The organism is Streptomyces paromomycinus (genome assembly GCF_003865155.1).
In the GTDB taxonomy this organism is placed as follows: Bacteria; Actinomycetota; Actinomycetes; order Streptomycetales; family Streptomycetaceae; genus Streptomyces; species Streptomyces chrestomyceticus.
Genome location: NZ_BHZD01000001.1, coordinates 3,817,699 through 4,043,955, shown reverse-complemented (window position 1 = coordinate 4,043,955; position 226,257 = coordinate 3,817,699). Strand labels below are relative to the sequence as shown.

General features: G+C 72.4%; 199 protein-coding genes and 1 pseudogene (2 of these 200 cut by a window edge). 117 read left to right on the top strand and 83 right to left on the bottom strand.

Translation table 11 applies throughout. From position 1 onward, the window contains the following. The 7 genes from OEIGOIKO_RS16665 to OEIGOIKO_RS16635 all read left to right on the top strand — a co-directional run. A protein-coding gene (locus OEIGOIKO_RS16665; RefSeq protein ID WP_125054730.1) for an acyclic terpene utilization AtuA family protein crosses the window boundary here: on the top strand, window positions 1-858 show its 3' portion. It extends 849 nt beyond the left edge of the window; the window shows 858 of its 1,707 coding nt (coding positions 850-1,707); its start codon lies beyond the left edge, outside the window; the stop codon is at window positions 856-858. Next, a complete protein-coding gene (locus OEIGOIKO_RS16660) occupies window positions 855-2,453 on the top strand; it encodes an acyl-CoA carboxylase subunit beta (RefSeq protein ID WP_125054729.1) in 1,599 nt (532 codons plus the stop codon). The genes OEIGOIKO_RS16665 and OEIGOIKO_RS16660 overlap by 4 nt, the downstream gene beginning before the upstream one ends. Window positions 2,454-2,460: 7 nt before the next feature. Continuing rightward, window positions 2,461-4,359 carry an acetyl/propionyl/methylcrotonyl-CoA carboxylase subunit alpha gene (locus tag OEIGOIKO_RS16655; protein ID WP_125054728.1) on the top strand — a complete coding sequence of 633 codons (1,899 nt, stop codon included), beginning with the start codon at window positions 2,461-2,463 and terminating at the stop codon, window positions 4,357-4,359. Between the two features lie 105 nt (window positions 4,360-4,464). Further along, window positions 4,465-5,634 carry an acyl-CoA dehydrogenase family protein gene (locus tag OEIGOIKO_RS16650; protein ID WP_125054727.1) on the top strand — a complete coding sequence of 390 codons (1,170 nt, stop codon included), beginning with the start codon at window positions 4,465-4,467 and terminating at the stop codon, window positions 5,632-5,634. A 131-nt stretch (window positions 5,635-5,765) separates the two neighbouring features. After that, window positions 5,766-7,358, top strand: a complete 1,593-nt coding sequence (locus OEIGOIKO_RS16645; RefSeq protein ID WP_125054726.1) for a 4-coumarate--CoA ligase family protein — start codon at window positions 5,766-5,768, stop codon at window positions 7,356-7,358. Next, entirely contained in the window at window positions 7,355-8,197 is an 843-nt protein-coding gene (locus tag OEIGOIKO_RS16640) for an enoyl-CoA hydratase family protein (protein ID WP_125054725.1), read from the top strand. The genes OEIGOIKO_RS16645 and OEIGOIKO_RS16640 overlap by 4 nt, the downstream gene beginning before the upstream one ends. Next, window positions 8,185-8,814, top strand: a complete 630-nt coding sequence (locus OEIGOIKO_RS16635) for a TetR/AcrR family transcriptional regulator (protein ID WP_125054724.1) — start codon at window positions 8,185-8,187, stop codon at window positions 8,812-8,814. The genes OEIGOIKO_RS16640 and OEIGOIKO_RS16635 overlap by 13 nt, the downstream gene beginning before the upstream one ends. 31 nt (window positions 8,815-8,845) lie before the next feature. Here OEIGOIKO_RS16635 and OEIGOIKO_RS16630 read toward each other — a convergent pair whose 3' ends face one another. Further along, window positions 8,846-9,643, bottom strand: coding sequence for a helix-turn-helix domain-containing protein (locus OEIGOIKO_RS16630; protein ID WP_125054723.1), 798 nt, complete (start codon window positions 9,641-9,643; stop codon window positions 8,846-8,848). Window positions 9,644-9,725: 82 nt separating this feature from the next. Continuing rightward, window positions 9,726-10,091: a VOC family protein gene (locus OEIGOIKO_RS16625; RefSeq protein ID WP_085923087.1), complete on the bottom strand. Its 366-nt coding sequence runs from the start codon at window positions 10,089-10,091 to the stop codon at window positions 9,726-9,728. Window positions 10,092-10,186: 95 nt separating this feature from the next. Here OEIGOIKO_RS16625 and OEIGOIKO_RS16620 point away from each other — a divergent pair, with 95 nt between their 5' ends. Continuing rightward, a complete protein-coding gene (locus tag OEIGOIKO_RS16620) occupies window positions 10,187-11,152 on the top strand; it encodes a helix-turn-helix transcriptional regulator (RefSeq protein ID WP_125054722.1) in 966 nt (321 codons plus the stop codon). A 43-nt stretch (window positions 11,153-11,195) separates the two neighbouring features. Here the strand turns inward: OEIGOIKO_RS16620 and OEIGOIKO_RS16615 are convergent, their stop codons facing one another. Beyond that, complete coding sequence (locus tag OEIGOIKO_RS16615) at window positions 11,196-11,480, bottom strand: hypothetical protein (RefSeq protein ID WP_371858929.1); 285 nt, start codon at window positions 11,478-11,480, stop codon at window positions 11,196-11,198. A 127-nt stretch (window positions 11,481-11,607) separates the two neighbouring features. Continuing rightward, a complete protein-coding gene (locus tag OEIGOIKO_RS16610; RefSeq protein ID WP_246177372.1) occupies window positions 11,608-12,594 on the bottom strand; it encodes a helix-turn-helix transcriptional regulator in 987 nt (328 codons plus the stop codon). Between the two features lie 134 nt (window positions 12,595-12,728). Here OEIGOIKO_RS16610 and OEIGOIKO_RS16605 point away from each other — a divergent pair, with 134 nt between their 5' ends. After that, window positions 12,729-13,151, top strand: coding sequence for a VOC family protein (locus tag OEIGOIKO_RS16605; protein ID WP_125054720.1), 423 nt, complete (start codon window positions 12,729-12,731; stop codon window positions 13,149-13,151). On the opposite strand, the gene OEIGOIKO_RS16600 is transcribed toward OEIGOIKO_RS16605, so the two are convergent. Then, window positions 13,133-14,230, bottom strand: coding sequence for a citrate synthase 2 (locus OEIGOIKO_RS16600; protein ID WP_031001732.1), 1,098 nt, complete (start codon window positions 14,228-14,230; stop codon window positions 13,133-13,135). The genes OEIGOIKO_RS16605 and OEIGOIKO_RS16600 overlap by 19 nt on opposite strands. A gap of 538 nt (window positions 14,231-14,768) precedes the next feature. On the opposite strand from OEIGOIKO_RS16600, the gene pdxH reads away from it, so the two are divergent. Together pdxH and OEIGOIKO_RS16590 are read left to right on the top strand one after the other, a co-directional pair. Next, the gene (gene pdxH, locus OEIGOIKO_RS16595) at window positions 14,769-15,464 is read left to right on the top strand and encodes a pyridoxamine 5'-phosphate oxidase (protein WP_174857174.1); all 696 of its coding nucleotides are present in this window, start codon (window positions 14,769-14,771) and stop codon (window positions 15,462-15,464) included. 766 nt (window positions 15,465-16,230) lie between these two features. Next, window positions 16,231-17,601 carry a PAS domain-containing protein gene (locus OEIGOIKO_RS16590; protein ID WP_125058733.1) on the top strand — a complete coding sequence of 457 codons (1,371 nt, stop codon included), beginning with the start codon at window positions 16,231-16,233 and terminating at the stop codon, window positions 17,599-17,601. Window positions 17,602-17,784: 183 nt separating this feature from the next. On the opposite strand, the gene OEIGOIKO_RS16585 is transcribed toward OEIGOIKO_RS16590, so the two are convergent. Next, window positions 17,785-18,543 carry an SIS domain-containing protein gene (locus tag OEIGOIKO_RS16585; protein ID WP_125058732.1) on the bottom strand — a complete coding sequence of 253 codons (759 nt, stop codon included), beginning with the start codon at window positions 18,541-18,543 and terminating at the stop codon, window positions 17,785-17,787. Between the two features lie 371 nt (window positions 18,544-18,914). On the opposite strand from OEIGOIKO_RS16585, the gene OEIGOIKO_RS16580 reads away from it, so the two are divergent. The 3 genes from OEIGOIKO_RS16580 to OEIGOIKO_RS16565 all read left to right on the top strand — a co-directional run bounded on the left by OEIGOIKO_RS16580 (window position 18,915) and on the right by OEIGOIKO_RS16565 (window position 22,996). Further along, a complete protein-coding gene (locus OEIGOIKO_RS16580; protein ID WP_031001736.1) occupies window positions 18,915-19,607 on the top strand; it encodes a metal-dependent transcriptional regulator in 693 nt (230 codons plus the stop codon). Window positions 19,608-20,864: 1,257 nt separating this feature from the next. Then, the gene (locus tag OEIGOIKO_RS16575) at window positions 20,865-21,737 is read left to right on the top strand and encodes an alpha/beta fold hydrolase (protein ID WP_125054719.1); all 873 of its coding nucleotides are present in this window, start codon (window positions 20,865-20,867) and stop codon (window positions 21,735-21,737) included. Between the two features lie 260 nt (window positions 21,738-21,997). Further along, the gene (locus OEIGOIKO_RS16565; protein ID WP_125054718.1) at window positions 21,998-22,996 is read left to right on the top strand and encodes an NAD-dependent epimerase/dehydratase family protein; all 999 of its coding nucleotides are present in this window, start codon (window positions 21,998-22,000) and stop codon (window positions 22,994-22,996) included. A gap of 24 nt (window positions 22,997-23,020) precedes the next feature. Here the strand turns inward: OEIGOIKO_RS16565 and OEIGOIKO_RS16560 are convergent, their stop codons facing one another. The 5 genes from OEIGOIKO_RS16560 to OEIGOIKO_RS16540 all read right to left on the bottom strand — a co-directional run bounded on the left by OEIGOIKO_RS16560 (window position 23,021) and on the right by OEIGOIKO_RS16540 (window position 27,896). After that, the gene (locus tag OEIGOIKO_RS16560) at window positions 23,021-23,500 is read right to left on the bottom strand and encodes a hypothetical protein (RefSeq protein WP_174857173.1); all 480 of its coding nucleotides are present in this window, start codon (window positions 23,498-23,500) and stop codon (window positions 23,021-23,023) included. Then, window positions 23,497-24,255, bottom strand: a complete 759-nt coding sequence (locus OEIGOIKO_RS16555) for a hypothetical protein (RefSeq protein ID WP_125054717.1) — start codon at window positions 24,253-24,255, stop codon at window positions 23,497-23,499. Before OEIGOIKO_RS16555 ends, OEIGOIKO_RS16560 begins: the two co-directional genes overlap by 4 nt. 198 nt (window positions 24,256-24,453) lie before the next feature. Further along, the gene (locus OEIGOIKO_RS16550) at window positions 24,454-26,118 is read right to left on the bottom strand and encodes a transporter (protein ID WP_174857172.1); all 1,665 of its coding nucleotides are present in this window, start codon (window positions 26,116-26,118) and stop codon (window positions 24,454-24,456) included. Further along, the gene (locus OEIGOIKO_RS16545) at window positions 26,115-26,930 is read right to left on the bottom strand and encodes an ABC transporter ATP-binding protein (RefSeq protein WP_125058730.1); all 816 of its coding nucleotides are present in this window, start codon (window positions 26,928-26,930) and stop codon (window positions 26,115-26,117) included. The genes OEIGOIKO_RS16550 and OEIGOIKO_RS16545 overlap by 4 nt, the downstream gene beginning before the upstream one ends. Window positions 26,931-27,224: 294 nt before the next feature. Then, window positions 27,225-27,896 carry a bifunctional DNA primase/polymerase gene (locus tag OEIGOIKO_RS16540; protein ID WP_125054716.1) on the bottom strand — a complete coding sequence of 224 codons (672 nt, stop codon included), beginning with the start codon at window positions 27,894-27,896 and terminating at the stop codon, window positions 27,225-27,227. Window positions 27,897-28,620: 724 nt separating this feature from the next. On the opposite strand from OEIGOIKO_RS16540, the gene OEIGOIKO_RS16535 reads away from it, so the two are divergent. Both OEIGOIKO_RS16535 and OEIGOIKO_RS16530 read left to right on the top strand, forming a co-directional pair. Continuing rightward, window positions 28,621-30,012, top strand: coding sequence for a transcriptional regulator (locus OEIGOIKO_RS16535; RefSeq protein WP_125054715.1), 1,392 nt, complete (start codon window positions 28,621-28,623; stop codon window positions 30,010-30,012). Window positions 30,013-30,551: 539 nt separating this feature from the next. After that, window positions 30,552-32,312 (top strand): hypothetical protein, encoded by a 1,761-nt coding sequence (locus OEIGOIKO_RS16530; RefSeq protein WP_246178283.1) that lies wholly within the window; start codon window positions 30,552-30,554, stop codon window positions 32,310-32,312. 49 nt (window positions 32,313-32,361) lie between these two features. Here OEIGOIKO_RS16530 and OEIGOIKO_RS16525 read toward each other — a convergent pair whose 3' ends face one another. The 7 genes from OEIGOIKO_RS16525 to OEIGOIKO_RS16495 form a co-directional block, all read right to left on the bottom strand. Continuing rightward, window positions 32,362-33,435, bottom strand: coding sequence for a FecCD family ABC transporter permease (locus tag OEIGOIKO_RS16525; RefSeq protein WP_125054714.1), 1,074 nt, complete (start codon window positions 33,433-33,435; stop codon window positions 32,362-32,364). Beyond that, window positions 33,432-34,412, bottom strand: a complete 981-nt coding sequence (locus OEIGOIKO_RS16520; RefSeq protein WP_125058728.1) for a FecCD family ABC transporter permease — start codon at window positions 34,410-34,412, stop codon at window positions 33,432-33,434. Before OEIGOIKO_RS16520 ends, OEIGOIKO_RS16525 begins: the two co-directional genes overlap by 4 nt. A 155-nt stretch (window positions 34,413-34,567) precedes the next feature. Next, window positions 34,568-35,173 carry a dTDP-4-dehydrorhamnose 3,5-epimerase family protein gene (locus tag OEIGOIKO_RS16515; protein WP_125054713.1) on the bottom strand — a complete coding sequence of 202 codons (606 nt, stop codon included), beginning with the start codon at window positions 35,171-35,173 and terminating at the stop codon, window positions 34,568-34,570. Next, on the bottom strand, window positions 35,161-36,048 hold the full coding sequence (gene rfbD, locus OEIGOIKO_RS16510) for a dTDP-4-dehydrorhamnose reductase (RefSeq protein ID WP_125054712.1): 888 nt from the start codon (window positions 36,046-36,048) through the stop codon (window positions 35,161-35,163). The genes OEIGOIKO_RS16515 and rfbD overlap by 13 nt, the downstream gene beginning before the upstream one ends. After that, window positions 36,045-37,106 (bottom strand): dTDP-glucose 4,6-dehydratase, encoded by a 1,062-nt coding sequence (gene rfbB, locus OEIGOIKO_RS16505; RefSeq protein WP_125054711.1) that lies wholly within the window; start codon window positions 37,104-37,106, stop codon window positions 36,045-36,047. The genes rfbD and rfbB overlap by 4 nt, the downstream gene beginning before the upstream one ends. A 49-nt stretch (window positions 37,107-37,155) precedes the next feature. Beyond that, on the bottom strand, window positions 37,156-38,223 hold the full coding sequence (locus tag OEIGOIKO_RS16500) for a glucose-1-phosphate thymidylyltransferase (RefSeq protein ID WP_125054710.1): 1,068 nt from the start codon (window positions 38,221-38,223) through the stop codon (window positions 37,156-37,158). A gap of 7 nt (window positions 38,224-38,230) precedes the next feature. Beyond that, window positions 38,231-41,881, bottom strand: a complete 3,651-nt coding sequence (locus tag OEIGOIKO_RS16495) for an ABC transporter ATP-binding protein (protein ID WP_170251729.1) — start codon at window positions 41,879-41,881, stop codon at window positions 38,231-38,233. A 167-nt stretch (window positions 41,882-42,048) separates the two neighbouring features. On the opposite strand from OEIGOIKO_RS16495, the gene OEIGOIKO_RS16490 reads away from it, so the two are divergent. The 3 genes from OEIGOIKO_RS16490 to OEIGOIKO_RS16480 are packed head-to-tail and all read left to right on the top strand — an operon-like array spanning window position 42,049 to window position 45,701. Further along, on the top strand, window positions 42,049-43,212 hold the full coding sequence (locus OEIGOIKO_RS16490) for a nucleotide disphospho-sugar-binding domain-containing protein (protein WP_125054709.1): 1,164 nt from the start codon (window positions 42,049-42,051) through the stop codon (window positions 43,210-43,212). Then, the gene (gene fes / locus OEIGOIKO_RS16485) at window positions 43,209-44,681 is read left to right on the top strand and encodes an enterochelin esterase (protein ID WP_125054708.1); all 1,473 of its coding nucleotides are present in this window, start codon (window positions 43,209-43,211) and stop codon (window positions 44,679-44,681) included. Before OEIGOIKO_RS16490 ends, fes begins: the two co-directional genes overlap by 4 nt. A gap of 39 nt (window positions 44,682-44,720) precedes the next feature. Then, window positions 44,721-45,701: an ABC transporter substrate-binding protein gene (locus tag OEIGOIKO_RS16480; protein WP_125054707.1), complete on the top strand. Its 981-nt coding sequence runs from the start codon at window positions 44,721-44,723 to the stop codon at window positions 45,699-45,701. A 301-nt stretch (window positions 45,702-46,002) separates the two neighbouring features. Here the strand turns inward: OEIGOIKO_RS16480 and OEIGOIKO_RS16475 are convergent, their stop codons facing one another. Further along, on the bottom strand, window positions 46,003-47,181 hold the full coding sequence (locus tag OEIGOIKO_RS16475) for an ABC transporter substrate-binding protein (RefSeq protein WP_170251727.1): 1,179 nt from the start codon (window positions 47,179-47,181) through the stop codon (window positions 46,003-46,005). A 344-nt stretch (window positions 47,182-47,525) separates the two neighbouring features. Here OEIGOIKO_RS16475 and OEIGOIKO_RS16470 point away from each other — a divergent pair, with 344 nt between their 5' ends. Both OEIGOIKO_RS16470 and purU read left to right on the top strand, forming a co-directional pair. After that, entirely contained in the window at window positions 47,526-47,975 is a 450-nt protein-coding gene (locus tag OEIGOIKO_RS16470) for an SCO4402 family protein (protein ID WP_413790149.1), read from the top strand. Window positions 47,976-48,049: 74 nt separating this feature from the next. Beyond that, window positions 48,050-48,922, top strand: a complete 873-nt coding sequence (gene purU, locus OEIGOIKO_RS16465; RefSeq protein ID WP_125054705.1) for a formyltetrahydrofolate deformylase — start codon at window positions 48,050-48,052, stop codon at window positions 48,920-48,922. Between the two features lie 42 nt (window positions 48,923-48,964). Here the strand turns inward: purU and OEIGOIKO_RS16460 are convergent, their stop codons facing one another. Next, the gene (locus tag OEIGOIKO_RS16460; protein ID WP_174857170.1) at window positions 48,965-50,410 is read right to left on the bottom strand and encodes a zf-HC2 domain-containing protein; all 1,446 of its coding nucleotides are present in this window, start codon (window positions 50,408-50,410) and stop codon (window positions 48,965-48,967) included. Continuing rightward, on the bottom strand, window positions 50,407-51,018 hold the full coding sequence (locus OEIGOIKO_RS16455; RefSeq protein WP_125054704.1) for a sigma-70 family RNA polymerase sigma factor: 612 nt from the start codon (window positions 51,016-51,018) through the stop codon (window positions 50,407-50,409). The genes OEIGOIKO_RS16460 and OEIGOIKO_RS16455 overlap by 4 nt, the downstream gene beginning before the upstream one ends. Before the next feature lie 396 nt (window positions 51,019-51,414). Between OEIGOIKO_RS16455 and OEIGOIKO_RS16450 the strand changes: the two genes are divergently transcribed. Continuing rightward, the gene (locus tag OEIGOIKO_RS16450) at window positions 51,415-51,789 is read left to right on the top strand and encodes an STAS domain-containing protein (protein ID WP_125054703.1); all 375 of its coding nucleotides are present in this window, start codon (window positions 51,415-51,417) and stop codon (window positions 51,787-51,789) included. 161 nt (window positions 51,790-51,950) lie between these two features. On the opposite strand, the gene OEIGOIKO_RS16445 is transcribed toward OEIGOIKO_RS16450, so the two are convergent. Together OEIGOIKO_RS16445 and OEIGOIKO_RS16440 are read right to left on the bottom strand one after the other, a co-directional pair. Further along, complete coding sequence (locus OEIGOIKO_RS16445) at window positions 51,951-53,141, bottom strand: sensor histidine kinase (RefSeq protein WP_371858928.1); 1,191 nt, start codon at window positions 53,139-53,141, stop codon at window positions 51,951-51,953. Continuing rightward, entirely contained in the window at window positions 53,138-53,791 is a 654-nt protein-coding gene (locus tag OEIGOIKO_RS16440; protein ID WP_125054702.1) for a response regulator, read from the bottom strand. Before OEIGOIKO_RS16440 ends, OEIGOIKO_RS16445 begins: the two co-directional genes overlap by 4 nt. A 437-nt stretch (window positions 53,792-54,228) precedes the next feature. On the opposite strand from OEIGOIKO_RS16440, the gene OEIGOIKO_RS16435 reads away from it, so the two are divergent. Then, window positions 54,229-55,359 (top strand): M64 family metallopeptidase, encoded by a 1,131-nt coding sequence (locus OEIGOIKO_RS16435; RefSeq protein WP_125054701.1) that lies wholly within the window; start codon window positions 54,229-54,231, stop codon window positions 55,357-55,359. On the opposite strand, the gene OEIGOIKO_RS16430 is transcribed toward OEIGOIKO_RS16435, so the two are convergent. After that, entirely contained in the window at window positions 55,301-56,410 is a 1,110-nt protein-coding gene (locus tag OEIGOIKO_RS16430) for a hypothetical protein (RefSeq protein WP_125054700.1), read from the bottom strand. The two genes, OEIGOIKO_RS16435 and OEIGOIKO_RS16430, sit on opposite strands and share 59 nt — an antisense overlap. A gap of 330 nt (window positions 56,411-56,740) precedes the next feature. Here OEIGOIKO_RS16430 and OEIGOIKO_RS16425 point away from each other — a divergent pair, with 330 nt between their 5' ends. The 3 genes from OEIGOIKO_RS16425 (at window position 56,741) to OEIGOIKO_RS16415 (ending at window position 62,156) form a co-directional block, all read left to right on the top strand. Next, window positions 56,741-58,387: a serine/threonine-protein kinase gene (locus OEIGOIKO_RS16425; protein WP_125054699.1), complete on the top strand. Its 1,647-nt coding sequence runs from the start codon at window positions 56,741-56,743 to the stop codon at window positions 58,385-58,387. 211 nt (window positions 58,388-58,598) lie between these two features. Next, window positions 58,599-60,263: a succinic semialdehyde dehydrogenase gene (locus tag OEIGOIKO_RS16420; protein ID WP_125054698.1), complete on the top strand. Its 1,665-nt coding sequence runs from the start codon at window positions 58,599-58,601 to the stop codon at window positions 60,261-60,263. A gap of 54 nt (window positions 60,264-60,317) precedes the next feature. After that, complete coding sequence (locus OEIGOIKO_RS16415; RefSeq protein ID WP_125054697.1) at window positions 60,318-62,156, top strand: GMC family oxidoreductase N-terminal domain-containing protein; 1,839 nt, start codon at window positions 60,318-60,320, stop codon at window positions 62,154-62,156. A gap of 24 nt (window positions 62,157-62,180) precedes the next feature. On the opposite strand, the gene OEIGOIKO_RS16410 is transcribed toward OEIGOIKO_RS16415, so the two are convergent. Continuing rightward, window positions 62,181-63,215 (bottom strand): LPXTG cell wall anchor domain-containing protein, encoded by a 1,035-nt coding sequence (locus tag OEIGOIKO_RS16410; protein ID WP_170251725.1) that lies wholly within the window; start codon window positions 63,213-63,215, stop codon window positions 62,181-62,183. Between the two features lie 907 nt (window positions 63,216-64,122). Beyond that, window positions 64,123-64,509, bottom strand: coding sequence for a chorismate mutase (locus OEIGOIKO_RS16400; protein ID WP_125054694.1), 387 nt, complete (start codon window positions 64,507-64,509; stop codon window positions 64,123-64,125). A gap of 275 nt (window positions 64,510-64,784) precedes the next feature. Between OEIGOIKO_RS16400 and guaA the strand changes: the two genes are divergently transcribed. Next, window positions 64,785-66,371 carry a glutamine-hydrolyzing GMP synthase gene (guaA, locus tag OEIGOIKO_RS16395; RefSeq protein WP_125054693.1) on the top strand — a complete coding sequence of 529 codons (1,587 nt, stop codon included), beginning with the start codon at window positions 64,785-64,787 and terminating at the stop codon, window positions 66,369-66,371. 130 nt (window positions 66,372-66,501) lie between these two features. Here guaA and OEIGOIKO_RS16390 read toward each other — a convergent pair whose 3' ends face one another. The 3 genes from OEIGOIKO_RS16390 to OEIGOIKO_RS16380 all read right to left on the bottom strand — a co-directional run bounded on the left by OEIGOIKO_RS16390 (window position 66,502) and on the right by OEIGOIKO_RS16380 (window position 68,961). Next, a complete protein-coding gene (locus OEIGOIKO_RS16390) occupies window positions 66,502-67,038 on the bottom strand; it encodes a TetR/AcrR family transcriptional regulator (protein ID WP_461791928.1) in 537 nt (178 codons plus the stop codon). 260 nt (window positions 67,039-67,298) lie between these two features. After that, complete coding sequence (locus OEIGOIKO_RS16385; RefSeq protein ID WP_125054691.1) at window positions 67,299-68,096, bottom strand: maleylpyruvate isomerase family mycothiol-dependent enzyme; 798 nt, start codon at window positions 68,094-68,096, stop codon at window positions 67,299-67,301. 97 nt (window positions 68,097-68,193) lie between these two features. Continuing rightward, window positions 68,194-68,961, bottom strand: coding sequence for a DUF4232 domain-containing protein (locus tag OEIGOIKO_RS16380; RefSeq protein WP_125054690.1), 768 nt, complete (start codon window positions 68,959-68,961; stop codon window positions 68,194-68,196). A 217-nt stretch (window positions 68,962-69,178) separates the two neighbouring features. On the opposite strand from OEIGOIKO_RS16380, the gene OEIGOIKO_RS16375 reads away from it, so the two are divergent. From OEIGOIKO_RS16375 to OEIGOIKO_RS16365, 3 genes are all read left to right on the top strand, one after another. After that, window positions 69,179-70,048, top strand: coding sequence for a class II aldolase/adducin family protein (locus OEIGOIKO_RS16375; RefSeq protein ID WP_246177370.1), 870 nt, complete (start codon window positions 69,179-69,181; stop codon window positions 70,046-70,048). A gap of 241 nt (window positions 70,049-70,289) precedes the next feature. Then, entirely contained in the window at window positions 70,290-71,642 is a 1,353-nt protein-coding gene (locus OEIGOIKO_RS16370; RefSeq protein WP_246177369.1) for a hypothetical protein, read from the top strand. Window positions 71,643-71,844: 202 nt separating this feature from the next. Beyond that, entirely contained in the window at window positions 71,845-72,393 is a 549-nt protein-coding gene (locus OEIGOIKO_RS16365) for a DoxX family protein (protein WP_371858927.1), read from the top strand. A gap of 88 nt (window positions 72,394-72,481) precedes the next feature. Here the strand turns inward: OEIGOIKO_RS16365 and OEIGOIKO_RS16360 are convergent, their stop codons facing one another. From OEIGOIKO_RS16360 to OEIGOIKO_RS16350, 3 genes are all read right to left on the bottom strand, one after another. Further along, window positions 72,482-72,703: a hypothetical protein gene (locus OEIGOIKO_RS16360; protein ID WP_125054689.1), complete on the bottom strand. Its 222-nt coding sequence runs from the start codon at window positions 72,701-72,703 to the stop codon at window positions 72,482-72,484. Beyond that, entirely contained in the window at window positions 72,700-74,193 is a 1,494-nt protein-coding gene (locus OEIGOIKO_RS16355; protein ID WP_246177368.1) for a PspC domain-containing protein, read from the bottom strand. Before OEIGOIKO_RS16355 ends, OEIGOIKO_RS16360 begins: the two co-directional genes overlap by 4 nt. A 97-nt stretch (window positions 74,194-74,290) precedes the next feature. Continuing rightward, on the bottom strand, window positions 74,291-75,307 hold the full coding sequence (locus OEIGOIKO_RS16350) for a helix-turn-helix transcriptional regulator (RefSeq protein ID WP_125054687.1): 1,017 nt from the start codon (window positions 75,305-75,307) through the stop codon (window positions 74,291-74,293). Window positions 75,308-75,523: 216 nt separating this feature from the next. On the opposite strand from OEIGOIKO_RS16350, the gene OEIGOIKO_RS16345 reads away from it, so the two are divergent. The 4 genes from OEIGOIKO_RS16345 (at window position 75,524) to OEIGOIKO_RS16325 (ending at window position 81,450) form a co-directional block, all read left to right on the top strand. After that, the gene (locus OEIGOIKO_RS16345) at window positions 75,524-76,831 is read left to right on the top strand and encodes a winged helix DNA-binding domain-containing protein (protein ID WP_125054686.1); all 1,308 of its coding nucleotides are present in this window, start codon (window positions 75,524-75,526) and stop codon (window positions 76,829-76,831) included. Window positions 76,832-77,122: 291 nt separating this feature from the next. Continuing rightward, window positions 77,123-78,985, top strand: a complete 1,863-nt coding sequence (locus tag OEIGOIKO_RS16340; RefSeq protein ID WP_246178024.1) for a serine/threonine-protein kinase — start codon at window positions 77,123-77,125, stop codon at window positions 78,983-78,985. 294 nt (window positions 78,986-79,279) lie between these two features. After that, on the top strand, window positions 79,280-80,602 hold the full coding sequence (locus OEIGOIKO_RS16335; RefSeq protein WP_125054684.1) for an ATP-binding protein: 1,323 nt from the start codon (window positions 79,280-79,282) through the stop codon (window positions 80,600-80,602). A gap of 143 nt (window positions 80,603-80,745) precedes the next feature. Then, entirely contained in the window at window positions 80,746-81,450 is a 705-nt protein-coding gene (locus tag OEIGOIKO_RS16325) for a LuxR C-terminal-related transcriptional regulator (RefSeq protein WP_125058721.1), read from the top strand. 72 nt (window positions 81,451-81,522) lie between these two features. On the opposite strand, the gene OEIGOIKO_RS16320 is transcribed toward OEIGOIKO_RS16325, so the two are convergent. Together OEIGOIKO_RS16320 and OEIGOIKO_RS16310 are read right to left on the bottom strand one after the other, a co-directional pair. Beyond that, on the bottom strand, window positions 81,523-82,695 hold the full coding sequence (locus tag OEIGOIKO_RS16320) for a cytochrome P450 (RefSeq protein WP_246177367.1): 1,173 nt from the start codon (window positions 82,693-82,695) through the stop codon (window positions 81,523-81,525). A 257-nt stretch (window positions 82,696-82,952) separates the two neighbouring features. After that, the gene (locus tag OEIGOIKO_RS16310; protein WP_125054682.1) at window positions 82,953-83,417 is read right to left on the bottom strand and encodes an ATP-binding protein; all 465 of its coding nucleotides are present in this window, start codon (window positions 83,415-83,417) and stop codon (window positions 82,953-82,955) included. Window positions 83,418-83,509: 92 nt separating this feature from the next. Here OEIGOIKO_RS16310 and OEIGOIKO_RS16305 point away from each other — a divergent pair, with 92 nt between their 5' ends. The 4 genes from OEIGOIKO_RS16305 to OEIGOIKO_RS41610 all read left to right on the top strand — a co-directional run bounded on the left by OEIGOIKO_RS16305 (window position 83,510) and on the right by OEIGOIKO_RS41610 (window position 86,455). After that, window positions 83,510-84,325: a helix-turn-helix domain-containing protein gene (locus tag OEIGOIKO_RS16305; RefSeq protein WP_246177366.1), complete on the top strand. Its 816-nt coding sequence runs from the start codon at window positions 83,510-83,512 to the stop codon at window positions 84,323-84,325. Next, window positions 84,322-84,510: a DUF397 domain-containing protein gene (locus OEIGOIKO_RS16300; protein ID WP_125054681.1), complete on the top strand. Its 189-nt coding sequence runs from the start codon at window positions 84,322-84,324 to the stop codon at window positions 84,508-84,510. The genes OEIGOIKO_RS16305 and OEIGOIKO_RS16300 overlap by 4 nt, the downstream gene beginning before the upstream one ends. 440 nt (window positions 84,511-84,950) lie before the next feature. Then, entirely contained in the window at window positions 84,951-85,868 is a 918-nt protein-coding gene (locus OEIGOIKO_RS16295; protein WP_174857169.1) for a MarR family transcriptional regulator, read from the top strand. Window positions 85,869-86,287: 419 nt separating this feature from the next. Then, window positions 86,288-86,455, top strand: coding sequence for a hypothetical protein (locus tag OEIGOIKO_RS41610; protein WP_170251723.1), 168 nt, complete (start codon window positions 86,288-86,290; stop codon window positions 86,453-86,455). A 107-nt stretch (window positions 86,456-86,562) separates the two neighbouring features. Here the strand turns inward: OEIGOIKO_RS41610 and OEIGOIKO_RS16290 are convergent, their stop codons facing one another. Next, on the bottom strand, window positions 86,563-87,567 hold the full coding sequence (locus tag OEIGOIKO_RS16290) for an alpha/beta fold hydrolase (RefSeq protein ID WP_125054680.1): 1,005 nt from the start codon (window positions 87,565-87,567) through the stop codon (window positions 86,563-86,565). A 243-nt stretch (window positions 87,568-87,810) separates the two neighbouring features. On the opposite strand from OEIGOIKO_RS16290, the gene OEIGOIKO_RS16285 reads away from it, so the two are divergent. Next, window positions 87,811-88,422: a helix-turn-helix domain-containing protein gene (locus OEIGOIKO_RS16285; protein ID WP_246178022.1), complete on the top strand. Its 612-nt coding sequence runs from the start codon at window positions 87,811-87,813 to the stop codon at window positions 88,420-88,422. Between the two features lie 206 nt (window positions 88,423-88,628). Here the strand turns inward: OEIGOIKO_RS16285 and OEIGOIKO_RS16280 are convergent, their stop codons facing one another. Next, complete coding sequence (locus tag OEIGOIKO_RS16280) at window positions 88,629-89,579, bottom strand: amidohydrolase family protein (RefSeq protein ID WP_125054678.1); 951 nt, start codon at window positions 89,577-89,579, stop codon at window positions 88,629-88,631. A 59-nt stretch (window positions 89,580-89,638) separates the two neighbouring features. Here OEIGOIKO_RS16280 and OEIGOIKO_RS16275 point away from each other — a divergent pair, with 59 nt between their 5' ends. Further along, complete coding sequence (locus tag OEIGOIKO_RS16275; protein ID WP_125054677.1) at window positions 89,639-90,169, top strand: MarR family winged helix-turn-helix transcriptional regulator; 531 nt, start codon at window positions 89,639-89,641, stop codon at window positions 90,167-90,169. A gap of 188 nt (window positions 90,170-90,357) precedes the next feature. Here OEIGOIKO_RS16275 and OEIGOIKO_RS16270 read toward each other — a convergent pair whose 3' ends face one another. Further along, window positions 90,358-91,596: a serine hydrolase domain-containing protein gene (locus tag OEIGOIKO_RS16270; protein WP_246177365.1), complete on the bottom strand. Its 1,239-nt coding sequence runs from the start codon at window positions 91,594-91,596 to the stop codon at window positions 90,358-90,360. A 570-nt stretch (window positions 91,597-92,166) separates the two neighbouring features. Here OEIGOIKO_RS16270 and OEIGOIKO_RS16265 point away from each other — a divergent pair. Next, window positions 92,167-93,291 (top strand): alpha/beta hydrolase, encoded by a 1,125-nt coding sequence (locus tag OEIGOIKO_RS16265; protein ID WP_125054675.1) that lies wholly within the window; start codon window positions 92,167-92,169, stop codon window positions 93,289-93,291. A 95-nt stretch (window positions 93,292-93,386) separates the two neighbouring features. Here the strand turns inward: OEIGOIKO_RS16265 and OEIGOIKO_RS16260 are convergent, their stop codons facing one another. Beyond that, window positions 93,387-94,184, bottom strand: coding sequence for a GNAT family N-acetyltransferase (locus tag OEIGOIKO_RS16260; protein WP_170251721.1), 798 nt, complete (start codon window positions 94,182-94,184; stop codon window positions 93,387-93,389). A gap of 511 nt (window positions 94,185-94,695) precedes the next feature. Here OEIGOIKO_RS16260 and OEIGOIKO_RS16255 point away from each other — a divergent pair. After that, a complete protein-coding gene (locus OEIGOIKO_RS16255) occupies window positions 94,696-95,049 on the top strand; it encodes a hypothetical protein (protein WP_125054673.1) in 354 nt (117 codons plus the stop codon). Window positions 95,050-95,107: 58 nt separating this feature from the next. On the opposite strand, the gene OEIGOIKO_RS16250 is transcribed toward OEIGOIKO_RS16255, so the two are convergent. Beyond that, window positions 95,108-96,304, bottom strand: a complete 1,197-nt coding sequence (locus tag OEIGOIKO_RS16250; protein WP_125054672.1) for a C40 family peptidase — start codon at window positions 96,302-96,304, stop codon at window positions 95,108-95,110. Between the two features lie 516 nt (window positions 96,305-96,820). Between OEIGOIKO_RS16250 and pcrA the strand changes: the two genes are divergently transcribed. Beyond that, complete coding sequence (gene pcrA, locus OEIGOIKO_RS16245; RefSeq protein WP_125054671.1) at window positions 96,821-99,298, top strand: DNA helicase PcrA; 2,478 nt, start codon at window positions 96,821-96,823, stop codon at window positions 99,296-99,298. A 123-nt stretch (window positions 99,299-99,421) separates the two neighbouring features. Here the strand turns inward: pcrA and OEIGOIKO_RS16240 are convergent, their stop codons facing one another. Together OEIGOIKO_RS16240 and OEIGOIKO_RS16235 are read right to left on the bottom strand one after the other, a co-directional pair. Then, complete coding sequence (locus OEIGOIKO_RS16240; protein WP_174857168.1) at window positions 99,422-101,176, bottom strand: M23 family metallopeptidase; 1,755 nt, start codon at window positions 101,174-101,176, stop codon at window positions 99,422-99,424. Between the two features lie 299 nt (window positions 101,177-101,475). Next, window positions 101,476-102,426, bottom strand: coding sequence for an esterase/lipase family protein (locus OEIGOIKO_RS16235; protein ID WP_125054670.1), 951 nt, complete (start codon window positions 102,424-102,426; stop codon window positions 101,476-101,478). 427 nt (window positions 102,427-102,853) lie between these two features. Here OEIGOIKO_RS16235 and OEIGOIKO_RS16230 point away from each other — a divergent pair, with 427 nt between their 5' ends. Next, window positions 102,854-103,264 (top strand): cobalamin B12-binding domain-containing protein, encoded by a 411-nt coding sequence (locus tag OEIGOIKO_RS16230; protein ID WP_030024580.1) that lies wholly within the window; start codon window positions 102,854-102,856, stop codon window positions 103,262-103,264. A gap of 107 nt (window positions 103,265-103,371) precedes the next feature. Here the strand turns inward: OEIGOIKO_RS16230 and OEIGOIKO_RS16225 are convergent, their stop codons facing one another. After that, window positions 103,372-105,201 carry a DUF5691 domain-containing protein gene (locus OEIGOIKO_RS16225; protein WP_170251719.1) on the bottom strand — a complete coding sequence of 610 codons (1,830 nt, stop codon included), beginning with the start codon at window positions 105,199-105,201 and terminating at the stop codon, window positions 103,372-103,374. 303 nt (window positions 105,202-105,504) lie between these two features. Next, window positions 105,505-106,878 (bottom strand): SWIM zinc finger family protein, encoded by a 1,374-nt coding sequence (locus OEIGOIKO_RS16220; RefSeq protein WP_125054669.1) that lies wholly within the window; start codon window positions 106,876-106,878, stop codon window positions 105,505-105,507. A 141-nt stretch (window positions 106,879-107,019) separates the two neighbouring features. Between OEIGOIKO_RS16220 and OEIGOIKO_RS16215 the strand changes: the two genes are divergently transcribed. The 8 genes from OEIGOIKO_RS16215 (at window position 107,020) to sucD (ending at window position 117,261) form a co-directional block, all read left to right on the top strand. Beyond that, on the top strand, window positions 107,020-107,478 hold the full coding sequence (locus OEIGOIKO_RS16215; RefSeq protein ID WP_125054668.1) for a hypothetical protein: 459 nt from the start codon (window positions 107,020-107,022) through the stop codon (window positions 107,476-107,478). A 139-nt stretch (window positions 107,479-107,617) separates the two neighbouring features. Beyond that, the gene (locus OEIGOIKO_RS16210; RefSeq protein ID WP_125054667.1) at window positions 107,618-108,751 is read left to right on the top strand and encodes an ATP-binding protein; all 1,134 of its coding nucleotides are present in this window, start codon (window positions 107,618-107,620) and stop codon (window positions 108,749-108,751) included. After that, window positions 108,748-111,408 (top strand): DUF5682 family protein, encoded by a 2,661-nt coding sequence (locus OEIGOIKO_RS16205; protein ID WP_246177364.1) that lies wholly within the window; start codon window positions 108,748-108,750, stop codon window positions 111,406-111,408. The genes OEIGOIKO_RS16210 and OEIGOIKO_RS16205 overlap by 4 nt, the downstream gene beginning before the upstream one ends. Further along, the gene (locus tag OEIGOIKO_RS16200; RefSeq protein WP_125054666.1) at window positions 111,405-112,577 is read left to right on the top strand and encodes a VWA domain-containing protein; all 1,173 of its coding nucleotides are present in this window, start codon (window positions 111,405-111,407) and stop codon (window positions 112,575-112,577) included. Before OEIGOIKO_RS16205 ends, OEIGOIKO_RS16200 begins: the two co-directional genes overlap by 4 nt. Window positions 112,578-112,747: 170 nt before the next feature. Further along, a complete protein-coding gene (locus tag OEIGOIKO_RS16195; protein ID WP_125054665.1) occupies window positions 112,748-113,695 on the top strand; it encodes a hypothetical protein in 948 nt (315 codons plus the stop codon). 129 nt (window positions 113,696-113,824) lie between these two features. Then, complete coding sequence (locus tag OEIGOIKO_RS16190) at window positions 113,825-114,751, top strand: hypothetical protein (RefSeq protein ID WP_125054664.1); 927 nt, start codon at window positions 113,825-113,827, stop codon at window positions 114,749-114,751. Between the two features lie 420 nt (window positions 114,752-115,171). Continuing rightward, window positions 115,172-116,353, top strand: a complete 1,182-nt coding sequence (sucC, locus tag OEIGOIKO_RS16185) for an ADP-forming succinate--CoA ligase subunit beta (protein ID WP_125054663.1) — start codon at window positions 115,172-115,174, stop codon at window positions 116,351-116,353. A 23-nt stretch (window positions 116,354-116,376) separates the two neighbouring features. Continuing rightward, the gene (sucD, locus tag OEIGOIKO_RS16180) at window positions 116,377-117,261 is read left to right on the top strand and encodes a succinate--CoA ligase subunit alpha (RefSeq protein WP_125054662.1); all 885 of its coding nucleotides are present in this window, start codon (window positions 116,377-116,379) and stop codon (window positions 117,259-117,261) included. 184 nt (window positions 117,262-117,445) lie between these two features. Here sucD and OEIGOIKO_RS43940 read toward each other — a convergent pair whose 3' ends face one another. Next, window positions 117,446-118,252, bottom strand: coding sequence for a sigma factor-like helix-turn-helix DNA-binding protein (locus OEIGOIKO_RS43940; protein WP_125054661.1), 807 nt, complete (start codon window positions 118,250-118,252; stop codon window positions 117,446-117,448). A gap of 330 nt (window positions 118,253-118,582) precedes the next feature. Between OEIGOIKO_RS43940 and OEIGOIKO_RS41605 the strand changes: the two genes are divergently transcribed. Continuing rightward, the gene (locus tag OEIGOIKO_RS41605; RefSeq protein ID WP_170251717.1) at window positions 118,583-120,505 is read left to right on the top strand and encodes a cell division protein PerM; all 1,923 of its coding nucleotides are present in this window, start codon (window positions 118,583-118,585) and stop codon (window positions 120,503-120,505) included. Between the two features lie 94 nt (window positions 120,506-120,599). On the opposite strand, the gene OEIGOIKO_RS16165 is transcribed toward OEIGOIKO_RS41605, so the two are convergent. Further along, on the bottom strand, window positions 120,600-121,682 hold the full coding sequence (locus OEIGOIKO_RS16165) for a hypothetical protein (protein ID WP_170251715.1): 1,083 nt from the start codon (window positions 121,680-121,682) through the stop codon (window positions 120,600-120,602). A 277-nt stretch (window positions 121,683-121,959) separates the two neighbouring features. Here OEIGOIKO_RS16165 and purN point away from each other — a divergent pair, with 277 nt between their 5' ends. Together purN and purH are read left to right on the top strand one after the other, a co-directional pair. Continuing rightward, window positions 121,960-122,619 carry a phosphoribosylglycinamide formyltransferase gene (gene purN, locus OEIGOIKO_RS16160; RefSeq protein WP_125054660.1) on the top strand — a complete coding sequence of 220 codons (660 nt, stop codon included), beginning with the start codon at window positions 121,960-121,962 and terminating at the stop codon, window positions 122,617-122,619. Next, window positions 122,616-124,175, top strand: coding sequence for a bifunctional phosphoribosylaminoimidazolecarboxamide formyltransferase/IMP cyclohydrolase (gene purH, locus OEIGOIKO_RS16155; RefSeq protein ID WP_125054659.1), 1,560 nt, complete (start codon window positions 122,616-122,618; stop codon window positions 124,173-124,175). Before purN ends, purH begins: the two co-directional genes overlap by 4 nt. Window positions 124,176-124,274: 99 nt before the next feature. On the opposite strand, the gene OEIGOIKO_RS16150 is transcribed toward purH, so the two are convergent. Together OEIGOIKO_RS16150 and OEIGOIKO_RS16145 are read right to left on the bottom strand one after the other, a co-directional pair. Beyond that, window positions 124,275-124,877: a hypothetical protein gene (locus OEIGOIKO_RS16150; RefSeq protein ID WP_125054658.1), complete on the bottom strand. Its 603-nt coding sequence runs from the start codon at window positions 124,875-124,877 to the stop codon at window positions 124,275-124,277. 165 nt (window positions 124,878-125,042) lie between these two features. Continuing rightward, entirely contained in the window at window positions 125,043-125,843 is an 801-nt protein-coding gene (locus tag OEIGOIKO_RS16145) for an RDD family protein (RefSeq protein WP_125054657.1), read from the bottom strand. Between the two features lie 289 nt (window positions 125,844-126,132). On the opposite strand from OEIGOIKO_RS16145, the gene OEIGOIKO_RS16140 reads away from it, so the two are divergent. The 19 genes and pseudogenes from OEIGOIKO_RS16140 (at window position 126,133) to OEIGOIKO_RS16050 (ending at window position 147,951) form a co-directional block, all read left to right on the top strand. Continuing rightward, window positions 126,133-126,987 carry a bifunctional methylenetetrahydrofolate dehydrogenase/methenyltetrahydrofolate cyclohydrolase gene (locus OEIGOIKO_RS16140; protein WP_125054656.1) on the top strand — a complete coding sequence of 285 codons (855 nt, stop codon included), beginning with the start codon at window positions 126,133-126,135 and terminating at the stop codon, window positions 126,985-126,987. Between the two features lie 64 nt (window positions 126,988-127,051). After that, window positions 127,052-127,480, top strand: coding sequence for a DUF3017 domain-containing protein (locus OEIGOIKO_RS16135; protein WP_125054655.1), 429 nt, complete (start codon window positions 127,052-127,054; stop codon window positions 127,478-127,480). A 103-nt stretch (window positions 127,481-127,583) separates the two neighbouring features. Further along, a complete protein-coding gene (locus OEIGOIKO_RS16130; RefSeq protein WP_125054654.1) occupies window positions 127,584-128,804 on the top strand; it encodes an NADP-dependent isocitrate dehydrogenase in 1,221 nt (406 codons plus the stop codon). A 268-nt stretch (window positions 128,805-129,072) separates the two neighbouring features. After that, complete coding sequence (locus tag OEIGOIKO_RS16125) at window positions 129,073-130,539, top strand: helix-turn-helix domain-containing protein (RefSeq protein WP_125054653.1); 1,467 nt, start codon at window positions 129,073-129,075, stop codon at window positions 130,537-130,539. A gap of 394 nt (window positions 130,540-130,933) precedes the next feature. Next, the gene (locus OEIGOIKO_RS16120) at window positions 130,934-131,923 is read left to right on the top strand and encodes a malate dehydrogenase (RefSeq protein WP_125054652.1); all 990 of its coding nucleotides are present in this window, start codon (window positions 130,934-130,936) and stop codon (window positions 131,921-131,923) included. Window positions 131,924-132,192: 269 nt separating this feature from the next. After that, window positions 132,193-134,019: a hypothetical protein gene (locus tag OEIGOIKO_RS16115; protein ID WP_246177363.1), complete on the top strand. Its 1,827-nt coding sequence runs from the start codon at window positions 132,193-132,195 to the stop codon at window positions 134,017-134,019. A gap of 102 nt (window positions 134,020-134,121) precedes the next feature. Next, on the top strand, window positions 134,122-134,499 hold the full coding sequence (locus OEIGOIKO_RS16110; RefSeq protein ID WP_125054651.1) for a hypothetical protein: 378 nt from the start codon (window positions 134,122-134,124) through the stop codon (window positions 134,497-134,499). Between the two features lie 2 nt (window positions 134,500-134,501). Beyond that, a complete protein-coding gene (locus tag OEIGOIKO_RS16105; protein WP_125054650.1) occupies window positions 134,502-135,467 on the top strand; it encodes a hypothetical protein in 966 nt (321 codons plus the stop codon). Next, a pseudogene (locus OEIGOIKO_RS42780) lies at window positions 135,452-135,640 on the top strand (helix-turn-helix domain-containing protein); the annotation flags it as partial. The gene OEIGOIKO_RS16105 and the pseudogene OEIGOIKO_RS42780, both read left to right, overlap by 16 nt. A gap of 247 nt (window positions 135,641-135,887) precedes the next feature. Beyond that, entirely contained in the window at window positions 135,888-137,396 is a 1,509-nt protein-coding gene (locus OEIGOIKO_RS16095) for an aldehyde dehydrogenase family protein (RefSeq protein ID WP_125054649.1), read from the top strand. Window positions 137,397-137,454: 58 nt separating this feature from the next. Then, window positions 137,455-138,996, top strand: a complete 1,542-nt coding sequence (locus OEIGOIKO_RS16090) for a GMC family oxidoreductase (protein ID WP_125054648.1) — start codon at window positions 137,455-137,457, stop codon at window positions 138,994-138,996. Continuing rightward, window positions 138,996-140,147 (top strand): quaternary amine ABC transporter ATP-binding protein, encoded by a 1,152-nt coding sequence (locus OEIGOIKO_RS16085; protein WP_125054647.1) that lies wholly within the window; start codon window positions 138,996-138,998, stop codon window positions 140,145-140,147. The genes OEIGOIKO_RS16090 and OEIGOIKO_RS16085 overlap by 1 nt, the downstream gene beginning before the upstream one ends. Further along, complete coding sequence (locus tag OEIGOIKO_RS16080) at window positions 140,147-140,401, top strand: hypothetical protein (RefSeq protein WP_125054646.1); 255 nt, start codon at window positions 140,147-140,149, stop codon at window positions 140,399-140,401. The genes OEIGOIKO_RS16085 and OEIGOIKO_RS16080 overlap by 1 nt, the downstream gene beginning before the upstream one ends. Next, window positions 140,398-142,389, top strand: coding sequence for an ABC transporter permease (locus OEIGOIKO_RS16075; RefSeq protein WP_125054645.1), 1,992 nt, complete (start codon window positions 140,398-140,400; stop codon window positions 142,387-142,389). Before OEIGOIKO_RS16080 ends, OEIGOIKO_RS16075 begins: the two co-directional genes overlap by 4 nt. A 2-nt stretch (window positions 142,390-142,391) precedes the next feature. Continuing rightward, window positions 142,392-143,378, top strand: coding sequence for an ABC transporter substrate-binding protein (locus tag OEIGOIKO_RS16070; protein ID WP_125054644.1), 987 nt, complete (start codon window positions 142,392-142,394; stop codon window positions 143,376-143,378). 112 nt (window positions 143,379-143,490) lie between these two features. Continuing rightward, window positions 143,491-145,209, top strand: a complete 1,719-nt coding sequence (locus tag OEIGOIKO_RS16065; RefSeq protein WP_125054643.1) for a sensor histidine kinase — start codon at window positions 143,491-143,493, stop codon at window positions 145,207-145,209. Window positions 145,210-145,353: 144 nt separating this feature from the next. Beyond that, window positions 145,354-145,860 carry a hypothetical protein gene (locus OEIGOIKO_RS16060; protein WP_125054642.1) on the top strand — a complete coding sequence of 169 codons (507 nt, stop codon included), beginning with the start codon at window positions 145,354-145,356 and terminating at the stop codon, window positions 145,858-145,860. 60 nt (window positions 145,861-145,920) lie between these two features. After that, window positions 145,921-146,619, top strand: coding sequence for a response regulator (locus OEIGOIKO_RS16055; protein ID WP_125054641.1), 699 nt, complete (start codon window positions 145,921-145,923; stop codon window positions 146,617-146,619). A 165-nt stretch (window positions 146,620-146,784) separates the two neighbouring features. Beyond that, window positions 146,785-147,951, top strand: coding sequence for a trypsin-like serine peptidase (locus tag OEIGOIKO_RS16050; RefSeq protein WP_125054640.1), 1,167 nt, complete (start codon window positions 146,785-146,787; stop codon window positions 147,949-147,951). A 214-nt stretch (window positions 147,952-148,165) separates the two neighbouring features. Here the strand turns inward: OEIGOIKO_RS16050 and OEIGOIKO_RS16045 are convergent, their stop codons facing one another. Both OEIGOIKO_RS16045 and OEIGOIKO_RS16040 read right to left on the bottom strand, forming a co-directional pair. Continuing rightward, a complete protein-coding gene (locus OEIGOIKO_RS16045) occupies window positions 148,166-149,080 on the bottom strand; it encodes a SagB/ThcOx family dehydrogenase (RefSeq protein ID WP_218039995.1) in 915 nt (304 codons plus the stop codon). Between the two features lie 281 nt (window positions 149,081-149,361). Further along, entirely contained in the window at window positions 149,362-149,745 is a 384-nt protein-coding gene (locus tag OEIGOIKO_RS16040) for an ArsI/CadI family heavy metal resistance metalloenzyme (RefSeq protein WP_125054639.1), read from the bottom strand. An 87-nt stretch (window positions 149,746-149,832) separates the two neighbouring features. Here OEIGOIKO_RS16040 and OEIGOIKO_RS16035 point away from each other — a divergent pair, with 87 nt between their 5' ends. After that, window positions 149,833-150,285: an ArsR/SmtB family transcription factor gene (locus OEIGOIKO_RS16035; protein WP_246177362.1), complete on the top strand. Its 453-nt coding sequence runs from the start codon at window positions 149,833-149,835 to the stop codon at window positions 150,283-150,285. Next, a complete protein-coding gene (arsB, locus tag OEIGOIKO_RS16030; protein WP_125054638.1) occupies window positions 150,282-151,352 on the top strand; it encodes an ACR3 family arsenite efflux transporter in 1,071 nt (356 codons plus the stop codon). The genes OEIGOIKO_RS16035 and arsB overlap by 4 nt, the downstream gene beginning before the upstream one ends. Window positions 151,353-151,429: 77 nt before the next feature. Here the strand turns inward: arsB and OEIGOIKO_RS16025 are convergent, their stop codons facing one another. From OEIGOIKO_RS16025 to OEIGOIKO_RS16015, 3 genes are all read right to left on the bottom strand, one after another. Continuing rightward, complete coding sequence (locus OEIGOIKO_RS16025) at window positions 151,430-151,630, bottom strand: DUF397 domain-containing protein (RefSeq protein WP_125054637.1); 201 nt, start codon at window positions 151,628-151,630, stop codon at window positions 151,430-151,432. A gap of 138 nt (window positions 151,631-151,768) precedes the next feature. Beyond that, window positions 151,769-151,969, bottom strand: a complete 201-nt coding sequence (locus tag OEIGOIKO_RS16020; protein ID WP_125054636.1) for a DUF397 domain-containing protein — start codon at window positions 151,967-151,969, stop codon at window positions 151,769-151,771. Further along, the gene (locus OEIGOIKO_RS16015) at window positions 151,966-152,802 is read right to left on the bottom strand and encodes a helix-turn-helix domain-containing protein (protein ID WP_125054635.1); all 837 of its coding nucleotides are present in this window, start codon (window positions 152,800-152,802) and stop codon (window positions 151,966-151,968) included. Before OEIGOIKO_RS16015 ends, OEIGOIKO_RS16020 begins: the two co-directional genes overlap by 4 nt. Window positions 152,803-153,041: 239 nt before the next feature. Between OEIGOIKO_RS16015 and OEIGOIKO_RS16010 the strand changes: the two genes are divergently transcribed. Next, entirely contained in the window at window positions 153,042-153,302 is a 261-nt protein-coding gene (locus OEIGOIKO_RS16010; RefSeq protein ID WP_125054634.1) for a hypothetical protein, read from the top strand. Between the two features lie 80 nt (window positions 153,303-153,382). On the opposite strand, the gene OEIGOIKO_RS16005 is transcribed toward OEIGOIKO_RS16010, so the two are convergent. The 3 genes from OEIGOIKO_RS16005 to OEIGOIKO_RS15995 form a co-directional block, all read right to left on the bottom strand. After that, the gene (locus OEIGOIKO_RS16005; protein ID WP_246177361.1) at window positions 153,383-155,092 is read right to left on the bottom strand and encodes a mycolysin; all 1,710 of its coding nucleotides are present in this window, start codon (window positions 155,090-155,092) and stop codon (window positions 153,383-153,385) included. A 372-nt stretch (window positions 155,093-155,464) separates the two neighbouring features. Beyond that, on the bottom strand, window positions 155,465-156,226 hold the full coding sequence (locus OEIGOIKO_RS16000) for a YqeB family protein (RefSeq protein ID WP_218039994.1): 762 nt from the start codon (window positions 156,224-156,226) through the stop codon (window positions 155,465-155,467). Window positions 156,227-156,263: 37 nt separating this feature from the next. After that, window positions 156,264-156,878: a TetR/AcrR family transcriptional regulator gene (locus tag OEIGOIKO_RS15995; RefSeq protein ID WP_125054632.1), complete on the bottom strand. Its 615-nt coding sequence runs from the start codon at window positions 156,876-156,878 to the stop codon at window positions 156,264-156,266. A gap of 97 nt (window positions 156,879-156,975) precedes the next feature. On the opposite strand from OEIGOIKO_RS15995, the gene OEIGOIKO_RS15990 reads away from it, so the two are divergent. Continuing rightward, on the top strand, window positions 156,976-157,722 hold the full coding sequence (locus OEIGOIKO_RS15990; RefSeq protein ID WP_125054631.1) for a Clp protease N-terminal domain-containing protein: 747 nt from the start codon (window positions 156,976-156,978) through the stop codon (window positions 157,720-157,722). Between the two features lie 47 nt (window positions 157,723-157,769). Here the strand turns inward: OEIGOIKO_RS15990 and OEIGOIKO_RS15985 are convergent, their stop codons facing one another. The 3 genes from OEIGOIKO_RS15985 to OEIGOIKO_RS15975 are packed head-to-tail and all read right to left on the bottom strand — an operon-like array spanning window position 157,770 to window position 159,498. Then, window positions 157,770-158,525 carry an isocitrate lyase/PEP mutase family protein gene (locus tag OEIGOIKO_RS15985; protein WP_125054630.1) on the bottom strand — a complete coding sequence of 252 codons (756 nt, stop codon included), beginning with the start codon at window positions 158,523-158,525 and terminating at the stop codon, window positions 157,770-157,772. Then, window positions 158,522-159,010, bottom strand: coding sequence for a carboxymuconolactone decarboxylase family protein (locus tag OEIGOIKO_RS15980; RefSeq protein ID WP_125054629.1), 489 nt, complete (start codon window positions 159,008-159,010; stop codon window positions 158,522-158,524). The genes OEIGOIKO_RS15985 and OEIGOIKO_RS15980 overlap by 4 nt, the downstream gene beginning before the upstream one ends. Beyond that, complete coding sequence (locus tag OEIGOIKO_RS15975; protein WP_125054628.1) at window positions 159,010-159,498, bottom strand: carboxymuconolactone decarboxylase family protein; 489 nt, start codon at window positions 159,496-159,498, stop codon at window positions 159,010-159,012. The genes OEIGOIKO_RS15980 and OEIGOIKO_RS15975 overlap by 1 nt, the downstream gene beginning before the upstream one ends. Window positions 159,499-159,545: 47 nt before the next feature. Here OEIGOIKO_RS15975 and pdxR point away from each other — a divergent pair, with 47 nt between their 5' ends. Continuing rightward, the gene (pdxR, locus tag OEIGOIKO_RS15970) at window positions 159,546-160,982 is read left to right on the top strand and encodes a MocR-like pyridoxine biosynthesis transcription factor PdxR (RefSeq protein WP_125054627.1); all 1,437 of its coding nucleotides are present in this window, start codon (window positions 159,546-159,548) and stop codon (window positions 160,980-160,982) included. Here the strand turns inward: pdxR and OEIGOIKO_RS15965 are convergent. Continuing rightward, on the bottom strand, window positions 160,956-161,879 hold the full coding sequence (locus OEIGOIKO_RS15965) for a hypothetical protein (RefSeq protein ID WP_125058715.1): 924 nt from the start codon (window positions 161,877-161,879) through the stop codon (window positions 160,956-160,958). The genes pdxR and OEIGOIKO_RS15965 overlap by 27 nt on opposite strands. A 126-nt stretch (window positions 161,880-162,005) precedes the next feature. Between OEIGOIKO_RS15965 and OEIGOIKO_RS15960 the strand changes: the two genes are divergently transcribed. Both OEIGOIKO_RS15960 and OEIGOIKO_RS15955 read left to right on the top strand, forming a co-directional pair. Next, entirely contained in the window at window positions 162,006-162,419 is a 414-nt protein-coding gene (locus tag OEIGOIKO_RS15960) for a hypothetical protein (protein WP_125054626.1), read from the top strand. Window positions 162,420-162,459: 40 nt separating this feature from the next. Further along, window positions 162,460-163,653, top strand: a complete 1,194-nt coding sequence (locus tag OEIGOIKO_RS15955; protein WP_125054625.1) for a glutathionylspermidine synthase family protein — start codon at window positions 162,460-162,462, stop codon at window positions 163,651-163,653. Between the two features lie 135 nt (window positions 163,654-163,788). Here the strand turns inward: OEIGOIKO_RS15955 and rocD are convergent, their stop codons facing one another. Next, a complete protein-coding gene (rocD, locus tag OEIGOIKO_RS15950; protein ID WP_125054624.1) occupies window positions 163,789-165,006 on the bottom strand; it encodes an ornithine--oxo-acid transaminase in 1,218 nt (405 codons plus the stop codon). Window positions 165,007-165,256: 250 nt separating this feature from the next. On the opposite strand from rocD, the gene OEIGOIKO_RS15945 reads away from it, so the two are divergent. Beyond that, window positions 165,257-166,534, top strand: coding sequence for a serine hydroxymethyltransferase (locus tag OEIGOIKO_RS15945; RefSeq protein WP_125054623.1), 1,278 nt, complete (start codon window positions 165,257-165,259; stop codon window positions 166,532-166,534). On the opposite strand, the gene OEIGOIKO_RS15940 is transcribed toward OEIGOIKO_RS15945, so the two are convergent. Next, window positions 166,498-167,895, bottom strand: a complete 1,398-nt coding sequence (locus OEIGOIKO_RS15940; protein WP_125054622.1) for a cytochrome P450 family protein — start codon at window positions 167,893-167,895, stop codon at window positions 166,498-166,500. The two genes, OEIGOIKO_RS15945 and OEIGOIKO_RS15940, sit on opposite strands and share 37 nt — an antisense overlap. Before the next feature lie 188 nt (window positions 167,896-168,083). Between OEIGOIKO_RS15940 and trpS the strand changes: the two genes are divergently transcribed. Both trpS and OEIGOIKO_RS15930 read left to right on the top strand, forming a co-directional pair. Then, window positions 168,084-169,097: a tryptophan--tRNA ligase gene (gene trpS, locus OEIGOIKO_RS15935; protein ID WP_125054621.1), complete on the top strand. Its 1,014-nt coding sequence runs from the start codon at window positions 168,084-168,086 to the stop codon at window positions 169,095-169,097. A 151-nt stretch (window positions 169,098-169,248) separates the two neighbouring features. Beyond that, window positions 169,249-169,830 carry a 2'-5' RNA ligase family protein gene (locus OEIGOIKO_RS15930; protein WP_125054620.1) on the top strand — a complete coding sequence of 194 codons (582 nt, stop codon included), beginning with the start codon at window positions 169,249-169,251 and terminating at the stop codon, window positions 169,828-169,830. A 19-nt stretch (window positions 169,831-169,849) separates the two neighbouring features. Here the strand turns inward: OEIGOIKO_RS15930 and OEIGOIKO_RS15925 are convergent, their stop codons facing one another. Both OEIGOIKO_RS15925 and OEIGOIKO_RS15920 read right to left on the bottom strand, forming a co-directional pair. Beyond that, window positions 169,850-170,605, bottom strand: a complete 756-nt coding sequence (locus tag OEIGOIKO_RS15925) for a decaprenylphospho-beta-D-erythro-pentofuranosid-2-ulose 2-reductase (RefSeq protein ID WP_125054619.1) — start codon at window positions 170,603-170,605, stop codon at window positions 169,850-169,852. Window positions 170,606-170,642: 37 nt separating this feature from the next. Further along, the gene (locus tag OEIGOIKO_RS15920) at window positions 170,643-172,052 is read right to left on the bottom strand and encodes an FAD-binding oxidoreductase (protein ID WP_125054618.1); all 1,410 of its coding nucleotides are present in this window, start codon (window positions 172,050-172,052) and stop codon (window positions 170,643-170,645) included. A gap of 240 nt (window positions 172,053-172,292) precedes the next feature. Between OEIGOIKO_RS15920 and OEIGOIKO_RS15915 the strand changes: the two genes are divergently transcribed. The 3 genes from OEIGOIKO_RS15915 (at window position 172,293) to OEIGOIKO_RS15905 (ending at window position 174,842) form a co-directional block, all read left to right on the top strand. Then, a complete protein-coding gene (locus tag OEIGOIKO_RS15915) occupies window positions 172,293-172,766 on the top strand; it encodes a phosphatase PAP2 family protein (RefSeq protein WP_246178019.1) in 474 nt (157 codons plus the stop codon). Next, the gene (locus OEIGOIKO_RS15910; protein WP_174857166.1) at window positions 172,763-173,749 is read left to right on the top strand and encodes a decaprenyl-phosphate phosphoribosyltransferase; all 987 of its coding nucleotides are present in this window, start codon (window positions 172,763-172,765) and stop codon (window positions 173,747-173,749) included. Before OEIGOIKO_RS15915 ends, OEIGOIKO_RS15910 begins: the two co-directional genes overlap by 4 nt. 181 nt (window positions 173,750-173,930) lie before the next feature. Further along, window positions 173,931-174,842 (top strand): YihY/virulence factor BrkB family protein, encoded by a 912-nt coding sequence (locus tag OEIGOIKO_RS15905; protein ID WP_125054616.1) that lies wholly within the window; start codon window positions 173,931-173,933, stop codon window positions 174,840-174,842. Window positions 174,843-174,904: 62 nt separating this feature from the next. Here the strand turns inward: OEIGOIKO_RS15905 and OEIGOIKO_RS15900 are convergent, their stop codons facing one another. Next, a complete protein-coding gene (locus OEIGOIKO_RS15900) occupies window positions 174,905-176,308 on the bottom strand; it encodes a D-alanyl-D-alanine carboxypeptidase family protein (RefSeq protein WP_246177360.1) in 1,404 nt (467 codons plus the stop codon). On the opposite strand from OEIGOIKO_RS15900, the gene OEIGOIKO_RS15895 reads away from it, so the two are divergent. Continuing rightward, a complete protein-coding gene (locus OEIGOIKO_RS15895) occupies window positions 176,307-176,585 on the top strand; it encodes an SCO4848 family membrane protein (protein ID WP_125054614.1) in 279 nt (92 codons plus the stop codon). The genes OEIGOIKO_RS15900 and OEIGOIKO_RS15895 overlap by 2 nt on opposite strands. Window positions 176,586-176,701: 116 nt before the next feature. On the opposite strand, the gene OEIGOIKO_RS15890 is transcribed toward OEIGOIKO_RS15895, so the two are convergent. The 4 genes from OEIGOIKO_RS15890 to OEIGOIKO_RS15875 all read right to left on the bottom strand — a co-directional run bounded on the left by OEIGOIKO_RS15890 (window position 176,702) and on the right by OEIGOIKO_RS15875 (window position 180,240). Further along, window positions 176,702-177,865, bottom strand: a complete 1,164-nt coding sequence (locus OEIGOIKO_RS15890; protein ID WP_125054613.1) for a hypothetical protein — start codon at window positions 177,863-177,865, stop codon at window positions 176,702-176,704. 5 nt (window positions 177,866-177,870) lie between these two features. After that, window positions 177,871-179,082, bottom strand: coding sequence for a putative T7SS-secreted protein (locus OEIGOIKO_RS15885; RefSeq protein WP_125054612.1), 1,212 nt, complete (start codon window positions 179,080-179,082; stop codon window positions 177,871-177,873). Window positions 179,083-179,095: 13 nt separating this feature from the next. After that, window positions 179,096-179,353 carry a WXG100 family type VII secretion target gene (locus OEIGOIKO_RS15880; protein ID WP_125054611.1) on the bottom strand — a complete coding sequence of 86 codons (258 nt, stop codon included), beginning with the start codon at window positions 179,351-179,353 and terminating at the stop codon, window positions 179,096-179,098. 209 nt (window positions 179,354-179,562) lie between these two features. Further along, window positions 179,563-180,240 carry a hypothetical protein gene (locus tag OEIGOIKO_RS15875; protein ID WP_125054610.1) on the bottom strand — a complete coding sequence of 226 codons (678 nt, stop codon included), beginning with the start codon at window positions 180,238-180,240 and terminating at the stop codon, window positions 179,563-179,565. 424 nt (window positions 180,241-180,664) lie between these two features. Between OEIGOIKO_RS15875 and OEIGOIKO_RS15870 the strand changes: the two genes are divergently transcribed. The 5 genes from OEIGOIKO_RS15870 to OEIGOIKO_RS15855 all read left to right on the top strand — a co-directional run bounded on the left by OEIGOIKO_RS15870 (window position 180,665) and on the right by OEIGOIKO_RS15855 (window position 184,414). Next, window positions 180,665-180,976 (top strand): hypothetical protein, encoded by a 312-nt coding sequence (locus OEIGOIKO_RS15870; RefSeq protein ID WP_125054609.1) that lies wholly within the window; start codon window positions 180,665-180,667, stop codon window positions 180,974-180,976. Window positions 180,977-181,025: 49 nt separating this feature from the next. Continuing rightward, a complete protein-coding gene (locus tag OEIGOIKO_RS15865) occupies window positions 181,026-182,489 on the top strand; it encodes a WXG100 family type VII secretion target (protein WP_125054608.1) in 1,464 nt (487 codons plus the stop codon). A 167-nt stretch (window positions 182,490-182,656) separates the two neighbouring features. Beyond that, window positions 182,657-183,733 (top strand): S8 family serine peptidase, encoded by a 1,077-nt coding sequence (locus tag OEIGOIKO_RS15860; protein ID WP_246177359.1) that lies wholly within the window; start codon window positions 182,657-182,659, stop codon window positions 183,731-183,733. After that, a complete protein-coding gene (locus OEIGOIKO_RS42775) occupies window positions 183,673-183,843 on the top strand; it encodes a hypothetical protein (protein WP_246177358.1) in 171 nt (56 codons plus the stop codon). Before OEIGOIKO_RS15860 ends, OEIGOIKO_RS42775 begins: the two co-directional genes overlap by 61 nt. A gap of 67 nt (window positions 183,844-183,910) precedes the next feature. Further along, window positions 183,911-184,414 carry an FBP domain-containing protein gene (locus tag OEIGOIKO_RS15855; RefSeq protein ID WP_125054607.1) on the top strand — a complete coding sequence of 168 codons (504 nt, stop codon included), beginning with the start codon at window positions 183,911-183,913 and terminating at the stop codon, window positions 184,412-184,414. 25 nt (window positions 184,415-184,439) lie between these two features. On the opposite strand, the gene OEIGOIKO_RS15850 is transcribed toward OEIGOIKO_RS15855, so the two are convergent. Both OEIGOIKO_RS15850 and OEIGOIKO_RS15845 read right to left on the bottom strand, forming a co-directional pair. Next, window positions 184,440-185,417 carry a TetR/AcrR family transcriptional regulator gene (locus OEIGOIKO_RS15850; protein ID WP_246177357.1) on the bottom strand — a complete coding sequence of 326 codons (978 nt, stop codon included), beginning with the start codon at window positions 185,415-185,417 and terminating at the stop codon, window positions 184,440-184,442. Window positions 185,418-185,485: 68 nt separating this feature from the next. Beyond that, entirely contained in the window at window positions 185,486-186,316 is an 831-nt protein-coding gene (locus OEIGOIKO_RS15845; protein ID WP_125054606.1) for an alpha/beta fold hydrolase, read from the bottom strand. Window positions 186,317-186,442: 126 nt separating this feature from the next. Between OEIGOIKO_RS15845 and OEIGOIKO_RS15840 the strand changes: the two genes are divergently transcribed. Then, window positions 186,443-186,907, top strand: coding sequence for a MerR family transcriptional regulator (locus tag OEIGOIKO_RS15840; protein ID WP_307721233.1), 465 nt, complete (start codon window positions 186,443-186,445; stop codon window positions 186,905-186,907). Window positions 186,908-187,127: 220 nt separating this feature from the next. Continuing rightward, window positions 187,128-188,024: a hypothetical protein gene (locus OEIGOIKO_RS15835; protein ID WP_125054605.1), complete on the top strand. Its 897-nt coding sequence runs from the start codon at window positions 187,128-187,130 to the stop codon at window positions 188,022-188,024. Here OEIGOIKO_RS15835 and OEIGOIKO_RS15830 read toward each other — a convergent pair. The 5 genes from OEIGOIKO_RS15830 to OEIGOIKO_RS15810 all read right to left on the bottom strand — a co-directional run bounded on the left by OEIGOIKO_RS15830 (window position 188,008) and on the right by OEIGOIKO_RS15810 (window position 192,267). Next, window positions 188,008-188,781 (bottom strand): succinate dehydrogenase iron-sulfur subunit, encoded by a 774-nt coding sequence (locus tag OEIGOIKO_RS15830; RefSeq protein WP_030641323.1) that lies wholly within the window; start codon window positions 188,779-188,781, stop codon window positions 188,008-188,010. The two genes, OEIGOIKO_RS15835 and OEIGOIKO_RS15830, sit on opposite strands and share 17 nt — an antisense overlap. Further along, window positions 188,781-190,535 (bottom strand): succinate dehydrogenase flavoprotein subunit, encoded by a 1,755-nt coding sequence (sdhA, locus tag OEIGOIKO_RS15825; protein WP_125054604.1) that lies wholly within the window; start codon window positions 190,533-190,535, stop codon window positions 188,781-188,783. The genes OEIGOIKO_RS15830 and sdhA overlap by 1 nt, the downstream gene beginning before the upstream one ends. Window positions 190,536-190,560: 25 nt before the next feature. Beyond that, window positions 190,561-191,043 (bottom strand): succinate dehydrogenase hydrophobic membrane anchor subunit, encoded by a 483-nt coding sequence (locus OEIGOIKO_RS15820; protein WP_125054603.1) that lies wholly within the window; start codon window positions 191,041-191,043, stop codon window positions 190,561-190,563. Between the two features lie 9 nt (window positions 191,044-191,052). Beyond that, entirely contained in the window at window positions 191,053-191,433 is a 381-nt protein-coding gene (gene sdhC, locus OEIGOIKO_RS15815) for a succinate dehydrogenase, cytochrome b556 subunit (protein ID WP_003985924.1), read from the bottom strand. 231 nt (window positions 191,434-191,664) lie between these two features. Further along, a complete protein-coding gene (locus OEIGOIKO_RS15810) occupies window positions 191,665-192,267 on the bottom strand; it encodes a 2-oxo-4-hydroxy-4-carboxy-5-ureidoimidazoline decarboxylase (RefSeq protein ID WP_125054602.1) in 603 nt (200 codons plus the stop codon). 316 nt (window positions 192,268-192,583) lie between these two features. Between OEIGOIKO_RS15810 and OEIGOIKO_RS15805 the strand changes: the two genes are divergently transcribed. The 3 genes from OEIGOIKO_RS15805 (at window position 192,584) to OEIGOIKO_RS15795 (ending at window position 196,439) form a co-directional block, all read left to right on the top strand. Further along, window positions 192,584-194,212 carry a beta-N-acetylhexosaminidase gene (locus OEIGOIKO_RS15805; RefSeq protein ID WP_125054601.1) on the top strand — a complete coding sequence of 543 codons (1,629 nt, stop codon included), beginning with the start codon at window positions 192,584-192,586 and terminating at the stop codon, window positions 194,210-194,212. 440 nt (window positions 194,213-194,652) lie between these two features. Beyond that, window positions 194,653-195,366, top strand: a complete 714-nt coding sequence (locus OEIGOIKO_RS15800) for an RNA polymerase sigma factor (protein WP_125054600.1) — start codon at window positions 194,653-194,655, stop codon at window positions 195,364-195,366. Further along, window positions 195,366-196,439 (top strand): hypothetical protein, encoded by a 1,074-nt coding sequence (locus OEIGOIKO_RS15795; RefSeq protein WP_125054599.1) that lies wholly within the window; start codon window positions 195,366-195,368, stop codon window positions 196,437-196,439. The genes OEIGOIKO_RS15800 and OEIGOIKO_RS15795 overlap by 1 nt, the downstream gene beginning before the upstream one ends. Window positions 196,440-196,704: 265 nt before the next feature. Here the strand turns inward: OEIGOIKO_RS15795 and OEIGOIKO_RS15790 are convergent, their stop codons facing one another. Further along, window positions 196,705-197,583 (bottom strand): L,D-transpeptidase family protein, encoded by an 879-nt coding sequence (locus OEIGOIKO_RS15790; RefSeq protein ID WP_125054598.1) that lies wholly within the window; start codon window positions 197,581-197,583, stop codon window positions 196,705-196,707. Window positions 197,584-197,813: 230 nt separating this feature from the next. On the opposite strand from OEIGOIKO_RS15790, the gene OEIGOIKO_RS15785 reads away from it, so the two are divergent. Further along, window positions 197,814-198,023 carry a hypothetical protein gene (locus OEIGOIKO_RS15785; RefSeq protein WP_030024141.1) on the top strand — a complete coding sequence of 70 codons (210 nt, stop codon included), beginning with the start codon at window positions 197,814-197,816 and terminating at the stop codon, window positions 198,021-198,023. Between the two features lie 4 nt (window positions 198,024-198,027). Here OEIGOIKO_RS15785 and OEIGOIKO_RS15780 read toward each other — a convergent pair whose 3' ends face one another. Continuing rightward, complete coding sequence (locus tag OEIGOIKO_RS15780) at window positions 198,028-198,522, bottom strand: MarR family winged helix-turn-helix transcriptional regulator (RefSeq protein ID WP_125054597.1); 495 nt, start codon at window positions 198,520-198,522, stop codon at window positions 198,028-198,030. 93 nt (window positions 198,523-198,615) lie between these two features. Between OEIGOIKO_RS15780 and OEIGOIKO_RS15775 the strand changes: the two genes are divergently transcribed. Next, window positions 198,616-200,337: an alpha-keto acid decarboxylase family protein gene (locus OEIGOIKO_RS15775; RefSeq protein ID WP_125054596.1), complete on the top strand. Its 1,722-nt coding sequence runs from the start codon at window positions 198,616-198,618 to the stop codon at window positions 200,335-200,337. A 46-nt stretch (window positions 200,338-200,383) separates the two neighbouring features. Here OEIGOIKO_RS15775 and OEIGOIKO_RS15770 read toward each other — a convergent pair whose 3' ends face one another. Beyond that, window positions 200,384-201,091: a FadR/GntR family transcriptional regulator gene (locus OEIGOIKO_RS15770; protein WP_125054595.1), complete on the bottom strand. Its 708-nt coding sequence runs from the start codon at window positions 201,089-201,091 to the stop codon at window positions 200,384-200,386. A gap of 135 nt (window positions 201,092-201,226) precedes the next feature. On the opposite strand from OEIGOIKO_RS15770, the gene OEIGOIKO_RS15765 reads away from it, so the two are divergent. Next, complete coding sequence (locus tag OEIGOIKO_RS15765) at window positions 201,227-201,754, top strand: gluconokinase (RefSeq protein WP_125054594.1); 528 nt, start codon at window positions 201,227-201,229, stop codon at window positions 201,752-201,754. Between the two features lie 136 nt (window positions 201,755-201,890). Beyond that, entirely contained in the window at window positions 201,891-203,288 is a 1,398-nt protein-coding gene (locus tag OEIGOIKO_RS15760) for a GntT/GntP/DsdX family permease (protein ID WP_125054593.1), read from the top strand. Here the strand turns inward: OEIGOIKO_RS15760 and OEIGOIKO_RS15755 are convergent. Continuing rightward, a complete protein-coding gene (locus tag OEIGOIKO_RS15755; RefSeq protein ID WP_125054592.1) occupies window positions 203,224-204,051 on the bottom strand; it encodes an AraC family transcriptional regulator in 828 nt (275 codons plus the stop codon). The genes OEIGOIKO_RS15760 and OEIGOIKO_RS15755 overlap by 65 nt on opposite strands. 54 nt (window positions 204,052-204,105) lie before the next feature. Here OEIGOIKO_RS15755 and OEIGOIKO_RS15750 point away from each other — a divergent pair, with 54 nt between their 5' ends. After that, the gene (locus OEIGOIKO_RS15750; protein ID WP_125054591.1) at window positions 204,106-205,323 is read left to right on the top strand and encodes an MFS transporter; all 1,218 of its coding nucleotides are present in this window, start codon (window positions 204,106-204,108) and stop codon (window positions 205,321-205,323) included. On the opposite strand, the gene OEIGOIKO_RS15745 is transcribed toward OEIGOIKO_RS15750, so the two are convergent. Next, a complete protein-coding gene (locus OEIGOIKO_RS15745; protein ID WP_125054590.1) occupies window positions 205,304-206,821 on the bottom strand; it encodes an FAD-dependent monooxygenase in 1,518 nt (505 codons plus the stop codon). The two genes, OEIGOIKO_RS15750 and OEIGOIKO_RS15745, sit on opposite strands and share 20 nt — an antisense overlap. A gap of 68 nt (window positions 206,822-206,889) precedes the next feature. Here OEIGOIKO_RS15745 and OEIGOIKO_RS15740 point away from each other — a divergent pair, with 68 nt between their 5' ends. Further along, the gene (locus tag OEIGOIKO_RS15740) at window positions 206,890-207,564 is read left to right on the top strand and encodes a TetR/AcrR family transcriptional regulator C-terminal domain-containing protein (protein ID WP_125054589.1); all 675 of its coding nucleotides are present in this window, start codon (window positions 206,890-206,892) and stop codon (window positions 207,562-207,564) included. Window positions 207,565-207,603: 39 nt separating this feature from the next. Here the strand turns inward: OEIGOIKO_RS15740 and OEIGOIKO_RS15735 are convergent, their stop codons facing one another. Genes OEIGOIKO_RS15735 through OEIGOIKO_RS15725 form a run of 3 tightly spaced genes read right to left on the bottom strand, consistent with a single transcriptional unit; the run spans window position 207,604 to window position 211,195 of the window. Continuing rightward, window positions 207,604-208,809, bottom strand: coding sequence for an acyltransferase family protein (locus OEIGOIKO_RS15735; protein WP_371859022.1), 1,206 nt, complete (start codon window positions 208,807-208,809; stop codon window positions 207,604-207,606). A 26-nt stretch (window positions 208,810-208,835) separates the two neighbouring features. Then, on the bottom strand, window positions 208,836-210,218 hold the full coding sequence (locus OEIGOIKO_RS15730) for an alpha-2,8-polysialyltransferase family protein (protein ID WP_125054587.1): 1,383 nt from the start codon (window positions 210,216-210,218) through the stop codon (window positions 208,836-208,838). Then, window positions 210,218-211,195 (bottom strand): glycosyltransferase family 2 protein, encoded by a 978-nt coding sequence (locus tag OEIGOIKO_RS15725; protein ID WP_125054586.1) that lies wholly within the window; start codon window positions 211,193-211,195, stop codon window positions 210,218-210,220. The genes OEIGOIKO_RS15730 and OEIGOIKO_RS15725 overlap by 1 nt, the downstream gene beginning before the upstream one ends. Window positions 211,196-211,382: 187 nt before the next feature. On the opposite strand from OEIGOIKO_RS15725, the gene OEIGOIKO_RS15720 reads away from it, so the two are divergent. From OEIGOIKO_RS15720 to OEIGOIKO_RS15660, 13 genes are all read left to right on the top strand, one after another. Beyond that, window positions 211,383-212,711 (top strand): DUF6716 putative glycosyltransferase, encoded by a 1,329-nt coding sequence (locus tag OEIGOIKO_RS15720; protein ID WP_125054585.1) that lies wholly within the window; start codon window positions 211,383-211,385, stop codon window positions 212,709-212,711. A 52-nt stretch (window positions 212,712-212,763) separates the two neighbouring features. Beyond that, on the top strand, window positions 212,764-213,999 hold the full coding sequence (locus tag OEIGOIKO_RS15715) for an acylneuraminate cytidylyltransferase (protein ID WP_125054584.1): 1,236 nt from the start codon (window positions 212,764-212,766) through the stop codon (window positions 213,997-213,999). A gap of 20 nt (window positions 214,000-214,019) precedes the next feature. After that, window positions 214,020-214,952, top strand: a complete 933-nt coding sequence (locus OEIGOIKO_RS15710; protein ID WP_125054583.1) for an N-acetylneuraminate synthase family protein — start codon at window positions 214,020-214,022, stop codon at window positions 214,950-214,952. Between the two features lie 70 nt (window positions 214,953-215,022). Beyond that, window positions 215,023-216,321 carry a hypothetical protein gene (locus tag OEIGOIKO_RS15705; protein WP_371858925.1) on the top strand — a complete coding sequence of 433 codons (1,299 nt, stop codon included), beginning with the start codon at window positions 215,023-215,025 and terminating at the stop codon, window positions 216,319-216,321. A gap of 127 nt (window positions 216,322-216,448) precedes the next feature. Beyond that, the gene (locus tag OEIGOIKO_RS15700; protein WP_125058712.1) at window positions 216,449-217,672 is read left to right on the top strand and encodes an amidohydrolase; all 1,224 of its coding nucleotides are present in this window, start codon (window positions 216,449-216,451) and stop codon (window positions 217,670-217,672) included. Window positions 217,673-218,694: 1,022 nt separating this feature from the next. Beyond that, the gene (locus OEIGOIKO_RS15695) at window positions 218,695-219,726 is read left to right on the top strand and encodes a BMP family lipoprotein (RefSeq protein ID WP_125058711.1); all 1,032 of its coding nucleotides are present in this window, start codon (window positions 218,695-218,697) and stop codon (window positions 219,724-219,726) included. A gap of 224 nt (window positions 219,727-219,950) precedes the next feature. After that, window positions 219,951-221,552, top strand: coding sequence for an ABC transporter ATP-binding protein (locus OEIGOIKO_RS15690; RefSeq protein WP_125058710.1), 1,602 nt, complete (start codon window positions 219,951-219,953; stop codon window positions 221,550-221,552). Continuing rightward, entirely contained in the window at window positions 221,549-222,679 is a 1,131-nt protein-coding gene (locus OEIGOIKO_RS15685) for an ABC transporter permease (protein ID WP_125054582.1), read from the top strand. The genes OEIGOIKO_RS15690 and OEIGOIKO_RS15685 overlap by 4 nt, the downstream gene beginning before the upstream one ends. Next, on the top strand, window positions 222,676-223,962 hold the full coding sequence (locus tag OEIGOIKO_RS15680; protein WP_125054581.1) for an ABC transporter permease: 1,287 nt from the start codon (window positions 222,676-222,678) through the stop codon (window positions 223,960-223,962). Before OEIGOIKO_RS15685 ends, OEIGOIKO_RS15680 begins: the two co-directional genes overlap by 4 nt. Further along, window positions 223,959-224,384, top strand: coding sequence for a cytidine deaminase (locus tag OEIGOIKO_RS15675; protein WP_125054580.1), 426 nt, complete (start codon window positions 223,959-223,961; stop codon window positions 224,382-224,384). Before OEIGOIKO_RS15680 ends, OEIGOIKO_RS15675 begins: the two co-directional genes overlap by 4 nt. Window positions 224,385-224,530: 146 nt before the next feature. Further along, entirely contained in the window at window positions 224,531-225,808 is a 1,278-nt protein-coding gene (locus OEIGOIKO_RS15670; protein WP_125054579.1) for a thymidine phosphorylase, read from the top strand. 112 nt (window positions 225,809-225,920) lie between these two features. Continuing rightward, window positions 225,921-226,145, top strand: a complete 225-nt coding sequence (locus tag OEIGOIKO_RS15665) for a hypervirulence associated TUDOR domain-containing protein (RefSeq protein ID WP_125054578.1) — start codon at window positions 225,921-225,923, stop codon at window positions 226,143-226,145. Window positions 226,146-226,149: 4 nt separating this feature from the next. Beyond that, a protein-coding gene (locus OEIGOIKO_RS15660; protein ID WP_125054577.1) for a DUF3140 domain-containing protein crosses the window boundary here: on the top strand, window positions 226,150-226,257 show its 5' end (the start). Its footprint extends 234 nt past the window's final position; the window shows 108 of its 342 coding nt (coding positions 1-108); its start codon is at window positions 226,150-226,152; the stop codon falls past the right edge of the window.

Sequence of the window (226,257 nt, the reverse complement as noted above, 5' to 3'; positions counted from 1 at the left end):
GTGCGGGGGGAGGCGCCGCCGTCGACGCTGAAGGTGGGGCTGACCCGGCTCGGCGGGTGGCGCAATGCGGTCACGTTCGTGCTGACGGGGTTGGACATCGAGGCCAAGGCCGCCTTGGTGAAACAGCAGATGGACGCGGCTTTTGCGGCTGCCGGGCGGCGGCCGGCGTCCGTGGAGTGGTCGCTGGCCCGGACCGATCATGTGGACGCCGCCGTCCAGGAGGAGGCGAGCGCCCTGCTGCGGCTGGTGGTGCGGGACGCCGACCAGGGAGCGGTCGGGCGGGTGGTCAGCGGGGCGGCGATCGAGCTGGCGCTCGGCAGCATTCCCGGGTTCCATGTGACGGCGCCGCCGGGCAAGGGTGAGCCGTACGGTGTGTTCGAGGCCGAGTATGTGGACGGGGCGGGTGTGTCGCATACCGCCGTACTGCCTGACGGTGGTCGTGTCGAGGTACCGCCGCCTGGGGAGACGCGGGAGCTGGTGCCGCTGCCGGACCCCGCCCTGCCCGAACCTCTCGCTCATGACGGCCGGTTCCGCCGGGCGCCGCTCGGCCTGGTGGCCGGTGCTCGCAGCGGCGACAAGGGCGGGTCGGCGAACGTCGGGGTGTGGGCCCGTACGGACGCGGCGTGGCGGTGGCTGGCGCATGAACTGACGGTTGAGCGGCTCCGGGAGCTGCTGCCGGAGACGGCGGGGCTGGCTGTCACGCGTCACGTGCTGCCGAATGTGCGGTCGCTCAATTTTGTGATCGACGGGCTGCTCGGTGCGGGCGTCGCCGCGCAGGCCCGCTTCGACCCGCAGGCCAAGGCCGTGGGGGAGTGGCTGCGCGCCCGTCACCTGGACATACCGGAGGTGTTGCTGTGACCGTGCTCGGCAGCCGGCTGGACCCGTCAGGGCCTGAGTACGTGGCCAACCGGGAGGCGATGCTCGACAAGTTGCGGGGGATCGAGGCCGAGCATGCCAAGGCCATGGGCGGGGGCGGTGCGAAGTACGTCGAGCGGCATCGCAAGCGTGGCAAGTTGCTGGCCCGTGAGCGCATCGAGCTGCTTGTCGACCCGGACACGCCGTTTCTGGAGCTGTCGCCGCTGGCCGCTTGGGGCAGCGACTACCCGGTGGGCGCGTCGCTGGTCACCGGTATCGGGGTGATCGAGGGGGTGGAGTGCCTGGTCACGGCCAACGATCCGACCGTACGGGGCGGGGCCAGCAACCCCTGGACGCTGAAGAAGGCGCTGCGCGCCAACGAGATCGCCTTCGCCAACCGGCTGCCCGTCGTGTCGCTGGTGGAGTCCGGGGGCGCGGATCTGCCCAGTCAGAAAGAGATCTTCATTCCGGGCGGTGCGCTGTTCAAGGACATCACCCGGCTGTCCGCGGCCGGTGTCCCGACCGTGGCCGTGGTCTTCGGCAACTCGACGGCGGGCGGCGCGTACATCCCGGGCATGTCCGACCACGTGATCATGGTCAAGGAGCGGGCGAAGGTCTTTCTCGGCGGGCCGCCGCTGGTCAAGATGGCCACCGGTGAGGAGAGCGACGACGAGTCGCTGGGCGGCGCCGAGATGCATGCCCGTACCTCGGGGCTCGCCGATCACTTCGCCGTGGACGAGCCGGACGCGCTGCGCCAGGCCCGGCGGGTCGTCGCGCGGTTGAACTGGCGGAAGGCGCACAGCGATCCGGGTCCCGCCGAGCCGCCGAAGTACGACGAGGAGGAGTTGCTGGGCATCGTGCCCGGTGACCTCAAGGCGCCCTTCGATCCCCGCGAGGTCATCGCGCGTGTCGTCGACGGGTCGGACTTCGACGAGTTCAAGCCGCTGTACGGGCCGAGTCTGGTCACCGGCTGGGCCGAGCTGCACGGCTACCCGGTCGGTGTACTCGCCAACGCGCAGGGCGTGCTGTTCAGCGCGGAGTCGCAGAAGGCGGCGCAGTTCATCCAGCTCGCCAACCAGCGTGACATCCCGCTCGTCTTCCTGCACAACACCACCGGCTACATGGTCGGCAAGGAGTACGAGCAGGGCGGCATCATCAAGCACGGCGCGATGATGATCAACGCGGTCAGCAACTCGCGGGTGCCGCATCTGTCCGTGCTGATGGGGGCTAGCTACGGCGCCGGGCACTACGGCATGTGCGGCCGCGCCTACGACCCGCGCTTCCTGTTCGCCTGGCCCAGCGCCAAGTCCGCCGTGATGGGCCCGCAGCAGCTGGCCGGGGTGCTGTCGATCGTGGCGCGCGCTTCCGCCGCCGCCAAGGGGCAGCCGTACGACGACGAGGCGGACGCCGGGCTGCGCGCCATGGTGGAGCAGCAGATCGAGTCCGAGTCGCTGCCGATGTTCCTGTCCGGGCGGCTCTACGACGACGGCGTCATCGACCCGCGCGACACCCGAACCGTCCTCGGCCTGTGCCTGTCCGCCCTGCACACCGCCCCCGTCGAGGGCGCGCGCGGCGGCTTCGGCGTCTTCCGGATGTGAGGAACCAGTGATCTCTTCCCTCCTCGTCGCCAACCGTGGCGAGATCGCCCGCCGTATCTTCCGCACCTGCCGGGAGCTGGGCATCGCCACGGTGGCCGTGTACTCCGACGCGGACGCCGACGCGCCGCACGTCCGCGAGGCCGACGCCGCCGTACGCCTGCCGGGCAACGCCCCCGCCGACACGTACCTGCGTGGCGATCTGATCGTGAAGGCAGCGCAGGCCGCCGGCGCCGACGCCGTCCATCCGGGCTACGGCTTCCTCTCCGAGAATGCCGGGTTCGCCACGGCCGTCGCCGACGCAGGTCTGACCTGGGTCGGGCCACCGCCCGCCGCGATTGAGGCGATGGCGTCCAAGACGCGCGCCAAGGAGTTGATGGCGGCGGCGGGGGTGCCGTTGCTCGCCCCTGTCGATCCCGAGCGGGCCACGGACGCCGACTTGCCGTTGTTGGTGAAGGCGGCGGCTGGTGGTGGTGGGCGCGGTATGCGTGTCGTACGGGACCTGGATGAGTTGCCGGGGGAGTTGGCGACGGCGCGGGCCGAGGCCGCGGCGGCGTTCGGGGACGGGGAGGTGTTCGCCGAGCCGTATGTGGTCGGCGGGAGACATGTAGAGGTGCAGGTTCTCGCCGATGCGCACGGTACGGTCTGGACGCTCGGTACGCGGGACTGCTCCCTTCAGCGCCGCCACCAGAAGGTGATCGAAGAGGCCCCCGCTCCCGGCCTCTCCGACGGACTGCGCGCCACCCTGCACACGGCGGCCGCCGACGCCGCCCGCTCTATCGGCTACCGGGGCGCGGGTACCGTCGAGTTCCTCGTCTCGGCCGCCGGGCATGCTCACTTTCTGGAGATGAACACCCGCCTCCAGGTCGAGCATCCGGTCACCGAGGCCGTGTACGGCGTCGATCTTGTCGCGCTCCAGCTGCGGGTCGCCGAGGGGGAGGCGTTGCCGGACGAGCCGCCCGCGCCGCGCGGTCACGCCGTCGAGGCCCGGCTGTACGCGGAGGACCCGGCAGCGGGCTGGCAGCCGCAGACCGGCACGCTGCACCGCCTCTCCGTGCCCGACGGCGTGCGGCTCGACTCGGGGGTGGACGACGGTGCCGTCATCGGGGTGCACTACGACCCGATGCTCGCCAAGGTCATCGCCTGGGCGCCGAGCCGCGCCGAGGCCGTACGGAAGCTGGCGGGTGCGCTGGAGCGGGCCCGGGTGCACGGCCCGGCCACCAACCGCGACCTGCTCGTACGGTCCCTGCGGCACCCCGAGTTCGCCGCCGCCACCGGCCTGGACACCGGGTTCTACGACCGCAACCTGAGTGAGCTGACGGAAGACCCGGACGCAACTGTCACCGGGCTGTGCGCGCTGGCCGCCGCCCTCGCCGACGCGCACGGCCGGTCCCGCTTCGGCGGCTTCCGCAACGTGCCGTCGCAGCCCCAGACCAGGACGTACGACTGCGGCGGCGTCGAGCGCGAGATCCGCTACCGGCTGGGCCGCGACGGGCTGCATGCCGAGGACTTTCCCGGCGTACGGCTGCTGTCGGCGGCGTCGGGGCGGGTGGTACTGGACGTGGTCGGTGTGCGGCGCGAGTTCGCCGTCGGCCGCTACGGTGCGCAGGTCTTCGTGGACTCCGCCGCAGGCTCCCGTGCCCTCGTCGCCCGGCCCCGCTTTCCCGACCCCACCGCCCGTACGGAACCAGGGTCGCTGCTCGCCCCGATGCCCGGCACGGTCGTCCGGGTGGCCGACGGCCTGGCCGAGGGCGACCGCGTCGAGGCCGGAGCCCCGCTGCTCTGGCTGGAGGCGATGAAGATGGAACACAAGATCACCGCGCCTGCCTCCGGCACGCTGAGCGCCCTGCACGTCAAGGCCGGTCAGCAGGTCGAGGTCGGCACGCTGCTGGCTGTCGTCACCGAGTGAGATCCGTGATCCGAGGTCCGAGGTCCGAGATCCGGGATCCGGGACCCGAGATTCGGGCGCCGGAGTCCCCGAGTGACGTCCTCCTCCCCCTCCGAAGGAGTCCCCGTGAGCAACCCCGTGATCGAGACCGAGGAACACCGCGCCCTCCGCGCGTCCGTCGCCGCGCTCGGCAAGCGCTACGGGCGGGAGTACTTCGCCCGTGTCGTCGCCGAGGGCAAGCACACCGACGAGCTGTGGACCGAAGCCGCCAAGCTCGGTTACCTGGGCGTGAACCTGCCCGAGGAGTACGGCGGCGGAGGCGGCGGCATCACCGAGCTCTCCATCGTGCTGGAGGAGCTGGGCGCGGCCGGCTGCCCACTGCTCATGCTCGTCGTCTCGCCCGCCATCTGCGGTACGGTCATCGCCCGCTTCGGCACCGAGGAGCAGAAGCGGGCCTGGCTGCCCGGCCTCGCCGACGGCTCCCGCAAGATGGCCTTCGGCATCACCGAGCCGGACGCCGGCTCCAACTCGCACCGCATCACCACCACGGCCCGCCGCGACCCGGACACGGGGGAGTGGGTCCTCAACGGGCGCAAGGTCTTCATCTCGGGCGTGGACATCGCCGACGCCACCCTCATAGTCGGCCGCACCGAGGACGCCCGTACCGGCAAGCTCAAGGCGTGTCTGTTCATCGTTCCGCGCGACGCCCCCGGGTTCGGGCGCAGCCAGATCGCCATGGAGCTGGCGGCTCCGGAGAAGCAGTTCGAGCTGACGCTGGACGACGTACGGCTGCCTGCGGATGCCCTGGTGGGGGATGAGGACGCGGGGCTGCTCCAGCTCTTCGCCGGGCTCAACCCGGAGCGCATCATGACCGCCGCGTTCGCGCTCGGCATGGGCCGGTACGCGGTCGGGCGGGCCGTCGACTACGCCCGTACCCGGCAGGTCTGGAAGGAGCCCATCGGCGCCCATCAGGCCGTCGCCCACCCCCTCGCCCAGGTTCACATCGAACTGGAACTGGCCCGTCTGATGATGCAGAAGGCCACCCACCTGTACGACGCGGGCGACGACATGGGCGCGGGAGAGGCCGCCAACATGGCCAAGTACGCGGCGGCGGAGGCGGCCGTGCGGGCCGTGGACCAGGCCGTGCACACCCTCGGCGGCAACGGCCTGACCCACGAGTACGGCCTGGCCACGCTGATCACCGCGGCCCGGGTGGCGCGGATCGCCCCGGTCAGCCGGGAGATGATCCTCAACTACGTCTCCCACCAGAGCCTCGGCCTGCCGAAGTCCTACTGACCGGCCGTGCGCGGCATCGCGGTCGCCGTACTGACAACCGCACCGGTAACCGCGATGCTGCACGCACACGGACAGGCGCCCGCCCGCGACCCGCACCGGCCCGGACGCGCGCCGCTGCTGAGGGGATGGCCATGGTCTTTCACAGTCAGTACGCCGATGTCGCACCCGTGGACCTGCCGATCCACGAAGCGGTACTGGGCCGGTCGGCCGTCGAGCACGCCGCGCTGCCCGCCCTGATCGACGGCCAGGACGGCACCACGGTCAGCTACGCCGAACTCGACGGCGCCACGCGGCGGATCGCCGCCGCGCTGGCCGACGCCGGTGTCCGGGCCGGTGACGTGCTCGCCCTGCACAGCCCCAACACCATCGCCTACCCGGCCGTCTTCTACGCCGCCTCCCGCTGCGGCGCGGCCGTCACCACCGTCCACCCCCTGGCCACCTCCGGCGAGTTCGCCCAGCAGCTGCGCGACTCCGGCGCGAGCTGGATCGTCACCGTCTCGCCGCTGCTGGAGACCGCCCGCAGCGCCGCCGAACAGGCGGGCGGCATCACCGAGGTGTTCGTCTGCGACGGCGCCGTGGGCCACCGTTCCGTACGCGACATGCTCGCCTCCACCGCGCCCGAGCCGGCCGTGTCCATCGATCCGGCGCGGGACGTGGCCGTCCTGCCGTACTCCTCCGGCACCACCGGGACGCCCAAAGGCGTCATGCTCACCCACCGCTCCATCGCCACCAATCTCGTCCAGCTCGACCGGCTGATCAGCAGCGGCCCGGGTGAGCGTGTGCTGGCGGTACTGCCGTTCTTTCACATCTACGGGCTGACGTCCCTGATGAACGCCCCGCTGCGCAACGGCTCCACCGTCGTCGTGCTGCCCCGCTTCGACCTCGAACACTTCCTGCGCACGATCGAGAAGTACCGGGTCAACGCGGTGTACGTGGCTCCGCCCATCGTCCTGGCCCTGGCCAAGCACCCGTCCGTCGCCCAGTACGACCTGTCCTCGCTCGACTACGTCGTCAGCGCGGCCGCCCCGCTGGACGCCCGCCTCGCCGACACCTGCGCCCGCCGTCTGGGCATCCCGCCCGTCATGCAGGCATACGGGATGACCGAGCTGTCGCCCGGCACTCATGTCGTACCGCTCGGTGCGGTCGACGTGCCGCCCGGCACGGTCGGCAAGCTGCTGCCGGGCACCGAGATGCGCATCCGCTGCCTGGACGCCGACAAGGATCTCGGCACCGGTGAGAGCGGTGAGATCCTCATCCGCGGCCCGCAAATCATGAAGGGCTACCTCGGGCGCCCGGCGGAGACCGACGCGTTGATCGACGCCGACGGCTGGCTGCACACCGGCGACATCGGGCAGGTGGACGCGGACGGCTGGCTGTACGTCGTCGACCGCGTCAAAGAGCTGATCAAGTACAAGGGCTACCAGGTCGCCCCGGCCGATCTCGAAGCGGTGCTGCTCGCCCACGAGGGCATCGCGGACGCCGCGGTGATCGGCGTCAGCGACGCGGACGGCAACGAGATCCCCAAGGCGTACGTCGTGCGGCGGCCCGGCGAGCAGGGGGCCCGGCTCACCGAGGACGACGTCATCACGTACGTTGCCGGACAGGTCGCCCCGTACAAGAAAGTACGGCGGGTGGAGTTCACGGACACCGTGCCACGCGCCGCCACCGGCAAGATCCTGCGGCGCGAACTGCGCGCCAGGGAAAGGAGTTCCACGGCCTCATGACCGACGCCACACCGGACGCCACCCCGGACGCCTCGCCCGATGCCGCACCGCTGGTACGGCATGCCCACGAGCGGGGCGTCACCACCCTCACCCTCGACTCCCCGCACAACCGCAACGCGCTCTCCCGGCGCCTGGTGGCCGAACTCCACGCGGCGCTGGCGGCCGCGGCCGCCAGTGAGGACACCCGGGCGGTGCTGCTCACGCACACCGGGACGACGTTCTGCGCGGGGGCCGACCTCTCGGAGGCGACGGAGGGGGCGGCCACGGGAGACCTGGGAGAAGCGGCCCACGGAACCGGCGCGCCTGCGTCCGGGCCCCTCGGCCTCGTCCGTCTCCTGCGTACTGTCATCGAACTCCCCAAGCCCGTCGTCGCCAAGGTCACCGGTCATGTACGGGCCGGGGGCCTCGGCCTCCTGGGTGCCTGCGACGTGTCCGTGGCGGGCCCCGGCGCCACCTTCGCCTTCACCGAGGCCCGCCTCGGCCTCGCGCCGGCCGTCATCTCCATGCCGCTGCTGCCCCGCATGGACCCGAGGGCCGCCGCCCGCTACTACCTCACCGGCGAGCGTTTCGACGCCGCCGAAGCGGCCCGTACCGGGCTGGTGACACTGGCCGCCGAGGACCCGGACGCCGCCCTGGAACCGGTCCTCGCCGGGCTGCGGAAGGGCTCCCCTCAGGGCCTGGCGGAGTCCAAAGCGCTGGTCACGGCGGAGGTGCTGCGCGTCTTCGACCGTGACACGGCGGCCCTCGCCGACACCTCGGCCCGTCTCTTCGCCTCCGACGAGGCCCGGGAGGGCATGACCGCCTTCCTCCAGCGCAGGGAACCGTCATGGGCACGGTGACCCCCGCGCGCGGCCCCAAGGAACCGCAGCAGGAACGCAGCCGCGCCACCCGCCGCGCCCTCCTGGAAGCGGCGGTCTCCTGCCTCGCCGAACGCGGCTGGAGCGGCAGCACGGTCTCCGTCGTCGCGGAGCGGGCGGGCGTCTCACGGGGGGCCGCCCAGCACCACTTCCGCACCCGCGAAGACCTGTTCACCGCGGCCGTCGAGCATGTCGCCGAGAAGCGTCAGGGCGCGCTCAAGGCCGTCGCGCACGATCTGCCGCCCGCCGGGTCCGCCGCCCGTACCCGCATCGTCGTCGAGGAGATCGTCAACCTCTACACGGGCCCCCTCTTCCGCGCCGCCCTGCACCTGTGGGTGGCCGCCTCCGACGAGGCGCCGCTCCGGGACCGCGTCACCGCCCTGGAGGCCCGCGTCGGCCGCGAGGCACACCGTACGGCGGTTGCCCTCCTGGGCGCCGACGAGTCGGTCCCCGGCGTCCGCGAGACCGTGCAGGGCCTCCTCGACATGTCCCGGGGGCTCGGTCTCGCCACGCTCCTCACGGACGACAAGCCGCGCCGTGATCGCGTGGTGACGCAGTGGGCGCGCATTCTGGACACGGTGCTGAACGGGGAGGGGTAGCGGGCTCCGGTCCTGCTCCATCGGGCACCTCCTAGGTGTACTGACCGGGCACGTTGATCAATCGTGAGAACGGCGGCAGGCTCCTGCATGCCGTATGGGGTCTGTGGTGGTTGTAGTAGTGCAACCAGCTTTCCAACTCACTTCGGCGTTCGGCCTCGGAGGCGTAGCAGCGGGCGTAGGCCCAGCGATGCAGTACGCCGACTGCGGTCACGGCAGTTTCGTCATCGTGGACCTCGGTGAAGGCGACGCGGGGGTGGTCGTCGATGACCGTGTGCACGAACGCATAACCGAGCTTCGGGCTGCCGTAGGCAGTGCGGGACTTGCCAGGTGTCGCGACACGGTGCTTCTCGCCTTGACGACGACCGACGTAGCGCCAGCCGCCGCCATCGGGGATGTTGCCGAGTTTTTTCACGTCCACGTGAACCAGCGATCCCGGGTGGTCGTGCTCGTAGCGTCGGATGGGTTCGCCGGTCGCGCGATCAACGTAGGCGAGGCGGTTCAGTCGGGCCGATCGCAGGATCCCGTGCACTGGCGACGGGGCGATGCCGAGTCTCGCGGCGAGCTGGACCGGTCCCTCTCGTAGACGTTGGCCTAGGCTGACGCACCGCTTTGTCACGGCCTTGGGCGTCCTGTTTGGAGACCTTCGCGGCCGTGAGGTTCGGTCCTGCATGGACTCGCCTGCAAGGTAGCGGTCGACACAGCGCTTTACGGTCGGCCAGGAGACCTGGAACCGGGCCGCGACTTCGCTGATTGGCCAGCCGTCGTCGATGACGAGTCGAGCGACTTTCAGACGGTGGCGCGGGGTGAGGACGGCGTTCGGATGGGACATTTTTGCGCTCCTGGACAGGCTGAAGGGCCGGCCATCGTGGCCGGCCCTTCGACAACTTGAGGCGTGGAGAGGGACGTACAGCTCAGTCGACCGGGGAGACCCGGATGAGGTTTCCATCGGGGTCAGTGATCACGAACGTGCGGCCGAAGACAGCGTCGTGCGGCTCCTCGACGACATGGACCCCCTTCGAGACCCAACTCGTGAAGACCTCGTCAACTGCGGACGAGGGTCCCGGCATCATCAGTCCGACTTCGCTCGTGCGAGGCGTGCTCGGGACAGCGTGCTCGCTGTATCCCGTCCACAGCGCGAACAGGACGCCGGGGGCAACCTCGAAGGCCACGTAGTGGGGACTGGTGAAGGTCGGTTCGAGCTCGAACAGGTCGCTGTAGAAGGCGGTAGCGGCCTGGGCGTCGCGAACGCCGATCAGGAACAGGTTCGGTGCGGCCATGGAGCGCTCCTCAACTAGTTGACTTCTTGGTACTGCTCCAGCGGATCGTCTAATCGCGACAGAACCTGTCACCTTTTCTGCGAACATTGGCGCGCATGAAGGCTTCGCGGCTCTTGCACCTACTGCTGCTCCTGCAGACCCGTCAGCGCATCACCACCAGCGAGCTCGCCAAGCGGCTGGAGGTGTCCCGGCGGACTGTGCTGCGGGATGTGGAGGCACTCTCAACTGCGGGTGTGCCTGTTTATGCAGAACGGGGGCGGAACGGCGGGATCATCTTGCTCCCCGGTGCGCGGCTCAACGCCTCCCACCTGGACCCACCAGAGCTGGAGGCGCTCTCCGTGGCTGGCTTGGACAGCGCGCAGCTTGAGGGCATGGGCCTGTCTGGGGTGTGGGAATCGGCCGCGCGCAAGATCGCTGCCCGCCAGGCTGGATCACCTGAGCCACCGAACTTGCTGCGATTGGCGGACCTGGTGCTGGTGGAAAGCACCTCGTGGTTCGCTGGCTCAGAGGCGGCGATCGGCGTAGCGGATCTGGCTACGGCACTGCGGCACCGCCGCCGGCTGCGCATCCGGTACCGGCGCAGCGCCGAGAGTCGGGCCTCGACGCGAGTGGTCGACCCGTACGGGATCGTGACGAAGTCAGGCCGCTGGTATCTCATCGCCGACGACCAGGGGGACGGTCGGCTGTTCGCTCTGGAACGACTCTCGGCCTACGAACAGCTCAACGCGCCGGCTGTTCTTCGACCTGGTGAGACCCTTCACACCAGGTGGGCCGCGTTGAAGGCACGCACCGAGGCGCAAGGCCGCGTGAGCGTGACCATCCGCCTGCCAGAAACTGGCATCGACCTGGCGCGGCGCATACTCGGCAACCGCATCCACGAAGTTTCCGACCCAGAAGATGGTTGTTGCACCGTCGTCGTGCGCTATCCCGACATCGAGTCAGTGCGCCAGCTCCTCCAATTCGGTGACCATATCGAGGTGCTCGCCCCAGAGATGGCCCGCGAACGCATCAGTCAGCTCGCCGGAGACCTGCTTGAACGCCACTCGGCCCCCACCTCGTAACTGCTGATCAGAGCGCCGTGCTTTCAATCAACGTCTCAGGTCACTAGGAGCGGGTGGCGGTCGCGCAGTCGGTGCCCGCGGCCGTCGTGCCGTTGCTCCGGTCGATCGGCTTGCTGCGGTCGTACGGATCGAGCTGGTGGGTCCGGTCTGCGCGCTGCTCGCCGGCCGTGCCGAAGGGCGGCGCGAAGTAGCCGGTCGGGGCGGCGCAGCCGCCGTTGGTCATGTCGAGCGCGTACGAGACGAGGGACAGCGTGCCCGGTTCGGTGCGGACCTTGGACGGGTCGTCCGAGCTCATCACCACCTCGCGCCGCACGATCGTACGGACCACCTCGGCGTCCGGCCCGCCGTCGCCCGCTGTCCGATGACTCGATCAATCGACCGTCTGATCGATTGATTGTGCACCGGCCGGCGCCGGGAGCCGTCCGCCGATCGCCTGCAAGCCGCCGGTCTGCCGCCTAGGAGGGCTCCTCGGCGGCGGCCGCGTACGCGTCGAGGCGGCGGGCCAGCGCTCGTACGAGATCCCGCAGCTCCGCGGGGCGTTCGATGACGAACGGGCGGTCCAGCGCGGCCAGTACGGGCGGGAGCCAGTCCAGCCGCTCGGCCCGGATACGGACGCGCACCCAACCGGTTCCGTCCTCGGACAGCGCGGCGATCCCGACCGGGAGCCGGTCGCGCAGGTACTCGACGCTGCCCCGGACGCGCAACGACACGTCATGGGCCCACGGAGTACGGGACAAATGGTCGAGGACGGTCGCCGCCGGGTCGAAACCGTCCGGGACCTCGAACGAACCGGACAGCAGGCGGACCGAGGCAATCCGGTCCAGCCGGAAGATCCGCATCTCCCCACCGTCCCGGCCGGGTCCGGTCAGGTACCACCGCCCGGAGTGCGCCACGAGCCCGTACGGCAGGACGGTACGGGCACTGTCGTCGCCCTTGCGGTCGGTGTAGGCGAACGCCACCGGCCGCCGCCCGCGTACGGCCTCGGCGAGTTCGAGCAGCACCGCCGCCTGCGGAGGCGTGGCGGGACGCGGCCGGTCGGTGAAGTCGGCCGTCTCCAGCAGCGCTTCCAGCCGCCGCCGCAGGGCCACGGGCAGCACCCGCCGCACCTTCGCCGCAGCGCTCTCGCCGGCCGCCGTGGAGGCCCCTGAGACGGTCCCCGGCCCGCCGCGCTGCCCCGAGAGCAGGCCGAGCAGTACGGCCAGGGCCTCCTCGTCGGTGAGCATCAGCGGGGGCATGCGGTAGCCGGGGGCGAGGCGGTAGCCGCCGTAGCGGCCGCGCACCGCGTCGACGGGGATGTCGAGATCCAGCAGGTGGGCGACGTAGCGGCGGACAGTGCGCTCGTCGACGCCGAGGCGGGCGGCGAGCTCGGGGACGGTCCGGGTGCCGCCGCCCTGGAGGATCTCCAGCAGGGCGAGCACCCGGGCGGTGGTCGAAGTGGTCACACCAGAGAGTCTGGCGCCCATACCGGGCGGAACCTGTCCGGTATTGCTCCTAGCGTGGGCGATGCCCGGCGACGCCCGTCGCTCCGGGCCCTCTCTCTCAGCTCCCTCAGCTCCCTCAGCCAGAAAGCCGTCCCATGAACTTCGTCTCCCTCCGCGTGATCACCGACGACGTCGCCCGCCTCGTCGCGTTCTACGAGCAGGTCACCGGCGTTCCGGCCGCCTGGGCGACCCCGGAATTCGCCGAACTCGTGACGCCCGTGGGCACGCTGGCGATCGCCGGCAGCCGCACGGTGGCCCTGTTCGGCGAAGGCACCGCGCGGGCCGCCGCCAACCACACGGTGATCACCGAGTTCCGCGTCGGCGACGTCGACGCGGAACACCGGCGGCTGGCGTCCCTCGGCCGTACCTTCGTCCAGGAGCCGACGACCATGCCGTGGGGCAACCGGTCGCTGCTCCTCCGGGACCCCGACGGCAACCTGGTCAATCTCTTCACGCCGGTCACCGAGGACGCCGTACGGCGCCAGGAGCGCCCGGCCCGTCACGCGGGCAGCGTGTAGCCCTCCACCGACTCCGGCCCGCGCGGGCCGGGGCCGACGTACTTGGCCGACGGCCGGACCAGGCGGCCCGTGCGCTTCTGCTCCAGGATGTGCGCGCTCCAGCCCGCCGTACGGGCACAGGTGAACATCGACGTGAACATGTGCGCCGGGACCTCCGCGAAGTCCAGCACGATCGCCGCCCAGAACTCCACGTTCGTCGCCAGGACCCGGTCCGGACGCCGGTTGTGCAGCTCCTCCAGAGCGGCCTTCTCCAGCGCCTCCGCCACCTCGAAGCGCGGCGCGCCCAGCTCACGGGCGGTGCGCCGCAGCACCCGGGCCCGCGGGTCCTCGGCGCGGTACACCCGGTGGCCGAAGCCCATCAGCCGCTCGCCGCGGTCCAGCGCCTGCTTCACGTACGCCGTCGCGTCCCCGGTCCGCTCGATCTCCTCGATCATGCCGAGGACCCGGGACGGGGCCCCGCCGTGCAGCGGCCCGGACATCGCGCCGACCGCGCCCGACAGGGCGGCCGCCACGTCGGCGCCGGTCGAGGCGATGACGCGGGCCGTGAAGGTGGACGCGTTCATGCCGTGCTCGGCCGCCGACGTCCAGTAGGCGTCGACCGCCGCGACGTGCTTGGGGTCCGGCTCGCCGCGCCAGCGCTTCATGAAGCGCTCGACGATCGTGCCGGCCTTGTCGATCTCCTTCTGCGGCACCATCGGCAGGCCCTGCCCGCGCGCCGACTGCGCGACGTACGACAGCGCCATGACCGCCGCCCGCGCCAGCTCGTCGCGGGCGGTCTCCACGTCGGTGTCCAGCAGCGGTTTCAGGCCCCACACCGGCGCGAGCATGGCCAGCGCGGACTGCACGTCCACCCGGATGTCACCCGAGTGGACGGGGATCGGGAACGGTTCGGCCGGCGGCAGCCCCGGGTTGAACGACCCGTCGACCAGCAGCCCCCACACGTTCCCGAAGGAGACCTTGCCGACCAGGTCCTCGATGTCCACGCCCCGGTAGCGCAGCGCGCCGCCTTCCTTGTCCGGTTCGGCGATCTCCGTCTCGAACGCGACGACTCCTTCGAGTCCGGGTACGAAGTCGGACATCAGGCGGCTCCTCAAGATGTGGACGACATGCGGCTCATGACCAAGATGCCGTGCGTGCGAGAACTGTCAGGTCAGGCTGGTCGGGTCGGGCGTTTCGGGCGGTGCGGGCCGGCGGTGCGGTGGACGCCGTCCGGAAGTCCGCCGCGGTGGCCGGCCGGCGGACGGCTCCGGTGGGATCACCGGTTCCGTGGGCCGCTCCGGGCGTCGGACGACGGGTCCGGGCGCCGGTCCGGTTACGCGGCCGCCGCTGCGGCTCGCGGTCCGTACCGGTCACTCCCGTCATGCCCCGCGCGGGCGTTGGTCACCCGACCGGCACCCGTGGCCTCCCGCCCGGAGCACGTCACTTCGATCACTTCAGGGCGGACACGATATCCCGCACCGCCCGTGCGCCACAGTGGCGCGCGGCACGATTTTGGCCGGTCCGGTACGTGCCGGGAAGGGTGAGATCCGGCACACCGGACGATTCGCTTAAGGAAGGGTTACGGCGCGGCGGCCAAGGGCAGACTTCCCTGCCACCCGGCTGCCCCAACAGGCCCGCATGCTGCAAGATGTGGCCGTGCACCCCGCCGACACGCCCACCCCGGACCCGCTCGATCCCTCCGCCATGCGGGCGCAGTACCGCGCCGAGGGACTGACCGAGGCAGAACTCGCCCCCAGCCCCTACGACCAGTTCGCGCGCTGGTTCAAGGAGGCGGCCACCAGCGGACTGCACGAGCCGAACGCGATGGTCGTCTCGACCGCCGACGCCGCGGGCCGCCCCAGCTCAAGGACCGTGCTGCTCAAGCGGTTCGACGAGCACGGCTTCGTCTTCTTCACCAACTACGGCAGCCGCAAGGGCCGCGACCTGGCGCAGAACCCGTACGTCTCGCTGCTCTTCCCCTGGCACCCGCTGGCCCGGCAGGTCATCGTCACCGGCACGGCCGCCCGCATCGGCCGCGACGAGACCGCCGCGTACTTCCGCACCCGCCCGCACGGCTCCCAGCTCGGCGCCTGGGCCAGCGACCAGTCCACACCGGTCGCCTCCCGCGCCGAACTGGAACGCGCCTACGACGACCTGGCGGCCCGCTACCCCGAGGGCGAGCAGGTACCGGCGCCGCCGCACTGGGGCGGCGTCCGGGTCGTCGCGCAGACCGTCGAGTTCTGGCAGGGCCGGGAGAACCGCCTGCACGACCGGCTGCGGTACGAGCGCGAGGGCGCGGGGGAGGGCTGGTCCGTCGTACGGTTGGCGCCCTGAGGGGCCGGCGGCTCGCGTCTTGAGGGGCGACGGTCGGCGCTCGGAGAGGGCGCCGGCCGGCGTCCGAGGGGGCCACGGTCGGCACTCCAAGGTGCGGCGGGTACGGCTGTACGTCGGTGCCCGCGCCCTGAGGAACGCCGGGACGGCCTACGCGTCCGGGCCCGGTGTCCCGAGACGCAGACGACCCGCGGGCTGCTTCCCCCGCGCCTGGGGCGCGAAGGGGCCGGTCGGACGAACCGGCAGCCCGCGGGTCGGGTGACTGCTTGGGATTGGCCGGCTGCACAGCTGGTTCCTGTGCTGGTCCGGCGCTGCACACTGAGTGCGACGACAGGCCGCTAGCCCGCAGCCACCTCACGCGTCCGGTGCGAAATCATCTGCCGAACCACCTCCCTTCTTGTGTGCCTCACACCCTAGGAACCGGTCCGGCGGCCGCACAACCGAATTTCGGCGGCCGGGATTTGAGGGATTTCCCCGAATGGGGTGTGGTCCGCGTCACGTTCCAGTTGAATGATCCGGCGTGCAGCACGTGTGGCCGCGTTCGTAGGGGGTGCCAGTGGCTGCTTCGTCTTCGTCCTCCTCCTCGTCCTCCTCGTCATCGTCATCGTCATCGTCTTCGTCGTCGTCCTCGTCGCGCCGCTTCGAGCCCGTACCGCCCGGCGGGCAGGGCCGGGAAGCCGGCCGGGGCGGCCCGCCGCCGGACGACGCGTGCGCGGACGGGTGCCCCGAGGCGGACCAGGACCCGCAGCCGGACAGTGACGACTCCGGCCTGCTCGCCGCCCTGCTGGACGGGATGGACGCCGCGCTGTGCGCCTTCGGGGCGGACGGCTCGGTCACGCACTGGAACCGCGAGGCGGAACGCATCCTCGGCTGGACGGCGGACGAGGCGGTCGGCCGCCAGGGGCTGGCGGGCTGGGCGGTCCGCAAGGAGGACGCCGACGAGGTGGAGGCCCGCCTGCTGGCGGCGACCCGCGCGCCCGGCCGCCAGGTCCACGAGTTCGCGCTGCTGACCAAGGACGGGCGCCGCGTCCTGGTCCGCACCCAGTCCTCCGCGGTGCTCGGGCCCGACGGCCGGGCGGCCGGCGTGTACTGCGCGTTCAGCGAGGTGCACACCCAGATCGACCTGGAACGCTCCATCGCGCTGAGCGAGGCGCTCTTCGTGGACGCCTCCTGGGCCGTGGTGCTGGTCGACGCCGACCTGCGGCCCGCGGTCGTCAACGCGCACGCCGCCCGGGCCCTGGGCATGGGCCGTACGGCCGTGCTCGGGCGCCCGCTGGGCGATCTGCTGATCCAGGGCGTGGAGGAGCTGGAGAGCGCCCTGACGCACGTCCTCGCCGAAGGCACTCCGCCGGCCGCCGCCGAACTGTGGGTGACGCTCCGGTCCGACGAGGCCGAACAGACCCGCCGGTGCTGGCGCAGCGGCTTCGTACGGCTGGCCTCGCCGCTGGCGGAGGAACCCGTACCGCTCGGCGTGGGCTGGCTCTTCCAGGACGTCACGGACGCCAAGCGCACGGAACAGGAGAGCGCCCTGCTGCGCTTCCGCGCCCAGCAGCTGCACCGGGCGGGCCGGGCCGCGGGCGAGTGCGAGGACCCGACGGAGGCGGCGGCGGTGCACCTGGACTTCGCCCTCGCGGGGTTCGCCGACCACGGACTGGTCGATGTGGTGCGGCGCGGGACCGGCGAGGACGGCGGCGCCGGGGAGGGAGGCGGCAGCGGCGAGGGGGGCGGCAGCGGCCACCCTCCGGAGAGCGCGCCCGCCCTGGTACGGGCCATCGCCTCACCTGCCGGCGCGCCCGGCCCTTCCGAGGCGGTCCCGCCGACCGGGATTCCGGTGGCCTACGGGGCGGGCCACCCGGCCGCGCAGGCGCTGGAACGGTGCGGCTCGGTACGGGCCGGCGCGGGCCCGGCCGTCGCGGAGGGCTGGGCCGCGGCCCGCAAGTGGCCGGACGGCACCGTGCACGGCCTGTGCGTGGTGCTGCGCAGCCGGGGGCGGACGCTGGGCGTGGTGACGTTCCTGCGCGGGCCTTCGCGGCGCCCCTTCGACCGAGCGGACGCGGCGTACGCGGAGGACGTCGCCTCCCGGATCGCCGCGGCGCTGGACCTGGCGGGAGAGGTGACGGGAGGGTCGGCAGGGGGCTGAGGGGGCTGAGGGGGCTGAGGGGGCTGAGGGGGCTGAGGGGGCGGGCGGGGCCGGTGGAGACCGTCGTCTCCGCGCCCCGGCCGTACGCGACCCGTGACCCGGCCCCGGATGCCGTTCCCGAATGCCGTTCCCGGATTCCGTTCCCGAACCCCGTCCCCGTCCTCCGTCCCCGTGCCCCGTCCGCTACTGCAGGTAGTGGATCCGGTCCGCGTACTCCCGCATCACCCGGCCGTTCCAGTCGTGGCCGCCGTCCACGTTCCCGGAACGCAGCAGCGGCGGGTCGATGCCGCGGTCGGCCAGTACGCCGGCGGCCGTCGCGACGACGGCCTGCATGACCGCGCTGGTGACGACCGTCGAGGCCGGGGCGAACGGCGCCTCGATGCCCGGCAGCGTCAACTCCGCGTCGCCCACCGGGATCTTGCTGTCCAGGACGATGTCGCAGTGGTCCCGCAGGTACGTGCCGGAGACGTGCCGCGACTTGGTCTCCTGCGCGTACGCCACCGACGTCAGCCCGATGACCTTGAGGCCCAGCGCCCGCGCGTTCATGGCCATCTCGACCGGCAGCGAGTTGCGGCCGGAGAGCGAGATGACGATCAGCACGTCACCGGCCTCCAGCGGGCTGGTGTCCAGGACCGCCCCGGCCAGCCCGTCCACCCGCTCCAGCGCGCTGCCGAGCGTCGCGGGCCGTACGTCGACGCCGACGACACCCGGGACGGCCAGCAGGTTCATGAGGGCGAGGCCACCGGCCCGGTAGACGGTGTCCTGCGCGGGAAGCGATGAGTGCCCGGCGCCGAAGGCGAAGACCCGGCCGCCGGCCTCGACGGTGTCGGCGATGAGCGTCCCGGCGGCGCCGATCCGCTCGTCCTCCTCGTCGCGCACCCGGCGCAGCAGGTCGATCGCGGCGTCGAAGTACTGCCCGGCCAACCGGTTGCTCTCGCCCATCGCCGCGGGGCCCCTCTCGTCGGTACTCATCGGTCTTGTACGTTGGTCCTCGTACATTTGTCCTACGTTCTGACGCATCCGGCAGTACGAGCCGGCCGGGGTGCCGCGTGCCGACCCTGGCGGGACGGCCGTGGCGCGGATCACGTTGCGGTCTGGACCAGTGCCCTGTCAATACGGTGTGCACCACCGCTCGCGACCGGACGGACACCTTCCGGTCGCCGGGGCGTCGCCCGGTTGCCGTCCCGCCGCAGGGCGGGCGCCGCCGTACCGGGGTCTCGGGAGGGCCCGGCCGGAGCGGACGCGGATCCGTTGTCAGTGGGATGCGTCAGAATTGAGTTCAGGGCCACCGCACGACACATCAAGGGGCACGCATGTCCGGACTGATCGACACCACGGAGATGTATCTCCGCACCATCCTTGAGCTGGAAGAGGAAGGTGTGGTCCCGATGCGCGCCCGGATCGCGGAGCGGCTCGAACAGAGCGGCCCGACGGTCAGCCAGACCGTGGCGCGCATGGAGCGGGACGGCCTGCTCACGGTCGCGGGCGACCGCCACCTGGAGCTGACCGAGGAGGGCCGCCGGCTGGCGACCCGCGTCATGCGCAAGCACCGGCTCGCCGAGTGTCTGCTCGTCGACGTCATCGGGCTGGAGTGGGAGCAGGTGCACGCCGAGGCGTGCCGCTGGGAGCACGTGATGAGCGAGGCGGTCGAGCGCCGCGTCGTGGAACTGCTCCGGCATCCGACGGAGTCGCCGTACGGCAACCCGATCCCGGGGCTGGAGGAGCTGGGCGAGAAGGCCGAGGCCGACCCGTTCCTGGACGCCGGCATGGTGAGCCTGATGGACCTGGAGGCCGGCGCGGACGGCAAGACGGTCGTGGTGCGCCGGATCGGCGAGCCCATCCAGGCCGACGCCCAGCTCATGTACACGCTGCGGCGGGCCGGTGTGCAGCCGGGCGCGGTGGTCAGCGTGACCGAGTCCGCCACGGGCGTCCTGGTCGGCAGCAGCGGCGAGGCGGCAGAGCTGGAATCCGAGATCGCCGCGCACGTTTTCGTCGCCAAGCGCTGATCTCTGCCCGCCCTGCTCCGTCCGCCTGACCTGGCCCGACGGTCGCTCCGGAGCGCTGCTCAACCGCTCTACGGCCGGACGGAGTTGGCGGAACGCGAGCGGAGCGGCCGGTGGCGTGTCACGCTGACGCAGAGCGTGTGCGCGAAGGCATGCCGAGGGCCGCGCGGTGATGCCGTACGGGCCCCGGCAGGCGTGCGCGCACGTCACGGCGGGGGGCTCATGACGTGTGGCGCCGGTGACCCGGGGCGAGGCGGCTGGACGACGCGCAGGGCGTGATCGCGCCTGCCGCCGCGGGCCCGGGTCGGGGAGGGGGCTCGGGTGAGGAGCAGTCCGCCGCGACCCCCGGACCGGCCCCGGGCAGCGCGCCCGGCCACGAAGAGCAGCTCGCTCTCGGAGCGTCCGATCTGGGGGTGCCCGGCTTGGGGGCGCCCGGTCTGGGAGTGCTCGATCTGGAAGTGCCCGGTCCGGGAGTGCTCGATCCGGGGGTGTTCGATCTCGCAGTGTCCGGCCGAAGGGGGTACGGCTGCGGGGTGCGCGGGCCCGGGGTGCGTGGCCGAGGGGTGCTCGGCTGAGGGATGTGCGGGCCCGGGGTGCGTGGCCGAGGGGTGTGCGGGCCCGGGGTGCGTGGCCGAGGGGTGTGCGGGCCCGGGGTGCTCGGCCCCGGGGTGCTCGGCTTCGGAGTGCTCGATAGTCAAGTGCGCGAAAAGGCCGACGTCTGCGGCGACTTCGGGAAGTCGCGGGGGTGGGGATGGCGCTTCCGAGCGCCGACTGGGGCGGCCGGGGGTGTGTGTTCCGATCGGCCGGCCTGGCAGCGTCCGGCCCGGCAGCGGCAGGCTCGGCGGCGGCCGGCCTGGCAGTGGTCCGCCGGGCAACGGTCCGTCCGGCAGTGGGTCACCTGGCGGCGGATCACCTGGCAACGGTCCGTCCGGCAGTGGGACACCTGGCAGCGGTCCGCCCGTCGGCGCCGTGGTGGCCGTGGTCCCGTCGACGACCAGGGCCCCGGCGCTGCGAGCAGCCGGGGCCCCGCCTCCCCACGTCCCCCCGCCAAGACCCGGAGCCCCGAGCTCTCAGGGTCTTTCCCCGTGGGCCCCCTTCCCGGTGGGGCCCGCCTCCCGCTACGTGTCTCCCCTCGGCGAGGACCGGCAACCCTTGGGGGTGGTCACCCGAACGAGGGTTATTGGGCGCAGAAACAGCCTATTCGAATAGGGGTTCGATAGTGTGGAGCTGCTCAAGGACCGAATGGGGGTGCCAGGGCCCATGGTGCGGCGCATCGACGTGACGGGGACCGGCGGCGTCCGGCTCGCCGCCTGGGAGTTCACCGACCCGCCGAAGACCGGCCGGGGCGGGGAGGAGGGGGAGCGCGGCCCTGGTGTGCTGCTCCTGCACGGCCTCATGGGGCGCGCGTCGCACTGGGCCGAGACCGCCCGCTGGCTCGGCTCCCGCTGCCGCGCCGTCGGCCTGGACCAGCGTGGGCACGGCCGCAGCGAGAAGCCCCAGGACGGCCCGTACGACCGCGAGACGTACATCGCCGACGGCATCGCCGCCGTCGAGCAGCTCGGCCTGGCGCCCGCCGTCCTGATCGGCCACTCCATGGGCGCCCTGACGGCCTGGCAGATGGCCGCCCGCCGGCCCGATCTCGTGAGCGCGCTGGTCGTCTGCGACATGCGGGCCTCTGCGCTGGGCGCGGCCTCGCAGCAGGAGTGGGCGGACTGGTTCCGCTCCTGGCCGGTACCGTTCGCCACCCTCGCGGACGTACGCAAGTGGTTCGGCGAGGACGACCCGACCCTGGAACGGTCCAAGCCCGCCCGCGGCGAGTTCTTCGCCGAGATCATGGCCGAACGCGCGGACGGCTGGCGCCCGGTCTTCTCCCGCCACCAGATGCTCACCGCCCGCGAGACCTGGGTCCATGACGCCCATTGGGAGGATCTCGCCCTGGTGCGGTGCCCCACGCTCGTGGTCCGCGGCCTGGACGGCGAACTGGGCCGCGCCGAGGCCCAGGAGATGGTCCGCGTCCTCCCGCACGGCGTCTACGCCGAGATCCCGGACGCCGGGCACTGGCTCCCCTGGGAAGCCCCAGAGGAGTGGCGAGGCGTACTGGGCCCCTTCCTGGAATCCGTCCTCCCGTCCTGACCACCACCGCCACCACCCGCACCCGCACCCGCCGCCGCCACCCGCCGCCACCCGCTCCCGCCGCCGCCACCCGCACCGACACCCGCTCCCGTGCCCGTCCCCACACCCGCTCCCGTGCCCGCACCCACGCCCGCTCCCGTACCCACACCCGCTCCCGTGCCCGTACCCGTCCCGGCTCCCGCACCCACTTCCGTCCCCGCCGTCACTCCCGCCCCATAGCCCGGGCCGGGGCCGCCGTGGCCTCGGTAGTGTCGACGACCATGCGCCTTCTTGTGCTTGGTGGAACGTCCTTCGTGGGCCGCGCGATCGTCGAGGACGCCCTGCGTACCGGTGCCGAGGTGACCCTGTTCGGCCGGGGCCGCACCAACCCGGACCTGTTCCCCGGCCTGCCCCGGCTCGTCGGCGACCGCGACACCGGCGACTACACCGCGCTGGGCGACGGAAGTTGGGACGCGGTCGTGGACGTCAGCGGTTACGTCCCCCGGCACGTGGGGCAAGCGATGGACGCCCTGGGCGACCGCGTCGGCCGGTACCTGTTCATCTCCAGCCACGCCGTCTACGAACGCGCGGGCGTGGCCCCGGGCAGCGACGAGGACACCCCGCGCCGCCCGCCCGTCCGCGACACCGAGGAGCTGAGCGAAGCCACGTACGGCCCGCTCAAAGTGGCCTGCGAGGACGATGTGACCGCCCGGTACGGCCCGCGGGCGACGATCGTGCGGCCGGGAAAGGTGGCCGGTCCGCACGACTCGATGGACACGTTCACCTACTGGGTACGCCGCGCCGCGCGCGGCGGCCGGGTGGCGCTGCCGGGCGACCCCGCGCAGCCGGTGCAGGTCGTCGACTCACGCGACCTGGCCCGCCTGGTGGTGCAGTTGCTCACCGACGACCGTCCCGGCGCCTTCCACGCGGTGGGTCCGGCCGAGCCGACGACACTCGGCGGGCTGATCGAGACCTGCGCGCGAGTGGCGGGAACCGAGATCGAAATCGTGCAGGTGCCTCCCGAAGGCGCGCCCCGGATGTTCCCACTGGTCCGGGAGAGTTGGGCCACCCAGCAGCGCAGCGCTGCGCGCGCCCGGCGGGCGGGCATGCCCGCGACGCCACTGGAGGTGACGGCAGCCGACGTCCTGGCTTGGGACCGCGCCCGGGGCGAGCCCCCACTCGGCCTCGGCTACACCGCCGAGGAAGAACAGGCCGCCCTCGCCGCCCTGCCCTCAACCCCGGCCCTGCCCTCAAGCCCGGCCCCGCCCACCACGGCCTGAACGGGAAGAGCACGCAGCCCGGCGTCAGTGGTACCGCACCAGGGCCCCTTCCCTCCCGTCCCGCCGGTTCCCGGCAGCCTTCCGCGGCACATCGAACGCGCGATGCAGCGGTATGCACGTGACGAGGACGTACAGGGTGAAGAGGGTGATGGGGAGCAGCCCGACCGGGCGGAGCAGGCTTGCCGGGTCGGCGGTTGCCCACTGCCAGTTGCCGATCCAGTTCGCGGTGGCATCGGCGAGCATCACCCCGCAGGCCAGCCAGGGGCCCGCACGGTGCAGGCGTATCACCAGGAAGACGGTCAGTGGGTCGAGGACCACCAGGCTGATGAAGAACACCTGGAGCGGCACTTGGGGGAAGGCCGCGTAGGCGTGGACGCCGCCGCGTGCCAGGTCGATGAGGTGGGCGCAGGTCCCTTGGGCGAAGGCGAACGCGTAGGTGGCGGCGACCCACCGTGCCCATACCGGCAGTGCGTCCCAGCGTTGCCTGAGTCGGGGGCGGTTCATCGCGCCGGGTCCAGGCCGCGTCGGACGTAGGTGGTCAGGGAGGTGCCGGTCAGCAGGGAGCCGTAGCCGGTGGCTGACCACAGGCTGTGCTCGGGCGGTACGTCGAAGTACGGGACGGGGTGGCCGGCCTGCCGGTCGGTGAGCGTGTCCGGCTCCCGGCGAGCCCGGAGGGCCCGTACGCAGGTCGCGCAGGCGCCTACCTGGCAGCGCTCGTCGTCGTCGGACGGGCGCCAGGGTATGCGCCGGGTCGCCGGGCCGTGCAGCGGGTGGAAGAAGCACAGGGGGAGCGGTGCCTTCGACCCGTCGAGGGCTGAACAGCCCTCATGGACGAGGGCGAACACGCCTGCCAGGTCGGGGACTCCGCGCGCCTGCTGCAAGAGGGCATCGGCCGTGGCGCAGGACTCGCGGGCCCGTTCCGTGGCCGCCGGGGCGGCCCGGTCGCGCCGCGCGTGCCCGGCCAGGCGGGCGACTTCCTCAGCGGCACGCTCCCGTATCCCGGTCTCGTCGGCACGGTGGGCGGCGGCGAAGACCGCTCGCGGTATCGCCAACGGCTGTGCGAGGTCCCGTAGCCGGGAGCGGCGCCGGAGCAGGAGACCGACCGCCGCGATGAGCAGGAGCGGCCCGGCGGCGAGGAAGAGAAAGCGGAAGGGTGAAGGAGCTGTGGTGGTGGAGGGGGAGGACAGGGCGGTGTGGAGGGCCGCTGTCGTGGTCGCGGTCGTGCTTGCGGTCAGCCCCATGCTTGCGGTCAGCCCCATGCTTCCCCACCCCCGTGCACCGGCTGCGCCGGTGGATGCGCCGGCGTCCGTGCCGACGATCGTGTTGTCGCGGCGATCATTTCGTCGCCGCGTTCCACGACGGTACCGGCCCGGCAAGTGCCGTGGGGAAGCCTGTGGATAACTCCGGACGGGCCGCGTCGGCGCCGGTGTTGCCGGGGCCGACGCAGCCCCCGGTCCTCAGCCCTTGCTGACCGCGCCCAGGATCTCCGGCAGACGGCGTGCCACCAGCGGTGCCGCCACCCGCATCCCCAGGAGCGCGATGCCGGCTCCGTACGCCGCTCCCACCGGCAGCAGCAGCCACAGCAGGCTGTGCAGGCCGGCCACGTGCAGCCAGATCAGCAGCCCGATCACCGGCGCGGCCAGTACGGCGCTCACCAGCATGCCGCCGAACAGGCTGAACCAGGCGATGGCGCCCTGGCCGGGGGCGACGTTCTTGTTGCTCTCGGCGGGGATCGAGTACGGGAACAGTGCCGAGGCCATCGCGCCCGTCGCCACCAGGGCGCCGAGCAGGGCCAGCGACAGCCCGTAGACGTCGAAGAACGCGGACCACGGCCCGAGGAAGGCCGCCGCGCCGATCACGACCAGCGTCACGAACGGCACGCCGACCAGGGCCAGGCCCAGCCCGCGCGCCCGCAGTTCCAGGTAGGCGTCGCGGGGGGTGGAGATCGTCGAGGCGACCATCCAGAACGCCGAGGTGTCCTGCCCGAACTGGTTGTACATCTGCATGCCCAGGAGGGCCGGCGCCGAGAGCGCCGTGTAGATGCTGCCGCCGCCCTGGATGGCGGAGATGAACGGGACGAGCAGGCCCACGGCGAACGCCATCGCCCACGACATCTTGGACTTCGGGTCGCGCCACGCGTAGCGCAGCATCCGCAGGACGACGGTGCCCGAACGGCTCTCCGGGAGCAGCCGCTGCAGGCCGCCGCCCGAGGAACGCTGCTTGCGCGCGCTGTCCTTCTCGACGGCCTGGAGGGTGGAGGAGTCGGGCGAGGTCATCAGGGTGGTCAGGGTGCGCTGCCACCACCACAGCAGCAGGCCGAGCGTCACCGCGGCCAGCGCCAGGCCCAGGACGGCACGCCCGTAGGAGCCTTCGCTCGCCGCGCGGACCGCGTCGACGGCCGAGGCGGGTGGCACCCAGCGCAGGATGTCGGAGACGGGCTCCAGGGCGGACAGCCCGGCACCCGAGCCGAACAGTTTCTGCGCGCCGACGTTCACGCCCTGCGCGCCGATGGCGACGAACAGGCCGCTCAGTACGGCGAGGTCGCGCCCCCGGCGGCTGGTCAGCAGCCGTACGTTGGCGGTGGCCACGGCGCGCGCCAGCGCCACGCACACCAGGACGACCAGGACGACGGCGAGGACGCCGACGACCGCGGCGCCCGCGGTGTGCGCCAGCATGATCACCGAGCCGACGGCCAGCGCCAGGGTGAAGACCGGGCCGATGCCGACCAGCGACGTGATCAGCAGCGAGACGATGAGCGGCCGGGGCCGCAGCGGCAGCATGACCAGCCGGGTCGGGTCGAGGGTCTCGTCTCCCGAGGGGAAGAACAGCGGCATCGCCGCCCAGCCCAGCGTCAGCACCGCGGCGAGCAGGACGCCGAGCGCGCCCGCGTGGTCGACGCCGCGCAGGGCGATCAGGCCGAGCAGTACGCCGGCCGCGCACAGCAGGGACACGACCAGCGACGCCACATAGGCGACGGTCCGGCCGGACGACTGGCGCAGGCCGTTGCGCAGCAGGGACAGCTTGAGGCGGACGAAGACCGGCGTCAGCGACGTGCCCGGGGCCGTGTGCGGAGCGCCGGGCGGCGTCCCGGTGGGTGCCGTGGGGGTGGCGGGGGCGCTCATCGGGCGGCCCCGCCGCCCAGCCAGTCCAGGTCCTGCCCGGCCGCGCGGCCGTTGGCGCCGACCAGTTCCAGGAAGGCGTCCTGCAGGGACGGCGCGTCGCCGCGCACCTCGGCGGTCGGGCCGTCCGCCCGGATACGCCCGCCGGCCATCACCGCCACCCAGTCGCACAGCGACTCCACCAGCTCCATCACATGGCTGGAGAAGACGACGGTGGCCCCGGAGGAGGTGTAGCGCTCCAGTACGCCGCGGATGGTCTGCGCGGACACCGGGTCGACGCCCTCGAACGGCTCGTCCAGGAAGAGCACCTCCGGGTTGTGCAGCAGCGCGGCCGCCAGCCCGATCTTCTTGCGCATGCCGGTCGAGTAGTCGACGACGAGCTTGTTCTGCGCGCCGGCCAGGTCCAGCACTTGCAGGAGCTGGTCGGCGCGCTTGTCGACCTCCGCACCGGGCAGCCCCCGCAGCCGCCCGATGTAGGCCAGGAGTTCGCGGCCGGACAGCCGCTCGAACAGGCGCAGCCCTTCGGGCAGTACACCGATCCGGGACTTCACCGCGACCGGGTCGTGCCACACGTCGTGGCCGCCGATCTCCACCTGCCCGGCGTCCGGGCGCAGCAGGCCGGTCACCATCGAGAGGGTGGTGGTCTTTCCCGCGCCGTTCGGGCCGACCAGGCCGATGAACCGGCCCGCCGGCAGGGTGAGGTCGATCCCCGCCACGGCGATCTGTTCGCCGTACTTCTTCCACAGTCCCTGGATGCGCACGGCGGGCGGAACCGTGCCGTCCGCCCGGACGGGCGGGCCGTCCGGTGGAGTCAGCGTTTTCGCCGTCTGGTCGTTGTTCTCCGGTTCGATGGCCACCGGCCTGCCCTTCGACGTCCCCGCGGGGGCCGGTCGTGCCCCCGTCCGTTCATCACACGATACGTGCGGGTGTGTGACGGGACCGGTGCGTCCGAATGGCCGTGCGTGCGAGGTGAAGGGAGGGGCGCGCGGTGCTGTGAAGGGGCGTGCGAGACGGGGCGGACGCCCGGCGCACACGCGCGGTGCACGGGGGCGGGGCCGGGGCGCGGCGGGTACGGCAGGCACGCCCCGTACGGCCGCGCCGCCCCGTCCTCACCGTCCGCGTGCCGCCGCGGCCTCCCGCCCGCAGGCGTACGCCAGAGGGCTGATCAGCTCGTCCGCGTCCGGCAGCCACCGGTTGGCGGCGGTGGGCTCACGCACCCACTGCACCGCCCCGTGCGCCCCGACCCGCGTCGGCGGCGCGGCGACGTAGTCGCCCTCGCCCCGCGCGACCAGGTCCAGCGACGCGGGCGGCCAGCCCAGGTGCCGCACCAGGTCGGGCACCTTGACGGCGGCGCCGGGGAGGACGAAAAAGAGCATCCGGCGGCCCGGGGTGCGGGTCACCGGCCCGAGCGGCAGGTCCATCCGCTCCATCCGGGCCAGGGCCAGGCAGCCGGCCGTCTCGGGCACGTCCAGCGCCTCGAACGTACGGCCCGTCGGCAGCAGGATCGAGGCGCGCGGATTCCTGCTCCACAGGCGGCGGGCGGCCGTCGCGCTGCCCGTGGCGTGGCCGGCCCAGCCTGCTACGGCGGGGTGCGCGCCGGGCGCGGCGCAGTCGGCCGCGCCGCACGAGCAGCGCGGCACTTCGCCCTCGTCCTCCAGCCATGCGCCGGGCAAGACGTCCCAATGCCGCTCTTCCGCGTAACGCACCGCAGTTTCGATCAACAGCTCGCCACGCTGCTCGGGTACCTGAGAGGCTCCTGTGACTCCGATGGTGTCTTCCACGTGCTGGACAACTTTCCCCGTCACCAAGGGTTACGGCCGACACGTGCACCACCCCGGCGCATCGTTCCCGCACGTGGGGCGCATGGATGCATGCCCGGGGGCGCGTGCGGGGGAGCGGCGGGAGAACGGGTAGCCACCTGCGTGACGGGCGGAGAGGCCGCCCGGCGGCAGGCCGCGGCACAGCCGGCACGGACCCCGGAGCGAACGCCGGGACCGTACGGCGCGGCGGCGCCGCGAGCAGGACGCGGGTACCGCACGGCGTACCCCGGTTCGGCCGATTCCCCGGCACACCGCCCCACCGAAGTCCGAAGCCCGAAGTCCGAAGCCCGAAGTCCGGAGTTCGAGATCCGAAGTTCGAGATCCGGAGTTCGAGCAGACCGAAGTTCGCAGAGTGAAGTTCGAAGGACCGGAGCCCGAACACCGAACGCCAGGCACCGCAGTTCGAACACCGAAGACCGGAGCAGCAGGAGCCGAGACCGAGTGGCAGTACCGGGAGCGGAGCGAGAGGACATGCCGGACACCGCAATCCGGCGGAGCGATCCGCCGGCCGGCCGGTCTGATCGCCACCGCCTGGAAACCACCCGGAAAGCACCCGGAAATGTCAAGGCTTCGGCAGACATGACGCACATCCGAGATATCCCGGATATCCGGCATATGCATGGGGAATTGGTCCACGGGTACGGCGTTCGCTGGTGAACGCGCAGCAGTAATCAGGGGGTGCAGTATGGCCGCCAGGCCACTCGTCGCGCGGCAGCCGAACGAACGGCTGCAGGCGCTCATCCAGGAAGCCGCCTGTTCCAACGCCGGACTCGCCCGCCGCGTCAACATGTGCGGCGCCGAGCACGGCTTGGACCTGCGCTACGACAAGACCTCCGTCGCCCGCTGGCTGCGCGGCCAGCAGCCGCGCGGCCGGGCCCCCGCCATCATCGCGGAGGCGCTGGGCCGCAAACTCGGGCGGACGGTCACCATTGACGAGATCGGGATGGCCGACGGCAAGAACCTCGCGTCCGGTGTGGGCCTGCAGTTCTCGCCCACCGTCCTCGGTGCCATCGAGCAGGTCTGCGAGCTGTGGCGCAGCGACGTCGGACGGCGCGACTTCCTCAGCGGCTCCACCGTGGCCGCCTCAGCGCTGGTCGAACCGAGCCGGGACTGGCTCATCACCAGCGCCGACCCGCAGGTCGCGCGCAACGCCGGGGCGCGAGTGGGCATCTCCGACGTCGAAGCCGTACGGGCCATGACCACGGCCCTGGGCGAGCTGGACCACCGCTACGGCAGCGGCCACGTCCGGCCGGTCGTCGTCCACTACCTCAACAGCGTCGTCTCCGGGCTGCTGGCCGGCTCGTACCGTGAATCGGTCGGCCGCGAACTGTTCGCGTCGGTCGCCCGGCTGACGGAGCTGGGCGGCTACATGGCCGTCGACACCGGTCAGCCAGGACTGGCGCAGCGCTACTACATCCAGGCACTGCGACTTGCGCAGGCGGCCGGTGACCGCGGCTACGGCGGGTACGTGCTCGCCGCCAGCATGAGCCACCTCGCCGCCTCGCTCGGCAACCCACGGGAGATCGCACAGCTCGCGAAGGCCGCGCAGGAAGGAGCGCGGGGACACGTCACGCCGCGCGCGGAGGCGATGTTCTTCGCGGCGGAGGCGCGCGGGCACGCGCTGATGGGGGACGCGCGGGCCTTCCAGGTCGTGGCGGGCCGGGCGGTGGGCGCCATGGAACGCGCCGCCGGCTCTTCCGGGACCGGCGACGACCCGGTGTGGATCTCACACTTCGACGAGGCGTATCTGGCCGACGAACTCGCACACTGCCATCGCGACTTGGGGCAGGCGAGCGCGGCGCGCCAGCGCGCTCAGGAAGCGGTGGACGGGCACCCCGAAGGGCGGGCGCGGCGCCGCGCCATCGGGCTGGTGCTGCTGGCCACCGCGCAGGTGCAGCAGCGCGAGATCGAGCAGGCGTGCCATACGGGCACTCAGGCGATCGAGTTGCTGAGCGGGCTGCGGTCGAACCGCGGCGCGGAGTATCTGGAGGACTTCCAGCTAAGGCTGGAGCCGTACCGGGACGAGCCGGTGGTGCGGGAGTTCGGTGCCCGGCTGGAATTGCGGGCAGCCGCGTAGCGGATTCGCGGCCCGCGGCAGCCGGGGGAGGGCCTGTCGGCGCCCGGGCCGCCTCGTCCTTCTCCGCCGGGCGGACCGCGCAGGGTCCGCCCGGCGGGCCCTCCCGCGCCGCCACAAGGGCCTCAGAAGGGCCTGGAAGGCCCTTGTGGGGCGTTACGGGTGGGTGGTGACCAGGGGACATGGTCGAACGCGACTGCGACCCGGTAGCGTGAGCCGACGCTTCCGTAAGTCAGCAGATCGTAGGAGTCCCGGTGACGCAGAGCGGACAGGGCAACGACCCGCACTATCCTGCGGGCGAGCCCGCGCGAGAGGGCGTTGTGCTGCCCGCTCACGGCGATCCGTGGGTTCCTGGCCGGCAGGCCGCACCGCCCGCGGGCCAGCCTTGGGGGCAGCCCTGGGGGCCTGGGCAGCAGCAGGTGCCGGGTGGGCAGCCGGTTCAAGGGCAGGCGGTTCAGGGCCAGCCGATACCGGGACAGCCGGTCCAGGGCCAGCCGGGGCAAGGCCAGCCGGGGCAGGGGCAGTCGTACGGCGGTCAGCAGATGCCCGGTCAGCCGCAGGGCCAGCAGCCGCCGCAGTACGGGCAGCAGCAGGCGTCGCCGTACGGTCAGCAGCCGCCGCCGCACGCCCAGCAGCAGCCGTACGGCCAGGAACCCTTCGCCCAGTACCCGCCTGCCCCGCCGATGCCTCCGGCGCCGCAGGCTTCTCCCGGCTCCCCGGTGGCGCCGCCCGCGCAGTCGCCGCCGCAGCAGATGCCGTTCCAGCAGCAGCCTCCGGCCGCCGCGCCCATGCCCCCGCAGCCTCCGCAGAACCCCGGGCAGCAGCCGGTCCAGAGCCCTGCCGCGGACATGGAAGCGACCGCGCTGATATCCCCGATATCCGCGATGCCCCCGTTCGACCAGCAATCCGGTGGCCAGCCCGGTCAGCCGAACCAGCCCGGTCAGCCCGGTCAGCCCGGTCAGCCCGGCCAACTCGTCCCCGCGACGCCGCAGGCCGGTGCGCCGATGCCGCCCGCCGCCGGTGACCCGGAGTCGACCGCGCTGTTGCGCCCCATCGGCGCACAGCAGACGCAGCAGGCACAGCAGGGCCCGTCGGGCGGTGGCACACAGGGCGGGCAGCCCGGCCCGATGCCCGGTGTCGCGCCGATGCCACCCGCGGCCGGTGGTCCCGCGGGCGGGCGTCCCGAGACGCCCGGTGAGTCCACCCGTACGCTGCGTGCGATCAAGCCGAACGGTCCGCGGCCCGACACGGCCCGATCCGCCCAGCCCGCCCAGTCCGCTCCGCCCGGCGCCGACTCCGAGGCCACCCAGTTCCTACCGCCGATCGGCGCCGGCACCCCGCCGCCCGGCGCGCCCTTCGGCGCACAACCCGGAGCGCCAGGAAGCCCGAGCGCCCCCGGTACCCCCGCCGACCGCGCGACCCCGGCCGAGTTCGAAGGCCTCTTCCGCTCCGGCCCAGGTGCCGCCGCCCCGGCCGGAGCGTCGGGCGGTGTCCCGGACGCCACCGCGCAGCTGCCCCGCTTCGACGAGCCGGAGCAGCAGCCGCAGGGCCCGTACGGTCAGCAGCCCTACGGCGGCCGCCCGCAGTTCGACCAGTTCGACCAGTACGCCTCGCCGGGGGACCACGGGCCGGACGGCGGCGGACGGCGTCGGCGCTTCGCGCCCGCCGCGATCATCGGTGTCGCCGTGGTGGCCCTTGCGGGCGCCGGGCTCGGCGTCGGCTGGGCGCTCAGCGGGGGCGGTGAGGACGGGCCCGCCGAGAAGAAGCAGGAGTCCGGCGGGGCGTCCGGCGCCGCGAAGGACGAGGGGGACGGCAAGGACGCCAAGCAGCCGTCGCCGTCCGCCGACCCGGTGGCGGCGCAGGCGAAGGGCCTCGACGCGCTCCTGAAAGACAGCAACAACAGCCGTGACGCCGTGATCGGCGCGGTCAAGAGCATCAAGTCGTGCGACAACCTCGACGCGGCGGCCAAGGATCTCCGGGACGCCGCGAGGCAGCGCAACGACCTGGTGAGCCGGCTGGCGAAGCTCCCCGTCGACAAGCTGCCCGGCAGCGGCGAGCTGACCGCTTCGCTCAACGAGGCGTGGAAGTCCTCCGCCTCGGCCGACAACCACTACGCGGCCTGGGCCGGCCAGGTGAAGGGCAAGAAGGGCTGCCCCAAGGGCAAGGCCCGGGGCGGCAAGGAACCCGCCAAGGGCAACGCGGACAGCGGCCGGGCCACGAAGGCCAAGCAGCAGGCGGCGAAGCTGTGGAACCCGATCGCGCAGAAGTACGGCCTGACGGAGCGCCGCCCGGAACAGCTCTGACGGGCGGAATCCCGGCCGGTCAGCGGCCGGCGCGGGACCGGCCGCCCCCTCACAGCTTCCCCGACCTCCTCTCCAGGAACAGCAGCCAAGCCAGATACACGCCTCCGCCCACCCCCGTGATCACGCCCACCGGCAGGATGCCCGTACCGGACACGCGCTGCGCCGACCAGTCGGCGAGGGTGACCAGGACGGCGCCCATCCAGGCGGCGGGCAGCACGTTCGGCCCCGGTGAGCGGGTGAGGCGGCGGGCCAGTTGGGGTGCGGCGAGGGCGACGAAGGGGATCGGTCCGGCGGCGGCGACGGCGAGTGCCGTCAGGCCGGTGCCGGTGGCGAGGAGGGCCAGGCGGCTGCGTTCGGGGGCGACGCCGAGGGCGGCCGCGGTGTCGTCGCCCATCTCCAGCAGGGAGAGCCGCCGGGCCAGCGCCAGGACGGCGGGTGCCAGGGCGACGACCCCGAGCGCGGCCACGGTCACGTCGGGCCAGCCGCGGCCGTTGAGGCTGCCGATCATCCAGGTGGCGGCCTCGGCGGCCTTGCCGATGTCGGCCCGTACGTACAGGTAGCTGGTGAGCGAGCCGAGGACCGCCGAGCCGCCGATGCCGACGAGCACCAGGCGGTAGCCGTGCACGCCGCGCTTCCAGGCCAGCAGGTAGACGGCGGCGGCGGTGGCCAGTCCGCCGAGTATGGCGCCGAGGGCGATCTGCGCGGTCCCGGCCTCCAGGAGGATGACGGAGACGAGGGCGCCGGCCGACGCGCCGCTGCCGAAGCCGATGACGTCGGGGCTGCCGAGCGGGTTGCGGGCCAGCGACTGGAAGACCGCGCCGCTCATGCCCATGGCGAAACCGGCCAGCAGCCCGTCCAGCACGCGGGGCAGCCGCAGGTCGACCACGACGAAGTCGGCGCCGGGCGGCCCGTCCCCGAAGAGGGTGGCGACGACTTCGGCGGGGCTGAGGCGGTAGCTGCCCATGCCCAGCGACAGGACGGCCACCAGGATGCCGGTCAGCGCCAGTGCCGCGCAGACCAGCAGGGCGCGGCGGCCCAGCCTCAGGGACAGCCCGCCGCGGGTGCGCAGGACGGTGGGGCGGGGCGCCGTGCGGCGCGCGGGGGAGGTGCGTACGGCGGTCACAGCTGGGCCACCTTCCGGCGGCGGACGAGGTGGATGAAGAGCAGGCCGCCGAAGAACGCGGTGACGACCCCGACCTCGATCTCGGTCGGCGGTACCAGCACCCGGCCGACGATGTCCGACCCCAGGAGCAGGACCGGCGCGAAGACGGCGCAGTACGGGAACAGCCACCGGTTGTCGGGGCCGCAGAAGGCCCGTACGGCGTGCGGGATCATCAGGCCGATGAAGCCGATCGGCCCGCACACGGCGGTCGCGGCGCCGGACAGCAGGGTGATGGCGACGATGGACAGCACCCGGGTGCGGCCCAGCCGGGCGCCGAGGGAGCGGGCGGTGTCCTCGCCCAGGGCGACCGCGTTCAGCGGGCGGGCCACCGCGAGCGCGAGGACGGCGCCGGCCAGCAGGAACGGCAGCGCGGTCAGCAGCAGGTCGCCGCGGCGGCCGGTGAGGGTGCCGATCGACCAGTGCCGCATGGTCTCCAGGGCGCCCAGGTCGGTCAGTTGGAGGCCGTTGACGTAGCCGAAGAGGGCGGCGTTGACGGCGGTGCCCGCCAGGGCCAGCCGTACGGGGGTGGCCGCCCGGCTGCCGCCGAGGGCGTTGACCAGGACGGCCGCCACTCCGGCGCCGGCCAGCGCGAACCACAGGTAGCCGGTGAAGGAGGTGATGCCCAGCACGCTGATCGCGGTGACCACGGCGGCCGAGGCGCCCGCGTTGACGCCGAGGAGGCCGGGGTCGGCCAGCGGGTTGCGGGTGAGGGACTGCATCACGGCGCCGGCCAGGCCGAGGGCGGCGCCCGCCGCGACACCCAGTGCGGTGCGGGGCAGCCGCAGCTCGCGCACGATCCGGTCGTCGGCGGTGCCGGTCGACTCGAACAGGCCGTGCCACACGTGGTCGAGGGGGATGGCCTTGGCGCCCACGGCGATGCTCGCCAGGACGACGACGGCCAGCAGCGCCAGGCCCAGCAGCAGCCCGCCGGCCCGCAGTACGCGGCGTCCGGCGGGCGGTGCGGCCGGGGCTGCGGGCTTGCCCGGCCCTGCGGTACCTGCCGTGTCCGCCGCACCTGCCGTACCCGCCGTAACTGGAGTACCGGCCGGACCGGACGCCCCCGCGCGCGCCCCGGCCTCCGCCGCCGTCGTCGTCACGCCGCACTGCCTTCCCGATCGACGGCCCGGTACCGTACACACTCCTCGTACGACGGCAGCAGCCCACGCCCCTCGGCCTCCTCCAGAGTCGGCGCGGCGGCGTCCTTGGCGGACAGCAGCGGGGTGACCCCGGCGGGCCAGTCGATGCCCAGGGCAGGGTCCAGTGGGTGGACGCCGTGTTCCCGCTGCGGCTGGTAGCCGGTGGAGCAGAGGTAGACCACGGTGGCGTCGTCGGACAGGGCCATGAAGGCGTGGCCGAGTCCTTCGGAGAGGTAGACCGCGCTCAGCCCGTCCTCGTCCAGCGGTACGGCCTCCCACGCGCGGTAGGTGGGGGAGCCGGTCCGCAGGTCCACCACCACGTCCAGGACGGCGCCGCGTACGCAGGTGACGTACTTGGCCTGGCCGGGCGGCACCTCGCTGAAGTGCACCCCGCGCAGCACGCCGCGCCGGGAGACGGAGCAGTTGGCCTGCGCCAGTATCGGAGCGCGCCCGGTGGCGCCGGTGAACTCCGGCTGGGTGAACCATTCGTGGAAGGAGCCCCGGTCGTCCCGGTGGACGAGGGGTTCGCGGACCCAGGCTCCTTCGATGCTCAGCGGGCGCATGAGACGGCTCCTTCCAGGGCGGCGGTCACCCGGGTGAACTCGGCGGCGAGCGCATCGCGCCAGTGCCGGGGCGCGGGCAGCCCGGCGGCGGCCCAGCGGTCGTGGCCCAGCACGCTCCAGGCGGGGCGGCGGGCGGGCCGGTTCAGGGTGGTGCTGTCGGTGGGCCGGACGTGGTCCGGGTCGGCGCCGGCCAGCCGGAAGACTTCGCAGGCCAGTCCGTACCAGGTGGTCGTGCCGCCGGTGGTGGCGTGGAAGACGCCGGGGCGGGCGGGGCCGCGCCCCAGGGCGAGCAGCCGTCCGGCGACGTCGCGGGCCGGGGTGGGCTGGCCGGTCTGGTCGTCGACGACGTCGACAGTGGCGCCGCAAGTGGCGCGCTCGGCCATGGTGCGGACGAAGTTGCGGCCGTGGGCGCCGTACAGCCAGGCGGTGCGGACGACGGTGCCGGTGTGCGGCAGTTCGGCCAGGACGGCCTGTTCGCCCGCGAGCTTGCTGCGGCCGTAGGCGGTTCGGGGCCCGGTCGGCGCGCCTTCGGTGTACGGGGTGGTGGCGTCGCCCGAGAAGACGTAGTCGGTGGAGACGTGCAGCAGCCGGGTGCCGGTGGCCGCGCAGGCGCGGGCCAGGCCGCGCACCGCGTCGGCGTTGATGCGGTGTGCCTGCTCCTCGTGGGTCTCGGCGCCGTCCACGTCTGTGTACGCGGCGCAGTTGACGACCACGGCCGGGCGGACGCGGCGCAGGGCGGACTCCACGGCGCGGGTGTCGGTGAGGTCCAGGGTCCGGCGGTCCAGGGGGAGCGCGCATTCGCCTTCGGCGGCCAGCATGCGGGACACCTCGCGGCCGAGCAGGCCGCTCGCGCCGGTGATCAGCCAGCGGTTCACCGGGCGGCACCTCCCAGGGCCGGTGCGGCGCCGTCGGCGGCAGGGGCCTTGGTGCCGGCGGCCTGGGCGGCGGTGGCGGTGTCCTCGGCCGGCGGCGCCCACCGTTCGGGATGCTCGCGGTACCAGGCGACGGTCTCGGCGAGCCCGTCGTCGAAGGAGTGCCGCGGGACGTAGCCGAGTTCGGTACGGATCTTCGTCCAGTCCACCGAGTAGCGCCGGTCGTGGCCCTTGCGGTCGGTGACGTGGTCGACCCGGTCCCAGTCGGCGCCGCAGGCGGCGAGGAGGCGTTCGGTGAGGTCCTTGTTGCTGAGTTCGGTGCCGCCGCCGATGTTGTAGACCTCGCCGGGCCGGCCGCCTTCCAGGACGAGCCGCAGGGCCCGGCAGTGGTCGTCGACATGCAGCCAGTCGCGGACGTTGAGTCCGTCGCCGTACAGGGGGACGCGCCCGCCCGCGAGCAGGCGGCTGACGAACAGCGGGATGACCTTCTCGGGGTGCTGGTAGGGGCCGTAGTTGTTGGAGCAGCGGGTCACCGAGATGTCGAGGCCGTGGGTGCGGTGGTGGGCCAGGGCGAGCAGGTCGGAGCCTGCCTTACTGGCGGAGTAGGGCGAGTTGGGCGCCAAGGGCTCGGCCTCGGTCCAGGAGCCTTCCGCGATCGAGCCGTACACCTCGTCGGTGGAGACGTGCACGAAGCGGGCGATGCGGTGGCGTACCGCGGATTCCAGGAGGACCTGGGTACCGAGGACGTTGGTGGAGGCGAAGTCGGTGCCGCCCGCGATGGAGCGGTCCACGTGCGACTCGGCGGCGAGGTGCACCACCGCGTCGTGGTCGGCCAGCAGGTCGTCCACCAGCGGCCGGTCGCGGATGTCGCCGTGCACGAAGGTGTAGCGCGGGTCGTCCGCCACGGGCTGGAGGTTGGCGCGGTCCCCCGCGTAGGTCAGGGCGTCGAGCACGGTGACGACATGGGGTCCGGTGCCGTCGCCGGGGCCTTCGGGGGTGAGCAGGGTGCGGACGAAGTGGGATCCGATGAAGCCGGCTCCGCCGGTGACGAGGATTCGCAAGGCGTCAGTCCAAGAAGGGGAAGGGGTGGGGGCGCGCGGGGGCCGGGGCTCAGGGCGCTATCTGCACCTGGCTGTGGTCGCCGAGCACCAGACGGTGCGCGCGGGGCGCGCGGGCGGCGCCGCTCATACGGACCATCCGGCCGATCAGCGAGCCCTCGATCCGGCCGGCGTTCTCGATGCGGGAGTCGCCCAGGACGATGGAGAACTCCACCTCGCTGCCGCTGATCAGGCACCCGTCGGCGACGGAGGTGGAGGGGCCGATGTAGGAGTCGCGCACGACGCTGCCCGCGCCGATCACGGCCGGCCCCACGATCCGGGACCGTACGACGCTGGCCCCGGCCTCGATGCGGACCCGGCCGACCAGTTCGCTGGCGTCGTCCACGTCGCCGAGGACGGCGGGCGGCAGGCCCTCCAGCACGGTGCGGTTGACCTCCAGCATGTCGGTGGCGTTGCCGGTGTCCTTCCAGTAGCCGGAGATGACCGTGGACTGGACGGTGCGGCCGGCGTCGACCAGCCACTGGAGGGCGTCGGTGATCTCCAGTTCGCCGCGCGCGGAGGGTTCGATGGCCCGTACGGCGTCGTGCACGCCCGGCGTGAAGAGGTAGACGCCGACCAGCGCCAGGTCGCTGCGCGGGTCGCTGGGCTTCTCCTCCAGGCGCACGACGCGCCCTTCGGGGCTGAGTTCGGCGACGCCGAAGGCGCTGGGGTCGGGGACCTTGGTGAGCAGGATGCGGGCGTCGGGGCGGGTCTTCCGGAACTCGTCGACGAGTTCGGCGATGCCGCCGACCACGAAGTTGTCGCCGAGGTACATCACGAAGTCGTCGTCGCCGAGCCAGTCGCGGGCGATCAGGACGGCGTGCGCCAGGCCGAGGGGCTGCTCCTGGGGGAGGTAGGTGACGCGGGCGCCGAAGCGCGAGCCGTCGCCCACGGCCGTACGGATCTCCGCCGCGGTGTCGCCGACGATGATGCCGATGTCGGTGACACCCGCCGCGACCAGGGATTCGATGCCGTAGAAGAGCACCGGCTTGTTGGCGACGGGGACGAGCTGCTTGGCGGCGGTGTGGGTGATGGGCCGCAGCCTGCTGCCGGTGCCTCCGGAGAGGACAAGTGCCTTCATGAGCGGGTCATCCTTGGGTGAGGGGGGCGGGTTCGGCGGCGGTCGAGTGGTGGTGCCACAGCCGGGCGTACGCGCCGTCGGCGTCGAGGAGCTCCTGGTGGGAGCCCTGCTCGGCGATCCGTCCGGCGTCCAGGACGACGATCCGGTCGGCGCGCGCGGCGGTGGCCAGGCGGTGCGCGACCAGGACGGTGGTGCGGCCGTCGGCCAGCCGGTCCCCGGCGTCCAGCACCGTGCGTTCGGTGGCCGGGTCGAGGGCGGCGGTGGCCTCGTCGAGCAGCAGCAGGCCGGGGTCGACGAGGTGGGCGCGGGCCAGGGCGACGAGCTGGCGCTGGCCTGCGGACAGGCGCTGGCCGCGTTCGCCGACGGGCTGGCGGAAGCCGTACGGCTGGGCGGCGACCGCGGGCAGCGCGCCCACGGCGCGTACGGCAGCCTCGACCTCCTGGTCGGTGGCGTCGGGCCGTCCGTAGCGGACGTTGTCGGCGATGTCGCCGGTGAACAGGTGGGCTTCCTGGGGGACGACGCCGAGGAGCCGCCGGTAGGCGGGCGGGTCGTAGGCGCGGACGTCCGCGCCGTCCACCAGCACCTGTCCCTCGGTCGCGTCGTGGAAGCGGGCGAGCAGCTTGACGACGGTGGACTTTCCGGCGCCGGTCGCGCCGACGAGCGCGACCGTCTCGCCGGGTTCGATGCGCAGGCTGACGCGGTCCAGCGACGGCCGCTCGGCGCCCGGGTAGCGAAGGGTGACGTCGCGCAGTTCGACCGGGCCGCGCAGCCGGTCCGGTACGGGCGCGGGGTCGGCGGCGGACCGTACGGACGGCTCGACGCGCAGCAGCTCCATCGTGCGGCGCAGGCCGACGGACGCCTGCTGGTAGCTGTCGAAGGCGAGCGAGAGCTGCTGGATCGGCGAGAAGAACATGCCGAGGAAGAGGGTGAAGGCGACCAGCACGCCGGGGCTGAGGCCGCCGTCCGCGACCCGGTACGCACCGAAGAGCAGGACGGTGGCCTTGGCGAGTTCGGCGGTGAGGTTGACGCACGGGAAGTACACGGCGGCGTAGCGCTGGGCGCGCAGCCGGGCGGCGCGGTAGCTCTCGGAGAGCTTGCCGAACGCTTCGGCGGTCTTGCCCTCGCGGCTCTGGGACTGGGCGACGCGCAGGCCCGAGACGTTCTCCTGGAGGCTGGAGTTGACCTCGCCGACCCGCTTGCGGGCATCGGTGTACGCGGCGGAGGACAGCCGCCAGAAGACGGCGGTGGCGACGGCGATCAGGGGGACGAGGGCGAGCGCGGTCAGGGCCAGCGGCAGGTCGACGGCGAGCATCGCCACTACCGCGCCGCACAGGGTGGCCAGCGCGGCGACCGAGGTCAGCAGGTGGGTCTGGAGGAAGGCGGAGAGCGCGTCGATGTCGTTGACCATGGCGGTCATGATCTGGCCGCCGCGTTCGCGTTCGTAGAAGTCCAGGCCGAGCCGCTGGAGGTGGGCGAAGGTTTTCACCCGGAGCCCGTACAGCACCCGCTCCCCGGCCCGCCGGGTGATGCGTGCCTGGAGGGTGAGCACGCCCCAGCCGAGGGCGACGACGAGCAGGGCGGTCAGGACGGTGGTGGTGAGCGCGCCGCCGTCGCCCGCGCCCACCCCGGCGTCCAGGCCGTGCCGGACGAGGAGGGGCAGGGCGAGGGAGGCGAGGGAGTCGGCGACGACGAGCAGCAGGCCGAGCAGCAGGGCGGCGCGTACGGGGGCGAGCAGCCGCCGGAAGCGGGCGTCGGGGTCGGGGGCGCGCAGCCGGGCTTCGTCCAGGCGCGGGTCTTCGGCCTCGTCCTCCGCCGTCTTCGGCGCCTCGTCGGCGGGGGGCTCGGGCCAGAGGTCCGGGGTGACGCCGCGGTCGGTGGTGTGCGGGTCGGCGGTGACGCGTACGTCGAGGGAGTCGCCGGGCCCGGCCAGGAGCTCGCGGAACAGCGGGCAGCGCTCGGTCAGTTCCTCCTGGGTGCCGGAGTCCACCACGCGGCCGTCGTCCAGAACGGCGATGCGGTCGGCGAGCTGGAGGGTGGAGCGGCGGTGGGCGATCAGCAGGGTCGTCCGGTCGCCGGTGACGGCGCGCAGCGTGCGGTGGATGGCGGCCTCGGTACCGGCGTCCACGGCGGAGGTCGCGTCGTCCAGGACCAGCACGCGCGGGTCGGCCAGCAGGGCGCGGGCCAGCACCACGCGCTGCCGCTGCCCGCCGGAGAGCGTCAGCCCGCGTTCGCCGACCTCGGTGGCGTAGCCGTCGGGCAGCGCGGTGATGAACTCGTGCGCCTCGGCGGCCTCGGCGGCGGCCCTGACCTGCTCGTCGGTGGCGTCCGGGCGCCCGTAGGCGATGTTGTCGCGGACCGAGCAGGAGAACAGGAACGGTTCCTCGAAGACCACGCCGATGGTGGCGCGGAGGTCCGCGAGCGACAGTTCGCGGATGTCGGCGGCCGCGCCGGGCGGGCCGACGTGCACGGAGCCGGCCTGCGGGTCGTAGAAGCGGGGGAGCAGCAGGGAGACGGTGGATTTCCCGGAGCCGGAGGGGCCGACGAGGGCGAGGGTCTCGCCGGGCCGTACGGTCAGCGACGCACCGTCGAGCACCGGGTCGCTGGGCGCGTATCCGTAGCGGACGTCGCGCAGTTCCAGGCCGACGGGGCCGGCGGGCAGGGCGACGGGGTTTTCCGGTTCGGTGATGTCGGGCCGGGCGTCGATGAGTTCGTTGACGCGTTCGGCGGCAGCGCGCGCTTGCTGGGCGGTGACCAGAAAGCTGGCGAACAGCCTGGCGGGTCCGGCCAGCAGTGCCATGTAGGCGGCGAAGGCGAGGAAGGTGCCCAGTCCGATGGTGCCGCGCAGTGCCAGCCAGCCGCCGAGGGCGAGTACGCCGACCTGGCCGAGCGCGGGCAGCGCCGCGAGGGTGGCGGTGGCGCCGGCCTGGATGCGTGCCACGCGCATGCGCCGTCCGAACAGGCCGCGGGCGGCGCGCGCCAACCGGTCGGTCTCGCGGTCCTCCTGGCCGAAGCCCTTGACCACCCGTACGCCAGTCACGGCCTCCTCGACCTGCTCGGCGACCTGGGCGGCGCCCGCCTGGGCCGCGCGCGTGGCGGGGACGAGCCGGGCGCGGCTGCGGGCGGCGGCCCACGCGGTGAGGGGCACCACGGTCAGCGCCACCAGGGCGAGCGGGGCGCACAGCCAGAGCATCGCGCCGACGGCGACGAGGAAGAGGGCCGAGGTGCCGAGCGGGATCGGCAGCATCCCGAGCATGATCTGCACCTGGGTCAGGTCGCTGTTGGCGCGGGAGACCACCTGGCCGGTGCGGAGCGCGTCCTGTTTGACGCCGTCCAGGCGTTGCAGGGAGTCGAACACCTGGGTGCGCAGCCGGTGCTGGACGCCGAGGGCGAGTTTTCCGGCGGCGTAGCGGCGGGTGAACTCGGCGCTGAACTGGACGAGCGCGAGGCCCGCCATGGCGGCGGCGAGCCAGCCGATGCGGCCGGTGTGACCTGCGACGGCGTCGTCGACGCCGAGCCGGGCCAGCAGCGGTCCGACCGCTTCAAGTCCCGTGCCGAACACGGAACTCACGGCGACCGCGAGGAGGAGTCGGGGGTGGTGCCGGCACGCGGCACCGAGCCTGCGTATCCAGCCGGGGGACGTTGTTGACCTGCTGAGCACGTGGTTAGCTTAGGCTTGCCTAAGTGCCTGGTCGCCACTCGGGGTGTGTGACCTGGCACACATGTACCTCACATGTACTCATGACCCACCCGTTTCAGCCGTCTCGCCGTACCACCCGTGACCCGAAAGGTTCTTGACGGACCGTCGGGAAAGAAAGCAGGTAGTCGATGCGTGTCCTGTTCGCCGGGCCCCCCTTCTTCGGGCTGCTCTACCCGATGGTCCCGCTCGCCCAGGCGTTCCGCGCCGCGGGCCACGACGTCCTCGTCGCCACCTGCGGACGGGCCGTCGGCCACACCGTCGCCGCCGGGCTGCCGGCCGTCGACTGCGCGCCCGGCATCGACCCCGACGCCCTTTACGCGGCCATGGAGAAGGGCCGCCAGGGCAAGCCCCCGGCCCCGGGCGAGCAGCGCACCGCCCCCAAGGGCAAGGGCTTCTCCTTCTTCAGCGAGGAGATGGCGGACACCATGGTCGACGTCGCCCGCCACTGGCGGCCCGACCTCGTCGTGCACACCCCCAACGGCGTCGTCGGCCAGCTCGTGGCCGCCGCCCTCGGCATCCCCTCGGTCGTGCACGCGGTCGGTTTCGGCCACACCGGGCGGCACGTCGCGATGATGAACGACGCCCTCGCCGACGGGTACGCCCGGCACGGCCTCGACGGGCCGGGACCGGTCGCCGCCTGGCTCGACGTCACCCCGCCCGCCATGAGCGTCACCGCCGAACCGCACCGCCGCTACCTGCGCTACGTCCCGTACAACGGCGGCGGCGCGCTGCCGCACTGGCTCTTCGAGGACCGCAAGCGCCCCCGCATCGCGGTCACCCTCGGCACGGTCCGCCCGGTCGTGGACGGTGTGTCGCCCGTCGAGTGGGTCGTGGACGCCGCCCGCGTCACCGACGCCGAATTCGTCCTCGCCCTCGGCGGCGCCGACCTGTCCGCGCTCGGCACGCTCCCCGACAACGTCCGTCCCGTGGAGTGGACGCCCCTGGGCGCGCTGCTCGCGGGCAGTGACGCCACCATCCACCACGGCGGCGCGGGCACCACCCTGACCGCCCTGGACGCCGGCCTGCCGCAGCTCGTCCTCGGCGAGGGCGCCGACCGGCCCGCCAACGCGGCGGCGGTCCAGCGGCGCGGCTGCGGCCTGGTGCCGGAGGACCCGGCCGCCCTCGCGGGGCCCGACCGTCCCGGACGCGAACTGGTCCGGCGGCTCCTTGAGGACGAATCGCTGGCCACCGCCGCCAGCGAGACGGCCGAGGAGATGGCCGTCATGCCCAGCCCTGCCGACGCCGTGCCCCGGCTCGTCGAACTGGCCCTCTCCCAAGGAGCGAACAGATGACCCACGCGGACGGCACCCCAGCGGCCGGCGCCCGTACCGCCCTGGCGGCCCCCGCCGGGCCGCCCCGTACGCCCCGGCCCCACCCGGCCGAGACCACGGACAGCCCGCGGGTGCGGCGCCTGGCCGCCGAGCTGGCCGCGGCCGGGAAGGCGGAGGCGCGCGCCGCGGTGCTGGACGGGTTCTGGGACGAGGTGACGGCCTGCGGCACCCCGCTGGTCGAACCGCTCGACGCCGGGGCCGGGACTGGGGCCGGGGCCGGAACCGAAGCCGAAACCGAAGCCGGAACCGAAGCCGGAACCGAAGCCGGGGCCGGGGCCGGAACCGAAGCCGAACCCCACCCAGGGCACCGCGCCGTCACCTTCCTGTGGCGCGGCGACCCCGCGACCCGCCAGGTACTGCTGATGGTCAACCGGCTGATGGACCGCTCCGACCTGCCCGCGAGCCTGATGCGCCACCTGCCCGGTACGGACGTGTGGCACCTGACCTACCGCCTGCGCGGCGACCACCGCGGCTCGTACCGCATCGCCCCCGACACCGAGGGCCGGGCGCCGGACGACCTCGGCGCGCTGTCCGCCACCGGCGTCGGCGACCCGCTCAACCCCCGGACGATCGCCACCCGCTGGCACGGCCCGCCCGGCTCCGTCTTCGAACTCCCGCACGCCCCGCCCCGCCCGTGGACCCACCCCGCGGGCCCCGGCGCCCCGCGCGGCACGGTACGGCGCCGCCAGGTGGCCAGCGCCGCGCTCGGCACGGAACGCGAGGTGTGGGTGTACGAGCCGCCGGTGCCCGCCACGGGCCCCGCCGGGCCCACCGACACCCTCGTCCTGCTCGACGGCGACATGTGGTTCGGCCAACTGCACCTGGAGGACGTGCTCGACGGCCTCGTCACCGACGGCGCGATCCCGCCGCTGACCGTGCTCGCCCCGCACGCCGTCGACAACGCCACCCGCGCCCGGGAACTCGGCGGCCATCCCGAGTACGTCACCTTCCTCGCCGAAGAGCTGCTGCCCTGGGCCGCCTCCCGTCTGCCCGTCGGCACGGACCCGGCGCGCACGGTCGTCGCCGGGCAGAGCCTGGGCGGGCTCACCGCCCTGTACGCGGGCCACACGGCGCCGGATCGTTTCGGCAATGTCCTGGCCCAGTCCCCCTCCATGTGGTGGCGGCCCCCGGGCGAACCGGCCGAGGAGACCGCGTGGATCACCCGCCGCTACGCCGGAGGCGCCCCGCGCGGACTGCGGCTGCACCTGGAGGTCGGGCTGCACGAGTGGGGCATGCTCGAACAGACCCGTGACCTGCGCCGGACGCTCCGCGCCGACGGCCACTCCGTCACCGGCGCCGACTTCAACGGCGGCCACGACTACGCCTGTTGGACGGTCGGCCTGGCCGAAGGGCTGATCGCCCTGCTCGGCCCCGGCACGCCACCCGGCCACCGGGACACCGACGTGTCCCCGGCCACCGCTACCCGCTGACCCCCCCGTACCTTTCCGCACACCCGAGGAGCACCTCCGATGCGTTACCGCCGACCCGCCGCCCTGCTCACCGTCGCCCTGGCCGGCGCCCTGACCCTCGCCGGCTGCGGGGACGGCGACTCCGGCGGCAAGGACGGCGCCGACGCCAAGGCGGGCGGCTCCGGCACCCGTTCCGTCACCGACGCCAACGGCAAGAAGGTGGACGTGCCCGCCGCCCCGAAGAAGGTGGTCACCCTCAGCGAGCCCACCCTCGACGCCGCCCTCGCCCTCGGCGCCCACCCGATCGGCGCCACCAGCGGCCGCGGCCAGTCCGGTGTGGCCGACTACCTCGCGCCGAAGGCCAAGGACGCCCAGATCGTCGCCAACACCGCCGAACCCGACCTGGACAAGCTCGCCGCCCTGCGCCCCGACCTGATCCTGCTCGACGAGACGGTGGGCGCCAAGCGCGTCCAGGACAAGCTCAGCCGGATCGCGCCCACCGTGCTCACCGCCAAGCTCAATGCCCCCTGGCGGGACGCCTTCGCCGCGACCGCCGACGCCCTCGGCAAGAAGGCCGACGGCCAGAAGTGGCTGGACACCTTCGACGCGCGCCTGAAGGCCGTGAAGAACGGACTCGGGGCCAACGCCGGGGCCGTCACCAGCGTCATCCGCTGGCAGAACGGCGCCCCCTCGGTCGTCGGCAAGGGCAAGGGCCACGTCGGCGACACCCTCACCGCGCTCGGCCTGAAGCGGCCCCAGGGCCAGCAGGGCGAGAGTTCCGGCCACAGCGAGCCGGTGAGCCTGGAGCGCCTGGAGACCATCGACGGCGACTGGCTGTTCCTCGGCGCGCTCGGCGACCGGGCCGCGGGGGAGAAGGGGCTGAAGGAGGCCACGGCCGTACCGAACTTCGGCAAGCTCAAGGCCGTCGAGAAGCACCACGTCGTGGTGATCGACGGTTCGGCGTGGAACAGCTCGGGCGGCCCGCTCGCCGCCGAGGCGGTCCTCACGGACGTCGAGAAGGCCCTCGCCAAGAAGAGCTGAGCGGGTGGCCGTGCGGGCGGGCGACGGGGAGCGACGGGCGGGGCCCCTCAGCGGGGGGCGACGGACGCGTCTCAGCGAGTCGCGACGGACGCGCCTCAGCGGGGGCGACGGACGCGCCTCAGCGGGGGCGACGGACGCGCCTCAGCGGGGTGCGACGGACGCGCCTCAGTGAGTCGCGACGGACGCGCCTCAGTGGGGGGCGGACGCGCCTCAGCGGGGCGTGACGGGCGTCGCTCAGGGGGGCGTGTCGCTCAGGGGGGCGCGCCGGGCGTCCCTCAGGTCGCAGCCACGAGCGCCGCCCTCAGCCGTCCGCCCGCGGCTTCTCCAGCGTCCCGGCGACGTTCACGAACCCCTCCTTCGCCGCCACCAGCTGCCCGTCCCGTACGGCCTGGTAGGTCACCAGCGCGTTCACGGTGCGCGGGAAGTCCTGCACCGCGAGCATGTCCTCGGAGCGCCAGCGCAGCTTGGGCGTCAGGCCGCCCGTGTCCACGGCCTGTGCGCCGCGGTCCAGGGCCTGCTGCACGGTGTGGGCGGTGATGTCCTGCACGCCCTCCTTGCCCAGCCGCTCGACGACCGCGCGCAGCACGGTGTAGGCGATCCACGTCGTCTGCACGCCCGGGTCGGCCGGGTCGATGCGGTTGTCGCCGAAGGCGTGGTCGTTGATGACCTTGCGCATCGGGTTCCAGCGCGGGTCGCTCGCGACGGGGTACCAGCCCGTCAGGTACGCGCCCTCCAGCGGCCCGGCCCGCCCGCCCGTACGGTCCACCAGCGCCTGGCCGACACTGCCCAGCACCGAGGCGATCCGTACCTTCGAGCCGTCGGGCTGGAGCCGGCGGAAGGAGTCGAAGAACGTGTCGGTGCGCTCGCCGAGGGTGGCCGTCACACAGCCGCCCGCGCCCTTGGTGCCGCCCGCCGCGCCCGTTCCGGCGGCGCCCACGCCGTCGAGGGCGCGTCGTGCCGCGTCGGCGTAGTCGGTGCCGTCCTCGGGCGCGCGGACGTCCTTCGCGGCGGCGCGGCTGCCGTCGGCCAGGCCCGCGCTGAGCAGGGCCGGCATCTGGTCGCCCTGGATGGTGTCCGGGCGCACCAGCGACACCCGTTCGCAGACGCTCGCCAGTTGCCGCCCGTTGCCCGCCAGGAGGGCCGCCTGGCCGCCGTTGACCGGATACGACAGCGGGCTGGCGAACTCCTCGTCGGAGACGCCGTAGCCGCCGAGGTACGGGATGCCGTTCCGCTCCAGGGGCGAGATGAACGAGCGGCCGAACTGGCTGTACGAGCCGACGACCGCGACCGCCTTGGCCTCGACCGCGCGCTGCGCGCAGTGCGCGGCGGCCACCGAGTCGTTGTGGTCGTTGCAGGTGACGACCTTCAGCGGGTGGCCGTCGAGACCGCCCCGGGAGTTGACCCAGCGGGCGTACGCCTCGGCCATCGCGGGCATGCCCGGCATGTTGGTCGCCTTGGTGTCCACCGGTGCCCACGTCATGACCGTGAGCGGCTCCTTCTCCCCGGAGCCTCCCGGAGCGCCGGGGAGGGAGCCGCAGGCCGAGAGCAGTGACGCCAGGGCCGCCGTGCAGGCCGTCGCGGCGGTGGCTGCCGCGAGGGCGCGGGGAAGGGGCGGGGGGAGGAGGGGCGTCGCCGTCCGGTCATGTGCACGGAGCATTCCGCTTCGCCCGGAACGGGTGAGTGACGCCGGGGCAACGAGTGGTGACACCGGGGTGAACTCCGGGGGGCCGCCAGTGATCATCGGCGGAGAACGTACGATCGAATACTGTGCAAGGTTCGGAGAAGTCTTCCCGTCGCGGCCGCCGCTCGACCACCATGGGCGCCATGCCGCTGACCGACATGCCGTGGTGGCGCTGGCGCAGCAATGTGCGCTCCGCGCTGCACATGCTTTCCGACCCCGTCTTCCAGCGGGAGACCTGGCTGGCCGGCCTACCGGGGTACGGGGACGTCACCGACGCCGTGTACCGGCTCGTCGAGGACACCTGGCTGGACAACTGGTCCGCCGAGAAGTACGTCGGCACGATCTTCCGCGACTCCCAGGAGGCGTCCCTGGTCGACGTCGCCGTCCTGCGGGTGCTGCGCATCATGCACCAGGTCGGCCCGGACGCCCCGGTGACCGCCTACCTGGAGCACCACGGCTGGCCGGAGGCCGTACGGGCCGCGCGCGACGCGCACGTACGGATGGCGGCGGCGGACGGCGAGGACCCGGACGCGGCGCCGCACTCGCTGGAGGTCCTGGCGATCATGACGCGGGGGCAGGGCGCCCCGGCCTGAGGGCCCGGGTCCCCCGGCCCGGCGTCCCGGCCGCGGGACGGACCACGGCCGGGAATGTGCGACCCTATGAGGTCATGAGCGACTCGCAGCCCAGTACCCCCGACCAGTACGTCCTCACCCTCTCCTGCCCGGACAAGCAGGGCATCGTGCACGCGGTGTCCAGCTACCTGTTCATGACCGGTTGCAACATCGAGGACAGCCAGCAGTTCGGGGACCACGACACCGGGCTCTTCTTCATGCGGGTCCACTTCAGCGCGGACGCCACGGTCAGTGTGGAGAAGCTGCGGGCCAGCTTCGCCGCGGTCGGCGACTCCTTCCAGATGGACTGGCAGATCCACCGCGCCGACGAGAAGATGCGCATCGTCCTGATGGTGTCCAAGTTCGGGCACTGCCTCAACGACCTGCTCTTCCGCTCCCGGATCGGCGCGCTGCCGGTCGAGATCGCGGCCGTGGTCTCCAACCACACCGACTTCGCCGAGCTGGTGGGCTCCTACGGCATTCCCTTCCACCACATCCCGGTGACCAAGGACACCAAGGCCGCCGCCGAGGCGCGGCTGCTGGAGCTGGTGCGCGAGGAGAACGTCGAGCTGGTCGTGCTGGCCCGCTACATGCAGGTGCTCTCCGACGACCTGTGCAAGGCGCTGTCCGGGCGGATCATCAACATCCACCACTCCTTCCTGCCGAGCTTCAAGGGCGCCAAGCCCTACCACCAGGCGCACGCGCGCGGTGTGAAGCTCATCGGCGCCACCGCGCACTACGTGACGGCGGACCTCGACGAGGGCCCGATCATCGAGCAGGAGGTCGAGCGCGTCGGCCACGGCGTCACGCCGGACCAGCTGGTGGCGGTCGGCCGGGACGTGGAGTGCCAGGCCCTGGCGCGCGCCGTGAAGTGGCACAGCGAGCGCCGCGTCCTGCTCAACGGCGCGCGTACCGTCGTCTTCGCGTAACGAGCACCCGCTGCCCGTGCCCCCGGCGGGGCACGGGCACGCTCACAGCCGGGAGAGCGACGCGGTGGCGAACAGCACGTCGCGGATCGCCTCCGGCTCGCCGTGCTGCCCGGCGGCCGTCTCCTCCGGAGGCACGTGGCCGGCCGCCAGCTGGCAGAACTCCATGCTGTCCAGCGCGATGTGCGCGACCGTGCGGTCCGGCGTGCCGAGGGCGCCCGGCGAGTCCAGGGCTATGTACCAGTGACCGCCGCCGCTGCCCTCGACCTCCAGATGCAGCGTACGGCCGGGCGCGCCCGCCTCGACCAGGCCCTGGGGCGGCGGCGCCAGCCCGGCCCGGCGCCGGGAGGCCAGCGCGCGGGGCAGCAGCCGGGCCGCCAGGTCGACCATGAGGTGCAGATGTCCGGCGGCCGGCGCCTCGTACGGGTAGTCGACCGCCTCGGCGATGTCGCCCGCGTGCACCCAGCACTCGAAGGCGCGGTCCAGGAAGGCGTCGCGCAGCGGCAGCCGGACGTCGCCGCCGTACGGCACGGCCAGTTCGGTGACGCCGTGGCCGGCGAAGGACACCGTCCGGATCAGGGCGTGGCTCTGGTCGCGCCACGGTGCGCGGGTGGCGTGCGGGGCACGGCCGTCCGCGATCGCCTGCCAGCAGGCTTCCGTACGGTCGCGGGGCCCGGCCGGTCCGTGCGGGGCGGCGCCCAGCGGGTCGCCGAGGCCGAGCGCGGTGGCGACCAGGCCGTCCACGGCCAGCAGATGCCCGATGACCCCGGCCACGGTGGTGCGCCGCTCGGCGGGCCGCTCGCCCTCGAACCAGCGCAGCCGTACCGGAGTCTGCCACTCCGCCTGGCCCATGTCGCTGAGCAGCGCGTCCAGCTTGGCCGTCTCGGCGTCGTACGGGGCCGCCCACTCCGGAACGGGGATACGGGCCGGACGCCGGCCCAGGCAGCCTTCCAGCACCCGCGAGCGCAGCAGCGGGTCGAGGTCCAGCGGGTCGGCCGGATGCAGCAGGCCGACCGCGTCCCGCAGGCGCAGCGCCTCGTCCGCACAGGGCGCGCAGTCCGTGAGGTGCTCCTCCACGGCGGCCGTCTCCTCGGCGGAGCAGGCGGCCAGGGCCCACGCGCCGAGCAGGGACTTCAGGACCCGGTGCGGGGGTGGTGCGGGTGCGGGCGCGGGAGCGGACGTGGGGGCGCTCGGCGGTTCCGGTGCCGTGGGTGCCGGTTGGGGTGCCGGCAGTTCCCGTGCGGACGGTTCCGCCGCCGGCGGGAGCGCGTCGGGCAGCGTCCCGTCGTCCTCGGCCGCGGTGCGCGGAGACGGTATACGGGGCCGGCCGCCGGAGCGGGACGCGCCGTCGGCGCCGGGGCCCTGCGGGGCGCCCGGACCGTGCGGATCGTGCCGGTCGTGCGGGGCGTGCGCGTCGTCCGGGCCGTGGGAGCCGTCCGGGCCGTGCCGGTCGTCCGGGCCGTGCCGGTCCCACTCCTCCGGGCCGTTCACAGCCGCCGTCCGGGTCCGGGGCCGCCCGGTGGGGACTCCGCCGGCCGTGCGGGCGGCAGGGCCTGGTGGTTGTGCGCGGTGGACAGCAGTTGCAGGCCCAGCCGCAGCCGCCGCCGGGCCTCGTCCTCGGTGACGCCGAGGTCGGCGGCGGTCTGGCGGTAGTCGCGGCGCTGGAAGTAGGCCAGCTCCAGGGCGGCGCGCAGCGGGGCGGGCATGGACGTGACGATGTAGTCGGCGCGGGCGGCGGTGGAGGCGGCGCGGATCTGGCGCTCCAGTTCGGCGGGCTCGGGGGCGTCCTGGCCGCGGTCCCGGGCCGAGGCGGCCTCGGTCTGCCGCAGCCGGTGCACGGACTGGCGGTGCGCGAGCTGGGCCACCCAGGAGCGCAGCGATCCCTGCTTGGGGTCGTAGGAGTCGGGGTTCTCCCAGATGTAGCCGAAGACTTCGCGGGTGATGCGGTCGGCGGCGGTCTCGTTGCCGAGCACCCGGCGGGCAAGGCTGTGCACAAGCGAAGCGAACCGGTCGTACAGCTCACCGAGCGCGGCCGCCTCGCCGCGCGCCAGCCGCTGCTGCATCCGCCTGTCCCAGCGCGGTGGTGCGTCATGTCCCATCCGGCCCCCTCCCTCGCCGCCGCCGTGCCCCGCACTCCACCGTGCCATCGAATGTAGTGGGCCGGTCCGACATTGATGCCCCTTTGCGGCAAACCCGCGTTGCCGGTGGCCCACGGATGGTATGGAGACGGTCACTTTTGGTGGTAATGCCCGTCCACGGCGGATCGAAGCGCAACCATTCGCGTCCCTATCTGCCGATGTGTTATCCGTGTGTGACCGGTTCCCGGGGGAAAGTTCCCCGCTCACTGGGCATAGCCTTGGAGAGGAACGGCCCGTTGCACACAGAATTCTGAAGAGTTTCAGGGGAGAGCGGCCGGGCAGTCGAGGCGGGAAGGGCGCATTCCGGTTGATACCGGGGAGTGTCCCGTCCGCAAGCGAGCGAAAGGCTTCGAGCGCGTGTCGTTGAAGGTGGCAGAAGGCGAGCAGGGCCGCTGGGCCGTGTTGCAGGTCTCCGGCGAGATGGACCTGGTCACGTCGCCGGCGGTGCGCCAGCACGTGCACGACGCGGTCGCGGAGGGCCGCCGCAGTGTGGTGCTCGACCTCTCCGAGGTCCAGTTCTGCGACTCCAGCGGCGTCGGTGTGCTGATCGCCGCCCGCCGGCTGATGCGGTCCTGCCAGGGACGGCTGCGGCTGATCCTGCCCGCGCAGGGCGCGGTGGACGGCTCGCACGTCAACCGGGTGCTCGCGGCGCTCGGGGTGCGCCGTCTCTTCGAGGTCTACCCGGATCTGAGCACGGCCGTCGACGAAGCGGCCGCCCCGCTGTCCGCGTAGCCCCGCGGGGCCCGCCGGGGTGAGTCCGTCGGGTGACAGGGTTCGACGTTCGTCGATAGCGCAGAGTTACTCATCTTTCACCCGCCGTGAGGAAATGTCGGGCCTGCGTCCGCCTTCCCACTCCTGATCAATTCGACCCCGCCGTAAACCTGACGGAATCCTCACCCCGCGTCCTGGGGGAATTCCGCCCGTACGAGAAATCCCCCGTCCGCCGTGTGCCCGGCCTCCAGCAGCCCGCCCAGACTCTGGGCGCGCTCGCGCAGGCCGACCAGGCCGTGGCCGCCGCCCGGCAGCGCCGGAGCCGGCGCGGAGACGTCCGGCGGCCCGTTGCGCACCTCCACCCGCAGCCCGCGCGGGGCCACCGGCTCCGTCCCCTCGGCGCTCGGCTCCGCCTCCACCGCCGCGACCCGCACCCGTACCCGCGCGCCCGGCGCGTGCTTGCGTACGTTGGTCAGCGCCTCCTGGACGGTCCGGAAGGCGGCCCGTTCCACGGCCTTGGCCCTGGCCGCCCCGTCCGGCACCTCGTGCTCGTACACGACGTCCAGGGCGCTCATCTCGATCAGCCGCGGCAGTTCGGCCAGGTCCGGCTGCGGCGCCAGGTCCCGAGTGCCCGCGCTGCCGCCGCCGGCCGCCCGCAGGATGCCGACCATGTGCCGCAGCTCCTCCAGGGTCCGTACGGACAGCTCCCGGATCGTACGGGCCGACTCCCGCGCGGCGTCCTCCCCGGTGCTCACCTGCACCGCCCCGGCCTGCAGGCTGATCAGACTGACCTGGTGCGCGACCACGTCGTGCATCTCGCGGGCCAGCCGCGCCCGCTCGGTGGCCAGCACCCGGTCCGCGATCAGCCGGTCCTCGCGGCGCAGGCTGCGGGTCAGGTCGTCGACCCGGGCGGCGAGTTCGCGGCGGGTGCGCACCAGCAGGCCCAGTGCGATGGGCGCGGCCGAGGTCACCGTCGCGTCGATCAGCACCTGCACGTTCTCGCGGTACGCGTCCGGGTCCAGGTCGGAGAGCGGGTACGGGAGGAAGTGCGCGGCGATCAGCAGTACGGCGCAGCCGCCGAGCCGGGCGCGGCCGGGGCGGAGCGCGGCGAGGGTGTAGAGGGCGACCATCGGCGCGAACCAGATGTAGCCGATGTACAGGCCGGGGAGGGTGACGAGGAAGACCGCGAGCGGCAGCCGGCGCCGCAGCAGCAGCGCGGCGGCGGCGACCAGCGAGACGCCCAACTCCAGTCCCAGGTCCAGACCGTTGACGAGGAAGGCGTCCACCATGGACAGCAGCACCGGCACGGCCAGGGGTACGGCCAGGCGCGCGGCCCGGCGTATGCCGTCGGGCAGGCCGCCGCGCGCGGTCACCGGGGGCCGCCCGCGACGAGGCCCGCGCGGTCCGCGAGGATCGCCGCCTGGACGCGGTTGAGCCCGCCCAGCTTGCCCAGCAGTGCCCGTACGTGGTCCTTGACGGTGCTCGGTGCCAGGCCCATCCGCTCCGCGATCTGCGCGTTGCCCAGGCCCTCGCCGAGCAGGGCCAGCACCTCGGACTCCCGGGGCGTCAGCGCCTCTACGGCGCGGACCGCGGCGGCCTGGTCCTCGGCGCTGAGAAAGCCGCCGATCACGGCACGGGTGACGCCCGGGTCGAGCACGCTGCCGCCCTCGGCCAGGGTCCGTACGGCCCGCACGAGTTGTTCCGGGTCGGAGTCCTTGAGCAGGAAGCCGGCCGCTCCTTCGCGCAGCGCCGCGGTCAGGTACTCCTGCGCGTCGAAGGTCGTCAGCATGGCCACGGCGGGCGGTTCGGGCGCGGCGCGCAGGCCGCGCAGGACGGTCAGCCCGTCCACGTCCGGCATCCGGATGTCGAGCAGGACGACGTCCGCCGCGCTGTCCAGCACGGTCTCCACGGCCTCGCCGCCGCCGCAGTCCGCGACCATCTCGATGTCCGGGGCGGTGCCCAGGATCATCCGCAGCCCGGATCTGACCAGCCGCTCGTCGTCCACCACCGCGACACGGATCACCGGCCGCCCCTCTCTGCATCGCGTCCATGGGCCTGCCCGCCGCACGCCGTGGCCACCCCCGCCGGACGGCGGGGGTCGGTGCACGACCTGCGGAGGATGCCGTGAGGTGGCGCCCGCGGGCAGAGTGCCTTTCATGCTGCACCACCGAGGAGGCCACGAGCCGCCGAGGCGGTGCAGCTCACAGTGACGGCCGCCGCGACCCCCACACGTGGCGGCCGTCGCCGTCGAGCTCCGCGAGACCCCGTTCCGTAACCGCGAACGGCCCGGCGCCGCTCGCCTCCGGACAACTTCCGCCCCGCCCGTTGCCTCCCGTCACGGCCGCCTCTAGGTTGGCCGCGATCCGCCGTACGCCCGCCTGTTGGGCGCCGCGCGGGCCACCACCCCCTCGGAGCACGGCCCCCCGGGGCACGGCTCGGCATCGCTTCGGAGGCATCTTCGTGCACAGATCCCGGCGTACCCCCACACCGCCCGGCACCTCCATACGGACGCGCATACGGAGCCGGGCGGCCGCCCGCCGTACGGGCGTCCGCGTGGCCGCCGCCGCGGCCGGCCTCGCGCTCGTCGGCGGCATGGCGGCCACCGCCCCCGCCGCCTCGGCTTCCCCCGCCGCCGCTTCGGCACCCCCGCCCGCGGCCGCCCGCACCCAGCAGGTCGAGTACTTCACCCCGCAGGGACACCCCCGGCACACCACCGTCCCGGTCGCCACACCCAAGAGCCTGCTGAGCGCCCACCGTGCGCGCTCCGCCGCCGAGCTGGCCGCCGACGGCACCGTGACCTCGGTCATCCGCAACGGCCCCACCGACAAGAAGGTCGACGTCGTCATCATCGGTGACGGCTACACGCTCGCCCAGCAGAAGGACTTCCACGCCGACGCGAAGGCCAAGTGGGCGCAGGTCTCCGCCGTCGAGCCGTACGCCTCGAACCGCTCGCTGTTCAACGTCTGGACCGTGGACGCCGTCTCCAACCAGTCCGGCGTCTCCGGCGACCCGTCCAAGGGCGTGGTCAAGGACACCGCGCTGGACGCCCGCTTCTGGTGCGACGACATCGAGCGCCTGCTGTGCGTGGACACCGGCAAGGTCGAGTCGTACGCCTCCAAGGCCCCGGACGCCGACCTCGTGCTCGTCCTCGGCAACTCCGCCAAGTACGGCGGCGCGGGCTACAACGGCATCACCTCGTCCGTCGGCTACGACGGCATCGCCACCGCCTCCTCCGACCACCGCGACTCCGCGCAGGTGGCGGTCCACGAGACGGGCCACTCCCTCGGAAAGCTGGCCGACGAGTACGTGTACGACACCAACGGCACGTACAGCGGCCCGGAGCCGGCCGCGCCCAACGTCACCAAGATGAGCGTCGCGGAGATGAAGGCCAAGAAGGCCAAGTGGTACCGCTACCTCGGCCAGAATTCGCCGGACGGCGGCAAGGTCGGTGCCTTCGAGGGCGGCGGCTACTACCCGCGCGGCCTCAACCGGCCCACCGACAACTCGATCATGCGGACCCTGGGCCGGGAGTTCAACCTGCCCGGCCGTCAGGCGATGATCGACGGCTTCCACCGCCATACGGGCCGCTGAGCCGGGACTCGTACGCACCGTAGGCACTGAACGAGCGGCCGGTCGCCAGGACCACCACCGAGGTCGTGGCGGCCAGTTCGTACGCCGTGATCACCAGCGACGCCGTGCTCTCGCCCGTGACGAGCGGGCCGCCGAAGAACCCGGTGACGGTCAGCAGGACCACCGTCCGCACGGTCAGGTACAGCTCGACCGCGGCGAACACCAGGAGCGCGCCGCGCACGTCACGGTTGCTGCGGACGGCCAGCACACCGAGCACCAGCAGGACGGCGACCGACGAGAGCGTGGTGAACTCGCCGGACTGCGCGAGCTGGACGACGCCGCCGGTCGCGGAGCCGTCCACCGCCCGGCGCAGATAGGTGCCCAGGCCGATGTGCTCCTCGGCCGTGCCCCACGCCGTCCAGACGAGCCGGGTCGCGCCCATGACGAGGAAGAGCACCCCGCAGATACGGGAGAGCCGGCGCCGCCACCAGGAGTCGGCGTCCGCGCACGACCGTTTTGTCACCCGTGGCCGGGCGCTGCCCGCTCCGCCGTCCGCGGCGGACTCGGCCGCCCGTGGCCGTTCGGTGGCCCGGAGCAGCGAGACGATCACGATCAGGGCGGCCGGCAGCCCCAGGGCCCGCGTCGCCAGCACCCAGCCGCCGAGCGGTTCCACGGCGTACAACTGGCGGTACCCGGCGTGGCACAGGCCGACGATCTCGCGCGCGGACTGGGCGAGGATCACCCAGCCCAGCAGCAGAGCACCCGTACGCGCCACCCGCCGCAGGGCCAGCGCGCCCGTCGCGACCGCCAGCAGCGCGACGACCAGGGCCCATTCGCCGGGCCCGAGCGTCCACATGAAGAAGGAGGCGCGCGGGTTGAAGAGCCCCTCGAAGAAGTCCCAGACACTGCCGTCGCCCTGGACGATGCCGTACACCGTCCACGCGGTCAGCGCGCCGCCGTAGACCGCGAGGGCGGCCCCCGCGGTGCGGTACGCGCGCTCGTGCCCGGCCGCCGCCCGCCCGGGGTCGGCACCGGGCCGGACGTCCACCGCACCGCCGTCCTGCATCACCATGTCCGACCCCCGATCCGCCGCGCCGTGCTCAGAGCCCGGGTGCTGCCGACTGCCTGCTTGTCGCTGCCCTGTTGCCACTGCCGTGTGCTGCTGCCGCCTCACTGTGTCAAGGACGGCGGCAGAGGCGGCGGAGGTTCCCCCGCGTGTGTCGTGCGGCACTGCCGTACGCGGGGTCACCGCGCCCCGCCGCACACCGTCCGGCCAGGCTTCCCACTCCCTGCCCGCGGGCGCGCGCCGCAATCGTGCGCAACCGACCCGTGCGCCTCTCGTCCACCCCGTGTCACCGCGACATCCACCGTCGGCGCCCGGCCGTTGGGGCAAGATGACCCCATGGGGAGCTTGCGGGGCGAGGGCCGGCTCATCGCCGGCCGCTACCGCCTGGGCGAACGGCTCGGCCGCGGCGGCATGGGAACGGTCTGGCGCGCCACCGACGAGATGCTGCGCCGCCAGGTCGCGGTCAAGGAACTGCACCTGGACGACGGACCGGCCGGCGCGGACCCGGACGCGGGGCGGGCGCGCGCGATGCGCGAGGCCCGGTCCGTCGCGCGGATCAAGCACCCGAACGTGATCGTCGTGCACGACGTCGTCGAACAGGACGCGCGTCCCTGGATCGTCATGGAGCTGGTCGACGGCGCCTCCCTGGCCGACCGGCTGACCGGCGGCGGCCCGCTGGCGCCCCGCGAGGTGGCGCGCATCGGCCTGGCCCTGCTCGGCGCGCTGCGCGTGGCGCACGCGCGCGGCGTCCTGCACCGCGACATCAAGCCCGCCAACGTCCTGCTGGAGGAGGGCACCGGACGGGTGGTCCTCACCGACTTCGGCGTCGCCCAGCTCCCCGGCAGCCCGACGCTGACCGAGGCCGGCGGCTTCGTCGGCTCGCCCGAGTACACCGCGCCCGAGCGGATGGCCGGCCGGCACGCCGGACCGGCGGCGGACCTGTGGTCGGTCGGTGTGCTGCTGTGCGCGGCGCTCAGCGGGCGGTCGCCGTTCCACCGCGACTCGCTGGGCGGCGTGCTGAGCGCGGTCCAGCACGAGGAGATCGAACTGCCCGAACCGGCCCGCCCTCTCCTGGCCGTGGTCCGCGGCCTGCTGGAACGCGATCCGGAGCGGCGGCTGGACATCGCGGGCACGGAACGGCTGTTGCGCGGCTACCTCCAGTCGGGCCGCGCCCCCGAGACACCCCCGCCTCCGCCCGCAGCTCCCGAGCGCCCGGTGCCCGCGCCGGAGCCGGGCCGTACGCACGGGGTCCCGATACCGGACGCTCTGGCGGACCGCGCGCTGGCCGCCGCGGCCCGTCCGCACACCGGGCGCGCGCGCACCGTGTTCCTGGCGGGCCTGGCGGTGTGTGTGCTGGCGGGGGTGGGGGTGGGTCTCGCGGCGCTGTTCCTCCGGGACGGGGACGGGGGCGGCGTGGACGGCAAGGGTGGCGGGCATCGGGCCACGCAGTCGCCGTCGTCGCCACCACTGTCACTGTCACCGTCGCAGGAACGTTCGGGCACTCCTGGTACGGCCGCCACCACCCCACCCGGTTACGTCATGGTGCGCGACCCGCTCGGCTTCGCCCTCGCCGTCCCCGAAGGCTCCACCCGCTCGTACGAGAAACCCCGCGTCTTCTACTCCTCCGAGGGCAAGCGCTACCGGCTCGGTATCCGCCTCCGGGAACCGACCCCCACCGGGCCGCTCGACACCCTGCGCCGCGCGCACGCGCAAGGCCCGGACCAGTACCCCGGCTACCGCGACGGCACGGTCACGCGCGCCACGCACCGCGGCCTGCCCGCCGCCCGGTGGGAGTTCACCTGGGACGGCGGACCGGAGGACGGCGGCCCCCGGCACACCTTCGACCTCCTCTGGGAGGAGGGCGGACGGACGTACGACGTATGGGTCTCGGCCCCGCTCGCCGAACGCGACCGGGCGAAACGGCACTTCACGGTCGCCCTGCGCACGTTTCACCCGGTGGGCGCCGGTTCCCCGGCACGGTGACGGCCGACCCGGCCTCCGCCGTACCGTCCGCCACTCCGCCCGGGGGACCGCCCGCGTATCGCCCGCGGACCGCCCCCGCTCCGCCCCGCACCCGTAAGCCCCCAGCACAGCGCCCTTGTGGCCAGTGAACGCTGGCGCGATTGTGCGCACCGCGTGAAAACTCATTACCGGTGGGTACCCAAAGCGTCCGGCGCGTCATACGCTCGCCCGCATGACGGACTCGCAGGACACCGGAACCCGCACCTCCGCACCCGCCGGCGCCGCGCCCGCCGCCGACCGGGACGCCCCCGCCGGCGGCAACCCCGTCGCCCGCGCCGCCGCCGGCACCCGTACCGCCGCCGACGTGGTCACCCCGCACCTGGTCACCCGTCTCACCCGCGGCGTGACCGGCAGCGGCCGGACCGCCGGCCACACGCCGTTCACCGGCGAGAAGCTGGCGGACCTGCCCGAGTCCACGCCCGAGGACGTCGCCACCGCCTTCGAACGGGCCCGCACCGCCCAGCGCGCCTGGGCCGAGGTCCCGGTACGCCGGCGCGCCGCCGTCCTGCTGCGCTTCCACGACCTGGTACTGCGCCGCCAGGCCGAGGTGCTGGACCTGATCCAACTGGAGACCGGCAAGGCCCGGCTGCATGCCCACGAGGAGATCCAGGCCGTCGCCGTCGCGGCCCGCCACTACGGGCGCAAGGCACCCGCGTACCTGCGCCCCCGGAGCCACACCGGTGTCGTGCCGACCCTCACCAAGGTCACCGAACTGCGGCAGCCGCGCGGCGTCGTGGGGCAGATCGCGCCCTGGAACTACCCCTTCGAGCTGTCCGTCGGCGACGCGCTGCCCGCCTTCGCCGCCGGCAACGCCGTCGTCATGAAGCCCGACACGGAGACCGCGCTGACCGCCCTGTGGGCCCGTGAGCAGCTCATCGAGGCCGGGCTGCCCCCGGAGGTCTGGCAGGTCGTGCTCGGTGACGGTCCGGTCGTCGGCCCCGAGGTCGTCAAGCACGCCGACTACGTCTCCTTCACCGGCTCCACCCGCACCGGCCGCGAGGTCGCCCAGGGCGCCGCCGCCCGCCTGGTCGGCGTCTCCCTCGAACTCGGCGGCAAGAACGCCATGCTGGTGCTGGACGACGCCGACGTGGACAAGGCCGCGGCGGGCGCCGTGCGCGGCTGCTTCTCGTCCGCGGGCCAGCTCTGCATCTCCATAGAACGGCTGTACGTCCACGCGTCCATAGCCGACGCCTTCCTGGAGCGCTTCGCCGCCCGGACGAAGGCGATGCGGCTGGGCAACGCCCTCGCCTACGGCGCCGACATGGGCTCACTGGTCGGCGAACGCCAGCTGGAGACGGTCACCCGGCACGTGGACGAGGCCGTCGCCAAGGGCGCCACCCTGGTCGCCGGCGGCCGCGCCCGCCCGGACATCGGCCCGCTGTTCTACGAGCCCACCATCCTCGACGGTGTCGAGCCCCCGATGGCCGTGTGCGAGGAGGAGACCTTCGGCCCGGTCGTCTCGGTCTACCGGTTCCACGACGTGGACGAGGCGGTGGCCCGCGCCAACGCCACCCCGTACGGCCTGAACTCCAGCGTCTGGACCCGGGACGGCCGCCGCGGCCGCGCCGTCGCCGCCCGCCTGCGCACCGGCACCGTCAACGTCAACGAGGCGTACGCCGCCGGCTACGGCAGCGTCCAGTCCCCGATGGGCGGCATGGGCGACTCCGGCCTCGGCCGCCGGCACGGCTCCGAGGGCATCCTGAAGTACACCGAGGCGCAGACCGTCGCCCACCAGCGCCTGCTGCCGCTCGCCCCGTCGTTCGGCATGGACGACGAGAAGTACGCGGCGTTCATGACCCGCAGCCTGCGCGCGATGAAGGCGCTCCGCCTGCGCTGAGAACGCCTCCGCGACACGGGCCCGCGGGCCCGCCCGAGAAGCAAGGGAGTGCCAGTGCCCCAGGACCACCCTGCCCAGAAACAGCGCGACACCTCCGACGACGGCTACGACTACGACGTCCTCGTCATCGGCTCGGGCTTCGGCGGCTCCGTCTCCGCGCTCCGCCTGACCGAGAAGGGCTACCGCGTCGGCGTCCTGGAGGCCGGGCGCCGCTTCACCCGCGCCACGCTGCCCAAGAACTCCTGGGACCTGAAGAACTACCTGTGGGCGCCCGCCCTCGGCTGCTACGGCATCCAGCGCGTGCACCTGCTCGGCAACGTCATGGTCCTGGCGGGCGCCGGGGTCGGCGGCGGCTCGCTGAACTACGCCAACACCCTCTACGTACCGCCGAAACAGTTCTTCGACGACCAGCAGTGGGGGCACATCACCGACTGGCAGGACGAGCTGAAGCCGTACTACGACCAGGCACAGCGGATGCTCGGCGTCCGCCTCAACCCGACCATGACCCCCTCGGACGTCCACCTGAAGGCCGCCGCCGAGAAGATGGGCGTCGGCGACTCCTTCCACATGGCGCCGGTCGGCGTCTTCTTCGGCGACGGCAAGGACACCGACGGCACGGTGAAGGCCGCCCCCGGCACCGAGGTCCCCGATCCGTACTTCGGCGGCGCGGGCCCGGCGCGCACCGCGTGCACCGAATGCGGGGAGTGCATGACCGGCTGCCGGCACGGCGCCAAGAACACCCTCAACGAGAACTACCTCCACCTCGCCGAGAAGGCCGGCGCCGTCATCCACCCCATGACCTCCGTGGTCACCGTCACCGAGGACTCGCGCGGCGGCTACGCCGTCGGCACGCTGCCCACCGACGACAAGCGCAAGGGCGAGGGCCGCACGTTCACCGCCCGCCGGGTGGTCGTCGCGGCGGGCACGTACGGCACACAGACGCTCCTGCACCGGATGAAGGACAGCGGCCTGCTGCCCCGGATCTCCGGCCGGCTCGGCGAGCTGACCCGCACCAACTCCGAGGCCCTGGTCGGCGCGCAGACCGACGACCGCCGCTACCGCAAGGCGCACGGCGGACCGAAGGCCGACTTCACCCGAGGTGTCGCGATCACCTCGTCCATCCACCCGAACGACAGCACCCACATCGAGCCGGTCCGCTACGGCAAGGGCTCCAACGCGATGGGCAGCCTGTCCGTCCTCCAGGTGCCGATCGCCACCCGCGCGCCCCGCGCCCTGGCCTGGGCGGCCAACTGCGTACGCCACCCGCTCCTGCTGCTGCGCTCGCTGTCCAACCGCCGGTGGTCCGAGCGGACCATCATCGGCCTGGTCATGCAGTCCCTGGACAACTCCCTGACCACGTACCGCAAGCCGGGCGGCCTCGGCAAAGGGCTGCTCACCGCCCGCCAGGGCCACGGCGCGCCCAACCCGCAGCAGATCCCCGAGGCCACCGCGGCGGCCACCCTGCTCGCCCAGGAGATCAACGGCTTCGCGGGCAGCAACGTCGGCGAACTGATGGGCACCCCGCTGACCGCGCACTTCCTGGGCGGCTGCCCGATCGGCGAGGACGCGGACCATGGTGTGATCGACCCGTACCACCGGCTGTACGGGTACCCCGGCATCTCGGTGGTCGACGGCTCGGCGGTCTCCGCCAACCTCGGCGTCAACCCGTCGCTGACCATCACCGCACAGGCCGAACGCGCCATGTCCTTCTGGCCGAACAAGGGCGAGACGGACCCCCGCCCCGCGCCGGGCCGCGCCTATCAGCGGCTGTCCGCGGTGGCGCCGCACCGCCCGGCCGTGCCGGAGAAGGCGTTCGCCGCGCTGCGGCTGCCGCTGCTGCCCGTCCCGGCGGTCCCGCCGAAGCCGCAGGTCACGGCCCCGGCGGAAAGCTGACCCGCGCTCCGCGCCGTCCCCGGCTCAGGCCGCGTCGGCGCCCCTGCGGCGGCGTACGGCGAACACCGCACCGCCGCCGAGGGTGACCGCCGCCGCGCCCGACAGGGCGAGGGCCGGGAGCCCGGAGGACGCGCCGGTCTCGGCCAGCCTGCCGGTGACCGGCGGCTGGGCCTGCTGCCTCGAACCGCCGTGCGGGGTCGGGTGGTTGGGGCGCGTGCCGGGGTGTCCCTGGGCGTCCGGTACGTGGGGCGGCCGGGTGCTGCCGGCGGGCAGGACGTCGAAGGGGTAGTCCGCGGCGTCCGAGACGCCGCAGCTCAGGTCCGCGTTCAGGTACCAGCCGACGCTGACCGCGCCGCCGTGACTTGCGGGCGTCTTCGCGTCGGCCCGCAGCCGCAGCTTGGCCTCCGCGTACTCCCCGGCGCGCAGGCCGTCGGCACCGGCGACCGAGGCGAAGTAGCCGTCGCCTTCCTCGGAACCCGCGACCGGCTTCCACCGGCCCGTCGCCGCGTCGAACCATTCGAGCGTCAAGTGTCCGGACACGTCGTCGGAGGTCTTGTTGTCCACGGCGAAGACCTGCGCGAACGCCTGTACGGACAGGATGTGCCCGGTGGAGATGTTGGTGGCGCGGTAGGTGAAGTCCACCCACCCGGCCCCCGCGACGATCTTGCTGGGCAGGCCGCGGAGTTCGGCCTTGACCGACCGCTCGCTGGACCAGTCCTTGCACTCCGGGGTCTCGGAGGGGGTGACGCTCGGCGGGCTCGGCTCCGCGTCCTTGCCGGGGACCGCCCTCTTGGGCGGAGCCGGCGCGGCGGTCTTCGTCCCGTCCCCGCTCTGCGGCGGCTTGCCGCTCTCGCCGGGCACGGGGGAGCCGGAGGTCCCGGACGCGCTCGGCGTCGGCGTCGCGGTCGGTGTGGCGGTGGCGGTGGCGGTGGTGGACGCGGTGGCCGTCGGGGCCTGCTCGGGCGTCTCGGTGGCGTACGCGGCGGGGGCCGCCAGCAGGGCGGCAGGGGTTATGGCGGCCGTCGCGGCGACGGCGGCCAGGGCGCGGCGGAGCTGCATCGTGAAGACCTCTCGGAGCCGAAGTGCCGTGAGCACGGCACCGGTTCGGGACGGGCCGTCGCGGTGGGGCGCGGGATGGCCGGGCGATTGCAGATACTGACCGGCCATGAGCGGAAAAGGTTGCACGGCCCGGTTCGAGCGCCGGAAGTGCCGCCGGAGCCAGTCCGTAGCGTCGATACGTGCCCGTAGCGCCGGTACATGCCCGTAGCGTCGATACGTGCCCGTAGCGCCGGTACGCGCCCGTAGCGTCGATACGTGACCGGCTCCCGTACCCCGCCATAGCGAAGGGCCCCGGGACGCCGCCCGCGAGGGGGGTGCGGACGGCAGCGGGGCCCTTGGCTTTCGGCGCCGGCGTCAGGGCAGCGACGGCGCCGAGGGGGCGGCGCCGGGGGGGGGGATGGCGCCGCTGGCTCTCAAGTTGTCCGGGGGTGGGCACCCCCGCGATCGCGGCCTTCGGCCGCCTGCCGGCGCCGGTGGCTCCGGCGTCCGTACGCCGTGCGGCGGTCCGGACCGCCGACGGTTGCCGTCCCCCGCTCGGGGCACGGCGTGCCGCTTTCACGGCCAAGTTTCGGGCACGGTGTGCCGCTCTCCTGCATCGTGCTGGACGCGCCTCACCCGGCGCAACCGTTTCGACCGGATGCGGTCGGTCCCGGGCGTCCCCAGGACCGACCGCCCCATCGGATGTGACCGGGCTGCTGTCCCCTGCTGACCGGTCACAGCACCGCAGCGAGGTCCCACGACGCGGACCGCTCCAAGTCGGTCGGCGTCTCATCGCTCCGGCGGATCCGCCCACGGGCGGCGTCTACGCGTAGTCCTGCAGACCGCACCTGGCTGGCGTGGCATCCGGAACAACGAAGTTCGGCGGGGGCCGGTCACGGCGCCGTACGGGTGAGTCACCGCCCGCGGGTCAGATCCGGCCCCGGCACAGCTCCAGCAGCGTCATCGCGAGGGCGGTGCCGGGCCGGCCGAGCTGCCCCCGGTAGTGCTCCAGCACCTCCATCTCGCGCGACAGGTTCACCCGGCGCCCGCCGGAGCCGATGCGCTCACGCTGGATCACGGCCGAGACGGCCATGCGTTCCTGCACCAGGCCGATGATCCGGCCGTCGAGATCGTCGATCCGCGCGCGGGCGTCCGTGATCACCCCGGCCGCCGCCTCGGTGCGGGCGCCGGTGTCGGGCTGCACCGCGGCCCTGCGCGTGGCCCTGCGCGTGGCCGTGCCCGTGGTCCCGGCCTCGGGAAGCGCTGCCGGGTCCGTGACCGCCTGGATCGCCTGGATCGCCTGGGTACCGCTCATGTCCGTCACTCCTACGGATCAGGACCCCGCAGCCGCCCTCAGCACCGTCTGCGGCCCGCCGCCACCCGCAGAAAAACCGAGCGCCCCGGGCCTGTACCGGCCCGGGGCGCCTGGGAAGTCGCTCGTCAGTTGATCAAGCAGCACGACCATGGCAGCCGGACGGGCCGGTGCCATAGGTAAAGACGAAGGTCAGCTGCTTGTACATGGCGTTCAGTATGAGCCCGTTAGAATCGAAAGTCCAACCCCTGCACCACCACCGCCGGAAGGCCGCCGAAGTGCCATCAGCGTCACCTGCTGCCGCCCCCGACGTCGTCCTGGTAGTCGACTTCGGCGCGCAGTACGCCCAGCTCATCGCCCGCCGCGTACGCGAGGCCCGGGTCTACAGCGAGATCGTCCCGTCCACCATGCCGGTGGCCGAGATGCTCGCCAAGAACCCCAAGGCGATCATCCTCTCCGGCGGCCCGTCGTCGGTCTACGCCGAGGACGCGCCCAGCCTGGACCGTTCCCTGTTCGAGGCCGGGGTCCCGGTCTTCGGCATGTGCTACGGCTTCCAGCTCATGGCCACCACCCTCGGCGGCACGGTCGACAACACCGGCGCCCGTGAGTACGGCCGTACCGACCTGCACGTCTCCAAGAACGCCTCGACCCTCTTCGAGGGCACCCCGGCCGAGCAGCCGGTGTGGATGTCGCACGGCGACGCCTGCTCCGCCGCTCCCGAGGGCTTCACCGTCACCGCGTCCACCGACATGGTCCCGGTCGCCGCCTTCGAGAACGACGAGAAGAAGCTGTACGGCGTGCAGTACCACCCCGAGGTGATGCACTCCACGCACGGCCAGCAGGTCCTGGAGCACTTCCTCTACCGGGGAGCGGGCATCGAGCCGGTGTGGACCACCACCAACGTCGTCGACGAGCAGGTCGCCGCGATCCGTGAGCAGGTCGGCAGCGCGCGGGCGATCTGCGGCCTGTCCGGCGGCGTGGACTCCGCGGTGGCCGCCGCCCTCGTCCAGAAGGCCATCGGCGACCAGCTGACCTGCGTCTACGTCGACCACGGCCTGATGCGCAAGGGCGAGACCGAGCAGGTCGAGAAGGACTTCGTGGCCGCCACCGGCGTCCAGCTGAAGGTCGTCGACGCCTCCGAGCGCTTCCTGAAGGCGCTGGCCGGCGTCTCCGACCCGGAGCAGAAGCGGAAGATCATCGGCCGCGAGTTCATCCGGGTCTTCGAGCAGGCCCAGGCGGAGATCGTCGCCGAGTCCGGCGCGGCCGGCGAGCCCGTGAAGTTCCTGGTCCAGGGCACGCTCTACCCGGACATCGTGGAGTCCGGCGGCGGCACCGGCACCGCGAACATCAAGTCCCACCACAACGTCGGCGGCCTCCCCGAGGACCTGGAGTTCGAGCTCATCGAGCCGCTCCGCCAGCTCTTCAAGGACGAGGTCCGCGCGGTCGGCGCCGAGCTGGGCCTGCCGGACGAGATCGTCCAGCGCCAGCCGTTCCCCGGCCCCGGCCTGGGCATCCGCATCGTCGGCGAGGTCACCGAGGAGCGCCTCGACCTCCTCCGCGAGGCCGACGCGATCGCCCGCGAGGAGCTGACCGCGGCCGGCCTGGACCGCGAGATCTGGCAGTGCCCGGTGGTGCTGCTCGCGGACGTCCGCTCCGTCGGCGTCCAGGGCGACGGCCGCTCCTACGGCCACCCGATCGTGCTGCGCCCGGTCTCCTCCGAGGACGCGATGACCGCGGACTGGACCCGTATGCCGTACGACGTCCTGGCCCGCATCTCCACCCGCATCACCAACGAGGTCTCCGACGTCAACCGCGTCGTCCTCGACGTGACCAGCAAGCCCCCGGGCACCATCGAGTGGGAGTGACCCCCTCGTAGGTCCCCCGCACCAGGTCAACGCCGCAGCCGCCGCTCATCAGTTCGAGCGGCGGCTGCGGCGTTGTCGGTGGGTACGAGATGGGGGGCGCCAAGCCGGAGTCCGCGTAGGGCTCGTCCGCTCAGGCCGGGCCCGGCGTGCGCGCGCCGTAGCGGAGGCCGTCGACAAGGAGGGTGACCATCTGCTGGGCGGGGGCGTTGTCGTCCTCGGCGGCTGGCAGGGTCAGGTTGGCCACGGCGCGCAGCAGGTCTTCGGGGTCCAGGTCCAGGTCGGAGCGGATGTGCCCGGCGCTCGCCGCGGTGTCGAGGAGAGCGCTGAGGACGGGCACGAAGCGCTGCTGGAAGTAGCCGGGCAGGCTGTCGAAGGCCGGGTCTCCCGAGTGGAGCGCGGAGCTGAGGCCGCGCTTCGTGGCGATGAAGCCCGCGAAGCGCTGGAGCCAGCGGGCGAGCGCGTCGACAGGTGCGTACGCGGCCATGAGGGCGGGGGCCGCGTCGGCGCAGGCGTCGACCTCGTGCCGGAAGACCGCCGCGACCAGGTCGGCGCGCTGCGGGAAGTGGCGGTAGAGGGTGCCGGCGCCCACGCCTGCCTTGGCGGTGATCTGGCGTACGGGGGCGTCGACTCCGGAGGCGGCGAAGACTTCGGCGGCGGCGGTGAGCAGGGCGTCGGTACTGCGCTGCGCGTCGGCGCGTACGCGCTTGGCGGGGCGTGCGGCCTGGGTGTCCGCGTCGGCGGGGCATGTAGCGGCTGTGGGGTCCGCGTCGGCCGGGCCCGTGGCGGCCGTGGGGTCCGCGCCGGTCTTCCGCTGCGTGCCCTCGCTCAAGACCCCGCCCCTCCGCTGCCGTGGAACGCCGTTCCGTTTACGTCGGCGTCAGCGTAACGCGCGCCGTCCGGCAGCGGTCACGGGCGGCCCCGCTCACCTCACTGGAGCCAGAACCGCGTCCGCTCCAGCCACACCTCCAGCAGCCCCCGGTCGCCGACGGTCTCCACACCCCCGGCGACGGCGGGCCGCCCGTAGAGGAAGAGCACCAGGTCGGTGACGGTGCCGCGGACGGCGACCGCGGCCTTCTCGTGGGTGGGGCGCCAGACGGGGGCCGCGCCGGTGAGGTCGACGAACCACTCCGCCTCGGTGTCCGTGGCGTGGAAGTGCAGCGTACGGCCGGGCCCGAGCAGGACGGGCGCGCCGGGCTGCTCCTCGGCGATCTCCTCGACGGCGTGGAACCCCATCCATTCGTCGAGGGCGTCGCGCGCCACGTCCGCGTCGAGGACGTACTCCCGGCCGGCGGCGAGGGTGGCGTCGGCCCGGTGGAGGGCCGTCTCGTGGGTCATCCGGCGGGCCCAGAAGACGGGAGTCCCGCCGGGCGCCACGGTCCACACCGGCACGTCGGGCCCGGCGGCCCGCAGCGTGTCCGACAGCCGGGCGGCGCCCTCGGCGAGCAGGGCGCCCAGCTCGGCCGGGTCCTCGTCGGCGAGCTTCGGTGTCTCGTTGACCAGTTCGTCGGAGACGGGCTCCGTCGCCCGGGTGCCGACGATCGTCTCGACCCAGCGGTGGGCACCGTTGACGTGGCGGATGAGCTGGCCGAGGTTCCAGCCGGGGCAGGTCGGCACGGCGGCCGCCGGGTCGGTGTTCTTGACGGTGGACCGCAGTTGGTCGGCCTGGTGGACGATCTCGGCGCAGTAGCGGTCGTAGCTCAGGGGAGTACCGGTCGTGGCAGCCATGGGGGCACGGTAGTGGCCCTGCCCGCCGCTTCCGTAGCGAATTTCCGCGGCGTATTTCCGTGGCGGCGGGGAGGGCGGCGCGGCGGTACGGCCGGGGTCAGCCGATGGGGTTGACGAAGGTGGCGGGGTGGGTGGCGCCGCGCTGGTCGACGAGGGGGCCCCAGGGCCACTTGAGGGTCAGGGAGGTGGTCTCGTTCGGCGGGGTGACGGTGACGGTTCGGGGCAGCCAGGAGTCTTCGGCGTTCTCCTTGGCCAGGCCGAGGTTGAGGGTGAAGTCGGTGCTCTCGCCGGGGGCGAGGGTCAGGGAGCCGTGCTTGGCGCTGGAGCGGGCCAGGGACCAGCCGGGGCCGCCGGCGTCGGGCTTGAGGTCGATGCCGGCGAAGCCGCCGATCTTGCAGCTGCGGCTGCCCTTGTTGGTGAGCACGATGCTGGTGGTGGTGCCGCCGTCGGCGTCCGGGTCGGGGACCGCGTCCTCGCCGGTGGCGAAGACCGCCGTCAGGCTGGAGGTGTGGCAGCGCTGAACGCCGGCGGCGGCCTTGCCGCCGCCGGTGGCGTGCGAGCCGCCCGCCCGCTTGCCCCCGCCCCCGCCACCCGGCTTGGTGCCGGCCTTCGCCTCGGCACCACCCTGCGCGCTGCTGGAAGAATTCGCGGAGCCAGCCCCGTCGGCACCCGCGCCGCCCGCGTCCGCGCCGCCGGCGTTCGCGGCGGCCGCGTCCGGGTCCAGGTGCGCCGCGGCCTTGGCGCCGGTGCCCGCGTCCGAGCCGGAGCAGGCGGTCAGCGTCAGGCCGGCGACCGCGGTCAGGGCCGCGGCGGCGACGCGCAGAGTGCGGCGGCGGACGGTACGGGCGGTGGTCTCGGCGGTCATTGCGGGCCCCCCGGGGCGGTCGGTCTTCCGTGGTCTCTCGGTACGTCACCCACTCTGTCCGGCCCCCTTGGCGCAAGGCTGCCGCACCGCTAACACCCGGCTAACGCCCCGAACCCGCAGTCAGCCGGAACGGAAAAGCGGCGACACCCCCTGTTCACCTCTACTACCGGCAGGTAGCTTCCGCTGCGAGCTGTACGTGCGTCAGGAGGAAGCCGCCATGCCCGAGCCCACGCCGCCCACCCCGAACGCCCCGAACGCCCCGTCCACCCCGAACACCCCGTCCGCCCCCGCCTCCACTCCCGCCTCCGTGCCCACCCCCGTCCCCACCGACCAGCTGCACTTCGCCCTGCCGCCGCAGCACGCGACCGTCGAGGAGGAGCGCCGCCACCGCAAGGAACGCCTCGCGGCGGCGCTGCGGCTCTTCGGGCGGTTCGGGTTCGAGGAGGGGGTGGCGGGCCACATCACCGCCCGGGACCCGGAGTTCACCGACTGCTTCTGGGTGAATCCGTTCGGGATGTCGTTCAAGCACATCACGGTCGGCGACCTGATCCTGGTCAACCACGAGGGCAAGGTCGTCGAGGGCCGTCACCACGTCAACCAGGCGGCGTTCGCGATCCACGCACAGGTCCACCGGGCCCGCCCGGACGTCGTCGCCGCCGCGCACAGCCACTCGGTGTACGGCCGTGCCCTGTCCACCCTCGGCGAGCTGCTGGATCCGATCACCCAGGACGTGTGCGCGTTCTACGAGGACCACGCACTGTTCGACGATTACACGGGCGTCGTGGTGGACGAGGAGGAGGGGCGGCGGATCGCGGTCGCGCTCGGGCCGCACAAGGCCGTGATCCTGCGCAATCACGGGCTGTTGACGGTGGGCGACTCGGTGGACGCGGCGGCCTGGTGGTTCATCACGATGGAGCGTTCCTGCCAGGTGCAGCTGACCGCGCGGGCCGCCGGCAAGCCCGTACTGATCGATCACGCGAACGCCGTGCACACGCGGGAGCAGCTGGGCAACGACCTGGTGGCGTGGATCAATTACCAGCCGCTGTACCAGCAGATGACGCGGAGCGAACCGGACCTGCTCGGCTGAGGCCGTACGGCCTCCGTACGGCCTCCGTACGGCCTCCGTAGGGCCTCCGTACGGCTCCGTATGTCCTCCGTACGCCCTCCCTGCGGCCCCACGTCAACCTGCCGGTCCGCCCGTCACCGCTCCACATGTCCCGTCACCGCCCGTAAAGCCGCCCGCCCGGCTTTTCGGCCTCGTCACATGCGGCACAATTTCCTCTCAGTACGGTGGAGTTGGCGACGACTGGTGGCTGGGCGGAGCGGACGTGTCGGTGGAGACGGCGGGCGGGACGACGGGGGTGTCCGGATCGCCCGGAGGGACCGAGGGCTTTCCGGGGCCCGGGGCGACGGCAGGCACGCCCGGGGCGGCCGGGGCAGGCGGTTACGGCGGTGACTGCACCTGCGGGAAGTGCCCGCGCGGCGCACGCGAGGGGCACCGCAGGGCGGTCGCCGCGTTCGTGGCGCTGCGCGAGGAGTACGCGGCGGGCCGCGGTGTCCCGGCCGCGCTGGCCCACTCGGCGGGTGCGGCGCGGCAGTGGGTGTCGGACGAACTGGCGCTGTCGGCCCGTGCGGTCGCCGAGCGCGCCGCCGCCGAGGGCGCGTCCTGGCTGGACGCGGTGTGGCGGCGCACGCTGCTGGTGCTGTGGGCCGGGATCGGCGTGCTGGTGATCATGCAGGCCGTCACCGCGATCGGTACGGGCTGGACGGCGCCGCGTACGGCGGGGCTGGCCGCGGCGGTGATCCTGGCGCTGGCCCTGACGGGCGCGGGGTGGCGCCACCGGGCGCGCGGCGGTCTGCTGGCGCCCCTGATCGGTGAGGACAACCGGCTCTCGACCTCGCGCACGGTCGCGGCGGGCTGGCTGCTGCTGGTGGCGTACGCCGTCCTCGTGCAGGCCGTGCACCTGACGCTGGTGACGGACGCGGACGCGCGCGAGGCGCTGGTGGACGGCCTCGAACTGCCGCGCGGCGCCGGGCTGCTCACGGTCCTCGCGGTGACCTGCGCGGTGGCGGTGCTGGTGCGCCGGGTCGTCGCCGTACGCATCCAGGGGCGGCGCCTGCAGAAGGTGCGCGCGGAACGGCCGCGCGCCGCCGACCTGCTCACGGACGACGCGGGGCGCGGCAGCCTCACCGACACCCAGTTCCTGCTGCTGAACGTGGCCGCCGTGTCCTTCGCCGTGGTCCGCCTGGCCCGCGACCCGTCCCGGCTGCCGGACCTGCCGTGGGCGTTCGCCGTCGTCGTGGTGGTGGGCGCGGTGATGTACGTGGCGGGCAAGTACGCGGAGGGCGGCCGTCCGGTCGTGCTGTCGGTCGTCCGGGCCCGGGAGCCGGGCGACCTGGCCGCGCCCATCCGCATCGGCGACGACATCGAGATCCGCGGTACGGGCTTCGTACCGCCGGGCGCGCAGGACGCGGACCTGCTGGCGCGTACCGTCGTACGGATCGGCGCGGTGCATGTGCACGTACCGCTGGTGCCGGTCGCCGGCGGGTTCGGCAATCCGACGGACGGTGTGCTCACCGTGCCCGTCCCGGCGGACGTCGAACCGGGCCGGGTGGAGGTCAGGGTCGTCACGGCGGCGGGTGCGGAGACGAATGCCTACACGATCGACGTGCAGGACTGACGTGCAGGACTGACGTACAGGACTGACGTGCAGGACTGACGTGCAGGACTGGGGCCCGAGCGGCCGGTGTACGCGCGACTGGTGCACGAGGCCGGCGCGCCGCGTTGAACGCCGGGTGAGCCGCCGTCCGTACCCTTTGTGGAACACCTGGCCGCGGGCACCCCACCGCCCGCGTCCGGCGGCGACGGAGAGGCGGGACGCCATGTCTCATGCGGATCGTGCGGTCGGCGGCGGCAGCGGCCTGGGCGGGGCCGGGGCGGGCAGGGGAGGTGGTCCGCGCGAGGCGATGGCGCGGTACGCGCTGCTGCCGCTGCGGATCTTCCTCGGCGTGACCTTCGTCTACGCGGGCCTGGACAAGCTGACCGACCCGGCCTTCCTCGCCTCCGGCGGCACGGGTTCGGTCGGCGAACTGATGCGGCAGGTGCGGGACACCTCGGCCGTGCCCGCCCTGGTGGACCTGGCCCTGAAGAACCCGGCGGGTTTCGGTTACGCCATCGCCGCCGGGGAGTTGGCCGTCGGCATCGGCACCCTCGTCGGACTGTTCACCCGGGTCGCCGCGCTCGGCGGCGCGCTGATCTCGCTGAGCCTGTGGCTCACCGTGAGCTGGTCGGCCGAGCCGTACTACTACGGCAACGACCTGGCGTACTTGATGGCCTGGCTGCCGCTGGTGCTGGCCGGGGCACCGATGCTGTCCCTGGACGCGATGCTGGCGGCGCGGCGCGGCAGGCAGGGGCGGCAGTTGTTCGGGTGAGGCGGCTGCCGTCCGAGGTCGTGCGCCACCTGCCGCCCGCAGTCCATCGCCCGTCGGGAAACGGGGCCTCCGCATGCTGCCCCGGTCGCTACTCCCCGCCGCCTCCCGCCGAAGCCCCCCGATGCCGCCGCACCGCCGCCCAGACGGCCGCCGTGACGCCCGACAGGCACAGGCCCGCCGGTACGGCCAGCACGGGCAGCGCGCCGGGCAGGTCCCAGGCTCCGGCCGCCTCGCCCACGTAGGCGCCGCCCACGCCCAGCGCGGTCAGGCCGGTGAGGAGCCGGGCGGGCTCGAAGCGATGGCGTTTCACGGCTGCTCTCCCGTCTGCTGATCGTGCGTCGACTGCTCGCCCGTCGGCTGCTCGCCCGTCGGCTGTCCCCCCGTCTGCGGAGCGGCCCGCTCCACATCCACCTGTCCCGCGCCCACCTTGAGGTCGAGGTCCAGCGTGCCGTGCGGCTTCTCGCCCTTCTTCAGGCCGGTCGCGGGCAGCGTGACGGTCTGCTCCTGGTCGGCCTGGAGGTGGAAGTCCTCCGGCGTTTCGCCCGGCAGCCGGACGTCGCCGAGCCCCACGTCGATGTGCAGCCGCGCGGTGACGCCGTCGGGCACGGTCACGCTGAGCTGTCCGGCGCCGACGGTGGCCTTGGTCCGTACGGTCTGCCCGTTCTTGAACGGTACGTGGCTCAGGTCCAGCTCTCCGCGCCCCGCCCCGAGCTCGTAACTCGGCTTCACGGAGGCGGCGTCCATCGGGAGCCAGACGCGGTTGCGCCAGTCGGCGGTGATGCTGTCCGGCAGGACCGAGGCGCCCGCCAGCAGCACGGACGTGAGGATGACCATGAAGACCGTGCCGCCGCCGGTCCGCCCGAACCAGGCGCTGAGCACCAGGCCGAGGCCGAAGACGACGAGTGCGGCGGACAGCCCGGCGACGAGGGCGGTGTTCAGCGGGTGGGCGTCCGCGGCGGCGCCGCCCGTCGCCAGGCCCGCGACGATCGCCAGCAGGAACGTCCAGCCGCCGATCGGCCGGCCCGCCCGGCGGCGCCGGGCCGGTGCGGCGGCCGGTGGCGCTGCGCCCCCGGCCCACGCCGTCGCGCCGGCGGTCCGGCCGGAGCTCCCGGCCGTTCCGTGTGCGGTGTGCGCCTGCTCGTGTCCGTACGGAGTGTCGCTGGGTCCCCAGAGATAGCCCACGCCGGCCGTCCCTTCCTTGGAGAGCGGGTCCCGCCACCAGGACGGGGTGTTCCGGGTGGGCGGCGCCGTCGTCTCGGGCGGCGCGTCCACGACGGTCTGTGCGGTGGCCGGGCCGGTGGTGCCCGGACCGTCCGCGCCCTCCGCGCGGCGCTGCCGCGACCAGTAGGCCGAACCGCCCACGGCCAGCGCGAGCATGACGGTGAAGGTCAGCACGCCGCGGTTGGCGAGGGAGGTGAGGAAGTAGCCGCAGCCGACCAGCGCGAACAGCAGCGCGGTCAGCGCCGTGCCCTCGACGCGGCCGGAGAGCAGCTTGCGGCCCTCGTTCTCGTCGTCGCCGTCCTCCGGGATGAGCAGCCAGGCGAAGCCGTACGCGATCAGGCCGATCCCGCCGGAGGCCGCCAGCACGGCCAGGACGATCCGGAAGATCACCGGGTCCAGCCCCCAGTGGCGGCCCAGCCCGCCGCACACACCGGCGACCACCTTGTGCCGTCGGCTGCGGCGCAGGGGGGCCTGCGGAGCCCGGCGGCCCGGTGCGTCGGCGGGCGGCGGGGTGCCTGCGGAGCCGGACGTGGCCCCGGTGGGGCCCGTCGTCTCCTCGGCGGGCGCGGCATCGTTCATGTGCCCATGGTGGCAAGCGGGCCGGGCGGACGGCATCCGTGGGAACCCTGGTTGGTCCCTGAGATCCCCTGGCGGGGCGGGGTGGGGGCTGCCCGGTTCAGGCGCGGGTACGCGGACGGCCACCGGGTGCACCGCCCGCGGCGGCGGCGTAACGGCGGGCCAGGCGCGCGCAGGCCTCCCTGAGCCGGTCCGGCCCGACGATCTCCATGTCGGCGTCGAACCGGCCGAGGGCGGCGGCCAGGGCGGGCCACGACCAGGAGCCCAGGACGAGCCGGCAGCGGTCGGGGCCCAGTTCCTCGACGATGCCGTCCCGGGTGTACCGGGACACGGCGTCCGCGGGCAGGGCGAGGATCACCTCGCCCCGGCAGGGCCAGCCGCCCGAGCCGTCGGCGCCCTGGAACCTGTTCAGTACGAAGGCGCCGACGTCGCCTCCGGGCAGCTCGCGGGGGGTGAAGCGGGGCCCGGTCGGGGTGCGCGGTGCGATCCGGTCGGCGCGGAACGTGCGCCAGTCCGCGCGGTCGAGGTCCCAGGCGACGAGGTACCAGCGGCCCGCCCAGGTGACGAGGTGGTGCGGCTCCACCCGGCGCGGCGGGCCCCCGGTGTCCCGGCCGTCCTCCGGCGGCGACGCCGGCACGTAGTCGAAGCGCAGCACCTCGCGGGCGTGCACCGCCGCGCCGAGCGCCATGAGGACGCCGCTGTCGACCTGCGCGTTCGGGCGCGCGTTCGGCGGTTCGACGGCGGTGACCTGGAGGGAGTCGATCCGGCGGCGCAGCCGTGCGGGCATCACCTGCCGGACGGTGTGCAGGGCGCGCTCCGCCGCGTCCTCGACACCGGCGCCGTTGGTGGTGGCGATCCGGAGGGCGACGGCGAGGGCGACGGCCTGTTCGTCGTCGAAGAGGAGCGGGGGGAGGTCCGATCCGGCGTCGAGCCGGTAGCCGCCGTCGGGGCCCTTGGCGGACGCGATGGGGTAGCCGAGTTCGCGCAGGCGGTCGACGTCGCGGCGTACGGTGCGCGGACTGACGCCGAGCCGTTCGGCGAGCAGCGCTCCCGGCCAGTCCCGGCGTGCCTGGAGGAGCGAGAGCAAGGACAGCAGGCGCGCCGAAGTCTTCTGCATGGTGACCATCCTGCCTCGGGTAGAGGACACAACCTGTCCTCTGCCTACGTCAATGTGGGGTCCGCAAGGCCAAGAATCCGTGCAGACATGGCAGCTCCCGAAGCGGCTCTCGAAGCCGTTCCCGAAACAGCCCCCGAAGCCGTTCCCGAAACAGCTCTCGAAGCCGCCCGCAGAGCCGCCCCCCCCGAAGCCCGCACGCACCAGGCGAGGAAGCAGATGACCGTTCTCGACACCCGCGCGCTCAACCGGGCCACCCTCGCCCGGCAGTTGCTCCTCGACCGCGCGGACCTGCCCGCCCTCGACGCGGTGGCGCACCTGTGCGGCCTCCAGGCGCAGGAGCCGCAGGAACCGTTCATCGGCCTCTGGTCGCGGTTGTCCGCGTTCGCTCCGGCGCAGCTCGGCGAACTGCTGACCGGACGTCACGTCGTGCGCACCCACCTCATGCGCCGCACCGTCCACCTCCTCACCGCCGACGACGTCCTGGCCTGGCGCGGCCGCCACGACGCGATGCTGCGGCAACGGGTCCTCGGGACCTACCGCCGCGAGCTGGCAGGGGTGGACCTCGAAGAACTCGCGGCGGCGGGCCGCGCGGTCATGGCCGACGGCGAGCCCCGCTCGATGCCCGAGCTGGCCCGGGCCGTCGCCGGGCGCTGGCCCGGCCCGGGGCCGCGGCCGCTGGGGGAGATGCTGGTCGCGGCGCTGATCCCGATGGTGCAGCTGCCGCCGCGCGGCCTGTGGCGTACGAAGGGAGGCGTACGGAACGTGCCGCTCGCCATGTGGCTGGGCCGCGAACCCGCCCCGCCGGTGCCGAACGGCGCGGGTACGGGGAGGCCCGTCCCCGGTGTGCCCGATGCCTCCGGCCCCGGTGTGTCCGACGCTTCCGTCCCCGGTGTGCCCGATGGCTTCGGCCCCGGTGTGTCCGACGCTTCCGTCCCCGGTGTGCCCGATGGCTTCGGCCCCGGTGTGTCCGACGCTTCCGTCCCCGGTGTGTCCGACGCTTCCGGCCCCGGTGTGCCCGACGCCTCCGACCCCGTGGGCGAAGCCCTCGTACGCCGCTACCTGGCCGCCTTCGGCCCCGCCGCCTCCGCCGACCTGCGCGCCTGGTGCGGTCTCGCCGGCCTGCCGCGCGCGGTCGCCGCCGTACGCGAGGAGCTGGTCAGCTTCCGCGACGAGCGCGGCCGGGAGCTGCTGGACCTCCCCGACGCGCCGCGCCCCGACCCCGGAACGCCTGCTCCGGTGCGGTTCCTGCCCGCCTTCGACAACGCGATCCTCGGCTACCAGGACCGCGGCCGGATCATCGACGACGCCCACCGCGGCCTGTCCGTCGCCGGTGAGCGGGTCGTCCTGGTGGACGGCCGGGTCGCCGCGACCTGGAAGGCCACGGACGGCACCGTGACGGTCTTCCCGCTGCGCCGCTTCTCCCCGGCCGAGCGCACGGCCGTGGGCGAGGAGGGGGAGGCGCTGGCGGCGTTCCTCTCCGACGGCGAGAGCCGGCGCGCGGAGATCGGGGCGGAGCAGGGCTGAGCCCCGCCGTTTCCGCTCGGCACCGGCCCGGTTTCCGCTCGGTACCGGCTCGGCTTCTGCTCGATACCGGCTCGATTCCGGTTGGGTTCCGGTTGGGGGACGGATGTCCCGGTACGCGTTCGATGATCGCGCCCCGCCCCTCTGCGGACGGCCGGCGGACGACTATCGTTGCGCCGGACACGTGTACGGGGGGAACCGAAGGGGCGCGGCGCGGTGACGGAGGCGGCGGTGGACGACGGGCGACTGGTCGCCGGGCGGTACCGCCTGGTGGAGGAGATAGGCCGGGGCGGTATGGGCACCGTCTGGCGGGCCCACGACGAACTGCTCGGCCGGCAGGTGGCGGTCAAGCGGCTGCACGTCTCCCCGGAACTGGACGCCGACGAGCTGGCCCGCCGCAACGAGCGCACCCGCCGCGAGGCGCAGGCCGCCGCCCGTATCAACCACCCCAACGTGGTCAGCGTCCACGACGTCGTCGACGACGCCGGCCTGCCCTGCATCGTCATGGAGTACGTGCCGTCGGTGACGCTCGGCGACGTCATCAAGGAGGCCATGCTCTCGAACAGCGCGGTGCCGCCGGGCGAGGCCGCCCGGATCGGCCGTGGCATGGTCACCGCGCTGCGGGCCGCGCACTCCGCCGGTGTCCTGCACCGTGATGTGAAGCCCGGCAACGTCCTGCTCGGTGAGGACGGCCGGGTCGTCCTCACGGACTTCGGCATCGCGGTCGCCACCGGTACGTCCACCCTCACCAAGACCGGCGAGCTGGTCGGCTCGATCGACTACCTCGCCCCCGAGCGGGTCCGGGGCCATACGCCCGGCCCGGCCGCCGACCTGTGGGCGCTGGGCGCCACGCTCTACCAGGCGATCGAGGGACGGCCCCCGTTCCGCAAGCTCACCGCGGTCGAGACGGCGTACTCGATCGCCGTGGACCCGCTGGACCCGCCGCGCAAGGCCGGTCCGCTGACCGCGCTGATCGAGGCGCTGCTGGCGAAGGAGCCCGCGGACCGCCCGTCGGCCGAGGCCGTGGAACAGGCGCTGCGCACACCGGCCGCGTACACGGACACCGCGTGGATAGGCATGTCGGGCACGCCGGGCGCACCCGGCGCACCCGCCGTATCGGGTGCATCGGGCAGCAACCCAGGCGTGGCGGGCGTAGCTGGCGAATGGGACACCGCCGGGAGCGGCGGCACCGCGGCGACGGGCGGCATGACGTCACCGGTCCAGGACCCCCGTACGGCGACGGGCCCCTCGGCCCCGAACCCGCCCCCGAACCCGCAGCCGGCCCCGAACAACCCGTACGCGGGTCCCATCCAGGGCTCGGCCCAGGCCCCGCCCTCCGGCGCGTACCACCCGGCGTCGCCCGCCGCGGACGGTACCGCCGCCACCGGCAGCATGGCCACCGCGGGCGGCGCGGCCGCCGCGCTCCCCGTAGAGGGCCCGACCTCCCCGGTCCACCGCACGACGACCGACCCGGCCGTTCCAGGCTCCGGCAAGAATCGCAAGCGCGGCCGCACGCTGCTGCTGAGCGCCGTCGCCGTGGTCGCCGCACTGACGGTCGCGGGTGGCACCCTGTACGCCCTCGGCTTCGGGCCGGGCGGCGGGGACGCGCAGGCGTCCGACGGCGGTAACGCGCAGACCGAGGCGCCGACGCCCGCCCCTTCCAAGCCCAGCGCGAAGCCCACCCCGAGACCCTTGCCCGACGGGTACCACTGGGTGAAGGACCCGGCGGCCGACGTCACCGTCCCGGTGCCCGACGGCTGGACCCGCCAGCGGCAGGCGAACGGCAACGGCTCCACCTACCTCAACCCCAACCAGCTGGTCGGGCTGCGCATCGAGGTCCTCGACTTCGCGAGCGTGAACCCGCTCCAGCACTGGAAGGACAACGAGCGCAACGCCCTCAACGAGGGCAAGTTCCCCGGGTACCAGCAGCTGCGGATGCAGGACACGGTCTTCCGGGGGCGCCCCGCCGCGCTGTGGGAGTGGCGCTGGTCGGGCAGCAAGCGCGACTTCCGCGCCGTCGACCTGGGGTTCGGCCGGCCCGGCGAGAAGGAGTACGCGGTCTACCTCTCCGCGCCGGACGCCGAGTGGGGCCGGTACAAGAAGGTCTTCGACAACGTCCTGGCCGGGTTGCAGCTCCCCGAGGAGCGTCAGCCGTAGCGGGACGGTGGGGGACGTCCGGGGCCGCCCGGGGCAACCCGGGGCTGCCCGGGGCTGCCCGGGGCTGCCCGGGGACGCCTCGGGTACGGGACGCCTTGTCACCGGTCCTTGGCCCCCGTCCGTTCCCGCTCTCCGGCCCCGCCCGTTCCTGCTCTCCGGCCCCGTCCGTTCCCGCCCTTCGGCTCCCGTGTCGAAAGCTCCAGCCCACTCACAACCAAAGTTGTGAACGGTTAGGGGTGCCGTCAGGGTCGACCCTGATGCCCCGCAGCCGTCCCACGTGTGACGATCGGTGTCATGACCACCGCGCCGACCCGGCCCGAGGCGAGCTACGCCACGGTGCCCGACCCCGACGACCCGCCCTTGCGCAAGCTGTACCGCAGCGCCGACGGGCGGATGCTCGGCGGTGTCGCGCGTGGGCTGGCCGGGCACCTGGGGCTGCCGGTGTCCTGGGTCAGGGTCGTGTTCATCGCGCTGTTCATGGCCGAGGGCATGGGCGCGCTGCTGTACGCGGCCTTCTGGTTCATCGTGCCGCTGGGCGTCGGCGGCGTGGACGCGGCGCGTGCGAGCGCGTCCGCCGCCGCTCCCGGACGCCTGGCGTGGGGCCGTAAGGGCCGGGCGGCGGGCGTCCGGAAGGCCGACAAGGGGCAGATATTCGCGCTGCTCACACTGCTCGCCGGTGCGGCCGTCGTCGCGTCGCGCTTCCAGCTGGGCCGGGCCAATGCCTACGTGTGGCCGATCCTGCTGATAGGCGCGGGTGTCGCGCTGGTCTGGCGGCAGGCGGACAACGCGCGGCGCGCGCAGTGGCTGGAGATGGGCCGCCGCAAGGGGGTGCTGCCGCTCGTGCGCGGCGCGGCCGGTGTGGTCCTGGTCGGCGTCGGGGTGACCGGCATCGTCGTCCTTCAGGGGTCGGTCGGCCATCTCGGTTCGGTGCTCCAGGCGGCCCTCGCCGTCCTGGTCGGTATCGCGCTGCTCGCGGGCCCGTATCTGGTGCGCATGACGCAGGACCTGTCCGAGGAACGCCTGATGCGGATCCGCGCGCAGGAACGGGCCGAAGTCGCCGCGCATGTCCACGACTCGGTCCTGCACACCCTCACCCTGATCCAGCGCAACGCGGAGGACCCGCGCGAGGTGGCCCGCCTCGCCCGCGCCCAGGAACGCGAACTGCGCGCCTGGCTCTACAAGCCGGAGGGCCGCGGCAAGGACGAGGAGCAGGAGCCGGACACCCTCGCCGAGGCGGTGCGCAAGTCCGCGGCCGAGGTCGAGGACCACCACGGGGTGCCGATCGAGGTTGTGGTGGTCGGTGACTGTCCGCTGGACGAGCGGCTGGGCGCGCAGCTGCAGGCCGCGCGCGAGGCGATGGTCAACGCGGCCAAGTACGGCGGCGAGGGCGGCGCGGTGCAGGTGTACGCCGAGGTGGAGGGCCGTACGGTCTTCGTCTCCGTACGGGACCGGGGCCCCGGCTTCGACCTGGACGCGGTCCCCGGCGACCGCATGGGCGTACGGGAGTCCATCATCGGCCGGATGCAGCGCAACGGCGGCACGGCCCGGCTGCGCTCCGCGCCGGACGGCGGCACCGTCGTCGAGCTGGAGGCGGAGCGCCTGCCGGAGGACGGATGACGGATGATGAGGTGGCGGCACGGCGCCACCGGACCATGGAAGCCGAAGCCGAAGCCGAAGCCGAAGCCGAAGCCGAAGCCGAAGCCGAAGCCGCAACCAACGCCACCGCCGCAGCCAACGCCGACAAGGGACGGACGGACGAGATGAACAGCGACGCCGCACAGGACGACCAGACCGGCGGCCCCGCCCGCACGGTGCGAGTCGTCCTCGTCGACGACCACCGGATGTTCCGTACGGGCGTCCAGGCCGAGATCGGCCGTACCGAAGAGACCGGTGTGGAGGTCGTCGGCGAGGCCGCCGATGTCGACCAGGCCGTCACAGTGATCACCGCCACCCGCCCCGAGGTCGTCCTGCTGGACGTGCACCTGCCGGGCGGCGGCGGCGTCGAGGTGCTGCGCCGCTCCGCCGCGATGATGGCCGACCCCGAGCGCCCGGTGCGTTTCCTCGCGCTGTCCGTGTCCGACGCCGCCGAGGACGTCATCGGCGTCATCCGCGGCGGCGCCCGTGGTTACGTCACCAAGACCATCACCGGTGCGGACCTGGTCGACGCCGTCTTCCGGGTCTCCGACGGCGACGCGGTCTTCTCCCCGCGGCTGGCCGGTTTCGTGCTGGACGCGTTCGCCTCCACGGACGCTCCTCCGGTGGACGAGGACATGGACCGGCTGACCCAGCGGGAGCGTGAGGTGCTGCGTCTGATCGCCCGCGGCTATGCGTACAAGGAGATCGCCAAGCAGCTGTTCATCTCGGTCAAGACCGTCGAGTCGCACGTCTCGGCGGTGCTGCGCAAGCTCCAGCTCTCCAACCGGCACGAGCTGACCCGGTGGGCTACGGCCCGGCGGCTGGTCTGACGCGGACGGCTTCGCGGCAGTCGCTGTGCTTGCGGTGGCGTCTGGGGCTCGGCGTCTGGGTCCTGCGGTACGTCACCAGGCCACCGGCAGGGTGAGCGGTGACCGGATGGGGGAGTGGTCCTCCCAGGTGGGCGGCTGTCCCGTGAGACGGAGCCGGGGAAAGTGGTCGAGAAGAGCCTCCAGGCCGATGCTCAACTGGGCGCGCGCCAGGTGGGCGCCGATGCAGTTGTGCGGGCCCCGTCCGAAGGCCAGGTGCGGGTTGGCCCGCCGGTCCAGCACCAGCCGGTCCGCTTCCGGGAACGTCCGCTCGTCGCGGTTGGCGGCGGCCACGACGGGCAGTACGGCCTCGCCGGCGCGGATGGTGCGCCCGTGCACGGTGACGTCCTCCCGGGCCTGGAGGATGACGACGCCGTTCTGCACGGGGAGGAAGCGCAGGAGTTCGTCGACGGCGGTGGGCAGCAACGCCCGGTCACGGAGCAGCCGTTCGTAGCGGTCCGGCTCGGCCAGCAGGGTCAGTACGGCGTTGGCCAGGAACATGGTGGTGGTGCGGTAACCGGCCACGAGCATCGACAGCCCGAAGGCCAGCACACTTTCCTCGTCCACCGCGCTCTCCTCGCCAGCCGCGCTCTCCTCGTCCGCCGCGCCGCGGTCACTCGCCTCGACCAGTGAGCTGAGAATGTTCCCGCCCGGCGCGCGACGGTGACGTTCGAGAAGCGAGGCCATGTAGGAACGAAGCTGGTGGGTGGCGTCACGGCCTTCCCCCAGGGTGACCAGCGCGCCGAGCGCGTCGTCCGCCGCGGCGAGGAAGGTCGCACGTTCGGCATAAGGGATGCCCACCAGCTCGCACATCACCAGCAGGGGGAAGGGCTCACAGAAGCCGCGCACGAGGTCGCCGGGTGGCCCGTCGGCGACGATCTGCCCCAGCATGCGGTCGGCGGTGGCGCGGAGGGCCGGCCGCCGTTGCCGCGTCGCGCGGACACTGAACGGTTCCGCCAGCGCCTGGCGCAGGGCCGCATGCCGCGGCCCTTCGAGTTCCATCATGGTGACCAGGCCGGGGCCACGGGCGGCGGCGTCCGCGTCGAGCGGCCAGTCGTTGATGGTCGGCCGGATGAACCGGTCGTCGGCGAGCAGCTTCCGTACGTCGTCGTAGCGGGTGACGTACCAGGCCGGAGCTCCGAAAGGAGTGGCGACGCGCGCGACCGGGCAACTGCGGCGCAGCGCCGCGTACTCCGGTGGCGGGCCCACGCTGCCCGGTGGGGGCATCGGGAACGGAGCCGGGCACGGTTGGTGCGCGTCCCCGGGTTCAACGGGTTCAGCAGCGGCCATGTCCGGACCCCTCCCCGGACACTGACGGCATAAGCGGCAGCACGGGGCAAACCACCAGCGATGGTGAACGTGGCGTGCGCGGGCGGAAAGCTCCGCCCGCACCTGCTCCACTACGTGCGCCCCAAATCGCTGGACACCTCGCGCCGCCGGAACAGCCCACGGCGTTCTGCACGCTGCTACTGGACTTCCTCCGCCGTCTCCCGAAGCAGTGAGCCGGAGCCGGGGGCGCTGAGGCAGCCGCTCACCTCGAACCACACCACCTTCCCGATCCCGTACGGGCGCGGGTGCACTCCCCACTCGTCCGACAGCGCCGCGACCAGCGCCAGTCCGCGCCCGTCCTCGTCGTAACAGTCCGCCACCCGGGGCTCGGGCATCGCGAAACCGGCGTCGGACACCTCGACGCGTAGCCGCTCCGCGTGGAGCAGGCACCGCACCCGTACGTAGCGGCCGCGCGGAGCGCGTGAGTGGACACAGGCGTTGGCCGTCAGTTCGCTCAGCATGAGCACGGCGGTGTCGGTCGCCTCGGCCTGCAACTGCCACACCTCCGCGAGTTCACGCAGGTACTTACGCGCCCGTCGCGCGCTACGGGGATGGCGCGGCAGCCACCATTCATTCTGGAGGGGGGAATTTCCGTCGTTCACGGCCCCGAGCCTGTCGTCCCGGGCGTACCGTCAGCAGCCGCGACAAGGGTACGCACCAGGCTGTACCGGTCGTGCCGAGGAAAGGGGACGCGATGCCGAATGGACCCGCCGAGCTACCGATGACGTGGCGCTACTGCGGCGATCAACTCAAGCTATGGCGCACGCATGCGGGGCTCTCCCGCGAAGAACTCGCCGAGGAGGCGAGTTACGACGCGGAGTACCTGAAATCCATGGAGCAGGGGCGCCGGAGGCCGACGCTGCGGATGCTTCGGGTTGCGGAGCAGATGTGCGGTGCGCATGGGATGTTGGAGGCGGCGTACGAATATCTGAAGCCGGAGAAGTGCCCGCGGCACTGCAACGAGTTCATGGACCTCGAAAAAGAGGCGATCACGTTGCACTGGTACGAGGACCTCCTCATCCCGGGCCTGCTGCAAACAGAGGAGTACGCGCGTGAGCTGATGATCCATGCGTTCCCTCCGGTGGACGATGAGACGGTGGAAGCGCGCGTCGAGTTCCGGATGGAGCGCCAGCGGCGGATTGAGGCCGAACCGACCGTGCTGTTCAGCTTTGTTGTCTACGAGGCGGCTCTGCGTACGATGGTTGGGGGTGCCGAGGTGATGAAGCGGCAACTCGACCGTCTACTGGAGCGCCAGGAACTGCGCAACGTATCGGTTCAGGTTCTGCCCGTCGGTCGTGCGCCCTACCAGGCATTCGGCGGCCCGCTTGTACTGCTTGAGACTGCCGAGCACGAGACGTACGCGTATTCGGCGGGGCAGGGCACCAGCACGTTGCAATCCGAGGCGAGCAACGTGAGTGAACTGGCCCACCTGTACGGGATGATCCGCATGCAGGCGCTGGGGTCTGAGGACAGCGCCGCATATATTCGAGAGGTGGCGAAAGGCTTATGAGTGCTGCGGTCATGTGGAGGAAGTCCACCTACAGTGGCGCCGACGGGGGATCGTGCGTGGAGGTAGCCACCCGCCCCGGCGCCGTCCATGTCCGCGACTCCAAAGACGCGACCGGGCTTCAGCTCGCCATCTCCCCCCGTGCCTGGTCGGCCTTCGTGCAATTCGCCGTTACCTCCGGCGCTTGAGCCCCGAGCTCCGGAGGGCGGGCGTCGAGCTCCTTCTGTAAGGAACGGGTGGGTTGGGACAACCCACCCGCCCTCCCAACCCCCGCGCATACCAGCGCGGATGACTTCTCGTGACCGGCTTGCCACCGAGCGTCGCGAGGCTCTACCGTCGCGACAGCGAGCAGCGGTTGCGCGTTGCGAGCAATAAACAACCCCGGCAGGTGCTACCAACACCGAACCGGGGTCTGACCTCCAAGATCGAACGGCACGATCCTGTGGCTGACGCCAAACTTACTACGGCACCCTGCGCGCCCGTACCCGCACACCCCAAAGCCGCTACCGGCTACGGCAAGCGAAGCGCCCCTGACCAGGCACGTTCCCGTCGGGACGACTTCGCCCACCTCCCCGAACGCGAGGCGTACCTCGGCGCCTTCATCGACCGGCTCCCGGACGGCGCCGCGATGGACGTCAAAACCCTCGCCGCCGCCCAGCCCCGCTACGGCCAGCAAGCCGTCCGCTCCGCCCTCACCCGCCTCTCCACGGCAGGCCATCTGCGCCGCGTCCAGGAGACCGTCGGCAACGGCCGCTCCCAGTGGGTCTACCGCACGTACTTCACCCGCACCGCCCGCGACGACGCCTGGTGGCACCACTTCCTGACCGCCGGAGCCCCCTCACCGACACCGGCACCGGCACCGGCACCGGCACAACCGTCCCCTGAGCCGTCCCCGCCGACGCCCCCGCTCTCACCTCCGGAGCCGTCGCCGCCCCCGTCTTCGCCTCCGCCCCCGCTCCTTCCGCAGGTTCAACCGGACGAGCGACCGCTGCCCTCCCGCCGCGCGGTACCCGCCAACCCCGTCCCGGCGCCACCGGCCCCCTCCCCGGCGTACGCGGCTCTCGCCGCCCTCGGTGCCGCCGACCCCCGCATGATCCTTTCCGCCGCCGAGTGTGCGGCACTCGAAGGCCTCGCCGCCGAGTGGCTGGCCCGGGGCGTGACCAGCGCCCACCTCGTCACCGCCCTCACCGCCGGCCTGCCCGCCGAGGTGTACTCCGCAGGCGCCATCGCCCGTCGCCGCCTCACCGACAAACTCCCCCCGGCGCCACCCCTCCCAGCGCCGAACGAAGCCGCCCCCACCCGCATGCTGCGCATCCTCGAATGCACCGAGTGCGGCGTCCCGGGCCGTCCGGAAGCCCTCCCCGGCGGTCTCTGCCGCCCCTGCCGAGGCGACTCACCGCCCCCCGACCCGGCCGCCGAACACCTCCGCGCCGAACGCACCCGTCACTTCGCCCACCTCGCCCGTTCCTTCTCCCGCCCGGGCTCGACCCGCGACACGATGCAGCGCGTGGGCAGTGGCGGGAACCCGAAGGCGAAGACCACCTGAGCGGCGGAGAGGAGTAACCACGCGTAGTCCCCAGCGGAGGGTGAACAGCAGGCGAGCCAAAGGTCGTCCACGTGTCCACGCACCCGGCGCAGAAGCCCGCCACGTACCGCCACTCACCGCAGCGTGCAGTCCAGCAGCCGCCGCGTCGCAAGCTCTCGCCGGGAGTTCGGCCGGATCGTTCTGGCGCTCAGCCCGCCACCGCCGATGTGAACACGTTCACGCCGTGATCATCGCGAACCCTTTCCCGGCCCCTTTCCCGGCCCCGGCGTCCGGCTCCGCGCTCATCCCTGCATCCACCCCGTACCGGGGTGTTGGCTGCACCACGGCCGGGGTGCTGGCCCCATCGTCGGTACGGCCCTCGTCCGGAAGAGTCGAAGCCGTACCACCCGACCGTCACCACCACCGCTACGGAGGACCCCATGAAAGCCCTGCTCTGGCTGTTGCTCGCCGCGTGTCTGCTGGGCAATTTGTTCGTCAACATGACGGTCGGGGAGGGGGCGAAGCAGATCCTGCTGAGCGTGGCGTGCGGCGTCGGCGCGCTCGCCGCGGCCGCCGGCCTGTGGCTGAGCCGCGAACGCCGAGCCTGACCCGCGTCCCGCCTCCCGCGTCCCACCCCCCCCCGCGTCCCGCCTTCCGCCTTCCGCCTTCCGCCTCCCGCCTCCCCTCGGCCTCCGGCCTTCCGCCTCCTGGCCGGTCAGGCTCGGCCTGTGAGGGCGGTGAGCCAGCCGGTCAGCAGACGGTTGACCTCCTCGGGGCGTTCCTGCTGGACCCAGTGGCCGCAGCCGTCCAGGAGGTGGGAGGCGGTCAGGCCGGGGAGGGTGGTGGGGAAGGCGTCGATGGCGTCGGACATCCAGGTGGTGGAGGCGTCCAGGGTGCCGCCGATGAACAGGGACGGCTGCTCGATCGGGGCGCCGCGGTGCGGGGCGAGATCCTCCCAGTCGCGGTCCATGTTGCGGTAGCGGTTGAGTGCGCCGGTCATGCCGGTGCGCTCGAACTCCGCCGCGTAGACGTCGAGATCGTCCTCGGTCAGCCAGGCCGGGAGGGCGTCGACGGGAAAGCGGTCGCGCAGCCGGCCGCCGCCGCGGGCGACGAAGTGCGGGTCGGGTTCCCCCTGGGCAGGCATGGTGTCGGCGGACAGGGCGGCGTAGAAGCCGGCGAGCCAGCCCCGGACGTCGGGCTCGATCTCCGCTTCGGCGCGGCCCGGCTCCTGGAAGTAGGAGACATAGAACTCCTCCTCCGGGCCGCCAGGGCCGCCGATCCGACTGAAGACGCTGGTGGGGCGGGGCCCGCCGGGCGGCGCGTACGGGACGCTCAGCAGCGCGACGGCGCTGAAGACCTCGGGACGGAGCAACGCGGACGTGGCCGCGATGGTGGAACCCCAGTCGTGCCCGACGACCACCGCGTTCTCCTCGCCGAGGGCGCGCACGACGGCGACGTTGTCCGCCACCAGGTCGAGCATCCGGTAGGCGTCGGTCGCCGCGGGCTTCGAGGAGCGGCCGTAGCCGCGTACGTCGATCGCCACCGCCCGGTAGCCGGCCGCGGCGAGGGCCGGTAGCTGACGGCGCCAGGAGTACCAGGACTCGGGGAATCCGTGCACGAGCAGGACCAGCGGGCCGGTGCCCTGCTCGACCAGGTGCAGGCGGCCGGCCGGGGTTTCGACAGTGCGGTGGTGGAGTGCGGCGGACGGCTCGGACTGCATGGTCTGCTCCTCGGTGCACGGACGGACGCGGATACCCGTCGATCATGCGGTGCGGCAGCCACCCGGCGCGATCGCCGTTGCCAGCCTGGCAAACTTGCAGGCCAGGGCGGTGTGCCTGCCAGGGAAGTCCGGAAGGCCAGGGGAAGGGCGGCGGCGAGAATGACGGAGAGGACGGCGGAGAGGACGGCGGAGAGGACGGCGGGGAGGGCGACAGGCGAGGACGTGGCCGAGACGCTGGCGGCGATGGGCCCCCGGCTGCGTGCCGCACGCGAACATCGCGGCGCCACGCTCACCGGCGTGAGCTGCGCGACCGGCATCTCGCCGAGCACGCTGTCGCGGATCGAGACCGGCCGCCGCAAGCCCACCCTGGAAGTGGTGTTGCACCTGGCGAAGGAGTACGGCGTCTCCTTGGACGAGCTGGCCGGCACCGCCCCCGCCCCTGCGGACGGGCCCCACACCTCCCAACTCCGCGTCTCCGCGCTCCAGCGGTTCGGTGACGACAAGGTGGTGCTGCCGCTGACCCGGTACGTCGGCGGCCTGCACGCCCACAAGCACGTTCTGCCCGCCGCCGTAGAGCCGTCCGCGCGGCCGCGCCAGGTCTCCCACGGCGGTTACGAATGGCTGTGCGTCCTGTACGGGCGGCTGAGGCTCGCACTCGGCGGTCAGGACCTCGTCCTGGCCGCCGGGGACGTGGTCGAGTTCGACACCCGCACCCCACACGGAGTCGCGAACGCCGGCTCCGACGGGCCGGTCGAATACCTGATCATGTTCGGCCCCCAGGGGGAACGCCTGCGCCCGCGCACCCCGCCCGCCCCCGCCCCCCCGACCCGTAGGCCCCCGGCCCTGGCCCGGTAGCCACCACCTGGCCCGGTGGGCCACCACCTGGCCCGGTGGGCCACCACCTGGCCCGGTGGGCCACCACCTGGCCCGGTGGGCCACCACCTGGCCCGGTAGGCCCCCACCCGGCCCGGCAGGCCCCCGACCGGCCTGGTAGCGAGCAGGACGCGGACGGCCGTACGTCCCGGACACATCCGGGGTGTCAGGGGCCTCCCTCGTCGTCCTCAGTCGCGTCGGGCGAGACGGGGGAAGAGGACCTCGGCGTTCTCGCGGTTGACGGCTTCCTCCTGGCCGGGGGCGAAGTCCGGGTAGGTCTCCAGGAAGTGGTTGTAGTAGCTCCCGGCCTCCTGAGGGGCGAAGGGCCAGTCGCTGCCGTACAGGACGTGTCCCGGTTCCGCGAAGGCGAGCAGCGCGGGCAGGGCGCTGGGGCTGGCGGACAGCGCGGTGTCGAAGTAGAAGCGCTTCAGGTCGCGCAGGACGTCCTCGGACGTGCGGTCGGGGTCGACGGCCATGGAGGTCAGGCCGGAGAAGCGGTAGGCGGCGTAGGGGAGGAATCCGCCGCCGTGGGAGAGGATCACCCGCACGTTGGGGTAGCGGCTCATGACGCCGTTCAGTACGAGGTTGAGCGCGCTGCGGGTGGTGTCGAAGACATAGTCCGCGAGCGGGGCGGGAGTGCCGGGGAGCAGGGGCATCGGCGGCTGGGCGGGGTGCACGAAGACGTTCGCCGCGCGGCGGTCGAGTTCGGCCCACAGCGGCTCGAAGCCGGGGTCTCCGAGGTAGCGCCCGCGGGCATTGGACATCAGTACGACGCCGTCGGCGTGCAGGACGTCCAGCGCGTACACGGCCTCGGCGACGGCGGCGTCGATGTCGGGCAGCGGAACGCCGGCGAAGTGGCCGAAGCGGGCGGGGTTGTCCTTCACGACCTCGGCGCCGTACTCGTTCACGGCGCGGGCGAGGTCCCGGGCCTGGTCGTCGGCGCCGAGGTGTACGCCGGGGGCGGTGACGGACAGGACGCCGGTGGCGATGCCCTGCTGATCCATCATCGCGACGGCGCTCTCGGGGCTCCAGTCCGGGATGGCCCAGCCGCCGGAGTCGAGGCCCTGCGCGGCGAGGGTCCGGGCCCAGACACGCGGGACGATGTGCTGGTGGACGTCGATGCGAGCGGGGGATGACATGACGCTTCGCCTCCTAATGCTTAGGTTGCTAACGATATTCTTTTAGTAAGCTAACAGTTATGAGCGAGACGAGTGAAGCCCGGCCCGGTAGCGCCGCTGAACCGCGCGTGGAGCCCGACATCGAGGGGCTGGCCCAGGCTGCCGACCGGCTCTTCTACGCGATGCGACGCTCACGGGCTGCCACGGTCGGCCGGCCCGAGGCCGCCGGCCTGTCCATGTCGCAGATGACCGTGCTCGCCGCGCTGGCCGAAGACGCCCGGGGCGAGGGCCTGCCGGTCAGCCGCCTGGCCGCCAACGCCGAGATCAGCGTTCCCACCGCCACGCGCATGCTCCAGCAGCTGGAGAGCAAGAACGTGGTCGTCCGCCGCCGCGCACCGCACGACGAGCGCCAGGTTCTCGTCCGTCTCACCGAGGAAGGCGCCGAGCGCCTTGCCGCCATGCAGGCCGGACTGCGCGCACGCCAGTACGCCGCGCTGTCGCAGTTCGCGCCCGAGGAGCGACGCGAACTCGCTGCGCAGATGCACCGCTTGGCCGGCATGATCGGCGAGGTGATCTCCGGGACGGGAGGGGCAGCCGGGCAGGGGGCCTGAGCTGGTCCTGTCCTCCCGGTAGGCAACGGGGCTCCGGCGCTCACCCTCACCCCGCCCCGCCCCGCCCCGCCCCGCCCCGCCCCCGCTCCCTCTCCTCTCCCTCCCTCCGCCCTGCCCCCGCCTCTCCTCCCTCCTCGCCCCGCCCGCTCAGCCCTCCTCCCCTCCCTCCCCCCCTCCCTCCCCTTTACCTAGCTCTTCGTCCCCTGGAGCGGAGTCGCGCACAGGGCCTGGCCGATGTGCGCGGCCTTCGCGTAGTCGATCGGGCCCACGGTCGGGGTGGTGCCGTCCGCCTCGAATCCGTAGTAACGCACCAGGTTTGTGCCGAGGGAGAGCTGCCGCCTGCCGTCCGGGCTGGAGTAGGACGCGGTTTCGGCGCCCATGACCAGGCCGTTGTGGCCCCAGAACCGTCCGCAGTCCGAATCCAGCGAGAACATGCCGAGCCCGTACCGGAGCCGGGGAGTGTCCGTCGGCACCGTGGTCTGCATCTCGCGCAGCTCGGCCGGACCGAGCAGCTTGCCGGTCAGCAGGGAGCGGAAGAAGTGGTTGAGGTCGTCCGTCGTCGAGACCAGCGAGCCGGCCGTACCGGCCCAGGACATGTCCTGGACGCTGAAGTCTCGCGGCGGGACGAACTCGCCGTGCAGGCCTTCGTACATCTTGGAGTGCGGCCCGGCTATTCGGGGCGAGGCCGGGAAGTAGGTGTGCCGGAGGCCGGCCTTACGTATGACGTGGTCGGTGATGTACCTCTCCGGCGTCTGGCCGGTGACCTTGCGGAGCAGCAACCCGGCTATCACGTAGTTGGTGTTGGCGTAGTGGTGGGCATCGCCGGGCTTGCCGGTCGGGGCCGCTGCCAGACCCAGCCTGGCCAGCTCGCGCGGGTCCCAGCGGTGGAAGCGCTGTTTTTCCAGGTCCTCCGGCTGCTGCCAGATGGCGTAGGCGTAATCGGCGATCCCGCTGGTGTGGTTGAGCAGCATCCGTACCGTGATCGCCCGGCCGCGCTCACCGGGGACCACATCGGGCAGATAGCGGCCGATCGGCGCGTCCAGGTCTATGCGGCCCTTGCCGGCCAGCTGGAGCACGGCGGTGGCGGTGAACGTCTTGGTGATGCTGCCTATGCGGTGCTGGAGCTGCGGTGTCGTGGGGCGGCCCGTCCGTACGTCGGCGACGCCGGAGGCGCCCTGCCAGGACGTGTCGCCGTTCCGGACGGCGGAATAGGCGCCGAACATGCCTACGTCGTGCAGATTCCGCAGCGTCCGGTCCAGCGCCTTGCGGTCCAGGCCGCTGGGGTCGGGGCTGGTGTGTTCCGGGCCGGCGAGGTCTGGGTTGACGGGGTCCGGGTCGGCGTGGGGCGAGCCGGTGCGGGTCGAGCGGGTGTGGTGCGGCGGGACCGGTGCTGTGGGGGGAGTGGGAGTGGTGGTGAGGGTGGGCAAGGCGGCTGCGGCGGGTGTGGGGCGCGAGGCGTCCGTCCCGACGGCCGAGGCAGGGAGAGCCGGTGTCAGCAGGGCCAGTGCGGCGGCCGTGGTGGTCGCCGCCAGTCTTAATCGGCGGCGGCTCGGGCGGCTCGTGCGGCTCGGAGGGTGCAGGGGCATGGTGATCTCCGTCAGGGACGTGACCGGGAGGGCTCCGGCGAGCCCCTGCCGGTCTTCGGATGGCCGGGTGATCTCTTTGCTTGCTTGCGTGCGTGTCAGGACGCGTCGTGCGTGCTCGCGAGCCCGCGTCGTGCGTGCGTGTCAGGTCGCCGGGTTTCCGGCTTGTCTGCGATTTTTCCGGCCGCAACGCCCCTGCACATCTGTCTTTAGTATCGCGTCGCCCATACGTTCGTATGACGATTGTCAGGTTTACCCCGCGCGGCCACCGGTCGGCCGATGTGTGCAAAGAAGGTTCCGAGGGGGGCAACCGAGGGCTGTCGGATGACCATCTAATCTTGCGGAGAGGCTCGCTGCCGACGGCAGGGCCAGAACCATGCCCACGCCGCACATTCCCTGGAAGCGAGATCCCCGATGAGTCTGACGGGTACGCCCTTCTTCCTCACTGCGATCGCGCTGCTGGTCGTCGCCGTCGTGCTGCCGTTCGCGCTGTGGAGCCGCGTCCGAGGCCCTCAGTTCGTACGGGGGCTGGCGCGACTGGGCATGCTGCTGTTCGCCCAGGCCACCGCGATCACGCTGGTGTTCGTCACTGTCAACAACGCCAACAGCCTCTACGACAACTGGTCCGACCTGCTCGGCACGTCCGACCACGTAGAAGCAGCCAAGGACCTCGGGCCGGACGGCCTGGGCGGGCTGAAGCTGAAGGACGAACCCAAGCAACTGGTGAAGTTCGGGCCGCCGAAGGACTCGGTGGTCGGCCCGGGCGTCCAGGAGGGCGAGTTCAAGGGGCGGATCTCGGGGGTGAGCGGCGAGGTGTACGTCTGGCTGCCGCCGCAGTACGACGACCCGGCGTACCGGGACAAGAAGTTCCCCGTCGTGCAGATGCTGCCCGGCTTCCCCGGCTCCGCCAAGTCCTGGATGGGTACGCTCAAGGCGCCCGAGCAGCTGAAGTCGCTGATGGAGCGGGGCAAGATCAAGCCCTTCATCCTCGTCGCGCCGCGCACCACGCTCCTGGGCAGCGTGGACACCGGCTGCGTCAACATACCGGGCAAGGCGAACGCCGACAGCTGGCTGAGCGTCGACGTACGCCAGATGGTGATCGACAACTTCCGGGCCGAGGACAAGGCCGAATCCTGGGCGCTGACGGGCTACTCGGCGGGCGCGCACTGCGCCACCAAGCTCGCGCTGGCCCACCCCGACCGCTACCGCGCCGCCGTCAGCCTCTCCGGCTTCAACGACCCGAAGCTGGAGCCCGCCTCGCTCGCCGGCAAGGACCCCAAGCTGCGTATCGAGAGCAATCCGGTCACCATCCTCAAGGCCGCCAACAAGGCGGGCAAGCCGCCGCGTACCGCGCTCTTCGTCTCCGGCGCTTCCGGGGACGGCTACGAGGCCGGGCTCGCCCTCAAGCAGCTCGCCCAGAACCCGACCACGGTCAAGGTGAAGCTGATACCGCCGGGCGCGGGCGGCCACGGCACGGCCGTGTGGAAGAACCAGATCCCGGAGGTCTTCCGGTGGCTCAGCGGTGTGGTCAAGTCCTGAGGCCGAGCGTGGTCATGTCCTGAGGCCGAGCGTGGTCACGTTCTGGGGCCGAGCGTCCTGACGGGGGCATGATCACATCCTGGCGGAAGGTGCGGTCACGTCCTGGCGGGCGGCGGTACGGTACCCGGCCCGCTGCCAGGCGGCGGCGGGATGCGCGCGGCCGTGACGGGGGCGTGCAGCCGCCAGCCCAGTGACCGGTAGAGGGCCCGGCCTTCCGGGCTGGCCACCAGGATGCCGTGGGCGGCACCCAGTTCGGCGGCGTGCGCGGAGAGCGTGTTCATGACGAGGCCGCCCAGACCGCGGCGGCGGTGCTCCGCACTCGTATTGATCATGTCGTAGATCACGGCCGGCGGCGTGCAGGCGTCGGTGACCGCGGCCCGGCCCCGGGCTGCCAGATCGCCGGTCGCGGTGTGCAGGACGCGGCAGTCGATGATGCCGTCGCCGTCCTTGTTCACCGTCTCGACCGTGTAGCCGGCCGGCGCGTGGGGGCGGCGGGCCGGGGACCCGTCCGGGGCGGCCAGCGTGACGGACATCAGGAACTGCGGTTCGTCGAACTCCCAGCCCGACGGCAGCACGGGGGCGATCACCGCGCGCGGGGCGCAGACCTTGACCCACAGGTTGGGGGCGGTGATCGAGGCGGTGAGACTCCGCAGGACATCCGGGTCGGCGGTGGGGAAGACGTAGCGGCCCGGCTGGCCCGGACGGCCGATCTCTACGTGGAAGCCGCCTCGCGTGGCGACGGGGGCGGCGGTGCCGCGGCAGCGCGTCCAGCCGTGCACCCAGATCCGGACGAGGTCCGGGAGATGGGACGGGAGGGGGGCGGGTGAGGCGAGGGGCGAGGGGAGGGGTGAACCGGTCGTATCTATAGGGGGGTTGTCTATAGGGAGGTTCATGCGGCCGATCTTAAGGCGGGACGCTGCGCGGCGCCCGTACATATCCGTCCCGGCCGACCGGGCTCCGTACGTCCCGGGCTCCGTACGTCCCGGCCGGCGAAGTCCCGTACGTGCGCGTCGTCCCGGCCCCGCACTCGCAGGGCGTCCCGGCTGGGTCAGGCGGCGGCCCGTAACAGGGGGAGCGGGCCGCCGCCTTTCCTCTCGGCGGGGACGGCCGACGACCGCCGGGGCGGAATCCGGCGGCGGTGGGGAGTCGGCCGCCTGATGAAGGACGCTAAACCTCCGGAGCCCGGAAAGGCGGCGGGTTGCCGGGTATTGCTCGTTTTCGGTCCGGTCGTGGGCGCCGGTGTCCGGGTCCGTATGCCTCGGAGGCGGGCTGAGTACGAGCTGTGACCGGAACGCCAGGCCGGAACGCCGGACCGGAACGCCAGGCCGGAACGCCGGACCGGAACGTCAGGAGAGGCCAACCTAAGTAAGAAGCGCTGTCGGGCGAGGGCTACGATCCACCACTATGGACGTAGTGACCAAGGTCTTCGTGGGTCTGCACATCATCGGCATCGCCTCGCTGCTCGGCGGCTTCCTGACCCAGATGAAGCCGATGAGCGCGGGCACCGCCCGCTACACGCCGGCCATGCTGCACGGCGCGCTGACGATGCTGGTGACCGGCATCGCCCTGGTCGGCCTCAACCAGGCCCAGGACCACTCGCTCGACAACGTCAAGCTCGGCGTCAAGCTCGGCATCCTGGTGGTGATCCTGGGCCTGGTCTACGTGAAGCGCGACGAGGAGAAGGTGGAGAAGCCCCTGTTCCTGGCTGTCGGACTGCTGACGATGGTCAACATCTTCATCGCCCTGCTGTGGACGTGAGCGGCGGCTGACGAGGGCCTGCCGGGGGCCGTGGGGCACGCGCCCCACGGCCCTCTTCTCATGCCGGCCGGACGCTCCCGTAGATCGGCATGTAGTAGATCGACTCGACCCGCACGCTCGCACCGGGCTTCGGCGCGTGGATCATCTTGCCGTCGCCGATGTACATTCCGACGTGGCTGATGTCGTCGTAGAAGAACACCAGGTCACCCGGCTTCAGGTCCTTGGTCGCCACCCGGTCGCCGGCCTTCACCTGGTCCCAGGTGGTACGCGGCAGGGACACCCCCGCCGCCTTCCAGGCCGCCTGCGTCAGACCGGAGCAGTCGTAGGAGTTCGGACCGGTCGCGCCCCAGACGTACGGCTTGCCGGTCTGTGCGCGGGCGAACGCGAGCGCCTTGGCGGCCTTGGTCGCGTACGAACCGTCGTCCACCGAGCCGCCGCCGGTCCCGCCGCCGGAGCCCTCGCCGGTACCACTGCCCGGTGATCCGGTACCGGTGCCCTGACCAGGGCCGTCGTGCCGCTCGCGGTCCGCCCGCTCCTTGCGCTCCTTTTCGGCCTGCTTGCGCGCCAGCTCCTCGGCCTTGCGCTTGGCCTCGGCCTCCTTCCTGCGCTCCAGCTCCGCCAGCCGCGCCTTCTCCTGGGCGGTCAGCCGCGACAGCAGTTGCCGGGCCTCGGCCAGCTTGTCCTGGACGTCCTTCTTGGCCTCCTTCAGGGACGCCTGCGTCTCGGTCAGCCGCTCCAGGCTCCGCGACGCGTCGGCGCGCTGCCGTACGGCCTGGGCCTGCTGCTCCTGGTAGTCGGCGACGGCCTGCTGCTGCCGGCCGGTCAGCCGGTCCATGAGGTGGCTGCGGTCGGCGAACTGCTGCGGGTTCTGCGCGAGGAGCAGCTGCGCGGTCGGGCTCAGGCCGCCGGTGCGGTACTGGGCCGAGGCGTAGACGCCCAGCTCACGCCGGGCGTCGTTCATCTTCTGGGTGCGCCGGGCGGACTCGTCCAGCAGCCGGTCGACGGTGCCGCGCTGCCGGTCGGCCTGCTCCTTGGCGCCGTTGTACTTCTGGGTCGCCACCTCGGCCTGGCGATAGAGGTCGTCGACCTTCTGCTTGACCTCTTCGACGGACTGCCGGGGCTGACGCGGTGCGGCCTCGGCGGTCTGCGAGAGCAGGGTGACGGAGGCGAGGGCGGCGGTGGTGAGCCCGGCGGCCGTACGGCGGCTGCCGGGGGTGGTGAGTATGCGGGTGCGCGGCTTGCGGTGCGACGCCAAGGCCGGCGACTCCTTCCGTGGACCGCCTACCGGGTTAGCTGTCAGGTTCGGGCGTACGGAAGGGTGCCCTACGGCCCGTACGGCTGCGGGAGAGAGCCCGGGGCGGCGCCCTGGGCGGGTGCTCCGGGCGGTGCGCCGAGGCGCCTCTCGTCGTGTGCCGTACCGGCCGATTCACCTCGGTGGTACGTGTGGGTCCCCGGCTCCGGGTGCCTGGCGGCAGGGCCGGACTCGGCGGGGGCGGCCCGTGCGGACGCTGTCGGCCGCGGGGACGCGGGCTGCCCGAGCGAGCACGGTAGCCAACCCGTGTGGCCCCTGTGAAGGCTGATGTTCGATATGCCCGAAACCTTTTCGTTATCTGGTCGAGTCCGTGACGTGTCCTGGATCACTTGTGACCGTACGAGGGCGGCGGCTGTCGTACCCGTCCGGCCCGGGGCGGTCCAGGGCGTGCTAGCTCACACGGCCGGTTTTCCCGGTACGGGCCGGGCTGTCAGTGCGGCGGCCTAGACTCGGTGGGCGATGAGCAGCCTCTTTGACGACAGCTTCCTGGCGGACCTCGAACCCACGGGTGAAGGGCCCCCGCCGCCTCCCGAGGACGAGGACGGTCCGGCACCGGAGGAGATCCCGGCCGACCTGTTCGGCGGGCGCTTCGACGTGCCCGGCGGCATCCCGCACGCCGTCGGCCCGGGCCGCGACCCGTACTACCGCGACGGCGCCCCCCGCCCCGCGGTGGACCCGGCCGCCCTCCTGGAGGGGCTCAACGACCAGCAGAAGGCCGCCGTGGCCCACACCGGCGGCCCGCTGCTCATCGTCGCCGGCGCCGGTTCCGGCAAGACCCGCGTCCTGACGCAACGCATCGCGCATCTGCTCGGCGCGCGCGGTGTGCACCCGGGCGAGATCCTCGCGATCACCTTCACCAACAAGGCCGCGGGCGAGATGAAGGAGCGCGTCGAGGAGCTGGTCGGCCCGCGGGCGAACGCCATGTGGGTCTCCACCTTCCACAGCGCGTGCGTGCGCATCCTGCGCCGCGAGTCCAAGAAGCTGGGCTTCACCTCGTCCTTCTCGATCTACGACGCGGCCGACTCCAAGCGCCTGATGGCCCTGGTCTGCCGGGATCTGGACCTCGACCCCAAGCGGTTCCCGCCCAAGTCCTTCAGTGCCAAGGTCTCCAACCTCAAGAACGAGCTCATCGACGAGGAGACCTTCGCCCAGCAGGCCGCCGACGGGTTCGAGAAGTCGGTCGCCGAGGCGTACACGATGTACCAGGCGCGGCTGCGCGAGGCCAACGCCCTGGACTTCGACGACATCATCATGACCACGGTCAACCTCCTCCAGGCGTTCCCCGATGTCGCCGACCACTACCGCCGCCGCTTCCGGCACGTCCTCGTGGACGAGTACCAGGACACCAACCACGCCCAGTACACCCTCGTGCGGGAGCTGGTGGGGCCGGCCGAGACCGCCGGTGAGCTGTGCGTGGTCGGTGACGCGGACCAGTCGATCTACGCGTTCCGCGGCGCCACGATCCGTAACATCCTCCAGTTCGAGGAGGACTATCCGGACGCCACGACGATCATGCTGGAGCAGAACTACCGCTCCTCCCAGACGATCCTCAGCGCCGCCAACGCCGTCATCGAGCGCAACGAGAACCGCCGCCCCAAGAACCTGTGGACGGACGCCGGCGAGGGCCCCCGCATCACCGGGTACGTCGCCGACACCGAGCACGACGAGGCCCAGTTCGTCGCCGACGAGATCGACCGGCTGACGGACGCGGGCGACGCCAAGGCGGGCGACGTCGCGGTGTTCTACCGCACCAACGCCCAGTCCCGGGTCTTCGAAGAGATCTTCATCCGGGTCGGCCTGCCCTACAAGGTCGTCGGCGGGGTGCGCTTCTACGAGCGCAAGGAGGTCCGCGACGTCCTCGCGTACCTGCGCGTCCTCAGCAACCCCGAGGACACCGTCCCGCTGCGCCGCATCCTGAACGTGCCCAAGCGCGGCATCGGCGACCGCGCCGAAGCCATGATCGACGCGCTGTCCGCCCGCGAGAAGATCACCTTCCCGCAGGCGCTGCGCCGGGTCGACGAGGCGTACGGCATGGCCGCGCGCTCCGCCAACGCCGTCAAGCGCTTCAACACGCTGATGGAGGAGCTGCGCACCGTCGTGGAGTCCGGCGCGGGTCCCGCCACCGTCCTGGAAGCGGTCCTGGAGCGTACGGGCTACCTCGCCGAGCTCCAGGCGTCCACCGACCCGCAGGACGAGACCCGCATCGAGAACCTCCAGGAACTGGCCGCCGTCGCCCTGGAATTCGAGCAGGACCGCGGCGAAGAGAACCCGGGCACCCTCTCCGACTTCCTGGAGCAGGTCGCGCTGGTCGCCGACTCCGACCAGATCCCCGACGAGGACGAGGAGGGCTCCGGCGTCATCACGCTGATGACGCTGCACACCGCCAAGGGCCTGGAGTTCCCCACCGTCTTCCTGACCGGCATGGAGGACGGCGTCTTCCCGCACCTGCGCGCGCTGGGCCAGACCAAGGAGCTGGAGGAGGAGCGGCGCCTGGCGTACGTCGGCATCACGCGCGCCCGCGAACGGCTCTACGTCACCCGCTCCACGATGCGCAGCGCCTGGGGCCAGCCGTCGTACAACCCGCCGTCCCGCTTCCTGGAGGAGATCCCGGAGTCGTACGTCGACTGGCGGCGCACCGGCCCCGCGACGCCCTCCGCCTCGATGGGCGCGCTCTCGGGCTCGGGCGGCGGGGGCTTCGGCTCCGGCCTGTCCTCGTCGCGTACGAAGGCGGGGCCGAGCGGCTTCGCGACCCGGCGCGCCAAGGACCGCGAGGTCGTCTCGCTGGCGGTCGGCGACCGCGTCACGCACGACAGCTTCGGGCTGGGGTCGGTCGTCGCGGTCAAGGGCAGCGGGGACAACGCGGAGGCGACGATCGACTTCGGCGGCGAGAAGCCGAAGCGGCTGCTGCTGCGGTACGCGCCGGTGGAGAAGCTCTGACCGGCGGGTGCCGAGCGCGCCGGACGCGCCGGACGCGCTGAACCGGAACCGTCCGGCGCCCTGAGGGGCGCCGGACGGGACGACGGGTTGGGCCGAGCGGCCGGCCGGTCTGCCGCGGGCCGGTCAGGCCGGGTTCAGACCGTGGCTGCGCAGCCACGGCAGCGGATCGATGGGAGAGCTGCCGCCGGGGCGCACCTCGAAGTGCAGGTGCGGACCGGTGGAGTTGCCGGAGTCGCCCGAGTAGGCGATCTGATCCCCTGCCTTGACCTTGCCCGACCGGATCTTCGTGGAGCTCAGGTGGCAGTACCAGGTCTCGGTGCCGTCCGGGGCGGTCACGATCGCCATGTTGCCGTAAGCGACGTTGAACTGGGTGCGTACGGTGCCGTCCGTGGCGGCCATGACGGGCGTGCCGAGGTCGACCGGGAAGTCGATACCGGTGTGTACGGACATCCAGTTCAAGCCCGCCTGCCCGTACAGCGCGCTCAGCCCGTGCTGCGCGACCGGCAGCATGAACTTGGGGCGCATGGCCTCCTTGCGCGCCGCCTCCCGGATCTTGCGCTGCTTCTCGGCGGCCTGCCGGGCCTTGAGGTCGATGCGCTCCTGCGTACGGCTGGCACGGTTCGCGAAGTCGTCGGCGCCCGCGCTCAGGCTGGCGAGCTGGGTGTCGAGCTTGTTGTTGGCCACGGCCGGCTGCACGGCCGCGGGGTCCTCTGCGGCCTGCGTCGTCGTACCGTCCTTGGCGCCGTTCTCCGCACCGCTGGTGACGGAGGCGGCGGCCACCGCGCACACGCCCATCGCGGCGACCGAGGGCACCGCGACGGTGAGCAGCGCGGAACGCTTCGCGGTACGGCGGCGTCCGCGGCCGGACGAACCGCCGCCCGGCGCGGCCCGGCGTGAGCGGGAGGCGCGTGCGCCGGGGACGGAAGCGGAGGCGGCGGCAGAGGTGGCGGGGCTGCCGTCGGGCGTGATGTCGGTCGCGTCCGCGTACCCGTCGTCGGCGCCGTGGAGGTCGTCCGGGCCGTGGAGGCCGTCGATGCCGTGGAGGTCGCCCGGACCGTCGGCGGGTTCACGGGCGTCGATACGCTCGGGGCCGTCGAAGTCCGGGCCGATGGCCGGGGTGGTCTGGGTGAGGGCGTCGGCGAATCGGTTGTCCGCCGCATCGGCGGCGGAAAACGCCTCGTACCCACCGTAGGCGGACTCGAACTGATCGTCCGTGTTCGCGTACGGACCGGAACCGTAGGGCTGTCCGGGCTCGTGCGGGTCGTTCCCGTACTGCCCCAGGCCCGGAATCGGACCGGCCCATGTCATGGTCTCCCACTGGGAGCTGGCGTCGGCGCCGTACGGAACGCCCGGCTCCGGAGGGCCCGCCTGCGCGGGGATGCCGGGTACCAGGCCCTCCCCGACGACGCCCCAGACCGCGGTGGCCTCGTAGCCGTCGGGCCCGGCCGGGGCCGCGCCCGCGTAGCCGCCGGTGTCGTACGCGGTGTCGTAGACGGTGTCGTGCGCGGTGTGGGAGTACGGGTCGTAGGCCGCGTCCGGCTGCGGGCCGGTGGCCTGCGCGCCGGAGGTGAACGCTCCGGTGTCATAAGCGCCCGCGGGGTGGGTACCCGGGTCGTAGCCGCCGTCATGGGCATCGGTGGCGTACGCGGCGTACGCGTCGGTCCCGTACGCGGCGGTGCCGTACGGCGCGGCGTCGTGCGCACCGGTGGCCTGGTGGCCGGGGAGCGCCCCGAAGTACGGGTCGCCGCCGCCGTATGCGGCATGGCCGACCTGGGTGTCCTGATGTCCGTAGGACCCGTAGGCCGGGTAGTGCGCATACGAGGCGTCGGGAGAGGGGACAGCCGGAGCGGGGGACTCCGGCGAGTGACGGTCGTTCACCACCACTTCTCTTTCGCCTCGGCAGCAGGAGAATTAGCGGCGACTGTACCCGGCAGTACGTGACGGCGACAATCTTCGGCAGGTTTCGGGCTTCTCGGCAACGGGCATTTGGCCGCCTTTCGGCGGACACTATGCGCGTTCTTGGCCCCGCGTTCGAAGCGCGTTCGAGGCGATGTGGGGCGCGGAAGTGCGCGCCGGAAGATCGAATGGGCGGGCGCGACCTTGGAAAGTGCCCGCGGTGAACAACCGCGTCGGGCGGTGGCGGGCAGCGGTGGGAGGCGGGCCGGGCTCCGTGGAGGTCAGGCCACCGACGTGGCGCTCGCGCTCTCCGCCGAGACCTCCTCGGCGCCCAGCGCCTCCCGTATTCCGGCCGCCACCGCACCGTTGACCGGGAGCGCGAGATGCCCGACACCGGATACCCGCACGCTGCGGCTGATCAAATCCTGGTGATCGATACGCGCGGTCCCGGCCGGGACCATCAGCTGGTCCAAGTCGCTCCAGAAGCAGACGAAATGCGTACGGCAATTCGGGGCGGGCCGCGCCAACTCCTCGATCACGTCGGAATGCGGGCGCATCTGTCGTACGAGGGGATGGGCCGACATCAGCGGCGCGACCCGGGTGCCGCCGTGCGGAGTACCGAGCGTGACCAGGGTGCGTACGCGGAGGTCCCCGCCGAGGCGCTGGGCGTAGTAGCGCGCGATCAGGCCACCGAGGCTGTGCCCCACCAGGTCGACCCTGCTGTGGCCGGTGCGCTCGCAGAACTGCTCGACGTGACGGCCCAGCAGCTCCGCCGCCTTGCGCAGGTCGCAGGTGAGCGGGGAGTAGTTGAGCGCTTCCACGTGGCGCCAGCCGTGCCGCAGCAGCGAGCGGCGGAGCAGCACGAAGACGGAGCGATTGTCGATGAAGCCGTGCAGGAGGAGCACCGGCGGGTGGGCGCGGCCTTCGGTGGGCAGCAGGGTGGTCCGGGGGGAAGGAGAGGGGGAGGGGGAAGGGGAGAGGGCGGGATCAGGGGCGGGGATGATCTCCGGGCCGGGGGCGGGCACGATTTCCGGGCCGGGGCCGGGGCCGGGGCCGGAGCCGGTTCCGAGGCCGGGGGCGGCGGGCGCGCCGGGGAGGGCTCTGTGCTGTTCCTGCTGGATGCCGGTCGGGTACAGCAGCAGGTGCCCGACGAGAATCGCCAGCTCCATCACCGTCGCGCGCAGCAGCGCGGTGGGGCGGGCCAGACAGCAGAGAAAGGGCAGGGCCTTCATGGCCGACCTCCCGAATGGCACGCGGGAGACGACTCTGTCCCCCGTGGCCCGTCGTGGGCAGCCGTTTCCGGCAACGTACAAGTACGTGAACGAGCTGCTGCCCGGACGTACGGATACGGAGACGGATGCGTTCAACGGCCGGACCCCCGTGCCGCGCGGCTGACGGCGCGGAGGTGACGCGACCTCACTGCGGCTCCCCGTGCGTGGCGTCCCGCCGGTGAAGCACCGCGGAACGCAACGCGTAGCGAACGTGTCCCAACGTGTGATTTCCCCCTCCCTCCGGGTCACGAAACGGCCGGGTACGGGATGCTGGCGATAACGTTCGTTCACGCTTGGGGCGGCCGGCGCGGCCGCCATTCGGATGTCGGTCCGGCGGCCCTGCCCCGTGCAGGAGCCGTGTCGTGCCGTGCAGGGCTGGGAGGCAGTGATGGGTGTGCAGGGTCCGATCCGCGTGGTGGTGGCCAAGCCGGGACTCGACGGTCACGACCGGGGAGCCAAGGTCATCGCGCGGGCGCTGCGCGACGCCGGCATGGAGGTCATCTACACGGGGCTGCACCAGACCCCGGAGCAGGTCGTGGACACCGCGATCCAGGAGGACGCCGACGCGATCGGCCTGTCCATCCTGTCCGGTGCGCACAACACCCTGTTCGCCAAGGTCATAGAGCTCCTCAAGGAGCGGGACGCGGCGGACATCAAGGTGTTCGGCGGCGGGATCATCCCGGAGGCGGACATCGCGCCCCTCAAGGAGCTGGGCGTCGCGGAGATCTTCACGCCCGGGGCGACGACCACGTCGATCGTGGAGTGGGTACGCGCCAACGTCCGCCAGCTGGCAGCCTGACACCACGTCGCCCGGGCGTCGCGGCCCCGGCCCGGACCCGGTCCGGCCGCCGGGGCCGGCGCCGCCCGCGAGCCGCGTCACGGGGCCGGCCCGGCCCGCCACCCGCGTCATGGGGCCAGCTCCGCCCGCATCGTGGCGCGCAGCCGCAGCGTGCCCACCAGGCGCTGGAACGCCTCGGACCAGTAGCCGACCGCGCCGGGGGAGCCGTCCGCCGGTTCGTCCGGCACCGTCGTGAGCATGGCGAGCCGGTCCGCGGCGTCCGGGTCCAGGCACCGCTCGGCCAGGCCCATCACGCCGCTGAAACTCCACGGATAACTGCCCGCGTCCCGGGCGATGTCCAGCGCGTCGACCACCGCACGCCCCAGCGGCTCGGTCCACGGCACCGCGCACACCCCGAGCATCCGGAACGCGTCGGACAAGCCGTGGGCCGCTATGTATTCCGCGACCCATTGGGCCCGTTCGTCCTCGGGCAGCACCGTCAGCAGCCGCGCCAGGTCCCGTGACGAACCGGCCGGGCCGTCGGGGGACGCGCCGCCGGACGCGGCGGTGGTGGTCGCGGTGGAGGCGGCAGCCATGGAGGCGGTGGCGGCGGGACCGACGACGTACGTGCCGGAGCCTTGCGCGGCGGTGGCCGGGGTACCGAGCAGAGCCCGCGTCCAGGCCACGTCCCGCTGGCGTACGGCGGCCCGGCACCAGGCGTCGTGCAACTCGGTACGCCAGCCGTCGGCCACCGGCAGGGCGACGACCTCCGCCGGTCCCCGGCCGCCCAGCCAGCCGCTCCAGCACTCCAACGGCGCGGCCTCCAGCAGCTGGCTCAGCCACCAGGCCCGTTCGCCCCGGCCGGTCGGCGGCCTGGGCACCACGCCGTCGCGCTGCATCGCGGCGTCGCACGCACGCGGAGCCTGCACGACGAGTGCCCAGGCGGCATCGGTGCCCATGGCGTCCGTACCGGACGGGCCGGTCAACGGATCGGCCTGGTGTGCGGCCGTGCCGGATGGGTTCGCGCCGGACAGGTCCGTGCCGTCCTGCGTACGGACGAGGGAGACGCAGGCGCGGGCCCGGTCCGCCATGCGTGCGGCGAGCGCGGTGCCGGGCAGGGCCGACAGCAACTCGGCGGCCGTCCCGCGGACATTGCGGCTGCGGTCGGACAGCGCCTGCTCCAGGAACGGCTCGTCGGCCATCGACAGACCCTCCCGCAGCGAGTCGAGGAACATCAGCCGGTCCTCGGCGCGCTCGCTCGACCAGGTGGCGGCCAGGAGAGCCAGCCCGGCCGCCGGGTCACGGCGGCGCAGCGCCGCCAGCAGGGAGACCCGTTCCGCGAACAGCCCCTCTTCCCACAGGGTGCGTACGGCCTCCGGCTCGTCGGCGCCGGGCAGCGCGGCCGTGCTCCCGACGCCGCGCAGTGCGAACTTCCACTCGTCGTTGAGCCGCGCCAGCCACAGCGCCCGCGGCCCGGCGAACGCGAGTGCGGCCGCGCGCAGGTCCGTCCGCGCGCGGGCCGCGTCGAGCAGCGCGGGCAGCAGCGCTTCGGGAGCGCGGTAACCGTGCCGGGCGGCAGCCGCCAGCCACTGGGGCAGCAGTTCGGTCAGGTCGGGCGCCGTGCCGCGGCGGTGGCCGCCACCGATGCCGTTCCGGTCGGCGAGGAGCAGCGCGAGCCGGCGCCGCGCGGCCGGTGGCAGCGGCGGCCGCGAATCGGCCGGCGCCGGTACGGGGCGCTCGCGGGCGGGCGCGGGGCGCAGCGCCGCCCGGCGCCGGACCGTGCTCACCGCGGCCGCGTCCAGCAGCGCGGCCGCGCTGCTGCGTCCCTGGCGGGCGGCGACCGGCGGCGTACGGCGCTCCGTACCGAGCAGCGCGGCGCTCACCAGCTCCTCCCAGGAGTGCTCGGGCGGGGCGGCGGGCCCGAGGCGGGTGCCGTGGGTGCTGGGTGTTTCGATCATGATCTTCCCCCGGACGGTGATCGGACGACGGACATCGGGTGGCTGGACAGGTGACTGGACGGGCGGTACGGAGGGCGACTGGACGGGCGGTACGGAGGATGGCTGAGCGGGTGGTTCGGAGCGGGGCCGGGCGGGTGGTTCGGAGGACAGCCGGGTGGCCGACCGGTCGGACGAGTGGGTGGGCGGGTGACGGGCCGCGGAGTGACCGGGGCGCGCAGTGACCGGGTGCGGAGCTGTCGATTCACAGCGTGACCGGGTGCGGAGCTGCCGATGCACATCGCGACCGGGTGCGGAGCTACCGGTTCACAGCGCGACCGGGGCCGGGTCCCAGGTGGTGAGGGGCACGAAGCCGCGGTGCCCGCACTCGCCGAAGACCGTGACCGGCTCGCCGCCGGATATGGCGGCCAGGCGCCACAGCCCGGCCCGCTCCGCGCAGCGCGGGTCCACCGGGAGCGCTGATTCCCCGTCCGCGTCGGCCAGTTGCCACGGCTCGCCCGCTTGGCCCGGTACGGGGACGACATCGGCCAGGACCACCGGCCAGGTGTCCAGCCAGGGGTCGTCGCGCAGCGCGTCACCGTACGCGGCCAGCGCGGCGTCGGTGCCGCCGCCCGGCGGCGGTCCGGTGACCGGGACCGGATCGGCGTGCCGAGTGCCCAGGACGACGCGCAGTGGGCGCGCGCCGGGATAGTAGGCGAGGTCGGCGTCCAGGACGAGTCCGCCGGGCAGTGAGAGGTCCAGGGCCCGGTCGGGCCCGCCGAAGGAGAGATGCAGGGCCATACGGCCGGTCCGCTCGCCGCGCAGCCATATCCGCCGGCTGGTCAGTACGCCTTCTTCGGCGTCCTGTTGGGCGAGCACCAGCCAGCGGTCGCGCACGGTGGCGGTGTCCGGGCCGGCGAGCACGTCCGCCGCGTCGGTGGTCAGCCCGACCCGGGTGCGGACCGTCGCGGCCAGCGCGGGCGGCAGCCGGTCGATGCCCAGGAACGCCTGGTCCAGGAGGTGGATCAAGGCGCATTCCGCGAGGAGCCGGGACGGCCAGTCCGCCCCGGACGCAGCGGTCGAGCCCAACTCCCGTACCCGCGAGGCCAGGCCGGGCGCCTGCGCGTCGACCATGCGGGCCGCGGTCTCGTCCCAGGTGCCGTACCCCGCACGGTCCGCGGTGGCCAGTCCGGAGCGCAGCAGGTCCTCCAGCCGTTGCTCCAGCTCGGTGGCGCCGGCGGCGATCCGCTGGGCGCGCAGCGTGGCCCGTCGCCGCGCGGCCTCGGGCGCCGCGGAAGGCGCCGAACCAGCGGCTGCCGTCTCACCGTTGGTGTCCCCCGACACCTTCTTCTGCTCGCGCTCCCGACGGGCGGTGATCCACTCCTCCGCCCATGCGGGAGGCTCGCCGCCGGTCACGGCCCCTTCCTCGCCGGCCCACATGAGCAGCAGGCCCAGGGCGTGCTTGCACGGGAACTTGCGGCTCGGACAGCTGCACTTGAAGGCCGGTCCGGCCGTGTCGACGACGGTGCGGTACGGCTTGCTGCCGCTGCCCTTGCACAGGCCCCACACCGTCCCGTCCCGTGTGCCGGTCTCCGGCCACGAAACCGGTGTCGCGAGCCGGCCGCCTGCCTTGCGTGACGGTGCGTCGGGCGCTAGCGCGAGCACCTGGTCCGACGTCCAGCGTTCCCCCTGCGGATTCATGTCCCAAACGCTACGAGCACCCACTGACAATCGCCCTGACCAGCCAAGAACCACCTTGTCATGACCTTGACTTTACCTGGGCATTGCGGTTGATTGACGCGAACTTCCGGGTTTTTCCGCACGCTTCACCAGGAGTCCGTCGTGCTCGCTTCCCGTCTTCGCGCCGTCGCCGTGGCCACGGCCTGCGCGGCCGTCATGACCTCCGTCGCCGCCTGCGGTGCCGTCGACAAGGCCGTGGACAAGGCCGTCGACGAGCAGGTCGGCCAGGACGTCGAGAAGGCGATGAAGAAGTACGAGGAGACCGCGTACCAGGTCACGTACGAAGTCACCGGCGGCGCGGTGGACTCGATCGCCTATGACGACGCGTCGCACAAGGGCAGCGTCGAAGTCCCCGCGGAAGGCGGCACGGCACCGAAGCTTCCGTGGCGCAAGACCGTCACGCTCAAGGGCAGTGCCGCGCCGACCGTCGTGGCCGTCGTGGCCGAGGGCGGCGGCGAGGTGACCTGCTCCGTCACGTACCAGGGCCGCCGGCTGACGAAGCGGACCGCGAAAGGCGCCTTCGAGACCGCGCAGTGCGTGGCCATGTCGCCGCTGAAGTAGCAGAAGTAGCAGAAGTAGCAGAAGTAGCAGGTCAGGGCCGGGTTTCCGGTGATTGTCAGTGGTGTGGTGCAGGGTTGTTCACGCAAGCGGCCGACGGAGGCGGGGTACCGGCCGCAGACCGTGCGACGAGGGGGAGACCATGCCCGAGAACACCACCGAAGAAGCCGCCGGAGGCACCGGCACCGACGGATCCGCACAGGTGCTGCGGCCGCACGCGGAAGACGCGTTCGCGGACGAACTCAAGGCGCTGGCGGCGGCCGACGACCGGCCGCGCCCCGAGCGCTGGCGGCTGTCGCCGTGGGCGGTGGCGACGTATCTGCTCGGCGGCACCCTGCCGGACGGCACGGTCGTCACACCGAAGTACGTGGGCCCGCGCCGGATCGTCGAGGTCGCGGTGACGACCCTCGCGACCGACCGCGCGCTGCTGCTGCTCGGCGTCCCCGGCACCGCCAAGACCTGGGTGTCCGAGCACCTGGCGGCAGCCGTCAGCGGCGACTCGACCCTGCTCGTGCAGGGCACGGCCGGCACACCGGAAGAAGCCATCCGCTACGGCTGGAACTACGCACAGCTGCTCGCCCACGGCCCGAGCCGGGACGCGCTGGTGCCCAGCCCGGTCATGCGGGCGATGGCCCGGGGCACGACCGCCCGCGTGGAGGAACTGACCCGCATCCCGGCCGACGTCCAGGACACGCTCATCACCGTCCTGTCGGAGAAGACGCTGCCGATCCCGGAGCTGGGCCAGGAGGTCCAGGCGGTGCGCGGCTTCAACCTCATCGCCACGGCCAACGACCGCGACCGCGGGGTGAACGAGCTGTCCAGCGCCCTGCGCCGCCGCTTCAACACGGTCGTGCTGCCGCTGCCCGCCACGCCCGAGGAGGAGGTCGCCATCGTCTCCCGGCGCGTCGACCAGATCGGCCGCTCGCTGGAGCTGCCGCCCGCCCCCGAGGGGACGGACGAGATCCGCCGCGTCGTCACGGTCTTCCGGGAGCTGCGCGACGGCGTCACCACCGACGGGCGCACCAAGCTCAAGTCCCCGTCGGGCACCCTCTCCACGGCCGAGGCCATCTCCGTGGTGACCAGCGGCCTGGCCCTGGCCGCACACTTCGGGGACGGCGTGCTGCGGTCCGGTGACGTGGCCGCGGGCATCCTCGGCGCGGTGATCCGCGATCCGGCGGCCGACCGCGTCGTATGGCAGGAATACCTCGAAACCGTGGTGCGCGAGCGCGACGGCTGGAAGGACTTCTACCGCGCCTGCCGCGAGGCCGGCGCATGAACGCCCGGGCGGACCGGCCGCTGCTGCTGGGGGTGCGGCACCACGGACCGGGCTCGGCACGGGCGGTCCGGGCGGTCCTGGAGCGCCACGAGCCCCGCGCCCTGCTGATCGAAGGACCGCCGGAGGCGGACGCACTGGTGGCCTTGGCCGCCGACGAGGCGATGCGCCCACCGGTCGCGCTGCTGGCCCATGTGCCCGCCGACCCGGGGCGCGCGGCGTTCTGGCCGCTGGCGGAGTTCTCCCCGGAGTGGGTGGCGATCCGGTGGGCCCTGGCTCACGACGTACCGGTGCGCTTCATCGACCTGCCCGCGGCGTTCTCCCTGGCGTTCGGGCCGGACGGGGAGGACGCGGCCGGAGAGAAAGGCGCGGGCGGGGAGGACGGTGGGGGCGGCGCCGGGGAGAGCCGCCCCGACGGGGGGACGGGTGCCGACCGGGCGGCGGAGGCGCGCGTCGATCCGGTGGCGGTGCTCGCCGCGACCGCCGGGTACGACGATCCGGAGCGCTGGTGGGAGGACGTGATCGAGCACCGGGCCCACCGGAGGGGGCACGGGAGCGAGGGCGCGGCGGACGACGACCCGCTCGGGCCGTTCCAGGCGCTGGCCGAGGCGATGGAGGCGCTGCGCGAGGCGTACGGCACCGGCGGGCACGACCGCGACCTGGTGCGCGAAGCCCATATGCGGCTCCGGCTGCGGGAGGCGCGGCGGGAGTTCGGGGACGGCGTCGCCGTGGTGTGCGGGGCGTGGCACGTCCCGGCGCTGGCCCGGCGTACGGCCGTGACCGCCGACCGGCAGCTGCTCAAGGGCCTGGCGAAGGTGAAGCCCGAGGTGACGTGGGTGCCGTGGACCCACCGCAGGCTCGCCCGCCGCAGCGGATACGGCGCGGGCATCTCCTCGCCCGGCTGGTACGGCCACCTTTTCAGCGCGCCCGACCGCCCCGTCGAACGCTGGATGACCAAGGTCGCCGGACTGCTGCGCGAGGAGGACTACGCCGTCTCCTCCGCCCACGTCATCGAGGCCGTACGGCTCGCCGAGGCGCTGGCCGCGATGCGCGGCCGCCCGCTGGCGGGCCTGGCCGAGGCCGGTGACGCGGTGCGCGCGGTGCTCGGTGAGGGCTCCGACGCGCCGTCCGCCCTCATCCACGACCGCCTGGTGGTGGGGGACGTACTGGGACAGGTGCCGGACAGCGCCCCGGCCGTGCCGCTTCAGCGGGACATCGCCCGCAGCCAGCGCTCACTGCGCCTCAAACCGGCGGCGGCCGACCGCGAACTGGACCTCGACCTGCGCAAGGAGACGGACGCCGGGCGCAGCCGGCTGCTGCACCGGCTGCGGCTGCTCGGCGTGCCGTGGGGCGAGCCCGTACGGACGCGTGCGGGCACCGGCACGTTCCGGGAGAGCTGGCGGCTCCGGTGGGAGCCCGAACTCTCCGTCCGGGCCGCCGAGGCCGGGATCTGGGGCACGACGGTGGAAGCGGCCGCGACCGCCAAGGCGGAGTCCGACGCCCTCGGCACCACCGCCCTCGCCGACGTCACGGCGCTGGCCGAGCGCTGCCTGCTGGCCGCCCTCCCGGCCGCGCTGCCCGTGGTCATGCGGGTGCTCACGGACCGGGCCGCGCTGGACGCGGACGTGGGGCACCTGGCCCAGGCGCTGCCCGCACTGGTCCGTTCGGTCCGCTACGGCGACGTGCGCGGCACGGACGCGGCTGCACTCGGCGAAGTGGCCACCGGGCTGGCCGAACGGGTCTTCGTCGGCCTGCCGCCCGCCTGCACGGGCCTGGACGCGGACGGCGCCGCCGACATGCGCCAGCACCTGGACGCTACGCATCACGCGGTGGGTCTGATGGACGAAGGGCCGGTGAGCGGTACGGCAGCCGCAGACGGGGCCGGGGCCGGGGACGGGGCCGGGGACGGCGCCGCGGCCTCGGGTGAGGCAGCGGTCCGGGGCGAGGCGGGGGCTCGGGGCGGGTCGGGCGTCCGGGGCGGCGGGCTGCGGGAGCGCTGGGCGGTGGTGCTGCGGAAGCTGGCCGAACGGGACGCGGTGCCGGGACTGCTGCGGGGGCGCACGGTCCGGCTGCTGCTCGACGACGGGCGGCTGACCTCCGAAGACGCGGGACGGCTGATGGGGCTGGCCCTGTCGCCCGGCACCCCGCCGGCCGAGGCGGCGGGCTGGATCGAGGGGTTCGCGGGCGGTGACGCCGGAGGGCTGCTGCTGGTGCACGACGAACGGCTGCTCGCCCTGGTGGACCGTTGGCTGGCCGGCGTACCGGCCGACTCCTTCGCGGACGTCCTGCCGCTGCTGCGCCGTACGTTCGCCGAGTACGAAGCCGGAGTGCGGCGCACGCTGGGCGAGTTGATACGCCGCGGCCCGGCCGGGCCCGACGGCCCCGGCACCGGGCCGGGCGCGGGACGCGCCGGCCAGGAACCGCCGATACCGGGCTTCGGCCCCGGCCTGGACCGCGACCGGGCGGCAGCGGTGCTCCCGACCCTGCGCGTTCTGCTAGGCCTCACGGAAAGCTCCGGGGAAGGCGCCAGGGAGGGCTCCAGCGAGGGCTCCAGGGAGGGCTCCAGCGAGGGCTCCAGGGAACGCTTCGGAGAGAGCCTTGCGGAGGGGCGGACGACGACGGAGACGACGACGCGGACGACGACGGGGGTACGGGAATGAGCGGGGCGAGCGAGGCGCAGGAGCGGTTGCGGCGGTGGCGGCTGGTGCTGGGCGGGGGCGGCGCCGACGGCACCGGCTGCGAGCTGCGGGGCGAGGACGCCGCCATGGACGCGGCACTCAGCGCCCTCTACGGGAGCCGTCGCCCGGACGGTTCGGACGGCGGGGGCACACGCACGGCGGGCCTGGGCGCCTCGGCACCGAACGTGGCCCGTTGGCTGGGGGACATCCGTACGTACTTCCCCACCACCGTCGTCCAGGTCATGCAGCGCGACGCGATCGAACGGCTCGGCCTGTCCGCGCTGCTGCTGGAACCGGAGATGCTGGAGGCCGTCGAGGCCGATGTGCACCTGGTGGGGACGCTGCTCTCGCTCAACAAGGTCATGCCGGAGACGACGAAGGAGACCGCGCGGGCCGTGGTGCGCAAGGTCGTCCAGCAGTTGGAGGCACAGCTCTCGACCCGTACCCGCGCCACGCTCGGCGGTGCCCTGGACCGGTCGGCGCGCATCAGCCGTCCCCGGCACCGGGACATCGACTGGGACCGCACGATCCGGGCGAACCTCAAGAACTACCTGCCCGAACACCGCACGGTCGTCCCGGAACGGCTGGTCGGCCACGGCCGGGCCGCGCAGTCCGTGAAGAAGGACGTGGTGTTGTGCATCGACCAGTCCGGGTCGATGGCGGCCTCCGTCGTCTACGCCGCCGTGTTCGGTGCGGTGCTGGCGTCCATGCGGGCCGTCGCGACCCGGCTGGTCGTCTTCGACACCGCGGTGGTCGACCTGACGGACGAGCTGGACGACCCGGTGGACGTGCTCTTCGGCACCCAGCTCGGCGGCGGCACGGACATCAACCGCGCCCTGGCCTACTGCCAGTCGCAGATCACCCGGCCCGCCGACACCGTCGTCGTACTGATCAGCGACCTCTACGAAGGCGGCATACGCGACGAGATGCTCAAACGGGTCGCGGCGATGAAGGCGTCCGGGGTGCAGTTCGTGACGCTGCTCGCGCTGTCGGACGAGGGGGCACCCTCGTACGACCGGGACCACGCGGCAGCCTTGGCGGCCCTGGGAGCCCCCGCGTTCGCCTGCACGCCCGACCTCTTCCCGGAGGTGATGGCGGCCGCGATCGAGAAGCGGCCGCTGCCGATACCGGACATGACGGAGCAACGGTAACGAGAGCCCCAGGGGGCTTGCGGGGCCCCTGGCCTGTCGTGCAAGGATCGGGCCCTGCCAGCGTGTTGGCCGTATCGCCCGCACCGGCCGCGTAGCCGCAGCCGGTCATGCCCCGGTCTCCGTACGCCCTGGCTTCCTCCGTTCTCCGGCCCGCCGAAAAGGATCTTCGCGTGTCTGCTGCGTCCGCCCTTCCCGCCGCTGCGCGCCTGCCGCGCAGCGCGGTGGTGCGGCATGCGGTGGTGCGGCGTGCGCTGCTGGCGGGGCTGTTCCTGGCAGGGTTTGTGGCACTGGGGTTCGCGTTCGGTGGCGGTGCGCAGGCTGCGGACGGGTCGGCGAGCACGAAACCGCAGGTCGGGGCGTTGACTCCGGCCGATCCGCAGGCATCGGTCAAGGCCTCGGCGGCCGCGGCCGGGCGGGAGCTGCGGCGCGGAGGCCAGGCGGCCGTGGGTGCTGCGGCGGAGACGCCGGTCGGCAAGGCCGTGCGGCCCGTTGCCGAGCGCACCGCACCGGCTGCCGGACAGGTCGCGGAGCCCGTCACCGGGCCGGTCACTGAGCGGGTCGCCGCGCCGGTACGGGACGTGGTGCACGAGGTGCGCCAGGTGGCCGCCGCGGGTCCGTTCCCCGTAGAGCTGCCGGGCCGGATTCCCGGTGTCGGTGTCGGTGTCGACGGTGACGGCGACGGCGACGACGGACGTGGTCACGGGCGTGGCGAGCAGCCGGGCCAGGGGCCCGGGCCGCAGCATGCCGGAGCCGGTGTCCAGCGAGGCGCCGAGGGTGACAACGCGGCTGGTATTGCCGGACGTTGGGCGCTGACTGGCGAGCTTCGCGGCGTGTCGTCGCAGCCCGTGCAGCACGTCGACGCGGCGTCGGAGCGATGGCTGGGGCAGGGGCACGGAAGCCTTCCCGGTTTCCCTGGTCTTCCCGGTCAGCTTCCGCAAGCACCCTCCTCGTCGTCCTCGCTCACCGCCGGTGACGGCCACGGGCCGCGTGGCGGGGACCAGTTCGCCGCCGTACCGGCGCACCCCGCGCACTTCGGGCTGGTGCCCGGAGGCGTCCTCGCGGCCGCCGAGCCGCCCACGCGGCAGCGCGCCGCCGACATCCTCGAATTCCCGGGCTAGGGCAGACCTCCGGACCTTCGGCGTCCGGGATCCCCGTCCGCAGACGACGCGTCTGCACAGGACCTGCCGCGCGGGGGCGGGACAGGTCTGCCCGTCGAACCCCTCGAATTCGAAGGACGTTTCACCATCATGCGTAAGCACATCCGTCGTTCCATCGTCGTAGCCGCCGCCGCTTCCGGCCTGTGGGTCCTCGGTTCCGCCGCCGCCAACGCGGCCGGCCTGCCCGGCACCGCCGACCTGCCCGCCACTGGTGCGGTCACGGGCGCGGTCACGGGCGCGGTCACCGACACGGTCGGTGGCGCGGTGCGGGACGAGCTGCCGGCCGGTGACGTGGCCGGCAGCGCCGGGAAGACCGTCAAGAAGACCGTGGACGGCGTGACCGGCCAGGTCACCCGAATCACCGGCGGGGACGTCCACACCCAGGACCTGCCCGCCACCCCGAAGGTGCCCAGCGCCCCGAAGGTCCCCAGCGCCCCCAAGCTGCCCGGCACCCCGAACCTGCCCGCGACCGGTGACCTGGGCAAGGCCGCCGACCTGGGCAAGGCCGCCGACCTGGGCAAGCTCACCGACCTTGGCAAGGCTGCGGACCTCGGCAAGGCCGCCGACCTGGGCAAGCTCACCGACCTCGGCAAGGCCGCCGACCTCGACAGCACCACCGCCGACGTCCTGCCGCCCGTCGCCCAGCGCGTCGTCGGCAAGGTCGTGCCGGTCGCCCAGGAGGCCGTCGGCGGCGTCGGTCGGCTGGCCGGTGACGTGCAGGGCCAGGCGACGCCGTTCGTGCAGGGCGTGGCCGCGGACGCCACCCCGTTCGCGCAGGGCCTGGTCGGCACCGTCAAGAACGACGCCTCGGGCATCGCCGGAGGCGCCACCGCCGGGCTGCGGGGCGCGCTCCCGAGCCAGACCGCGCCCGCGGTGCCCGCGGTGCCCGCGGTGTCTGCCGTGCCCGCCGTACCCACCGACCTGACCAACCCCGCCAACGTCCCGGCACTCCCGGCCCTCCCGGGCGTCACCACCCTTCCGACCCTCCCGACCACCCTCCCCACCCAGGGCGCCTGACCGTCCCCACCAGGCGGCCGGGTGTACGCACAGGGTGGTGTGCCGTGTGCCCGTACCGCCGTCCGTGAGGGCAGTGAGTGAGCAGCCGGGCGGTTCCCCGTGGGAAGGGAGCCGCCCGGCTTCGCGCTGTGTGCGGAACCGGGCGGGCGGCGCAACTCGTCCACCTGGCGGCCACCCGCCCGTACCCCTGTGTGATCTGTGACCACCGTCTCTGTGACTGTTATCACCGCCGCAGTGTGATCTGTGATTTAGGGCGGCCGGTCCTGCGGGGATAACCTGCGAGACGGACATGCCGCGTACCGGCCACCGTGTACGCCTCCCTCAGTGACAGCGCAGTCACGTTGCCCTTCGCGGCACGCCCATGCAGACAACGAACCGCGATCACTACGGCGATTCTGAGTAGACAAGGGACGGACGCGCGTGGACCTGTTCGAGTACCAGGCGAGGGACCTCTTCGCCAAGCACGGTGTACCGGTGCTGGCCGGTGAAGTCATCGACACGCCTGAGGCGGCACGCGCGGCGACCGAGCGCCTCGGCGGCAAGTCCGTCGTCAAGGCGCAGGTGAAGGTCGGCGGCCGGGGCAAGGCCGGCGGTGTGAAGGTGGCGGCGACGCCGGACGAGGCCGTCGCCCGCGCGACGGACATCCTCGGCATGGACATCAAGGGCCACACGGTCCACAAGGTGATGATCGCCGAGCTGTCGCCGGAGATCGAGGCGGAGTACTACGTCTCGTACCTCCTCGACCGCACCAACCGCACCTTCCTGGCCATGGCCTCGGTGCAGGGCGGCATGGACATCGAGGAGGTCGCGGCGAAGACCCCCGAGGCGCTCGCCAAGGTCGCGGTCGACTCCAACGAGGGCGTCTCGATCGAGAAGGCCCGCGAGATTGTCGCGCAGGCGAAGTTCCCGGCCGAGGTGGCCGAGGGCGTCGCCGAGGCCATGGTGACCCTGTGGGAGACCTTCGTCGCCGAGGACGCGCTCCTCGTCGAGGTCAACCCGCTGGTGAAGACCAAGGACGGCCGCATCCTGGCGCTGGACGGCAAGGTCTCGCTCGACGAGAACGCCGACTTCCGCCAGCCGGAGCACGAGGCCCTGGAGGACAAGGCCGCGGCGAACCCGCTGGAGGCCGCCGCCAAGGCCAAGGGCCTGAACTACGTCAAGCTCGACGGCCAGGTCGGCATCATCGGCAACGGCGCGGGTCTCGTCATGAGCACCCTGGACGTCGTCGCGTACGCCGGTGAGAAGCACGACAACGTCAAGCCCGCCAACTTCCTCGACATCGGCGGCGGCGCCTCCGCCGAGGTCATGGCGAACGGCCTGGAGATCATCCTCGGCGACCCGGACGTCAAGTCCGTGTTCGTCAACGTCTTCGGCGGCATCACCGCCTGCGACGAGGTCGCCAACGGCATCGTCCAGGCCCTGGAGCTGCTCAAGTCCAAGGGTGAGGACGTCAACAAGCCGCTGGTCGTCCGTCTGGACGGCAACAACGCGGAGCTCGGTCGCAAGATCCTGAGCGACGCCAACCACCCGCTGGTCCAGCGGGTGGACACCATGGACGGCGCGGCCGACAAGGCCGCCGAGCTCGCCGCGGCCGCGAAGTAAGGGACAGAGGGAACCAGACCACCATGGCTATCTTCCTCACCAAGGACAGCAAGGTCATCGTCCAGGGCATGACCGGTGCCACGGGCATGAAGCACACCAAGCTCATGCTGGGCGACGGCACCAACATCGTCGGCGGTGTCAACCCGCGCAAGGCCGGCACCGAGGTCGACTTCGACGGGACCTCCGTACCCGTCTTCGGCTCGGTCGCCGAGGCGATGGAGAAGACCGGCGCCGACGTCTCCGTCATCTTCGTGCCGCCGAAGTTCGCCAAGGCCGCCGTCGTCGAGGCGATCGACGCCGAGATCGGCCTGGCCGTCGTGATCACCGAGGGCATCGCGGTGCACGACTCGGCCGCCTTCTGGGCGTACGCGACGAGCAAGGGCAACAAGACCCGGATCATCGGCCCGAACTGCCCCGGCCTGATCACCCCCGGTCAGTCCAACGCCGGCATCATCCCGGGCGACATCACCAAGCCCGGCAAGATCGGTCTGGTGTCGAAGTCCGGCACGCTGACCTACCAGATGATGTACGAGCTGCGCGACATCGGCTTCACCTCGGCCGTCGGCATCGGTGGCGACCCGGTCATCGGCACCACGCACATCGACGCCCTGGAGGCCTTCGAGGCCGACCCGGAGACCGAGCTGATCGTCATGATCGGTGAGATCGGCGGCGACGCCGAGGAGCGTGCGGCCGACTTCATCAAGGCCAACGTCACCAAGCCGGTCGTCGGCTACGTCGCGGGCTTCACCGCGCCCGAGGGCAAGACCATGGGCCACGCCGGCGCCATCGTCTCCGGCTCCTCCGGCACCGCCCAGGCGAAGAAGGAGGCCCTGGAGGCCGCCGGCGTCAAGGTCGGCAAGACCCCGTCGGAGACCGCGCGCCTGGCGCGCGAGATCCTCGTCGGCTGATCGCGCCACGCGTCGGACGCGGGCCCGTACCCCTCACGGGGTGCGGGCCCGCGCCTTTTGCGCCTGCCCTCCGCCCCTGCCCTGCCGGTACCTCTGCCTCTGTCCTCTGCGCCTGCCGGTACCTCTGCCTCTGCCCTCTGCCTCTGCCCTCCGTTCCTGCCCTTTTCCTCCTCCCCCTCCCCGGCTACCGCGCCTCCGGAGCGAGAAGCCCGGACCGGACCACGTTCTGCCGTACCGGGCCACCGGCCGACGCCTGCCGCCCCGTACGGGCGGGCTTCGCCTGCTCCGCACGAGGGCCCTGGGCCTTCGCACCGGGCGTGGCGGACGCGGACACGGCCGGGGGACCGGCCTCGGGGCGGCCGGGCAGCGGGCCCGTCGCCTCGTTGACCAGGGTGAAGGCCGTGGCCGCCGCGATGACGGCCGTGAGCCCGAACGCGCCCTGCGTCATCCGGCTGACCGTCCGCTCGCCGCCCGTGCGTACGGCTCCGGCGGTGGGCGGCGCCACCGGATACAGGGCGGCCAGCCCGGCCAGCCGTTCGCGCAGGATCTCTCTCTGACGTACCGGCGTCTCGGCTGCCAGGCCGAACGCCGGCACCCGTTCGGCCAGAGCGCGGCGCGCGTGCAGCAGCCGCCCGGCCGTCGCGGCCGTACTGGCCTCCACCTCGGCCGCCGTCTCACTCAGGCCCAGACCGAGCCCGTCGTGCAGGAGCAGCGCCCGCCGGTAGGCCGCAGGCAGGCTGAGTACGGCGTCTCGCAGCGCGCGCTGCGGGGGACTGGCGGGCGGCGCGGCGGGCACCCTGGGCGACGGCCGCTGCCCGGGGCGCAGGTTCGGGCGCATACGGTGCCAGGGCGACAGCGCGTATTCGTGCACCATGGCGCGCACCCGGCCCGCCGGGTCGGGGTCGACCGCGATCTCGGGCCAGCGCTGCCAGGCCGCCTGGAACGACCGTTCGACGGCTTCCTGGGAGAGATGGGGCAGGCCGGTGAGCACGATCGCCTGGCGGGTCAGGTCGTGCGCGTGCCGGGTGTACAGGGCGTCGAAGGCGGCTGCGGGGGTGAGGTGTGCATGCGTTGCGGGAGCTGATGTTCCGTCAGCAGCCGCTGCAATAACCTCTGCTGACGGGGCGTCGAGTGATTCCGGTCTGGGTCCGACGGCCTCCCCCGTACGTCCAAGACGGCCAAGGCGACCCCTACGCCCGGGACGGCCCGTGCGTCCGACGCGTCGCGGCGACATGAAAAGGTACATAAGCATATATTGAGCGACACGTCCGGTAATTGCCTGCTCCATGGCGGAAACGTGTGTTGTTGGCAGCATGGCCGGGTGAGCCAATTGACCGACCGCGGCCCGACGTTGTCGTCGCGCGGCCGGGCCTCCACCCAGCGGTCCTCCGCGCTCGGCACCGCCTTCCTCGGCGGAGTGCTGGCGGCGGGGCTCGGGCTCGGGGCCTTCGCCGTCGCGGTACTGCTGCTCTGGGTGGCCTCCCCCTACCCGGACACCGACCCGTCGCGCGCCCTGCACCTCGCCGCCGACCTGTGGTTCCTCGCCCACGGCGGTGACCTCGTACGGACCGTGGCCGTCACCGGCGACGCGTCGCCCGTCGCCGTGACGCCGTTGCTCCTGATGGCCCTGCCCCTGTGGCTGCTGTACCGGTCCGCCCGGCACGTCCTCGAAGTGCCGCCGCAGCTCTCCCACCCCCCGAAGCCCGCCGGCCCCGTCCTCCTCCATCCCGAGGACATCGACCCGGAACCCACGCCCCGCCAGCTGCTCGGCTGGCTGCTGACGGGATATCTGGTGGTCGCGGCCGCCGCCCTGCTGTACGCCTCGACGGGCCCGCTGCGCGTCGAACCGCTCGGCGCCCTGCTGTACGTACCGCTGGTCGCCGTGGCGACCCTGGCCGTGGCGGCCTGGCACTCGCTCGGGCCCGCCGCCTTCGAGCCGCTGCCCGGCCCGGTCCAGCGGGCCCACGACCGGCTGCCGGCCGGACTGCGGGCCGCACTGCGAGGCCGCCGGCTGTCCGCCGCGGCGCGCGCGGGTGCCGCGGCCCTCCTGGCGCTGCTGCTGTGCGGCGCGCTGCTGGTGCTCCTCGCGCTCGGCTGGCACGCGCCTGCGGTCCGGTCCGAGTTCCTCGCGCTCACCCACGACTGGGCGGGCCGGTGCACCGTGCTGCTGCTCAGCCTCGTCCTGCTGCCGAACGCCGTCGTGTGGGGGCTGGCGTACGGGCTCGGCCCCGGCTTCACGCTCGGCGCCGGCAGTACGGTCGGCCCGCTCGCGGCCGCCGGGTATCCGGCCCTGCCGCACTTCCCGCTGCTCGGCATGGTCCCGGACGCGGGCGGCACCGGTCCGCTGCACTGGCTGACCGCCGCGGTGCCGCTCGCCGTCGGCGTGGCGCTGGCCCGGTACGCCGCGCTGCCCGCGAAGGCGTACGCGGCCGCCTCACGCGCGAGCGCCCGGCCCGGTACGGAGGAGGGGACCGGCGGCACGCCTGCCGCGCCGACGGCGACGGACGCGGAGTGGACCGGCTGGCGCGGGACGGCCGCGGCCGCCGGGCTCGCCGCACTCGGCTGTGCGGTGGCGTCGGCGCTGCTCGCCGGACTGGCGGGCGGCGCGCTGGGCAATGCGGCGCTGGCCCGCTTCGGGCCGAGCTGGTGGCAGACGGGGCTGGCGGCGCTGAGCTGGACGGTGCTCATCGGCGTTCCGGGCGCTCTCGTCGCGCGGGCCTGGTGGCTGCGCGGCGTGCCGCGCCCGCCGAAGCCCGTACGGAAGCCGCGCGAGAAGCTCCGCAAGCGGCTGTGGCGCGGGGGCAAGCGGCTCGGCCTGGTGGTTCTGCGTGCCGCCGGACGGTGGACGTGGGCCGCCTGCCGCTTCTGCTGGGCCGCGCTGCGGCGTACGGTCCGCCGGGCCAGGAGGCAGGCGGTACGGCGGGTTGCCCGGCCGCCGCGTCACCGGGCCCGGCACCGCCGTACGCGTACGGCGGACAGCGGCGCTCCGTACGGCCGCGGGCACCCGAGCCCCCGCACGCCGCCGCCCGCGGACCCCGTGCCTCCCACGCCCCCGCCCGTGTCGACCCCGCCCGCCCCCTGGCACGACGCCAGCACCCGGCGGGCCCGCTGGTCGGCACTCCGGGCCTCCTCCGGCGGCCTGATGACCGCCTTCGAACCCGACGCGCCGCCCCGCCCCGCCGCTCCGCCCCACGAGGAAGTCCCCGGAAACACCTCAGCCGCCGACCCCAAGGGCGGCGGCTGAGAGAAAACGCAGAAGATGCGGCATATGCGGCATATGCGGAATATGTGGGATACACGGGATACGTGGGATACGCGGGATCCGGCTCCCGGCCCGGCTACTCCTGCTCCGCTCCGAGCAGCGGGCGAAGCTGCTCGGGGAGCAGCTTCTCGCAGGAGTGCTGGGCGGACCGGGTCAGGGCGTCGTTCACGCAGGTGAAGTAGTCGCGGTAGACGAGCTGGACCGTGTAGGTGGCCGCCACCATGGCCAGCGCCAGCGAGGCGGTGACCAGGCCGGCGACCGCGGCCGTCGTCTGCGGGCGGGTGGAGACGGGCGCGGCGCGGCCCGGGGCGGACGCGCCGGAGTCCGTACGGGACGCGGTCTGGCCCGAGACGTCGGCGGCCGTGGCGCGCGCGCTGCCGGACCGCGCGCCATTGCCGGTGCGCGCCGCTTTGGCGCGCAGGGAGCTGATGCCCCAGTACAGGGCGAGCGTCGCCAGCAGCAGCGCGATCTCCGGCAGGTTGAACAGCACGAAGAAGAAGCCCCACATGCCGGCGAGCAGTGCGTAGCGCGCGCGGCGCTGCGCGGGGTCGGTCGGGTCCCAGCGCAGCCCGCCGGAGTTTCCGGGGCCACTCTGGCCGCCGGGCTGCTGCTGGCTGTTGCGGCCGCTCTGGCGCGTACCGAAGCCGCCGCCCTGGCGGCCCGGCTGCCGGCTGCTCCACTGACTGCCCCAGGAGGCCTGCTGCCGGTCGCCCGGCCCGTCCTGGTCGCCGTCCTGGTCCTGCCCGTGGCCGCGGGGCTGCCACGGCTGCTCGGGAGCGTCGGCGGGCGGCGGCGCGAACGGATTGTCGCGGTCCCGGCCGTCCTGGCCGCTTCCGCCCCGATGGTTTCCGTCCCGGCCGTTTCCGCCCTGTCCGTTCCCGTCCTGCCCTCCCGTGTCCTGACCGGAGGGACCGGAGGGGTGGGAGTGAGCCCGCTCCCTGGCCGGCCCCCCGGACGAGCCCGACGAGCCCGACGAGTCCGAAGAGCCCGACGAGTCCGAAGAGCCCGACGAACCCGGAGCGCCCGCCCCCGCGGAATCGGAGGACGGCTTGCGCTCGCGCAGCAGCACCGACCCGGGCGCGACGGAGGGCTGGGGGCACCCCCCGGCAGTGGCCGGGAGAGGGAGGAGGAGGGCCGCGCGGCGGCGTCGGTCCGGCATCTGGAGTGTGTCTTCCCCTTGTCTCGTCCGTACGTCCGACGGGTGGCCGGGCGGGCGGATACCACGAACAGCGTGCGTTCTCACGCCCGACGCTACCTCTCGCGTGCGCCCCCGTCCCGTGGGGGCCGCGCGGTGTGCCGGTATCGTTGCTGACGGTCGGCGCCTTCGTAGGGTTCCCCGGTTCTCGGCCACCCCTGGTTTTGTACGACCGCACAACATGCACACCGCCGTACAGCAGTACCGCCGTACAGCAGACCGCGCGAGAAAGAGTCCCGCCGTGGCCTCCGCTTCTTCTTCATCCGCTGCCGCCGACGTTTCCGGCCCCCCGGCCCGCGTCGTCGTGCTCGTCTCCGGTTTCGGAACGAATCTTCAGGCGCTGCTCGACGCCGTCGCCGCCGAGGGGGCTCCCGCGTACGGGGCGGAGGTGGTCGCGGTCGGCGCCGACCGCGACGGCATCGCCGGCCTGGAGCGCGCCGAGCGGGCCGGGCTGCCGGTCTTCGTGTGCCGGGTCAAGGACCACGCCGACCGGGCCGCCTGGGACCGCGCGCTGGCCGAGGCCGTCGCCGCGTACGAGCCGGACCTGGTGGTCTCGGCCGGTTTCATGAAGATCCTGGGCGCGGAGTTCCTCGCCCGGTACGGCGGCCGGATCATCAACACGCATCCGGCCCTGCTGCCGAGTTTTCCCGGTGCCCACGGGGTGCGCGAGGCCCTCGCGTACGGCGCCAAGGTCACCGGGTGCACCGTCCACTTCGTCGACGACGGCGTCGACACCGGCCCGGTCATCGCCCAGGGTGTGGTCGAGATCCGGGACGAGGACGACGAATCCGCGCTGCACGAGCGCATCAAGGAAGTCGAGCGCAAGCTGCTCGTCGAGGTCGTGGGGCTGCTGGCCCGGCACGGCTACCGCATTGAGGGACGAAAGGTACTGATCCCGTGACCGCCGAAGCAACGAAGCGGCCCGTACGCCGGGCGCTGGTCAGCGTCTACGACAAGACGGGCCTGGAAGAACTGGCCCAAGGGCTGCACGCGGCGGGCGTCCAGCTCGTCTCGACGGGCTCGACGGCCGCGCGGATCGCGGCGGCCGGCGTCCCGGTGACCAAGGTCGAGGAGCTGACCGGCTTCCCCGAGTGCCTGGACGGCCGGGTCAAGACGCTGCACCCGAAGGTGCACGCGGGCATCCTCGCCGACCTGCGGCTGGAGGACCACCGGCGGCAGCTGGACGAGCTGGGCGTGGAGCCGTTCGACCTGGTGGTCGTCAACCTCTACCCCTTCAGTGACACCGTGGCCTCCGGTGCCGAGCCGGACGCCTGTGTGGAGCAGATCGACATCGGCGGCCCCTCGATGGTGCGCGCCGCCGCCAAGAACCACCCGTCGGTCGCCGTCGTCGTCAACCCGGACCGCTACGCGGACGTGCTCAAGGGCGTCGCGGACGGCGGCTTCGACCTTCAGGAGCGCAGGCGGCTGGCGGCGGAGGCGTTCCGGCACACCGCCGAGTACGACGTGGCCGTGGCCTCCTGGTTCGCGGGTGACTACGCGGGCGACGGCGGCGAGTTCCCCGGCTTCCTCGGCGTGACGTACGAGCGCAAGAACGTGCTGCGGTACGGCGAGAACCCCCACCAGGCGGCGGCCCTCTACACCGGCGGCTGCGGTGGCCTGGCCGAGGCCGAGCAGCTGCACGGCAAGGAGATGTCGTACAACAACTACACGGACACCGACGCCGCGCGCCGGGCCGCGTACGACCACGCCGAGCCCTGCGTGGCCATCATCAAGCACGCCAACCCGTGCGGCATCGCGATCGGTGACGACGTCGCCGAGGCGCACCGCAAGGCGCACGCCTGCGACTCGCTGTCCGCCTTCGGCGGCGTCATCGCCGTCAACCGCCCGGTGTCCGTGGCGATGGCCGAGCAGGTCGCGGAGATCTTCACCGAGGTCATCGTCGCCCCGGACTACGAGGACGGCGCGGTCGAGGTGCTGTCCCGCAAGAAGAACATCCGGGTGCTGCGCTGCCCCGAGGGCCCGCAGCCGCCGGCCGAGTTCAAGCCGATCGACGGCGGCGGCCTGGCCCAGGTCAAGGACGTCCTCCAGGCCGAGGGCGACGACCCGGCCAACTGGACGCTGGCGGCCGGTGAGGCGCTGTCCGACGCCGAGCTGGCCGAACTGGCCTTCGCCTGGCGGGCGTCGCGCGCCGTGAAGTCCAACGCGATCCTGCTCGCCAAGGACGGTGCCACGGTCGGTGTCGGCATGGGCCAGGTCAACCGCGTGGACTCGGCGAAGCTGGCCGTGCAGCGGGCGGGCGAGGAGCGGGCGCGCGGTTCCTACGCCGCCTCCGACGCGTTCTTCCCGTTCCCGGACGGCTTGGAGGTGCTGCTGGAGGCGGGCGTCAAGGCCGTCGCGCAGCCCGGCGGTTCGGTCCGTGACGAGCAGGTCGTCGAGGCGGCGAAGGCCGCGGGCGTGACGATGTACCTGACCGGCACCCGGCACTTCTTCCACTGATCACCGGGCCCCGGGCAGCCGAAAGGCCCGTCTCCCGCAGCACGCGGGGGGCGGGCCTTTCGGCGTGCGCCGGGCGGCTGCCCGGCCGGACCGGGAAGGTCAGTACCGGGGGCGCGTGAACCACGCCTGGCTTTCCTGCTTCGCCGCGAAGACGATGACGAGGATGGAGAGCACGAAGCTCGGGATGCCGTAGATCGCGATGGCGAACGGAATGCTGCACAGGACCGACACGGACCCGAAGATGATGGTGCCGATACGGATGCCGTTGGCGCCCTTGGAGAACTGGAGCGCGAGCACCAGCGCGACCGCCGCGTAGGCCGCCTGGAGAATCATGACGAAGACCATCGCGCCCTTGCCGATGGCGAACATGCTGTCGGCGTCCCCGCTGAAACCGTCGTACTGGGCGGAAGCGCTGCTGATCTGGTTCAGCGCGACGGTCAACCCGATGATGCCGAGCACGGTGATCCCGGCGAGGACGAACAGCATGACCCGGGCCGCCTTGGTGCTGCCGGGCATCTGCTGCGGCGCGGATATACCGGGCATGCCGCCGGGGCCCATGGGACCGGTGGGGCCGGCGGGGAACGGCGCGTACGGCTGCTGAGGCTGCATCGGCTGCTGCTGCGGGTAGCCGTACTGGGGCTGCGGCGGACCCTGGGGCTGGCCCTGCGGCGGACCGTAGGGGTTCTGGTTCGGATAGCTCACGAGCGTGTCCTTCGAGCGGTGTGACCTGGTGTCAGCCGGTGCTGCACGGTTCCGGCGGTCCCGGGTGAAGTAAGAGATCGGTAAGAGCCTAAGGGGCGGCGAAGGCCCCCTCGCGCCATTTTCGCGCCAGGGGGCCCAGTGCTGGATGAGCTGCCGTACGGACTCCTACTGAGTACGGACGACCACGGTGCTGACGATCTTGTCCGCGAAGGTCTGGGACTTCTCGTCCCACAGCGGCCACCAGTAGCCGAGACCGCACAGCGGACCGTCCACCGCGTGGCAGATCTTGCGCCCGAGAGCCAGACCGAAGCCGAGCGGCTGCCCGTTCGCCTCCCGCACGACCCGGATGTTCAGGGCCTTCTTGCCCGGGGTCTGGCCGGTGGAGCCTTCCTTGGCGATCATGAAGAGACCGCCGGCGAGCGTGATCAGGGCGGCGACCACCATGAGGATGACGGCGAAGACGGGCGTGCTGGTGTTGTTGGCGTTGTGGTAGGCGTCCGAGATGCACTGGTAATTGGTGCCGCAGTAGGACGTGTCCGGCACCGAGACGGTGCTGGACGCGGCCACGAAGCCCGCGACGACGTACAGGATCGTCGGAACGACGCCGATGATCAGACCGTCCAGCAGTGCCGCGCCGACCCGCGCACCCCAGCTCGCGTAGGGCTGCGGCCCGCCCATGCCCGGCATTCCGGACTGCTGGCCGTACGGGGAGCCCTGCTGGGGGTAGCCGTACGCCTGCTGCTGGGGCACCTGCGGCGGCTGGCCGTACGGGGCCTGCGGCTGCGGCGGGGCCTGCTGGGGGTAGCCGTAGCCCGGCTGGGGCTGTGCCTGCTGCGGGTAGCCGTACCCCGGCTGGGCCTGCGGCGCCTGGGGCGGCTGGCCGTACGGGGCCTGCGGCGGCTGGCCGTACGGGTTGGGCTGCCCCTGCGGCTGGCCGTAGGGATTGTTCGGGTCGCCAAAGCTCATTGGCTGGTTTCCTCCGTTGGTGTTCAGTGGGGGACGGCAGGGCGTGCTCGGAGGAAACCTTGGGATCAGTGGCCCGCCCCCCGATGATGCCTGCGGCACTGAACGGCAATCTTTCTAGTTGCGCAATATTCTTGTCCAGTCAAGGGGGACAGGTGTTGTGCAAGTGCAATGATCGATTGCACAATTCATTTCGGTCATCTCCGGTCATCACTCTTGTCAGCGGCCATAGTGCGCCCCGACAGCCCGCCCTGATTGGAACGCGGCAGGCTCCATCCGGGAAGATGGGGGTATGAGCGCCCAGATTCTCGATGGCAAGGCCACCGCCGCCGCGATCAAGTCCGAACTCGCCGTCCGCGTGGAGGCACTGAAGGCCCGGGGCGTGACTCCCGGACTCGGCACCCTGCTGGTCGGTGACGACCCGGGCAGCCGCTGGTACGTCAACGGCAAGCACCGCGACTGCGCCCAGGTCGGCATCGCCTCCATCCAGAAGGAACTGCCGGACACCGCCACGCAGGAGGAGATCGAGGCCGTCGTACGGGAGCTGAACGAGGACCCGGCCTGCACCGGCTACATCGTCCAACTGCCGCTCCCCAAGGGCATCGACACCAACCGCGTCCTGGAGCTGATGGACCCGGCCAAGGACGCCGACGGCCTGCACCCGGTGAGCCTGGGCCGCCTGGTGCTCGGCATCGAGGGGCCGCTGCCCTGCACCCCGTACGGCATCATCCAGCTGCTCCGCCACCACGGCGTGCAGATCAACGGCGCGCACGTGGTCGTGGTCGGCCGCGGCATCACCGTCGGGCGTTCGATCCCGCTGCTGCTGACCCGCAAGTCCGAGAACGCCACCGTCACCCAGTGCCACACCGGCACCCGTGACCTGGCCGCGCAGCTCAAGCAGGCCGACATCGTGGTGGCGGCCGCCGGTGTGCCGCACATCATCAAGCCCGAGGACGTCAAGCCGGGCGCGGCCGTGCTGGACGTCGGTGTCAGCCGCGACGAGCACGGCAAGATCGTCGGCGATGTGCACCCCGGCGTCGCCGAGGTCGCGGCCTGGATCTCCCCGAACCCGGGCGGCGTCGGCCCGATGACCCGCGCCCAGCTGCTGGTCAACGTCGTCGAGGCGGCCGAGCGCGCCGCGGGCTGAGCCCGCGGCCGCCCGCAGCACCGGACCGGACAGGGACAACGGACAGGGAAAGGGACAGCCACCCATGAGTGCCGAAGCGCACGCGGAAGGCGCCTCCGAACCGCAGCGGCCCTCGCGCCGCTTCCCGCGGATCACCACCGACACCGCACGGCCGGAGGGCGGCGGCCGTACCGCCCCCGGCAGCGCCGCCCCGCCCGCCCGGCAGTGGCCGCTGCTGGCCGTCATGGGCGGAGTGGCCCTCGGGCTGTTCATCGTCGCCCTCGACGGCTTCCGTGTCGGTACGCTCCTGATCGGTCTGTCCCTGCTGGGCGGAGCGGTGCTGCGGCGGGTGCTGCCGAAGGTGGGCATGCTGGCCGTACGGTCCCGCTTCACGGACATGGCGACGTACGGCGGGCTGGGCGTGGCCATCGTGCTGCTGGCGCTGATGGCGCAGCCCAAGCCGTGGCTGAAGATCCCGTTCCTGGACGATCTGGTGCACTTCACGGTGTGGTGACCGGGCCGGTGTCCGGCGCCCGCACGCCATTCGCGTGACGTCCGCCCGCGCGCCGCCTCCGGGGGCGGCCCGGGCGCCCCGCCGCCGACTACCTTGGCGCTCCATGGCCAAGATCAAGGTTGCCCAGCCGGTCGTCGAGCTGGACGGCGACGAGATGACCCGCATCATCTGGTCGGCCGTCCGGGACACGCTGGTCCTGCCGCACCTCGATGTCGACCTGAAGTACTTCGATCTCGGCATCGAGCACCGCGACGCCACCGGCGACCAGGTCACCGTCGACGCAGCGCACGCGATCCGGCGGTACGGCGTCGGCGTCAAGTGCGCCACCGTCACCCCGGACGAGGCGCGGGTCGAGGAGTTCGGCCTGAAGGCGATGTACCGCTCGCCCGGCGCCACCCTCCGGAACATCCTCGGCGGTGTCGTCTTCCGTGAGCCGGTCGTCATGGCGAACCTGCCGCGGCCCGTACCGGGCTGGACCGAGCCCGTCGTCGTCGGCCGGCACGCCGTCGGCGACCAGTACGGCGCCACCGAGCTCAGGATCCCGGGCCCCGGCACCCTCACCCTGGCCTACACGCCCCGGGACGGCGGCGACCCGGTCGAGCTGGAGGTCCACGACTTCACCGGCCCCGGCGTCGCGCTCGCCATGTACAACCACGACGCGTCGATCCGCGACTTCGCGCGCGCCGCCTTCCGCTACGGCCTGGCCCGCTCGTACCCGGTGTATCTGTCCACCGAGAACACCGTCCTCAAGAAGTACGACGGCCGGTTCAAGGAACTCTTCCAGGAAGTGTTCGACGCCGAGTTCAGGGCCGGCTTCGACGCCCGCGGTCTGACCTACGAGCACCGGCTGACCGACGACATGGCCGCCGCGGCGCTCAAGCGGCCCGGCGGCTACGTCTGGGCCTGCAAGAACCACGACGGCGACGTCCAGTCCGACGTGGTGGCCCAGGGCTTCGGCTCGCCCGGCCTGATGACCTCGGTCCTGATGTCCGCCGACGGCCGGACCGTCCAGACCGAGGCCGCCCACGGCACGGTGACCCGGCACTACCGCCGTCACCAGCAGGGCAAGTCCACCTCGACCAACCCGATCGCCTCGGTCTTCGCGTGGACCCGCGGCCTGGCCCACCGCGGTGAGCTGGACGGCTCCCCCGAAGTCACCCGGTTCGCCCGGACGCTGGAGCGGGTCTGCGTGGAGACGGTCGAGGGCGGCCGGATGACCAAGGACCTGGCGCTGCTCGTCTCCGCGAACCAGCCGTACCTGACCACACGGGAGTTCCTCGACGCGCTCGACATCGGGCTGCAGAAGGCGCTGGCCGACGCCTGAGGCGTTGCGGTGCCCGGCCCTGCGGTGAGGCGTTGCGGTGCCCGGCCCTCCGGCGTGGGGCGGCCGAAGTGTACGGGCGTGCACGTCCGCGTGTCCGGTGCCCGAACGCTCCCGTGCGCCCGGGAGACGGGAACTGGCATCCTGGCTCTGAGCATCCCTTTGAGTGACGACCGGGGCGGGCCGCGGGGGTCGTGCCTCGGCGAAGGAGCGGAACACCAGAGCACTCGACAGGCGCAACCAGGCGCACACGGGGGGTTAGGGGGAGGCAATGCCTCGCTGGAGGGCGCTACCGGAAGAACTCGACCCGCAGGTCAAGGAGTTCGCCGGCCAGCTGCGCAGACTCGTGGAGCGCAGCGGCCTGAGCGTCGCGGCCGTCGCGGACCGCACCGGGTACAGCAAGACCTCGTGGGAGCGCTACCTCAACGGACGGCTGTTGCCGCCACAGCGCGCCGTGATCGCGCTGGCCGAGGCGACCGGCACGCACACCGGGCATCTCACCACCCTGTGGGAACTGGCCGAACGCGCCTGGAGCCGCTCGGAGATGCGGCACGACGTCACCATGGAGGCGATCCGGGTGGCCCAGGCGCGGGCCGCGCTGGGGGAGTTCGGGCCGGCGCCGGGCAAGCCGGCCAAGTCCCGTACCAAAGAGAAGATCAAGGAAAAGGTCAAGGGGCGAGCTGAGGGGAAGGCCGCGGAGAAGGCTGAGGCGGAGGCCGGAGGAGAGGGCGGGGGGAAGGGCACGGCGAAGGGCACGGCGAAGGCCGGGGAGCGGGAAGGCCGGAGCGCGGAGCAGGGCGCCGCCGCTCAGGCGCCCGCGGCACCGCGGCGCGGTGCCGAACTGCCGTCCCCCGCGGACTTCCCCGACTTCCCCGACTTCGCCGCGTCGTCCGCCGCCGGTGCCCCACCGGCCGCACCGCCATCCACCGCACCGCCATCCGCCGCACCACCACCCGCCGCCCCGGGCGCCGTGACGCCGCCGAAGCCCGCCGCCGGTGCGCCGGACGGCGACGCTCCCGACCGGCCGGACAAGGTGGTCTGGCCCCGCCTGGCCGGTTACCCGGACGCCGCTGCGGTGGCGCCGCCGCCCCGGCACGAGGCGCCCACGTACGACAAGGTCCCGTACGACGTGCCGCAGCAGGGCGCGGGCGGCCGCCCGGCGGGCGCCGACGCGGCACGCCACCCGGGCGGCCCGGTGCCGCCCGCGCGCCCCGGCCCGGACGACACCGACCGGCAGCTCCGCCGGCGTCGCGTCACGATGTTCCTGGCGGGCGTCGTCGGCGCGCTGCTGATGATCGCCGCCGCGGTGCTGCTGCTCGACATCGGCGGCGGCAAGGACGACAAGCGGGCCGGGCCAGCGCCGTCGGCGTCCCCGAGCAAGAAGCCGGTGCTGCCGGCGGGGGTGAAGTGCGCCGGGGCCGACTGCGCGGGCAAGGACCCCGAGGCGATGGGGTGCGGCGGCCGGAACGCCACCAGCCCGTCGCGCGGGTTCGCCGGAAGCTCCCTGATAGAGGTGCGCTACAGCAAGGTGTGCGGCGCCGCCTGGGCCCGTATCACCGGGGCCGCGCCGGGCGACGAGGCGTCGATCAGCTCGGCGGGCCGGACCGAGAAGGTCGCCGCCGGGCAGGACGGCGACGCGTACACCGCGATGGTTCCGGTGTCCGGGGATCCGGCCGAGGTCACCGCGTGCGGGACGACCACGGCGGGCGGGAAGGGCTGCGCGAAGCCGGTGCCGTAGTAACCGGTCGGGGCGCCAACAGTCGCGACGTATCGGGATGTACATCGCATACCGATCGTTGCGGGAAGACCCCCGACAGGGGGATTGCCCGAGCGAATCGGGGGCAGGGGCATGGAGAACCCCCCACGGGTGCGGCACCATCGGGCGGCCGTCCGCGCTCCCCCCTCCTTGAGCGGGCGGCCGCCCGCCGCGCACCCGCGGGGCCCGCCGGTCCTCCGCGGGCGGCCCGGTGAGGCGTTCCACACCGGCCCGGGGGCGGCGCGGCGCGGCGGTCCGATAGCCTGACGGCCGGGTCTCTCGACACCAAGAGATCTCGGTACATGGGCAGAAGTTCCCACCGCCACCTACGCGGCACGGGGGCTCGCCCCCAGAAAACAGCGCGCAGGAGATCGCCATGACCCGCACTCCCGTCAATGTCACCGTCACCGGCGCGGCCGGCCAGATCGGTTACGCCCTCCTCTTCCGCATCGCCTCCGGTCACCTGCTCGGCGCGGACGTGCCGGTCAAGCTGCGCCTCCTGGAGATCCCCCAGGGCCTGAAGGCCGCCGAGGGCACCGCCATGGAGCTCGACGACTGCGCCTTCCCGCTGCTGCGCGGCATCGACATCTCCGACGACCCGAACGTGGCCTTCGACGGCGCGAACGTGGCCCTGCTCGTCGGCGCCCGCCCCCGTACCAAGGGCATGGAGCGCGGCGACCTGCTGGAGGCCAACGGCGGCATCTTCAAGCCGCAGGGCAAGGCCATCAACGACCACGCCGCGGACGACATCAAGGTCCTGGTCGTCGGCAACCCCGCCAACACCAACGCCCTGATCGCCCAGGCCGCCGCCCCGGACGTGCCGGCCGAGCGCTTCACCGCGATGACCCGCCTGGACCACAACCGCGCCATCTCGCAGCTCGCCCAGAAGACCGGTGCGCAGGTCTCGGACATCAAGAAGCTGACGATCTGGGGCAACCACTCCGCGACCCAGTACCCGGACATCTTCCACGCCGAGATCGCCGGCAAGAACGCCGCCGAGACCGTGAACGACCAGGCGTGGCTGGCCGACACCTTCATCCCGACCGTCGCCAAGCGCGGCGCCGCGATCATCGAGGCCCGGGGCGCCTCCTCGGCCGCCTCCGCCGCCAACGCCGCCATCGACCACGTGCACACCTGGGTCAACGGCACCGCGGACGGCGACTGGACCTCCATGGGCATCCCCTCGGACGGCTCCTACGGCGTCCCGGAGGGCCTGATCTCCTCCTTCCCGGTCACCACCAAGGACGGCAAGTACGAGATCGTCCAGGGCCTGGAGATCAACGAGTTCTCGCGTGCGCGCATCGACGCGTCCGTCCAGGAGCTCTCGGAGGAGCGCGAGGCCGTCCGCGGTCTCGGCCTCCTCTGATCCGCCGAGGACGGCGCCTGATCCGCTGAGGGCGGGCGCCCTCCGACGCGCTCGTACGGCCGGAGCCCGTACGGTCCCCCTCGGGGTTCCGTACGGGCTCCGTCGCGCTGGCGCACCGCGGCGCCGTTCCGTCGCACCATGAGGTGAACTTTCTGGCAGGTGCCGGACAAGACGTACGGCCCTCCTCTATGCTGCGGCGTTCACGCATCGCACACCACCTGTCACAGCGGCGGGCCGGTGCCTGCGCGCGTCTTGGGGGGGGGGACCAGGTGACTCATACGTACGTGCCGCAGCAGTCCGGTCCGGCGGGCGGCCGGCCCGCCGTGGCGTCCCGGCATCCCAGCGCCAGCGACGCCACCCGGCTGCTGTGCGCGGGCACGTACCTCGACCCCGTCTACCGCGACGCGGTGATCGACGAGCTGTACGTCCACGAGGAGCGCCTGGCGGCGCCGTCGCTGGGCGTGGACGCGGCCCGGGTGCTGGCCCACGCGCTGCGCGCCCGGCGCATGGAACTGGCCTGGGCCGGTGTCGTCCTGCTCCTGTGGATCGTCTCCCTCCCGCTCTCGTCCGGCCTGACCCTGCTGTACCTGCTGCCCGTCCTGCTGCTCTCGCTGGCCTCCTTCGTACGGGGCCGTGCGGCGCACCCGCCCTGGTACCGGCGGTTCGCGGGCTGGGTGCTGCGCTGGTACGGGCGGCTCAGCCTGGTGCTGGCGGCCGTGCTCCTGCTGGCCATGGCCTTCGGGGGCTCCGGCGCGTCCGAGGGGCCGGCGTACGCCTCCTCCGGCATCGCCAACCTGCCCGTCAACCCGCTGCTGCTGTTCCTGCCGACCGACCTCTTCGGACTGCACATGTACGCGGCGCAGAACCTTCACGTCTGGGTCGCCCTCGCGCTCCCCTTCGTCCTCGCCTGGGCCGTCGGCGCGCAGCAGAACCTCGTCGCCAAGGTGCTGACCACCGAGCTGTCCCGGGACCGGTTCCCGGACGCCGCCGCCGACCCGGCCGAACGGGCCGAGGGCGGGCGCTTCCAGCGGCTGCGCCACCGCATCCGTACCGAGCAGCACGGTCCGCTGGTCATGTACCGCGCCGCCGACCCGTTCTGCGGCGCGGGCACGCCGTACGAGACCTGGTCGCTGTCGGTGGAACTGCGGCCCCGCAAGGACGCGGCGCCGGGCCCGGCCGGAGACGCCGGCGGACCGGTGCCGCTGGACAACGACACCGTCCTCCAGCGGATCATCCCGCTGGTCGCGGCGCTCCGCGAGCCCTCCGCGCACGGTTCGCCGGAGGCCGCCGCCGCGGTACGGGACCGGCTGCGTGACCTGGAGATCGACGAGTGCGTCTTCCTGCCGGTGGCCGGGCTGCCGTCCCGCGACGCCGCCCCGTACGGCCCCGACGGCTTCGCCGCGCACCGGGCCCGCGCGGTCGAGGAGGGCGGCGAGACCCGGCGGCACTTCCTGCGCGTACGGGTCGGCGGCTGGGGCGAGGGCATCGTCACCACGGTCTTCGTGCGGGTCCACACGCAGGGCGGCATGCTCATGCTGGAAGTCGCGCCGCACGTGCTGTGGCCGGTGCGCGCGCTGTACCGCGAAGCCGACCGGATCGCCCACCGCCACCGCCGCAACAACCCGTTCGGCAAGGCGGTGTGGGCCCTCGCGCAGACCCCGCGCTCCGCCGGGCGCGCGGTGACGAGCCTGTGGCGCGGCTTCGTGTCCGCCTGGAGCCTGCTCACCGGCGGGCACGGCGGCGCGCTGCCCGACGGCCCGGCCGCCTCGGTCCGCGAACTGGGCTCCGACGGGGACGCCTCGCTCTTCCAGGAGATGGACGTCACCCGCTACCTGAAGAGCATCCAGGACCGGGTGGCGAGCGGCGTGCGGAGCGCGCTGTACGAAGCGGGCTGGCAGACCGAGGTGTTCGAGCAGCGGGTCGTCAACGTCACCAACGGCGGGGTGTTCATCGAGTCGGCGCAGGGCGCCATCGGCATCGGCGACCACAACACGATCACCAGCAACGGCGGGCTCGGCGGGGCGGCGGGCGCCGGAGGAGGCAGCGCCCCCAGAGCTGCCGACGGGCCCGCCAAGGCCGCGGACACGGGCCGGTGAACCGCCCGTACGGACCCACCCCGGGCGAGGCACAATCGGGACCACGGCCGGCGCACACGGCACCACAGCGGACGAACGCAGCGGACCAACGGGGAGGCAGACATGGCAACGGCTGACGAACGCGACCGCGGCATCCACATCGGCGAGGTGCACGGCGCCTTCGCCATCGGCGACCACAACACGGTCACCCACAACGAGAACACCCCGGGGCGCCCCGGCGCCGATCCCGCACACGAAGAACTCCTCGCCGCCGTACGCCAGTTGCGCGAAGACCTGGCCAGAGTCATCGAGACGCCCCAGGTCACCCTGCTGACCGCCGAACTGGCCGACGCGCAGGAAGAGATCGAGACCACCGGCCGCACCGCGCCCGGCCGCCTGGACCGGCTGCGCACCGCACTGGCCGACGCGGGCGCGGTCACCGGCATGCTGGCGTCGGGCGCGGCCGTGGGGCAGGCCGTGGCCGCGCTGCTGGGAGGCTGAGCATGGGTGAGCAGGGGGGCGGTGCGGGCGGGGTGCGCTGGAACGACGAGGAACAGCGCTGGGACACCGGCGGCCCGGCGCCCGCGCCGTACACCGGCCCGCCGCCGTCCAAGCCCGGATTCGTACCCGGCCCCGCGTCCCCGCCGGAAGCGGGCTTCTTCACCGACGACACGGCCGACGGACCGCACCTCCCGCCCTACCCGCCGCCCCGCCCTCCGGGCCACGACCCGACGGCGGCGCCCGGCACGGGCCTGTCCGCCACCCGCCCGCGCACCTGGCCGACGCCGCTCGTCGTCGGCGCGGCGGTCGCCGTGGTGGCCGTGGGGTTCGGCGGCGGCTATCTGCTGTGGGGCGGCGACGACACCGCCGTACGCACCGAACCCGGGACCGCGGTCTCCTCGCCGGGCCCGAACCGGGCGACCGACCGGCCCGGCGCGCCCACCGGCCCCACCACGGACGCCCCGGGGGCGGGCAGCTCGTCCGGTTCGTCCGGTTCGTCCGGCCCGTCCTCGGCCACGGTCCCGCCCGGCTACCGACTGGCCCGGGACACCGCCGGCTTCTCCCTGGCCGTACCGGAGAACTGGCAGCGCAGCCAGCGCTCGGACGGCGTCTTCTACACCGCCCCCGACGAGCGGTACCTCCTCCAGATCTTCGAGGTCACCGAGCCCGACATCACCCCCCTCGAAGCCCTCAAGGCCACCTCGCAGAGCCTCGCCGACAAGCCGGGCTACGTCGAGATGAGCCTGGGCCCCGCCAAGGACGTCGGCGTCAGCTCCGGCACCGTCGAACTCGTCTACGCCTACGACAGCGAGAAACTCGGCGTCCGCGCCCGCGTCACCGACCGCGCCTTCACCGTCCCCGACGGCCGCCAGTTCGCCGTCCTCGTCCTCGGCCCCGACGCGGACTGGCCCGCCCAGATCCGCATCCAGCAGACGGCGCTGAAGTTCTTCGACCCCCGGCGGTCCTGACCGGCCTGCGTCTCGGCCTCGCCGCCGACCTCCTGCGCGAGCCGGAGTCGACCCTCGGCGCGGTCGCCCGCCGGGTCGGCTACGGCAGCCCGTTTGCCCTGAGCGCCGCTTTCGAACAGGTACGGGGCATCAGCCCCCGCGATGCCCGGCAGCGCGGCTGTCCGACGAGCTGAGGAGGCGGGCGGCGCACTGGGGACACCAGGCCCTCCCGAACGGATGTCCACCCACCCGGCCGATAGGCCATAAGGACCGACCGGTGACCCGGATCGCACCCGGCAAACCTGCATTCCGGGGGCCGGAAGAGTGAGTCGGGTCACTTTCCCTCGACGTTTCGGCATAGGTAAAGGGGTTCCGGGGAGGGGTCCTCGTTGCTGGTGTGAACCAGTGGCAGCAAACCGGAAGTCGAAAGGCAGAACAGACGTGTCGGCAAGCGAGACGATTCACGTAGACGGGGTGTGGCGCTCCGCCGTATCCGGCGCCACTCGGGAGATTCTGGACCCCGCCGATGCGAAGACGCTCGAAGTCGTCGCCGAGGGCGGCGCGGAGGACGCCGACGCGGCGGTCGAGGCGGCGCGCCGCGCGTTCGACAACGGCGCGGGCGAGTGGCCCCGTACGCTCGTCGCGGAGCGGGCGGCGCTGCTGCGGCGGGTCGCGGACCTGCTCCAGCGGGACCGCGAGGAGATCGCCCTGATCGAGAGCCGGGACACCGGCAAGACCCTCGAAGAGGGCCGGGTCGACGTGGACGACGTCACCAACGCCTTCCGGTACTTCGCGGATCTGGTGATCAATGAGAGCGGCGGACGCGTGGTGGACGCCGGGAGCCCGGACGTGCACAGTGTCGTCGTGCACGAGCCGGTCGGCGTGTGCGCGATGATCACGCCCTGGAACTACCCGCTGCTCCAGGCGAGTTGGAAGATCGCTCCGGCGCTCGCCGCGGGCAACACCTTTGTCATCAAGCCGAGTGAGGTCACGCCGCTCACGACGGTGTACCTGATCAAGCTGCTGGTCGAGGCGGGGCTGCCGGCCGGCGTCGCCAACATCGTCACCGGCGCGGGCCTGCCGGTCGGTCAGCGGCTGGCCGAGCACCCGGACGTGGATCTGTTCTCCTTCACCGGTGGGCTGGCGAGTGGCACCAGGGCGGGTTCGGCGGCGGTCGCGGGCGCCAAGAAGATCGCGCTGGAGCTGGGCGGCAAGAACCCGAACGTCGTCTTCGCCGACTCCTGCGCCACCGACGAGGGCTTCGACACCGCCGTCGACCAGGCGCTGAACGCCGCGTTCGCGCACAGCGGCCAGGTCTGCTCGGCCGGTGCCCGGCTGATCGTCGAAGAGTCGGTGCGGGACCGTTTCGTCGCCGAACTGGCGCGCCGCGCCGAGAAGATCAAGCTGGGCCGCGGCACCGAGGAGGGCGTCGAGTGCGGCCCGCTCGTCTCGCAGCAGCAGTTGGAGAAGGTCGAGGCGTACGTGGCCTCCGCCCTTCAGGAGGGCGCCCAGCTGCGGTGCGGCGGCCGCCGTCCCGAGCCCAGCGACGTCCGCCCGGCCACCGGCTACTTCTACAGCCCGACCGTCCTGGACGGCTGCCACCGCGGCATGAAGGTGATCCGCGAGGAGACCTTCGGCCCGATCCTGACCGTGGAGACGTTCACGACCGAGGACGAGGCCGTCGCGCTGGCCAACGACACCGAGTACGGCCTGGCCGGCGCCGTCTGGTCGGCCGACACCGCCCGCGCGCGCCGGGTCGCCGCCCGCCTGCGGCACGGCACCATCTGGATCAACGACTTCCACCCGTACCTCCCGCAGGCCGAGTGGGGCGGCTTCGGCAAGTCCGGCATCGGCCGGGAACTGGGCCCCGCGGGTCTGGACGAGTACCGCGAGAGCAAGCACGTTTACGAGAACCTCCGGCCGGAACCGGTCCGCTGGTTCGCGGGCTGAGGCCCCGTCTGTTCACCGCACCACGCTCGCACGAACTTTGCAGAAGGAGCACCACCTCATGCCCGTGTACGACTACGTGATCGTCGGCGGTGGCACCGCCGGATCGGTGATCGCCTCCCGGCTCACCGAGGACCCGAACGTGAGTGTCGCCGTCATCGAAGGCGGCCCCTCCGACATCGACCGCGAGGACGTGCTGACGCTGCGCAAGTGGCTCGGCCTGCTCGGCGGCGAGCTGGACTACGAATACACCACCACCGAACAGCCCCGCGGCAACTCGCACATCCTGCACAGCCGCGCCAAGGTGCTGGGCGGCTGCTCGTCGCACAACACCCTGATCTCCTTCAAGCCGCTGCCGTCCGACTGGGACGAGTGGGAGGCGGCGGGCGCCACCGGCTGGGGCGCCAAGGCCATGGACCCCTACTTCGGCAAGCTGCGCAACAACATCGTGCGGGTGGCGAAGAAGGACCAGAACCAGATCGCCACCGACTGGATCGAGGCCACCAAGAGCGCGCTGGGCGTGCCCGAGGTCGTCGGTTTCAACGACCAGCCGTTCGAGGAGGGCGTCGGATTCTTCGATCTGTCGTACCACCCGGAGAACAACAAGCGGTCCTCCGCCTCGGTCGCCTACCTGCACCCGCACATGGAGGCGGGTGACCGGCCCAACCTCACGCTGATGCTGGAGACCTGGGCGACGAAGCTGGAGCTGGACGGCACCACCGCCAAGGGCGTCCACGTCCGTACCAAGGACGGCGAGGAGGTCTACGTCGAGGCCGCGCGCGAGGTGCTGGTGTGCGCCGGCGCGGTGGACACGCCGCGGCTGCTGATGCACTCGGGTATCGGCCCGAAGCAGGACCTGGAGGCGCTGGGCATCGACTGCAAGGCGGACCTGCCGGGCGTCGGCGAGAACCTGATCGACCACCCCGAGTCGGTGATCGTCTGGGAGACCAACGGGCCGCTGCCGGACAACTCCGCGATGGACTCCGACGCGGGCCTGTTCGTGAAGCGGGACCCGGACCACAAGGGCCCGGACCTGATGTTCCACTTCTACCAGATCCCGTTCACCGACAACCCGGAGCGGCTGGGCTACGAGCGGCCCGAGCACGGTGTGTCGATGACGCCGAACATCCCCAAGTCCCGGTCGCGCGGCCGCCTCTACCTCACCTCCGCCGATCCCGAGGTCAAGCCCGCGCTCGACTTCAGGTACTTCGAGGACGAGGACGACTACGACGGCAAGACCCTCGTGGACGGCATCAAGCTGGCCCGTAAGGTCGCCCAGGCCGAGCCGTTCAAGAAGTGGCTCAAGCGCGAGGTCTTCCCCGGCCCCGAGGTGACCGACGACGCAGAGATCAGCGAGCTGGTCCGCAAGGCCGCGCACACCGTCTACCACCCGGCCGGCACCTGCAAGATGGGCGCCAAGGACGACAACATGGCGGTCGTCGACCCCGAGCTGAAGATCCGCGGCCTGTCCGGCATCCGGATCGCCGACGCGTCGGTCTTCCCGACGATGCCCGCCGTCAACCCGATGATCGGCGTGCTGATGGTGGGAGAGAGGGCAGCTGAGCTGCTGGTTGATTCCCCGACCCAGGGAGGTGGTGCGTGATGGCCGCCGCCGCCCCCGAAGCCGGTATACCCCAGCCCCGCGAGGCCGCCGACAATCTGACGGCCAAGGACGTCCGGGACTCCCAGGACCCCCGTGACCCCCGTGACCCCCGTGATGTCGTGTTCTCCGTCCGCAACCTGTGGAAGGTCTTCGGCCCCAAGGCCGAGCGCGTCCCGGAGGACGACGAACTGACCGGTCTGTCCGCGCAGGAGCTGCGTGAGCGGACCGGCTGCACGGCCGCCGTCCGCGACGTCAGCTTCGACGTCCACAAGGGTGAGGTCTTCGTCGTCATGGGCCTGTCGGGCTCCGGCAAGTCCACCCTGGTGCGCTGTCTGACCCGGCTCATCGAGCCGACCAGCGGCGGCCTGGACATGGACGGCGAGGACGTCCGCGCCATGGACAAGACCAAGCTGCGCGAACTGCGCCGCCGCCGCGCCGCGATGGTCTTCCAGCACTTCGGCCTGCTGCCGCACCGCTCGGTCATCGACAACGTCGCGTACGGCCTGGAGATCCAGGGCGTGCCGCGTGCCGAACGCCGGGAACGCGCCGCCGAGATGGTGGCGAAGGTCGGCCTCGCGGGGCTGGAGAACCGCCGCCCCGGGCAACTGTCCGGTGGCCAGCAGCAGCGCGTCGGGCTCGCCCGCGCGCTCGCCGTGGACCCCGAAGTCCTCCTGTTCGACGAGCCGTTCAGCGCGCTCGACCCGCTGATCCGTCGGGACATGCAGGAAGAGGTCGTCCGGCTGCACGAGGACGAGGGCCGCACCATGGTCTTCATCACGCACGACCTCGCCGAGGCGCTGCGCATCGGTGACCGGATCGCCCTGATGCGCGACGGAAAAATCGTTCAACTGGGCACGCCCGAAGAGATCGTGGGCTCTCCGGCCGACGAGTACGTCCGCGACTTCGTCCAGGACGTACCGCGCGAGCAGGTGCTGACCGTACGGCGCGCCATGCGCCCTGCCGAGGACGGCGAGTCGGAGACGGGCGCGGCGCTCGCGCCGGACACCCTGGTCGCCGACGCCATCGAGGCCGTCGCCCGCTCCGGCGGCTCGGCCCGTGTGATGGACGGCAAGCGCTGCCTGGGCATCGTGGACAGCACCTGCCTGCTGAACATCGTCGCCCGCATAGACGCCGGCGAGGTGGCTGCCTGATGTCCGCGCATTCCAGTACCGCCAACGCCGCCGCGGTGGCGGCCGGTTGGCTACCGACCCGGCGGCCCGTGCGGGTCGCTCCCGCCCAGGTGCGGACGCTCCAGCCGCCGACCCGGGTCCGTACCCGGGAAGTTCCTGCAACCCACTCCCTGGCGGACCGGTTCCGCGCCGCCGTACAGCGCCGCTGGCACGAGGCCCAGCGCGCCGCGGCGATGCAGGTGCCGGCCGGCACGGTGAAGCGGGGGCGCGCATGACGGCCGCCACCCCCACCGCAAGCCCCGCCACCGCGCCCGACCAGCCGGGCGCCCTCCAGACCGCCCTCCAGAGCCGCGGTCTCCGCAAGATCCTCGTGCTCGCCGTCGCCGCGGCGGTCCTCGTACCGCTCGCCCACGCCAAGTGGTCCAGCGGCACCTGGCCGAGCGACCTGACCGTCGACCTGACCGGCCCGCTCGGCCGGACCAGCGACTGGATCATCGACAACCGCGACAGCCACCCGCTGTTCGTGTACTTCCTCGGCCACCTCAGCAACGCCGTCGTCATCTCCGTACGCGCCGTCTACCAGCTCCTGCTGCTGCTCGGCTGGACCGGCGTCACCGCGGGCGTCACCCTCGTCGCCTGGCGCGTCGCGGGCGTCCGCATCGCCGCGACCGCGCTGCTCTCCTTCGCCGTCAGCGGCGTCCTGGACATGTGGCTGCCGACCATGCAGACCCTCGCCCTGATGATCGTGGCGGTTCTCGCCTCGGTCGTCGTGGGCGCGCTGCTGGGCCTGGCGGGCGGCCTCTCCGAGCGGCTGTTCAAGATCCTGCGGCCGGTGCTGGACACCATGCAGGTGCTGCCGGCCTTCGCGTACCTGCTGCCCGTCGTGCTGGTCTTCGGCATCGGCGTGCCCGCCGCGCTGCTGGCCACCGTCGTCTACGCGGCCCCGCCGATGGCCCGGCTCACCGCGCTCGGCCTGCGCGGCGCCGACCCCGGCGTCCTGGAGGCCGTCTCCTCGCTCGGCGCGACCGGCCGGCAGCGGCTGCTGACCGCCCGTCTGCCGCTGGCCCGCAAGGAACTGCTGCTCGGCCTCAACCAGACGATCATGATGGCGCTGTCCATGGCCGTCATCGCCTCCATGATCGGCGCGGCCGGCCTCGGTGACCGCGTCTACCAGGCTCTCGCCTCGGTGGACGTCGGCGCCGCGCTCGCCGCCGCCGTACCGATCGTGCTGCTCGCCATCGTCATGGACCGGACGACCGCCGCCGCCGGCGAGCGGATGGGCGCCGACCCGGCCGCCCGCGGCCCGAAGCTGCTGCGCGGCCGGCGCGCCTGGGCCGGTATCGCCGCCCTCACCGCGCTGGTGACCGCCGCGGGCCGGCTGGCCGGCTCGACCGTCTGGCCGTCCGGCTGGACGGTGGCCATCGCCCGCCCGGTCAACGACTTCAAGGAGTGGATGGTCGACCACCTCTACTCCGGAGTCCCGGTCGTCGGCGGCACCGCCGACTGGGCCGCGCACTTCACCTCCTGGGTCCTGGACCCGCTGCGCGACGGCCTGACCGCGCTGCCCTGGTGGGGCGTGCTGCTCATCGTCGCCGCGCTGGCCTGGCTGATCGGCACCTGGCGCACCGCGCTGACCGCGACGCTCGCGATGGCCGCCATCGGCGTCCTGGGCGTCTGGAAGCCGTCCATGAACACCCTCTCCCAGGTCCTCGCCGCCCTCGCGGTGACCCTGGTGCTGGGCTTCGCCGTCGGCATCCTCGCCGCGGGCAGCAAGCGCCTGGAGGCGATCCTGCGCCCGGTGCTGGACGTCATGCAGACCATGCCGCAGTTCGTGTACCTGATCCCGGTGGTCGCGCTGTTCGCCGTGGGCCGCGCCCCGGCCGCTGCCGCCGCCGTCGTGTACGCGCTGCCCGCGGTCATCCGCATCACCACCCAGGGCCTGCGGCAGGTCGACCCGGCCGCGATGGAGTCCGCTCGCTCGCTGGGCGCCACCCGCTGGCAGACCCTGCGGCAGGTCCAGCTCCCGCTGGCCCGGCCCGCGCTGCTGCTGGCCGTCAATCAGGGCGTCGTCCTCGTCCTCGCCGTCGTCATCATCGGCGGCCTGGTGGGCGGTGGCGCGCTCGGTTACGACGTCGTCACCGGCCTGGCGACCGGCGACCTGGCCCTCGGCCTGGTCGCGGGCGTGGCCATCGTCTGCCTGGGCCTGATGCTCGACCGGGTGACGCAGCCGACGCAGCGCCGTACGACGGGGAAGGGAGCGTAACCATGGCCCGTACCCGCATACGCGTACTGGGGGCCGCCGGGCTGGCGGGGGCGACGCTGCTCGCCCTCTCCGGCTGCGGCAAGGCCGACATGACCAAGCAGGGCTCGCCCTTCCAGGCGCCCGGCGGCGCCAAGTCCGTGACGCTGTCCACGCAGACCTGGGTCGGCGCGCAGGCCAACGTCGCGGTGGCCAAGTACCTGCTCGAACACGAGCTGGACTACCACGTCGACACGGTCCAGGTGGACGAGATCCCCGCCTGGGACGCGCTCAGCCAGGGCCGGGTGGACGCCATCCTGGAGGACTGGGGCCACCCGGACCAGGAGCAGCGCTACATCAAGGACAAGGGAACGATCACGGCGGGTGGCGGCAACGGCGTCACCGGCCACATCGGGTGGTGGGTCCCCAAGTACTGGGCCGACAAGCACCCGGACGTGACCGACTGGAAGAACCTCAACAAGTACGCCGACCAGCTCCGCACCTCGGAGAGCGGCAGCAAGGGCCAGCTCATGGACGGCTCGCCGTCCTACGTCACCAACGACAAGGCGCTGGTGAAGAACCTCAAGCTGGACTTCGAGGTCGTCTTCGCGGGGTCCGAGGCGGCGCAGATCACCCAGATCCAGCAGTTCGCCAAGCAGCGGAAGCCGTTCCTGACGTACTGGTACGAGCCGCAGTGGCTGTTCAACCAGGTGCCGATGGTCGAGGTGAAACTCCCCGAGTACACCGACGCCTGCGCGGAAAAGGGTGCGAAGGACCCGTCGAGCATCGACTGCGCCTATCCGACGACACCGCTCCAGAAGTTCTTCAACACCGAATTCGCCAAGGGCGGCTCCGAGGCCGCGGCGTTCCTGAAGAACTTCCACTGGACGAAGGAAAACCAGAACGAGGTCTCCGAGATGATCGCCGCCGACGGCCTGTCCGCCGACGAGGCGGGCAAGCGGTGGGTGGACAAGCACCCGGACATCTGGAAGAAGTGGCTGCCCAAGAAGTAACGGCGGGGAGCCTGCGGGGGCCGGGCGGGTCTGTCTTCGGACAGACCCGCCCGGCCCTTCCTCCTTCTCAGGTTCCAGCGATTGCGTCACGGCCGTACGGATAATCGAGACCATGCCCTTCACGCCGCCGACGCCCCGGCCGTACGAGGCCGCCCCGCCGCGACGGCGCAAGCGGCGCCGCCTGGCCGTCCTCCTGGAGGTCGGCACGGCGTTCTTCTACCTGGCCGGCCTGGGTGCCCTGGGGGCCTTGGGGGCCGACGGGACGGGGTTTTTCGGGCTCCTGCCGTTCGAAGGGAAACTGGCCCTGTGCGCCGGGTCGGCGGTGCTGCTGCCGTTCCGCAGGCGTGTCCCCGTCACCTGCTTGCTGATCCTCGCCGCGGTGGCGGGCACCCTGCCCATCTGCGGGATGCTCTCCGCCCTCGTCGCCTTCGACGCGATCCGCCGTGTCGACGGCCCCCGCCGCCGTACCGTCGTCCTGTTCACCGCCACCGTGATCCCCGTGCTCACCGCCGTCGTCGGCACGGTCTGCACCGGGTACGGAAGCTGGCGCTACGGTTTCGCCCTGGGCCTGGTCGTCGGCGGCGTCGGCATCCTCGTCCCCGGCCTGGTCGGCAGCTCACGCGGGCAGCAGGACCGCCTGGTGGTCGCCCTGCGGGAACGTGCCGCCGCCGCGGAGGAGGCCCGGCGGCTGATCGACAGCGCGTCCCGCGTCGAGGAGCGCTCCCGGATAGCGGCCGAGATGCACGACCTGGTGGGCCACCGCCTGAGCCTGATCTCCCTGCACAGCGGCGGCCTGGAGATGGCCCTCGCCACCAAGGCGCCCGAGCTGAAGGACGAGGCCGCGCAGGTCCGCGCCGCCACCCGGGACGCCATGAACGAACTGCGGGCGGTCCTCGGCGTCCTCGGCCCGCTCGGCCGCGACACCGGCACCGGGGCCCTCACCGACGCCACCGGCACCCACGCGGACCTCGACGCGCTGGCCGAGGAGTCCCGCGCCGCGGGCATCGCCGTCACCGTCCGCCGGCAGGGCCCCGACCTCGACGGCCTGGAACCGCGGGTACGGCGCGCGGTGCACCGCGTGGTCCGCGAGTCGCTGACCAACGTCCACCGCTACGCGACCGGCGCGTCCGTCGAACTGACCGTGGAGCACACCGACGACCACGTACGCGTCACCGTCCGCAACGGCGCGCCCCCGGCACCCCCCGAGGCCACCACCGGCCTCGGCACCGGCCGCGGACTGACCGGCCTGCGCGAACGGGTCGGCCTGCTCGGCGGCGAACTGCGCACCGGCCCGACCGGCGTCGGCGGCTTCCTGGTCGAGGCAACCGTCCCCGCACACCCCGCCTCACCCGCGGCATCCGCCGCACACCCGGAAACCTCCCCCGCCTCCCGCACCGCCGAGGACGACCACCGGTCCGGCGCCCTGCCCGGCATCCTGCGCCACCTGCCCGGCCTGGCGACCGGCGTCCTCGGACTCGTCGGGGTGGGGACGATGCTGGCGTTCGGGCTGACCCTGGTGCAGAGCTCCCGGCCGGTCCAGGAATCGCTCTCCCCGGACAGCATCCGCGTCGGCATGAGCCGGGAGGACGTCCGGTCCGCGTACCTGTACGACAACGACCTCGCCCGCGCCGCCGCATCGGGCCACGAGCCGCGCCGGCCCAGCGGCACGGACTGCATCTTCCCGTACACCGGCGCGGAGGCCCTGGGCGGACGGCTGGAACTGACCCGGTACTGCTTCCGGGGTGACGTGCTGACCGACATCGACAGGTTCTGGGTGCCGTCGGTCCGCGAACCTCGGGCGTCCGAGTCCCCGACCCCCCGCACTCGTTGATCCTCGATCCCTCGATCCCTCGATCCCTCGATCCCTCGATCCGACTGCCCTGGCGGTGCCGCCCCGGCTACCGTGCGGCCAGGCGCAGGCAGGCGGTCTTCGGCCGGTGGCCGTCGGTCGCAGGCCGCTGAGGGGAGCGACGACATGGCCGTGGAAGTCTGGCACGCGCACGTGCTTCAGTACCTGGAGCCGTTACTGGAGGTGTGCCGGGGCGTGCACCTGCGCGAACGGCGCGCCGGTACGTGGATGGACCCGGTGCCGGGGGCGCTGGAGTGGACCCTGCCCTGGGGCATGGACGACGGCAACGGCCTCGTGCGGCTGACCGTCTTCAGCGAGTACGTCCCCGAGCGCGGCACGACGTGGGCCCGGGTGGTCGTCGCCGCGGACACGGCGGCCTTCATGGGACCGGGCACCGGGGGCGTCACCCTGCCCCGTTTCAGGGACTGGGGCGGCGGGCGGGCCGCCCAGGGCGATCCGCCCGCCCAGGGCCCCGCACCGGGACCCACCCCAAGCCCCGCACCGCGACCGGACACACGACTGACCCGAGGCATGGCCGAAGCCCTGCTGGCCGGAGTAGGCGGAGTTCCCGATTCACTGCGCGAGGAGCCGGGCGGCGAATTCAGCTTCGGAGTGCCCATGGACCCTGAGTGAGCGAGTGCACCGGCCACTGACGGCCCCTACCTCGCTCATGCCCCCCGCTAGCCTGGGCGCATGAGCGATCTCCCCGGCGCGCGTGCCGCACAGCCCGTACGAGTCCTCCTCGCCGACGACGAGGAAATGATCCGGCACGGTGTCCGCCTCATCCTCAAGCACGCCGAGGACATCGACGTGGTGGCGGAGGCCACCAACGGCGCCGAGGCGGTCGAACTGGCCGCCCGCACCCCGGTCGACGTCGCGCTCGTCGACATCCGGATGCCCGTCCTCGACGGCCTCGCCGCCATCGAGCAGTTGGTACGGCTCGACCCCAAGCCGCAGGTCGTCATGCTCACCACCTTCGGCGACGAGGAGAACGTCACCCGCGCCCTCCGGGCCGGAGCCAGCGGCTTCCTGCTCAAGGACGAGGGCCCGCAGGAACTGATCAGCGCCGTACGGGCCGCGGCGGCCGGCGACGCGGTGCTCTCGCCCGGCGTGACCGGCCATGTCGTCAAGCGGATGCTCCAGGGCGGCGGCCGGACCGCCGCCCCCGACGGTACGGCCGGCACCGACCAGCGGCTCGCCGCGCTGACCGACCGGGAACGGGAGGTACTGGCGATGCTCGGCCAGGGCCTGTCGAACCTGGACATCGGCAGCCGCCTGGAGATCGGTCTGGGCACGGTCAAGACGCACGTCGGCCGCATCCTCGACAAGACCGGCACCCAGAGCCGCGTACAGGCGGCCCTGCTGGCGCACCAGGCGGGACTGGCGGGCTGAGACGGCGTCCGAACCCCAGGTCAGGGTCCGGAAAAAACTTGTGGTGCGGCGCAACCTCTCGTCGCCGCCCCCGCGTGGAGCCCAGGCATAGTAGAAGCCCCCCGGCCGGGGGCATGTCGACGACATGACACCTCACCGGACGTACAACCAGAGGGAACACGCTCCATGCCTGTCATACGCCGTACCGCAGCGGCCGCCGCAGCAGCGGTCGCACTGTTCGCCACCGCGACCGCCTGCGGCCCGCAGGACGACAAGGCCGCCGCGCCGGGCAGTTCGGCGGCCGCGGACCGCAAGGGCGGCGGCGAGGCGGGGGCGGACGCGGGCGGTTCCGACGTGCCGAGCGGGCTGCCCACCGGTCTCGACGACGTCAAGAAGTGGCAGAAGGGCGGGTGGAAGGACTGGGACCAGTGGGCCCGCAAGGCGTCCGAGTTCGTCAACCCCGTCATCAAGGACCTGTGGAACCCGTCCCGGATGGCCGAGGCCAGGGACACACCGGACGTCACCACCCAGAACGCCGGTGACGCCGGCGGCAGCGACCCGGAACCGCACCCGGTCCAGGCCCGGCAGGTGGCCCGGCCGTACCACCAGCACATGGCACCCATAGGAAAGATCATGTTCGACAGCCCGCAGGGGCCGATGGTCTGTTCCGGCACCGTCGTGGAGGACCCGGCGCACCCCGGCAAGTCGAACCTGGTGTGGACCGCGGGCCACTGCGTGCACACCGGCCGGAGCGGCGGCTGGATGCGCAACATCGTCTTCGTGCCGTCCTACAACGACGAGGGCCTGCCCATGAGCCAGGTCGGCCGCGCCCCGGCGCAGGAGGTCGCGCCGTACGGGGTGTGGTGGGCGAACTGGGCCACCACGTCCGGTGAGTGGATCGACATGGGCAGCACCGAGTCCGGCAACGCGGGCTCCGCGTACGACTTCGCCGTCCTGCACGTGCAGCCGGAAGGGGGCGGCGGCAAGTCGCTCCAGGAAACCGTCGGCGCCGCGCTGCCGGTATGGTTCGGCGCACCCTCGGCGGACCGCATCAGCGGGCTCCAGGCATTCGGCTACCCGGCCGCGCCCCCGTACGACGGCGCCCGCATGTTGAATTGCCCCGCCCGCCCCGGCCGTCTCACGATCGCCCAGGGCACCCCGGCGATGTACCGCATCGGCTGCACGATGACCGGCGGCACGTCGGGCGGCGGCTGGTTCACGAACTACGGCGGCCGCACGTACCTGGTCTCCAACAGCTCCATCGGCTCCCTGAACCACACGTGGCTGGCCGGCCCGCACTTGGGCGCGGAGGCGAAGCGGGTGTTCATGGGGATCAGCCGGAAGTTCGCGTAAGAGCTGCTCGCCGTTTCACAGGTGGTGAGGCAGGTGTCTCCGGAGGCGGCGAGGGAGGCCGGTTGCGGTGCGTCGTGGGGTTCGGGGTGGGGATGGCCGGCGGCCAGAACGTGGAGCGGCGTGTGCCCGGTGTTGTCCAGCGAGCAGCGTTCGGCGAGGAGTGCGTCCCTGAAGGCTCCGGTCTGGGCCGGGCCGAGCCCGAGGGCGGTGGCGGTCAGAGCGAAGGTCTGCCCCAGGTGTCCGGCGTTGAGCAGGCACACCCGGTAGCGGCGGGGGTGTGGTACTTCTCGCTCATGCGCTCCAGTCTGGCGGCGAGAACCACCAGGAAGGCGGCGTTGCCCGCCCATTTCTGGTCGGCGCACAGGTGCGCTGCCTCTTCGGCGGCGAGGCCCTCGGAGAGGAGTTCCGGGGAGTGCTGAAGGCTGTTGTAGTGGTACCAGCCGGGCGCGAGGCCGGTGACGTCGAGCGCGCCGAGGTAGGCGTCCAGTTCCTGGCGGGAGCCGCCGGACGGGCTGGTGCGGCGGAAGACCGCGCCGTGGCCGCTGTCGATGAAGTCCACCGGCCCGAAGACCGTGGACAGCAGGGTGGCCAGGGTGTCCAGTGACACCGGGGCGCTGGTGAAGTCCCGGTGCGTGCGGCGGCCGTAGAGGACCACCTCGTAGGGAGTGCTCAGGTCGGCGCGGCGGCGGGGCAGCAACAGCCGTTCAGCGTCCGGGTAGCCGGTGAAGAGCGCCGACATCGCAGCCGTGTCCGGCGCCCTTACGGTGTTCCCGGTGTTGATCTCGCTGTCGACGTAATCGTTCTGCGTGGCGTAGGGGAAGAAGGACGCCTCCGGCGACCAGGCGGCCCAGTGGCGGGCGATGTCCTCGTCCCGGGCAGCGGTGGGGCTGTCCTCCGTCAGCAGGGCACCTGTGTCCACCAGGGCGGAGACGGCTTCTGCGACGGTCTCCGGGGTGAGGTGGTCCAGGTTCTTGGCTGCCTCGTCAGGTGTGCTCCAGTCCTCGAAGGCCGGGAGGATCTCGGCGGCCACGGGGTGGAGGGAAGCGGGTGTGCCATGAGGGTAGGGGTGGACCACGTACAGGCCCTGGTGCCAGTACGAGGTCAGGCAGCGGGAACGGCGAAGGCGCACGGCAACTCCAGCAGCGGAACACGGCAGGGCCGGGGGGGCGACGGGACGGCGGGGGCTCGTGGCCCCCGCCGTCCGAGTGGGCTCACCTTGAGCTGTAGTTCTGGAATCGTTGCAGGTAGTAGCCGGCCCGGCGGTCCGTACGGGTGGCTGCCCGAGCGGTCATCGTGATCTTGCGGGTGCCTGACACCTCCTCAGGAAGTGAGCGGGATTCGCGCCCATGGCCCGAATTCGGGCACAGGTGTGCCCGCTCGTTGCGCCGGCGCCCAGGAGGGCCGCCCGTGTCACCTGATCAGCCGGTCGGCGTCGGCCTTGACGGTGTAGACCTCCCAGGGCTCCTTGCCGGGGCCGGTCACCCAGACCTTGTCCTGGAGGGCGTAGCAGCAGGAGGTGTCGTTCTCCTCGAAGGTCGCCAGGCCCGCCTCCTTGAGCCGGGCGGTGGCCGCGGTGACCTGCTCGGTGGAGGTGACCTCGACGCCGAGGTGGTCCAGCCGGGTCTCCTGGCCTGCCTCGCCCTCGATGAGGACGAGCTTCAGCGGCGGCTCGGCGACGGCGAAGTTGGCGTACCCGGGGCGGCGCTTGGCCGGCTCGACGCCGAAGAGTTTGGAGTAGAAGGCGACTGACGCCTCCAGGTCGGCGACGTTGAGGGCGAGTTGGACACGGGACATGACGTCCTCCCTGATCCCGTTGTTGCATCGAAAGGCTTCGATGCAGTCCAGCTTGCGCCTTGGATAGGTGGACGTCAATATAGAAGGATGTCGAAACAAGAGCTGGTAGTGCCTGTCGCGACTCAGGAGTGCTGCCCGGGGCTGCTGACCGCCCCGCTGGACGAGGACCAGGCCACCGAGCTGGCGAAGGTCTTCAAGGCCCTGGGTGATCCGGTGCGGCTGCGGCTGCTGTCGATGATCGCCTCCCGGGCCGGCGGCGAGGTGTGCGTGTGCGAGCTGACCCCGGCCTTCGAGCTGTCCCAGCCGACGATCTCCCATCACCTCAAGCTGCTGCGACAGGCCGGGCTCATCGACTGCGAACGCCGCGGGACCTGGGTGTACTACTGGCTGCTGCCCGAGACGACCGACCGGCTCGCCGGCCTCCTGGTCCGCCCGGCGGGACAGCCGCTGCCGGAACCCGCCGGGGGCGCCGGGGCTGTCAGGGCCGACGGGGCCGCCGGGGCCGTCAGGGTCGCCGGGGCCGCCGGGGCCTCCTCGTGACCGCCGGGACCGTCGCGGCGACGACCGGGCCGGTGGCGGCCCGCCTGTCCTTCCTGGACCGCTTCTTGGCCGTGTGGATCCTGCTGGCCATGGGCCTCGGCCTGGGACTGGGCCGCCTCGTCCCCGGACTCGGGGACGCGCTGGCCAAGGTCAGCGTCACCGGGGTCTCCCTGCCGATCGCGCTGGGCCTGCTGGTGATGATGTACCCGGTCCTGGCCAAGGTCCGTTACGACCGTCTGGACACCGTCACCCGCGACCGCCGCCTGCTGATCCCCTCCCTGGTGATCAACTGGGTCGCCGGCCCGGCCGTCATGTTCGCCCTCGCCTGGCTCTTCCTGCCGGACCTGCCGGAATACCGGACCGGACTGATCATCGTCGGGCTGGCCCGCTGCATCGCCATGGTCATCATCTGGAACGACCTGGCCTGCGGCGACCGCGAGGCCGCCGCCGTCCTGGTCGCCCTGAACTCCGTCTTCCAGGTGATCGCGTTCTCCGCGCTGGGCTGGTTCTACCTCCAGGTGCTGCCCGGCTGGCTCGGCCTGGACCGGACGACGCTGGACATCTCGGTGTGGGAGATCGCCCGCAGCGTGCTGATCTTCCTCGGCATCCCGCTCGTCGCCGGGTTCGCGACCCGCCGCATCGGCGAGAAGACCAAGGGGCGCGCCTGGTACGAGGCCAAGCTGATCCCGAGGATCGGGCCGTTCGCCTTGTACGGGCTGCTGTTCACGATCGTCGTCCTGTTCGCTCTCCAGGGCGACGCGATCACCTCCCAGCCCCTGGACGTCGCGCGGATCGCGCTGCCGCTGCTGGTGTACTTCGCCCTCATGTGGACCGGCTCCATGGCCCTGGGCCGCGCGGCCGGCCTCGGTTACCCGCGGGCGACGACGCTGGCGTTCACCGCGGCGGGCAACAACTTCGAGCTGGCCATCGCGGTGGCCATCGCCACCTTCGGCGCCACCAGCGGCCAGGCCCTGGCCGGTGTCGTCGGCCCGCTCATCGAGGTGCCGGTGCTGATCGGCCTGGTCCATGTCGCCCTGGCTGCCCGTCGCCGCTTTCCCGAACCGTAGCCCCGGCCGGCGCGGCGCTCTTGTGGGCGGCTGGGCCGGTGGCCGGTGGCCGGTGGCCGGTGGGCTGTGGGCCCAGGTCAGTCGGTGGCGTGCCGGGCGAACGCGACGAGTTCGGCCCAGGCGCCGGGGGGCAGGGTCAAGGACGGGCCGTTGGGGTTCTTGGAGTCGCGGACGAGGACCACGCCACGTGAGGTGACGAGGTTGACGGCGACCTCCATGCACTGGCCGCCGTTGCTGCTGTGCGAGGACTTGAACCAGTGGGGGGGCTCGGCGGTCATGAGGTGACCTCTCGTTGTTGCTCGGGGAGTAGCACGTCAACGGGCTTATCCCGCCCCCTGCTTGGGAGAAACATGTGACCATGCGAAAGCCCCGCCGCTCCGTCGGGGAGCTGCGGGGCCGGGGCCGCTGCGCTGAGGTCAGACGGCAGTGTGCCGGGCGAACTCGACCAGTCCGGACCAGGCGTCCGCGCTGAGTGTCAGGTGCGGGCCGTTGGGGTTCTTGGAGTCGCGGACGGGGACGATGCCGTGCGAGACGACGAGGTTGGTGGCGACCTCTATGCACTGGCCGCCGTTGTCGCTGTACGAAGACTTGAACCAGTGGAAGGATTCAGTGGTCACGGTGTGCCCCTTCTAAGCTGTTCGATCATGGCCACGGAAGCCGACTGGGAGAGGGCTGCGGCCTGCAACTGATGGTAGGCCGTCAGCAAGGGCACCACTGCGGCGCATTCTCGTTCGAGGTGTCCTCGCTGGGCTGACTCGGCGTACGACATCAAAGAGCGGTCCGCCAGTGTGATCACCGTGATCGGTAGGTTGAACGGCCTGTCCGTCCCCATAGCGAACGGAGCCACCTGGAAGACGGTGTTCGGAAGGCTGGCGAAGTCGATCAATCGCGCCAACTGGGCATCCATCACCGCAGGCCCGCCAACGGGACGGCGTACACAGCCTTCGTCCAGTACCGCCAAAACCAAAGGCGGGGGCGTCCGGCGCAACACGGCTTGTCGCTCGGAGACTAGTGAAACCCGCTCGCTTGCCTGCTCTGCCGTGATCGCGCCCCGTCTAACAGCGCTGTCGGCGAGGGCGGATGCGTAATCCGACGTTTGAAGAAGTCCGGGCATGACACCGACTTCGTACAGCCGGATCTCCGCTGCGCGGCCTTCGTGTCCCACGAACTCCGGAAACCCCTCCAGCAGTGCGCCGTGCTTGATCTCGCGCCATTGCCGCTCGAACGTGTCGGCTATCCCTTCAGTACCGAAGGCGCGGTCAGCGCTACGCGAAAAGCGCAAGGTTGGAATCTTCCGGCCGGTTTCGACGGCCGAGATGTGCGTACTGGAGTACCCCATATGCTCGGCCAGGTCTTCCTGCTTCCACCCATGGCTCTCGCGTGAGCTGCGCAGACGCGCCCCGAAGGCCGCCTGCGGACTGCTGTCCGGGTTCAACTCCTTGCGATTCAAGGGCCACCGCCAACTTTCCTGCCGCAAATGACACGTTGATGGAGTCTCGACTGTAGGACACGCTGAACCTCTTCGGAAAGGAGTGAACCTTGTCCCGAAAGAGTGAACCTGACCAGCTCTCCAGCCGGGAGCACCTCACCCGTCTCATGCGCTCGCGTGGAAGTGACGGCGTGCTGTTTCTGCGCACCAGTAGCGACAGTGATCCTGTCCTCAGCCTCCCCCGACCGGAAGGGTTGGCCATGACCACGCCCCCCGCAACGACCCGCCTCGAAATCCAGATCACCGGTATCCGCGCCCACTTCGCCGAGTGCGTCACCGAAGTCGACGAAGAAGCGTGTGGTGAGCGTTCCGCCTGTTGGGACAACCCCATGCAGTCGAACACCTGGATTCGCGCGCACGGCGCGGAGACCGGGCACAAGCGCTTCACCCGCCACACGGAAGAATCCGTCAGCATCTTCACCGCGCCTACCGGGAAGCAGCGGCAGCGGCAGTGGAAATGAGGGTGCGCTGGCGCATACCCATGGGCCGGGCCGACTGCTGGTCGGCCCGGCCCATGGGGGTCAGCTCACGTCAGTACTCATCAGTACCAGATGGTGTGCTTCCAGATGATGTTGCGCGCGGTGTTACCGGTGTCCAGGCCGTACGCCGGCCGGTCCGTGGTGAAGTACTCGCGGAAGCTGGACTGCGGGTCGCGGGCCATCATCGAGTTGCTCTTCGTCCAGTCGCCGTCGACCTGGGACCACAGGTCCACCAGCGCGGTGGCCACCCGGGCCTCACACGCGTCACCCGGGTCGATGTCCCTGGTGGAGCGGTCGTTGGCGAGGTTCTGGGAGGCGCCGTTGCCCCAGTAGTACGTGGTGTCGTTGAACGTGTGGAACGCCACCGCGTCGGCGAAGCCCTCGGTCCAGCCGCAACTGGCGGAGGAGGTGCGGCTCACGTAGTGGGGCGAGCAGTTGGTGACCTGCGGCCACCAGCCCCGGTAGAGCTTGCCCATCAGCGCGTGGCCCGCCTCGTGCACCGTGGTGTGCTCGGAGTCCGGGTCGTCGTCCGCGAGGTGGATCTTGTCCTCGCCCGACATCCAGTACGTACCGTCGGTGGAGCCGGGGTACCACTGCACGGTGATCGGGGTGCAGCGGCCGTTCTGCTGGCTGGACGCCCAGCAGTTGGTGGTGGAACCGCGGTTCCACCAGAGCTTGTTGAGCGTGTCCAGGACGTGCCAGGCGCGGCTCTGGCCCTGGTTGGCGTACACGTTGCCCAGGCTGGTGCTGCGCGAGACGTTGTTCAGCGCGTACGAGGTCGTCGCGTAGCGGCTGCCGTTGCGGTCGACCACCGACCACATGCCGCCGGCCTGCGTCTGGAACTCCACCCAGGCCGCGGAGGTGACGGCGGTGCTGGGCGTGTAGCAGAGGTTGAACTGGCCGTTGCCGTTGCCGGTCATGCCCGTGGCGAGCCGCTGCGTGGCGCCGTTGGCGGTGGCCTTGCCCCACAGGGTGACGTTGGCGTTGCTGACCGGCTCGTCCCGGTTGGCCTTCGCGTTCCAGTTGCCGCCCTCGGCGGACTGGAAGCGGTTGCGGAAGGTGCCGCCGACGCAGACCTGGGCGCGCGCGGCCGGTGCGGCGGCGGCCGAGGCGCGGGCCGGGGCGGGGGTTTTCGGGGTGACCTTGCGCGGCTTGCGCTGACCGGGGCCGGGGCCGTCGACCTTGGTCGCGCGCCCCTTGACGACCGACAGGCCCTCGTCGGTGGAGCCCTTGGCGGTGCCGACAGTGAGTTCCACCGAGTCGTGCCCGGCGCGGCGCGGGTCGGGGCGGTCGATGTCGCTGATGTCCGCCTGGATCTGCGCGGGCCCGGCGGCGACGGCCTTGACCTTGATCTCGACGGAGCGGGTGCCCGGGGTGAGGGCGAGCTGCTGGCTGGTGCGCTGGCCGAAAGCGTCCGCTGTGGGCGTGGTGAGGCCGGAGTCCTTGTCGGCTATTCGCAGCGAGGGCGGCAGCTGGACGGCCAGGCCGGCGTTCTTGACGTCCGCCTGCGCCTTCACGTCCACGGTGAGCGTGGCCTGTTCGCCGACGGCGGGCAGGTGGTCGAGGGAGGCGGTGACGCCGAGACAGCTCGGGGGAGCTTCGGAGTGCTGGCCGGTGGTGCGGATGGTGCAGGTGCCGCTCTTCGCGGCCGAGGCGGCTGAGCCGGACGGCGTGGTCGTACCGAACGCGGACGGTACGACGACGACGGCCAGACAGGCGCCGGCGCCCGCCAGCGCGACGAGGGGGACCGGCCGCAGGACGCGTCTCTTCAAGGCCCGTTTCCGGGACATGGGCAAACCTTTCCGCGGCGGCCACGGCCACGATCCGGCCGACCGGATCAGGTCCACGCGGACACCGCTGTGCGGGAGTTGCGCGCTGCCCACCGGGGTGCCGGGGCGCACGACGGAGGAGCCCAATCGCTGGCCAAAGCAACACCCTGGGTGACAGAGATCGAAACCCTACACGATGCCCTGCACATGTCATGGCGAGCCGAAAGAAGTCGGCCAGGCGCGAACTATGCGCCTGACCAGCGACGTTGCGGGATAACGGAAATGACCGGTGTCAGGAATCACTCGCAAGGGGCGTCGGTGTGCGACGCGCAGAGCGGCTACACGCTGTGACGGATGCAGTCGAACTCGTCGCGCTCATTCGTCGGCAGGGGTGTCCTGGGCGGGCCGGACGCGCCTCCAGTGCTGCGCCTTCTTCTTGTCGTCCCGTACGACGATGCCCAGCCTGGCCAGTTCCTCCCTGAGCTGCGCGGCGTCCTTCTTCTCGTCCTTCTTCAGAGCGTGGGCGCGGGCCTTGAGCAGGGCGTGGGCATCGCTGGACAGGTCGGGCTGCGCCGTGACCCAGCGGCGGAAGTCGGCGGCGTACGGATCGCCGTCCGGATGCCACGGGTAGCCGTGCAGCTCGAAGGCGGCCGCGAACCGGCCTGCGTCGAAGTCGCCGTGCACCCGGGCGAGTTCGGCGGAGTCGTGGCCGAGCAGCACCAGGTTCTTGCCGTCCTGGAAGACTGCGGAGGTCGCCGCGCGCGGCACCGTACGGGTGACCCGGTCGACGGTCAGGGTGGCCTGGTCCGGCCCGATGTCCGCGGTCACGTACTCAAGGTCGGCGAAGAACGCGACGGCCGAGCCGGCGAGGACGCCGACGACCGCGGCGCCGATCGACAGCAGCGGTTCGGGCGCGGACGCGATCAGCTTGAACGGCCCCTGCATCGGGGCCCAGGGGAGCGATGCCACCCAGCCCGCCGCCCTGCTGACCAGCCACACTGTCACCGCTCCCAGTACGGGGAAGCCTGCCCAGAGCAGGGCGCGTTCGCCGGTGGTGGGGCCGACGGTGGTCCGGTCGGGGGTCGGCGCCGGGGGCTTGGACAGTGGCACCCGGGGCGTGGTGTGGTCGGAGGTCATCGGGCCGGTTCTCCCTGGGGTGAGGTGCGAGTCGTCTTCAGGCGCCGGACGGTGTGCCGGACGTGTCGCCGCCGGTCAGCCAGTCGACCATGCGCCGCAGTTCGGCCGTGTGCGTCGCCGGGTCGAAGTCCGGTTCCCCGGCGGAGAGATACGCGGCGTCCAGCAGCCCCTGGATCCAGGCGGCGACCCGTTCGGGCGGGAACGGGAGCGCCCGCCCCTCCTCGGCGAGGCGGGCCGCCAACGCCTCCAGGGTGGCCCGTACTTGCGCGGTGTCGGCCGTGATCAACCGGGCGAACTCCTCGTCCCGGTTGACCTGGAAGACGACCGCGGCGGCGAGTCCCGGCACGAGCGGGTCGGCGAGGTCGGTGAGCAGGTGGTCCACGAGGAGGCGGATGCCGTCCTCCGGCCGCTGCCGGGCGGTCGCGCGGGCGCACGCCTCGGCGTTGCGCGGCAGGTCGTCGGCGAACAGGGCGTGGAAGATGTCGCGCTTGGTGGCGAAGTAGTGGAAGAGCGTGCCGGAGCCGATCCCGGCGGCGCGGCAGATGCGCGCGGTGGAGGTGCCGTCGACGCCGTACGCGGCGAATTCGCCGGCCGCGGCGTCGAGGATGTGGGCCCGTTTGCGGGCGTGCTCTTCGGGATTGACAGTACGCATCGGCGCAATAGTAGAGCAGGTGCTCCAGGAAAGGTAGGCGGCGATGAATCGTCAACCAGGGGTTGACGGTCGAGTTGCGTCAACTTACGGTTGACGCATGACGGAGCCCAACCGCAGTACCCATCCGATCCGCCTCGACGACCTGATCGAGGCCATCAAGAAGGTCCACCCCGACGCGCTGGACCAGCTGACCGACGCGGTACTCGCCGCCGAGCACCTCGGTGAGGTCGCCGACCACCTGATCGGCCACTTCGTGGACCAGGCCCGCCGCTCGGGCGCGTCCTGGACGGACATCGGCAAGAGCATGGGCGTCACCAAGCAGGCCGCCCAGAAGCGGTTCGTGCCCAAGACGCCCGGGGAGGCGTCCGACCTGGACCCCGGCCAGGGGTTCAGCCGGTACACGGCACGTGCCCGGAACGTGGTGGTGACCTCGCAGAACGAGGCGCACGCCGCGGGCAACCCCGAGATCAGCCCGTTGCACCTGGTGCTCGGCCTGCTGGCCGAGCCGGAGGGCCTCGCGGCGCGGGCGATCGTGGCGCAGGGCGTGACGCTGGAAGGCGTCCGGCAGCGGGTGGCGGAGTTGCTGCCGGCCGCGGCCGGGGAGATGCCCGCGCTGATCCCGTTCGACGCGCAGGCGAAGAAGGCGCTGGAACTCACCTTCCGCGAGGCCCTGCGCCTGGGCCACAACTACGTCGGCACCGAGCACATCCTGCTCGCCCTGCTGGAACTGGAGGACGGCGAGGGCGTACTGCACGGCCTCGGCATCACCAAGGAGGCGTCCGAGGCCGATGTCGTGGCGGCCCTGGCCGAGATCATCGCCGCCACGCAGAAGAAGGAGAAGTGACCGGGCGGGGGTGGTGGCGCGCGCCGTCACCGCCCCCGCACCACACCTCAGCTCGAACGGAGTTCTTCCGCCAGGCCCCGCACCTCCGCCATCGCCCTCCGGTGCAGATTGCCTCCGAAGGTGATGCGGGACGCGCCCGCCGTCCCCAGCTTGCGCGGTGACAGGCCGCCCGGCAGAACAAGGGCGTTGACCGGCAGCCCGATCCGGTCCGCGAGCTCCCGCAGCACCTGCGGCGGCGCGAGGATCGGATACACGCAGTCGGCGCCCGCGGCGGCGTAGCGCAGCCCGCGCCGTACCGCCTCACCGACCTGGGCGGCCAGCACCGCCCCCGCGCTGCCCGGCCCGCCCGTGGCGCGCAGGAACACGTCCGTACGGGCATTGATCACCAGCTCGTCACCGGCCGCCACCCGGATCTCCGCCAGCCGGTCCGCCTGCCGGTCCACGTCGGCGAGCTGCTCGGTCCGCGGGTCGCTGTCCTCGATGTTGCAGCCCACCGCGCCGGTCGCGGCGATACGTTCCACCAGCTCCCGCGCGGGCAGTCCGTACCCGGCCTCCAGATCCGCCGTCACCGGCACGTCCACGGCCCGGACGATCCGGGCCACCGCCGCGAACATCTCGTCCGGCGGCGTGCTCCCGTCCGCGTACCCCAGCGACGCCGCGATGCCCGCGCTCGGCGTCGCCAGGGCCGGGAAGCCGGCCGCCGCGAAGATCCGCGCGCTCTCCGCGTCCCACGGGCCGGGCAGGACGAGCGGGTCGTCCGCCGCCCGGCCGTGGTGCAGGGCGCGTAAGGCGGCTGCGGTCACGCTCCGCCGCCGATGGGCTGGCGGACCGCGACGTTGATGCGGTTCCACATGTTGATGGTGGTGATCAGGGAGATCAGGTGGGCGAGTTCGCGCTCGTCGAAGTGGGCGGCGGCGCGTTCGTAGACCGCGTCCGGGACGAATCCTTCGGTCAGGACGGTGACGGCCTCGGTGAGGGCGAGGGCGGCCTGCTCCTTGGCGGAGTAGTGGGCGCCGGCCTCCTCCCAGGCGTTGAGGAGGTGGATGCGCTCCTCGGAGACCCCGGCCTTCTGCGCGTCCTTGACGTGCATGTCGAGGCAGAAGGCGCAGTGGTTGATCTGCGAGGCGCGGATCAGGACCAGCTCGGCCAGGACGTCGTCGCCCAGGCCCTTCTTCGCGGCGAGGTGTGCGTTCAGCAGGGGCTGGTAGACCCCCGGAGCGAGCTTGTAGAAGTTGAGGCGGGCGGAGTCGGTGGTCGTGTCGGTGGTGGTGTCGGTGGTGGTCGTCATCACGCCTGTCCGGGGGTCATACGGGTGGTCACGCCGAAGCGGTTCCACGCGTTGATGGTGGTGATCAGGGCAGTCAGCTGGGCCAGTCCGGCCTCGTCGAAGTGGGCGGCGGCCCGCTCGTACACGGCGTCCGGCACGAAGCCGTCGGTCAGCACGGTGATGGCCTCGGTCAGGGCGAAGGCGGCCTGCTCCTTCGGGGTGTAGTGGGCGCCGGCCTCCTCCCAGGCGTTGAGGAGGTACACGCGCTCCTCGGTCTCGCCCTCCTTGCGGGCCTCCTTGATGTGCATGTCGATGCAGAAGGCGCAGTGGTTGATCTGCGAGGCGCGGATCTTCACCAGGTGGACCAGCGCCGGGTCCAGGCCCTTCTTGGCGGCCGCGTCGAGGGCGACCATCGCCTTGTAGACCTCGGGGGCGTTGGGGGCGATGGAGATCCTCGGCTGGTGGTGCCCGTGCCGGGGGTTCTGCGGTGTCTCGTCCGTCGTCGTCATGACAGTGACACTATGCCGTCATTGGCGCACGGGTATGGTCCATTCATATGGACAATTCCTGGGCCACTTTCGGCCGCGACCTGCACCTGGACCTCTCCGGTCCCGGCGGGCTGCGCGCCTGCCTGATGCGGTCCCTGCGCGAGGCCGTCCGTACGGGCCGCCTGACGCCCGGCACCCGGCTGCCGTCCTCCCGTACGCTCGCCGCCGACCTCGGGATCGCCCGCAACACCGTCGCCGACGCGTACGCCGAGCTGGCCGCCGAAGGCTGGCTCAGCGCCCGGCAGGGCTCCGGCACCCGCGTCGCCCGGCGCGCCGAACCGGCCCGCTCCGCCCCGTCCGCCCGGCGCTCCGCCCGGACCCCGGTACCCGACCGTCCGCGCCACGACCTGCGGCCCGGCACCCCGGACGTCTCCGGCTTCCCCCGCGCCGCCTGGCTCGCCGCCGCCCGCCGCGCGCTCACCGCCGCCCCCAACGACGCGTTCGGCTACAGCCCGCCTCTCGGCCGCCCGGAACTGCGTACCGTGCTCGCCGACTACCTGTCCCGCGCCCGCGGCGTACGGACCGACCCCGAGCACGTCCTCGTCTGCACCGGCTTCATGCAGGGCCTCGGCCTGCTCGCCCGCGTCCTGCGGGACTCGGGCGTGCGCGGGATCGGCACCGAGGCGTACGGCCTCCCCTTCCACCGCGACGTGCTGACCCGCGCCGGCCTGCGCCCCGCCCCGCTGCCCGTCGACGCGCACGGCGCGGACACCGGACGGCTGGCGGAGCTGCCCGGCGTACAGGCGGCGCTGCTCACTCCGGCGCACCAGTTCCCCACCGGTGTACCGCTGCATCCGGACCGCCGCGCCGCCGTCATCGACTGGGCGCGCGCGGGCGGCGGGCTGGTGCTGGAGGACGATTACGACGGGGAGTTCCGGTACGACCGGCAGCCGGTGGGCGCCTTGCAAGGACTCGACCCGGACCGTGTCGCCTACCTCGGCACCGCGAGCAAGAGCCTCGCTCCCGCGCTGCGGCTGGCGTGGACGGTGCTCCCCGACCACCTCGTCGATCCGGTGCTGGCCCTCAAGAGCCAAGGGGAGTGGCAGACCGGCGCGCTGGAACAGCTCACGCTCGCCGAGTTCATGGCCTCCGGCGCGTACGACCGGCACGTACGCGGCATGCGGCTGCGCTACCGGCGCCGCCGCGACCAGCTCGTCACCGCGCTGGCCGAACAGGCCCCGCACATCCGGGTCAGCGGCATCGCGGCGGGCCTGCACGTCGTCCTGGAGCTGCCGCCCGGCACCGAGCAGTCCGTCGTCCAGGCGGCCCGGTGGCAGGGGCTGGCGCTGGAGGGGCTGAGTACGTTCGCGCACCCGGGGGGACAGGGAGGGGCGGGTGGTGCTGCGGCGCGGGACGGGTTGGTCGTGGCGTACGGCAGGCCGCCCGACCATGCCTTCGCGGGGGTGCTGGAGGCGCTGTTACGGGTCCTGCCGCCCGCGCCGTAGACCGCTCCCGGCCGATGCCTCGGCCGTCATGTCGGCAGGCCCGGCCGCTCCCTCCGCCGCCGTAGTCCCCGCCTCCTCCGGCGCCTCCCCGAAGCGGGCCAGCGCGAGCGCGCCCAGCACCGCCAGCGCGAACCCCGCGACGCCCAGGGGCGCCAGTCCGGCCCGGGTCCGGTCGCCCAGCCAGACCACGCCGACCAGGGCGGGCCCGAGCGTCTCGCCGATGACCATGCCCGCCGTGGCCGCCGTCACCGAGCCGCGCTGGAGGGCCGAGGTCAGCAGCAGGAAGGCCGCGCCGCCGCCGACGAGCAGGGCGTACGTGGCGGGGTTGGACAGCAGCGACGCGGGTGACAGGTCGGGGATCAGGCGTACGGCGACCTCCACGACGCCGAAGCCCAACCCGGCGCCCAGCCCCAGCGCCGCCGCCCGCGCCCGTCCGGGCAACCGCCCGGCCGGCACGCCCCAGGCCAGGATCGCCAGCGCGACGGCCAGCGTCCCGAAGCGCAGCGCGGTGGAGCCCGTGCCCTTCCCCTCCGCGCCCGAGGCCAGCCCGAGCAGGGCCAGCCCGCCGCAGACCACCAGCACGGCGGCCCACTCCGCCCGGCTCAGCCGTACCCGCAGCAGCGGTACGGCGACGACGGCGGTCACCGCGAGACTGGCGGCGAGGGCCGCGCCCACCGCGTAGATCGGCAGCGAGCGCAGCGCCACCAGTTCGAGGAGGAAGCCGCAGCCGTCCAGGGCGAGGCCGAGCAGATAGCGCCACTGGCCCAGGACGCGCAGGAGAAGTCTGGGGTCCACACCCGACCGCGAGCCGGTCCCGGGGGCGGTGGCGCGGGCCGCCACTGCCTGAAGGACCGACGCCGTACCGAAGCAGACCGCCGAACCGAGCGCACAGATCATCCCAAGCAGCACACATCGACTGTAGGCGCGCTGCCGGTCCCGGGCCCGTTGCGTCCTGCCGGGTCCTGGCCTTTAGGGTGAGCTGGCCAAAAACAGTTGCCACAGATGTACGGGGGTAGGCAAGGGATGGCAGAGCACACGAAGGCCCGGCGGAGGCTGCGGTCGAGCACGGTGGTACTGGGCAGCATGGGCGCGCTGGCGGCAGCGCTCACCTCCTGCGGCTCGGAACCGGACAAGCGCTGCGTCGACCGGAACAGCTACGACGCGGTCAAGGGCTACCGGGTCATCGACTCCAAGTCCTGCAAGAGCGGCAGCGGGTCGAGCGGCACCGGCAGCACGGGCGGCTCGGGCAGTTCGGGCTCGTCGTCCGGCAAGGGCAAGGGCGCCCCCGGAGGCACCGCCGGACGCGGCCAGAAGGTCGACGGCCAGTGGTATTACGGCTCCGACGTCAGCGGCCGGTATGCCGACTCCGGGACGTTCAGCCACAGCACCGCCGTCAACCGCGGCGGCTTCGGCTGCTCCGGCTCCAGCGGCGGGTGACGGCGGTGCGACGGAACGGAGCGTCCGGGGTGATCCCCGTATGAAGCGGCACACCATCCAGCCGCGCCCCGGCTGGCAGCAGACCGTCGAGGAGCAGGGCCTGATCTACCCGCTGACCCGCTACCCGGACGACTCGCTGCGCCCCTACTGGGACGAGAGCGCGTACTACTCCTTCTCGCTGCCCGAGGTCGAGGCGCTGGAGGAGGCCGTCGAGGAACTGCACGCCATGTGCCTGGCCGCCGCCGCGCACATCGTCGAGCACCGGCGTTTCGCCGACCTCGGCATCGAGGACCGGCGGCTGGCGGACCTGGTCGCCGAGTCCTGGCACCGGCGGGCCGAACTGCCCACCCTCTACGGGCGGTTCGATCTGCGCTACGACGGCACCGGGCCCGCCAAGATGCTGGAGTACAACGCGGACACGCCGACTTCGCTGGTCGAGGCGGCGGGCCCGCAGTGGTTCTGGATGGAGGAACGTTTCCCCGGCGCCGACCAGTGGAATTCGCTGCACGAACGGCTGGTGGACGCCTGGCGCAGACAAGCCGAGCTGCTGCCGCCGGGCGCGCCGGTGCACTTCGCGCACTCCGCCGGTGACGAGCTGGGCGAGGATCTGATGACCGTCGCCTATCTGGAGGAGACGGCCCAGCAGGCCGGGCTGGAGACGGTGGCGATACCGGTCGAGGAGATCGGCTGGGACCGCCTCTCGGGCCGCTTCGTCGACCAGCGGCTGCGCTTCATCCGGTCCTGCTTCAAGCTCTACCCGTGGGAGTGGCTGGCCACCGACGAGTTCGGGCCGCACGTCCTCGACACGCTCGACAACGGCGGCGGCACCGGCACCACCCTGTGGATCGAGCCCGCCTGGAAGATGCTCCTCTCCAACAAGGCGCTCCTCGCCGTCCTCTGGGAGCTGTACCCGGGCCACCCGAACCTGCTGCCCGCCTACCTCGACGGGCCGCGCGAACTGGCGGACGGACCGGGCGCGCCCGGATACGTGGCCAAGCCGCTGCTCGGCCGTGAGGGCGCCGGCGTCACCGTCCACGAGCCGGGCGCGGCCCCCGTCGTACGCGACGAGCCGTGCTGCTACCAGGAGTTGGCCCCGCTGCCCGACTTCGACGGCAACCGGGTGGTGCTCGGCGCGTGGGTCGTCGAGGACGAGTCGGCGGGGCTCGGCATCCGGGAGTCGGCGGGGCTGGTCACGGACGAGTACGCCCGGTTCCTGCCGCACGTGATCCTGTGAGGCGCGGCCCCGCGTCCTGAGAGAGGCGCGGCCCCGCGTCCTGAGAGGGGCGCGGCCCTGCGTCCTGAGAGGGGCGAGGCCCCGCGTCCTGAGAGGGGCGAGGCCCTGCGTCCTGAGAGGGGCGCGGCCCCGCGATCACCCGGCCAGCACGGTCCGGAGCTGGTCCAGCCCCCAGTCCAGGTCCTCCTTGGTGATGATCAGCGGGGGCGCCAGCCGGATCGTGCTGCCGTGGGTGTCCTTGACCAGCACACCGCGCTCCATCAGCCGCTCCGAGATCTCCCGGCCCGTCCCCAGGGCCGGGTCGATGTCGACCCCGGCCCACAGCCCGCGTCCGCGCACCGCGTCCACCGCGCCGCCGCCCACCAGCAGCCCCAGCTCGTGGTGCAGGTGCTCGCCCAGTTCCGTGGCGCGCTGCTGGTACTCGCCCGTCCGCAGCATCGCCAGGACCTCCAGCGCCACCGCGCACGCGAGCGGGTTGCCGCCGAACGTCGAACCGTGCTCGCCCGGCCGGAACAGCCCCAGCACCTCACGCGAGGAGACCACCGCCGACACCGGCACGATGCCGCCGCCCAGCGCCTTGCCGAGCACGTACATGTCCGGCACCACGTCCTCGTGCCGGCAGGCGAAGTCCGCGCCGGTGCGGCCCAGGCCGGACTGGATCTCGTCCGCGATGAACAGCACGTCGCGCTCGCGGGTCAACTCCCGTACGCCCGGCAGGTATCCGGGCGGCGGCATCAGTACGCCCGCCTCACCCTGGATCGGTTCGATCAGCACCGCCACGGTGTCCTCGTCCACCGCGTCCGCCAGCGCCCGGAGATCGCCGTACGGGACGATCTCGAAGCCCGGGGTGTACGGGCCGTAGTCGGCCCGCGCCTCCGGGTCGGTGGAGAAGGAGACGATCGTGGTCGTCCGGCCGTGGAAGTTGTTGTCCGCCACGACGATCTTCGCCCGGCCGTCCGGGACGCCCTTGGCCCGGTACCCCCACTTGCGGGCGGTCTTGACCGCCGTCTCGACGGCCTCCGCGCCGGTGTTCATCGGCAGCACCATCTCCATGCCGCAGAACTCCGCGAGGCGCGTGCAGAACTCGGCGAACCGGTCGTGGTGGAAGGCGCGCGACGTCAGGGTCACCCGGTCCAGCTGCGCCTTGGCCGCCTCGATCAGCCGCCGGTTGCCGTGGCCGAAGTTGAGCGCCGAGTACCCGGCGAGCATGTCCAGGTAGCGCTTGCCCTCGACGTCCGTCATCCAGGCCCCCTCGGCGGAGGCCACGACGACGGGAAGCGGGTGGTAGTTGTGCGCGCTGTGGGCTTCGGCGGCGGCGATGCTGCGTTCCGTGGACGTCGTGGGGGTCACCATTGACTCCGTTCGGTATGCGGGCGAATCCGGGCGAAAAAATCCCGTTGGGCGGACGGTATGCGAAGAAAGGTTGCGTCGGACACCCCCCGATAGACTGGCCTCGCGCGCCGCGACTGGCGTACGGGGAACAGACCTCGGGGGAACGGTGCGCGGCCGTCGCAGGACGGCCCGCCACGAGGTGCCGCCCTGCCTGGGCACCCGGGGAGCACGACCGGAAAGCCGTACGAGACCGATCGCCCCGGAGGACCCCATGAGCCGTCCCCTGTCCCACCCCGCCCTCGCCGCCGCCGACCCCGAACTGGCCGCACTGGTCGATGCCGAGGAACGCCTCCAGACCGAGACGCTGCGCCTGATCCCCTCCGAGAACTACGTGTCCACCGCGGTCCTCGAAGCCACCGGCACCGTCCTCCAGAACAAGTACAGCGAGGGATACGCCGGCCGTCGCTACTACGAAGGCCAGCAGAACATCGATCGTGTCGAGCGGCTGGCCGCCGACCGCGCCAAGGCCGTCTTCGGTGTCGAGCACGCCAACGTCCAGCCGTACTCCGGCTCCCCCGCCAACCTCGCCGTCTACCTCGCCTTCGCCGAGCCCGGCGACACCGTGATGGGCATGGCGCTGCCGATGGGCGGCCACCTCACGCACGGCTGGGGCGTCTCGGCCACCGGCAAGTGGTTCCGGGGCGTGCAGTACGGCGTACGGGCCGACACCGCCCGTATCGACTTCGACGAGGTGCGCGACCTGGCCCTCAAGGAGCGCCCGAAGCTGATCTTCTGCGGCGGTACGGCCGTGCCGCGCACCATCGACTTCGCCGCCTTCGCCGAGATCGCCCGTGAGGTCGACGCCGTCCTGGTCGCCGACATCGCGCACATCGCCGGACTGGTCGCGGGCGGCGCCCACCCCTCACCGGTGCCGCACGCCGACGTCATCTCCACCACCACCCACAAGACGCTGCGCGGCCCGCGCGGCGCCATGCTGATGTCCCGCGAGCAGTACGCGAAGCCCCTGGACAAGGCGGTCTTCCCGGGTCTTCAGGGCGGCCCGCACAACCACACCACCGCCGCCGTCGCGGTCGCCCTCCACGAGGCCGCGCAGCCGTCCTTCCGTGACTACGCGCACGCCGTCGTCGCCAACGCCAAGGCCCTCGCCGAACAGCTCCTGGCCCGCGGCTTCGACCTGGTCTCCGGCGGTACGGACAACCACCTGATCCTGATGGACCTCACCCCCAAGGAGGTGCCCGGCAAGATCGCCGCCAAGGCGCTGGACCGGGCCGGGATCGTCGTCAACTACAACACCGTCCCGTTCGACACCCGCAAGCCGTTCGACCCGTCCGGCATCCGCATCGGCACCCCGTCGCTGACCTCGCGCGGCCTGGGCACCGAGCACATGCCGCAGGTCGCCGACTGGATCACCCGGGGCGTCGAGGCCGCGGGCGCGGGCGACGAGGACGCGCTCGGCACGGTCCGCGCCGAGGTGGCCGAGCTGATGGCGGCTCATCCGGCGCCGGGGCTGGTCGCCGATCCCTCCTGACCGGCTCCGGGCTCGGGGCCGTCGGCCGCCCCCAGGTCCCGGCCCAGCCGTACCGGAAACTCCGTGACGCTGTTGCCCACGAAGGTGGGCAGCGGCGACAGGTCCGCCTCCGGCACGGCCAGGGCCAGGTCGGGGAACCGGTCGAACAGCGCCCGCAGTGCGATGCCGGCCTCCAGGCGGGCCAGCGGCGCGCCCGGACAGACGTGCGCGCCGTGCCCGAAGGCCAGGTGCCGGGCGGCGGGCCGCCGCGTCACGTCGAAGCGGTCCGCGTCCGGCCCGTACACCTCCGGGTCCAGCCCGGCCGCCCCGTACGAGGCGAGCACCGGCGACCCCCGGGGGACGAGCGTGCCGCCGATGTCCAGGTCCCGGGTCGGATAGCGGAACGGGAAATTGGCCACCGGACTGTCGTGGCGCAGCGTCTCCTCGACCGCGTCCGCCCAGCCCGCCCGCCCGGAGCGGACCAGCTCCAGTTGCCCGCGGTCGGCGCACAGGGCCCGTACCGCGTTGATGATCAGGTCGAGGGTGGTCTGGTGCCCGGCGGCGATGGTCAGCAGCAGGGTGCCGATCAGCTCCTGCTCGCTCAGCCGGGCCTCATCCGCGTCGCACGCCGCGATGAGCGCGCTGGTCAGGTCGTCGCCCGGCGCCGCGCGGCGGGCCGCCACGACCTGGGCGAGGACCGCGACCAGCTCCCGGTTGGCCGCCAGTACCGTCTCCGGGTCGAGGGTGGTGTTCACGACCAGGCCCGACAGTTCGTGCAGCCGGTCCCGGAACTCCTCGTCCACGCCGATGAGTTCCGAGATCACCCGCATGGGCAGCGGATAGGCGAAGCCCTGTCGGAGGTCGACCGTCCCGCCGCCCTGTGCCGCCAGGGCGGGCAGGCCGTCGAGCAGCTCGGCGGTGATCCCCTCCACCCGCGGCCGCAGCGCCGCCACCCGCCGGGGCGACAGCGCCTTGACGACCGGCTCCCGCAGCCGCCGGTGGTCCGCGCCGTCGGCCGTGGTCATCCCGTCCACGGTCGCGAAGGTGGTGAGCTGCCAGCCGGACGGGATACGGCCCTCGCGCAGCGCGGCGAAGTGGCAGGCGTCCTTGGCCACTTCCGGGTGGGTGAGGAAGGCGCGCAGGGCGTGGTGGCGGGTCACGGCGTGGCCGAGGACGCCCCCGGGGAGCACCACCGGCACGGCGGGGCCGCGGGCCTGCAGCTCCTGGGCGGTCTCGCGCAGGCCGGCTCCGGTGGGGTCGAGGGGGTAGGGGGAGGAGGGGGAAGGGGAGGAGGGGGAGGCCGGGGGAGTGTTCGGGGCTGATCCGGGTGCCGTACCGGACGAAGAGGCCGTACCGGACGAAGGGGCATCGGCTTCGGTCATGGCTCCACGGTCGCAGTTCCGGGGGGCGGGGAACAGGGTGCCGACGGGGCTGGCGGCTGTACGGCCCCGGTCAGGCACCCCGTGCGCACGCCCAGGCACCACCCGTACGCCCTCCCGGTCGCCCCCGATGCCCCCGCCGCTGCCCGGCCGCGCGCCGGACCTGTCCGCGGACCTGAGAGAATGCCACCATGGCTCTCGATCGTCCGCGTGTACTCTCCGGGATTCAGCCCACGGCGGGCTCCTTCCACCTCGGCAACTACCTCGGCGCCGTCCGCCAGTGGGTGGCCCTGCAGGAGTCCCACGACGCCTTCTACATGGTGGTGGACCTGCACGCGATCACCGTGCCGCAGGACCCGACGGCCCTTCGCGCGAACACCCGGCTGGCCGCCGCGCAGCTGCTGGCCGCCGGTCTCGACCCGGAGCGCTGCACCCTCTTCATCCAGAGCCACGTCCCCGAGCACGCCCAGCTCGCCTGGGTCATGAACTGCCTGACCGGCTTCGGCGAGGCCAGCCGGATGACGCAGTTCAAGGACAAGTCGGCCAAGCAGGGTGCCGACCGCACCAGCGTCGGCCTGTTCACGTACCCGATCCTGCAGATCGCCGACATCCTGCTCTACCAGGCCCACCAGGTCCCGGTGGGCGAGGACCAGCGCCAGCACATCGAGCTGACCCGCGACCTCGCCGAGCGGTTCAACGGCCGCTACGGCGACACCTTCACCGTCCCGGCGCCGTACATCCTGAAGGAGACCGGCAAGGTCTACGACCTCCAGGACCCGACGGTCAAGATGAGCAAGTCGGCGTCGTCGGCCAAGGGCATCATCAACCTGCTGGACGAGCCCAAGACCTCCGCCAAGAAGATCAAGAGCGCGGTCACCGACACCGACACGGTGATCCGCTACGACGCCGAGGCGAAGCCGGGCGTCTCCAACCTGCTGACGATCTACTCCACCCTCACCGGCGAGTCCGTCGCCGACCTGGAGAAGAAGTACGAGGGCAAGATGTACGGCGCCCTCAAGACCGACCTCGCGGAGATCATGGTCGACTTCGTCACACCGTTCCGGGACCGTACGCAGGAATATCTCGACGACCCCGAGACGCTGGACTCGGTCCTGGCCAAGGGTGCCGAGAAGGCACGCGCGGTGGCCGCCGAGACGCTGGCCTCGACGTACGAGCGGATCGGGTTCCTGCCCGCCAAGCACTGACCGGCCGGGCCGGGGCCCGACGCGCCCCGGCCCGTCGCCGTACAGGGTCTTCGGGCCCGGGTGCGGCGGGACCAAGGACGGTCGCCGCGGGGACGGCCCACCCGGCACACTGGCATCCGGGGCCGACGACAGCTTCAGGAGGGAGAACGCAGTGGGGACCGTTACGCTCGGCGTTTCGATCGCGGTCCCGGAGCCGTACGGCAGCTTCCTCCAGGAGCAGCGCGCAAGCTTCGGGGACCCGCACGCACACGGCATCCCCACCCACATCACCCTCCTGCCGCCCACCGAGGCCCGCACGGAGGACCTGCCCGCCGTCGAGGAGCACCTCGCCGAGGTCGCCGCGGGCTTCGGCCCCTTCCGGCTCCGGCTGGAGGGCACGGACAGCTTCCGGCCGCTGTCGCCGGTGGTGTTCGTCAAGCTGGCCGAGGGCGAGGCGGAGTGCACCGCGCTCCAGGAACGGGTACGCGCCGCGTCCGGCCCCTGCGCCCGCGAACTGCAGTTCCCCTATCACCCGCACGTGACTGTCGCGCACGGCATCTCCGAAGAGGCCATGGACCGGGCGTTCGTGGCGCTGAAGGACTTCGAGGCGGCCTGGACGATCGGCGGCTTCGCCCTGTACGAGCAGGGGGCGGACGGGGTGTGGCGACTGGAGCGGGAGTACCCGTTCGGGGCGCCCGCCTCCGGGGTGCCGCGGCAGGCGGATCTTTCGCGGCCGCCTACGCCTACGCGGTAGGCCGGGGCGCGATCCGGCCTTACACCGGCAGCCGCCGGAACAGTGCCCGTGGCATATGCCGCAGTACGGTCGCCACCGGCCGCAGCGCCCCCGGCACCCACACCACCTCGCTCCGCCGCCGCAGCCCCGCCTCGATCGCCACCGCGACCGCCGCCGACGTCGTGGCCAGGGGAGCGGGCTTCAGGCCGGCCGTCATCCGGGTCCGTACGAAACCGGGCCGTACCACCATCACGTGCACCCCCGTCCCGTACAGCGCGTCCCCCAGCCCCTGCGCGAACGCGTCCAGCCCGGCCTTGCTGGAGCCGTAGACGAAGTTCGAGCGCCGCGCCCGCTCGCCCGCCACCGAGGACAGCACGACCAGCGAACCGTGCCCCTGCACGCGCAGCGACCGGGCACACACCAGGCCCGCCGAGACGGCGCCGGTGTAGTTCGTCTGCGCGACCTGGACCGCCGCGGCCGGCTCGGCCTCCGCGCGCTCCTGATCGCCCAGCACCCCGAAGGCCAGCAGCACCACGTCGATGTCGCCCTCGGCGAAGACCTTGCCCAGAACCTCCTCGTGGCCGCCGGTGTCCAGCGCGTCGAACGCGACCGTACGGACCTCGGCGCCCAGCGAGCGCAGCCGCCCGGCCGCCTCCTCCAGCGCGGGGGTCGGGCGGCCCGCCAGCCAGACCGTACGGGCGCGGCGGGCGACCAGGCGGCGGGCCGCGGCGAGGGCGATCTCGGAGGTGCCGCCGAGGACCAGGAGGGACTGGGGGGAGCCGAAGGCGTCCTTCATGGGGAGTCCTTGGGGGTGGGGGAGAGGGCGGGATGCTTCACAGGGCCAGGCGCCGCGAGAGGTCCGAGGTGAAGACGCCGCGCGGGTCGGTGTGCGCGCGGAGCGCGCGGAACGCGTCGGCCCGGGGATACATGACGTCGACCAGCTCGGGCCGCAGCCGGGCGTCCTTGGCCAGGTAGACCCGGCCGCCCGCCGCCGCCACCGCCTCGTCCAGCCCGTCGAGGAAGGGGCCGAGACCGGGCAGCCCGGCCGGGATGTCCAGGGCCAGCGTCCAGCCCTCGGACGGGAAGGACAGCCACCCGGGACCGCCCGCGCCGAAGCGTTTGAGCACCGCCAGGAACGACGGACACCCCCGCGCCGCGATCCGCTCCACGATGCGCCGCAGCGTCCCTTCCGCCCCGAGCCCGACCACGAACTGGTACTGCACGAAGCCGCCGCGCCCGTACACGCGGTTCCAGTGCGGCACCCCGTCCAGCGGATGGCAGAACGCGGAGAGCTTCCGCAGCTCACCGGTCCGGCGCCGGGGCGCCTTCGCGTACCAGAACGCGTTGAACAGGCCGACGGACCGCCGCCCCAGCAGCCCGGCCGGCAGGCCGCGCGGCGCGGGCGGCAGCCGCCCGGGGCGGAAGGCGAGCGGCGCGCGGCGGGCCCGCGCCGGCAGGGCGTCCAGCGGGGCGTGATCGCCGCGGGTCAGCACCGCGCGGCCGGTCGCCGCGCCGCGCGCGAGGAGGTCGATCCAGGCGACGGAGTAGCGGTAGCGGTGGTCGGTGGCGGACAGCCGCGCCAGCAGGTCGTCCAGGTCCGCCGCGCGTTCGGTGTCCACCGTCATCAGCGACGTCCGTACGGGCAGCAGGGCGATCGTCGCGGCGAGGATCACCCCGGTCAGGCCCATGCCGCCGGCGGTCGCGTCGAAGAGGGCGGTGCCCGGCCGTACGGTGCGTACCGCGCCGTCCGCGGTGAGGAGTTCGAAGGACCGTACGTGGTGGGTGAAGGAGCCCGCGACGTGGTGGTTCTTGCCGTGGATGTCCGCGCCGATGGCGCCGCCGACCGTCACGTACCGGGTGCCGGGCGTCACCGGCACGAACCAGCCCCGCGGCAGCAGCACCTCCATCAGCCGGTGCAGGCTCACCCCCGCGTCGCACACCACCGTGCCCGCCTCGGTGTCGACGGACCGGATCCGGTCCAGCCCGGTCATGTCCCAGACGGCGCCGCCCGCGTTCTGCGCCGCGTCCCCGTACGCGCGCCCGAGCCCCCGGGCGATGCCGCCGCGCGCCCCGCACGCCCGCACCGCAGCCGCGGCCTCGTCGTACGAGCACGGGCGGACCAGCCGTGCGGTGGTGGGGGCGGTACGGCCCCAGCCGGTGACGGAGGCGAGGGCGGCAGGGGCGGTGGCGGAGGTGGCGGCGGTGGTGGTGCGGGAGCCGGCCGGGCCGGCGGGCGACGACATGCCAGCGACCGTAATGCGGCACCCGCCCCGATTCCGTCATCCGCCCCGGCCGCACGAAAAGAGTGATTAACGAGGTGGATGGGCTAATCGCGACGGCACGGCGCGCGGCCTGCCGGAAGAGTCGGACGCGGAGCCCCCAAGGGCTTGAGGGACAGGCGCCGGGCGGACCGCACGAAGCGGGCGGTCCGCCCGGGAGCCGGCACGAACCGGATCGAGGTGACCCCGCTGTCCCCCGAAGAGATGGATCACCGCCTGCTCGTGGCGCTGCGCACCCGGGGAACCGACCCCCGGGTGGCCGCCGTGGCCCGCGCCCTCTCGCGCGGCGGCGAGCACGGAGCGCTCTGGCTCGCCGCCGGGCTGGCGGGCGCCGCGGCCGACCGGTCCCGGCGCCCCGCCTGGCTCCGCGGCACGGTCCTGAGCTGCGGCACGGTCCTGAGCTGCGGCACGGTCCTGAGCTGCGGCACGGTCCTGAGCTGCGGCGCCCACCTGCTGAGCGTCGCCCTCAAGCGCGTCGTACGCCGCCCGCGCCCCCTGCTGCCCGGCCACGCCTGCCTCGTACGGTCCGCGAGCCCGCACTCCTTCGCCGACGCGCACGCCGCCTCCGCCACCGCCACCGCCACCGCCGTGGCCCTGGGCGCGCTGCGGTCGATGGGCGTACTGCGGTCGATGGGCGTACTGCGGCCGACGGGCGCGACCCTGCGGGGGCGATCGTGACCGAACGTTCCGCCGCCCTCCTGGAAGAACCGCCGCCCGGCCCGGGAGTGGCCACCGCCGCGCAACCCAGACCCCGCCCCCGCCCCCGCGCGCTCGCCCTCCCCCTGGGCCTGCTACGCACCGCCCGCCCGCGCCAATGGGTCAAGAACGTCCTGGTGGCCGCCGCCCCGGCGGCTGCCGGTGACCTCTTCCTCCACCGGACCCTCCTGCAACTCCCGCTCCTCTTCCTCCTCTTCACCACCGCCGCGTCAGCCGTCTACCTCGTCAACGACGCACGCGACGCCACGGCCGACCGCGCCCACCCCGACAAGTGCCGCCGCCCGGTCGCCGCGGGCGAGGTGCCCGTACCCGTCGCCTACGCGGCCGGCGCCCTGCTCGCCGTCCTCACCCCCGTAGCCGCCGCCGTCCTGTGCAACCCCGCCACCGCCGCCCTGCTCGCGGCCTACCTCCTCATGCAGCTCGCCTACTGCGTCAGCCTCAAGAACGTCCTGGTCATCGACCTGGCCGTGGTCACCACCGGCTTCCTGCTGCGCGCCATGACCGGCGGCCCCGCGCTCGGCATCCCGCTGTCCCGCTGGTTCCTGATCACCGCGGGCTTCGGCGCGCTGTTCATGGTCGCCGCCAAGCGCTACTCCGAAGCGGTCCGGGCGGCGCGGGAGGAGCGGGCGGACAGGGGCGCGACCCGGCCCCTGCTGCGCGAGTACAGCGACGGCTACCTGCGCTTCGTGTGGCAGCTCGCGGCGGGCGGCGCCGTCCTCGCGTACTGCCTGTGGGCGCTGGAGAGCGGCGGCACGGCCGCGGGCGCCCTGCCGTGGCGCCAGCTCTCCATGGTCCCGTTCGTCCTCGCCGTCCTGCGCTACGCGGTCTTCGCCGACCGGGGCACCGCGGGCACCCCGGAGGACGTCGTCCTGCGGGACCGCCCGCTGGCCGTCATCGGGCTGGTCTGGACCGGCCTGTACGCGATGGCCGTCGCGGACGTGTGAACGGCTGAGCGGCGCACCGCTGCGTCAGGCGCGCTTGCGTACGCGCGTACGGGCGGGCGTGTCGGCACGGCACCGGCGGCATGCCTGCGTTTCCTGGGTACGCGGACGCTAGTCTTCCGCCACGCGGGCGACATACCTGTACAGATGGTGTCGAAGGCTGACGAAGGGTAGGCGGGGCCCCATGGAATGGTTGAGCAAGCTCCCGGTCATCGGCCCGGCGGTCTCCTGGCTGATGACCACACACCTGTGGCGGGCGTACGAACGCATGCAACGCGTCCACTGGACCCGGCTGGCCGCCGCGATCACCTTCACCAGCTTCGTGGCGCTCTTCCCGCTGCTGACGGTGGCCGCCGCGATCGGCGCCGCACTCCTCAGCGAGCAGCAGCTGCACGACCTCCAGTCGAAGATCTCCGAACAGATCCCCGGCATCTCCGGCCAGCTCGACCTCGGCGCACTCGTCGACAACGCCGGCACCGTCGGCGTCATCGCCGGTGTCGCCCTGCTCTTCACCGGTGCCGGCTGGGTCGAGTCGCTGCGCGACTGCCTGCGGGCCGTCTGGGAGAAGGACGACGAGGACACCAACTTCATCGTCGCCAAGCTCAAGGACATCGCCCTGCTCCTCGGCCTCGGCGGCACCGCCCTGGCCTCCCTGGCCTGCTCCGGCTTCGCCAGCGCCGCGGTCGGCAAGGCGGCGAAGGCCCTGGGCCTCGCGGAAGGCGGCATCGGCAGCGTCCTGCTGTCCGCCGTCGGCTTCTGCATCGCCGTACTCGCCGACTTCCTGCTGCTGGCCTACGTCCTGACCAGGCTCCCCGGCGTCCACCCGCCCCGCCGCGCCGTCGTCGTCGCCGGCTTCATCGGCGCCGTCGGCTTCGAACTCCTCAAACTGCTCCTCAGCGGCTACCTCCAGGGCGTCGCCGCCAAGAGCATGTACGGCGCCTTCGGCACACCGATCGCCCTGCTCCTGTGGATCAACTTCACGGCCAAACTGGTGGTCTTCTGCGCCTCCTGGACCGCGACCGAACGCTGCGACCCGGAGTCGTCGCACAAGTCGCTGGACTGCGAGGAGAGGCCCGTCGAGCCGGAACGGGCGTAGGACGGGGCCGGGTGCAGCGCGCCCTCGCGCTCCGCCCGGCCCCGCCCCCTGCCATTCCCGTCCTAGTGCTTGCCCCCGCGCCGCCGCATCAGCTCCGGAAGGGGCCAGCGGCGGTGCACCAGGAGCGCCAGGCCGCCCAGCACCACCAGCGCTCCGCCGGTGATCGCCAGCGCGGTCCACGCGCCGCCGGAGCCGCCGGAGGCGTCCTCCAGCCCGGCCCGCGTCCGGTCGCCGTCCAGCTTGGCGCCGCCCGTCCGCGCGTCGCCCTCCTCGCTCCGGGGGCCGACCAGCCGGCCGACCGGCTCGACCTTGTCCGCGGCCGCGAACCCCCAGTCGAAGAGCTTGGCCGTCTCCTTGTACGCCTCGTTGTGTTCCTTCTTCTCCGGGTTCATGACGGTGACCAGCAGCTTGCGCTCGCCACGCTGGGCGACTCCGGTGAAGGTGGAGCCGGCGTTGGTGGTGTAGCCGTTCTTCACCCCCGCGATGCCCGGGTACGGCTTGACGTCGTAGTCCCCGCTGAGCAGCCGGTTGGTGTTCTGGATGCCGAACGTCCCGCGCTTGCCGTCCTTGACCTCGCCCGGGAACTGCGTGCTCACCGTGGAGCAGTACTCCCGGAAGTCCGCGTTCTGCAGCCCCGCGCGGGCGAACAGACTCAGGTCGTACGCGCTCGACACCTGGCCCGGGGCGTCGTAGCCGTCCGGCGTCACCACATGCGTGTCCGTCGCGTTCAGCGCCTCGGCCTGCTTCTGCATCTCCTGCACGGTCTTGGCCGTACCACCGTTCATCGCGGACAGCGTGTGCACGGCGTCGTTCCCGGACCGCAGAAAAACCCCCAGCCAGAGGTCATGAACCGTATAGCTCAAATTCTCCTTTATCCCCACCAGGCTGCTGCCGTCACCCATGCCCGCCAGGTCGGCCGGCTTGACCGTGTATTTCTGGTCCTTGGGGAATTTCGGCAGCACCGTGTCGGCGAACAGCATTTTCAGCGTGCTGGCCGGCGGCAGCTGCCAGTGCGCGTTGTGCGAGGCCAGCACCTTGCCGCTCTCGGCGTCCGAGACGATCCAGGAACGCGCCGTGAGGTCGTCCGGCAGCTTCGGCGCCCCCGGCTTGAGCTGCACCTGCGTACCGGCCTGTCCCAGCCGGCCCCCGCCGACCTTCGACATCCCGGCGGGCGGCGCCGGCGCCTTCGGCGCGTGCTGCCCGCCCTTGCCGTCCTTCGGCTTCTCGTCGGCGTGCGCGGGCGCGGCGAGCAGCAGCGGCGGCAGCAGGACGGCGGTGCCGGCCAGGGCGGCTCCCGTACGGGTGAGTATCCGGCGCCGTACGGGCGCGGCGGTGATCGGATGAACGGCAGAGGAGGTCGGCACGTCGGTGAACGTACCCGTCGGCGCGGGCGCCCCGGACACCACCCCACGGAAGAGTGCCCCCGCCGACCGCCGGATGGAGCCGCTGCCCATACTGGATTCCATGAAGCTCTCGCGCCCCGTCTCCTGGTTCCTGCTCGCGTTCGGGGTATGGAGCTGGTTCATCTGGATCACTTTCGCCAAAAACCTCTGGAAGGACGGGAGCGGCCTCGCCTTCGACGGCGCGGGTGACCCGACCGCCTACTTCTGGGTCCACCTCGCGCTCGCGGTGACGTCCTTTCTCTTGGGGACGGCAATCGGAGTGATCGGGTTCCGCGGCGCCCGCGCCGCGCGCAGGTCCGCCACCGAGACTTCCGCCGAGACCTCCACCACAGCCCCCTGACTCCGACCCCCGCACACCCCGGCGCCCCGTCGTCAGTGCGCCATCTCACACATGCTCGGACGGGACCGCCGGTATGCGCGGACCGCCCCGGGATCAGCCGAACGTCGCCCCTCACCTCAGCCGAACGTCGAACCCTCCGGCGCCGGCGCACTACGGACACACGGCGAGACGAGCCGCACCTCCAGCCGCCGCTCGGCGACGTACTCCGTCACGGAGACCGAGTAGCCCGCGATCTCCGAGGGAGCGCCGACACCGGCCGCGGCCCGGAGGGGCCGCACTGTCTTTCCGGCCGACGCCTCCACCGACCAGCCACCGCCGCTGAGATAGGCACTCAGCCGCTGAACAGCCGCGGGCAGCGAATCGGGATCGATGTCCTCTATACGCCAGTCATGCTGCGCAGAGCATGAAGAACGCAGTCCCTTTGCCGTGCAGTCGTCACAGGTGATGGTGAAGGGCTGGGCGTTCTGCTCCATGCGCCCGCGCAGGGCGAGAGCGTCGAGAAGTCTGCTGGAGTGCCAGTACAGCTTCTTCGTGAGTTCCAGAGTGGGAGGCTGCGGAGCGGCCTTCTCCGGTACGACAACGGGCGATACGGCAGCGGGCTGTACGGCACCGTCGTGGGCCGGAACGGGGGCGGACCCGCCGCCCGGAGCGCCGGTCACCTCGATCGTGTTCACGATGTTGAAGAACAACTCGGAATACAGGTTCCAGTCGTCCATGCAGGGTGTACTCAGCTCGAACAGGCAGACCTGCCGCTGCCCGGGTATCGGGAAGAAGACCGCGATTTTCCCGATCGTCAGGGACTCCGGCCGCCCGGAATCCGTCATGTCCGCCGGCAGGTCCACCGCCTCCGGAGTGATCCGCACGGCTGCTTCCCCGGCCGCCAGCTTGACTATCTCCACCTCGCTCTTCGGAGACTCCTCCGCGAGCTGGACCGCCAGCTCCTTGCAGTTCACCGTCCGAACCTGCGGCCCACCGTCGATCAAGGAGGCGGTGACCGATGCGGTGCTCCGCTGCCCCTCGATGTCCAGGATGCAGAAGCCCGCATAACTCACCCCGGCCACCAGCATGTCCTCCACCGCCTGGAGTTGCATGGCGACATAGGCGAACCACAGTTCGTGGCTGCCCTCGGGATAGACCTCGATCGCGAGGAAGCGCAGCTCTTCCACGAGGATGTCGACATCGTCGATCAGCGGAATCTCGTGAAAGGCAGGCGGCACACGGAAGGTGACCGGAAACTCCGGCTCCGTCGTGTCGGTCGCCTCGGGCGCATACGTACTCACCGGTGTCAGGCTCCCGCCGCGCTCAGAAATGCCTTGCCCAGTGGCTTGTCCTCGGGCCAGTTGGACTCGATGCGGTGACCGACACCGATGCCCTTCACGCCCATCTGGGTGCCGCGGGCTCCCCAGTGGGCTACGTCGAGGGGGGCGGCGCCTGACTTCTGGAAAAGGCTCGCTGCCTTCTTGATTCCGCTGTGCATGATGCCGTCGGCCATCCCTCGTGCCATGCTCTCCGAAGCGGCCACGCGGGTGAGCTTCCCGCCCTTCATCACGCCCTTTGCCACGCCGCCCAACTTTCCGGCAGCCCTGAGACCCTTCACGGCACCGAACCCCGGCACCACGCCCAGACCGGCACCGACCCAGTCCATGACCCCGACCTTGCCTCCTCGGGAGGCTTTGATGCCGTATCCGGCCAGGGCGAGGGCGCTCGTTCCGATGGCCAGGCCGCCCAGGATGGCGCCGACCGGCGGGATGGCCATCGTGGCGAGAGAAAGGATCGACAGCACCGCGCTGATGTTGGACAACAGGTCGGCGTGTTCGGCCAGCCAGTCCTTGAAGCCCCGCCACGCCTTTTTCATGCCGTCGAGCGCGCGGTCCCACCAGTGCAGGTCCGGCGGATGGTTCTCCGACGCCTTGAGGATCGCCCGCTCGGCCTCTCCCGCGCGGTCGTCCCACTGGGAACGCAGGTCCTCCGCCTTCTTCATGATGTCTTCGAGCGCGTGCGTGGCCTTTTCGTCCGCGGCTTTCGCGGTGTCCAGCTCGTTGTTGATGCGATCGACTTCGGACTGCTCCAGAGGCACGCCGGCCAGCCCGTTGTACTTGTCGATGAGAGCGTTGTAGCTGTTCCGCTTCTGTTCGGCGTGCTTACGCGCTTCGAGAGCCTCGGCCTCGAAGCTCTTGGCGCGCTGCTGCATCGGGCCGAGCTGGGAGTGCCACGTGCGCAGGGCCTTCGCGCAGTCGTGCATGGACTCCGTGCCCTGCTGGAGGTATTTCGGCAGTTCCCCGAGCTTCGTCCGGAACTTCTCGGCGGCCTCGCCCTCCCACACACCGTCCGTCTTGCCGACACTCTTGAGCAGCTGGTGCAGCTCTTCGAGTTCGTCGCCGACCGTCTTCACGTCCGTGGCGAGGGACTGGATGGTGTGGAGGTCACCCTTGGCCGGGTTGAAGGTCAGGCCCGGCCAGTCCGAGTCGTCGGCGATGAATTTACTTTTCCACTCCACGGTGGTCCCCCCGTTACTTCTTGCCGAAGCCCTTGGCGTTGTCGTCGTCGGTGGCCGTGTAGGCCTCCAGCGTCAACGACAGTTGTTCGTGAATCTTCTTCGCCGCGTCGGCGATGCGCGTGATGCCGTCGTCCCATTCGGACTGGAACTCGTCGCAGGCGCCGTCGAGTCCGCCGGTCCCCAGTCCTTTGGGGCCAACTTTCTTGAGCTTCTTGCTCGCGCCACGCATACGGTCGTCGCATTCATCCAGCTTGCGCAGCATGTCCTTCATCCGGGTCACATCGATCCGGAAGTCCGAGTTCCCCAACTCGCTGCACCCCGTTCATGGTCGGCTGGTCAGTCCTGCTGGGCATGTCAAGGCCCGTGAAGGGCAGAGAAGAACATAACTAGCGGCGCTGCTGGAGCAATGCCCGAAACTTCGGCATATGTCGATGCTCGTCGACGGAAGAGTGGCAGCGGATTTTGCCATTTTTTGAGAAGTTAACTGTCCTTCGTCACGGAGGCGAAGTACAGGACCGCTTGCGCGTGGGTCAGCGACGCGTCCAGTCGCTCCCCCTCCCAGGCGAATGTGCTGTAGTCCGAAGGGAACCTCATCAGGACGCCGCCCAGCCCTCTCGGCCGGGGCCGCCAGACGATGCGCTTGGGCTTGTCCCACATCCAGGTGGAGGGGCCGCCGCCGTCGTGAAGGAGCCCCATCACGACAAACAAGGGCCACAGTGGCAATACGGCCCAGTACGTGAACCATCCGCGCAAGGTGCCCTTGTAGCCGGCGGCGGCCTGAGTCCCTGTCGGAGTATGCATCTGCCACGCCTGGCGAATCCCGCTCGGCGAGCGCCCGTGGACAATGCGACCCGCGTAGTCACCGGCGGGGCCGTGGACGGTGTATTCCCGGTCCTTTCGTTGCCCGGTGCCACCGGCCGGCAGGCTGATCGTGCAGATCGTCCGGGGCGGCCCTGAGGAGGCCCCGGAAGGGGAGGTGAGGAGGAACAGCGGTCCCCTAGGCGACTCTTCCTCGGAGCGGTGAACCTGCGCCAGCACATCTCTGTCGGTGAAGTCGAACTTTCCGGAGAACAGAGTGCCCCAAGCTTGGTATCCGGGCGGCGCGGCGAATTGCCGCGCATCCTGCGCCCGCGAAATATTGAAGACGGTCCTGGACACGGTGCCACCTCGTCATGGTCGCTCAGTCGAAAGGGCTGCGGACGGCATTGTGCCCGGTCTCGGGGGGAGGCGGACGCGGAGGACGGTCCGCCCTGAATGTGGCCTGATGTGGTGGTTGGCCGGACCAGGGGGCCTGAAGCGGCTGGCGCTCACGGGGTGTCGGGAGAGTGAGGAAGGGGCATGAAATGCAGGTGGGTTGGAGTGTGCCGCAGGGTGGGCGGGGCATTGCAGCGACGCACCTGCAAAGTGCGGTGACGTTTGGTGTGAAATCGGGCAAATCATGACTTCTGATCTTGCGGTTCACCCTCTTGATCCCCTATTTTTTACACTCTTTGCGTTGCCTGCGCGCGCGGACCGAACCGCCTCACGGCGCCGGTCGCGTCGTCCGCGCGGCGGCGGTGCGGAGTAACGGGGAAGGACTTCGATGGGCGAGCAGTACAGGGTCGATCTGCACGAGCTGGACAGCGTCGTGCGCAAGCTGAAGAGCTTGCAGGGCGATATGGACGAGCCGAGCCAGAAGGTCAAATACAGTACGAGCATTCCGAAGTCGGCTTTCGGGGCCAACTTCGACGAGGCCGCGAAGGTCGCTGCGGCGCACGACAAGATGCAGGACTACATGTCGCAGGTCGTCGACGCTCTCCAGGACCTCATCAAGGACTTCGGCGAAAAGGCCGAGCGCAGCCGTGGGGCGTACGAGGACCGGGAGCAGGACGCCCGTTCGTCGATGAACGGCTGAGGTCCCGGACGCACGACAACGAACAGAACGACGACCGAGGGGGAAGGTCATGGCCGGTGGCCCGATGGACACCGAGGGCAACAAGGCGTACGCCAAGTCGATCGACGAGAAGCACCGTAAAGAGAACCTCAAGCAGTTCGACAACTACAAGCCCATTCCGGTCTCGGACTCGGACTTCCACCATCACGGGATCGACGCGCTCCGAGCGATGATCGAGAACGCCAACCCGGAAGCGCTTGAGACGGCCGGGGACCACTGGCGCGCGTCCGCCGACCGGCTGGGCGGCCAGGACGGCTCCGGCGGCATCCGGAAGGCGTTCATGGACGCCGTCGAGCACGCCTCGAACCACTGGCAGGGCAAGGCCGCCGACGCCTTCCGGCGTGAGGCGGGGGAGGTTCTCAAGAAGCTCGACAAAACGTACGGGCACGCCCGCAACGTCGAGTCCATGCTGATCGGCACCCGGTCCACGGGCCCGGAATCCGGTATCGCGCACAACCTGCGCGAGGCCAAGAAGACCATGGCCGGGATCAAGGATCCGGGCAAGGTCGAGAGCGCGTTCAACTCCTCGGGCGACGACTCCCAGTTCCACAAGGACATGGCGAACCAGAAGATGGACGCCAAGATGGCGCTGGAGGCCAACCGCGACAAGCTCTCCTTGAGCAAGGAGCGCCAGGTCGAGGCGGTCATCGTCATGGAGGAGCTGGCCTTCCACTACCGGCAGCAGATCGGGAAGGTCATGAACGTCGGGGAGCCGCCCCGCCCTGGACACGAATGGCCGACCCAGCCGGGCAGCTACCCGCCGGTGCCGTCCGTGAACATGCCCGTCGTCGGTGGCACCCGGCCCAAGCCCACCTCCGTGTCCCCGCACGGGTCCAAGAGCGGAAGCGGTTACAACGGCCTCGGCGGCGGCGTGAACATCCAGCCGTCCAACGGGCCGGTACGCACCGACCTGGACAGCCTTCAGGGCGGCACCGTCACCCCGGTAGGCCCCGGGATCACCGGAGGCGGAGTCAATCCGCCTGCCGGCGGATCGGGCGGTGGCTCGGGCGGAGGCGGCTCGACGGGCGGCTTCATCGCGCCTCTGCCGTACGGCAAGACGGGTGGCACCGGTGGTGGGGGCTCGCGTGCGGTCCCCGGCGGCCGTGGCGGCGTCCTGGGCGGCAGCCGGTCCGGTGGCGCGGGCGCCGGACGGACCGGCATTCCCGGCGGCGTCGGCGGCGGCGCCGGTGCCGTGGGCAGCGGCGCGGGACGCGGTGCGGCGGGCCGTGGTGGTGTCCAGGCCCGTAAGCCCGGGGGAGTCGTCGGTGCTCCGGGCTCCCCGGGCGCCGGAGCCAAGCAGGGCGGCGCCGGACTGCACCGCAGCGCCGGCGGAAGCCAGGCGATGGGCGGTGCTGCGGCGAACGGCCGGCCGAAGGACAAGGAGAAGACCAAGAAGGAGCGCCCCGACTACCTTGTCGAGGACGAGGAGACGTGGACGCCGCAGCGCAACGTGTCCCCTCGCGTGATCGAGTAGGGATGTACGTGCCGTCGGCTTCGGCTGTATGAAGTGGTACGAAGAAGTGCCCCGCGCGCGCAGTGCGGGGCACTTCTGCAAACCGGGACGCCTGCCTGAACGGATGTCCCGCCCAGTGGCCACCGCCCGGCCCTGTCCGCCCGAACGGAAGCAGTGAGGATCAGAGCATGAAGGTCACCCGAACTCTGCGCGCGGCCGCCGGAGCCGCGCTGGCCGGAGCGCTGCTCCTCACCGCGACAGGTACGGCTTCGGCAGACGAGGCACGGAGCGCGCTGTGGCCGTTCCAGGCGTTCGACGTACAAAGCATCTGGAAGCAGGCGACCGGCAAGGGCGTCACCGTCGCCGTCATCGACACCGGCTTCCGTGAGACTCATCAGGACCTGGCCGGTGCCTTCCTGCCCGGCAAGGACTTCCCCAACCCCTCCATCGACAAGGGCAGGACCGAGGCGCCCGGTTCGGACATCCGTGACCACGGCACCGGCATGTCGGCGCTCATCGCGGGGCGCGGTCACGGTCCGGGCGGCAGCCAGGGCGTCAAGGGGCTGGCGCCGGGCGCGAAGATCCTGCCACTGACGGCCGACAAGAACTTTCCCGACGCGATCCGCTACGCGGTGGAGCACGACGCCAAGGTGATCAACTTGTCGTTCGTCGGGGACGACAACACCCCCGACATGTGCGCGTCCATCCACTACGCGGTGGAGAAGGGCGTCGTCGTCCTCGCCGGTGTCGGCAACGACGGCCTGTCCGAGCCCCGGTACCCGGCTGCCTGTCCCGGCGCCATCGGCGTGGGTGCGGTGGACGAGTTCGGCAAGGCATGGGACGGCAGCAACTACAACAAGACGGTCGACGTCTTGGCGCCGGGTGTGAAGATTCCGTATCCGAACGGCCAGAGCGACACGGACTACTTCACCGGTGACGGCACCTCGGCAGCCACCGCCTACGCCTCCGCCACAGCAGCCCTGCTGCTGGAGAAGTACCCCGACCTCACCCCCGGCCAGATCGCCAACCGCATGGTCAAGACGGCGGGCCTGGCCAAGTCGGTGAAGGCGAAGAACCTCAAGCTGCCCGACGCTCACTACGGATACGGCTTCATCCAGCCTTGGGCGGCACTCACCCGCGACATCCCCGCCGGCCCCCCGAGGGCCCGCTGCCCATGCCGCAGGGCAAGGCGTCCAAGGACCCCGTGGTCGCCGGCGCGGCCAAGGGCAAGGACCCCAACCCGCCGATCGGCGGCAAGAAGATGATGATGTACGGCGGCATGGCCGTGGGCGGGCTGCTGGTGATCGGGCTCGTTGTGATGGTCATTGTCCTCGTGCGCCGCCGCAACAAGCCCGGCCCGCAGGCGTGGCACTGATGTCACCCGGGAGTCCCCGGAAAAATGAAGCGACGCCCCGCACGGCCGGCTGTTAGTTTCACCGGTCATGGACCCGTTGGGTGAAAAAGAGATACGTGCCTCCTTCGTCAATTGCTCGAAGGGGGAGGCGAGCCGCATGAATCTGCCGGTGGGGCTCTCCGAAATGCCGTGGGGAGATCTGGATTTCCTCGGGTGGCGGGACCCCGGGGCGCCGGATCGGAGTTATCTGGTGGCGCCTCGGGAAGGCGGGGTCGTCGGGGTGACGCTGCGGGTGCCGCAAGGAGTGCGGCGGAGTTTCACCAAGACGACCGTATGTTCGTTGTGTGTCACCGGGCATCCCGGGTCCGGGGTGAGTCTGCTCGCCGCGCGGAAGGCCGGGCCGCTGGGGCGGCAGGGGAATACCGTCGGGGCTTATGTCTGCGCGGACCTGGCGTGTTCGCTGTACGTCCGTGGAAAGAAGAAGTCCCAGTTGGCCGGGCGGCACGAGGAGACATTGCCGGTGGCGGACCGTATTGCTCGGCTGGTGATGAATCTCGATACGTTTGTGGAGAAGGTGTTCGAGGGGGAGTAGGGGCGAGGGCCGGGGCGGTGTGCGGTCAGTCGCGTTTCGGCGGCGAGGGCTTAGTGTCCTTGCGGGAGGCGGGGCGGGTCGCGGCGCCCGCTGCCGCCGGGAGGACGAACTCGCTCAGTACGTCCGTGACTTCGCGCACCAGCGGCCGCAGCACCCGGAAGCGGGACGCGGCGACCGCGCGGGCGACCAGGGGGGAGGTGCGCTCGACCAGGCGGCGGCTGCGCTCGCAGTTCTCCGAGCGGTCGTGCACCCAGTACAGGACCAGCCCCATCTGCTGGAGCCACAGCAACCTGGGCAGCGCCGCCGCCAGTTCCGGGTCGGCTTTGGTGTCCGCGCCGGCCAGCACCTGCCGCTGCAGCGCGATGGCGGCCTCGCGCGGGCCTTCGGAGGCGTCCGAGAAGGGGCTGAGCGGGCTGTCCGGGTCGGCGGCGTTCTTGAAGAACTGGGCGGCGAAGCGGTGGTACGGCGCGGCGATGTCGAGCCAGGTGAGCAGTACGCCGCGCAGCCGTCCCGCCAGGTCCCGCTCGGTCGCCAGGACGTCGGCCACGGCGGCCGCGTGCTCGGTGGCGATGCGGTCGTAGAAGCCCTGGATCAGGTGCTCCTTGGAGGCGAAGTAGTAGTACGCGTTGCCGACCGAGACGCCGGCCTCCTGGGCGATGGCCCGCATGGTGGTCTTGTCGTAACCGCGCTCCTGGAAGAGGCGGAGGGCGGTTTCGAGGATGAGGGTGCGGGTCCGGGAGCCGTGGGGGGTGCGTTCGCGGGCGGTGGAGTCTGCGGACTGGGCGGGTTCGGCGGGGTCGGCGGATCGGGCAGGGTCGGCGGACCGGGCAGGAGCGGCGGAACGGGCGGGCTTCGCCGGGCTGGCGGGGTCGGCGGAACGGGCGGGCTTCGCCGGGCTGGCGGGGTCGGCGGACCCGGCGGAACCCGCGCCCTGGTGGGCCGGGTCGCCGTCGTCCGCCACGTTCCGTGCCCCGGCCTTGTCCGCCCTCGTCGCTTCGTCCACGGCATCGACCTTAATGTGCCTCCGGACGGGTGCTGGATTCCGCCCTCCCCTGGCCGGGTCTCCAGTACCTACAGCCCGCGCTCCCCCAGAAACTTCACGATCATCCCTTCCCACTCCGCCGGCCGCTCCACCATCGGCACATGCCCGGTGGCGATCTCCGCGTACTCGGCGCCGGGTATGTGGTCGGCCAGGTAGCGGGAGTGGGAGGGGTGGATGAGCTGGTCCTGGGTGGTGGCGACGACCAGCGTCGGTACGGTGATGCCGGCCAGGTCGCCGGTGGTGTCGACCTCCTTGACCAGCGCGGCCTGCTCGGCCGAACCGGCGGGCGGGGCGTCGGGGCTGTCGTCGAGGACGGCGGCCAGTTCGGCGGGCGGCAGGGCGTTCAGGGCTTCGGGGGACAGGCCGCTGAGCGCGCGGGCCTGGGCGAAGCCCGCGTAGTCGCCGCGGTCCAGCAGGCGCAGCCACAGGTCGAGCCAGATGTTCGTCCGGTGGTCGGGCTTGGCGAGGCCAGCGGTCAGGACGAGGCCGCGTACGCGCTCCGGGTGGCGTGCGGCGGCCCGTACGGACACCGCCGTACCGAGGGAGAAGCCGATCAGGGTGAACGTTTCCACACCCGCCGCGACGGCCTCGGCCACCAGCGCGTCGGCGAGGGCGTCGAGCTCCAGAGGTCCTTCGGCGCGCGGGGTGCGGCCGGAGCCGGGGTAGTCGGGCGCGACGACGGTGTGGCCGGTGGCGGCGAGCGCGGGGACGAGTCCGGCGTAGTTGCCCTCGATGCTGCCGGTCGCGCCGTGCGCGAGCAGGATGCCGTGGGCGGCGGGGACGGTGCCCGGGTCGGCGGGGGTGACGGTGGTGGACAGGGCGGGGAGGCGCGATGCGGTGACCGCGGGAATCTTCGTCATGTGCACCAGGTTGACCCCTGACACCGGTGTGAAGGTCAAATCGCCGGGGCGGAAGATCAAGACAGCGGTGCGTGCGTAAGGTCGAGTCGCCGGTTCGAGGGCCGGTCGCACAGGGGGAGGCAGTTGATGGCACGGTCGGGGGAGTGGGCGGTGCACGCGGCGGGGGAGCGAGTGGCGCGCGCCGCGGAGGACGGTCTGCGCATCGGTGAGCTGGCCGAGCGCACGGGGGCCAGCGCCCGTTCGCTGCGCTATTACGAGCAGCAGGGCCTGCTGCGCGCGGACCGGGACGCCAACGGCTACCGCCGCTACGGCCCCGACGCGCCGGAGACCGTGGGTCAGATCCGCGAGCTGCTCGCCACCGGCCTGAGTACGGACGCCATACGGGAGCTGCTGCCGTGCGCCCAGGGCGGCCCCGGGCTGGTCTTCTGCGACCGCTCCTGCGGAGTGGTGGAGCGGCAGATGGCGCAGCTGGATGCGGAGATTGCCGAACTGGCCCGTAGGAGAGAGGCGTTGGCGACGTACGCGCATGTGATGCGTCAACGGCGCGACCAGGACCGGGCGTTGGCGGCCATGGCGCTGCGTTCGGCGTGATGTCCGCGGCGTCCAGTCGTGCCGAGGCGGTCCGCGCCGCCCTCGGGCCGTATCAGGAGCACCGCGCTGACCAGCACAGATGTTCTCTCATTCGTTTTTCATTGAACGAAATGGGGCGCAACGGCGTGTACGGGTTGCGGAAGGCGGCCCACGGGTCGGATCCTCGGGTGCACCGCTGTTCGGGGGAACAGCGGTGTGCTCACGGTATCGGGGGATCGTTGTGTTACGTGTCCACTTCACGCCGCAGGATCTGCGCCGGACGCGGATCGCCGAGGGGGCCGACCCCCTGTGGGAGACCGTCCTGAGCCTGCACCGCCTGCGCGAGAGCCGTACCGAACCGGCCCTGGCCGCCTGGCGGCAGCACGCCGCGCGGCACGGCCCCGGACCGCTGCGGATGCTGCTGCCGCTGGTCCCGCCGCGCGGCTACTTTCCCGACTTCCTCACCCCGGCGGCCGGTTCGGCCGGTGTGGAGCCGGGTCTGGAAGCCGTCATGACGACGCCCCGGCGCCGGCTGCGCGGCGACATCGGGCTGCTGGCGGGGCAGACGTACCGGCCTGGGCACGGCCAGCACGCCGCCCCGCCGTCCTGGATGCGCTCCCTGGCCGACGGTGAACCGGCCGCGCTGCGCGCTCTCGCCCGCAGTCTGCGTACGTACCACCACACCGCCCTCGGCCCGGGCTGGCCGCTGATCGGGCAGCGCGTCGAGGCCGACCGTACGCTGCGGCTGCACGCGCTGCGCCAGGACGGTGCCGAGGCGATGCTGCGGACGTTCGGTCCGGAGATGCGCTGGCGGCGGCCAGTCCTGGAGGTCACCTACCCACGCGACGGGGATCTGCGCCTGGAGGGGCGGGGTCTGCTGCTCGTGCCGTCGTACTTCTGCACCCGTCCGGTGACCTTCGTCGACACCGAGCTGCCGCCGACCCTCGTCTACCCCGCCGCGCCGCCGGTACGGGAGGCGGAGTCCGGGCGCGGTGCGCGGCCGGAGACCGGACATGCCGAAGGGCTCCGCCTCCGTACGTACGGGAGCGGAGCCCTTCGCGGCTTCCAGACCCGGTTCGGGTCGCTGACCGGAACCAGGTTCCAGGGGTTACCCCTCGGGGTCAGAAGCGACGCGTGATCAGCGCGCGCTTGACCTCCTGGATCGCCTTGGTGACCTCGATACCGCGCGGGCAGGCGTCCGTGCAGTTGAAGGTCGTGCGGCAGCGCCAGACGCCGTCCTTGTCGTTGAGGATTTCGAGCCGCTGCTCGCCGCCCTCGTCCCGGCTGTCGAAGATGAAGCGGTGCGCGTTGACGATCGCCGCCGGGCCGAAGTACTGGCCGTCGTTCCAGAACACCGGGCACGAGGACGTGCACGCGGCGCACAGGATGCACTTGGTGGTGTCGTCGAAGCGCTCGCGGTCCTCGGCGGTCTGGAGGCGCTCACGCGTCGGCTGGTTGCCGGTGGTGATCAGGAACGGCATCACGTCCCGGTACGCCTGGAAGAACGGCTCCATGTCCACCACGAGGTCCTTGAGGACCGTCAGGCCCTTGATGGCCTCGACCGTGATGGGCTTCTCCGGGTTGATGTCCTTCAGCAGCGTCTTGCACGCCAGGCGGTTCTTGCCGTTGATCCGCATGGCGTCCGAGCCGCAGATGCCGTGCGCGCAGGAACGGCGGAAGGTCAGCGTGCCGTCCTGCTCCCACTTGACCTTGTGGAGGGCGTCCAGGACGCGCTCCTTCGGGTCCATCTCCAGCTGGAAGTCCTGCCAGGTGGCGTCCTCGGAGACCTCCGGGTTGAACCGGCGGATCCGCAGCGTGATGGTGATGGTGTGCGAGGCGCCGTCCTCGGCCGCGTCCAGGGCCTTGGAGTGCTTTTCGAGGGTGGAGGTGCTCATCAGTACTTACGCTCCATCGGCTGGTAGCGGGTCTGGACGACCGGCTTGTAGTCGAGGCGGATCGACTCCGAGCCGTCTGCCGCCACCTCGCGGTACGCCATGGTGTGCCGCATGAAGTTGACGTCGTCGCGGTTGGGGTAGTCCTCGCGGTAGTGACCGCCGCGGGACTCCTTGCGGGCCAGCGCGGACACGGCCATCACCTCGGCCAGGTCGAGCAGGTTGCCCAGCTCGACGGCCTCCAGCAGGTCGGTGTTGAACCGCTTGCCCTTGTCCTGGATGGACACGTTCAGGTAGCGCTCGCGCAGCTCGCCGATCTTCTCGACCGCGGTCTTGATCGTCTGCTCGGTGCGGAACACCATCACGTTGGCGTCCATGGTCTCCTGGAGCTCCTTGCGGATCTCGGTGACCCGCTCGTTGCCCGAGGCGGAGCGCAGCCGCTCGACCTGGTCCTGGACCAGCTTCGCCGGGTCCTCCGGCAGCTCGACGAAGTCCGCGGTGGCCGCGTACTCCGCCGCCGCGATGCCCGCCCGGCGGCCGAAGACGTTGATGTCCAGCAGCGAGTTGGTGCCCAGGCGGTTGGCGCCGTGCACGGACACGCAGGCGACCTCGCCGGCGGCGTACAGGCCCGGCACGACGGTGGTGTTGTCGGCCAGCACCTCGCCCTCGACGTTGGTCGGGATGCCGCCCATCGCGTAGTGCGCGGTCGGCTGGATCGGGATCGGGTCCGTGTAGGGCTCGATACCGAGGTACGTCCGCGCGAACTCGGTGATGTCCGGCAGCTTGGCGTCCAGCTGCTCCGGCGGCAGGTGGGTCAGGTCCAGGTAGACGTGGTCGCCCTCGGGGCCGCAGCCGCGGCCCTCGCGGATCTCCGTGTAGATGGAGCGCGAGACGACGTCACGCGAGGCGAGGTCCTTCATGACGGGCGCGTACTTCTCCATGAAGCGCTCGCCGTCCTTGTTGCGGAGGATGCCGCCCTCACCGCGGGCGCCCTCCGTCAGCAGGATGCCCATCCGCCAGATGCCGGTCGGGTGGAACTGGAAGAACTCCATGTCCTCCAGCGGCAGCCCGCGCCGGTACGCGGCGGCCTGGCCGTCACCGGTCAGGGTGTGCGCGTTGGAGGTCACCTTGAAGAACTTGCCGGTACCGCCGGACGCGAAGATCACGGCCTTCGCCTGGAAGACGTGGATCTCGCCGGTGGCCAGCTCGTACGCGACGACACCGGCCGACTTCTTCACGCCGTCGACGTCCTGGAGCAGCAGGTCCAGCACGTAGAACTCGTTGAAGAACTCCACGCCCTCCTTGACGCAGTTCTGGTACAGCGTCTGGAGGATCATGTGGCCCGTACGGTCCGAGGCGTAGCAGGACCGGCGGACCGGGGCCTCACCGTGGTTACGGGAGTGACCGCCGAAGCGGCGCTGGTCGATGGTGCCGTTCGGGGTGCGGTTGAACGGCAGGCCCATCCGCTCCAGGTCCAGGACCGAGTCGATGGCCTCCTTCGCCAGGATCTCGGCGGCGTCCTGGTCGACCAGGTAGTCGCCGCCCTTGATCGTGTCGAAGGTGTGCCACTCCCAGTTGTCCTCCTCGACATTGGCCAGGGCGGCGGCCATGCCGCCCTGCGCCGCGCCGGTGTGGGAGCGGGTGGGGTACAGCTTCGTCAGGACCGCGGTGCGGCTGCGCTTGGTCGACTCGATGGCCGCGCGCATGCCCGCGCCACCGGCGCCGACGATGACCGTGTCGTACTTGTGGATCTTCATGAGTCGGTTACCTCAGCCCCGGGGCCTAGCGGATGTTCGGGTCGAAGGTGAAGATCACCAGCGTGCCCAGAAGGACGGTGAACACCGTGGCGGTGTACAGGAGCATCTTCAGCCAGAAGCGGGTGTTGTCCCGCTGCGCGTAGTCGTTGATGACCGTGCGCAGGCCGTTGGCGCCGTGCAGCATCGCCAGCCACAGCATCACCAGGTCCCAGACCTGCCAGAACGGCGAGGCCCAGCGGCCCGCCACGAAGGCGAAGCCGATCTTGGAGACGCCGCCGTCCAGCACGAGCTGGAGCAGCAGGTGGCCGAGGACCAGGACGACCAGCACGATGCCGGACAGGCGCATGAAGAGCCAGCCGTACATCTCGAAGTTCGTACGGGTCGACTTGGGCGTCTTCTTCGTACGCTTGCGGGGCGGCTCGATCACGGGAGCCGGGTTGTCCGCGTCGTACAGCGAGACTGAGTCGTTCACAGCGGGACCTGCGGGGGATTGAGTTTCAGCAGACATCGCGCGTCATCAGCTCCCGAACAGGGTGCGCAGCGTGTGCTGCAGCACCGGGTAGAAGGCGCCGGCCATCAGGACGGCCCACACGCCGACAACGGTCCACAGCAGCTGCTTCTGGTACTTCGGTCCCTTGGACCAGAAGTCGACGGCGATCACACGAAGGCCGTTGAGCGCGTGGAAGAGGATGGCGGCGACGAGGCCGTACTCCATCACGTTGACGAGTGGCGTCTTGTACGTGGCAACGACGTCGTCATAGGCCTCGGGAGAGACGCGGACGAGTGCGGTGTCGAGGACGTGCACGAACAGGAAGAAGAAAATGAGGACGCCGGTGACTCGGTGAGCCACCCAGGACCACATGCCTTCCCGGCCGCGGTACAGCGTTCCAGCCGGCACGGAAAAACCCTCCGGGAGCGGGGATCGGGGCCTGCCGGCTTCTCTGTCGGTCTGGCCCGGCCGGGTACGGTCCACCGGCCCCGGCCATCGTAGCGACGGACTGTCGGTTCCTCCCGCCGGGGTCCTCAGGTGTGATCAAACAGGCACGTACGGGCTATCCGCCGGGGGCGTTCCGGCCCTGTACGCCGGGCGGGGGAACGGGTAAGGGGCGGGCCGGGCGGCCGGGGCCGGTCAGTCCCGGGAGGCGGCGAGCCGGGCGAGCCGCCCGCCCGCGATCCGGCGCAGCTCGTCGGCGGCGACGGCGCGCTCCTCCTCGGGCTCGTTGCCGAGCCGGTCGTGGACGGCGGTCAGCACCACGTTGAGCAGCTCGGTGTCGCGGAAGCCGTCCAGGCAGATGACGAAGACGTGCCGGAACTGGCGTTCGTACTCGGCGTGCGCGGCGCGCAGCGCGGTGTGGGCCGCGAGGGTGCCCGGGCCGCGCGCGCCGACGAGCGGCTGCGGCGAGACGGTCTCCCCGGCCAGCGCCTCGTCCAGGTCGGCCGCGGTCAGGTCGTAGCTCGCCTCGTCGGCGGCGGCCAGCAGGGCCTCCGGGTCCGGGTACGGGCGGTGCGCGACCAGGCGGCGGGCCCAGCGGCGGCTCCCGCAGCAGAGCAGCAGGGCCGCTTCGGCGGCGTCCGCCGGGGCGCCGTTCAGGCGGTCCAGGCCGGTCGGCCGGGCCGCGGCGGCGCTGCCGGGAGGCGGTGACGGCAGCGGCGGGAGCTTCTGGGAGGGTGTGGCGGGCCGGGGAGTGCGCAGCGGTGTCGGCGGAGCGGCCGGGATGTTGCTGGGCTGCATGGGCTCCTCGGGGCGGCGAACGCCGGATCGGGCGGTGGGCGCCGGATCAGGACGGAGTACGTCGGATCGGGGATCGGGGATCGGGGGGAGTACGTCGGATCGGGCGGCCGGAGCGGGTGCGGCCGCGGCGGATGCGCGGGGGCCGTGGGCTCCGGGAAGGGTGAGCAGGTTGAGACGCCACCGTAGCGACGTCTGTCGGTCACTGTCCGACGGATGCGCGAATTTCACCCGTATGGGAGAGCTTTCGCGCGCGTAGTAGACACAAACGTCTGTCACCTGGCAATACCTTCGCCCCGGAAAGGGAGGTTTTGCGTATATGAGGACCGGAAAACTGGCCGCGAGCATCACCGCAGGAGTGACGGCCGCCCTCACGGCGCTGTCCGTCGCGGGCTGCTCGAACAGCGGCGGCACCCCGCCCAAGGGGGACGGCGGCAGCGCCTCCGCCGCGCCCACCCCCACCTGGGACCCGGTGCAGGGCCCACCGCGCACCGTGCCCGCCGTACAGAAGTTCGGCGCGGCCGACGGGCGTGGCTGGCGGCCCGCCAAGACGGCCCGCGTCGTGGTGCCCGCGGGCGAGAAGAGCCCGGTCGCCGACGAGGCCCGGCGGTTCGCCCGGGAACTGGGCGGTCTGCGCACGGTCTGGGGCAAACAGCCCGTACGGCCCGGAGACGTCGAGCTGCGGCTGTCCGGCGGTGAGGACGCCACCCGGCGCGAGGACAACGCACCCGTCCACGACACCGCCGAGGAGGCGTACACCCTCACCGCGCGCGGCACCCGCCTCACCCTCACCGCCCCCACCGACGCCGGGATCTTCAACGCCACCCGCACCGTCCTGCAGTCCGTACGGACCTCCGGCGGCGTCCCGGAAGGCACCGTCGAGGACCGGCCCGACCGGGCCCAGCGCGGCTTCATGCTGGACATCGCGCGCAAGCACTTCGACGTGCGGTGGATCGAGGACCGCATCCGCGACCTGGCCGGTCTCAAGCTCAACCAGCTCCAGCTGCACTTCTCCGACGACCAGGCGTTCCGCATCGAGAGCGAGAAGCACCCCGAGATCGTTTCCGAGGACCATCTGACCAAGGACCAGGTGCGCCACCTCGTCGACCTCGCCCGCGGCCTGCACATCACCGTCATCCCGGAGATCGACTCGCCCGGCCACCTGGGCGCCGTGCTCAAAGCCCACCCCGACCTCCAGTTGCACTCCGCCGACGGCCGGGCCCAGCGCGGCGCGATGGACATCTCCAAGCCCGGGGCCGCCGAGATCGTGGACGACCTGCTGCGCGAGTACGCCCCGCTCTTCCCCGGCAAGCACTGGCATCTGGGCGGCGACGAGTACCGCGCGCTGGCCGACCGGTCCCCGGCCGAGAACTACCCGCAGCTGGCCCGCGCCGCCCGCGACAAGTACGGGCCGGACGCCACGATCGAGGACCTGGCCACCGGCTGGCTCAACGACCGGGACAAGACCGTGCGCGCCGCCGGCGCCCAGCAGGTCGAGGCCTGGAACGACGGCTACTTCCGCGACACGGACGTCGCCCCCGACCCCGGCCGCACCGTCGCCTACTGGACGGGCAAGGAGATCGGCGCCCGCGAACCGGACGAGTACCTGCGCGAGAAGCGCAAGGTCGTCAATCTCAACGACGAGTACCTGTACTACGTGCTCGGCGAACCCAACAACATGCCGTACCCGACCGGCGAACGCATCTACACCCAGTGGACCCCCGGGGTGCTGCGCGGCACCAAGGCCGTACCGCAGTCACAGTCCGGCCCGGACCGGGTGCTCGGCGCGCGCCTGGCGGTGTGGTGCGACCTGGCGGACGAGCAGACGCAGCAGCAGGTGGCGGACGGCATCCGGATGCCGCTGCGCGCGCTGGCGCAGAAGGTCTGGGACCGCCGCGATCCGGCCCTTTCCTGGGCGGACTTCAAAAAACTGGCCGACCAGGTCTGAGCGGCCAGGGCCGGACGCGGCGAGAGGGGGACGACCGGGGCCGCCACCCCCCACAGGAGAGGCCCCGGCCGTCGTACCAGGGAGGCCCGGTGACGAGCCCCTGATCCTTACAGCGCCGTCCGCCGCGAAAGCGTCACACGGGGTGTGGACCGGGGCACGGCACGTACCGCGCGCCGGGTGCCGTCCCGGTGCGCGGGCGCTCTGGACGAGGGGAGTGCCGTGGCCGTAGCGTGCGGGTCCGCGCCGGCCCGGCGCGGTGGCCGTACGCATCGCCCGTCGGTGCGCGGGGGCAGTCGGCAGCGGCCCGGGTGCCCGGTGTACGGGCGGCCGGGATACCGTCAGCGGGGACATACGGGTTACCAGGGGTACCCGCGGTGCCCGAGAACAGCGAATCAGCGAGGACCGGGCGGCGGACTTTCCGGGTGCGACAGGATGGACCCGTGCGAGGGGATGACATTCAGCCGGACGACGGCCGGCTGACGGTCGCCGTACAGGCGGCGCAGGGCGGCGACGAGGCGGCGTTCCGTACCGTCTACCGCGCCGTGCATCCCCGGCTTATCGGATATGTACGGACCTTGGTGGGTGAGGCGGACGCCGAGGACGTGACCTCCGAGGCATGGCTCCAGATCACCCGCGACCTCGCCCGCTTCAGCGGCGACGCCGACCGGTTCCGGGGCTGGGCCGCACGGATAGCCCGCAACCGGGCCCTGGACCACATACGGATGCGCGGCCGCCGCCCCGCGGCCGGCGGCGACGAGAGCGAACTGGCCGACAAACCGGGCGCCTCGGACACCGCCGACGAGGCCATGGAAGCCCTCGGCACCCACCACACCTTCCGCCTCATCTCCCGCCTCCCGCAGGACCAGGCCGAAGCCGTCGTGCTGCGTGTGGTGGTCGGCCTGGACGCCAAGAGCGCGGCCGGAGTCCTGGGCAAACGGCCCGGCGCCGTACGGACCGCCGCCCACCGCGGCCTGCGGCGCCTGGCCGATCTGCTCGGAGCCGGGCCCGAGCACGGCGGCGGCACCGGGCCCGGCACGGGCGGCGGACCCGGCGCAGGAGTGCCCGCACAGGGCGGCGGACTGGGTGCGAGCGCGGCGGAATCGTACGTACCGGGTGTGACGGAAACGGCCGCACGAACGCAGAAGGACATGTGATGGCCGACGACCGGTACAACTGGCTCGACGAGGAGGCCGCGGAGCGACTGCTGCGCGGCGAACCCGCCGGTTCCCCGGCCGGCACCGGCGCCGCGGAGCTCACCGCCCTGCTGAACGCCGCCGCGGCGGCCGGGCGCGGCACGGACCAGGACGCTCCGCTTCCCGGGGAGGAAGCCGCTGTCGCTGCCTTTCGGGAGGCGCGGGAGGCGCGGGGGCGGGCTTCGGCCGGCATCACGGCCGGCGAGGCCGCGGCGGAAGCCGTGCGCACCCGCCGCCGCTTCGGACGGCCCCTGCGCCGCGGGTTCATGGTGGCCCTGGCCGGCTGCGCGCTCGGCGGCGTCGCCGTCGCCGCGGGCGCGGGCGTCCTGCCGACGCCCTTCCACAGCGGCACCGGCCCGGCCCCCGCCACCAGCGTCTCGGCCGCCGAGTCCCCCGGTCCGCTCGCCACCGACGACACCGGCACGGCCACCGACGGCACCACCCGGATGCCGGAACCGTCCAGCTCCGGCACGGACCGGCCCGAACCCCTGATCAGCGACGACGGCAAGGACAGCCGCACCGGTGGCAGCCGGTCCCCCGCTCCCGGGCAGAGCACCCCCGGGCCGGGCCCGACCGGCGGCACCGGCGACGACGACAGCCGGCCCGGCCCTCAGGGCAGACCGGACGACAAGGAGAAGAACCGGCTCGGCGTCATGTTCTGCCGTACGTACGAATCCGGCCGGCGCTCCGTCCTCGGCCAGGACACCCTCCGCCGCCTGGAACGCGCGGCCGGCGGCCCGGACAAGGTGCACGCGTTCTGCCGCCAGTACCTCGCCCACACCCAGGGCGGCGGCCGCTACGACGGCGACGGGGACAGCGACGGCCGCGGCAGTCACGGCCAGGGCGGCCGCAACGGGCACGGCAAGGGCCACGGCGGCAAGGGCGACGAGGACGACGACCACCACCGGTACGCCCCGTCCGCCGGCATCCCAGGAGCCCTCGCCGCCCCCGACCCCGCCGGCACCGTCACCACCACTCCCGCCGCACCCGACGAGCTGCGCATCCCCGGAGCACCACCCGTCGCCCGGGTGTGACACTTTCCGGCGCCCCGGCGCAGTACGTAGTGAAGCCGACTGGTCATCGGCTTGCGCGCGAGCCGGGGTTCCCCCCGTACCAACGGCTCGCCGCATCCGGCGCGGGCGGGGCTCGTTCCCCCGGCCCTGCCCGCGCTGTATTTTGCGCCTGAACCGGCGCCGCTTTCGCGGAGCTGGTTGCTGTTTGTGGGGGTTGCTCAATTGATGGTTGGGGTTACTGCGGGGGGTGGGGACTGGGGACTGGGGATTGCTGCGGGTGTGGGGGCTACTTGTAGATGACCACCTTGTCGCCGGGGGTTACCTGCTGGAACAGGGCGGCGATTCTTGTTTTGTTGCGGACGTTCACGCAGCCGTGGGAGGCGCCCTGGTAGCCGTGGGCGGCGAAGTCGGCGGAGTAGTGGACGGCCTGGCCGCCGCTGAAGAACATCGCGTACGGCATGGGGGTGTGGTAGATCGACGACACGTGGCTGCGGCTCTTGAACGCGATGCGGAACGTGCCTTCCCGGGTCGGCGTGTACTGGGCGCCGAAGCGGACGTCCATCGTCGAGCGGACCTTGCCGTCCACCATCCAGGTGAGCGTGTTGCTCCGCTTGCTGATGCACAGCACACGGCCCGTCATGCAGCGGGCGTCGGGACGGGGGACTCGCTTTTTGGCGGGCTTCCGGGTGGGCTTCTTCGCGGTCTTCTTGGTGTGCGGGTGCGTCTCGGCCCGGGTCGGCGGGCGGGTGCAGGCGTGCAGGGCGTGCCAGGTGGCGCGGTCCAGGGTGCCCGTCCGCGGCAGCTTCCGCCGGTGCTGGAACGCCGAGACGGAGGCCGCCGTCTGCCGGCCGTAGAAGCCGGTGGGCTTACGGCGGAAGAGTGACAACTGGGCCAGACGGGCCTGGAGTTCGCGCACGCGGGGACCGCGGGAGCCTCGGGCCAGCACCGGCTTCGCGGCGCGGCGGGGGGCTTTGGTGGAGCGGACGCGCCTGGGGAGCTCCTTGTCCGCCGTATGCGCGGGCAGCACGTCCGCCCGTCCTGGCGTGGACGGCGCGGGAGCCGTCGACGGGGGAAGTCCGCCGTTCGGGGTGATCGTGATGGTCTTGCAGCCGGTCGTCACGGCCAGCACCAGCAGCCCCGCGGCCACCGCACGTCCCTTGCGCACGCCGTGTCCCTTCCGCGTCCGTGTCACGGTGTCACCCCCGTGGCGACACCGGCCCCTCCTAGATTCCCAGGCCCGCGGAGAACCGAACCTGGACGCGCGTAGGGGTGAAGGGGTACGGGGGAGAGACGGTGCGCTCCGGTGCGCGCCCCCTGGCCGTACGGAGTGCCGCCGGTACCGCTCCGACGGGACCGTGCGCGAGTGTGTGCGGGGCTCCGGGGGACAATGAGGAAATGTCACCGCGTCGCCCGTGCCCCGTATGCACCCGAGAGATCGCCGTCGTCGGCGGCCGCTTCGCCCGGCACGACCCGCCGGGCCGCCGTACCGTGCTGGAGCTCGTGTCGTGCCCCGGCTCGCGCCGCATCGCGCCGATGATGGCTCCGGCGGAGCGTCTGTTCGATCCGGAGGAGCCGCCGTTTCCGGGGCAGCAGCCGTTGTTCTGAGGGGTCAAGGGCGGTGGGGTCCGCCTTCCGTCCGGCGGGCTTCCACTGATGCCGTGAAGGCTTCCCAGTCGCGGCCCGCCAGGGGGGCCAGCATGCGGCGCCAGCCCTCCGCCGCCTCCGGGCCGGCTTTCTCCAGTGCGGCGGTGAACAGGGCGCGCTGGCGTGCGTGGAGCTTGCGTTCGAGTTCCGCGCCGCGTTCGGTGAGGTGGAGTTCCTTGCGGCGGCGGTCCCGTTCGCCCGGCGTCACCCGTACCAGCTGCTCGTCGCCGAGCTTGCGCAGCGGCCCGTTGATGGCCTGCTTGGTCAGCTGGAGCGCCTGGCACAGTTCGCCGACGCTCATGCCGGGGGAGTACGCGAGGAACGTCAGGATGCGGTGGTGGGCGCGGCCCATGCCCTGCTCGGTCAGGGCCGCGTCGGCCGCTCCGGTGAAGGCGCGATAGGCGAAGTAGAACAGGGTGAAATCGCGGTCGTAGGCGTCCGGGCGACAAGGGTCAAGCATGTTGACATTTTATCCCGGGGTTCCGTACGCTCGCGACTTGGGTCAATGATGTTGACCTAAACCGTTCAAGCGTGAAGAAAGCCGGTTACCGCCATGTCGGACACCCCCTCGGACATCGGCCCGCAGGCCACCGCCCCCCAGGCCGCGACCGCTCGGACCACCGTCGCCGACTATCTGCTCCGCCGTCTGCGCGAGCTGGACGTCGAGCACCTCTTCGGAGTCCCCGGTGACTACAACCTCGGCTTCCTCGACCAAGTGACCGCCTTCCCCGGCCTCGACTGGGTCGGCACCTGCAACGAACTCGACGCCGCCTACGCCGCCGACGGCTACGCCCGGCTGCGCGGCGCCGCCGCCCTCGTCACCACCTTCGGCGTCGGCGAACTGTCGGCCGTCAACGGCGTGGCCGGCGCATACGCCGAACGTGTGCCGGTCGTCGCCGTCACCGGGATGCCCGCCACCGAAGTCGCCGCGTCCGGCCGCCCCGTGCACCACACCCTGATGGACGGTGAGTACGGGCACTTCGGCCGGATGTTCGCCGAGGTGACGGTGGCCCGCGCCGACCTGACCGCGGAGAACGCGCCGGCCGAGATCGACCGCGTACTGCGGGCCATGTGGCGGGAGCGCAGGCCGGTGCATCTGAATCTGCCCACGGACGTCGTGCCGGCCCAGGTGTCGCCGCCGACCGGGCCGCTGATCGTGCCGGACGAGGCCACCGACCCGGGGCTGCTGCGGGAATTCCTTACGGGCTGCGCCCGGATGCTGGACGGGGCGCGCGGTGTCACCGTGCTGGCCGGGCACGAGGCCGAACGGTTCGGGCTGCGCGGGCCGCTCGCCGGTCTGCTCGCCGCCGCGCCGGTCCGGTCCGCCGTGTTCTCCAGCGGGAAGGGCGTACTGGACGAGACAGCTCCCGGGTTCGTCGGCCCCTACACCGGGGAGATCAGCGACAAGCGGGCCCGGGCGGCCGTCGAGGACGCGGACTGTCTGATCCTGGTCGGTGCCCCGGTCTCGGACAGTGTGACCGGCGGCTTCAGCCATCACTTCGCGCCGGAGCGGACCATCGAGCTGCGTCCAGGGCGCGCCTCGGCGGGGCGCGGGGTGTTCGAGGGGATAGCCATGGCGGATGCCGTCGGTGGGCTGGCCGGACTGCTGCGGGACCTGGGGCTGCCGGAGCCCGAGGGGTACGGTGAGCCCTTCGCGTACCCGGACGAGGCACCCGGCGCGCGGCTGACGCAGCGTCAGCTGTGGTCCGCTGTCGGCTCGTTCCTGCCGGAGGGCAGTGTGCTCGTCGCCGAGCAGGGCACCGCGTTCTACGGCGCCCAGGAGGTGCCGCTGCCCGTGGACGGGCGGTTCGTCGGCCAGCCGCTGTGGGGGTCGATCGGATACACCCTGCCGGCCACCCTCGGTACCGAACTGGCCGCGCCGGACCGGCGTTCGGTGCTGGTGATCGGGGACGGTTCCCTCCAGCTCACCGCGCAGGAGCTGGGCACCATGACCCGGTACGGCGCGGCCCCGGTGGTCGTCGTCGTCAACAACGACGGCTACACGGTCGAGCGTGCCATCCACGGCGCCACCGCCTCGTACAACGACATCGCCGCCTGGGACTACACCGCCCTGCCCGCCGCCTTCGGCGCAGGCCCCGGCACGGTCGCGGTACGGGTCGAGACCCCGGCGGAGCTGGCGGACGCGCTGGCACTGGCCGCCCGTACGCCGGACGAACTGGTGCTGATCGAGGCGGTGCTGCCGCGCGAGGACGCGCCGGAGCTGCTCACGGCCCTGGCGCAGCGGTTCGCGGAGCAGAACGCCTACGGGGACTGAGGGGCGGTGCCGCCGCCCGGACACGTCCGGCGGTGGCCGGGCGCCGTCACGGCGCCAAGACGTCCAGCTCCGCCATCGCCCCCACGGTGATCTCCCGGGTCAGCGCCTCGGCGCGGTCCGCGTCGCCGACCCGTACCGCCTCGGCGACCTGGACGTGCAGGGTGACCGCGGCCGGGTCGGGGTCGGTGAACATGACGTGGTGGTGGGTGCGGCCGGTGAGGACGGCGGCCACCACGTCGCCGAGCCGGGCGAACATCTCGTTGCCGGAGGCGGTCAGCACGATGCGGTGGAAGGCCGTGTCGTGCACCAGGTACGCGTCGAGCTGCTGGCCGCGTGAGGTGGCGACCATGCCCATGGCGTGCTCGGTCAGCTCGGCGCACTGGGCGGGGGTGGCGTGCCGGGCGGCCAGGCCCGCGGCGACCGGTTCGACGGCGGAGCGCAGCACGGTCAGGGAGCGGAGCTGCCGGGGGCGGTCCGGGCCGGCCAGCCGCCAGCCGATGACGCGGGGGTCGTAGACGTTCCATTCCTCGGCGGGGCGCACGGTCACGCCGACCCGGCGGCGCGAGGTGACCAGGTGCATGGATTCCAGGACCCGTATCGCCTCGCGGATGACCGTGCGGGAGACCTCGAAGCGCTCTTCCAGCTCGTCGGTGCGCAAGATCGTGCCGGGCGGGTACTCGCCCGCGGTGATGGCGGGTCCCAGGGACTCCAGTACCCGCGCGTGCTGCCCCTGCCCCGCCCCCTGGTTCTCCATGGGATCAGCCTACGTTCCCGGGGAAGGTCCGCTTTTAAGTATGACTTTTACGTCACAGAGGCTTGAATACGTCGTATCCCATGGGTTTCAGTGGGACGACAGACCGAGGTCAAAGAGGACAGCGAGGTACACGGGATGAGCACCCCCCACGTCATCGTCGTGATGGGCGTGGCCGGCACCGGCAAGACGACGATCGGGCCGCTGGTGGCCGCCGACCTTGATGTCCCCTACGCCGAGGGCGACGACTTCCACCCCCCGGCCAACTTCGCCAAGATGTCGGCGGGCACCCCGCTCGACGACGCCGACCGGTGGCCGTGGCTGGACGCCATCGGCGCCTGGGCGCACGGCCGTGCGGGTCAGGGCGGTGTCGTCAGCAGCTCGGCCCTCAAGCGCGCCTACCGCGACCGGCTGCGGGCCGCCGCGCCCGGCGTCGTCTTCCTGCATCTGACGGGCGACCGGTCGCTGATCGAGTCCCGGATGGCCGAACGCAAGGGCCACTTCATGCCGACCGCGCTGCTGGACTCCCAGTTCGCCACCCTGGAGCCGCTCGGTCCGGACGAGGCGGGCGTCGCCGTCGACGTGTCCGGCACCCCGCAGGAGATCGCCGGGCGGGCCGTCGAGGCGCTGCGGCAGTACGACACCGGTCGGCCCGCCCCCGCCTGACCAGGGGCCGACGCCCCGCCACCGCGCGGGGTCATGGACCTGTACACCCCCCCGTGCCACCGCGCGGGGACACCGCCCCGTATGCCGTCGCTCCGGGGCCACCACAACCAGTAACAGCACCCCTTAGGGAACAGCCGTGACACATCTCAGCGTCGAGATGCTGGCAGCGGACGCGACCGAGCCGATCACCTCGGCCGGTCACGCGCAGCTCGGCATCGCCGTCCTCGCGGGCATCGCCGTCATCGTCCTGCTCATCACCAAGTTCAAGCTGCACGCCTTCCTGTCCCTGATCATCGGCTCGCTGGTGCTGGGCGCGGTGGCGGGCGCACCGCTGGACAAGGCCATCACCAGCTTCTCGTCCGGCCTCGGCAGTACGGTCGCGGGCACCGGCATCCTGATCGCGCTGGGCGCGATCCTCGGCAAACTGCTCGCCGACTCCGGGGGTGCCGACCAGATCGTCGACACGATCCTGGCGAAGGCGAGCGGGCGCGTGATGCCCTGGGCGATGGTGCTGATCGCGGGCATCGTCGGTCTGCCGATCTTCTTCGAGGTCGGCATCGTGCTGCTGATCCCCGTGGTGCTGCTGGTCGTCAAGCGCGGCAACTTCTCCCTGATGCGCATCGGCATCCCCGCGCTGGCCGGTCTGTCCGTCATGCACGGCCTGATCCCGCCGCACCCCGGCCCGCTGGCCGCCATCGACGCGCTGCACGCCAACCTGGGCGTCACGCTGGCGCTCGGCGTCGTCGTCGCGATTCCGACGGCGATCGTCGCCGGTCCGCTGTTCTCCCGCTACGCCGCGCGCTGGGTGGACATCCGCCCGCCGGAGAAGATGATCCCGGAGAGGGCCTCCGGTGAGCTGGACAAGCGGCCCGGTTTCGGGATCACCGTCGCCACTGTGCTGCTGCCCGTCGTGATGATGCTGGCCAAGGCCCTGGTGGACGTCGTCGTGGACGACAAGGGGACGACCGTCCAGCGGGTCTTCGACGTGGTGGGCTCTCCGCTGATCGCGCTGCTCACCGCCGTCATCGTCGGCATGTTCACGCTGGGCCGGTCGGCCGGGTTCACCAAGGGCCGGATCGCCACCACCGTCGAGAAGTCCCTCGCCCCGATCGCCGGCGTGCTGCTGATCGTCGGCGCGGGCGGCGGCTTCAAGCAGACCCTGGTGGACGCGGGCGTCGGACAGATGATCCTGGAGCTGTCCAAGGACTGGAACATCTCCACGCTGCTGCTGGCCTGGCTGATCGCGGTCGCCATCCGGCTCGCGACCGGCTCGGCGACGGTGGCCACCATCTCCGCCGCGGGCCTGGTGGCGCCGCTCACCGCGGACATGTCCACCACCCACACCGCCCTGCTCGTCCTCGCCGTCGGCGCCGGTTCGCTGTTCTTCAGCCACGTCAACGACGCGGGCTTCTGGATGGTGAAGGAGTACTTCGGCATGAACGTCGGCCAGACGATCAAGACGTGGTCGCTCATGGAGACGCTGATCTCCGTGGTCGGGATCGTGTGCGTGCTGCTGCTGTCGCTGGTGTTGTAGCCGGGCCCACGAGAGCCCGGTGGGCGCCCGGCGTGTGTCCGAACGACCCGCGGAAGGCATCGATGAAGGCACTGGCCGAGGCCCAGCCGCAGCGGTGCGCGATCGCGGTCACGGACAGCGCCGGGCCGTCCTGCGTCAGCAGCACCAGCGCGTGGTGCAGGCGCAGCTGCGTACGCCACTGGGGGAAGGTCATGCCGAGTTCGGCGCGGAAGAGGCGGGCCAGGGTCCGTTCGCTCGCCCCGGCGGCCGAGCCCAGGGCGGCGAGCGGGCGCTGATCGGCCGGGTCCGCGCGGAGCGCCGCGCAGACCGCCGCCAGCCGCGGGTCGCGGGCCCTGGGCAGGTGCAGGGCCTGGAGCGGGGCGTGGCGCAACTGGTCGAGGAGTACGGCCAGCAGGCGCCGCGCCTCCTCCGTACAGCGGCTGCCCGTACCGCTGTACGCGATGATCAGCTCGCGCAGCAGCGGGCCGACCGCCAGGACGGCGGGCCGGTCCAGCCCCAGCGGGTCGGCTTCGAGCGGAACGCCGACGGTGTGCAGGTCGGTGTCCCCGTGCGCCCGGTGCTCGTGCACCGTCCCGGCCGGAATCCAGATGGCACGGGTGGCCGGGGTGACCCAGCTCCCGGCGTCCGTGGTCACGGTGAGCACGCCGCGCCCCGCGTAGACGATCTGGTGGACGTCGTGGTGGTGGGGCGTCACCTCCGCACCCTGCGGCAGGAAGCGGGTGATGGTCGTGACGTGCGGCGGATGGTGGCGGAAAACCGGCATGGCCTGGCAGCTTATGGGAAGTCCGCCACCCGGTGCGCTCGCCATGATCGGTACATGACGACGAAGCAAGTGGCCGCGCCCCGGCGGCCGGTCGCGACGATGTCCGTCGGACACGCGGCGGTGGACTTCTACCAGGGCGCGGTCCCGGCCCTGGTGCCCTTCCTGGTGGCCGAACGCCACTACGGTTACGCCGCCGCCTCGGGCATCGTGCTGGCCGCCACCCTCCTCTCCTCCCTCGTGCAGCCCCTGTTCGGCTCGCTCACCGACCGCTGGACGATGCCCTGGCTGATCCCGGTGAGCACCCTGTGCGCCGGACTCGGCATCGCCCTGTCCGGGCTCGGCGACTCCTACGTCCTCACGTGCCTCGCGGTCGCCCTCTCCGGCATCGGCGTGGCCGCCTACCACCCGGAGGCCGCGCGGCTGGCCCGTGTCGCGAGCGGCGGCAGCCATGTCGCCATGGGCTGGTTCTCCCTCGGCGGCAACATCGGCTTCGCCCTCGCCCCGGCCGCCGTCGGCCCGCTGCTCTCCGCGGGCTCGCTGAGCGCGTCGCCGTGGCTGGCGGTGCCCGCGGTGGCCGGTGTCCTGCTGACCGTTCACGTGATCCGCGCGCTGGCGCCGCGGGCGGCCGTCGCCAAGGCCGCGGCGCGCAGGGCGGGCCGCGACAACTGGCCGGAGTTCCTGCGGCTGACCGCCGTCATCGTCTGCCGGTCCGTCGTCTTCGTCGGCCTGAGCGCCTTCATCGCCGTCTACGCCCAGCAGCGGGTGGGCGGGGGCGCCACCGCGGGCTCGGCGGCCCTGTTCGTGCTGTTCGCGGGCGGTGCGGTGGGCACCGTGCTCGGCGGCCGGCTGGCGTCCCGGTGGGGCCGGGTCCGTACGGTGCGGATCGCCTACGCGGCCTGCGTCCCGGCCGTCGCCGGGCTGGTCCTCGTCCCCGGCCCGGCGCTGTACGTGTTCGCCGCCCTGACCGCCACGGCCCTGTACGTGCCGTTCTCCCTGCACATCACCCTCGGCCAGGACCTCCTGCCGAACCGCATGGGGACGGCGAGCGGTGTCACCCTCGGCCTGGCGGTCAGCGTCGGCGGCGTCGCCAGCCCGGCCATCGGCGCCCTCGCCGACGCCACGAGCCTGCGGACCGCGCTGCTGCCGCTGATCGCGCTGTGCGTCGTGGCCTGGCTCGTCGCGCGGACGCTGACCGAGCCGGGGGAGGACGACGCCCGGCGGCCCTCGGAGGAGGGCGCCGGGCAGGAGGCGGCTAGCGTGCCGCAGCGGTGAGGAGGCCGTACCGGCCCAGCTCCTCCGGCAGGCCGGACGCGTCGTCGGCGGCGTACGCCACGTAGCCGTCGGGGCGGACGAGGAACAGGCCCTCGCCGTACGCGTCGCGGGCGTGGCCCTCGGAGTCGAGCAGGTCGGGGTCCTGGCCGCCGACACGGCACGTACGGATCATGCCGCCGTCCAGCGCCGGGAGGTCGACGTCCCCGACGGCCAGCACGGTGAAGTGCGGACCCTGGAAGACCTCGAAGAGGCGGCGCGGGGTGCCGTCCGGGGTGATGCAGGGCGCGTCGGGCGCCCGGTTGCCGGCGCGCAGTGCGCCGTCGGCGAGGCCGGTGCGCCGCTCGGTGGCGAGCGGACCGTCCGGGTACCCGACGCCCATCTGGTGCAGGTCGCTGCCGCGCCGCATGTCGCCCGACCGGTGCAGCCGGGTGCTGGTGGCCAGGATGCTCTCGGCGACCGGCCGCCGCTCGGCCTCGTAACTGTCGAGGAGGGAGTCCGGCGCGCCGTGCCGGATGACCTGGCCCAGCTTCCAGCCGAGGTTGTAGGCGTCCTGGACGCTGGTGTTCAGGCCCTGGCCGCCCGCGGGGGAGTGGACGTGCGCCGCGTCGCCCGCGAGGAAGACCCGGCCCGCCCGGAACCGGTCGGCCAGGGCGGCGTTCGGGCGGAAGGTGGAGGACCACAGCACCTCGCCCAGCTGGTCGAGGGTGAGGTGGGTGCGCTCCGCGATCAGCTTGCGCACCGCGTCGGGCGAGGTGTCCGGCGCGGTGCCGGAGTCCATGAAGCCCGCCATGAGCAGGAAGTAGTCGTACTTCGCCGGCGCGAGCAGCGAGACGAAGTCGGTGGCCCGGAACTCGCCCCACATGTGCCAGTGGTCCCGGTCCAGCCCGTCGAGCCGGATGTCGGCGAGGAGCATCGGGTACGGCGCGACGGACTGGCCGGTCATGGTGACGCCGAGCGCCTTGCGGACCGGGCTGCGCCCGCCGTCGGCGGCGACCAGGTAGGAGGCGCGCACCGTACGGGTGGTGCCGTCGGCGCGGGTGACGCGGGCCTCGACGCCGTCCGCGTCCTGGGTGAAGGACTCCAGGCCGGTGCCGAACGCCACCGTGCCGCCCAGTTCGGTCAGCCGCGCGTACTGGATCTCCGCGTTGCGCCACTGCGGGAGCATCAGCATGGTGCTGTACGGGGCGGCCGGCGTCGGGATGCCGGGCTCCATCATCACCTGCTCGTCGACCATGCGGCCGTCCGACCAGATGCCCCGCGGCGGGTACGTCCCGCCGGACTCCAGGACGGCGTCGAGCACGCCGAAGTCCTCGTACACCTCCTGGGTGCGGGGCTGGATGCCGTTGCCCCGGGTGCCGGGCGCCAGCCGGTCCAGGCGCTCCAGGACGAGGGCGCGCACGCCGCGCCGGGCGAGGTCGAGGCCGAGGGCCAAGCCGGTGGGGCCGGCGCCGGAGATCAGTACGTCCACGTGTCCGGGCAGGGCGTCGGTGCTGGCCATGGGGACTCCTTAACGTCGTTAAGCAGGGATGCTTCCGAGGGTGCGCTTAACGGTGTTAAGTTGTCAATGTGGCTACGAGACTTGACCGGAAACTGGTGGCGGAGACCGCCCTGGGCCTGCTGAACGACGTCGGCCTCGAAGGGCTCACGCTGCGCCGTATCGCCAAGGAGCTGGACGTGCAGGCGCCCGCGCTCTACTGGCACTTCAAGAACAAGCAGGAACTGCTGGACGAGATGGCCACCGTGCTGCTCGGCCGGATGACGGCGCCGCTCGCCGGGGCGGGCGGCGGCTCAGGAGACGGCTCCGGGGGCGGCGACTGGCGGGTCATGCTCACCGAGACGTGCCGGCAGACCCGGAGCACGCTGCTCGGCTACCGCGACGGCGGCAAGGTCTTCGGCGGTACCCGGCTGCGCGATCAGGCGCTGCTGCGGCCGATGGAGGCCATGCTGGCCGCCATGCGGGGCGCCGGGTTCACGACGGAGCGGGCCGCGCGGGCCTGGTTCACCACGTACGCGTACACCGTCGGCTACGTGATCGAGGAGCAGTCCGTCTTCCCGGTGCCCGGCGACCCGCAGCCCGACCCCGCGTACGACCAGCGGGAACGGGAGCGGAGCGTGGGCGCCGACCACCCGCTCACGGCAGCGGCCGGCGTGGAGATGTTCGGCGACACCGCCCGTGGCTTCGAGGACGGTCTGCGGGCGGTCGTCGCGGGGATCGAGGCCACGCTGCTGCGCGGCGAGTGACCGGAGGGCCCGAGGGGGATGCCCCCGGGCACCCCGGTCTCAGCGGCGTGGCCGCGGGTCGACCGCCTGCCGCAGTACGGGGGTGAGCGGCCGCTCCACCCACCGGTGCAGCACCCACGCCAGCGTTAGCATCAGCGCCACCGTCAGGGCGAGCGTCGCGTACGAAGGCAGCCGCAGACCGCCGTGCAGGCCCTGGACGGCCACCCAGCCCAGGTGCTCGTGGACGAGGTAGAACGGGTAGGTCAGTGCCCCGGCGACGGTCAGCCAGCGCCAGTTCGCCCACTGCATCCGGCCCAGCGCGACCGCCACCACCAGCGCGAAACCCACCGTGACGATCGCGATGACGACCACTGTCGAGCGGTAGGAGAAGGCGTGTGCGGACGGCGGGTGCCAGAGCCCGGCCACCGCGTGGTGCTGGCCGGTCAGCCAGCTCACGCCGACCACCGCCCACGCCACCGGGTCGCGCCCGCCGTAGCGGTGCAGCAGGTAGCAGCCGATGCCGCCGATGAAGAACGGGGCGTACTGCGGCATCAGGACGACGTCCAGCGCCGGTACGTGCGCGGCCTGCGCCAGCGCCGCCGCCAGCGTCCACCCCGCGCAGAACAGCACCACCCGGCGGCGGGTCGCGCCCGGCAGTACGACGCACAGCGCGAACAGCGCGTAGAACCGCATCTCCGCCCAGAGCGTCCAGCACACCCCCAGCACCCGCTTCGCGCCCAGCGGCTGCTGGAGCATCGTCAAGTTGGTCAGCACATCGCTCGGCCCGAGTGCCTCGAACGCCACCCACGGCAGCGCGAAGGCGGCCGTCACCAGCAGGATCGCCACCCAGTACGCCGGATACAGCCGTGCGACGCGGGAGGCGATGAAGGAGCGCAGCGAACGTCCCCAGCCGCTCATGCAGATGACGAAGCCGCTGATGACGAAGAAGATCTGAACGCCGAGACAGCCGTACGCGAACGCGCTGTGCAGGGACGGGAACTGGCGCGCCGGCGAACTGCCCCACGCCACGGCTATCTCGCCGTTCCGGCCGCCGAGGTGGTAGGCGGCGACCATCAGGGCGGCCAGCAGCCGCAGTCCGTCGAGGGCGCGCAGGCGGGGCACGCCACGGGATCTTCTGGCGGGCGGGGGCGCCGCGCCGTTCACCGTGTCCGGCACTGCGGGCGCGGTCCGGGTGACTGCCGTGGGCCCGGCCGACGCGGATGCGGATATGGACGACGCGGACGGGCCGGGGACCGCCGCAGGCATCGGCGCCCCGGCCGGGAGCTGCGCCGTCATCCGAACGCGGCCCGTTTCTTCAGGCGCCGCTGCACCGCCCGCGCGCGCCGCGCGACCCTGCGGACGGCCGCGTTGCGCGGGATGAAGGACAGCTGGGACGGCAGCGCACCGGGCAGCGCGAGCGCGGTCAGGCGGCGGCGCTTGAAGTAGCGCCAGGTGCGCTCGTTCAGGTGGGCGGCGAGGTAGCGCTCGGCGACCGGGCGCAGGTCCGGGTAGATCTGGTTCTGCATCGCGTAACCGACCGCACTGATCAGCCCGTTGACATGGGTCGGCACCGGCTTCGTGCCGGGCTCGTCCGCCAGGTCGGGCACCAGCGCGTCCACGAGGGTGACCGGCACGCGGTTGCTGTTCTGGTACGGGGTCAGGCGCTCCAGCAGCAGCTCCGTGCCGACGCGCGCGGTCGGCAGGTCGTAGAAAGCGGACGCCGTCAGCAGCGCGGTGGAGAAGCAGCCGACCACCAGCGCGGGCCGTTTGCGCTGGTAGAGCACCTCGGCGAGGACCGGTGTGTCCAGTACGGTCAGCTCGGCGCCGAGCTGTTCCGCCTCCCGCTCCAGCGTCCGGGACCAGCGGGCCGGCGCCGACGGGTGCGGCTTGAACACCACCTCGCGGTGCCCGCGCCGGACCACCCCGCGCAGCATCCGGGCGTGCAGCTCCTCCTCTTCCTCGGGCGTCAGGATGCCGAGCGCCGACAGGTACTGTCCGAGGAGCAGCGCGGCGCCTTCCGGTACGGCGTGCAGCGCCGGGTCGTCGAAGTCCGCGGCCAGGTCGGCGAGCACCTCCCGGAACGCCTCCGTCGGCACGGTCTCCGCGCCCACCCCGAACTCGGTGAGCAGCAGCGGTTTCAGGCCGGGCACGAGGTCCAGGTGCAGCAGGCGGCGGACCCGGGTGCCGACCAGCGGGTCCAGTTTGTTGCGCGTCGGGCCGTAGCTCATCAGCCCGTCCGCGTACACCTGGACCGGCGCGTCCGGGAAGAGCTGCGCCAGCGCCAGCGCCGGGTGGACCTGGAGGGACTCCACGACCAGCTCGATCTCGTCCTCGCCCAGCTCCCACAGCAGCCGCAGGTACCGCTCCCACAGCGGGACGTCGTCCGATCGCGGGGACCAGCCGCCGGGGTGGAACGGGCTGATCGTCTCGTTCCACGACAGGACCCGGTCGAAGCGGCCGCGCAGCCGCCCGAAGCCGGGCATCCGGTCCACCGGTGTGGCGGTCTCCGGGGTCGCCGCGTTGTTGCTGACCAGCAGCAGCCGGCGGCCGGCCGGGGCGAAGCGGTCCGCGTCCAGCGCGGCGGCCAGCGTCGCGGCGCCGTACAGGGTGGACGCCAGGAAGATCTGCGTACGCGGCCGGTCCGGCCGGCGCTCGGCGTCGGTACGGAGGGCCATCAGGCGGCCACCTCCGCCGGTACCGGGCGCCGGCGCAGCCGTCGCAGACGGGAGGCGCGCTGCGTGTCCATCGAATTCAGTGCTTCCTTCAGTACGTCCTGCGGCATTCTTTTCAGCGCCGCCGCGCTCAGTGCGCGCAATTGACGGGCGACCTGCGGTTCGAATCGTTCGATCGAACCGAGGTGGTGGGCAATGATGGCGCAATAAGTGCGGACGGCCTTCGGCAGCAGCCGGTCCGCTTCCCGGTCCTGTGCGGTTTCTTCGATGACCTGATCAAATGCGCGGATGAAATCGAGTTGCCGCACATCACCGATCTGGGTGAGGGAGGACGCCACCCCGCGCCGGTAGAAGACACCGAGCAGCCCGGACACCGCCATCGACCGGGCCTCCCGGTGCAGCCGCCAGATCCACGGCCGGTCCTCCGCGGTGCGCAGCCCGTGCCGGAAGTGCAGCAGCCCGTCGTCCAGCAGCCGCCGGTGGTAGATGCCGGCCCAGGCGAAGGCGTAGTCCACGGAGGTGGAGCGGTCGGCGGGCAGGATCAGCGCGCGCGGGTCCAGCAGGGTGTTCCGGCGGCCGTGCGGCACCCGGTGCACGGAACGGGCGCGCGCGGTGCACTGCACATGGTCCGTACGCACGAAGTCGCACCCCAACCCCTCGATGGTGGCCAGGAGTTGCGCGTAGTACCCGGGTGCCAGCCAGTCGTCACCGTCCAGGAAGGTCACGTACTCGCCGTTGGCCGCGTCCAGGCCGGTGTTGCGGGCGGTGGCCAGGCCGCCGTTCTGCTCGTGCCGCAGCACCCGGGCGCCGGGCAGCTCGCCCTCGGCGCGCGCCAGGATCTGCGGTGTCTCGTCCCGCGAGCAGTCGTCCACCAGCAGGAATTCGAAGTCCTCGCGGGCGTTGGCCGCCAGGCTTCGCAGGGTGTCGGGCGCATATGTCTGCACGTTGTAGAACGGCACGACGACGGAGAGCTTAACCACCCGGGTGACGTTAGGCGCGGTCCCGGCATTCGTCTTGACGGGACGCGGACTCCCGGGTGAACGAAGAATGGCGGGATGGTTAACCGGGTAATTCGGTTGCCTGGTTCGCTGTCCCGCGTCCCGCTGTTAACCCGTTGTTGCGGCACAGTTGGCCCGCCGAACGGAACGCCTTCCTAGCGTTTTCGTCGTGCCCACTCGTACCACTTCCCCGCCGCGTGTCGCGGTGCTCGCGGATTCGGACACCCGATGGAAATGGGGCGCTTCGACAGCGCACCGTATTCAACCGGACATCCGTCTGGACGGATATCTGCTCCGCGGCCGCGCCACCCCCACGGTCCGCCAGCTCGACGAGGTCGGCGCCCGTGCGGAGACGCTGCGCGAGATCCGCGGCGCGGACTTCCTGGAGCTGATGAAGGACACCACGCGGTACGACGTGGTCGTCCTCGCCTGCGTCGGCGGCGCCGTACAGGCGATGCTGCACGGCCTCGCCCGCGCCTGGCGCGGCGCGGCCCGGCGGCCCGTCGTCGTCACCGGCTACGTCGGCGTCGTCTACGAGAAGCTCGCCGACGGCCTGCTGCTGCGGCACGGCGCGGACGTCGTCCTCGCCAACTCCCGCCACGACGCGGAACGTTTCCGCGCGGTGTACGAAGGCGTCGGCGCGGACAGCGGCAGCGTCGTCGAGTGCGCCCTGCCCTTCCTGGGCGGCGCACCGTACGAACCCGCCGCCGACGGCCGGCCCCGCACGGTCGTCTTCGCCGCCCAGCCCTCCGTACCGGACCGCCGCGAGGACCGTACGTACCTCCTGCGCCGCGCCGCCGCACACGCCCGGCGCAACCCCGGCCGCGAGGTGCTGATCAAGCTGCGCAGCAAGCCCGGTGAACACACCACGCACATCGAGGAACTCCCGTACCAGAAACTGGCCGCCCGCCTCCCCGGCGGCCTGCCGCCCAACTGCCGTCTCGCGTACGGCAACATGGGCGAGGTCCTGGACCGCACCGACCTCCTGGTGACGGTCAGCTCGACCGCCGCACTGGAATCCCTGCACCGCGGCATCCCCACCGCCGTCCTCACCGACCTCGGCGTCCGTGAAGTCCTCGGCAACCACCACTTCCTCGGCTCCGGATGCCTCGCCTCCTGGGACGAACTCGACGCCGGCCACCGGCCCGTCCCCGACCCGGACTGGCTGGACCGCCAGGGCGTCGCCCCCGGCTCCCGCTACGCCACCGCCTTCGACGCCGCCCGCGCCCGCGTCACCGCCCTGCGCACCGCCGACCGCCTGCCGCCCCTCACCCCGTACTACACACCCCGCACCGCCCCCGGCTACCTCCCCGGCATCCTCGCCCGCCACGGCCTCGGCTCCGAGGGCGAACCCCTGCCAGGACAGACCGCCGAACCCGCGGAGACCGGCGGCCTGCGCCGGCTCGCCCGCGACACCGTGCGCGACGCCGCCCGCGGCGCCTACCGCCACGGCGTCCAGCGCGTCGCACCCGCCATCCGCCGCTGGGGACAGCTGTGAGTGCCCACCCGCCCGCTCCCGGAGCCCGCACGGCCCCCGGAAGGAGCCCGCAATGCCGACCCCACCGAGCCGCACGGCCGCACCCACCGTCGTGGCCGTCATCCCCGCCCGCGGCGGCTCCAAGGGCGTACCCGCCAAGAACCTCGCCGCCGTCGGCGGCGTCCCGCTGATCGCCCGCGCGGTCCGCGAATGCCGCGCGGCCCGCCTGGTCACCGATGTCGTGGTCTCCACGGACGACGCCGCGATCGCCGGCGCGGCACGCGGCGCGGGCGCCGTCGTCGTCCGCCGCCCCGGCACCATCGCGGGCGACACGGCCACCAGCGAGGCCGCCGTCCTGCACGCCATGGACGCCTACGAGGCCGAACACGGCAGGCCCGTCGACGCGGTCCTGCTCGTCCAGTGCACCAGCCCCTTCCTGATCAGCGAGGACATCGACGCGGTCGCCGCCGCGGTGGTCGAGACCGGCGCCGACAGCGCGCTGACCGTCGCGCCGTTCCACGGCTTCGTATGGCGCGAAGGCGCCGACGCGGCAGTCGAGGCGGAAACCGCCGCCACCGTCCCCGGCGGCACCGGCGTCAACCACGACAAGGCCTTCCGCCCCCGCCGCCAGGACCGCCCCCAGGACTTCCTGGAGACCGGGGCCGCCTACGCCATGGACGCCGCCGGCTTCCGTGCCGCCGGCCACCGCTTCTTCGGCCGTACGGAACTGGTCCGCACCGACCCGGCCCGCGTGCTGGAGGTCGACGACCCGCACGACCTGGCCCGCGCCCGCGCCCTCGCGCCCCTGCTGGACACCGCGCGCCCCGGCGCGCTGCCGACCCGCGACGACATCGACGCGGTCGTACTCGACTTCGACGGCACCCAGACCGACGACCGGGTGCTCGTCGACTCCGACGGACGGGAGATGGTCGCCGTGCACCGCGGCGACGGCCTCGGCATCGCCGCCCTGCGCAAGGCGGAGCTGAAGCTGCTCATCCTGTCCACGGAAGTGAACCCGGTCGTCGCCGCACGGGCGAAGAAACTGCGCCTGCCCGTGCTCCACGGCATCGACCGCAAGGACCTCGCCCTCAAGCAGTGGTGCGAGGAACAGGGCATCGCGCCCGAGCGCGTGCTCTACGTCGGCAACGACGTCAACGACCTCCCGTGCTTCGGCCTCGTCGGCTGGCCCGTGGCGGTCGCCGGCGCCCACGACGTCGTACGCGGCGCCGCCCGCGCCGTCACCTCCACCCCCGGAGGCAGCGGCGCGATCCGCGAGATCGCCTCGTGGATCCTCGGCCCGACCCTCTGACCAGGTAAGGAACTCCCCAGATGACCAGCAACTCCCGCCTTCGCACCCTCGGCGACCGCCTCGTCGGCCCCGGCCGCCCCGTCTACGTCACCGGTGAGATCGGCATCAACCACAACGGCGACCTGGAGAACGCCTTCGCGCTCATCGACGCCGCCGCGGACGCCGGCTGCGACGCCGTGAAGTTCCAGAAGCGCACCCCCGAGATCTGCACCCCGCGTGACCAGTGGGACATCGAGCGGGACACCCCCTGGGGCCGGATGACCTACATCGACTACCGCCACCGCGTCGAGTTCGACGAGGACGGCTACCGCGCCATCGACGAGTACGCCAAGAAGCGCGGCATCGCCTGGTTCGCCTCCCCCTGGGACGTCGAGTCCGTCGCCTTCCTGGAGAAGTTCGACGTCCCCGCCTACAAGGTCGCCTCCGCCTCCCTGACCGACGACGAACTGCTGCGCGCCATGCGCGCCACCGGCCGCACGGTGATCCTCTCCACCGGCATGTCCACCCCCAAGCAGATCCGGCACGCCGTCGAGGTCCTGGGCAGCGACAACATCGTCCTGTGCCACGCCACTTCGACCTACCCCGCCAAGGCCGAAGAGCTGAACCTGCGCATGATCCACACCCTTCAGGCCGAGTACCCCAACGTCCCGATCGGCTACAGCGGCCACGAGACCGGCCTGCAGACCACCCTCGCCGCCGTCGCCCTCGGCGCCGCCTTCGTCGAACGCCACATCACCCTCGACCGCGCCATGTGGGGCTCCGACCAGGCCGCCTCCGTCGAGCCCCAGGGCCTCACCCGCCTGGTCCGCGACATCCGCACCATCGAGGACTCCCTCGGCGACGGCGTCAAGAAGGTCTACGAGAGCGAACTCGGCCCGATGAAGAAGCTGCGCCGCGTCGCCGGCGTCGTCGCCGACGCGGAGGCCGCCGACCGCGAGCCGGTGTCGGCCTGACGCCCGCCCCTACGGCCGCACCCGCCCACGCACGACGCTCCAGACGCCTGACGAACGGAACGTACACACCGTGAGCTCATCAGACGGGGCCTGTGGCCCGCCCCAGGAGGCGGCGGGAACGCCCGCCCGCCGCCTCCTGGGGGTACCCCGGCAGCGCCGCAGATCCACCGCGTACCGCGGCGGGACCGCGGAATCGGCCCCGCTCACCCGCGCCACCGGGCGGGCGGCCCGACGCGACGCCCGGCGCGCGGCCGCGGGCACCCTCGCCTTCGTCGAGAGCCCGGTACAACTGCTGAACGTCCTGGAATGGGCACACTGCGAACAGGCCACGGACCTCACGGTCGTCGTCCTCGCCCCGCACGATCCGATGACCCGCGGTCAGCTCCGGCGGATGGCCGAACTCGCCCGCGAAGAAGGCTTCTCCGTACGCTGGGAAGAGGCCCGCGGCGGAGCCACCGCCCCCCTGCGGACCATCGGCGGCCTCACCCCCCGGCTGCGGCGCGCCGGCCGCGTCGTCATCGGCGACCCCTTCTCCCGCTACGTCCAGCTCCTGCTCACCCTCACCAGCGCCCGCGACCTCGTCGTGGTCGACGACGGTACGGCCACGATGGAGTTCATCACCCAACTGGCCAACGGCGAACGCCTCGTACGCTGGCACCGTCACGGCGGCCGCGGCCCGCGCGACCTGCTCTTCGCCCCGTTCGCAGCCGCCGCCCGCCGTCGTCTCGCCCCCGGCGGCCGCCGCCGCACCGTCGCCCTCTTCACCTCCATGCCCGTCGAACCACCACCGGGCATCACCGTCCTGTCGAACGAATTCACCTGGACCAGACGGCGGTTCGGGCCGCCCCGGCTGACCCGTGGCGCGGACATCGTCGGCACCTCCCTCGTCGAGACCGGCGTCGTCGACCCCGACCGCTACCTGACGGCCGTCGCCGCACTCGCCCGGGACCACGGCGCCACCCGCTACTTCGCCCACCGGCGAGAATCGGCCACCAAACTCCACCGCATCGCCACCGAGACCGGCCTCGAAGTGGTCCGCCCCGACCTGCCCCTGGAACTCATCGCCCGGCGCGGCCCCGTAGGCCGCCTCGTCCTCAGCTTCCCGTCCACCGTGGTCCACACCCTGCCGCTCGCCCTCGCCGGCACCGAGGTCGGCGTCGCCGTCTGCGACATCGACCCGGCCTGGCTGACCAGCAAGGCGTCCCCTCGCGCCGAAGGCTTCCTGTCCGGCGTGACCGGCACCGCCCGCTCCGTACGACGCCTCCCGACAGCACCTTCGGCGCCGGAAGCTCCGGGAACGGAACCACCGCACGTGACGCCCGAGGCGACCGGCACCCCTGATTCCGGAAACAAGCGGAACCGATACTGATACCCCCGTGATGACTGCGCCATGCGCCGGGCGGCCTAGATTTCCTTCCCCTAACGGGCTGAACTTTTGTTGATCGAGGGACAGTTGCCCCAGCAGCCCCCGTACCCTTCAACGGGTGAACCACTTGATGTCCCGCGAGGCCGCAACCGATAACGCCCCAGCCGGGGAACCGCTGCCCGGCGCGCTGCCGGAGGAGCTGTGCGCCGAACTGATCGCGTTCCGCCGCGACTTGCACATGCACCCCGAGCTCGGCAACCAGGAGTTCCGCACCACCGCCGCGCTCAAGGCGCGCCTTGAGCGGGCCGGCCTCACCCCACGCGTCCTGTCCATCGGCACCGGTCTGATCTGCGACATCACGCCCGGTCTCACCCCTTGGGACGGCGGGCAGCCGCTGCTCGCCCTGCGCGCCGACATCGACGCGCTGCCGATTCCCGACGTGAAGACGGTGCCCTACCGCTCGACCGTCCCCAACCGCGCCCACGCCTGCGGCCACGACGTGCACACCACCGTCGTCCTCGGCGCCGGCCTCCTCCTCGCCGAGCTGGCCCGCGAAGGCCGGCTGCCGCGCCCCGTACGGCTGCTCTTCCAGCCCGCCGAGGAAGCGCTGCCCGGCGGCGCCACCGACGTGATCGGCGCCGGGGCACTGGACGGCGTCGGACGCATCCTCGCCGTGCACTGCGACCCCCGCGTCGACGCCGGCCGCATCGGGCTGCGCACCGGAGCGATCACCTCCGCCTGCGACCGCCTGGAGGTCACCCTCGACGGCCCCGGCGGCCACACCGCCCGCCCCCACCTGACCACCGACCTCGTCACGGCCGCCGCCCGCATCGTCGTCGACGTCCCCGCACTGCTCTCCCGGCGCGTCGACACCCGGGCCGGGCTCGCGGTGACCTGGGGACGCCTGGACGTGGGCCACGCCTGCAACGTCATCCCCCAGCACGCGGAGCTGGCCGGCACGGTGCGCTGCCTGGACCTGGACGCGTGGCGCGGCGCACCCGACATGGTGCACGCGGCGATCGACGAGGTCGCTGCGCTGTACGGAGCGAAGTGCCAGGTCACCTACGTACGGGGCGTCCCCCCGGTCGTGAACGAACCCGTCTCCACCCAGCTCCTGCACGACGCGATGGCCGCCCGCCGCGGCTCCCACGCCGTCGAAGGCACCGAGCAGTCCCTCGGCGGCGAGGACTTCTCCTGGTACCTGGAACGCGTCCCCGGCGCCATGGCCCGCCTGGGCGTCCGCCCACCCGGCAGCACGGTCCGCTTCGACCTCCACCGCGGCGACTTCGACGTGGACGAGGGATCGATCCGCGCCGGGGTGGAACTGTTCACGGCGGCGGCGTTGCTGGGGTAGCGGGGCGGGTGGGTGCGCCGTGTGGGTGCGCGTGGTGCGCGATGGGTCCGGTGGGTGGGGGGCTCGGGGTCACTCCGGGGTCACTCTCCCCCAGCCTTCGGCCGGGGGTACCCCCACGGCATCCTTTAGCTGCGGTGCATCGGATACGTGGGTCAGCGTGCGGACTGCCTGCGGGGAGACCCCTGCGCGACCCCGAGCCCCGGCCGTCCGGCGACTTTCCGAGTCATCGGGCTGGGCTCCTACAAGCCCGAGCGTTCCCGGTGCGGTGCTCGCGTTGTTCGCGATGGTCCGGTGGTGGGGGGCTCGGGGCCACTCCGGGGTCACTCCTCGGCATCCTTTAGCTGCGGTGCATCGGATACGTGGGCCAGCGTGCGGACTGCCTGCGGGGAGACCCCTGCGCGACCCCGAGCCCTGGCCGGAATGGCGGCTTTCCGAGCGATCGGGCTGGGGACTTTCACAAGCCGGGCGCGTCCCGGCGCGCCCCGGCACCCCGGCGCGCCCCGGCACCCCGGTGCGCCCCGGCGCCCGAGTGCCCGAGTGGCGCGGCGGAGCCGCGTCGGGGTGGGCTGGTCCGGGGCGCGCGTTCCGCCGCCGGGGAGTGGCCTGCCGTGCCGCCAGCACCCCGTGAGCCTCACCACCAGGAGGGCGGGCACCGGTGTGATCGGAAACCTCCCCCCACCGACCTCGGCTCGCCGAACCGGCCGGAGGGGGCGTGTAGGGGGCCATCCCCGCAGGCAGTCCGCACGCCGGCCCACTATCCGATTCACCGCAGCTAAAGGATGCCGAGGAGTTGGCCCCCTGCGCGCCCCCGCCCCACAACGAACCCCATGCGAGCCCACGTCACGTCAACCCAACCCCCCGCGCGAAGCGCGAACCGTACCCGCCACGACATCGGCTCCCCCGACGGGGAGGAACAATCAGATAACGGCCACGCAGTGAAGGGTTTTGCGCCAGGTCTACGCGCGTTAATCTCCCGTCAAGCCAGCGCCACCGTGGGCGCTGTGAGCGAAGGGAAAGGCCCCTTGCGTCGGGTCACCAGGTTTGCCGCAGCGGCGAGCGCCTCCGCGCTCCTCGCGGCCACCGCCACCGCTTGCGGTCAGAGCTTCGCCGAGGCGAACCGGGCCAGCCATGCCGGTGTCGGGCTCGCGTTCGACATCGGGGGGCGGGACGACCACTCCTTCAACGAGGCGGCCGCCCGCGGCACCGAGAACGCCAGGAAGAAGCTGGGCGTCAACGTCAAGATGCTGACCGCGAAGAACGGCGAGACGGAGGCGGACCGCGAGCAGCGGCTCTCGTCGTTCGCCGAGGCCGGGTACAACCCGGTCATAGGGGTCGGTTTCGCCTACAGCCGGTCCATCGAGAACGTCGCCAAGGACTTCCCGGAGACGACGTTCGGCGTCGTGGACGCGGTGCCGCAGGGCAAGAACGTGGACGCGATGGTCTTCGCGGAGCACGAGGGCTCGTACCTGGCGGGCGTCGCCGCCGCGCTCAAGAGCAAGAACCACAAGGTCGGCTTCATCGGCGGCGTGAACAACGCCCTGATCCAGAAGTTCCAGGCCGGATTCGAGCAAGGTGTACGGGACACCGACCCGAACACCAAGGTCACGTCGCAGTATCTGTACCCCAACAACGACAAGGGGTTCAACGACCCGGCCGCCGCGAAGGCCAAGGCCGGCGGCATGCTGGACAGCGGCATCGACGTGATCTACTCCGCGGCCGGCCAGTCGGGCGCGGGCGCCATCGAGGCGATCAGCAAGCGCAAGGGCGCCTGGGCGATCGGCGTGGACTCCGACCAGTACCTTCAGCCGGGCCTGGCGAAATACAAGGACTGCATCCTGACGTCGGTGGTCAAGAACGTGGACGTAGCGGTGTTCGACCTGATCAAGAGCGTCGAGGACGGCAAGCCGTTGACGGGCGTGCACGCGTACGACATGAAGAAGAAGGGCGTCACGCTCGCCACGTCGGGCGGCTTCATCAAGGACATCCAGCCGCAGATCGACGCCGCCCGGCAGAAGATCGTCGAGGGCAAGGTGAAGGTCAAGGAGACGCCGTAGCAGGGCGCCGGACGGTCTCCCGCCGCATCGCGGCCCGATACCGTGCGCCCCACCGCGGCCGCGGAGCCACCCCGGCCGGATCACCATCCGGCCGCGGACAGACCCCGGCCGGATCACCACGCGGCCGCGGACACACCCACGCCCGCGCCCCCGACGGCCGGTACTCGCCGCCGCCGTCCGCCAAGGACCTGGCCAAGGACAACCACCCCCGAGGGGAGTGCGCCATCAACGCAGCACCCACGATCAGCCGCCCGGCGAAGCCGGGCCCCGCAGCCGTCGAACTCCGCGGTATCACCAAGCGTTTCCCCGGTGTCGTCGCCAACCACGACATCGACCTGACCGTGCGCCGCGGCACCGTGCACGCCCTGTGCGGCGAGAACGGCGCGGGCAAGTCGACGCTGATGAAGATCCTTTACGGCATGCAGAAGCCGGACGAGGGCACCATCACGCTCGACGGCGAGCAGGCCGCGCTCGGCACCCCGGCGGACGCCATCGCCCGCGGCATCGGCATGGTGCACCAGCACTTCATGCTGGCCGACAACCTCACCGTCCTGGAGAACGTGGTCCTCGGCGCGGAAAAGCTGCACGGCATCGCCGGCAAGGCCCGCACGAAGATCATGGAGATCTCGGACGCGTACGGGCTGAGCATCCGGCCCGACGTCCTCGTGGAGGACCTCGGTGTCGCGGACCGGCAGCGGGTGGAGATCCTCAAGGTCCTCTACCGGGGCGCCCGTACCCTCATCCTCGACGAGCCGACCGCGGTCCTCGTCCCGCAGGAGGTCGACGCGCTCTTCGACAACCTGCGGGAGCTGAAGTCCGAGGGCCTGACCGTCATCTTCATCTCGCACAAGCTGGGCGAGGTGCTGTCCGTCGCGGACGACATCACCGTCATCCGCCGGGGCACCACCGTCGCGTCCGTGGAGCCGTCGAAGACCACGCCCAAGCAGCTCGCCGAGCTGATGGTGGGCAGCGAGCTGCCGTCCCCGGAGACGCGGGAGTCGACGGTGACGGACACGCCGATGCTGGGGGTCGCAGACCTCCGGCTGAGCGCCACCGACTCCGACGGCGTCGTCCGGACCGTGCTGGACGGCATCACCTTCACCATCCACAAGGGCGAAGTGCTCGGCGTCGCCGGCGTGGAGGGCAACGGACAGGCCGAACTCGTCGAGGCGATCATCGGCACGCGCGCCCTGGACGCCGGCACCGTGACGCTGGACGGCCGGGACCTGTCCGGCGCCAGCACGCGCAAGCGCCGCGAGGACGGCATCGGCTACGTACCCGAGGACCGCCACCGGCACGGCCTGCTCCTGGAGGCACCCCTGTGGGAGAACCGCATCCTGGGGCACGTCACCGAGCGCCCGAACAGCAAGGGCCGACTGCTCGACCTGGCCGGGACCCGTAAGGACACCGAGCGGATCGTCGCCGAGTACGACGTACGGACGCCCGGTATCGAGGTGACGGCGGCCTCGCTGTCCGGCGGCAACCAGCAGAAGCTGATCGTCGGCCGGGAGATGAGCCATCACCCCAAACTGCTGATCGCCGCCCACCCCACGCGGGGCGTGGACGTCGGCGCGCAGGCGCAGATCTGGGAGCAGATCCGTGCCGCGCGCCGGGAGGGCCTGGCGGTCCTGCTGATCTCTGCCGACCTGGACGAGCTGATCGGGCTCTCCGACACCCTGCGGGTGATGTACCGGGGCCGGCTGGTCGCGGACGCCGACCCCGCGACCATCACCCCCGAGGAGTTGGGCTCGGCCATGACCGGTGCCGCCAGCGGTCACCTCACCGCTGCAGACGCTGAGACGCGCGAGGGGGGTGACCGGGAGTGAAGACGCTGACCAGGTCGCTCACCAAGGACAAGGTGCTGCTGGCGCTCGCCGCGCCGCTGCTGGCCGTCGCCGCCGCGTTCGTCATCAGTTCGCTGGTCTTCCTGGCGTCGGGCGAGAACCCGCTGCGCGCCTACGGGATCATGGCCGATTACGGCCACTACAGCGACAGCCAGGTCTGGATCATCAACAAGGCGGTGCCGTACTACCTGTCGGCACTGGCGGTCGCCATCGGCTTCCGGATGAACCTGTTCAACATCGGTGTGGACGGGCAGTACCGGCTGGCGGCCTTCGCGGCCGCCGCGGTCGGCGGCGCGATCGCGCTGCCCGGCGCGCTCCAGATCATCCTGCTCATCGTGATCGCCATGCTGGTGGGCGCGGTGTGGGCGGGCATCGCGGGCGTGCTGAAGACCTCGCGCGGCGTCAGCGAGGTGATCACCACGATCATGCTGAACGCCATCGCCGCCTCCGTGATCGGTTACTTCCTCCAGGACGGCCGTCTCGCGATCAAGGACGGCAACCTCCTGCACACCAAGTTCCTGCCGGAGTCCAGCCACTTCTTCAGCTTCCCGACCGACCCCAAGCCGGTGTACGGCTTCGTGGTGATCGCGGCGCTGGCCGGCTTCGTCTACTGGTTCGTGCTCAACCGCACCCGCTTCGGTTTCGACCTGCGCGCGGTGGGCACCTCCGAGCCGGCCGCCGAGGCGAGCGGCGTCAGCGTCAAGCGCATGGTGGTCATCTCCATGCTGCTCTCGGGCGCCGCGGCAGGCCTGGTGGGCATGCCGACGCTGCTCAACGAGTCCTTCAACTACGGCACCGACTTCCCGGCCGGCATCGGCTTCACCGGCATCGCCATCGCGCTGCTGGGCCGTAACCACCCGGTCGGCATGGCGTTCGGCGCCCTGCTGTGGGCGTTCCTCGACCGCACCGGCTCCCGCCTGGAGTTCGAGGGGTACGCACAGGAGATCGTCGGCGTGATCCAGGGCGTGATCGTGCTGTGCGTGGTCATCGCGTACGAGATCGTGCGCCGGTACGGGCTGCGCGCCCAGCAGCGCAAGGTCGGCGAGGAACTGGCCGCCCAGGCCCGTACGAACCCAGGTGAGAACGACAAGGCGGAGGCGACCGCGTGAGTACCGAACTCAAGCCCGCGGCCCGGCCCGGCGCCGGCGCGCCGCGGGGCGGCGGCCGCCGCAAGCTGACCTATCCGGTCATCCTGCTGATCGTCGCCGGGGCGATCGTCGCGGTGTCCCTGCTGCGGGTGGTGACCGGCACCAATGACCTGACCTCGGCCGGACAGTTCAGCGCGGCTCTCGCCGCCGCCACCTCGATCGGCCTGGCCGGTCTCGGCGGCCTGTGGGCCGAGCGGGCCGGCGTGGTCAACATCGGCCTCGAAGGCATGATGATGCTCGGCTCGTTCGCGGCCGGCTGGATCGGCTGGCAGCACGGCCCGTGGGCCGCCGCGGCCATCGGCATCCTGGGCGGCGCGCTCGGCGGTCTGGTGCACGCGATCGCCACCGTCAGCTTCGGTGTCGACCACATCGTCTCCGGTGTCGCGGTCAACATCCTGGCGCTGGGCGCGACGCAGTACCTGGCCACGCTGTGGTTCGGCGCGGAGGGCAGCGCGGCGATGCAGGCGGGCGGCAACGACAAGCAGTCGCCGCCGATGGCCGACATGCCGACGTTCACGATCCCGGGCCTCTCGGACGCCTTGCAGTCCCTGGAGAACCACCACTGGTTCCTCGTCTCCGACGTGGCCGGCATCCTCGGCGGCCTGGTCACCAACGTCTCCTGGCTCACCGTGCTGGCCGTCCTGCTCTTCGTCGGCACCTTCTTCCTGCTGTGGCGCTCGTCCTTCGGTCTGCGGCTGCGCTCCTGCGGCGAGGCGCCGGTCTCGGCGGAGTCGCTGGGCGTCAACGTGTACACGTACAAGTACGCGGCGGTGCTGGTCTCCGGCGCGCTGGCCGGGCTCGGCGGCGCGTTCCTGTCCATCAGCACGCACTTCTTCCAGGACGGGCAGACCGGCGGCCGCGGCTACATCGGCCTGGCCACGATGATCTTCGGCAACTGGCGGCCCGGCGGCGTCGCGATGGGCGCGGGCCTGTTCGGCTTCATGGACGCCATGCAGCTGCGCAGCGGCGGCCCGACCGTGCACGCGCTGCTGCTCGGCCTGGCGGCGCTGCTCGCCGTCCTCGCGCTGCTGCGGCTGCGCGCCGCCAAGCGCACCCAGGCGGCGGTCGCGGGTGTCGCGGCGGTCCTCCTCGTCCTCTGGTACTTCCTCACGGACGCGGTGCCGCTGGAGCTCGTCGAGGCCAGCCCGTACATCGCCACGCTGCTGGTGCTGGCACTGTTCGCGCAGCGGCTGCGGCCCCCGAAGGCCAACGGCAAGCCGTACCGGCGGGGGCAGGGCGCATGACGCACGATGGCCGGACGAACGAGAGTCCGGTGCCGGTCGACTGGGAGCGGCTCCGCGAGGCGGCCCGGGACGCGATGTCCCGGGCGTACGCCCCGTACTCCGGCTACCCGGTCGGTGCCGCGGCCCTGGTGGACGACGGCCGTACGGTCGTCGGCTGCAACGTGGAGAACGCCTCGTACGGACTGGGCCTGTGCGCCGAATGCGGCCTGGTCTCCGCGCTGGCCGCCACCGGCGGCGGCCGGCTGACCGCGTTCACCTGCGTGGACGGCCGGGGCGACCTGCTCGTGCCGTGCGGCCGCTGCCGCCAGCTGCTGTACGAGCACGGCGGCCCCGAGCTGCTGATCGACGCGGGTGAGGCGGGCGTCCGGCGTCTGGACGACCTCCTCCCGGACGCGTTCGGTCCCCAGCACCTGGCCCGCTAGCGGACCGTCGGCCCGCACTGCACCTCAGCAGTGCGGGCCCCTCGATCTCCCGGCTCTATGCGTGTAGAACTGTTCACGCCCGCTCGCCGCGTCGTTCCCGGGTACAGGGACGGGCTGAGCCGGCCGTTCCACGAAAGGAAGCCCAGATGGACGTCATCTCGGTCATCCGCGCCAAGCGCGACCAGCAGGAGCTGACCCCCGAGCAGATCGACTGGGTCATCGACGCCTACACGCGCGGCGAGGTCGCCCACGAGCAGATGTCGGCCCTGGCGATGGCCGTCTTCCTCAACGGCATGAACCGTACGGAGATCGCCCGCTGGACCGCCGCCATGATCGCCTCCGGCGAGCGGATGGACTTCGCCACGCTGGCCCGCCCGACCGCCGACAAGCACTCCACCGGCGGCGTCGGCGACAAGATCACCCTGCCGCTCGCACCCCTCGTCGCCGCCTGCGGCGCGGCCGTGCCGCAGCTCTCCGGCCGCGGCCTCGGCCACACCGGCGGCACCCTCGACAAGCTGGAGGCCATCCCCGGCTGGCGCGCGCTGCTGTCCAACGCCGAGATGCTGGACGTACTGGACCGCGTCGGCTCCGTCATCTGCGCCGCGGGCGACGGACTGGCCCCCGCCGACAAGAAGCTGTACGCGCTGCGCGACGTCACCGGCACCGTCGAGGCCATCCCGCTGATCGCCTCCTCGATCATGTCCAAGAAGATCGCCGAGGGCACCGGCTCGCTCGTCCTGGACGTCAAGGTCGGCTCCGGCGCCTTCATGAAGAACATCGAGGACGCCCGCGAACTGGCCACCACCATGGTCGAACTCGGCACCGACCACGGCGTACGCACCTCCGCGCTGCTCACCGACATGTCCACCCCGCTCGGCCTGACCGCCGGCAACGCCCTCGAAGTCCGCGAGTCGGTGGAGGTCCTGGCGGGCGGCGGCCCGGCCGACGTCGTCGAACTCACCCTCGCGCTGGCCCGCGAGATGCTCGACGCGGCCGGCCTGAAGGACGCCGACCCGGCCAAGGCCCTCGCCGACGGCTCCGCCATGGACCACTGGCGCCGCATGATCCAGGCCCAGGGCGGCGACCCCGACGCCCCGCTCCCGGTCGCCCGAGAGCAGCACACCGTCAACGCCTCCTCGTCCGGCGTCCTGACCACCCTCGACGCGTACGCGGTGGGGGTCTCCGCCTGGCGCCTGGGCGCCGGCCGCGCCCGCAAGGAGGACCCGGTCCAGGCGGGCGCGGGCATCGAGCTCCACGCCAAGCCCGGCGACGAGGTCAAGGAGGGCCAGCCCCTCCTCACCCTCCACACCGACACCCCCGAGAAGTTCCCCTACGCCCTCGAAGCCCTCGACGGCGGCGTCCTCATCGCCCCGCCCGGCACGGACTTCACCCCGAACCCGGTGATCCTGGACCGCATCGGCTGACCCTTCCCCGCCGTACGCCGCCGGGCGCGCCCCCTCCGGAGCGCGCCCGACGCGCGCCGCGCCCCGACCGGTGCTGTCCTGGAAGGACGACCCGACCACGAGGAGACCGGCGATGGCGAAGAAGAAGGACGAGTTCAGCAAGGGCGACAAGGTCACCTGGAAGAGCCACGGCAGCGAGGCCGTCGGCAAGGTGGAGAAGAAGATCACGGGCCGTACGGAGGAGGCGGGACGGACGGTGGACGCCTCGCCGGACGACCCGCAGTACAAGGTCCGCAGCGAGAAGTCCGGCGGCTCGGCCGTGCACAAGCCCGGCGCCCTGAAGAAGAAGCGGTCCTGAGGCCGTGGCGAAGACGAAGGACGACCAGGACAGCGTCTGGCAGGACTTCAAGGACGCGGTGAACATGTCGCCGTCCGAGCTGGAGTCCTGGCTGAAGAAGGACGAGTCCAAG

Coding starts and splice junctions, on each gene's coding strand:
- OEIGOIKO_RS16645 (WP_125054726.1), top strand. CDS start 5,766: ATGGTCTTTCACAGTCAGTACGCCGATGTCGCACCCGTGGACCTGCCG.
- OEIGOIKO_RS16640 (WP_125054725.1), top strand. CDS start 7,355: ATGACCGACGCCACACCGGACGCCACCCCGGACGCCTCGCCCGATGCC.
- OEIGOIKO_RS16635 (WP_125054724.1), top strand. CDS start 8,185: ATGGGCACGGTGACCCCCGCGCGCGGCCCCAAGGAACCGCAGCAGGAA.
- OEIGOIKO_RS16630 (WP_125054723.1), bottom strand. CDS start 9,643: ATGTCCCATCCGAACGCCGTCCTCACCCCGCGCCACCGTCTGAAAGTC.
- OEIGOIKO_RS16625 (WP_085923087.1), bottom strand. CDS start 10,091: ATGGCCGCACCGAACCTGTTCCTGATCGGCGTTCGCGACGCCCAGGCC.
- OEIGOIKO_RS16620 (WP_125054722.1), top strand. CDS start 10,187: ATGAAGGCTTCGCGGCTCTTGCACCTACTGCTGCTCCTGCAGACCCGT.
- OEIGOIKO_RS16605 (WP_125054720.1), top strand. CDS start 12,729: ATGAACTTCGTCTCCCTCCGCGTGATCACCGACGACGTCGCCCGCCTC.
- OEIGOIKO_RS16600 (WP_031001732.1), bottom strand. CDS start 14,230: ATGTCCGACTTCGTACCCGGACTCGAAGGAGTCGTCGCGTTCGAGACG.
- pdxH (WP_174857174.1), top strand. CDS start 14,769: ATGCTGCAAGATGTGGCCGTGCACCCCGCCGACACGCCCACCCCGGAC.
- OEIGOIKO_RS16585 (WP_125058732.1), bottom strand. CDS start 18,543: ATGGGCGAGAGCAACCGGTTGGCCGGGCAGTACTTCGACGCCGCGATC.
- OEIGOIKO_RS16580 (WP_031001736.1), top strand. CDS start 18,915: ATGTCCGGACTGATCGACACCACGGAGATGTATCTCCGCACCATCCTT.
- OEIGOIKO_RS16575 (WP_125054719.1), top strand. CDS start 20,865: ATGGTGCGGCGCATCGACGTGACGGGGACCGGCGGCGTCCGGCTCGCC.
- OEIGOIKO_RS16565 (WP_125054718.1), top strand. CDS start 21,998: ATGCGCCTTCTTGTGCTTGGTGGAACGTCCTTCGTGGGCCGCGCGATC.
- OEIGOIKO_RS16560 (WP_174857173.1), bottom strand. CDS start 23,500: ATGAACCGCCCCCGACTCAGGCAACGCTGGGACGCACTGCCGGTATGG.
- OEIGOIKO_RS16555 (WP_125054717.1), bottom strand. CDS start 24,255: ATGGGGCTGACCGCAAGCATGGGGCTGACCGCAAGCACGACCGCGACC.
- OEIGOIKO_RS16550 (WP_174857172.1), bottom strand. CDS start 26,118: ATGAGCGCCCCCGCCACCCCCACGGCACCCACCGGGACGCCGCCCGGC.
- OEIGOIKO_RS16535 (WP_125054715.1), top strand. CDS start 28,621: ATGGCCGCCAGGCCACTCGTCGCGCGGCAGCCGAACGAACGGCTGCAG.
- OEIGOIKO_RS16530 (WP_246178283.1), top strand. CDS start 30,552: ATGCCCGGTCAGCCGCAGGGCCAGCAGCCGCCGCAGTACGGGCAGCAG.
- OEIGOIKO_RS16515 (WP_125054713.1), bottom strand. CDS start 35,173: ATGCGCCCGCTGAGCATCGAAGGAGCCTGGGTCCGCGAACCCCTCGTC.
- OEIGOIKO_RS16500 (WP_125054710.1), bottom strand. CDS start 38,223: ATGAAGGCACTTGTCCTCTCCGGAGGCACCGGCAGCAGGCTGCGGCCC.
- OEIGOIKO_RS16490 (WP_125054709.1), top strand. CDS start 42,049: ATGCGTGTCCTGTTCGCCGGGCCCCCCTTCTTCGGGCTGCTCTACCCG.
- fes (WP_125054708.1), top strand. CDS start 43,209: ATGACCCACGCGGACGGCACCCCAGCGGCCGGCGCCCGTACCGCCCTG.
- OEIGOIKO_RS16480 (WP_125054707.1), top strand. CDS start 44,721: ATGCGTTACCGCCGACCCGCCGCCCTGCTCACCGTCGCCCTGGCCGGC.
- OEIGOIKO_RS16475 (WP_170251727.1), bottom strand. CDS start 47,181: ATGACGTGGGCACCGGTGGACACCAAGGCGACCAACATGCCGGGCATG.
- OEIGOIKO_RS16470 (WP_413790149.1), top strand. CDS start 47,526: ATGCCGCTGACCGACATGCCGTGGTGGCGCTGGCGCAGCAATGTGCGC.
- purU (WP_125054705.1), top strand. CDS start 48,050: ATGAGCGACTCGCAGCCCAGTACCCCCGACCAGTACGTCCTCACCCTC.
- OEIGOIKO_RS16455 (WP_125054704.1), bottom strand. CDS start 51,018: ATGGGACATGACGCACCACCGCGCTGGGACAGGCGGATGCAGCAGCGG.
- OEIGOIKO_RS16430 (WP_125054700.1), bottom strand. CDS start 56,410: ATGGTGATGCAGGACGGCGGTGCGGTGGACGTCCGGCCCGGTGCCGAC.
- OEIGOIKO_RS16425 (WP_125054699.1), top strand. CDS start 56,741: ATGGGGAGCTTGCGGGGCGAGGGCCGGCTCATCGCCGGCCGCTACCGC.
- OEIGOIKO_RS16420 (WP_125054698.1), top strand. CDS start 58,599: ATGACGGACTCGCAGGACACCGGAACCCGCACCTCCGCACCCGCCGGC.
- OEIGOIKO_RS16410 (WP_170251725.1), bottom strand. CDS start 63,215: ATGCAGCTCCGCCGCGCCCTGGCCGCCGTCGCCGCGACGGCCGCCATA.
- OEIGOIKO_RS16400 (WP_125054694.1), bottom strand. CDS start 64,509: ATGAGCGGTACCCAGGCGATCCAGGCGATCCAGGCGGTCACGGACCCG.
- OEIGOIKO_RS16385 (WP_125054691.1), bottom strand. CDS start 68,096: ATGGCTGCCACGACCGGTACTCCCCTGAGCTACGACCGCTACTGCGCC.
- OEIGOIKO_RS16380 (WP_125054690.1), bottom strand. CDS start 68,961: ATGACCGCCGAGACCACCGCCCGTACCGTCCGCCGCCGCACTCTGCGC.
- OEIGOIKO_RS16375 (WP_246177370.1), top strand. CDS start 69,179: ATGCCCGAGCCCACGCCGCCCACCCCGAACGCCCCGAACGCCCCGTCC.
- OEIGOIKO_RS16365 (WP_371858927.1), top strand. CDS start 71,845: ATGTCTCATGCGGATCGTGCGGTCGGCGGCGGCAGCGGCCTGGGCGGG.
- OEIGOIKO_RS16355 (WP_246177368.1), bottom strand. CDS start 74,193: ATGAACGATGCCGCGCCCGCCGAGGAGACGACGGGCCCCACCGGGGCC.
- OEIGOIKO_RS16350 (WP_125054687.1), bottom strand. CDS start 75,307: ATGCAGAAGACTTCGGCGCGCCTGCTGTCCTTGCTCTCGCTCCTCCAG.
- OEIGOIKO_RS16345 (WP_125054686.1), top strand. CDS start 75,524: ATGACCGTTCTCGACACCCGCGCGCTCAACCGGGCCACCCTCGCCCGG.
- OEIGOIKO_RS16340 (WP_246178024.1), top strand. CDS start 77,123: ATGGGCACCGTCTGGCGGGCCCACGACGAACTGCTCGGCCGGCAGGTG.
- OEIGOIKO_RS16335 (WP_125054684.1), top strand. CDS start 79,280: ATGACCACCGCGCCGACCCGGCCCGAGGCGAGCTACGCCACGGTGCCC.
- OEIGOIKO_RS16325 (WP_125058721.1), top strand. CDS start 80,746: ATGAACAGCGACGCCGCACAGGACGACCAGACCGGCGGCCCCGCCCGC.
- OEIGOIKO_RS16305 (WP_246177366.1), top strand. CDS start 83,510: ATGCCGAATGGACCCGCCGAGCTACCGATGACGTGGCGCTACTGCGGC.
- OEIGOIKO_RS16300 (WP_125054681.1), top strand. CDS start 84,322: ATGAGTGCTGCGGTCATGTGGAGGAAGTCCACCTACAGTGGCGCCGAC.
- OEIGOIKO_RS16295 (WP_174857169.1), top strand. CDS start 84,951: ATGGACGTCAAAACCCTCGCCGCCGCCCAGCCCCGCTACGGCCAGCAA.
- OEIGOIKO_RS41610 (WP_170251723.1), top strand. CDS start 86,288: ATGAAAGCCCTGCTCTGGCTGTTGCTCGCCGCGTGTCTGCTGGGCAAT.
- OEIGOIKO_RS16290 (WP_125054680.1), bottom strand. CDS start 87,567: ATGCAGTCCGAGCCGTCCGCCGCACTCCACCACCGCACTGTCGAAACC.
- OEIGOIKO_RS16285 (WP_246178022.1), top strand. CDS start 87,811: ATGGGCCCCCGGCTGCGTGCCGCACGCGAACATCGCGGCGCCACGCTC.
- OEIGOIKO_RS16280 (WP_125054678.1), bottom strand. CDS start 89,579: ATGTCATCCCCCGCTCGCATCGACGTCCACCAGCACATCGTCCCGCGT.
- OEIGOIKO_RS16275 (WP_125054677.1), top strand. CDS start 89,639: ATGAGCGAGACGAGTGAAGCCCGGCCCGGTAGCGCCGCTGAACCGCGC.
- OEIGOIKO_RS16265 (WP_125054675.1), top strand. CDS start 92,167: ATGAGTCTGACGGGTACGCCCTTCTTCCTCACTGCGATCGCGCTGCTG.
- OEIGOIKO_RS16260 (WP_170251721.1), bottom strand. CDS start 94,184: ATGAACCTCCCTATAGACAACCCCCCTATAGATACGACCGGTTCACCC.
- OEIGOIKO_RS16255 (WP_125054673.1), top strand. CDS start 94,696: ATGGACGTAGTGACCAAGGTCTTCGTGGGTCTGCACATCATCGGCATC.
- pcrA (WP_125054671.1), top strand. CDS start 96,821: ATGAGCAGCCTCTTTGACGACAGCTTCCTGGCGGACCTCGAACCCACG.
- OEIGOIKO_RS16235 (WP_125054670.1), bottom strand. CDS start 102,426: ATGAAGGCCCTGCCCTTTCTCTGCTGTCTGGCCCGCCCCACCGCGCTG.
- OEIGOIKO_RS16230 (WP_030024580.1), top strand. CDS start 102,854: ATGGGTGTGCAGGGTCCGATCCGCGTGGTGGTGGCCAAGCCGGGACTC.
- OEIGOIKO_RS16225 (WP_170251719.1), bottom strand. CDS start 105,201: ATGATCGAAACACCCAGCACCCACGGCACCCGCCTCGGGCCCGCCGCC.
- OEIGOIKO_RS16220 (WP_125054669.1), bottom strand. CDS start 106,878: ATGAATCCGCAGGGGGAACGCTGGACGTCGGACCAGGTGCTCGCGCTA.
- OEIGOIKO_RS16210 (WP_125054667.1), top strand. CDS start 107,618: ATGCCCGAGAACACCACCGAAGAAGCCGCCGGAGGCACCGGCACCGAC.
- OEIGOIKO_RS16205 (WP_246177364.1), top strand. CDS start 108,748: ATGAACGCCCGGGCGGACCGGCCGCTGCTGCTGGGGGTGCGGCACCAC.
- OEIGOIKO_RS16200 (WP_125054666.1), top strand. CDS start 111,405: ATGAGCGGGGCGAGCGAGGCGCAGGAGCGGTTGCGGCGGTGGCGGCTG.
- OEIGOIKO_RS16190 (WP_125054664.1), top strand. CDS start 113,825: ATGCGTAAGCACATCCGTCGTTCCATCGTCGTAGCCGCCGCCGCTTCC.
- sucD (WP_125054662.1), top strand. CDS start 116,377: ATGGCTATCTTCCTCACCAAGGACAGCAAGGTCATCGTCCAGGGCATG.
- OEIGOIKO_RS16165 (WP_170251715.1), bottom strand. CDS start 121,682: ATGCCGGACCGACGCCGCCGCGCGGCCCTCCTCCTCCCTCTCCCGGCC.
- OEIGOIKO_RS16145 (WP_125054657.1), bottom strand. CDS start 125,843: ATGAGCTTTGGCGACCCGAACAATCCCTACGGCCAGCCGCAGGGGCAG.
- OEIGOIKO_RS16140 (WP_125054656.1), top strand. CDS start 126,133: ATGAGCGCCCAGATTCTCGATGGCAAGGCCACCGCCGCCGCGATCAAG.
- OEIGOIKO_RS16135 (WP_125054655.1), top strand. CDS start 127,052: ATGAGTGCCGAAGCGCACGCGGAAGGCGCCTCCGAACCGCAGCGGCCC.
- OEIGOIKO_RS16130 (WP_125054654.1), top strand. CDS start 127,584: ATGGCCAAGATCAAGGTTGCCCAGCCGGTCGTCGAGCTGGACGGCGAC.
- OEIGOIKO_RS16125 (WP_125054653.1), top strand. CDS start 129,073: ATGCCTCGCTGGAGGGCGCTACCGGAAGAACTCGACCCGCAGGTCAAG.
- OEIGOIKO_RS16120 (WP_125054652.1), top strand. CDS start 130,934: ATGACCCGCACTCCCGTCAATGTCACCGTCACCGGCGCGGCCGGCCAG.
- OEIGOIKO_RS16110 (WP_125054651.1), top strand. CDS start 134,122: ATGGCAACGGCTGACGAACGCGACCGCGGCATCCACATCGGCGAGGTG.
- OEIGOIKO_RS16105 (WP_125054650.1), top strand. CDS start 134,502: ATGGGTGAGCAGGGGGGCGGTGCGGGCGGGGTGCGCTGGAACGACGAG.
- OEIGOIKO_RS16090 (WP_125054648.1), top strand. CDS start 137,455: ATGCCCGTGTACGACTACGTGATCGTCGGCGGTGGCACCGCCGGATCG.
- OEIGOIKO_RS16085 (WP_125054647.1), top strand. CDS start 138,996: ATGGCCGCCGCCGCCCCCGAAGCCGGTATACCCCAGCCCCGCGAGGCC.
- OEIGOIKO_RS16080 (WP_125054646.1), top strand. CDS start 140,147: ATGTCCGCGCATTCCAGTACCGCCAACGCCGCCGCGGTGGCGGCCGGT.
- OEIGOIKO_RS16075 (WP_125054645.1), top strand. CDS start 140,398: ATGACGGCCGCCACCCCCACCGCAAGCCCCGCCACCGCGCCCGACCAG.
- OEIGOIKO_RS16070 (WP_125054644.1), top strand. CDS start 142,392: ATGGCCCGTACCCGCATACGCGTACTGGGGGCCGCCGGGCTGGCGGGG.
- OEIGOIKO_RS16065 (WP_125054643.1), top strand. CDS start 143,491: ATGCCCTTCACGCCGCCGACGCCCCGGCCGTACGAGGCCGCCCCGCCG.
- OEIGOIKO_RS16060 (WP_125054642.1), top strand. CDS start 145,354: ATGGCCGTGGAAGTCTGGCACGCGCACGTGCTTCAGTACCTGGAGCCG.
- OEIGOIKO_RS16055 (WP_125054641.1), top strand. CDS start 145,921: ATGAGCGATCTCCCCGGCGCGCGTGCCGCACAGCCCGTACGAGTCCTC.
- OEIGOIKO_RS16050 (WP_125054640.1), top strand. CDS start 146,785: ATGCCTGTCATACGCCGTACCGCAGCGGCCGCCGCAGCAGCGGTCGCA.
- OEIGOIKO_RS16040 (WP_125054639.1), bottom strand. CDS start 149,745: ATGTCCCGTGTCCAACTCGCCCTCAACGTCGCCGACCTGGAGGCGTCA.
- OEIGOIKO_RS16035 (WP_246177362.1), top strand. CDS start 149,833: ATGTCGAAACAAGAGCTGGTAGTGCCTGTCGCGACTCAGGAGTGCTGC.
- OEIGOIKO_RS16025 (WP_125054637.1), bottom strand. CDS start 151,630: ATGACCGCCGAGCCCCCCCACTGGTTCAAGTCCTCGCACAGCAGCAAC.
- OEIGOIKO_RS16010 (WP_125054634.1), top strand. CDS start 153,042: ATGACCACGCCCCCCGCAACGACCCGCCTCGAAATCCAGATCACCGGT.
- OEIGOIKO_RS16000 (WP_218039994.1), bottom strand. CDS start 156,226: ATGACCTCCGACCACACCACGCCCCGGGTGCCACTGTCCAAGCCCCCG.
- OEIGOIKO_RS15995 (WP_125054632.1), bottom strand. CDS start 156,878: ATGCGTACTGTCAATCCCGAAGAGCACGCCCGCAAACGGGCCCACATC.
- OEIGOIKO_RS15990 (WP_125054631.1), top strand. CDS start 156,976: ATGACGGAGCCCAACCGCAGTACCCATCCGATCCGCCTCGACGACCTG.
- OEIGOIKO_RS15980 (WP_125054629.1), bottom strand. CDS start 159,010: ATGACGACCACCACCGACACCACCACCGACACGACCACCGACTCCGCC.
- OEIGOIKO_RS15975 (WP_125054628.1), bottom strand. CDS start 159,498: ATGACGACGACGGACGAGACACCGCAGAACCCCCGGCACGGGCACCAC.
- pdxR (WP_125054627.1), top strand. CDS start 159,546: ATGGACAATTCCTGGGCCACTTTCGGCCGCGACCTGCACCTGGACCTC.
- OEIGOIKO_RS15965 (WP_125058715.1), bottom strand. CDS start 161,879: ATGATCTGTGCGCTCGGTTCGGCGGTCTGCTTCGGTACGGCGTCGGTC.
- OEIGOIKO_RS15960 (WP_125054626.1), top strand. CDS start 162,006: ATGGCAGAGCACACGAAGGCCCGGCGGAGGCTGCGGTCGAGCACGGTG.
- OEIGOIKO_RS15955 (WP_125054625.1), top strand. CDS start 162,460: ATGAAGCGGCACACCATCCAGCCGCGCCCCGGCTGGCAGCAGACCGTC.
- rocD (WP_125054624.1), bottom strand. CDS start 165,006: ATGGTGACCCCCACGACGTCCACGGAACGCAGCATCGCCGCCGCCGAA.
- OEIGOIKO_RS15945 (WP_125054623.1), top strand. CDS start 165,257: ATGAGCCGTCCCCTGTCCCACCCCGCCCTCGCCGCCGCCGACCCCGAA.
- OEIGOIKO_RS15940 (WP_125054622.1), bottom strand. CDS start 167,895: ATGACCGAAGCCGATGCCCCTTCGTCCGGTACGGCCTCTTCGTCCGGT.
- trpS (WP_125054621.1), top strand. CDS start 168,084: ATGGCTCTCGATCGTCCGCGTGTACTCTCCGGGATTCAGCCCACGGCG.
- OEIGOIKO_RS15925 (WP_125054619.1), bottom strand. CDS start 170,605: ATGAAGGACGCCTTCGGCTCCCCCCAGTCCCTCCTGGTCCTCGGCGGC.
- OEIGOIKO_RS15920 (WP_125054618.1), bottom strand. CDS start 172,052: ATGTCGTCGCCCGCCGGCCCGGCCGGCTCCCGCACCACCACCGCCGCC.
- OEIGOIKO_RS15915 (WP_246178019.1), top strand. CDS start 172,293: ATGGATCACCGCCTGCTCGTGGCGCTGCGCACCCGGGGAACCGACCCC.
- OEIGOIKO_RS15905 (WP_125054616.1), top strand. CDS start 173,931: ATGGAATGGTTGAGCAAGCTCCCGGTCATCGGCCCGGCGGTCTCCTGG.
- OEIGOIKO_RS15895 (WP_125054614.1), top strand. CDS start 176,307: ATGAAGCTCTCGCGCCCCGTCTCCTGGTTCCTGCTCGCGTTCGGGGTA.
- OEIGOIKO_RS15900 (WP_246177360.1), bottom strand. CDS start 176,308: ATGGAATCCAGTATGGGCAGCGGCTCCATCCGGCGGTCGGCGGGGGCA.
- OEIGOIKO_RS15880 (WP_125054611.1), bottom strand. CDS start 179,353: ATGAAGGACATGCTGCGCAAGCTGGATGAATGCGACGACCGTATGCGT.
- OEIGOIKO_RS15870 (WP_125054609.1), top strand. CDS start 180,665: ATGGGCGAGCAGTACAGGGTCGATCTGCACGAGCTGGACAGCGTCGTG.
- OEIGOIKO_RS15865 (WP_125054608.1), top strand. CDS start 181,026: ATGGCCGGTGGCCCGATGGACACCGAGGGCAACAAGGCGTACGCCAAG.
- OEIGOIKO_RS15860 (WP_246177359.1), top strand. CDS start 182,657: ATGAAGGTCACCCGAACTCTGCGCGCGGCCGCCGGAGCCGCGCTGGCC.
- OEIGOIKO_RS15855 (WP_125054607.1), top strand. CDS start 183,911: ATGGACCCGTTGGGTGAAAAAGAGATACGTGCCTCCTTCGTCAATTGC.
- OEIGOIKO_RS15845 (WP_125054606.1), bottom strand. CDS start 186,316: ATGACGAAGATTCCCGCGGTCACCGCATCGCGCCTCCCCGCCCTGTCC.
- OEIGOIKO_RS15840 (WP_307721233.1), top strand. CDS start 186,443: ATGGCACGGTCGGGGGAGTGGGCGGTGCACGCGGCGGGGGAGCGAGTG.
- OEIGOIKO_RS15830 (WP_030641323.1), bottom strand. CDS start 188,781: ATGAGCACCTCCACCCTCGAAAAGCACTCCAAGGCCCTGGACGCGGCC.
- sdhA (WP_125054604.1), bottom strand. CDS start 190,535: ATGAAGATCCACAAGTACGACACGGTCATCGTCGGCGCCGGTGGCGCG.
- OEIGOIKO_RS15820 (WP_125054603.1), bottom strand. CDS start 191,043: ATGTCTGCTGAAACTCAATCCCCCGCAGGTCCCGCTGTGAACGACTCA.
- OEIGOIKO_RS15810 (WP_125054602.1), bottom strand. CDS start 192,267: ATGCAGCCCAGCAACATCCCGGCCGCTCCGCCGACACCGCTGCGCACT.
- OEIGOIKO_RS15805 (WP_125054601.1), top strand. CDS start 192,584: ATGAGGACCGGAAAACTGGCCGCGAGCATCACCGCAGGAGTGACGGCC.
- OEIGOIKO_RS15795 (WP_125054599.1), top strand. CDS start 195,366: ATGGCCGACGACCGGTACAACTGGCTCGACGAGGAGGCCGCGGAGCGA.
- OEIGOIKO_RS15785 (WP_030024141.1), top strand. CDS start 197,814: ATGTCACCGCGTCGCCCGTGCCCCGTATGCACCCGAGAGATCGCCGTC.
- OEIGOIKO_RS15780 (WP_125054597.1), bottom strand. CDS start 198,522: ATGCTTGACCCTTGTCGCCCGGACGCCTACGACCGCGATTTCACCCTG.
- OEIGOIKO_RS15775 (WP_125054596.1), top strand. CDS start 198,616: ATGTCGGACACCCCCTCGGACATCGGCCCGCAGGCCACCGCCCCCCAG.
- OEIGOIKO_RS15770 (WP_125054595.1), bottom strand. CDS start 201,091: ATGGAGAACCAGGGGGCGGGGCAGGGGCAGCACGCGCGGGTACTGGAG.
- OEIGOIKO_RS15765 (WP_125054594.1), top strand. CDS start 201,227: ATGAGCACCCCCCACGTCATCGTCGTGATGGGCGTGGCCGGCACCGGC.
- OEIGOIKO_RS15755 (WP_125054592.1), bottom strand. CDS start 204,051: ATGCCGGTTTTCCGCCACCATCCGCCGCACGTCACGACCATCACCCGC.
- OEIGOIKO_RS15750 (WP_125054591.1), top strand. CDS start 204,106: ATGACGACGAAGCAAGTGGCCGCGCCCCGGCGGCCGGTCGCGACGATG.
- OEIGOIKO_RS15745 (WP_125054590.1), bottom strand. CDS start 206,821: ATGGCCAGCACCGACGCCCTGCCCGGACACGTGGACGTACTGATCTCC.
- OEIGOIKO_RS15735 (WP_371859022.1), bottom strand. CDS start 208,809: ATGCCTGCGGCGGTCCCCGGCCCGTCCGCGTCGTCCATATCCGCATCC.
- OEIGOIKO_RS15730 (WP_125054587.1), bottom strand. CDS start 210,218: ATGGCCCTCCGTACCGACGCCGAGCGCCGGCCGGACCGGCCGCGTACG.
- OEIGOIKO_RS15715 (WP_125054584.1), top strand. CDS start 212,764: ATGCCGACCCCACCGAGCCGCACGGCCGCACCCACCGTCGTGGCCGTC.
- OEIGOIKO_RS15710 (WP_125054583.1), top strand. CDS start 214,020: ATGACCAGCAACTCCCGCCTTCGCACCCTCGGCGACCGCCTCGTCGGC.
- OEIGOIKO_RS15700 (WP_125058712.1), top strand. CDS start 216,449: ATGTCCCGCGAGGCCGCAACCGATAACGCCCCAGCCGGGGAACCGCTG.
- OEIGOIKO_RS15675 (WP_125054580.1), top strand. CDS start 223,959: ATGACGCACGATGGCCGGACGAACGAGAGTCCGGTGCCGGTCGACTGG.
- OEIGOIKO_RS15670 (WP_125054579.1), top strand. CDS start 224,531: ATGGACGTCATCTCGGTCATCCGCGCCAAGCGCGACCAGCAGGAGCTG.
- OEIGOIKO_RS15665 (WP_125054578.1), top strand. CDS start 225,921: ATGGCGAAGAAGAAGGACGAGTTCAGCAAGGGCGACAAGGTCACCTGG.